The following is a 226,105-nucleotide window of genomic DNA, read 5'->3' as shown; positions in this document are numbered from 1 at the left end:
ATGAATGTATAGTCGCCGAGATCGGCCGGCAGGCTGTTCATGATGAAGGCGAAGGATTTTGGCGATGTGCAGACGCACTCATTGCCCTCGTCCCGATGCGGGCCGACGACATCGAGCCCGTCGAGCCGTATCGACCCCGCCGTATCGACCCCATTGTCGCGGTCCCATTTGCGGGCCAGCCGGTCGGCGATGAGGTAACGGATGTTGCGGGCGACAAAACGGCTGCTCTCGCCAATGCCGTGCCGGCGGACAAGCCGAAACGGCTCGAGAATGCCACGCTGCCGGACAAGATCAAGCGCCCGCCCGAAGCGGCCCGTCGAGCGGTCCTGAAGGTCGGGGCGGGGCGTGTCACGGTCCATTGCGGAGAAGCTCCAGTCAGGCGGTCGGGATGATGTGGCAGGATTTCTCCTCGCTATCGGACGGCGGTGCGACCGCAGTTGGCCCTAGAATGGCCCCTGCCGGTAACGGCAGGCGTGAGATGCCATATATTGTCTCATTCTTTGTCTTTAAAATCTCATTTCAGTTTCGGTCGAATGAAGCGAATGTCGGCCTGCCGCACCGGCCAGCTATTTCTGCTCCGACGACCATGGGAAATTCACATACTGGTCGCGGCTGTCATAGCAGATGTTGCCATACATCTTGAGGTAGGCGTCTCGGCGCACAGGGTCCGCGTAAACGGAAGCTGGGTCAATCAGATCTGCCTCGTACTGCGCGAGATTGACGCTCGTCAGCGCTATCGGAAGAATGTCCATCGCTTGCGGAATGCTTTTTCCTTCGAGCCAGTCGGCCGCGAACTGACCCATGGCGTATCCGAAGACGGGCGAGGATAGAGAAATGCTCGCCTTGTAAGGGCTGGTCGCTTTCCTGATCTCGGAAACCGCCTCCGCCTCGCCGTCAATTCCGCCGAGGAACTGGTCGGGGCGGTCCTTGCCCGCCGCGCGCAATGCTTCGAGTGCGCCAAGCACCACGGCATCGCCACCGAGCACAACGTCTACATCCGGGTTGGCAAGAAGGATGGTCTGCATGGTGGCAAACCCGCCCTGCTTGGTAACCGGCTTCGGCGCGATATCGGCGACGATCGTCACGCCCGGCATCGCATTCAGGCCATCGCGCATGGCCGCGAAACGGGGCGCCAGAAACTCCATTGTGTCCTGGGTCAAAAGCACAACCTTGGCCTTCCCGCCAAGCCTGGTCTTGATATGCGCGATGGCGGCGTCGGTCAGCACCTTGCCCGTCCGATATTGCGGAGCATTGAGCAGCAACGTCGCAGGCGGAGGCACGATCGTACCAACGAATGCTCCTGACCAGATTGCCTGCTGAAGCGAGGGGCTGAAGGCAGCCGGGTCTGGAGAGGTTGCGACCATGGCGCCAGCCTTCCCGGCAACGAGAGATTGAACCTCGGATATCGCCTTCCCCACATCATTTTCAGCCAGGATTCTTCGATACTCCAAGCCGCGATTCTTCGCGGCCAAGGACAGGCCATGATCGACACCTTGCAAGAAATCGCGGTCGTTTTCCTGCACATACGCCAGGACTTTTTTGAGATCTGGTGGAGCGCTGCAAGAGGGGGCATTCGGATCGAAGGCGGCAAACACGGTCCGCTGCGTAACGCCGGCTGGTCCGCTCTGCGCGCTCGCGAGCGTGAGACCGCTCGCGCTGACAATCATAAATAGCGCCAGCGCTGAACCAACCCGCCGCCGGGGCATAATTCTATCTGGACCAGACACGTTTTATCCCTCCGACATCGACCGCCAAGTGGTGACGACGATCGCGTCAGCCATTGTTGTCACGTTGCAGCCGGTTTTTCACCTGCGATCGCGGTCGACTATGCGCCGGTAGCACGCCGGGGTTTTGTCGAAAACACCAAATGAGCAGCGGTTCCGGGTGCGAGATTTCTATACTCCATCTTGGCGCCCAGGCTGACGCACATGGCGTTGATGATCCTGCCGCCGACCCCGGTTCCCTTCGCGGGCGCACCCTCGGCTCTTCCGACGCCGTCGTCCTCCACCACCAGTTCCGCTTGCTCGTCCGTCAGCTTGGCGAGCCGGACACGGATCTCTCCGACGCCATCCGGATAGGCATACTTGAAGGCGTTTGTGACGAGTTCGGTAACGACCACGCCGAGGTTGATGCTCGTATCCGTCTCAAGCTCGATCGGGTCGATTTCATAGGACAAGCTCACGCCATGGATCTGGCTGCGCAGCGAGGTCCTCAGGTGATCGAGCAATCCGGTCAAGTATTCATCGAGGGCAACGGAGCGGACATCGGACGAGCCGTACAGCCGCCGGTGCACCAGCGAGATCGCGAAGATGCGGTCCTGCGTCTCGGCGAGCGCATCCTTGGAAGCACGGTCCGCGACGGCTTTCGACTGGAGGTTCACCAGCGACGAGACAAGGGCCAGGCTGTTTGCAACCCTGTGGTTGACTTCCGACAGCAACACTTCTGCCCGGTCGCGCGCCTTTGCCAGATCCTGCGTGCGCGTGGCAACGCGCTGTTCCAGCGCGCTGTTGAGTTCGTTGACCTCGTCACGCGTCTCGCGAAGTTCCCTTGTGTAGCGGGCGGCGCCATAGGCCGCGCCCGCAACCACGGCGACGATAACCAGCCCGCCGATCGCGGAGACGAGCCGCAGCCACCCGCTATTGGCACGCTGCTCGGCAACGCCGGATGTCAGCCGGTCATCCGCTCGCCCGATGATCCCCGAGAAGAACACATTGGCTTCGTCGGTCAGGGCCTTGCCTCGGTTGGTGCGGAACATCGCCAATATCTCGGCGTCGCGTTGGTCGCGCTTGAGGGCTATCGTCTGGTCAAGCTCATCGAATTTCGTGGCAATGATCGCCGACAGCCTCTGCAATGTGGATTCGGAATTGGGGTAGGCCGTCAGCAAGGTTTGCAGCGCCTGCATATGGCGTTGTGCCTGGGCCTTCGCCGTTTGGTAAGGACCGAGGTAGATCTCGTTGCCGGTAATGACGAAGCCGCGCTCGCTCGCCTCCGCTGTCTGCATCGCATTTCTCAACTCAACGGCCGCCACCCGGGTGTCGCGGGCCGCGATCGCGTCATCGAAATAGGATTGTGCTCGTTGGCCCAGCCAGAAGTTCGTGGCCACGATAGCCGTCAGGGCCAAGAATCCTATCAGCAGTGACGCGGATGTGAATCGGACAAGGTTGCGGCTGGATACGGGCATCGGCGCATTCCTGCCCGATTTTCAGCGCCCGCGCCATCATCTCGTAAAGTGATGTGTGAAGCCGAACGGATTTGTCGGTCCGACGGCACTGGCGCGCCGTGCCAGGTGATGATGAGAACTACGTCTACGCTATAGCCCTCCTTTAAGTCAGTTCGAATCCCGCTTTTGCCGCCATTCTATCTACGTCTCAATAACTATCGGATATCATTCCGTTTTTAGAATATAGCTTTTGCCCGGTCACCATTCCGGTGCCCCAAAAAGTTTTGCTGGGGGCAATTATACCTTGGCGGCAACGGTGGGTTGCGTGCCTATTGTTTCGGTGCAAAGGTCCCTGCGGATTCTGGGGGACGAATTTATGCGGAATGCCTGCGTAGCTATGGCGGCGATGCTGACAATTAGCGGTTGTGCGATGACACTTCCTGTAAAAGGCCAATCAGGCGATGGGTCGGAGACCTTCACTGGGTCTGCAACGGGTCAAATCGACGGAGCTGGAACGCTATCGATTGTGAGTAATCGGGGCCGCACTTGCAAAGGTGACTTCGTATATACGACCAACCGCGAGGGTAGCGGCACGTTCACATGCAGCGACGGCAAGAGCGGACCCTTCACGTTCGTCTCGACGGGCACTCGCGGCACAGGCTCAGGAACACTTGGCGGCAAGCCCTTCACGTTTTCGTTCGGCTAATCGATCGAATCGCCAATACTTCAGGGCACCTGGTTACAGCAGACCTTGCGAACATAGGTGTTGCCGTTGGTCGAGTACGCGTCAGTCGGGATGGCACCTCTAGCTTTCATTTCGTCGGCGAGGCTTTTTGCCATTGGCTCTGCAAAAGTGTCTCTAAGGGTGATTGCGAACCAGCCGTTGGTAACGAGGTATGCCGAGAGTGGTACAGGTGCCGAGCGAACGTAAGATTCGGCTTCGGCGAGATTGTCGAAACTTTTGACCTGGACATGGAACTGGCCAAAAGGCCCGCTGTCGTACTGGTCAACGTGGACCCAGGTATCGTGCATATAACCGACCTGATTTCCCGACTGGACTCGATACCAGCGACCGCTGTTTCCGAGAATGGCGACGGCGCTCCCGTTTCTCAGCACTGCTATACTTGCCGACTTTCCATCCGGCTGTGCCTTAATGGGAGCGGACCCCTTCCGATGACCGATGCGGCCGGAGTGAGCTGCAGGAATGGCAAGTGATGGATTGTCGGGTGACGGCGACGAAGATGCGACTTGTGGCGGAGACGGCGCTTGAGGCGATGCGGGCGGAGATGGTGTTTGATCGGCAGCCTGTTGGCCAGCCGCTCCAGGCGCCGGCGTGACGACCCTGTATCGCTCCATCTCGCTCTTGGAGAGATACCGTATGTCGTCGCTGTCATATTGGAGGGAAAGCTGGAGCAGTGCTGGGTCTACGCCCATTTCGATCATATAGGTTATGGTGTCGGCGGTCATCTGTTGGATGCCAGATACGGCGTCCTCGGTGTTTAGCGCCAAATCCCCGCTAAATGATGACTTATGAACGCCAATGGACCCTGGCTCCGCAAATCGCAGGACGCCCCCGAGGAACGCCAGTGAGCAGGCCGAAGCACATTCAACAGCCCGAAACTGGATCGTGCTGAGGCCTAGTCTACGAATAAGCCGTCCAAGATCGATCGCTTTTTGAATATTGCCGCCCGGCGATTGGAACGTGACGGCGACTGCGGCACTGGATCGCGCCAGTGCATCGAAGGCCGACAAATCGTCCTGATATGCAAAATCGCCCGTTACAAAAATGTAGTGGAGTCCGCCGTCAGTTTGCCTCGCTGTTGATTTTCACTGAGAACTGACCCGGCATTTCCACCGAGATTTGACCCGCCTCTCATGTATGTTTCGGTTCGGGGTTGAGGGTCAAGGTTCTGGCTTTCTCCTTCGCTTTTTTGGGTTCGTGTGCGGAGCTGTTCTTGAAGCGGAAGCTGTCGTTTCCGGTTTCCAGGATGTGGCAATGATGGGTGAGCCTGTCGAGAAGGGCGGTTGTCATCTTGGCGTCGCCGAAGACACTCGCCCACTCGCTGAAGCTGAGGTTTGTTGTGATGATGACGCTGGTGCGCTCGTAGAGTTTGCTCAGCAGATGGAAGAGCAATGCTCCACCTGATGCACTGAACGGCAGATAGCCAAGTTCGTCCAAGATCACGAGATCGGAATGCACGAGGCGATTGGCGATCTGGCCGGATCTCCCCTGAGCTTTCTCCTGTTCCAGCGCATTGACCAGTTCGACCGTCGAGAAGAAGCGAACCCGCTTGTGATGATGCTCGATGGCCTGCACGCCAAGCGCGGTGGCAATATGGGTCTTGCCTGTGCCGGGGCCGCCGACCAGCACAATGTTGTGGGCCTCATCGACGAACTCGCAACGATGAAGCTGCCGCACGAGTGCCTCGTTGATCTCGCTGCTGGCGAAGTCAAAGCCGTTGAGATCGCGATAGGCTGGAAAGCGTGCGATCTTGAGCTGATAGGCTGTCGATCTGACCTCGCGTTCCGCCGTCTCGGCCTTGAGCAGTTGCGAAAGGATCGGAATGGCGGCTTCAAACGCTGGCGCTCCCTGTTCGGTGAGTTCGCCCACAGCTTGCGCCATGCCGTGCATCTTCAGGCTCCGGAGCATGATGACGATTGCGCCGCTGGCAGGGTTATGACGCATGGCGCACCTCCAGGGCCTTCCTCAAAGCATCGTAGCGTTCGACATTTGCTTTCGGCTCATTGGTGAGCGTCAAAGCCTGGGGGGCGCTGATGGTCGGGGGCGTGAGCGATTTGCCGTCGACGAGCCGATGGAGAAGGTTGAGCACATGGGTCTTGGTTGGAACACCGGCTTCCAACGCCATCTCCACGGCCAGGAGCACGGCCTGCTCGTCGTGTTGCAGGACAAGTGCCAGGATCTCGACCATCTCGCGATCGCCGCCCGGCTTCTTGAGCAAATGCTGCTGCAAATTCCTGAATGCATCGGGAAGTTCAGCAAACGGTGCTCCGTTGCGGAGGGCGCCTGGCTTGCGCTGTACGACCGCGAGATAGTGCCGCCAGTCATAGACCGTCTGTCCGGGCCGATCATGCGATCGATCGATGATGCGGCGATGCTCGCACACGATTAGCCCCTCCGCGGCGACAACGACACGATCTGGATAGACCCGAAGGCTCACGGGCCGATTGGCAAACGACGCCGGAACGCTGTAGCGGTTGCGCTCCAGATGCACGAGGCAGGTTGGAGAGACCCGCTTGGTGTATTCGACAAAGCCGTCGAAGAGACGGGACGCCGGCATGAGAGCCTGGGCTTCCTCGGCCCAGATATCGGCAATGGTGCCGCGCATTTTTCCATGCGGGGTCTTGTGCCAAAACTCTTGGCATCGAAGCTCCAGCCAGTCGTTCAGGGCTTCCAGGGATGGAAAGCGTGGAATCGGTTGAAAGAACCGGTGACGCGCATCCTGCACATTCTTCTCGACCTGTCCCTTCTCCCAGCCAGAGGCCGGATTGCAGAACTCAGGCTCGTAGAGGTAGTGGCTGGCCATGGCCATGAAGCGGACATTGACGTCGCGCTCCTTGCCGTGGCCGACCTTGTCGATCGCTGTGCGCATATTGTCGTAGATGCCGCGCCGGGGAACGCCGCCAAAGACACGGAAGGCATGATTATGGGCGTCGAACAGCATCTCATGCGTCTGCAACAGATAGGCCCGGACGATAAAGGCCCTGGAGTAGCTGAGCTTGGTATGCGCCACCTGCAGCTTGGTGCGTTCATGGCCGATGATCGCCCAGTCCTCGGACCAGTCGAACTGGAACGCTTCACCAGGATCGAACGAAAGCGGCACGAATGTCCCGCGTCCAGTCGTTTGTAATTCCCTCTGCAGATCAGCCTTCCACTCCCGAGCGAAAGCCGCAACACGACCGTATGACCCCTCATAGCCAAGGCTCAGCAGATCGGCATGAAGCTGCTTGATCGTGCGTTTCTGTTTGCGGTTCTTGTTGGCCTCCGTCCTCAGCCAGGCTGACAAGCGGTCGGCAAATGCGTCAAGCCTGCTCGGCCGCTCTGGAGCCTTGAACTTCGGCTCCACCTCGTCCACCCGTAGATATTTGCGCACCGTATTCCGAGACAGGCCGGTCCTGCGGCTAATCTCTCGGATCGATAAATGTTCTCGATAATGCCAGCGTCGGATCACGCTCAATAATGCCATGTCGATCACTCCGTAATCCCCGCTGAAAAAACGCAGGGTAAGGGTCAAACATGGGTCAATTCTCGGTGGAAATATCCTGGGTTGCCGGGTCAGTTCTCAGTGGCAATCAACAATGAAGCGCTAGATTGAAGATTTACGCCGCAAAGTGCCGGCGCCCTGACGTGCAACGAAGCTAACGCCAGATGATCCCCAGCGCACCATGACTTCGCGCCCTGTTCGCTCCTGGGAGCAGGGAGGGACTTGATCACGAGCCGTATAGGTCGCGGTAAGATTTCTTAAAAAAATGCGAATGGCTTCTACAAAGAAGAAATCATCCGAGCAGAGCAATCACCAAGTTAGGAAACTGATAACCGGCCGAGTGCGTAATTTCAGCACAGCTAAATTAGCTGTCGAGTCAATGCAACAGGAGAGTGACATGAATTCTTTCGTGCATATCTTCGCCAGAGCTCTGGCTAGCAGTGCATTCGTCCTTGCAATTACTCTTCCCGTGAACGCAGGCGGAATTGGAGTAGGCGCTGGCGCCTCCATCGGCGGCAGCAGCGGTGTAAACGCTGGTGTTGGCGCGTCAATTGGCGGATCAGGTGGTGTCGGGGTGGGGGCCGGTGCTTCGGTTGGTGGTAGCGGCGGTGTCAACGCCGGCGCCGGTGCCAACATCGGTGGATCGAGCGGCGTCAGCGCCGGGCTCGGTGCTTCGGTCGGCGGCAGCAACGGCATCAATGCCGGGGCAGGCGCCAATGTCGGTGGCGCCGGCGGTGTGACGGCTGGGCTCGGCGCCAATGTCGGCGGCACCAGCGGTGTCGGTGTGGGTATCGGCGGTGGCACCAACCCCAGCAATCCGTCAAATCCGAGCAATCCGTCCAACCCCAGCAATCCCAGCCATCCTAGCCTGCCCGGCATCGTGGCCCAGATGTCGGACAGCAAGGTGGCGCGCAAGAAGAAGCGCTGCGCCGATGTGCTCAGCAGCGAAGGCACCTATGACCGCGACCTGCGCCAACTCTGCCTGCTGATCGCTCGCCGCTGAAGCCAAAGTATGTAATCAGGGCCCGCCGCCTGAATTTGACGGGCTTTTGTTTGCGCTGGAACATTTCCACCTCATCCAATTTAGTGCGCCGGCTCCGTCTTTCCCCAGAATACGGAGCCGGAGGGGTTGGGCTCCAACCTTCTTAGCCCGCCACCGTGCCTCAGTGGCTATTGGCTGCCCGTCACGTAGGCCGCCTCGTCCGAAGGCAAGAACGGCGGGAAGGCGGCCGCGTCGTACGGTGCGCCCAAGCGTTGCAGCGCGGCTCGCTGGCTGATGTCGCTCAGCCGCGACAGCCCGGCACGCTTGAGAATCGCCTGAGGGTGGCGGACGAGACGCCGACGGCTACGTCGATGTGAATGCCGGTCCAACCGTGCCGCCTCAGTGCCACGATGCGCTGGGCGATCGACGTCGCGGTAGCCTGTGGCATATGGATGAGCCTCGAGGAACGATCGACGATGCCGACCGCCCTTCGGCCTTTTGGTACTCGACCCCGCGAACAATCTTGGCCGCCACGTCTAGACGCGCGCTGCATGGGCTTAGCAAAGACGCCTGTCAATGGCCAATTGATCCAGCAACTGCAACATACCACGGCCTGCCGCGATCGCCGTTGCGTTGGCATCAAGTAACGCAACCGCCCGGCGGCGCGATGCTTCCTCGCCAGATGCCGCGGGGTTCAGGCCTCGGCGCGCGAAATCAGCGGTTTGCGGCCACCGAGTGTATAGGCGACGGACTCCAGGATGATGCCGTTGGTGTTGATGTCGGTGACCTCGATGCGCTTCCCGGTACGCTCGGACACTCCGGCGGAAAAACCCATTCCTTTCATCCTGGCGCGCTCCCTGACATAGGCCACGAGCTTTTGCGCGTAGTCGCCCGGCCGCGCCGCGAGCCACAGATAAGCGCCCTTGGAGTTTACCAGCCGCAGCGAGTCGGAAAGCTTTGCCGCCTTGTCGGGCGCTGAAGTCTTCAACGTGTCGACCGGGAACGTGCCGCCGTCGTTGATCAACTGGTAGCCCTGATAGGTGAAATAGGGAGGCCCGGCCATGGCGGTTTCGGAAACGCAGGTCAGGATGCCGGTTTCCTGGAAGCGTTTCATCTGGGCGGCGTAGAGGATATCCGCGATGAGGCGCCCATGCGGCGACGCGCCCAGCTCGATCTCTTCGGTCACATGAGGCTCGGTCGCGATGCGGCCGCGCTTCTGGACCTCCACGATGGTCGCGAGGGCGGCGTCCATGTCGTTGCTCGGGTCCGCGGTGGTGAAGACCGGCGCTACCGCCTCGCCCCAGAGGCTGTATCCGCGGCCCGCATAGCCGGCATAGCTGTTGTATTGTCCCGACGAAATCCTGCCGCTGTCGCTGACCACATGCATCTCGCCGTCCTTGAGGACGGAGCCGAACGACCAGTGCTGCACCAGCTTGAACACCGGGAAGGCGCCGGCCGTGTAGCTGTCCAGGATCTTGAGCGCCACCAGCAGGCGCCCGGTATCGGCACTGTCGAAGCCGTCGCGCTCGCCGCCCTTGGCGCTGAGCCGCCGCTCCGTATTTGGCAGCTTCGCTCCGGCAAACCTGAAATCACCCTCGCCGAGGAAGGCGAGGATACGATCTATCATTGTCTCGAACTGGGTCTGGTCGATGATGCGCAGGCGCTGGGCTGAAACCGCCGCCAGGATATGCGACCCGATATCCCACATGGTGATGAACGGATATCCGGTCTGCTTGCCGGATTCGATCCAGGATGTGGCAGGCGCCATGCCGTTGTAGTGCTTTGCGCCCCAGTCGAAATAGGTCCAGGCCAGCTCGGCATCGGCTCTCAGCGCTTCTTCTTCCAGCTGATGCGGTTCGGGCTTTCTCCAATCCTTCACCGACACATCGACACGGGCTTGCCTGATGCGATCCACCTTCGGCATGGGCGGGCAGACGGCTTTGTAATACTGCGCAAAATTGACCAGCGTCGTACCCGGCAAGCCGGCCATCCGGGTGATGGAATCGAGTATCACCTGCTTCTTCTCGGGGGTTTTGGCGGTGTCCGGGTGGATGCAGAAGACCGCATCGTTGTCGTCTCCGAGAAAATCGAAAACCTGTTCCTGGGAGAAATAGGGAAGGTCGCCAGTCCAGGCGGCTTCGAACTTGACGGTATTGGACACATGCAGGATGCCGCGCCTGTCGAGGCCGTTGAACCAGCGGAGCGTGCCTTTCTCGGCGGCGAACATCGGCGTTCCCGTGCCGGCCACGGCATCGAGCGTGTTGTCGTCGAAATCGTCGTTCGGCGGGATATAGGTCAGCGGCAGCGTGCCGGTGGAGCGGTAGATCTCGCTCATGCAATCCCTGATGAGGTCGACATCCTTCGCGAGCGAGTTTCCGAGCAGCTCGGACGGCGTATGATGCCAGCCATGGCCCGCGATATCGTAGCGCAGGTCCCCGAGCGTCGATCGCAGAAAGGTCTTGCTGGTCTCGTCCGCCGACAGCAGGCCCGCCTTGGGGGCCGGGATGATGGCGTTGGTGAGCGGGTAGCCGGCTTCGATGAGGCCACGCACGAAGGCCATGTGGCTCGGGTCGGTGTCGCTGTCGAGGCGCAAATCATCCACCCTGACCACGATGTAGCGCCGGTTGGCGGCGCGGCTCTGCGTATAGAGCTTCTGCGGTGTCAGGACACGCGCGGCACCGGACGAAGTGGCCGCAAGCACCGCCATGGCAACACCGGCCGCGTAGTCGGCCGCGTCAGCATTTGACAGACCGGCAAGCGCGTCAAAGGAAATTTCAACGATGATCGGGTCGATGTTGGCGGCAAGAGCCGTGATGTTCTGCGCAAGCAAGGCCGGCGCCGTGAGGACGGTCGTTGCATTGCCCGATGTGGCGGAGGTTCGCGCCGAGGCGACGGTATTCACAAGGCCGGTGTTGGTCATCCAGTAGCCCCCATCCGAAGGCTTCACGCCGGCCTTGTCGTCCTGACCGCCCGCAAGCCGAATGACGGTGCGGATGCCGGCCGACCGCATCGCCGCGGCGTCCTGGGGCGATTGCAGCGGCTGATTGGTGGTCAGCGTCAGCGCGGTGATGACGGCGGTCGACTTGTAACGGTCGAACGCATTGATCATGTGCGAGAATGCGGCCTGCATCTCGCCCGCTTGCCGCGCCTGAAGATAGGGATCGGCCAGGGCGATTTCCGTGGCATGGATCCCGAATTCGATGGCGTTCGGGGCCAGTTCCACGGACTGCCTGATCCACCTGGCGAGGCCCGAGTTGTAGCCCGGGATGTCGGCGGCATCGCCGGTCATCCTGATGGTCATGGCGATCGGCAGGCCGGCGGACGAGAAGGCGTCTGCGACAGCTCCAAGCTTGCCTGTGTCGGCGCGGGCGCCGACGCCGCTGACGATCACCATCAGCGGATTGGGCAGGCGCGCGGCGGCCGCGGCGACACCGCGACCGGCAACGGCCAGAAGCGGAATGCTGATGCCGCCGAGAAGAAGCGAACGCCGGCTTATGTTCATGCATGCCTCCTGTCGGCGTCGGGGATCGCGTAGCGCGCCGGACTGACCCAGCGGCCATCGGATTTGGCGGAGAAGGATTTGACGAGGGCGCGCAGGAAAAGCGCGGCGTCGAGAAGCCGGATGGCCGGAAAGGCGATGCCGTAGAGCATTAGGCTCGGCCGCCGCTCGATGATCGCGACGACTACGGTAAGCGCATAGTCGACGGCGAGGAACAGAGCCAGCAGGATGACCGGCGAGACCGGTCGTATCGCCAATTGGCCGATCGAGATTGCGGGGATTTCGAAGCCTGTCGTCAGATAGGCGATGGTAGCCAAGGGCAGAGTGAGGGCGAAAATCGATATGACGAGCAGTTCGGCCAGCAAGCCGCCGAGCGAAAGCCAGAAACGGCTTGGCCAGACCCCGTGCCGGCGCACCGTCTGCCAGAAGCCGAGATACCAGCGTTGCACCTGCTTGCGGTAGTCGGAGAGGTTGAACGGATCTTCCGACGAACACCGGGCTTTCGGCGTATAGGCGACGCGGCCCAGGCCTTTGCGCTGCACCTCGAAGGTCATATTGAAATCTTCTATGACAAGCCCGGGGGCCGTGATGTCGATCTGCGTCAGGGCCTGGGTGCGGTACATGCTTGCAAAGCCCGGCGCGATATAGGTCACGCTGGTCCATTTCCAGGACTGGCCATACTGGAAAGCCGTCTGCAGGATCCTGTAGAGGCGCGTCCTGTAGGCGGCAAAGAGCATATCTAGCCGCGGCAGCCGCTGATCGCGCCAGCGCGACAGGACATGGCCCGCGACGACGCAGACACCCGGATCGTCGAACAAGGGAAGAGCGTGGTCGAAATAATCCGGGTAGATCTCGGAGTCGGCATCCTGGATCAGCACGGCCTTGTACCGCTCGCAAAGGCGATAGTGCTTGATGGCCCGGTCAATGGCTTTGGCCTTGCCCCCGTTGGGCCGGATATCAAGAGCCCTGCAGCCCAGACCCCGGGCGATGGAAACCGTGGCGTCCTTCGATCCGTCGCTGGCGACATAGATCTGCCGGGCCGGGATGATCGCCTTGAGCGCGGCAATGCATTTGGGAAGCGCGATTTCTTCGTTGTGCGCGGGGATGACCACCGCGACTTCGGCGACCCCGATGGAGCGGGGACCGGCGGCGGCTTTGCGGCTGCCGAGCTCGGCGATGAAGCGCAGCAGCCCGACCGTGCACCAGAACGCGATGTTGACGCCCAGCGACGCGCTGAGCACCATCATGATCAGGTTGAGGGCGGCCGTCGTGCTCATGGCGAGGCGGGTCGCGACCGATCGCCCGAGGCCGGCGCGCTGCCGTCCCTCCTGTGCGCGGGGCCGACGGCGGCGCCAGCCTGCTTGATGCCCAGCGAGCGAAGCAGGTCCTGATAGCTCTGGCGGATGCCTGCTTCCAACGAGATGCTCGGCCGCCAGCCGAGGGCCTGCAACTTGGTCGTATCCGGCCAACGGCCGCGGTGATCGTCGATGAAATGGTCGCGAAAAACTGCCTCGCCGGCAAGGCCGGTCGCCTTTTTCAACGCGGCGAAGAGGTCGCGCACCGTGATCTGTTCGTCGCCGCCGACATTGTAAACCTCGCCGCTGACGCCCTTGTCGACTACGATGAGAAGTCCGCTCACGAGATCGTCGACGTGGAGAAAGGTGCGCGTCTGCGTCCCGTCGCCATAGATCGGCACGGGCTGGCCGGCGATAAGCCGAGTCAACATCTGCGGGATGACGCGCTGGTCCTTCGGCGACATGGCGGGACCATAGGTGTTGAAGATGCGCACGATACGCACCTCGACGCCGTATTTGCCCCCCCAGAACCGGGTCAGCGCCTCGCCGAAGCGCTTGCCCTCCTCGTAAGCGCTGCGCGGCCCGACGGGATCGACCCGCCCGACATAAGTCTCGTGCTGCGGGAAGACGTCCGGGTCGCCATAGGCCTCGGCGGTGCTCGCGAACAGGTATTTCGCCTTGCACCTGCGCGCGATCTTCAACAGGTTCAGCGTTCCGGCGGATGAGGCCATGAGCATCTGCTCGCCCAGCCGCTTGATGTTGGGAACGCCCGTGGGACAGGCGAGATTGTAGACATGGCTGTATCGACTGCGCTGCAACCGGCGGCAGATTGCCGGATCGGTGATGTCCATCTTGATGAAATCGAAGTTCAGGTGGCGCGACAGCCGGTCGACATTCGCCTGGCGACCGGTGGAGAGATTGTCGACGACATCGACATGCGCGCCCTGGTCGAGAAGGCGACGGGCTAGATTGGTCCCGAGACACCCCGCGCCGCCCGCGATAAGGCATCTGACTTCATTGCTGTTCATGCTCATCGAGCGACAATCCTCGCTTGCAACAGAAGGGAGCCGCACTCCCTCATTGTGCGCCTTCCGCATGAAACGAGGATTTCCCCAGGCAACGCAACTGATAGTTAATAATATGATAAACAATAGTGGTTAATTACTGCATTGTAATCATTGCCTTTTTTGAGATTCATTTTTTAGCCTGGCCCGAAATGAAGCAGCTGTGTGCGAAACCAGCACAAGCAGCGTGCTTGACAATCCGCGGAAACTTGATCCGCGCCGGCCACCGCCCCCCTTGTCTTTGCCGGTTCCAGGCAAGGCTCGGCCACAGCAGAAGCCTCGTGGCACGAGAGTTGCAGAGCGATCCACGGCAACGTGGGGGTATGACGCCGGCTACAGACGTCCTGTTCCGTAATTCACGTCATTTGCAATGAGGCGCGCCGGCTCCGGGCCAGCGCCACTGATGGAGGCAACAATGGCTTTGGTCGAGCAGACTCGCGGCGCGACAATTCATTCAAGACTTGAGTCACGGACAGCCACGGTCGGCATCATCGGGCTTGGCTATGTCGGACTGCCGCTCGCCGCGGTGGCGGCGCGAGCCGGCTTTCGGGTGATCGGTTTCGACATCGACAACAGCAAGATCGAGAGGCTGAAAGCCGGGCGGTCCTATATCGGCGCTGTGACCGACGATGCGCTGCAGAGCATCAGCGCAAACGGGTCTTTCCACGCGACATCGGATTTCGCGGCCCTCGAGGAATGCGACGTGATATCCATTTGCGTCCCGACGCCGCTGACAAAGCAGCGCGAACCCGACCTTTCCTTCGTGGAAGGAACGACGCGCGCCATCGCGGCCCATCTGCGCAAGCATCAGCTGGTCGTGCTGGAATCGACCACCTATCCCGGCACGACCGACGAGGTGATGAAGCCCATACTGGAGGCGACGGGCTACAAATCGGGCAGAGATTTCTTTCTCGGCTATTCGCCCGAGCGCGAAGACCCCGGCAGCATCGGCTTCGAAACCGCCACCATCCCGAAGGTTGTCGCCGGCGACGGGCCGGTCGCCGCGAAACTGGTGGCGCTGTTCTATGGGGCGATCGTCGAGAAGGTAGTGCCCGTATCGAGCATCAAGGTAGCCGAAGTTGTGAAGCTGACGGAGAACATCTTCCGCGCCGTCAACATCGCCCTGGTCAACGAGCTCAAGGTGATTTACTCCGCGATGGGGATAGACATCTGGGAAGTCATCGAGGCGGCAAAGACGAAGCCTTTCGGCTATATGCCGTTCTACCCCGGTCCGGGGCTCGGCGGCCATTGCATCCCGATCGATCCGTTCTACCTGACCTGGAAGTCGCGGGAGTTCGACGTGTCGACCAAGTTCATCGAGCTTGCCGGCGAGATCAACGTCTCGATGCCGCACTATGTCATGTCGAAGCTGTCGGAAGCCCTCGACACGCAGCTTGGCCTGCCGCTGAGCCAGGCGGCCATCCTGATCGTCGGCGTCGCTTACAAGAAAAATGTCGCGGACGTGCGCGAAAGTCCCGCGCTGAAGCTGATCGAGCTGCTCGAAACGAGGGCCGCGGACATTGCCTATCACGACCCTCACGTCGCGCGCATACCGAAGACCCGCAAGCACCCGACGCTGGCCGGCAAGGATTGCATCCGCCTCAACCGCGACTCAATCGCGGCCTATGACGCGGTCGTCATCGTCACCGACCACGACGGAGTCGATTATGGGCTGCTCGCGAATCATTCGCGGCTGATCATCGACACGCGCAACGCCATGCAGCGCAACGGCATCGTCTGCGACCGAGTAGTTAAAGCGTAGAGCATTCACTGACCAGCCTGGAATCGGGCGCCGACGTCTCCCCGGACGACACTGACGGCGCTGCGCTAGCGTGGCGCAACGGCGCTACCACGCCAACCGATTTGGAAGTGCTGGCCGGCTACGACTACAGTGACGCCCCGGCAAGTCAGTGCCGACGGCATGATTATCGCAGGCCTGTCCAGCGACATGAACGGTCCCTATCACGCGACATCCTGGAAGAATGGCGCGACATCGCCTGTCGATCGGGACACTCGGCGGAAATGCAGCTCTGCCAGTGCAGTTAGCAGCGACGGCTCGGTGATCATCGGAGAGTCGAACACCGTCGGGGGCTCATATCTTGCAGTCTCATTGGGGAACGGCGCAACGACACTAACATCCCTTGAGACACTAGGTGTTCAGTCTCAAGGTCAAGTGGACCGCATCGATGGGAAGCGATCTGGCCGTTGGCACACGCCGTGCAGATAGCTTCTTAAGGTGTAAGGCCATGAAGGGTCTTGAGCCGCGTGGCAAAGTTGTATCCTTCGACGAAGGCGGCAAGGTGATTTTCAAGTTGTCCGTGGGTCTCATAGTGATATTGCCGGACGTTGGCCTCCTTCAGGGTCCGGTTCATCCGTTCGACCTGGCCGTTGCTCGATGGGTGGTTGGGCTTGGTGAAACGGTGATCGATGCCGTGCCTCCAGCAGGTTCGGTCGACGGGGTGGCCGCGCCAGCGCGCGGTTCGGGCCATCCCGGTTCTTGGGCAGGTCGGCGAATTGGATGCCGTTGTCGAGCACGGTGTGGATTTTTATAGGAGACGACTTCATCGAGGAAAGCTCCGGCGGTGACTGTGGTCGCCTCCTGCATCGTCGAGCGAAAGCGGCTTGAAGCGCTGTTTGACCGGCTTGTCGCCGACAAGCGCCGCCTGTTCCTGCATCCATGTGCTGGTACCGGTCGCCGCCGACGGCGCGCCGCGACAGAAAGGGCGCGTCATCGGCCACGTCATCGAGCTGATGATCGACATCCCGCTCTCGCGTTCGATCGCCAGCCTCGTCGCCGACTTTCGGCTGGCGCGCCTTCTACGGCATCAGCGCCACGGCACTGGCGCTACTTGCTATCTTGCTCGGCCTGACGCCGCCAAGGCGGCGGCCGCCGGCGCGTGCGAGCTATTCGAAGCTCATTGCCTCGCTGATCGGACTTCTGGGTCAGGAGCTGAAGCTGAGCCGCCGCGCCTTCACGGCGAGCCCGGTAATGGTGGCCTTTAGCGTGTTCGGGACGGCGCTGGCGCTGCGCCTCTCGGCCTGGCCCTTTGATCTCGGCAAGAAGGCATTGCGCTGTTCGGTCTGGTTGCCCCCGGGGTGCGGCGGTGACGCCGATCTTCGGCCGCGCCGGCGAACGCGGTTTTACGCGTCGGCCACGGTCCTCTACCATCTCGTGCTGATCGCGGCGCTCGGCTTCGCCCCATGGCCGGCGCGGCCGCCGGCGCCGCACAGCTGCCGCTCATTTTCATGAGCGTCAGCGCCGTGCTGCTCGATATAGGCGTCAGTGGCGACCAGACGCTGGGCCGCCGGGCCGCCAAACTGCTGCGGCCAAAGGCGCGCGGCCGCATCAACGGGCAGTTCTTCGGCATCTTCTTCTTCGGCGGCGCGATCGGCTGGCTGCCTGCCGGCATTGCCTGGCCTGGGGTGGCTGAATGCGGTATGTGGGGCAGGGGCCGCGTTCGGGTTTATCGCGCTGGCGGCCGACCTTGCGGCTGGCCCGGAGTAGCTGCCGCCCGCCTCTACGCGTTCCTCGGATCGGCCACGCATTGCGGGATCGAGCGAGTGGCGGCGATCAGCTTGCCGCGCACTCCCGAAGGCCGGCGCAAATTCTGCCAGTAGGCGCCGATGCCCTTCATCTCGGTGCCCTCGCCGCCTCCCAGGGCTCCGTCGGCGACGACCAGCATCGTCACGATCTTGACGCCGCAGGCAAGGTTGCGGTCAGGATCGGTGACGTCGACCTCCGACTTGAATCCGCAGTGATATCTCTGCTCGTCCGAAAGCGACAATTGAAGCAGGCCGATCGAATACTGGTCTTGGTCCTCTTCCCAATAGGCGGCGGTGCTGCTGTTGACGGATTCAGCGCTGACCAGGTCGGTAAGCAGCGTGCGCCAGAACACGGCGCGACCGCCGCGGTCCTGGCGAAGATAGCCGGGGCAGAAAACCCCTATGTCGGAAGGCTCGAGACCGCTCAGCGGCTTTTCGGCATCGATCAGGTAAGCCAGCTTGCGCGTCACGGTCTTATGATCGACCATCCGCGTCACCGCGCCCTGCGCCGCAAGGCAGTTTTTCGCGAAGGCCTGCGCCGCCGGCTGGGTGGTATGCCCGCGGGATTTCCATTGCGCGGTGCAGGACTGCTGGAACGCTACAACGGACGCCGCCGGCTTTGGCGCGGCTGGTGAGGCAGCCGCTAGCTTGGCAGGCTTCGGTGTGGAGACTTTCGGCGCGGCAGCCTGCGGCACGGCGCTTTCGATGACCTTGGGATTGGCGCAGCCGTCGAGCACAAGGGCAAGCCCCAGCAATGCCACGACGACGCGAAACAGCCTGAACCAAATTCCGGCATGCAATCGCACTGACTCGCCAGCGTACAAAGTCCCCTCCCGAGCAGTAAACAAGAACAGACCAGCCCGGCCTCATATCGTCACTCTGCCAGATCGGCCGTGGCCTGTCACCCGATCCCGCCAGTGATCATAAAGGTTCACTTCCAGCGCCCATCAGGCAACCGCATGATGGCCTTAACAATCGAGCCGTAAGCGCCGCGCCAGACGCTGTAGCAGCCCTGATGCGTCGGAAGCAACGCTCGTTGTGGTGGGCGTTGCAGCGAGAGGTGGAGGGAGACCCGGACCCCGGTAATCGTCTCCCCGGTCGGGGTCAGCGACAGCTTCATTGATCCCTGTGTCCCACAGAACCACTCCGTGCCCGGGATGCTCGAGGACCACCGAAGTGGTCGGTACATCGACATTGCCGGGCGCAAAAGCGACCAACAGATTCGTCGCTCAACTGAGCGGCCCGACGTTCATCGCGCTCATTCGAAGGCCAGCCATTTCTTCCTCCCTGATGTTCGACCGGCGAACCGGTGACTTGGCACCTGTGCCCGATATCTTCCCGAACGTAGCCGCCTGGCGCAATGCTTGTGCCGGCAAAGAACCCCGCGCGGTTCGCATAACAGTCGCATTGAACGACAGGTCGAAAGGTTTGTCTCAGGGCTGTTCGGCATTACCGAACGCCGGAAAAAAGTGGGGTCTTCCGCGTCAGGATATCAGCCAGTTTGGCCGGCACGACCTCTACCTTCACGGGCCAAAGCCGGTCTCAGGCACCTTTGTCTCGCGGGTGAACCACTTGCCGCGTCTTTGCTCATTTACTGATCGCCCGATAGTTTCGTCATGTTGGCTAACACGGCACCGCCGACACGCGATTCCTTCCTTGGTAATTGCTGCGACGCTTAGTAGATTGCCTTCGCAATAGACCGAGTTTCCGCCCCATCGCCAAAGGCCACCAAAAGCAGGGCTGTGGATGAATGAAGTGAAGTTCTATGAGCTGCATAAGAAGATCCCTTGACGATCGCTGCTGATATGCGATTGCGCGGGAGGCCGAGGTCTTAGCGATGACCGAAACTCTAAAGCTTCAAGATATTATCCCCCAGGCGGCGGCTTCGTCGCTCGCTGGTGTCATAGCCAAGTTGGAGATGATCGTCGGCGCAGATCGAGATATCGGTGACCCCACTGACTTCCCGTGGCCGCATATTGCTTCGGTGCTACGCGACCTCAAAGCCGTTGCGGGCGAATTGCCTCCTTATCGGCCGGACCACGTCTCGACACGGGCTGATGCAGCGCGTTATTGGCAGGATGCTTGTAAGCTCGTTAGGGCGCTTGCGGACGAGGATGCTCTGCCGAACGAATCCGCTTTATAATCTCGCTAGGCTGTCCAAAGCTTGGCACGGTGCCAAGTTTTCTAACGTGGGCATGTTGAAACTGGCCGTTGTGAAAAAGCATCGTCACCGCCATACGCTTAGCTCTCGCCGAGATCGCTGGTTTGTTTGACGGAAAGCCGGCGCCTGAATGGATAGCGCCCGGCCTATAGCTAGCCCGAACATCCTGTCGACTGCTTCCGTGGTGCTTCCGCCACGTGTTCCCCGACCTCGTCGCAGAGAAACAAGGCCTTGCTAACCAACTGTTTTTGCAGTATAAAAATGGCGCGCCGCGCCGGGTGATGATGAGAACTACGTCTACGCTATAGCCCTCCTTTAAGTCAGTTCGAATCCCGCTCTCGCCGCCATTCTATCTACGTCTCAACAACTATCGGATATCATTCCGTTATTAGAATATAGCTTTTGCCCGGTCACCATTCCGGTGCGCCAAAAAGGTTTTGCTGGGGGCAATTATACCTCGGCGGCAACGGTGAGTTGCGTGCCTATTGTTTCGGTGCAAAGGTCCCTGCGAATTCTGGGGGGACAAATTTATGCGGAATGCCTGCGTAGCTATGGCGGCGATGCTGACAATTAGCGGTTGTGCGATGACACTTCCTGTAAAGGGCCAATCAGGCGATGGGTCCGAGACCTTCACTGGGTCTGCAACGGGTCAAATCGACGGAGCTGGAACGCTATCGATTGTGAGTAATCGGGGCCGCACTTGCAAAGGTGACTTCGTCTATACGACCAACCGCGAGGGTAGCGGCACGTTCACATGCAGTGACGGCAAGAGCGGACCCTTCACGTTCGTCTCGACGGGCACTCGCGGGACAGGCTCAGGAACACTTGGCGGCAAGCCCTTCACGTTTTCGTTCGGCTAATCGATCGAATCGCCAATACTTCAGGGCACCTGGTTACAGCAGACCTTGCGAACATAGGTGTTGCCGTTGGTCGAGTACGCGTCAGTCGGGATGGCACCTCTAGCTTTCATTTCGTCGGCGAGGCTTTTTGCCATTGGCTCTGCAAAAGTGTCTCTAAGGGTGATTGCGAACCAGCCGTTGGTAACGAGGTATGCCGAGAGTGGTACAGGTGCCGAGCGAACGTAAGATTCGGCTTCGGCGAGATTGTCGAAACTTTTGACCTGGACATGGAACTGGCCAAAAGGCCCGCTGTCGTACTGGTCAACGTGGACCCAGGTATCGTGCATATAACCGACCTGATTTCCCGACTGGACTCGATACCAGCGACCGCTGTTTCCGAGAATGGCGACGGCGCTCCCGTTTCTCAGCACTGCTATACTTGCCGACTTTCCATCCGGCTGTGCCTTAATGGGAGCGGACCCCTTCCGATGACCGATGCGGCCGGAGTGAGCTGCAGGAATGGCAAGTGATGGATTGTCGGGTGACGGCGACGAAGATGCGACTTGTGGCGGGGACGGCGCTTGAGGCGATGCGGGCGGAGATGGTGTTTGATCGGCAGCCTGTTGGCCAGCCGCTCCAGGCGCCGGCGTGACGACCCTGTATCGCTCCATCTCGCTCTTGGAGAGATACCGTATGTCGTCGCTGTCATATTGGAGGGAAAGCTGGAGCAGTGCTGGGTCTACGCCCATTTCGATCATATAGGTTATGGTGTCGGCGGTCATCTGTTGGATGCCAGATACGGCGTCCTCGGTGTTTAGCGCCAAATCCCCGCTAAATGATGACTTATGAACGCCAATGGACCCTGGCTCCGCAAATCGCAGGACGCCCCCGAGGAACGCCAGTGAGCAGGCCGAAGCACATTCAACAGCCCGAAACTGGATCGTGCCGAGGCCTAGTCTGCGAATAAGCCGTCCAAGATCGATCGCTTTTTGAATATTGCCGCCCGGCGATTGGAACGTGACGGCGACTGCGGCACTGGATCGCGCCAGTGCATCGAAGGCCGACAAATCGTCCTGATATGCGAAATCGCCCGTGACCTGCCCCTGACCTGTCATCCAGCTGCGATTAGAGTCTCGACCGTTTTTGTTACGCCATGTGGCGCGGGTTGAGCAACCGGCGGAGGCGCGGAGCCTTCCATCAGCACAGCGTCGGAGCCGGTTGCGGTGATGACCTCGGCATAGGCTGCCGGGGTCTGGTAGCCGAGCGAGGAATGCGGCCTCGCGGTGTTGAAGTCCTCCCTCCATTCGGCGATGGCGCTGCGGGCGTGGTCGAGACCGAAGAACAGGCTCTCGTTCAACAGCTCATCGCGCATCCGGCCGTTGAAACTCTCGACATAGCCATTCTGCATCGGCTTGCCCGGCGCGATGTAGTGCCATTCGATTCTGTGATCCTTCGACCAAGCGAGGATGGCGTTCGAGGTGAACTCGGTGCCGTGGTCGGAGACGATCATGCCCGGCTTGCCGCGCTGGGTGATCAGTTCCGTCAGTTCACGCGCAACCCGACGGCCGGAGATCGAGGTGTCCGGGATCGCCGCCAGGCATTCGCGTGTCACGTCGTCGACGATGTTGAGCACGCGAAACCTGCGGCCGCAGGCGAACTGGTCATGCACGAAATCCAGCGACCAGCGCGCGTTCGGCTTTGCCTCGACCAGGATCGGCGCCCGCGTGCCGACTGCTCGCCGTCTTGCCCGGCGCTTGCGCACCGTCAGACCTTCCTCGCGATAGAGACGGTAGATACGGTTGACCCCAGATGCCTCGCCCTCGCGCCTGAGCAGGATGAACAGCCGCCGGTAGCCAAAGCGTCGGCGCTCGTTGGCGAGGTCGCGCAACCTGCCACGCAGCTCCGTCTCTGGCGGTCGCCTTGACCGGTAGCGGATCATCTTGCGATCGGCGCCGACGAAGGAACAGGCCCGACGCTCCGACAAGCCCATGACGGCCTGCAGATGCGCGACGGCTTCGCGCTTGGCGGCGGGCCCTACCATTTTTTTGACAGAAGCTCGCGCAATGCCGAGGCTTCCAGCATCTGGTCGGCGAGCAGCTTCTTCAGCTTGGCGTTCTCGTCTTCCAGAGCCTTCAGCCGCTTGGCGTCCGAGACGTCCATCCCGCCATACTTGGCCTTCCAGTTATACAGCGTCGCCTCAGAGACCCCGTGCTTGCGGGCAAGATCGCCCGCCTTCGCACCCGCCTCGTGCTCGCGAAGAACCGCAATGATCTGCTCTTCCGTAAACCGCTTTCTCTTCATCAGTCCGTCCTTCGATCAAGGGCCGGACTCTAATCTCAGATGGAGGAAATTCTCAGTGGCAGGTCACCCGTTACAAAAATGTAGTGGAGTCCGCCGTCAGTTTGCCTCGCCTCGAATTGCAGCCCGGCATGCGCTGCGGGAGCACTCAGCAGCGCCCATATAACACACAATCCGAAGCAAACGGGAAAGACGCGCGACATGACCCCAGACAACCCCAGGCCCGAGAATAACGCCACTCATCAAAACATGTCGAATCATTGTTGCGATATTTGACAAACGCCTCTTACGCACCTGTGAGGCCGGCAGAGGCGCTCCGCAGCGCAATCCTGACTGCCACTCCGAAATGATCGCTCAATTTCCTGCCTTCAGTATCGTGCTCATCGATTCCTTGGACCGACAAAGACTGAAGTTCGGGGCTCAAAGCGACGTGGTCAATTGCCGGACGGTCTACTATTTGGAGTTGACCGCCCGTACAGACAGATAGCCCATCAAGTGCTTCCAAAAGGGCGAGGCTGGCCGCTTTCGATCCCCATATCCTGGGCACAAATTGATTGTAGTCACCAATCACCACAATAGGCAGCTCAGAGTTTCTTGAGGCAACAACCTGCTTCAGGCCATTCAAGAACGATACCTGCTGAGACCATGCAGGGGATCTTGGCGCGACGCCCATAGGCGAAGCCATATGGTATGGAACGCAAACGCCGACTACCCTAATTTCTCCCAAGCGCGTTCTGGTCGTTCCGGCCATAAAGCCACCGCTTCGGAGCTCCCGATTGCCTATCGAGTCGATATCACTCCAAGGCTCCCGACTCCACAGGACCACTTTTCGTTCTTTCGCAGCCTCGTTTGACCAAGATACGCCCTTGGCGGCTATTTCAAAGCCGCCAAGGTCCGCAGTTGACCCTTCAAACGCCTCGGTGAGACAAACCACATCTGGTGAATGTGCGGCAACGCGCTCAATCATCGTCCGAGCTTGGCGCTTCGACGAGGGTTGTCGTTCGATGTTCCAATTAGCGAATAGTGCGGAGTCCATGGTTTTCCGATATTCGCTAATCATTCTTCGACTGAAAATCTGCCACTGCGGACCTAACACGCGGAGCCGCCGTTAGTCCCAGTCGTCGTGATCGGTCAAGGTTCTTCTAGCAACTATTGCTGCGTTCCGACAGATCGGTACGCCACGCGTTCGTCTTGCTTCACGTAGGTGCACTGTTACCTCCCGGCATGTTCAAGCGGATCATAGTCGAGGCCGATTTCAAGCAACTTGATTCGCTGTTGGTTGAAACGGGATTCACTACCAACACCGGCGAAGACGCCAAGGAAAATGACCACAGGTCGTTAAATTTCGAAGAGCTACGCGGGGACAAGGTGTTGAGCAGGCTCGTTGAAAATATGGATAAGCTTCGGAACTGGCCAATACACAATCTACGCAATTAGGTTGCGGCCGTCTTTCCTGCTTTCCTAGATCCGCCATTCTGAGAAAATCGCCAAGGGCAGTTGAGATTGTTTGCCGGGGCCTAAGCAAATGCAACCGCTCCAAGTGTCCTTGTTTGCGACCGAGCCGTCGCTTTAAACTCCGTTTTGAGAGCGCTGTAATATCTATAAAGACGCCGCGCTAGAGTCTATACCAAGGCTCTAGGGAGGACGGTCATGAGAAACTTCGCGCTGTTAACATTGTTGTGGATATTGGTCCCCGCCACGTCGGCCTTTGCCGACAACCAAGCGTATTCCGGCCCGTTCTTCATGTGCCCGGACGCCCATGGCGACGAACAAAAGTCTCTCTTTCGGCTGATCGATATCACCAAGCTGCCAATGCGGATTGAAGGAATGGGGCAACGCCGCGTGGATGGCTTTGCGGCCTCGCTCGCAGCGTCGCGAAGCGCCGCGATCATGAGTGGCAAGGACCCAATCGACGAGGCCTTTGAAAAGCTCTTCGGTATGCCTAACACCATGGCCGCAGACCACCGCAGACTGGTCGCTGTTTGCTTTGCGACGCAGCCGCCGCCCGCCACGGATACGGACGGCCCGTTCCTGTTCATGCCCGGCTTCTTCATCGACGATCCCGGCGATGTGCTGCAGCCACTGGACACCGTGATTGTCCCAGCTCAAACCTATCTGGTGACAACTTTCACCGGTCCGGCGTCAGAACTGGGAAACCTACGCTTCACATTGACCGAGGAGTTCTGGCGAAAAACCGCTCCATTCCTCGGTTTGGAACGCACAAGTGGTCCCAACTTGATGGTATGGTCGCCCGGGGAGAAGGGAAACGAGCCTTCTGACACAGTTGAGATGTGGACGCCGATAAAGCCGTTCCGTATTTCGCCTCCGTAGACGCGCGGCGAATGCGTCCTCAGACATTCCGGCTCATGAGGCGCTGCGCATGTTCCACGGCAGGTCATACTTCTTGATGATGCCGAGTTCCAGCCCAGCGCTTCCGTGAACCGGCAGGCCGTTCCATTCGAGATCTGGTGGAAACGCGGCGTAGACATCAATCTTGGGGTGCTTCGCCAATTCGTCGATGATGATCGCGTTGATGCGAAGGCTTGTTCGCTGGGAGACACCCGGCCGACCATAGAAATAGAGGCGCTTGGCGAGCCCCATGGTTGCTACGCCGACATATAAGACGACATCACCCTTCGCGAAGGCATACACACCGACCGACTTGGGCAGCTCTCGGTCGATGACTAACCGCTGCTCTGCCGAAAGTATCCAACTGCCGACGTGTTCAAAGCCGCCAGCAAGGAGATCGCTTACAAGAAGAGGCGGCTTGCTTGGTTTTGCAGTTGCCGCGACAGAGGTGGGGGTGGGCCTCTCCCCAACATTGGAGCCTGCATTCCGAAGCACTCCATAAGCGAACTGGTAGCGAATGCCGAGGGCACGAGCTATCTCCGCCGTGCTCATGCCCGATTTCGCCATTTCTCGTATTCTTTCGGATTTGCTCATCTCTGCAAGTTATAGCTTTGATCCAACTGAGGACAATGCAGGCTTCTGGCGCATGAGAAAATCGTTCACGCCGAAGGAAAAGCGCATTCTGCTCTCCTGCGCTGAAAACATCTTCAAATCAAAATCTCTTATCGTCCCGAAATCATTTGCTGAGATACCGCGCGACCGAACCCTCGTGCGAGAAATTCGCCTTGAGAATAGAAAGTACATTTACCTGACGGACTTCGGCGTAGACAGCTTTCGAAAATCGGTTGAGCTAATGGTCGATCATGACTGTTTCGACGGCAAAGCCGACTACTCTGACGTTTGGAGCGCATGGCGAAGCGTTGTCCAAGACTGTTTCTCGAAAAGATCATGCCAGATAGCGCAGATGAGGTGCTCGATGCGATATCCGGGGTAGTGTCCAAAAGAATACGCGAATACTGGTTTATTGTGCGGGCCTTCGGAGTGAATTTGGAGAAAGCGGACACTTTCAAAGTCGGCACGATGGCGGTCCTAAAATGTCCAGTCTCGGTTCTAGGTTCGGCTCAAATTGCCTATGATAAGCATCCAGATCCGCCCATGTTGCAAGCCCGTGCTGGCACTCTATGGCTGCACGGTACCTCTGTGGGAACAGAAAAAGTGGCGGCGCGATTGTTCGCCCAAAACGCTGCATTAGTTGTTGGCCTAATCGCAATCGCTGCGGCTGCCAGACGAGAATGGTGCTGAGGCTTCGTATCGGTACACCCTCCTTTGAGTGGATTCGAATCCCGCTCTCTCCGCCATATTTTGATTTCCCATAAATGTCTGATTATAAACGATATTTCAAAATTATGATGAGGCCCGGTGCCCATTTTGACGTTAATTCGGAATGCCTCTTCGGTTAATATCTGAGAGCCATCCCCTCATCTGCCCGATAAAGTCCCAGACATCTGACGGGCCTGGCCGGACGTAACCCGGAGAAGCGGGATCGTTCGCCATCGCTGAAAAAATCTTTCTTAGCCATCTTCCCTTCGCCCGTGGGACGTTAAGTCCAGGCAGCCATGCCTCAACTTCGCCGACTGGCACAACGAACATCCCGTAACGAGCCAGGTCTCCCAAGAGATTGTCAGCGGTTTCTCGCTCCGCGCCAGCGAGCACGCCGACACCACCGTCCGTCTTAAAATTATTTGGCGCACGTGCCCTCAGACTAGCGAGCACCGTCGCCCGCCTTTGACCGTAAGGTGCGCGTTCACCATCGGGAATACCTGCACCCAGGAGATGGCGAGTCCATACCACGCCGCCTTCCTTCAAGACATCTAAGTCAACAACGCTCGCCGTTGGAATCCCCAGTGCACGCAACGGAGCAACGATTTGCGCTACGGTGTCCTTGCCGTTCGCATTCAGAAACAGAACGGCTCTAATTCCCCGCCGGTCTCCATTGCTAACGAGCCGATTATTAATCTCACCGTAAAAAGCCCGGTCAGCGTCCGCTTCCGTCACAGCCACAAAATTGTAAAAGATAGCCTCCAGAACACCAGTGGACCGAAGCAAGGGGTCGTTCATCAACTGTCGCAAATTTTCATTCTGGAGAAGCCGAGCGGTCCCGACATTTTGAGAATAAGTAAGCCTAACGATGTTCACCCGCGCACCTGATTCGATAGCGCCCATCACAAATTGGGGGCTATGGGTTGATGCGAAGACTACCTTGCCTTCGTTTACCGCCGCATTAGCAATCTCTGTGCCAAGCGATCTAGCCAAAGCCGGATGCAGGAATGCCTCAGGCTCATCGATAAAGATAATTTTCGGGTCACCGGCAAGCATTTGAAGTAGAATGCCTGAGTAAGCCTTGACTCCGTCGCTAACACTCGCAAGTGGCCGTGCATTCCGCATGAACTCAAGATTGCTATCAGAGAGTGATCTCTCGTCATCCGGTAACTCATCGGAGAAACGAATCTGCAGCTGGCTTCCTACAGTTGCATCGATTACAAGGTGCTGCCCGGTTGCTTCATGCACCAAGTTACTCAAACGCCGTCGGCGATTATTGTTCGTCAACAATCTTGCAAAGGGCAAAGTGGGGCTTTTCAGATCGCCCCGCTCCTGAGGGTTGCACAGGCTGACCCTCGTTTCACCATCAAGATTTAACAAATAATTGCTTGCATAATAGGTGCCAAAATATTGTCGATCAACTTCTGGGTTCGTAAGAACATCGATAAGCCTAGGCAAATGTAAATGATTTCTCCCATTTTGAAGTACAGCTACTATGTGGTCGGCGGGCAACAGCTCGTCCAATTGCGCGGGGGAACTAATAGATGCTGAATAATCGTTAGCTTGATCAAGGGTTAGTGGCGCAACTACAACTTGAGATATCACAGAGCTACCATCCAATCGACCAACATTCACACCTTTCCTAATTTCCGATAAAGCGAGACTTTTACCTGAATTATTTGGTCCAACGAATATTGTGATGGACGGCTCTATCGGTAGACGCAACGGCTCTTCGCCAGGCCCAGAGCCAATTCGAAACTGCAGGCTACTTAGCATTACCCCTCCAGAACTGTGAAGTTAGCGGCGCACTATTGGCTTGGCAGCAGCCACCTTAATCATACCGGAAGCTTGGTACCAATATGACGTAGCGCAGTTAATCGCATTAATTGCATTGCCAATGAACTATACGACGCGGCAGTCATTGTCCCATCGTGCATCGGCATGGCCACTACCCCCATCCTCTCCAGCCGCTGCAATACGGAAACCAAGGTGCAGTTTCCCAAAACATCAAGTCCGTTGCGTTGTCCCGCTGGCACAGGGTCGGGTGCTTCTGACCAATCGCCTCCGCCAATCGCCTCCCCGTCCAGACCACCGACAGGTCTGCCTTTGCGCCACTCGGCAAGAGGGTCGTCTCGTTCGAGGACGATAGCGGCCGCGAAGCCCTTGCCTTCACGCCGGCCCGATGCTCCTCCGGTCCGCGATAACGTAGAGGTCCCCTCAGGCGGCTCAGCCCTACCAGCGAATTGGCAAGCCTGGCTGCCGTCATCGGAATCGCATAAGCCAGCGTCGTGGTTCTTATATCAACGCTCATCTTGCTTGCCATCGCAATGGGGAGGTGGATCTGGGGGCGTGGAGAAAAAGACCAAATCAAGGGCAGACACTACTGGGGCAAATCGTTGCGGTGGGAGAGGGGTACGGGGGAAAAAGTCGCCGTAGCAGCTGCGAGATGGCGTCCCACATGTGGGTCCCAAAATTTCATTGGAGCTTGAATCCGTTGCGGAACGCAGACTAACATCTGAGCTGCGATTGAAGACAGATTATTTCAACCGAGCGAGCATTAATTTGGCGCCCCAAGGCAAACCTACACGTCGGCGCGGCGTCCTGAGCAAGCTGGCGACAGTTCTAAAACTGAGCAAAAACCCTCAGGACGAACCCATCGTCTTAGAGCCAGAACCTGTCGTCAATTCGAACAACACGAGAGTTAGTTTTGCCGAGATTCACTTCGCGAATGGCGCATGTGTTAAACTTGAACGCTCTGACATTGTTGCGATTGTAGGTCCAAACAATGCGGGGAAAAGTGCTATTCTTAGAGAACTAGCCGCACGCTTCGAGTCTCAACGTAGCGTGAGTAGTACGGTGCTCAAAGAAGTTCGGGTATGGAAGGACGGGACCGCCGAAGATTTCAGATCAGCCTTAAGGGCCAAATCTCACATCGAAATGCGGAGCGGGAAATCGACCTATATTGGATATCGCTATTCAGTAGAAGAGGAAAATATCAACCATATTTGGGATAAGAGTGCGTTCCAACTAGCCAATATCTTCTGCCGATTTTGTAGCACCGAGGGTCGGATTACAGATTCGGATCCAGCTAGGGCATTTGATGCATTGCGGCGCCCGCCAGACAACCCTATCCACAATCTGTATACGGATGAGAATATAGAAAAGAAGATTTCAAAATATTTCTATCAGGCTTTTGGCCAAGAATTAATTGTTGACCGTCTTGGCGGTGAAAAAATCGCTCTGCTGGTTGGAAAGAGGCCAAATGTCAATCCGCCCGAAGATCGTCTTTCTGTGTCGTATAACAAGCGTCTCAGGACGGAAACTATCCCGCTGGTTACTCAAGGTGACGGCATGCGAAGTTTTGCTAGTGTCGTTCTAAGCATTTTGACCGAAGACAGTTCTAATATTCTTCTGATTGACGAACCCGAGGCATTCTTGCATCCGCCACAGGCTAGACTTCTAGGTGAGATCATCGCGAAAGAGCGTCCCGCCAATGCCCAGGTCTTTATAGCCACACACAGCGCCGACGTGCTCGGCGGCTTGCTCAGCGTCGAGGAGGCCCGCTTGAGAATTGTCCGCATTGAGCGCGACGGCGGCGATAGCAAGATCAAGGAACTGGAACCAGAAAAGGCGAAATCAATCGCAAAAGACCCATTGTTGAAATACTCTTCGACGTTAAATGGGATATTCCATCAACGGGTTATCGTCGCAGAGGCGGACACCGACTGCCTTTTCTATCAAGCCATACTAAGCATCCCGGAAGTGCACGGCGAATTGGAACCTGACGTCCTTTTCATTCATGCCAACGGCAAGCACCGCGCAGCGATCTTGGCGGAATCGTTGCGTTCGCTTGGGGTGGAGGTAGATGTTATAGTTGATATCGACATTCTGAACGACCAACAGGCGTTTGAGCGTCTCCTCACTGCCTTGGGAGGTGACTGGAAGGCGGTCGCCTCTCATTGGAAGACCGTAAAGTCGGCGGTTGAGCAGAAGAGGCCGAGCTTAAGTGCCATAGACGCAAAAATCCGCATTGAGCAGATACTAACTGGCGTAAGCGGGGCAGCTGAATTTCCTCGACAGGCCAAATCCGACATCGAAGTCGTGCTTAAACAGCTTTCCCCATGGGACGCCGTCAAGGCTGCGGGTGATGCAGCAATACCAAGCGGCGACGCGACGCAAAGCTTAAATACTATCAGAGCGCAATGTGAGCAGCGTGGCATTTGGATTGTTCCAGTTGGCGAGCTTGAGCGATTCTGCCGGAGCATCGGCGGGCACGGCCCAAAATGGGTCCAGCAAGTAATTACCAACCGGAACCTCGCTATTGATCCAGAGCTTTCCGAGGCGCGAACTTTCATCAAACAGGTTTGGGGCAGAGAGAAGATGAGGTCGGTTCCTGAGCCTTTATCCTAGTGAAACGTCGCTATGGAAGTTTGACGGCTTCCACTAGCGCCCTCTCGGCCGTCGGCTGCAGCCGATCTGCCTGGAGACACAGCACGTGCGCGCCGCGATGTCGGCGCAGCGCAAAAAGGCGGATGCCGCCGATGCGCTCGGGATTGCCCACATCATGCGCACGGCTGGTTCCGTCAAGCTCATATCAAGACGCAGGATTGCTATCGGATGCGGCTGTTGCTGACCGACCGGCGCAACCGGAATTGCAAATTCTTTGATCTCGAAAACGCAGTCGGCCACTCGCTGACGGCATTCGGGATCGAGCTCGGCGGCACATCGCGTGGCGTTTTCGACCAGACGGTGCGAACGGCGGCGACGGACGATCCGCTGTCGGCACGCGCCGTGCTGTGGCGAGAGTACGGTCGGCTGCACGCCCTGGTCGTGAAGCTCGTCGCGAAGAGCGAACTGTCCCGGCGCTTCATGGCGATCCCCGGCGTTGGTCCGGTGACGGCGCTCTCGTTCATGACGGCAATCGACGATCCGTCGCGCTTTCGCCGATCGCGTGACGTCGCCGCCTACTTCGGGCTGACCTCGCGGCGATGGCAATCGGGCACGTCGATCGACATCCAGGGCCGCATCTCCAAAGCTGGCGACGCGGACGTGCGGCGCGCGCTCTACGAGGCAGCCTCGGCGCTGATGACGCGCTTTCGCGGCAAGGACAAGGTCAAGAGCTGGGGCCAGCAGCTCGCCAAGCGCTCCTGTCATCGCAAGGCCTGCGTCGCGGTGGCGCGCAAGCTGGCGGTGATCATGCACGCCATGTGGAGCGACGGTACCTTCTATGTCGGCGATGTGACCGCGACAGAGACCGAGGCCGCGCAACGCGCCCACACCAAGGACCGGCGTCTGCTGGGAGCGCATCGATGAGCGGCGCGACGGAAATTGAAACGCATGGCGTCGGCACGATGACTGACGCCATCTGACACATAGGAATCCGCCCCGGCGGATGAGGACCGATGCAGACCAACAACGACGGAACGCACGTTATCTTATGGGATGGCCCGCCCCTCCGGTTCCGGACAAACTGTCAGTCCGTTGTCAGAAGGAGGAAAGGAAATGAACGTCGCCGTACTCGGAATTGATCTTGGAAAGCCGCTCTGCAGCCTGGTCGGCCTCGACCGCGAAGGAGCGGTCGTGTTGCGTCGTCGGATGCGCCTGTCGTCCCTTGCTGCATTCGTCGAAAAGCAACCGCGCTGCATCATTGGCATGGAGGCGTGCTGCGGGGCGCACCATCTCGCTCGTCAGTTTGCCTCGCTTGGACACGATGTCCGGCTGATGCCGCCAGAGTATGTGAAACCCTATGTGAAGTCGCACAAGAACGATGATCGCGATGCGGAGGCAATCGCCGAGGCGGCGACACGACCGACCATGCGCTTCGTGCCGATCAAGTCCGAAGAGCAACTCGATGTGCAAACTTTGCACCGGGCGCGCGAACGGCTGGTCGGCACCCGGACGGCCCTGATCAATCAACTGCGGGGTGTGTTGTTCGATCGCGGCATTGTCATCGCCAAGGGTCGGCCAAAGCTGAACCTGTGGCTGCGCGAGAACGTGCTGGACTGCACGATCCTAACCACCAGGATGCAGCAGCTCGTTCATGACATGGTCGACGAACTGCACGCGCTCGATCATCGGATCAAGCAGCTCGACCAGGAGTTCGAAGCGCTCGCCAAAAGCGATGAACGAGCCAGTCTCCTGCGCAGTGTGCCAGGCATTGGGGCGCTCAACGCAACTGCGCTGGCAGCAGCGGTCGGCGACGTGTCGGCCTTTGCGAAGGGGCGTGACTTCGCCGCCTGGTTGGGGCTTGTTCCACGCCAGATCACGACCGGCGGCAAGCCACGCCTGACAGGGATCACGAAGCGCGGGAGCACTTACATGCGCGTGCTGTTGATCCATGGCGCGCGAGCGGCATTGCCATATCTGGCGCGAATGGACACCCAGCTCGGCGCCTGGCTGCGGGCACTGCTATTGCGCGCCAAGCGCAATGTGGTGGTCGTTGCGCTTGCCAACAAGCTGGCCCGGATCGCCTGGGCCGTGATGTCAAAGCAACGCCCCTATGAAGCCGTAACGGCCTCGAATGGGTAACGAGTTGGTCGAGCGGGCGTGTCCCGGCAACTGCTCGGCCGCATGAAGTCTGCGGGAGGATGTACATAGAGATGGCCCAACGGTTGATCGGCGTTCGGCAAACCTGTCGACAGGCAGCGGCCCTTTCGAGGCCGAGTATCTTGTTAGGAGCCGAGCGCGCGAATCTCCATCTTGGCAGGGCGCCCAAAGCGCCGAGGCCGGATACATTGGTGCAGACCGGGTGTGCCTCTCAAAACATTCCGCTTGCAGACGGGGCGGGCCATACATTGCCTGCGGCCGCGCCGATCGGAAGACGGCCGGACCGCGCTCGATTGCCTGTGACGCTGCTCCGTCAGTGCGATGGAAAAGTGCGCCGCGACGGTTCCCGTGCTGCAACAAACAGCGCTGCTACGCCGTCGCAGAGCGCGGAAGACTGCACGGCGCATCGGAACTCGACGCTAGCAAACGGAATCGTGTTTTAGAGTATGGAATGGTGTATTATCGTATGTTAGAGGAGTAAAGACGATGGGCAATAAGTCTCTCAAATTACGACCGATTAAGATGGCAAGATAAAAGGGCGCACATTGTGCGGCGATCGGTTGGCTGTTTTTGCAGGCGTTTTCGCCATTTCTCACACATTGCTCGCTTTCGCTGCAATGTGCGATTTTATAATAAATTATTGATCTGGTGTGAGAATCTCCAAGGTGCGGAGCACATCCGCTGGCCCATACCGGGTTTGCCACTTATCCTTCAAACGTCTGCACTGGGGCCGGGAGAAAACTGTCCGCTTTTGCAGCAAGGACCATCAAGGTGATGTTCACATTGTGCTCGATCTGGCCCAATCACGCATAGGAATTTTCTGCGCTGAGATTCCGGCTCATGAGCGCAAAACCACGTCCTATCCCTCAAGTCCCAAGCTGGCCCTCGGATCAATGACTGATTGTGATGGTCGGCCCTCGGGATGTGCAGGTTCCGCAGTGCTTGAGCCGCGGCCAATGGGCATTCCCAATCACATTAAAGGTCGAGGACCAAGTCGGCCTGAGGGTGGGAACAGCAGATCAGCGCCTTGCCAACCGGTGCTGGATCTATTGGATCAGGGCGGTAGGCAACTGTCCCCGCCACAATACCGGTTTCGCAAGCGTGGCATACACCCGTACGGCACGACCATCGCGTCGGAATATCACACGCCTCAGCAAGCTCGAGGAGGCTGTGATACGTCGAACCCCAATTGACGCTTAAGCCACTTCGCGCGAAAGAAACGACGGGCCCCGCACCGGGAGGTCCCGGAGGCAGGTGCGGCGTCGTGTGCGAGGAAGAGGCGATGCCCGGCGTTTTCGACGAACCTGGACCGAAGAATTCCGCGTGGATATTGCCGGCGGCGATGCCTTGGGCTGCAAGGCCAGCAGTCATGTCACTCATGAAGGCCGATGGGCCGCAGATATAAAAGTCGCCATTGCGCGGGACTACCAACTCGCCAAGCAGAGCAAGATTGACACGCCCACGAGCGTCGAAATCGATACCCAGCCTCTCCTCGGGTGCGGGCGCGCTGTAGCGTATGTGACGGTGGCTATGAGGCAAACCATTCAAGAGTCTTTGGGTCTCCTGGGCAAAAGGATGCTCCTTGCCGTCACGGGCTCCGTGGATCCACCAGATTTCCCGTTGCGATGCCTCGGCGGCCAAGGCGTGGAGCATCGCCAGGACGGGCGTTATGCCCACACCTGCACTCACCAGCACGACGGGACCATTGTTGGGCCGAAGGGTAAAGTTACCGCGTGGCGAGCTAACGTCCAGAACGTCGCCAATCCGTACGTTCTCGTGGATGTAAGCGCCCATGACGCCATGCGGCCCCCGCTTAACGCTTATTCGATAGCCGCGTTCGCTGGGCTCACCGGACAAAGAATAGCTGCGCATTAGCGTGGGGGCACCGGGGACCAGTTGCAGGCGCACCACGACAAACTGGCCGGGAAGGGCAGCAGCCAGGCGGCTACCATCCACTGGCTCAAGCACCAACGACATCACATTGCTGCTCTCGCGAATCTTCTGAGAGACCCGCAGGCGAAGAAATCCTGCCGGTGCCAGGACTGTTCCAGTTGTCCCGCCGTGTTCCTTTTGTGCAAGGAGCGCCTGGAAGGATTCACGCCAACCGGAGCTTAGTGCGGGGATGCGCAGCGCGCGCTCGACTTCGACGCGCGAGCGACCCGGCAAATACAGCAGCGAATTGATCTCGCAGACTGTCATCCGCTCTGGGCCGGCTCCGACCTGACTGATCCCGTCGCCTGCTTCGACTTGGCCCTCCTCCAGAACACGCAGATAGAACCCCGGCCTACCGCGCGCCACCAGCAGCGCCGCCATTTGCGGTTCGTTCATGCGGATACCGACCCGGTAGCAAGTGACGCGCGGTTGCGTAACTTCGAACAGCGCGCTGCCTATCCTGTAGCGGTCGCCGATACACACCTCGCGGTCAGGTAGCCCCTCCACCGTGAAATTCTCTCCGAACTGACCATAGACGAGGTCGGTTCGACGCAGCTCGTCTCGCCAAAAACGGTAAGAATCCGTTTGATAGACCAAGACTGCCCGGTGCTCGCCGCCGTGCCCCTCCAAGTCTCCCTGCCCATCACCGTCCACATTGAGTCGGCGCACCTGGCGCGGGCCTTGAACCGGAGCTTTCCAAATGGCGGTTCCGACGGTCTTCCCTTGCCACGAGATCTCGCGCGGCAGTCCGACATTGACCGAAAGAAGTCGAGCCATCACCTTTTCCTCTTCCGCCGGAGACCGACGGCTAGCTCATCCAAAACCTCAACAGGTACACGGGCGGCCTCGAACGATCTCACAGATCTGAACCCAGCACGACGGTCTCGATTTCGATCGACCCAAAAGTATGGGGGCTGCTGTCGTCCGGTATATCCCCTCCCTGTCGTCCAAGCGTAGGCAAGCCGGCCGTCATGTGGTCCTCGATTTGATCCGGGCCGGGTTGGCCGGATGACAAAGAGATGCCCTCTTCGCCTCTAATTGCGAAGTGTCGAGGTGGTATCAACTCCATAGGCAAATGGCATTGGATGCAAGCCTCCGGGTTGTCCAAGCTCCTCTCAAGCAAGCAAAGACGCATTTGATTGCTTCAACCAGCACCAAAGCCGACGGTCTAGGGCAATCGTTCAGCAAAGAGAGGAACAAGTCATGGCACAGCGAGCTGTGCGCCCCCGGGGCGACTCTGTGGACGCAGGGCATGGCCGCAACTGGCATCGCAATGACAAGCGAGCATGGGGCGGATGCCGCTGCCTCTGAAACAACTGCAAGCGCCGTCCCACGGCGCCCGAGGTCTCCCCTCCCAGATATCTCACACGAAAGGACCCAGACTATGAACCATGTTCGATTCGCCAATTCGCTGCGCGCTGCCTTTCTGGCAGGAACGTTTCTGACCGGTATCCCTTTTTCGGCGTTAGCGTCTCCTCTCCCCGCTGCTGCCGACGTGTACTCGCCATCGGTCTCTACTCACGATGTCACCTACGGCTCTATGGCCATCGACGGGCTTAACATCGCCTATCGCGAAGCCGGCGACCCCAAGGCACCCAAGCTCGTGCTGCTGATGGGCTTCCCCGCCTCCGGCCATCAGTACCGCAAGCTGATCGACGAGTTATCGAATCGTTTCCACGTGATTGCGCCCGACTATCAAGGCTTCGGGGCCAGCGACGCGCCCGACCCTGCGGACTATGCGTACACCTTCGACAAACTCGCCGAGACGACCAAGAAGCTGTTGGCCGCCAAAGGCTTCGATCATTTTGGGCTGTACGCCCAAGACTATGGCGGGCCAGTCGGCTTCCGCATCGTTACCGAAACACCTGCCAAGCTCGACTGGCTGATCATCCAGAATACCAACGCCTATCCGGAAGGTTTTTCGGCGGCATGGGACGGCTTCCGCAAGAAGCTCTGGCTCGACCGCTCGGCCGAGAATGAAAAGCCGCTGGCGGCGTTTCTGACGCATGACGGCATCAAGGGAATCTACCTTGCCGGTGCGGCACATCCTGAACTGATCAGTCCGGACAATTGGGAATACGACTCCGGCATCATGGCCCGCCCCGGTCATGTCCGGCTAAACCTCGACCTGTTCTATGACTATCGCAAGAACGCCGAGCTGTACCCGGTGTGGGAGAAGTTCCTCCACGATCATCAGCCGAAGACGATCATATTCTGGGGACAGCATGATCCCTTTTTCACTCCCGAAGGGGGCGAAGCCTATCTGCGCGATTTGCCCAAAGCAGAGATGTATCGGCTGAACGCAGGCCACTTTGCGGCCGAAGACAACGCGCCGTTCATCGCCGCCCGCATGAAGGCCTTCTACAACAAGGTGGTCAGAGCCGCGAAATAAGCTCGCCTGGGCCGCCGATCTCTCCCGGTCCGCGGCCCGGGGCTGAGAAGACAGATGGCGAGGGGCGGTCGCTGCTCGTCCCAATCCATCGCGCATTTAACTTCGACCTGCGTGAACCCGAAATTCAAGGAGAATCGAGATGGCGATCGAGTCGTTTCCACACGCAACCATGGAGCCGCGAGCGGGAGATCTGGTGCGTCGCCACCGGCTGTCCACGCGGCTCTGGCACTGGGTCAACGCGGCAACCCTGCTGACACTTCTGATGAGTGGCCTGATGATCTTCAACGCCCATCCGCATCTCTATTGGGGCCAATATGGTGCCAATCCCGATCATGCCTGGCTGGAGATAGGCAGCGTCATGGGCGCCGGAACCCTGAAGGTCGGGGGCATCAAGATTGCAACCACTGGCGTGCTAGGGCTTTGGACCGACGCTTCGGGCCGTTCTCACGCTTTGGCATTTCCGTCCTGGGCGACGTTACCGGGCGGCTACGATCTTGGTTTGGCGCGCCGCTGGCATCTGACCTTCGCCTGGCTTCTCGTTGCCAGTTACTTGTTCAACGCGATCTGGAGCGTTGTCAGCGGCCATTTGTGGAAGGATCTGCTGCCTAGGCGCGAAGAGTTGAGCGGGCAAAACATCTGGCAGGATGTTCGCCATCACGCGACGCTGAATTTTCCCAAGGGCGCCGCGGCGCTGAACTACAATATTCTGCAGAAGGGGGCATATCTCGCCGTCCTGGGGCTGCTGCTGCCGGGCATGGTGCTGTCTGGCCTGACGATGTCGCCCGCCGTCGATGCTGCCTGGCCATGGTTGCTGGACCTTTTCGGCGGGCGGCAATCGGCCCGCTCGGTGCATTTCATCACTGCCGCGCTTCTCGTCCTATTCGTCCTGGTCCATTTGCTAATGGTGCTTCTGGCCGGACCCTTCAACGAAATCCGCTCGATGATCTCAGGCAATTTCCGGCTGCCAGAGGAAAAACGCTGATGTCATCGTTGATCACACGCCGCAAGTTGCTTTCGGGGGCTGCGCTCGCAGCGCCTGCGATTCTGGTAGGATGCGACTTTATGGGCAGCAGCCCGAACTATGGGGATATGGTTCTCGGTTCGGGCGAATGGATCTCCTACCGGGTTCAGCGCTTGATCGGCGCGGACTCGATGGCCCGCGAATTCGACCCCTCGCTGCTATCACCTGACTTTCGCACCAATGGCAACACGAGTCCGAATTCGGCGGCATATCGAGCGCATCAGGCCGAGAGCTTTGTCAATTGGCGGCTGGTGGTCGGCGGTTTGGTGTGGATCCCGCGCAGCTATTCTCTGGCCGAACTGCGGACCCTTCCGGCACGCAGCCAGATTACCCGCCATGACTGCGTCGAGGGCTGGAGCGCCATCGGCAAATGGACCGGCGTGCCCCTGCGGACGATTCTGGAGGCCGTGAGGCTGCGACCGGACGCACGATACCTGGTGTTCCATTGCGCGGACGACTTCGACGGAACACAGTACTACGAAAGCATCGACCTGGTGGATGCTTACCATCCGCAAACGATCCTCGCATACGGCATGAACGACGGTGATCTTACTGCCGGCCACGGCGCGCCGGTCAGGCTGAGGGTCGAACGTCAGCTTGGCTACAAGCAGGCAAAATACGTCATGCAAATCGAAGCTGTGGCCTCGCTTGCGCAAATCGGCAGCGGCCGCGGCGGCTACTGGGAAGATGCCGGCTCCTATGACTGGTACGCAGGCATATAATGCTTCTCAAGACTTGCCATTGGCTAAGCTTGATGGGTTCCCGCAGCGCGGCTATTCGGCGGCCGGCAAGGTGTCTGCCGGCTCCCTGAACCATTTCTTCTGCACTGCCTCGCGAACGAGTGCGCCGACCGCCGGCGAGTGCCTGCGGCCGCGCACCGTGACGAGATTGACCTCGCGCCAGAATTCCGGCTCGGTGATGGGCAGGCCCACTACGCCTGGATGGTTGACGGAATGCTGTGGCATGAAACCGAAGCCTAGTCCGGCCGCAATCATCGACAACGTCCAGTCATCCCGATCGCTCCAATAGACCGGACTGACCGTCACGCCCTGTTCCGAAAGTATGGCATCGGCGTAACCAGCGAATTCGCAATTGTTTCGGTGAATGTAGCTTTCGCTGTTCATGTCACTGACGCGAACGAACGGCTGGTTGGCCAGCCGGTGCCCTGGATGGATGGCCATCACCATCTGTTCACGGAACAGCGGCAGGCAGTGCACCTCGTCGTCAGGAGTGGTCGACGGAATCGCGTAGATCGCCGCTTCAATATCTCCCGCCAACAATTTTCGCCGGAGGCTCGGCGCATCGGCATCGCAAAGATGAAGCTCGACGCCGGGATGGCGGACGCGGAGCGCCGAGATCAGCTCTATGGTCTCGTCAGGAGCGATCGTGCTCATGATACCGACCTTGAGCGGCGTCTTCTTCAGCCTTACATACTGGTCGGCTATCTGCTTGGCCTGCTGTGAATTCTCGAACATACCCTGAAGATATGTCTCGACCATGCGGCCGAGTTCGGTCATGTGCGTGAAGCGCCCCTCGCGATGGAACAACTCGCCACCGAACTCCTCCTCGAGCAGCTTGACGGCGCGCGATAGTGCCGGCTGGGTAACGTTACACTCGTCGGCAGCCCTAGTGAAATTCAACTGTCGGGCTACCGCCAAAAAGTATCTGACCTGGCTGATCTCCACGGCGCGACCCCTCACAGGCACACCTATTGGATTTCTCGCGCACCTTGGCCACACTACCGGTTGCCCTAACGTCAAACAAGGCCCCTGAAGCCGGCCAAAGCAGTGCCGTACACTGTCGCCGACTTCCTGCGGCAGCATCAGACTCAAACAATGCAGCATTAATCCGCTCGGATAACGAAATTTCTGCGGACTCACGCTCAGAATGAAGTCAGGCCGCAGTGCCTAATTTTGAAATCGAAGCACCTATCTGGCAGCAACAGCTTGCACTTTGATACGTCCACCAAACGGCAGCATGGCAGCTTGATAGATCGTCCTGGCCGGCCACCTTCCTTCGGGAAACAGCTCCGCATACAGGCTGTTCACATCTTGCACGTCGGCAAGATCGATGAACGCCAAATCTACATAGACAATGTCCGAGCGGTCAAAACCGGCAGCTTCGACAATCCGGAACACATGCCCGAATGCACGGGCTGCCTCTTCGCGCGCGGTACCAGATACGTAGCAGCCAAAGTCACATAAAGACAACTGCCCGCTGATCCAGCATTGATTTCCCACAACCACCGCATTGCTAATGGGCGAAGGAGACGCCGGCACGCCTTCCACTTCGACGATGTATCGTTTTGTCACGCTACCCCCCGATTGACCCTGCCTAGCGCAGATGCGTCGATCTTTTCGCAAAGAATATCCATTGACCAGATCACAGATTTGGCTTGGTTGAAGCGGGCACTCGAGAAACGATGATGGCGAGTAAATCGCTCGCCATCATGTCGTCAGCGGTGCTGGCAAAAACGGCCCAGCGGGGAGCTCAGTTGGCGCCGCCGAGCGCCTGCAGATTGGCGCAGAATTCGGCATGGGGCTTGCTCATCGCGGCATCCTGGCATTCCTTCATCATCGCGCCCTGCTTGTCCTTGTCCATCGAAGCCCAGGCGGCCTTGAATTCGGCCTCGGGCTTCATCGTCTTCATGCCGGCGTCCGTGAAGAACGGCTGCATGTTCGACGGTTCATCGAGCGCACCGGCAAACGCGACGCCGCTCAAAACGGAAAGAGCAAAGGCGCCGAGGCAAATGGCCTTGATATTCATGGTAGGGTCCTTTTCTGGAGTTGAGCAATCATCGAGCGACGATTGCGGTAATGATCGGCAGGAATTTCGAACTCTGCGGTTCCTTCCTTGCCGGGACGAACCTTGCTGCAGGGAGCGGCTTTGAAACCAATGCTATCTGCATATGGAATTTATGCCGGTTCTGCACCGCGCTGGCCCGAGTTTTGGTAAGCGACAACAGGATCGCATCGACTTGCAGGGGTAGATGCCAGCCAATTTCGGACGATACAAACCGGCGGCGAAGCCCGACCCTTCGGCACCTCGCTGCGATCGCAACCGTGTCCTTGGCGATAGCCGCAAAGCGGACAGGTGCGCGTTTCTCCTGGGAGAGTCCGCCAAGCGGTCCTCCGAATGTTACCGTCGACGCGATCAGTCGAGTGCCCGGGAAGGTCTACGCCTTGCCTCCAGCGGAGAAACGTCGCCTCAACGCCCACGGTCCTGCAAGCCCGCGATTTGATGACTTCATATGGAACTGGGGTGGCCGCAGCCGATGTCTGCTTCCGGCAACGGCCAAGCTGAACTCCTACGGCCGAAATGAGGCGCAAAGCCGCCGCCCGCTCGCTACAGCGCTGTTGAGGGCGCGCTCGCGAGCGGCCCCACGGTCGCGTGTGGCTATCTGTTCAGCCGCACCAGCGTGTGCGGCTCGACACCCAGCGTGTCTGCGATGCGCCCGAGCACGGTGACACTCGCCGAAACGTGTGCCCGCTCGCTCGCTACAGCGCAGCTTGAGAGCGCGCTCGCTCGCGGCTCATGTCAGTGATCGGATATCGAGCGCAATTTGTTGACTACCGCCGACGGATCGAACCCCAATATTTCGGCAAGCGCTAGGAACTCGACCACATCGACGCGTCGTTGTCCGCTTTCCAATCTAGCCACAAACGATTGATACTCGCCTAACCGGTCTGCCAGCTCACTTTGAGTGACGCCGGCGTCCTCACGCTTCTCAATCAAGATAGCGATCAGTGCATCGTGGCGCTGTGACCCAAGAGTTTTCACGTCGATTTGCCTCATCTGGCTTCAGATGAGGGCTTCAGTTATATCTGATTTTCAGTTATCTTAAATTCAGATAATCGAGAGCGGTGAGCCGCTCCTGGAGGTTAGGATGAATGGCAGTTCTGCGTTTGAAGCTGACCCAGCACTCACGCTGCAAGCCCAGCAATATCGGGCCCGCTACGTGGCCCTGATCTTGTGCCGAATACAGCAACGGCTGGAGAGCCGAATGTTGGTCAATACCGGAATTCCGGTATTGACGGATTTGGCGGCATCGGGCTCCGGAAATAGCGTCCGAGCGGCGCAGATCGCGGCCTGGCAGACGGTCGATGGGAGCCCAGAGTTTGCGGTTGCACGTGAAGCGGAAGTGCTCGCCGTGACGGAGGAGTTGAAGCATCTCGACGCAATCCCTGATGTCATGGCGACTTCGCTTGCTGGCGTGGTCGCCAAGCTGGAGATGATCGTTGGAGCAGATAGGGAGATTGACAGCCCAAATGACTTCCCCTGGCCGCACATCGCGTCGGTGCTTCGGGACATGAAGTCGATCGTTGGAGACATAGGTATGGATCGGCCGGAGAGGGCGATTGTCCGAGCTGACATCGCCAGACATTGGGAGGCGGCAGCCAAGCTGGTCGCAGCCCTGAAGGAGGAAGATGCCTTGGAGCGATGCGGCCAAACTGGTTGAACGAAAGCTGATCCGTCAGCGTGCGAATGGTGGTTCTGGCGAATACATAGGTCGTTCCGCTTTGACGGGTTGCTGGGGCATATTTGGGCCATGTCCCACCCGGCTCGCAAAGCGACCTCTGCTGAACTGTCACGGGTCCGCCTCGGTACATTGCCGATCGACCTGCATGACTACATACACGTTGAGCCGCGTCCACGCGTTGGCCGACTGGTTCAACACGATCCCCGCGAGTGGCGCGTTACCGACAATCTGCCAAAGCCCGTCCCTGTCACTTCCCCGGAAATCGACGCGTTCGAGGCGTGGTTTGGCGACATCTTCGATCAGCTTTTCGGAGATCGCCCATGAAATGACAGGGAGACAGTGCTTATGAAGACGGCTTCACAACAGCAGCAGTCTGCAAGGGGATCGCGGGCAGTCCTCTACCTTCGCGTATCGACTGCCCGCCAGGCCGAGCACGATGTCTCCATCCCCGACCAGAGGCGCCAAGGTGAGGCTTACTGCGCCTCTCGTGGCTATGAGCTGGTCGAGACCTTTGTCGAGGCAGGCGCATCAGCCACCAATGACAAGCGTCCAGAGTTCCAGCGCATGATCGAGGAAGGCACATCAAAGCCTTCCCCCTTTGATGTCGTGGTCGTTCATTCGTTCAGCCGATTCTTCCGCGATCACTTCGAGCTTGAGTTCCATGTCAGGCGGCTCGCCAAGAACGGCGTAAGACTTGTGTCGATTACCCAGGAGATGGGTGACGATCCAATGCATGTCATGATGCGCCAGATCATGGCTCTCTTCGATGAGTACCAGTCGAAAGAGAACGCCAAGCATGTGCTCCGCGCCATGAACGAGAATGCCAGGCAGGGCTTCTGGAATGGGGCGTTGCCTCCGATCGGCTACCGGATCGTTGCGGCAGAGCAGCGCGGATCGAAGACCAAGAAGAAGCTGGAGGTCGATCCGCTGCACGCCGACACCGTCCGATTGATCTACCGCCTCTTTCTTCAGGGCAATGGGATCTCAGGACCAATGGGCGTCAAATCAATCGCCTGCCATCTTAATGAGAACCGGTTGTTCACACGAGACGGCGGTCTCTGGGGACTGGCGCAAATCCACGCCGTCCTAACCCGAACCACCTATATTGGCGAACACCGCTTCAATACGCGCAGCTTCAAGGGCAGGGCAAAGAAGCCGGACGACGAGGTTGTCGTCATGGCGGTGCCGGCAATCATCGAGCGCAAGACCTTCGATGGCGTGCAGGCGCGTCTCAAATCTCGCCATCCAATGGTGACGCCACCCAGGGTCACCACCAGTCCCGTTCTCCTTACCGGTATCTGCTTTTGCGCAAAATGCGGAGGAGCCATGACGCTCAGGACCGGCAAGGGCAACAATGGGGATATGTATCGCTACTACACCTGCTCGACACGCGCCCGCCAGGGCAAGGCCGGTTGCCAGGGCAAATCAATCCCCATGGCCTTTCTGGACGACCTGGTTGCCAATCATCTGGAGAAGCGGCTTCTCAACCCAGAACGCCTCACCACCATTCTTGCCGCTGTCCTAGACCGGAGGCAGGAACGCACTGAGCGCCGTCGCGAGCACTTGGGCGAACTGAAGCGGAAGATCACCGAGACCGACCAGCGCCTCAATCGGCTCTATGACGCCATTGAGGCTGGCGTTACAGACATCAACGATCCTGCTCTCAAGGATCGCATGGCTGGTCTCAAGGCGATCAAGGACCAGGCAACCACCGACGCCGAGCGCATCAAAGCATCGCTCGACAGCACCGGCAGCCAGCCCATCACGCCCGAAATGGTCAACACATTCGCCCGTGCCGCTCGCGAACGCATGCGCGATCCGCGTGGCGGCTACCGTCGCGATCACCTGCGAGCGTTGGCGCAGCGGATCGAAGTGGCCGAGAAGGAAGTCAGAATCATCGGATCAAAGTCCGAATTGCTCCAAACCCTGGTCGCGGCGTCAGGCGAAGAAACGGCGGTGATGGGAGTTCGCAGTTCTGTACTGAAGTGGCGCACCCGACAGGATTCGAACCTGTGACCTCTGCCTTCGGAGGGCAGCGCTCTATCCAGCTGAGCTACGGGTGCTTTCAGGATCGAAACCCGGAAAACGGCCAGCCGGTGAACCGGCCAGTCACGGCTTCTTAGCGGAAGCCGCCGCGCGCTTCAACGGGCAAGTGGCGCCTTGTGCGAAAACGAAGTCAGGACGCGGCGTCAACACCCGACCGGCGTATCCATGACGGTCCATCATGCCCGTCACCCAGCCGAGTACGCGCGAAAGCTGCGGTTGCGACGCGACTTTGCGTTCGATCGGCGCCACCGCCTTTCAAGTCGGCTTCGGTGATATCTCCTATTTCAACCGCACCTTCCGCAGGCGCTACGGCGTGGCGCCTTCCGATGTGCGCCGCGAGAATGGCACGGCGTCGGCCTGAGGCCGCCGAAATCGGTGCCGGCGCGTCTATTGTCCAGCCTCTTTCCTCGTCGTCCGCCGCCGGTGCGTGGCTCGTTTCGGCTGCTTGGCGCCGGTCAGCTCGTGCATGGCGTCGAGCTGCATCTGCTGCATTTCCGCCAGCCGCGTCCACTGGCGCGAGATGAGGTAGTCGAGTTTTTCGTGCAAGTGCCGCACTTCCAGCTCGGCCTTCAGGTTGACCCGGTAGTCGTTGAAGGAGCGCAGGCGGTCCTTGGCTTCCGTGCGTCTCTGGCTCATCATGATGATCGGCGCCTGGATGGCGGCGATGCAGGAGAGCAACAGGTTGAGCAGGATGAAGGGGTAGGGGTCGAAGGCGCCCGCCATGCCCGCGATCAGATTGATGCCGATCCAAACCAGCAGCACGCTGCCGAACGAGATCAGGAACCACCAGCTGCCGCCGAAGGACGCCATATTGTCGGAGACGCGGTCGGCGAAGGAGCGGTGCTCCTCGAACTCCTCTTCCGAGTTTTCAGAAATCGTGTCCTGCCTGGCGATCGATTCCACCACCTGACGGTCCAGCTCGGAGAATTCGCCGTGCTCCTGCTGCAGCAGCTCCTCCATGTAGCGCATGCGGTAGCGGCCGAGCTCCTCGCGGCTGATGCGGGCGCCAGATGGCAGGTCCGGATGATCGGAGCGGATACGGTCGCCGAGGCTAGGCCGCAGGTCGTCGATCCGCACCAGGTCGCGCTTGCGGAACTTCCTGCCTGATATCGCCGACGGTTTCTTCTTTGGTTTTGCCCGCGACCCTCCAGGGCCTGACGGATCGGAATCAGGCACTTCAGGGGTGTCGAAATGCTCGTCCGAAACCTCATGCAGGTCCTCCTGCGTGGTCGGCGCCTCGAAATATTCGCCGCCGCTGTCGTTCTGGTTGGCTGGGGCGGCCTGGTCTGATGGCTTGGGGACGGTGCTCATGAAACGGGCTCCTGCGGTCGCTGCGAAGGACGATACGCCAATGCGGCGTGGCATATCCACTGTCGGATTTCGCAGCCTATGCCATGTCTTCCGCACGATTGCGTGACAGCCGCAAGACAATAGCCGGCTGCGGGGCTTTCCTGGCTTTAGCAGGTTCAGGGCAACGGACCATTAGGGACATATGGGATTGGCCGAGGCGCGAATTACTGCTGTTCGGCGAACATCAGTCTCGTCTTGGCCGCATCCATTGTCGGCGACAGGCTGCGCTGGATCAGTGCCTCGACATGGTCGTTGCGCTGGCGGGCGCTGTCGGCACCCATCACCACCACCACCAGTTGGCGGCCGTCGGCGTCGTAGGAGGTGACGATGTTGAAGCCGGATGCCTTGATATAGCCGGTCTTGATGCCGTCGACGCCGCGCACGCGGCCAAGCATGTCGTTGTGGCCGCGCACCAGCTTGCCGCGGAACATGAAGTCGCTTTCGGAGAAATAGTGGAACTGCTGCGGGAAGCGCGAATGCAGCGCCATGCCCAGCACCGCCATGTCGCGCGCGCTGGTGTGCTGGTCGTCGTCGGGCAGGCCGGACGCATTGCGGAACACGGTGCTGTTCATGCCGAGCTGGCGCGCCTTGGCGGTCATCATGCCGGCGAAGGCGTCTTCGCTGCCGCCGAGATATTCGCCAACCGCCACCGCCACGTCATTGGCAGATTTGACGACGATGGCGCGTATCGCCGAATCGGCGTCAATGGATTCGCCGCGCCGGAACCGCATCTTTGTCGGCGGCTGCGAAGCAGCGTGATCCGATACCGGAATTTGTGTCGTCTTGGTGACGCGGCCGGAGTCCAGCGCCTCGAACAGCAGATAGAGCGTCATCATCTTGGTCAGCGAGGCCGGGTAGCGTTGCGCCGTCGAGTTGACCTCGAACAGCTGCTTGCCGGTCTTGGCGTCGACAACGATGGCCGCGTATTTCTGAGGTGGCGCCGGCACCGCCAGCACCGCATCCGGCGGCGTCGTGGTCGTGCAACCGGCCACAAGCACAGCCAGGCTGAATGCCACGAAAAATCTCTGGATGAGCTGAAGGGGATGCAGTCTGGACAAGGGCAAGTCAGTTCTGGAACGCTGTTGCTGAGATGAGACGAAGCTAACGTAACCCGATTGCTGCGTCCATTTGGTTAACACCGCTTAGCCCCAGCCTTTTCGCAACGCAATCGCATTCCAAGCCGGCAGGCCGCTCCTGACCGGCTGTCGCGGGCTCGATTGGCCGCCGCGAAATCGCCTGTTTCCTGGCTTTTCTTGCCAAAGCCGCGTTTCCTGTGGGAAGGGGCGTGGTATTGCTGGCTTGGGGGGACTTGCAATGACGGGCATCGGGGCTGGTGGCGTTGCGCCATCGCTTATCAAGGCATCGCTCAGCCGCACCGGCAAATGGGCCGGCAGCATCGCCTTTGTCGGCGGCGCCGTTTCCGACATTCTCAATCCGCTGGCGCCCTTCGCCGCCTATATCGCGCTGGTCGCCTCGGTTGCCGCGCTGATCATCGCCATTGCCATCGTGCTTAGGCTGGTGCTGGCCGCCAAGGCGCTGCCGGCGCTGGTGTTCGCCACCAGTGCGGCGGCCGTCGCCGGGGGTGTCTATGCTGTCCAGAAAGACACCAATTCCCAGAACGGCGTGATCGCCGGCCTGGTGCCTGCCGTGGCCGAGCTACAGCAATCGATCGGCATCGTTTCGGCCAAGGTGGCCAAGATCGAGCAGACCGTCACCGAGACGCAAAAGACGGTCGAACGGGTCAAGCAGTCCACCGACACGGTGGCGAAAAAGACGCAGGAGATCGCATCGGCACAGCAGCAGCAGGCGCAGCGGACGGCGCAGGTGCAGAAGGCCACGGAAGAGGTGAAGAAACAGGCCGAGACGCTGGCCGCCGGCCAGGCGCAACAGCAGGCACAAACGGAAAAGCTGCAGGCGACGACCGAGCGGATTGCCGCCTCGATCGACACCATCGCCAAGGGGTTTGCCGCACTCGCCGCGCAAGGCGGCGCGATCGCCGAGCCGAAGCGGCCTGACGAGTTCTACCACAATGCCCGCGTCTACGAACTGTCCGGCGACATGCTCAATGCACGGCGCTCTTACCTGGCCTTTGCTGCCTTGGATGTCGACGCCATCGATCCATACACCCGCTTTGCTACGCTGCTCAGGGTGCAGGACGGCAAGGCCGGCGCACGCGAAGTGTTCGGCACGCTTGCCGACAAGGGCAAGGCGCTGTCGATCAAGCTGGTCCATGCCTTGCAGTTCGACGACGCCCAGCGTCTCGACAAGCTCAACGCCTTCATATCAGCCAATCCGGATTTCGCGCCGGCCTATTTCCTGCTGTCGCAGGAGTTTTCGGAGGACCGTCTCGGTTTTCAGGCGCTGTCCGACAAGCGCAGCGAAGCCAAGGCGCTGACGAAGTTCCTGTCTTACGAGAAAGATGGCGGGCTGCTGAAATACTTCGTTGACCAGACGCAACTCGCCGACTGGCTGGACCGCGGCCGCAGCCGGCTGGCAGCGCTTGGCGATGTGCTTGATCCCGCCCGCTTCATCCCGACGCTGACGCCGATGCGCTCGAACCAGGGGTGGTCGATGACCATCTCCATTCCTGAACCGGCCACCGGCATTTCCTGGCGCATGGGCGGCACCGGCCCATTCACCGACACCGGCTTCCTGGCGCTCAACGACCAGACCACGGGCAAGCCGATGCCCAATCCAAGCTTCGAGGTGCCGGACAGCACGGTGGCTGGGGTCATCTCGGTCAAATATCTCGATATCAGAGGTCGCGAGACGGGTCCGTTCGATATCCGCTTCGATCCGGACGCCGCCCTTCAGCAAGGCTCGAAGCAGGTGCTCGACCAGTTCTGGACGTCGTGGATCGCCTTCGACGCAAGCGGCAATCATGGCCTGGTCTATTTCACCCAGATGTTGTCCTACCGCTGCGCCATCAAGGATGTCCGCTACAGCCTGAACAGCGCCGCGCTCGACAAGTCGCTCGATATGCCGCCCTGCAATGCCAAGGACCCCTATGCCATCCCCGACAACTACCAGCCCTATTTCAAGGTCGCCAACAGCGTGAAGTCGATGTCGGTGCAGGTTACCTACACCGACGGCACAAAGTCGCCGGTGCGGGAATACAAGCGCCAGTAGGTGGTGGTCGGCGCCCGAAGAGGCAGGATCGCCGCCTGATGCGAAATGCCGGTTGCCATGCTTGCGCACCCGGCGTCGAAGGGCTCTCTTTGCGCAATTCGAATCGGTGAGAGCGCAATGGATACCAGCACGATCAAGGCTCAGGGCATTTCGGTCTCGCTCGATCTCACGGTCGGCCATATCTCCGACATGGTGGTCGACGCCGACGGGCGTCGGCTGAAACCGCTGCATCGCGCGCCGTGGCTCGACGAGCCGCGCGAGACATTGCCGCGAGACCTGCCCGAGGGCACGGTTCGTCTATCCGGCGATTTCCTCTGCGCGCCGTTCTCGCGCAGCGATGTCGAAGAAGCGCCCTTGCACGGCTGGCCGGCCAACAGCGCCTGGGATGTCGTCGAAAGCGCTGCAACGGCCGACGGCTGGCGCGCCACCTTCCAGCTGCGCCGCAAGGTGATGGGCGCTTCCGTCTACAAGATCCTGAGCTTGCGAGACGGCCATCCTTTTCTCTACCAGGAACATGTGTTTTCCGGCGGCTCCGGCGCAATTTCGGTCGCCCATCATCCGATGACGGCGATGAAGAACGGCGGCAGGCTGGCCTTCTCGCCGAAGCGCTTTGCAGCGACCCCTGAGCTTCCGCTTGAGCCCGATCCCACGCGCGGCCGCTTCATGTTCGCCTATCCGGCTCGTGCCGCCGATCTCACGCGGTTTCCAGCCGCCGATGGCGGCGTGGTCGACCTGACAAGCTACCGCATGGATCACCAGCGCGAGGATTTCCTCACTCTGGTCGAAGCCGACCACAGCGGGCCTGGCTGGACCGCGATTGCGCGCGAGGCGGAAGACGATCTTGTGCTGGTGCTGAAGAACCCGGCGGAACTGCCGGTCACCATGCTGTGGTTCAGCAATGGCGGCCGCGACTATGCGCCGTGGAACGGGCGCCATCGCGGCGTTCTCGGCATCGAGGATGGACGCACGGCGCTTGGCCACGCCGCGTCGCTCGGTGACAACTGGCTGAAGCGCGAAGGGCTGGCAACGGCCTTTGATCTCGCGGAAGGCCAAAGTCTCTCCTTCCGCCATGTCATTGGCACCGTGCCGTTGTCCGGCGGCGAACCGCCGCGCGATATCGCGACGTCACAGGGCCGCATGCGCCTTGGCTTCACCGACGGATCGGCGCGGGACATTCCGTTCGACACTGATTTCCTGCGGCTCGGCGAATCCATCGCACGGTAGGGCGGCGCCACATTTGAAATTTCCGCGAACTGTCGACAAGATGCGGGAAATCATCGCGCGGAACAGTTGAAGGCTTCCCATGTCAGAAATCGCCCATCTCGCCGCCACCATCTTCAAGCGTGCCGGCAAGGCTCAGCGCTTCATTGTCGCCATCGCCGGTCCGCCTGGCGCCGGCAAATCAACACTGTCGGGCGGACTGCATGACCTGCTGCCGGAAGGCGCGTCGGAAGTCGTGCCGATGGACGGTTTTCACTATGACGACATCGTGCTCAATCACCGTGGCTTGCGGGCGCGAAAGGGCGCGCCCGAAACCTTTGACTTTGCCGGCTTCGAAACCTTGCTGAAGCGCATCCGCGCCGGCGAGCCCGATATTGCCATCCCGGTCTTCGATCGCGGCATGGAACTGTCGCGCGCCGCCGCGTCGATCGTCTCCGCCGAGACCAAGTTCATCCTGATCGAAGGCAACTATCTGCTGCTCGACGAGGAGCCCTGGTCGCGGCTGGCGCCGCTGTTCGACTTCTCGATCTTCGTTGATGTCTCGCGGGCCGAACTCGAACGCCGGCTGCTGGATCGGTGGCGCGGCCATGGCCGTTCCGATGAGGATGCCCGTGCCTGGATCGCATCCAATGACATGCCGAATATCGACCGCGTGTTGGGACGACGGCGTTCGGCGGATCTGGTGATCGGCGAACCCGCTGGATTGTAAGGAATCTTCGAGGGGAACCTTAAGACTTTCAAGTCGTTATCGGGCACACGGCAATTCTGCCCAACGCGAAGGATTGCGCCCGATGGCACCCAAGGCAAGAAAGCCCGCCAAGAGCAAGGCAACTCAATCGAAGGCCGGCGCTGGTCCGGCCGTCGCCGAACGGTCCAAGGATGCGGCGAAGCCGGCCTTTGGCAAGGCGGCACCGAAGAAGGTTTTACCGACCGCCGCCAAGTCCGCGGCCAAAACCACCAAGCCGACGAAAGCCCCGAGCGGCGACAGTTCGATCGCGGGCAGCGCCATGCGCACCGCCAAGGCGACAGCCAATGTGGCGGCAGGCGCTGTTGTCGTGGCTGCCAGGGGTGCGGCATCACTCGCCGCGTCCGTCATGGGCAGAAGCGGTTCGAAAGCCAAGGCCAAGGCGAAATAGGGGTGCGTCCCCGAAGCGCTGTGGACGAGCCTCAGGCTCGTCCGGGGATGGTCAGGCCACTCTGAACCGCCGGTCTCGCAAGCCCGCGTTCCAGCCATGCCGCTACATTGGCGAAATCGTCGAAGCCGACCAGTTCCCGCGCCTCATAGAAACCGATGAGGTTGCGCACCCAGCCGAGCAGTGAGATGTCGGCGATCGTGTAGTCCTTGCCCATGATCCATTTGCGGCCTTTCAGCCGCTCGTCCATGACGCCGATCAGCCGCCGCGATTCGTCGCGGTAGCGCTCCAGCGGACGCTTGTCGGCGATCTCGCGGCCGGCGAATTTGTGGAAGAAGCCGACCTGGCCGAACATCGGTCCGACCGAAGCCATCTGGAAGAACACCCACTGGATAGTCTCATAGCGCAGCGTCGGATCGGCTGGCACGAGCTTGCCGGTCTTGTCGGAGAGGTAGAGCAGGATCGCGCCGGATTCGAACAAGGCGATCGGCTTGCCGTCCGGACCGTTGGGATCGATGATCGCCGGAATCTTGCCGTTGGGGTTGAGAGACAGGAATTCCGGCGTCCAGCTCTCGTTCTTGCCGATGTTCACGTAGTGCGCCTCGTAGGGAAGGCCGAGTTCCTCCAGCATGATCGACACCTTGACGCCATTCGGCGTCGGCGCCGAATAGAGCTGGATGCGCTCGGGATGGCTGGCCGGCCAGCGTGTCGCGATCGGAAATGCGGACAGATCGGTCATCGAAAGCTCCTGAAATGGGGATAGGCGCCTAAAGGCGCGGTCTTGGCGGGTCGATCAAGAACTAGGCGTGCGGCCGGACATGATCAATATGGCGGCGACAGTTTCGCTGTGCACGCACAGTCAACCGGCATCGCAAGCCCTGGAAGCAGAAAACCGGAAATCAGACCGCCTTGAAGGCCAGCACCGCATTGGTGCCCCCAAAAGCGAAACCATTGCTGATCGCGGCGCGCACCTTGCGCTCGCGCGCCACGTTCGGCGTCACGTCGAGGTCGCAATCGGGGTCGGGTTCACGGAAATTGGCGGTTGGCGGCACGAGGCCTTCGCGGATCGCCATGACACAGGCGATCATCTCCAGTGCGCCCGAGGCGCCCAGGCAATGCGCATGCATCGATTTGGTCGACGACACTGAAAGCTTGTAGGCGTGGTCCCCAAAGACGCGCTTGATCGCGGCCGTCTCGATCATGTCGTTGGCCTTGGTGCCGGTGCCATGCGCGTTGAGATAATCGACATCTTCAGGATTGAGCCCGGCATCGGCGAGGCAGGCGCGCATGGCGGCCGTTGGCCCCTCGACCGTCGGTGCGACAATGTCGGACGCGTCGGCGGACAGGCCGGCGCCGGCGATTTCGGCGAGGATGGTGGCGCCGCGCGCCATCGCATGTTCATAGGTTTCCAGCACGGCCATGCCGGCGCCTTCGCCAAGCGACAGGCCCTGGCGGTCGGCCGAAAATGGCCTGCACGTGTCGGGAGCAAGTACCCGCAGCGCTTCCCAGCCCTTCAGGATGCCCCATACCAGCGGCGCGTCGGTGCCGCCGGCGACCATGACATCGGCGCGGCCGAGCCTGATCTGGTCGACGGCCGAGGCAATGGCGTGATTGGATGATGAGCAGGCGGAGGTGACGCCGAAAACCGGCCCGCGCAGGCCGAGACTCATGCTGACCTGCCCCGAGGCGGCGCTAGGCATGACCTTCGGCACGGTGAAGATACCGGCGCGGTTCTTGCCATCGATCAGGATAGCCCGGTAATTTTCCTCGATCGCTTCCCAGCCGCAGACGCCGACGCCGACGACGGTGCCCATCCGGTAAGTATTGGCTTCAGTCGAGGTCAAGCCGGACTGCCGCATGGCCTCGCGCGCGGCGATCGTCGCCAGCAGACTGAAGCGGTCCATCGACACCAACTGCTTGCGCTCGATGCCGTGCTCCGGCAATTCCTTGATTTCGCAGCCGACCTTGACCTTCAGGTCATGCAATTGCGGACTGGTGATCGGGCCAATGGCCGAGCGCCCGGCACGCATCTCGTTCCAGATCGCGGGCGCATTGGTGCCGAGCCCGCAAATGCCGCCCATGCCGGTGATGACGACGCGCTTATGCATTCAGTTCAGGCTTTTTTCGCGATCAATGCGCGGACGGCTTCGACCATGTCGCCGACGTTCTTCAGATTGCTCCAGGCGTCGACCGTGTTCATCTCGATCTCGATGCCATATTCTTCCTCGAGATCGAAGATGATCTCGGTCAGCTCGAGCGAATGGATGCCAAGCGCGGTCAGTTCGGTGGTGGTGGTAATCTCTTCGCCGCCGGGCTCGGCATGAGCCTTGATCTTCGCGATGATATCCGTCGCCAACTGGTCAGACATTCGGTTTCTTCCCCACTTGTCGTTTCCCGACGCCAATCAATCCAGCGCCCCTTTTGTTCCTCGGCCAGGCTGTGAACGTCGCCTTTACCCTCGTCAAGCGTTGCATGACCGTACCAAGGTGACTCACTCTATAGAAACGGAAACGCTTTCAAGCAACAAGCTATATATCGACAAAGCCGCCGGTGTGCTTAACGTAGCGGCGTGGATACGATCGAATATGGCGGAATTTCGACTTCACGGGCCCAGCGCGCTGCCGGATTGGCGCGGCTCGCCTGTGGCAAACGTGCTGGGCGCACGCACCTGCGGCGCCTCTACCAGGACGGCTCCGCCAAGATCAGGATGCCGGCTGTCGCGACGGATCCGCTTGAGGCGGTCCTGATCAACACGGCTGGCGGGTTGACCGGCGGCGACCGTCTCGCCTGGGAAGTCGACGTCGGGCCCGGTGGTTCCGCGACGATAACCACACAAGCCTGCGAAAAGATCTATCGCGCCGCATCCGATCGAGCCGAAGTGCGGGTCAAATTGACGGTTGGCGACCATGGCAGCATTGCCTGGCTGCCGCAGGAGACCATCGTCTTCGAGCAGTCGGCCTTTGCCCGCACCCTTGAGGTCGACCTTGCCGATGGCGCCGAAGCATTGGTTCTCGAAGCCGCCGTCTTCGGCCGTCTTGCCATGGGCGAGCGCACCACACGCGGCAGCTTTCACGACCGCTGGCGTGTTCGCCGGCAAGGGGCCCTCATCCATGCCGAGGATTTCCGCATCGGGCCGGGCATTGCCGATGCTCTGGGCCGCCGCGCGGTTGCCGGTGGCGCCGTGGCGATGGCGACGATCCTGATGGTATCGCCGCGCGCCGAAGCGCTGCTTCAATCTGTCAGGGGAATCATTGGCGACCAGGGTGACGCCAGCGCCTGGAGCGTAACGACATCTGGCAAGCTTCTTGCGAGGCTTTATGCCGGAGACGGCTACCAGCTTCGCAAACGGCTGGTTCCGCTTGTCGAACTGCTTAACGGTCGGGCGGGTCTGCCCAAATTATGGTCACTCTAATTCTGTCCGCATCATTTCAGGAAAACGCATGAACCTGACGCCACGGGAAAAAGACAAGCTGCTGATCGCCATGGCGGCGATCGTGGCGCGCAAGCGGCTCGAACGCGGCGTCAAGCTCAATCACCCGGAGGCGATCGCGCTGATCACCGATTTTGTCGTCGAGGGCGCTCGCGACGGCCGGCCGGTTGCCGAACTGATGGAGGCCGGCGCCCATGTCATCACCCGCGCGCAGGTGATGGAAGGCATCGCCGAAATGATCCACGATGTGCAGGTCGAAGCGACGTTCCCCGACGGCACCAAGCTGGTGACCGTGCACGAACCCATAAGGTGAGGAGACAAAGATGCTGGACCTGCGCCCCAACTGCGAATGTTGCGACAAGGACCTGCCGCCCGAGGCGGCCGATGTCATGATCTGTACCTTCGAGTGCACGTTTTGCGCCGATTGCGCGCAAGGCGCTCTCGGCGGCAGCTGCCCGAATTGCGGCGGCAATTTCTCGGTCCGCCCGATCCGCCCAGCGGCAATGCTGGAGAAATATCCGGCCTCGACCAAGCGCGTCCTCAAGGCCGAGGGCTGTGGCCCGGCCCGCAAGGCGGCTTGAATGCCGCGATCCAGCAACAGAAGGCCAACAAACAGGAGGCAAGTCTAAGATGTCAGCCACGATGAAACGCACATCACTCTCGGCGATCCTGCTTCTGGCCGCAGCGATGCCGGCCTACGCCCATGTCGGCATCGGCACCACCTCGTCCTTCACGGCCGGGTCCATGCATCCGCTGTCCGGTCTCGACCATATGACGGTGATGATCGCGGTTGGCCTTTGGGCAGCGCTCAAGGGCGGCAAGGCGATCTGGGCCTGGCCGCTGGCCTTCGTCGGCGTCATGCTGGCCGGTGGCGCGCTCGGCATGCTGCATGTGCCGGTGCCCTTCGTCGAACCAGGCATCCTCGCCTCGGTCGTGGCGCTCGGCTTGTTGGTGGCGCTGGCGGTTGATCTGCCCGTCTCGGCGGGCGTCGCCATCATCGGCCTGTTCGCGCTGTTCCATGGCCATGCGCATGGCACCGAAGTGCCTGAAAATGCCGGCGGGCTTGAGTATATGGCCGGCTTTGCCGTTGTCACCGCGCTGCTCCATGCCGTCGGCATTGCTGCCGGGCTTGGCCTTGGACGGAGGTTTCGTGATCTTGCGCGCGCCGCCGGCGCGGCTTGCGCGGCGGTTGGTGTCGGCCTCGTCTTCGGCGTGTTGTGAGGCCATCGATGATCCCGGGCGAAATCATCACGGCGGACGGCGACATCGAATTGAACAAGGGCCTGCCGGCCATCACCCTGAAGGTCGCCAACAGCGGCGACAGGCCAATCCAGGTCGGCAGTCACTATCATTTCTTCGAGACCAATGAGGGGCTGAAGTTCGAGCGCGAGCGTGCCCGGGGCATGCGCCTCGACATCGCCGCCGGCACGGCGATGCGCTTCGAGCCCGGCCAGGAGCGCGACGTGACGCTGGTGCCGCTCGGCGGCAAGCGCGAGGTCTACGGATTTCAGCAGAAGGTAATGGGAAAACTCTGATGCCGGCTAAGATATCGCGCGCCGCCTATGCCCGCATGTACGGCCCGACGGTGGGCGACAAGGTTCGCCTCGCCGACACCGAACTGTTCATCGAGGTCGAGAAAGACCTCACCATTCACGGCGAGGAGGTGAAATTCGGCGGCGGCAAGGTCATCCGCGATGGCATGGGCCAGAGCCAGGTTTCCCGCGCGCAGGGCGCTGTCGACACCGTCATCACCAATGCGCTGGTGGTCGATGCCAGCGCCGGCATCTTCAAGGCCGACATAGGTTTGAGGGATGGCCGTATCGCCGCGATCGGCAAGGCCGGCAATCCTGATACGCAGGATGGCGTCACCATCATCATCGGCCCCGGCACCGAGATCATTGCCGGTGAAGGCAAGATCCTGACGGCGGGTGGCTTCGACGCGCATATCCATTTCATCTGCCCGCAGCAGATCGAGGAAGCGCTGATGTCGGGCATCACCACCATGCTCGGCGGCGGCACCGGCCCGGCGCATGGCACGCTCGCCACCACGTGCACGCCGGGTCCCTGGCACATGGCGCGCATGATCCAGTCCTTCGATGCCTTCCCGATGAATATCGGCCTGTCGGGCAAAGGCAATGCGTCGCTGCCGGCGGCGCTCGAGGAAATGGTGCTCGGCGGCGCCTGTTCGCTGAAGCTGCATGAAGACTGGGGCACGACACCCGCTGCAATAGATTGCTGCCTGTCGGTCGCCGACGAATACGACGTGCAGGTGATGATCCACACCGACACGCTGAATGAGTCCGGCTTTGTCGAAAACACCGTGGCGGCGATCAAGGGCCGCACCATTCATGCCTTCCACACCGAAGGCGCCGGCGGTGGCCATGCACCCGACATCATCAAGGTCTGCGGCCTACCCAACGTTATCCCGTCCTCGACCAATCCGACCCGGCCCTATACGGTCAACACGCTGGCCGAACATCTCGACATGCTGATGGTCTGCCACCATCTGTCGCCGTCCATCCCCGAGGACATCGCCTTCGCCGAAAGCCGCATCCGCAAGGAAACCATCGCGGCGGAAGACATCCTGCACGACATCGGCGCCTTCTCGATCATCTCGTCTGACAGCCAGGCCATGGGCCGCGTCGGCGAGGTGGCGATCCGCACCTGGCAGACCGCCGACAAGATGAAGCGGCAGCGCGGCTCGCTGCCTCAGGAAACCGGCGACAACGACAATTTCCGCGTCCGCCGCTACATCGCCAAATACACCATCAACCCGGCCATCGCGCACGGCCTATCCAGGCATATAGGCTCGATCGCCGTCGGCAAACGCGCCGACCTTGTGCTGTGGAACCCGGCCTTCTTCGGCGTCAAACCCGACATGGTGCTGATCGGCGGCATGATCGCCGCAGCACCCATGGGCGACCCCAACGCCTCGATCCCGACGCCGCAGCCAATGCACTACCGGCCAATGTTCGGCGCCTATGGCAAGGCACGGACGAATTCGTCCGTGACCTTCGTTTCCAAGGCCGCGCTCGAGTCAGGTCTGCATGGCAGGCTCGGCGTCGAAAAGCAGTTCGTCGCCGTCGAAAACACCCGTGGCGGCATCGGCAAGCATTCGATGGTGCTCAACGACGCCATGCCGCATATCGAGGTCGATCCGGAAACCTATGAAGTGCGCGCCGACGGCGAGTTGCTGACCTGCGAGCCGGCCACCGTGCTGCCGATGGCGCAGCGGTATTTTCTGTTTTGAGGTTTCCGCCGAAATTCATGAACGTGGTCAAATGAAGCCATCATGAAACTGGACAGGATTCGCCACCTGCGGCTACGAAAACATTGCGCCGAAGAGTCCAGGTAAGTGCCGCCTTTTTCACCTGGCTTGGAAATCTCGCTCTTTGAGAGCAATATATCCTGAATGAACAAGATCTTTCGAAGACAGCAATTGACGCCCTATGAGGCCGACTATGCTCAGTGGTGCGCCGAGCAAGGCGCGCTGTTGCGCGAAGGTCGTGTCTCTGACCTCGATCGCGAAAACTTGGCCGAGGAGATCGAGAGCTTGGGGCGGAGCGACAAGAGGGAAATTGCAAACAGGCTTGGCATTTTGCTTTTGCACTTGCTCAAGTGGCAATTTCAGGCTGGAAAGCGCAAGGCAGGTTGGTTGCTCACAATCCGGGAGCAGCGGCATCAGATCAAGAGACTGATCGATGAAAGCCCCAGCCTGAAGGCCTATCCACAAACGCAGATCATCAGCGAATTCGAGTTCGCGCGCCTGAAGGCGATTGATGAAACGGGCTTGCCTGAAGGGGATTTCCCGACCGATTGCCCATACCAAATCGCGAATATTCTCAACCAGGACTTTTTTCCTGGCACCCCGTGGCTGCCGGAACAGCTTGTTCGCGACTGAACTTGTTGCGGTGCCTGTCTGGACACCGCACTATGCGCCGCAAGCAAACCGCGTGACCGGCCATGGCGACCGAAACAATCTCTCCCCACGACATATTTCCTCACATCCGCATCGTCATGGGCATGGTGATCGGCCTTGGCGTCACCCGCCTTCTGTCGGGACTGGCCCGCATCGTCCAGCATCCCGGCCAGTACCGGCTCTATCCCGTGCATCTGGCCTGGGTCGCTTCCGTGCTTTTGATGCTGGTGCATTTCTGGTGGTGGGAGTTCGGCCTCTACGCCATCGAAACCTGGACCTTCGGCAAGTACCTGTTCATCATTTTCTATGCCGTCACGCTGTTCATGCTCTGCGCGCTGCTGTTTCCGGATTCGATGCTGGACTACACCAGCTACGAGGATTTCTTCTATTCGCGCCGCGCCTGGTTCTTCGGCCTGCTGGCGACGACCTATGGGCTCGACGTCATCGACACGCTGCTGAAAGGACCGGAGCATTTCGCCCGCTTCGGCAACGAGTATCTGTTCCGCACGCCTATCTTCATCGCGTTATGCGTCGCCGCGATCCTGATGCGCGACCGCCGGTTTCACATTGCCTTTGTCGCGGCGACGCTGATCTATCAGGTTTCGTTCATCCTGCGGCTCTTCGACACGATTGTTTGAGCGGCATTGGGCTGGTTTGAGGGATGGGCTAGGGTTCCGGGGAAAGGCAGGTTGTGCATGTACAAGGCCGTCGGATCGCGCGGATCTCGCGTCAGCCGTGTTCTCTGGATGCTCGAGGAACTCGCGCAGCCCTATGAATTCGTCGAGGTCAAGCTGCGCTCGCCCGAGGCTTACGCGCTCAACCCGTCCGGCAAGGTGCCGGTCCTCATCGACGGCGAGCTGACAGTGACGGATTCGGCGGCGATCTGCGTCTATCTCGGTGACAAACACGCTGAAAAAGGCATGGGCGCCAATCCCGGCGTTGTCGGCCGCGCGGAGATGGATTCCTGGATGCACTTTGCCCAAAGCGAGCTCGAGGCGCCGCTGTGGAACAAGCTGCGTCATCGCTTCCTGCTGCCGAAGGAGATACGGGTCGATGTCGGCCCCGCCGCGGCCTACGACTTCGCCTCGGAACTCGGGGCACTGGACCGGCGGTTGGGCGAGAGGCCGTTCGCGCTGGGCGAACGGTTTACCGCTGTCGACGTGCTGCTCGGTGATATCGGCAGCTGGGCGCGCGCCGGCCGGTTTCCGATCGACTCCGAACACATCAATGCCTATTTCGATCGCATGTTGGCCCGGCCAGCCCGCGCCCGCGCCCAGGCCAATGGAGGTTCCGCCCGATGAAGCTCGACATCAAGACCGACTTCACCAGGTTCCCGCGTGCCGTCTCCGTGCTTGCGTCGGGCGAGGCTGGAGCAGCCGCTCCATTCGGCCGCGCGGTGCTTGCCCATGACGAACGGCATCTGCGCCGCAGGGCCGTTGAGCTGGACCAGGGCGACAAGGTGCTGGTTGATCTGCCGGCACCCGTTGCGCTGAACGATGGCGACCGGCTGGTGCTGGAGGATGGCCGCCATATCGAAATCATTGCCGCCGAGGAGCCGCTCTACGACATCCGGGCCAAAAGCCCCGTGCATCTCGCCGAACTTGCCTGGCACATTGGCAACCGGCATCTCGCGGCTGCCATCGAGGCTGGGCGCATCCTCATCCTGCGTGATCACGTCATCAAGGCGATGCTGGAAGGGCTGGGCGCCACGGTGACCGATGTTTCCGAACCCTTCAAGCCGGTGCGCGGCGCCTATTCTGGCGGTCACGACCATGGCCATGCTCATACCGAAGCGCATGCGCACAGCCATGCGGAAGCCCACAGCCATGCGCATGGCGAGGCGCATTCCCATTCGCACAGCCACGCGGGCCACCATCACGACCATGACTGAGCAGCCGCCGCATATCGCTCTGCTGCGGTTGATGGCGTGGCTGTCGCCGGCCTTTCCGGTCGGCGGCTTTGCCTACAGCCATGGTCTCGAACGCGCCGTGCAAGATGGACTGATTGCCGACAGCGAAGACCTGGCGGGTTGGCTGGAGACATTGGTCGAGATGGGTTCCGGCTGGAACGACGCGGTTTTGTTTGCCGAGAGCTGGCGCCGGGCGCGGGGCAACGATGATCTCGACGAGATCACCGCACTTGCGGAGGCGCTGGCCGGTTCGCGCGAGCGTCACGCCGAGACCATGCTGCAGGGCGCGGCCTTCCTCAAGGCTGCTTCCGCATGGCCCAATCCGGCGCTCGCACGCCTGCCGGCCGAATGCGCCTATTGCGTTGCCGTAGGCGCTGTTGCCGGCGGCAATGGCATTGCCTTGCCGGACGCGCTGGCCGGCTTCCTGCAGGCCTTCTTCTCCAACCTTGTCCAGGCAGCGATCCGGCTCGGTGTTGTCGGCCAGACTGGAGCGACCGCTTTGCTTGCCGGCTTCGAGCCGCTGGCGCTCTCGACGGCAGGCCGCGCTGCCCGCTCGACGCTGGATGATCTCGGCGGCTGCGCCTTCGTCTCGGATGTCATGGCGATGAAGCACGAGACCCAATACTCAAGGCTGTTCCGTTCATGATCATTCTCGCCTTCGCGCTTTCGGCTGTTCTGCTGTTGATCACCACGCTGCATGTCTATTGGGGCATTGGCGGCGTCTGGCCGGGCAGGGACGCGGCGTCATGCGCCCGCGCCGTTGTCGGGTTTCGCGGTGTCCGGGAAATGCCGGCACCTTTCGCCAGTTTTGCCGTTGCCGCCTGTCTTGCCCTCGCCACCCTGTGGCCAATGGCGCTGGAGGGTGTGTTCGCGTCGCCTTTCCCCAAGGAGGGGCTGGCTGCCTCGGCGCTGCTGATCGGCCTGGTTTTCCTTGGACGGGGCATTGTCGGCTTCACGCCGTGGTGGCGGCGGCTCGCACCCGAACAGCCTTTCGCGCGGCTTGATATCAGCTACTATTCACCGCTCTGCTTGCTGATCGGGCTTGGTTTCGTCGTTCTTGCCATCATGGAGTTCCCCACGTGACGTCACAAAACGGTCCGCTCCGCATCGGCATCGGCGGCCCCGTCGGCTCGGGCAAGACAACGCTCACCGAAAAGCTCTGCAAGGCGCTGCGCGATGAGTTTTCCATCGCTGTCGTCACCAACGACATCTACACCAAGGAAGACGCCATGATGCTGGCGCGCCTGCAGGCTCTGCCGGAAGACCGCATCATGGGCGTCGAGACCGGCGGCTGTCCGCACACGGCGATCCGCGAGGACGCCTCGATCAACCTGCAGGCGATCGCCGAGATGAACAGGAAATTCCCGGATCTCGACATTATCTTCATCGAATCCGGCGGCGACAATCTCGCCGCCACCTTCTCGCCGGATCTCGCCGACCTGACGCTCTATGTCATCTCTGTCTGCCAGGGCGAGGAAATCCCGAGGAAGGGCGGCCCGGCCATCACCCGCTCCGATTTCCTGGTCATCAACAAGAGCGATCTGGCGCCCTATGTGAACGTCAATCTCGATGTGATGGAGAGCGACGCGGCCCGCATGCGCGGCAAGCGCCCCTTCGGCTTCACCGACCTGTCGCGCGGCAAGGGGTTGCAGGAAGTCATCGACTTCATTGTCGAGCATGGCGGGTTGCGGGCAGGCACCGCCGCCAGCACCGCGGCATGAGCCAGCTTTCCTGCACCAACCGATACCGGTTGCCGGCACGGTCAGGTCGCGGCATTGTCCCGGAAACCGGAGGATTTTTGAGATGAGCATCGCCCGCCTGCAAAAGGAAACGCTGACCAATCTGCCGTTCTACGAGGAGCGCGTCGATCTCGCCGCCGCCTTCCGCTGGACAGCGCGGCTTAACATGCATGAGGCGGTGGCCAACCATTTCTCGCTGGCGGTCAATGATGACGGCACGCAGTTCCTGATGAACCCCAACCAGGTGCATTTCTCGCGCATCAAGGCGAGCGATCTGCTTTTGATCGACGCCAATGACCCCGAGACGCTGTCCGGCCCGAACGCGCCTGATCCGACCGCATGGGGCCTGCATGGCGCCATCCACCGCAATGTCCGCCATGCGCGCTGCGTCATGCATGTGCACTCGATCCACGCCACCGTCCTGGCATCGCTCGCCGATTCACGGCTGCCGCCGATCGACCAGAACTCGGCGATCTTCTTCAACCGCCACGTCGTCGACAGCCACTATGGCGGGCTGGCCTTCGAGGAAGAGGGCGAGCGCTGCGCGCAGCTTTTCGCCGCCCCCAAGGACAAGGTGATGATCATGGGCAACCATGGCGTGCTGGTCATTGGCGACACCGTCGCCGACACCTTCAACCGCATGTTCTATTTCGAACGCGCCGCCGAAACCTACATCAAGGCGCTATGGACCGGCCGGCCGCTGCGCGTGCTTTCCGACGCCATCGCCGAAAAGGCGGCACAGGAGCAGGAGGACTATCCCGGCCAGGCCGATCGTCACCTCAGCGAGTTGAAGGCGATCCTCGACGAGCAGGAGCCGGTCTATAGGAACTGAGCGCTGGCCTTCGCTCATCAGCTGGCCGGCACCATCAATGCCAGCGTCTTTCTCCCCGTGACTATACGGGGAGAAATGTCCGGCAGGACAATGAGGGGCAGCGCGGACCTACGCCTCAGAGCCCTAGCTGTGAGCTCTCAGGGGGTTGTCCATTCGGACCTGACCGAGGAGACTGGAGTTACCAAGCTTCAGCACTCATCGGAGGGTCCGAATGAACATCCACAAGAATGCCCGTCTCACGCCGCTGCGTCGAGAGGAAATGGCGCTGTCGGTGATAGAAGGTCGTCTTTCCCAAGCCCATGCGGCGCGGACGTATGGTGTGTCGGCGAAGATCGCGGCGCGCTGGGTCGAGCGCTACAAGGCCGAGGGCCGGGCCGGCATGGTCGACCGCTCGTCGCGGCCTCATGTCATGCCGGGGATGACCGGACAGGCGGTGGCCGAGCGCATCATGGCATTGCGCCGCCGGCGGCTGACCGGCAAGCACATCGCCATGGAGGTTGGCGTCTCACCCGCCACCGTCAGCCGGGTGCTGAAGCGTGCCGGGCTGTCGCGGCTGAAGGACATTGAGCCGGCCGAACCGATCCGGCGCTACGAGCGCGAGCACCCCGGCGAGATGATCCACATCGACATCAAGAAGCTGGGCCGCTTCAGCCAGGTCGGGCACCGCATCACCGGCGATCCACAGAAGGGCAAGTCGCGCGGCGCCGGATGGGAATTCGTCCATGTCTGCATCGACGACGCCTCTCGCATCGCCTTCTCGCAGATCCTGCCCGACGAGAAGAAGGAAAGCGCCGTCGCCTTCCTCAAGGCGGCGTTGGCCTATTATGCAAGCCTCGGCGTCACCATTGCGCGCGTCATGACCGACAACGGCTCCTGCTATAGGTCGAAAGCCTTCGCCAAAGCCTGTCGCGATCTCGACCTTAAGCATGTCAGGACAAGGCCCTACACGCCCAAGACCAACGGCAAGGCCGAGCGCTTCATCCAGACCGCGCTAAGGGAATGGGCCTATGCCATCGCCTATCCGACCTCGCACCACCGCGCAGCCGAACTGCCGGTATGGCTCCACAGGTACAATTGGCATCGCCCGCACGGCAGCCTAAAGTCCAAAACACCGATCAGTCGCCTCGACAGAACCGAGGACAACCTATTGAGGCTCCACACCTAGCTCAGCCCGCAACTCCTCGGCGCTGTTGATGACAACGGCGCCGGGCGGTCCGGCCATCGGCGCTTCCGGCCAGAAGATCGTCTTCATGCCCGCCGCCAGCCCGGCTATCGCGCCCGGCCAGCTGTCGTCGATCGCGACGGCCTGTGCGGGGTCGACATTGGCCAGCCAGGCAGCGCGCAGGAACGGCTCGGGGTGCGGCTTGCCTTCGCGCACGTCGTTGCGGCTGATTGTCCTCATGCCGGGATAGGTCAGTCCGACCATGCGCAGATTGGCGTCGACGATCATCCGGTCCGAATTCGAGACCACCGCCTGCGCCACGCCCCTTGCGCGCAATTCGTTGAAGACCTCGATCGCGCCGGGGCGCGGCTGCAACCGCTCGACCAGCGGCAGATAGTGCTCGTATTTGCGCTGGATCCAGTCGTCGAAGGGAAGATCGAGGCCGAATTCGCCGCGCATCATTTCGTAGACCGGCCAGGCGGCGACACCGAGCACACGTTCATGCAAATCGTCCGGCGGGACAAGGCCTGCATTGCGCATCGCTGCCACAAGGGCTGCTTCGTGCAGAGGCTCGCTGTCGACCAGCGTGCCGTCCATGTCCCAGAAAACCGCTTTCGGCGTCATCGGAAAAATCCTCTTTTCCGATCCCTTAAAGTGTTTGGGCGGCGAGATAAACCATAGTGCCGGCTATCCGCGAGCCGTTGACGGCAGGGGCATTCCTGGTCCATCGGGATTGTGCTCGGGGACGTAACAGTCCGCCTCACGGAAAAGCGCCGGAGGGTGCAGGCAATTGCCCGCACGATAGACAATTGCGCGGCGGGTCAATCCCTGCGAAACTAAGCAGTCCGCCTTGATACCAGGCGGTGGGAGGCAAGGCGTGAACACCCGGCAGGACGGCGGCAGCAACAGGTTGGACGACGCGGCGCGCGCCGGCTGGCTCTATTATGTTGCCGGCAACACACAGGACCAGATCGCCGCGACGCTCGGCATTTCACGGCAGACGGCGCAGCGGCTGGTGTCGCTGGCGGTGTCGGAAGGGCTGATCAAGGTCCGCGTCGATCATCCGATCGCCAACTGCCTCGAACTTGCGGCGCGGCTGAAATCCCGTTTCGCGCTTGACCTGGTCGAAGTCGTGCCCAGCGATCCCAATTCATCCTCCACCACCATTGGCATCGCCGAGGCGGCGGCGGCGGAGATCGAGCGGCGGCTGCGCTCGCCGACGCCGATCGTCATGGCCATCGGCACCGGGCGCACGCTGAAGGCGGCGATCGAGCAACTGCCGCCGATGGAATGTCCGCAGCACAAGGTGGTGTCCTTGACCGGCAACATTTCGCCCGACGGCTCCGCCGCCTTCTACAACGTCATCTTTACCATGGCCGACAGGGTCAAGGCGCGGTCGTTCCCGATGCCGTTGCCGGTCATCGCCTCGTCGCCGGAAGAGCGCGAGATGCTGCTCAACCAGCCGATGATCCAGCCGACCTTGGCGCTTGCCGCCGAGGCCGACGTCACCTTCATCGGCATCGGCGATCTCGGCCCGAAGGCGCCGCTCTACGAGGACGGCTTCATTTCGGAGGCTGAGCTGAAGGCGCTGCAAAAGGCCGGCGGCATCGCCGAGATCGTCGGCTGGGTCTATGACCGCGAGGGCCGCATGATCGAAGGCATCACCAATGACCGGGTGTCTTCGGCAGCCTTGCCGTCACGCGAGAAGTCGCTGGTCATCGCGCTCGCCATGGGTGAGCGCAAACTACCTGGCATCCTCGCGGCGGTGAACCGGCGCCTGGTCAATGGTCTCATCACCGACGAGCGGACGGCCACCGCCCTTCTCAACGTCAGCTGACAGTGCGGGGTCAGCTGACTATGCGGGCCAACCACTGCGCCATGGTGTGATGGTCCGCCGCGACTAGTTCATGGCCGGCGTCGATCGCGTGGATTTCAAGCTCGGCGCCATCGGCTTGCAATGTCGCCTCCAGCGCGGGCGAATGATAGGGATCTGACCGCCCGGACAGCATCAGGACCTTGCTGCCGGAAAGATCCGCTGGCGGCATGTCATCCAGCACGGCGATGGCGCGAAGCAAGACTGCGTTTCTGACAAGGCCGGGGTGCAGGACCATGACGGCGGCGAGGAGATTAGCGCCATTGGAATAGCCGACGAAAACGGTTCGGTTTTCGTCGAGCCCGTAAGCGGTGCTGGCACCGGCAACGAACGCCGCGAACGCCTCGGCTTCCGAGCGGATGTCCTGCTGGTCGAAGACGGTTGGCGACGTGCGCCGGAACCAGCGGCTGACGCCTTCCTCGGTGCTGCGGCCCCGAACCCCGAGCAGCGTCGCCCGTGGCGCGGCATGCCGGGCCAACGGCATCAGGTCGGCCTCGCTGCCGCCGGTCCCGTGCAGCAAGACCAGAGTGCTGCCATCGGGCTGCTCAGGCACAAAGAAGCGGTGAACGAAGGGCAGGTCGCGGTAGATGATCCGTTCATCACCGGGCATTGAAAATTGCGGCAGCATCGCCGCGATGTCGTCGGCCTGTGTCGCATCGCCTGGTACGAACAGACGCGTTCCCAGTGTCTCCGGCGGTTCGTCGACACCGAAGCCGGGGCCGTCCGTCGCAAGCTCAAGCAGCGTTCCGCTCGGCTCCCGCACATAGAGCGAGGTAAAATACTTGCGGTCGTGCACGGTGGTCTCGCTCGAATTCAGCGAACCAAGCGCATCATGCACACCGTTCAGCTTTTCGATATCGGCAGCGCGAAAGGCTACGTGATCGGCCGTACCCGTTCCGGGAACCCCGGGCCAGAAGCCGGTCGCGTCGCGAATGTCGATACAGTCGCCGGCCCGCGAGACAAGCCGCTCGATGGTCCCTTCCCGGGCGGTGCGCGAGAAACCAAAATACTGCTGGATGAAGCTTGCCGTCAGATCCGGGGTTTCGCTGTAGATCGTCGCACTCCTGATGCCGCGAACCGTGTGCTGGAGCGGGATATCGCTGGAGCTCTGGTCCGCTGCCGGCCGATCGGTCCCGACCAACTTGACGATGACCCCATCCGGATCGCGAAGGCGCAGCACGGTCTCGCCGAACTCGCGCGTTGGCCCCTCCACGGGAACATGAAAGCGCAAGGCGCGTTCGAGCCAGAAGCCGGTGCTCGCGGCATCGATGGCGAGCGCGAACTCACCGACCTGGCCGTGCCCGACCCGCCCCGGCGAACCGTCCTCCCAGACCAGGAAGGTGACCAGCGAACCCGGCGCACCGGTTTCGTCGCCGTAGAACAGATGGAGCTGCCGGGCGTCCTCGTATCCGCCGGTTCGCTTGACAAGGCGGAGCCCAAGAAAGCCGACATAGAAATCGACATTGGCCTGGACATCGCGGGTGATCAGCGTGACGTGGTGGATGCCGCTCGTCATATCGAGGCCCTGTTTGCGTGGCGCCGGCATATGGCGGCCGGGAGACGCAGCCATGCTGTGCCATCGCATCTCCTGTCAAATCAAAGTTGGGCCGGCTCCATTGCATGGGCCCCACGCTACAGGCCCGTTCCTGTTTCCCATAAGCTGAGCAGGGTTATCCGCGCGGCCCGAAAGGATCGTTGCCATCGAGGAAACCGAGGTCGCGCTGCAGATGCGGCGACAGGTCCCTGATGTCCAGACGCTCCCGCTTTCTGGCTGCAAACCAGCCAAATCCATCGGCAAGCCACGAAATCCAACGATGATCCGGCGTAGGCGTGCACTTTTCCGGTGCCATGGTCATGATCGTCAACCTCCGCTATCCTGAACCCGAATGAAGGGTTGAGGCTGAATGTCGGGTGCATCGGCGGTCTTCGCCAATCAAACATCAATCATGGCCCATAAGGAGGCCTTATGCCTGATCTCAGTTCGCGACAGACCGCGCCGCTCCCGCCGCTCGCTGCGATCAGGGTGTTCGAAGCCGTGGCGCGGCATCTCTCCTTCACCAAGGCGGCCGGCGAACTCGGCATGACGCAGGCAGCGGTGAGCTACCAGATCAAGGTGCTGGAGGAGCGCGTCGGCACGCCGCTGTTCCTTCGCCAGCCACGGCAAGTCGCCCTGACCGAAACCGGCAGGCGCTTTTCCCCCGCGGTCAGCGAGGCCTTCAATCTTCTGAGCGAGGCTTATGCATCGGCCCGCCGGCGCTGATGGTCTGCTCTGCGTCACGACGGTGCTGACATTCGCCTCGAACTGGCTGGCGCACCGCCTGGGTTCATTCCAGATCGCCAACCCCGCCCTTGCCGTGCGGCTCGACACGTCGAGCCGGCTGACAGACTTTGCCCGCGAGGATGTCGACCTCGCCATCCGTTCGGGCGGCGGCAAATGGCCCGGCCTCGAGGCTTTCAAACTGCTCGACGCCGACTTCACGCCGATGCTGAGCCCGAAGCTCGCTGCAAGCATCGGCGGCGTCAAGGAACCGGCCGATCTCTTGCGCCTGCCGATCCTCGATCCCGGTGACATCTGGTGGGAGGAATGGTTCGCCGCCGCCGGTGTCCATACCCACGACCTTGCCAAGCGGCCCAGCAGCCGCATGGGCGCGCAGGCCTATGAAGCCAATGCCGCCATCGCCGGCCACGGCGTGGCGGTGCTGACCAGGGCGCTGTTCAAGCAGGAACTCGCCGACGGCCGCCTAGTCCAGCCATTCGATCTGGTCGGCGACGATGGCCACGCCTATTGGCTGGTCTATCCGGAGGCGCGCCGCAACGTGCCGAAAATCCGTGCCTTTCGCGACTGGCTGCTCGCCGAGATCGCCTCCTGACCGTCAGGCTCTCGATACGCTGATTTCATCGACTCGCTGGATAGCGAGCGGTGAACCGCCGCGCCTGTCTTGGCCGCTCCCATATCCACCTGCTGTTCGCCGCCGCGCCAGTTCGAGTGCTGCGCTGCAGCATCGAATCCGGCTTGACATAATTAACGCCAAGTGAGTAATTGCTCAAAGCCAAGGCAAATGCTCATCTTGGTCCATGGGAGGAATTTGATGAAACTTCGCACGCTCATCCTGGGCTTGTGCTCGACAAGCGCACTCGCGTTCGCCGCACATGCCGAATCCATCACCATCGCCACCGTCAACAATGGCGATATGGTCCGCATGCAGAAGCTGACTGACGACTTCACCAAGGCTAACCCCGACGTCACCCTCAACTGGGTCACGCTCGAAGAAAACGTGCTGCGCGAGCGCGTCACCACCGATATCGCCACCAAGGGCGGCCAGTATGACGTGATGACCATCGGCACCTATGAAGTGCCGATCTGGGCCAAGCAGAGCTGGCTTCTGCCGCTCGACAAGCTCGGCGACGACTATGACGCCAAGGACATCATCCCGGCCATTGCCGGCGGCCTTTCGGTCGACGGCAAGCTATATGCCGCCCCCTTCTACGGCGAGAGCTCCTTCGTCATGTACCGCAAGGACCTGATGGACAAGGCTGGGCTGAAGATGCCCGACGCGCCGACCTGGGATTTCATCAGGCAGGCCGCCGACAAGATGACCGATCGCGCCAATGGCGTTAACGGCGTCTGCCTGCGTGGCAAGGCCGGCTGGGGCGAGAACATGGCCTTCCTCACCGCCATGTCGAACTCCTTCGGCGCACGCTGGTTCGACGAGAACTGGAAGCCGCAGTTCGATCAGCCCGAGTGGAAGAAGACGCTGCAGTTCTATGTCGACCTGATGAAGGCCGACGGCCCGGAAGGCGCCTCCTCCAACGGCTTCAACGAAAACCTGGCGCTGTTCCAGCAGGGCAAGTGCGGCATGTGGATCGACGCCACCGTGGCGGCCTCCTTCGTCTCTGACCCGAAGAACTCCACCGTCGCCGACAAGGTCGGCTATGCGCTGGCCCCGGACAACGGCCTCGGCAAGCGTGGTAACTGGCTGTGGGCATGGTCGCTTGCCATTCCCGCCGGCACGCAGAAGGCGGCCGCGGCCGAGAAGTTCGTCGCCTGGGCAACCAGCAAGCACTACGCCGAACTCGTCGCGGCCAAGGAAGGCTGGGCCAACGTTCCTCCGGGCACGCGCTCCTCGCTCTACGCCAACGCCGACTACCAGAAGGCGGCTCCCTTCGCCAAGATGACGCTGGACTCCATCAACGCAGCCGATCCGACGCATCCGACCGTCAAGCCGGTGCCTTATGTCGGTGTGCAGTTCGTCGCCATTCCTGAGTTTCAGGGACTTGGTACCACTGTCGGCCAGCTCTTCTCGGCGGCACTTGCCGGCCAGTCGAGCGTCGACGATGCCTTGAAGCAGGCCCAGGACGCTGCCACAGCGGCAATGACCGAGGGCGGTTATATCAAGTAGGCTCCTCCCGGTGCCGAATGCCGGTCGCCTTCCTGACCGGCAACGGCCGCCCGAGTCCCAGTTCGGGCGGCCGCCTTTTTGATAGTCTTTGAAAATTCAGTCTGACCATTGAAGGGTGACCGTCATGGCTACTCAGCAGACCCGTTCGCTTGCCCGTTTCATGATGGCGCCATCCGTGGTGCTGCTGCTGGTGTGGATGGTTGTTCCGCTGGCACTCACCTTGTGGTTCTCCTTCCAGCAGTACAATCCGCTCAACCCGGTTCGGGATGGCTTCGTCGGCCTCTCGAACTATGCGCTGTTCTATTCCAACCCGGCCTTCCTGCAGTCGATCCTCAACACGCTTGTCCTCGTGGTCAGCGTGCTCCTGATCACGGTGATCGGCGGCATCCTGCTGGCGCTTCTGATTGATCAGCCGATGTGGGGACAAGGCATCGTGCGCATCCTCGTCATCTCGCCGTTCTTTGTCATGCCGCCGGTGGCAGCACTTGTCTGGAAGAACATGATCATGCACCCGCAATACGGGGTGTTCGCCGACATAGCGCGCTTCTTCGGCGCCCAGCCGATCGACTGGTTCGGGCAACATCCGATGCTGGCCATCATCATCATTGTCGCCTGGCAATGGCTGCCTTTCGCGACACTGATCCTGCTGACTTCATTGCAGTCGCTCGACGGTGAGCAGAAGGAAGCCGCCGAGATGGACGGCGCCGGCTTCGTCAGCCGCTTCATCCATCTGACGCTGCCGCACATGTCGCGGGCGATCACCGTCGTCATCCTGATCCAGACGATCTTCCTGCTGTCGGTCTATGCCGAGATCCTCGTCACCACTAATGGCGGTCCTGGATATGCCTCCACCAACCTGCCTTTCCTCGTCTACCAGAAGGCACTGCTGGAGTTCAAAATCGGCCAGGCATCCGCCGGCGGCATCATCGCTGTCATTCTCGCCAACATCGTTGCCTTCTTCGCCATGCGCGCCGTCGGCAAGAACCTGGACAAGTAAGGGAGGATAAGATGGCACGCTCAGTCACCACCCAGCACAAGACAATCGCGACAGTTGCCGCCTGGATCGTCGCGCTGCTGATCTTCTTCCCGATCCTGTATACGATCATCACGTCGTTCAAGTCGGAGCAGGAAGCCATCCAGGGCTTCAACCTGATCCCGTCGGGAACGTTTGAGAGCTATGCCGAGGTTCAGGCGCAGAGCGGCTACTTCAAGTTCTTCCTGAACTCGGTGATCCTCTCCGTGGGATCGACCATCCTGGCTCTGCTCGTTGCCATACCGGCCGCTTGGTCAATGGCCTTCTCGCCGGGCAAGCGGACCAAGGACATCCTGATGTGGATGCTGTCCACCAAGATGATGCCGGCGGTCGCCGTGCTGTTTCCGATCTACCTGATCTTCCGTGACCTTGGACTGCTCGACAGCCGCATCGGCCTGATGGTCATGCTGATGCTGATCAACCTGCCGATCGTGGTCTGGATGCTCTACACCTACTTCCGCGAAATCCCGGGCGAGATCCTGGAAGCCTCGCGCATGGATGGCGCATCGCTGTGGGGGGAAATCTGGTACGTGCTGACGCCGATGGCGGTGCCGGGCATCGCCTCGACCATGCTGCTCAACATCATCCTGGCTTGGAACGAAGCGTTCTGGACGATCCGGCTGACCACCACGGAAGCCGCACCACTCACCGCCTTCATCAGCTCCTTCTCCAGCCCGCAAGGTCTGTTCTGGGCCAAGCTTTCGGCGGCCTCGACGCTGGCCATCGCACCGATCCTGATCATGGGCTGGTTCAGCCAGAAGCAGCTGGTGCGCGGCCTGACCTTTGGTGCGGTGAAGTAACGGACGTTTGCCTGAAGCAAGCGGCGAAAAAGAACCCCTCGGGGAGGAAACCATGGGAAACATCACGCTCAAGAACGTCTCCAAGTCCTTCGGATCGACGTCCATCATCCCGGGTCTCGACCTGGTGATCGAAAACGGGGAATTCGTCGTCTTCGTCGGCCCTTCCGGCTGCGGCAAGTCAACGCTGCTGCGCCTGATCGCCGGTCTGGAGGACACCAGCGGCGGCACCATCAACATCGATGGCCGTGATGTCACCGGCGAGGCGCCGGCCAAGCGCAAGCTGGCCATGGTGTTCCAGTCCTACGCACTTTATCCGCATATGACGGTGGCCAAGAACATCGCCTTTCCGCTGAAGATGGCGGGCGAGGATCAGGCGACCATCGACCGGAAGGTGAAGGACGCGGCGCGCGTGCTGAACCTCACCAACTATCTTGAGCGCCGGCCTGGCCAGCTCTCCGGCGGCCAGCGCCAGCGTGTTGCCATCGGCCGCGCCATCGTGCGCCAGCCTTCGGCCTTCCTGTTCGACGAGCCGCTCTCCAACCTCGATGCCGCCTTGCGCGGCACCATGCGGCTGGAGATCAGCGAGCTGCATCATCAGCTCAAGACCACCATGATCTACGTCACTCACGATCAGGTCGAAGCCATGACCATGGCCGACAAGATCGTCGTGCTGAACGCCGGCAACATCGAGCAGGTCGGCTCGCCGATGGAGCTCTACAAGACGCCGAAGAACCTGTTCGTCGCCGGCTTCATCGGTTCGCCCAAGATGAACCTGATCGAAGGCGCGCCGGCCGCCAAATACAGCGCCAAGACCATCGGCATCCGCCCCGAGCATCTGGGCATCTCGACCACGGCGGGCGACTGGAAAGCCGTCGTCGGCGTTGCCGAGCATCTGGGATCCGACACCTTCCTGCATGTCCAGGCCGAAGGTGTCGGCCCGCTGACCGTTCGTGCCGATGGCGAACTGGCCGTCCGCCACGGCGACACGATCTATCTGACGCCCGACCAGGCCAAGCTGCATCGCTTCGGCGCCGACGGAAAGGCGATGTGAGCATGCGCCTGGCCGGCAAATCGGCGCTGATCACGGGCTCCGCCCGTGGCATCGGCAAGGCGTTCGCCGAAGCCTATGTCGGCGAAGGCGCCACCGTTGCCATTGCCGACATCAATCTTGAGGCGGCCGAAAAGACCGCTGCCGAGATTGGCGGCAAGGCCTATGCCGTGAAGCTCGATGTCACCGATCTTGGCTCGATCGACGCTGCGGTCAAGACGGTCGAGACCAGGACCGGCGGTCTCGACATCCTGATCAACAATGCCGCCCTGTTCGACCTGGCGCCGATTGTCGACATCACCAAGGCAAGCTTTGACAAGCTGTTCTCCGTCAATGTCGCCGGCACGCTGTTCATGCTGCAGGCAGCCGCCCGGTCGATGATCGCGCGCGGCAGTGGCGGCCGGATCATCAACATGGCGAGCCAGGCTGGCCGTCGTGGCGAGGCGCTGGTCGGCGTCTATTGCGCCACCAAGGCCGCTGTCATTTCGCTGACCCAATCGGCGGGGCTCGACCTGATCAAGCACCGCATCAATGTCAACGCCATCGCGCCCGGCGTCGTCGACGGCGAACACTGGGATCACGTCGATGCCCTGTTCGCCAAATTCGAGAACCGGCCGAGGGGCGAGAAGAAGAAACTGGTCGGCGAGGGCGTGCCCTACGGCCGCATGGGCACGGCGCACGACCTTACCGGCATGGCTGTCTTTCTCGCCAGCAACGACGCCGAATACATCGTCGCCCAGACCTACAATGTCGATGGCGGCCAGTGGATGAGCTGAAAGACAAGGTGCTCTTCTCCCCGTCCTTCACGGGGAGAAGATGCCGGCAGGCAGATGAGGGGCAGCGCGGACATCCGGAAGCGCTCGTGCTGCCCCTCACCCTTACCCTCTCCCCATGAAGGACGGGGAGAGGGGGAATGACGAAGGCCGTAGCCCGGCCAAAAGGGTAAAGCAGATGACCGTGAAACTCTCTTCTTCCAATCTCGCCAATATGCCCGCGCAGGTCAGCGGCCCCCGATATGACCGTGCCGTGCTGAAACCCGGAATCGTGCATTTCGGCGTCGGCAATTTCCACCGCTCGCATCAGGCTGTCTATCTCGACGACCTGTTCAATGCAGGCATCGGCCACGACTGGGCGCTGGTTGGCGCCGGTGTGTTCGAGGGCGAGAAGGTTGGCCGTGGCAAACTGCAGGAGCAGGACTGGCTGACCACGGTGGTCGAGCAAGACAGTGGCCATATGAGCGCTCGCGTCACCGGCGCCATGATCGATTTCCTGATGCCGGGCGACGCGGCCGGCATCATCGAACGGCTTGCCGATCCGGCGATCCGCATCGTTTCGCTGACCATCACCGAAGGCGGCTATTTCATCGATCCGGCCTCCGGCGTGTTCAACCCGACCCACCCCGATATCGTTGCCGACGCCCAGCCGGGCGCGACGCCGAAAACGGTGTTCGGCATCATCCTCGCCGGGCTGATGCGGCGCCGCGACGACGGCATCGTGCCCTTCACGGTGATGTCCTGCGACAACATTCCGCACAACGGCCATGTCACCTCCGATGGGGTGATCGGTCTGGCACGGTTGATCGATGAGGATCTGGCGAACTGGGTCAGCGACAAGGTTGCCTTTCCAAACGGTATGGTCGACCGCATCACACCCGCAACCACCGACCGCGAACGCGGCATCCTGGCCAAGGATTTCGGCCTGGAGGACAATTGGCCGGTGTTTTGCGAGCCGTTCCGCCAATGGGTGCTGGAGGACCATTTCACCGACGGCCGCCCGCCGCTGGAAAAGGTCGGCGTGCAGTTCGTCAAGGATGTTGCGCCTTATGAACTGATGAAGATCCGCATCCTCAACGGCGGTCATGCCACGATCGCCTATCCCGCCGGGCTTATGGATATCCATTTTGTCCATGAAGCGATGCAGGAGCCGCTGGTGCGCGGCTTTCTCGACAAGCTCGAACATGACGAGATCATTCCGACCGTGCCGCCGGTGCCGGATACCGATCTGGAAGAATATTATCAGCTCATCGAAAACCGCTTCTCCAATCCCAAGATCGGCGACACCGTGCGGCGGCTCTGCCTCGACGGCTCAAACCGCCAGCCGAAATTCATCATCCCGACCATCGCCGATCGTTTGAAGGCCGGAAAAAGCGTTGCGGGCCTGGCGTTGGAATCGGCGCTCTGGTGCCGCTACTGCTTCGGCACCAGCGATAGCGGCGCCGTCATCGAGCCCAACGATCCGAGCTGGGACCGGCTGCAGGCAACCGCCAGGGCAGCGAAGGATGCACCGGCGGCCTGGCTTGCCATGGAGGATATCTATGGTGACGTTGGCCGCGCCGCATCGTTTGTCGAGGCTTTCGCCCATGCGCTCAACGTTCTGTGGGCGAATGGCGCCCGCGCCACGCTGACGCGCTACCTCGCCGGCAAGCTCTGAGACGCATCTGACGCCATGACGCCGGAACTGGTCATTTTCGACTGCGATGGCGTGCTGGTCGACAGCGAAGCGCTGTCGGTGTCGGCGCTGCTCGGCATGATCAAGCTGGCCGGCGGCAGTATTGCCGAGGACACGGCCTATGAGCACTTCCTTGGCAAGAGCATGAAAAGCGTCCGTGAAATCCTCGGCCGCGACTTCGGCCTTGAAATCACCGACAAGCATCTGACCGAGATGCGCGTCGAATTGATGCGCAAGTTCCGTGAGGAACTGAAGCCTATGCCGGGCGTTATGGAAATGCTGCCGAGGCTTGGGCTGCCTCGCTGCGTTGCCTCTTCCGGCACGCTCGACCGCATCCGCTATGCGCTCGACGTCACCGGTCTGCTTGGCTTGCTGGAGCCGCATTTGTTCAGCGCCGGCATGGTGGCGCGCGGCAAGCCGGCGCCGGATCTCTTCCTGCATGCCGCCATGACAATGGGCGCCAGACCGCAAAATTGCCTTGTCATCGAAGACAGTCCCGCCGGCGTTGAGGCGGCGCGTGCAGCTGGTATGCGGGTGCTCGCTTTCACCGGCGGCACACATGCTGGCAACCCCGCATTGAAAGCGCGGCTTGCGTCGATGCAACCGGACTTTATATTCGCTGACATGCTGCAATTGCCCGATCTGATTGCAGGCCTGGGAGCGAGAGTAAGAGCATCTTGACGAAACCCTTCGTTTGCGCGGTCGATGTCGGCACCGGGAGCGCCCGCGCGGGCATTCTCGACACCAGTGGTACCTTGCTTGGCCGCGCCGAGCACCCGATCGTCATGAACCAGCCGAAGTCCGATCACGCCGAACATGATTCGCGCGATATCTGGTCGGCGGTATGCCGGGCTGTGCGCGCCGCCCGCGAAAAGGCCGGTGTGGACGCACAGGATGTCGTCGGCATTTCCTTCGACGCAACCTGTTCGCTGGTTGTACGGGATGCCGATGGCGGCCAGCTCAGCGTCTCGGTGTCAGGTGACAAGCGTTGGGACACCATCGTCTGGCTCGACCATCGCGCCATTGCCGAGGCCGACGAGTGCACCGCGAGCGGCCATGCCGTGCTCGACTATATCGGCGGCGTCATGTCTCCGGAAATGGCGACGCCGAAACTGATGTGGCTGAAGCGCAACCTGCGCAAGACATGGAATGAAGCCGGCTACCTATTCGACCTCGCCGATTTCCTGACATGGCAGGCAACCGGCTCGCTCGCCCGCTCACAATGCACGCTGACCGCCAAGTGGACCTACCTCGCGCATGAGGAGACCGGCTGGCGGCGCGACTTCTTCGGGATCGTCGGCCTCGACGACCTCTTCGAGCACGGCAACCTGCCCGAAAAGGCCAGTCCGGTCGGCGCCGACATCGGTTGTCTCACGCCACAGGCGGCAGCGGATCTCGGCCTGACGACGAACTGCCGGGTTGGCGCGGGTGTGATCGATGCCTATGCCGGCGCGCTTGGCGTGCTCGGTGGCTTTGCCGGCGACGAACAGAATATCGGCCGGCATCTGGCCTTGATTGCCGGTACATCGAGCTGCGTCATGGCGATGTCGCCTGATCCGCAGCCATTCGCCGGCGTCTGGGGTCCCTATTACGGTGCGGCATTGCCGAAGCTTTGGCTGTCGGAAGGCGGCCAGTCGGCCACCGGCGCGCTGCTCGATCATATTATCCGCTGGCATGGCGCCGGCGGCGAACCGGATGCCGCCATGCATGCCAGGATCGCCAGCCGTGTCGCCGAGTTGCGTGCCGCCGAAGGCGAGAACCTCGCAGGCAGGCTGCATGTGTTGCCGGATTTCCACGGTAACCGCTCGCCGCTCGCCGATCCCCATGCTGTCGGCGTGGTCAGTGGGCTGACGCTGGATTCATCCTTCGACAGCCTGTGCAAGCTTTACTGGCGCACCGCCGTCGGCATCGCGCTCGGCGTGCGCCACGTACTCGAGGCGTTGAACGAGAACGGCTACCTCATCGACACGCTGCATGTCACCGGCGGCCACACCAAGAACCCGCTGTTGATGGAACTCTATGCCGACGCCACCGGCTGCACGGTGGTCGAGCCGCTGGCCGACGAGGCGGTGCTGCTCGGCACCGGCATGGTTGCCGCCACTGCAGCCGGTCTGTTTCCCGACCTCAACGCCGCCTGTCTCGCCATGCAGCAGGGCGGCAAGACGCGTGCCTCGAACCCGGCATCATCAGGGCGTTTCGACCGCGACTACCGGGTCTTCCTCGAGATGCACCGCCAGAGGCAGGTGCTGGACGCGATCCGTTGAAGATCGGAACTGTCGGCTTACCGCCTGAGCAGGGATTTGCCGGATTTCGCGTCGAACAGATGCAGGCTCTCTTCGTCGAACGTGTAGCGGACGTTGCCGCGCAGGACCGGGCAGGCACGGCTGGAGACCAGTGCGCTGATTTCCTTGCCGCCTGCGCCGAATGTGACCAGCGCGTCATTGCCGTGGAATTCGATCAGGTCGGCGGTGCCTTGCAGCAGGTTGCCGGCGTGGCCATCGCCAACCGCCTTCAGGTCGGCGGGCCGGATGCCAAGCACCGCGCGTTCGACGCCTTCGAGGTTGAAGCGCCCGCCGTCGAGGGTGAAGTCCGCGCCCGCGCCGGTCAGGGTCCAGCCACCCCTGCCGTGGCTCACGGTCACGTCGATGAAGTTCATGTTCGGCGTGCCAATGAAGCCGGCGACGAAAACGTTGGCGGGCCGCTCATAGATTTCCGCCGGCGAGCCGATCTGTTCGATCAAACCATCGCGCAGCAGCACGATGCGGTCGGCGAGTGTCATCGCCTCGAGCTGATCATGGGTGACGTAGACAGTCGTCGTCTTCAAGGACTGGTGCAGCCGGGCGATCTCGATGCGCATATGGTTGCGCAATTTGGCATCCAGGTTGGATAGCGGTTCGTCGAACAGGAAGACCTTCGGCGTCTTGATCATGGCGCGTGCGATCGCAACGCGCTGCTGCTGGCCACCGGAGAGTTCCGCCGGCTTGCGGCCGAGATAGGGGTCGAGCCCGAGCGTGCTTGAGACCGCCATGACGCGCTGCTGGATTTCCGTCTTCGCCACCTTCTGCCGCCTCAGGCCAAAGGCGATGTTGTCGAAGATCGTCATGTGCGGATAGAGCGCGTAGTTCTGGAACACCATGGCAATGCCGCGGTCGCCTGGGTCGAGATCGTTGACCACCTTGCCGCCGATCGAAACCTCGCCGCCGCTGATATCCTCGAGCCCCGCCAGCATGCGCAGCAAGGTCGACTTGCCACAGCCGGACGGGCCGAGGAAGACGACGAACTCATGTTCCTCGATACTCAGGTTGAGATCGCGGATGACGGAAGTGGCGCCGTAGGATTTCTCGACATGGGAGCAGGTGATCGCGGACATGGTCTGTCAGCCCTTCTCGTTCGAAATCAGGATCTGCAGCTTGACGTCTTCGGGATGCGCCGCCGCCGCCCGCTCGAACGCCGTGATGCTGTCGCTGAAAGCATAGGTGCCGGTAATCAGCGGCTTGAGGTCGACCTTGCCTGACGCAATGAGCTGCAAGGCGCGGTCGAAAATATTGGCATAGCGGAACACCGTCTCGATCCGCACTTCCTTGGAGATCGCCGCCGGGACGTTCAGTGCCACCGGCTCCACCGGAAGCCCGACCAGGACCACCGCGCCGCCTGGACGCACGACGTCGAACAGATTGGCGAACGCTTTTGGGTTGCCGCTCGCCTCGAAGACGATGTCGGCGCCCCAGCCCTCGGTCGCCGCACCGATCGCATCGACCAGCGACCGTTCGCCGATATTGACCGGGACGATGCCGGGATATTGCGCGGCGATCTTGAGTTTTGGCGCGGAAAAGTCGGAGATCAGAACCTTGGAGCAGCCGCCGGCCAGTGCGGCCAGCGCGATCATGATGCCGATCGGGCCGCAGCCGACAACGATGGCCACGTCGCCCGGAACGATCCGCGCGCGGGCCGCCGCCTGCATGCCTATGGCAAAAGGCTCGACCATCGCCCCTTCGGCGAAGGAGACATTGTCGGGCAGCCTGTAAGTGAATGCGGCCGGATGGACCGCATAGGGCGCCAGCACGCCATGCACCGGCGGCGTCGCCCAGAAGCTGACATCAGGATCGACATTGTAGATGCCGAGCTTGGTTGCCCGCGACGACAGGTTCGGCACGCCCGGTTCCATGCAGACGCGGTCACCGAGCTTCAATGTCCTGACATTGGCGCCGATCTCGACCACCGTGCCGGAGGCCTCGTGGCCAAGCACCATCGGCGCGCGCACGACATAGCTGCCGATGGCGCCATGGGTGTAGTAGTGCACATCGCTGCCGCAGACGCCGACCGTGTGGATGGCGATCTTGACGTCGTCTGGTCCGACATCGAGCGGCAGTGCGATGTCGCGCAGGGACAGCTCGCCTTTTTTCTCAAGAACCAACGCCTGCATCGGGCAATCCTCACTTCAAGTCTTTTTTGGCCGGAACACGGAATTCAGGAAACCGCTGAGCACGCCGAGGAACAACAAAGGCGGCAGCGACAGGAGCACGACCGAGGCATTCAGGATTCCCCAAGGCACGTTCATGCCTTGCTGGGAAAGCTCCGAGGCAACGATCGGCAAGGTCTTGGCATTGGAGCTGGACAGCATCAGCGCGATCAGGAACTCGTTCCAGACCAGCACGAAACTGAAGGCGACAGCGCCGATCAGCGAGCGCGCCGCGACCGGCAGCGCGATCTTCCAGAACACCGAATACGCGCCGTAGCCATCGACGAAGGCGGCTTCCTCGACTTCCCTGGGCACGGCCTGGAAGGCGGGAATGGCCAGCCACATGATCACCGAGATGGTCAGCAGCGAATAGGTGACGATGAGGGCGGCAAGCGTGTCGTACAGCCCGATCTGCAGCCAGATCACCATCAGCGGAATGGCGACTGCCACCGGCGGCAGAAAGCGCAGCGACAAGACGAAGAACTGGATGTCGCCCGCCCAGCGGTTGGGGTAGCGCGCCACCGCATAGGCGGCGGGCAGGCCGAGCACCACGCCGATCAGCACCGCGACGCCGCAAGCGATGACCGAGTTCTGCAGGCCGGTCATGACGCTGTCGCGGCCAAGAATATAGGTGATGTTGTCGAGCGTCGGTGTGAACACCAGGCGCGGCACGCGGGTGATGATGTCGACATTGTTCTTCAGCGAGTTGAGCGCCGTCCACAGAAGCGGAAACACGGCGAGGAAGCCGGCGAAGGCCAGGACGGCTTTGGCGATGATGCGGCCGGGCCTCATTTCTGCACCCGCTTCCACAGCATGGTGAAGGTGATGACCGTGGCAATCATCATCAGCACGGCCATGGCCGAGGCATAGGAAACCTTGCCGGACTCGATGAAGCCTTGCGAGAAGGCGTACATGTCGAGCGTCTCGGTCGCCACGCCCGGTCCGCCGCGTGTCATCACATAGATCAGGTCGAAGGAGCGCAGCGACTCGATCATCTTGACGAACATCAGGCTGATCAGCGGTGCCTTCAGCATAGGCAGCGCGACATAGGCATGGACCTGCCAGCGGCTGGCATGGTCAAGCCGCGCGGCTTCGAGCGGCTGCGGCGGCAAGGTCTCCAGCAGCTTCAGCACGATGACGGCGAAGAACAGGCCCCATTGCCAGACATCGACCGACGCCACGGCAAACAGCGCCGTTGACGGCTTGGACAGTGGGTCGAAAATCAACCCGCCGGTCAGCAGGCGGTAGGGATAGGTGGCGATGCCGTAGAGCGGATGATAGGCGAATTTCCACACGAAGGCCGCCGAGACGCGCGGCAACAGCACCGGGATGATGAACAGCAGGCAGTAGACGTTGCGCAGGCGTGGTGTCGCCACCTCGAACATCAGCACGCCCAGTCCCACGGCCACGGCCATCGTCGCGACAACGGTGACGACCTCCCACTTCACCGATACCCAGACGGCATTGAGGAAGCGGCGGTCGGAGAACAGGTCGATGAAGTTCGAAAACCAGACATAGGAATAGGCGGTCGAACTCAGCTCGCGGTTCTGCAAGGCGATGATAATGGCGTAGAGCGTCGGCACCATCGACAGGATCAGGAGAATGATCATTGTCGGCACGACGAAGGTGACGGGCAGGGATGAGCGTCGGGGCATGGTCACTCCTCGCTGTGTCGCGGGTGCTTGAACATGGCGGAACCTTTTGGTGCGGTGCGGCTCACTGGAATTCCTGCGACGCACAGGTCCTGGAATCCGACCGGATGCCGTGGACCGTGCGCCGCAAGAGGGAGGTTCCCTCTACTTCTTCACCAGATCGTTGGCGTAGGCCTCAAGTTCATTGAGGCTGCCTTTGACGTCGGTGCGTGTGCCGGCAATCAGTTCCTCGAGGATGATGCCCCAGCGGTCGCCAAGATCAGGCCAGCGCGGATCCTGCCAGAAATTGACCGCGGTGACCTTGCCGGTCTCGGCCAGCGCCTGCCCGAGGTCGGCGCCATAGATATCGGCGAATTCCTTGCTGGACAGGATGCTGGTGCGGTTCAGCTCGCCGAACTGGTGGGCATCGAGCCTGCGCTTCTCGTTTTCCTTCGACGTTGCCCAGGCGATGAACAGGCCGGCGCATTTCTTCGAGGCGTCGTCCGCGTTTGCCTTCGACGCGATGGCAAGACCGTGGCCGTAGCCTCCGCCCGTCAGCGGTGACGGCGGCGGTAAGAAGCCGATCTTGCCGACCACTTGCGAGGTTTTCGGGTCGACCGCCATGCCCGAGAGCGGCGTCGATTCGACGAGGATGGCGACCTGGCCGGACAGGAAGGCGCCGGTCGATTCATCCCAGCTGCCGGTCTGCGTGCCGGGTGCCGAATCCTTGAACAGCTTCAGATAGGTCTCTGTCGCCTTGACCGCCGCTTCCGAGTTGAAGGCGGGCTTGTCGCCATCGAACCACTTGCCGCCATAGGCCTTGAAGAACGGCATCCAACGCCAGACATTGGCGCCCGAACCACGCGCACCGCGCAGCGCGATACCATACATGCCCTTGTCCGGGTTGGTCAGCTTCGGCACGGCGGCGATCAGCTCGTCCAGCGTCTTCGGCGGCTGGATGCCTGCGGCCTCCAGCACGTCCTTGCGGTAGACCATCAGGTCGCCGCCGCCGGTCAGCGGCGCGAACCAGACCTTGCCTTCGTAGGTGGCAACCTTCTGGCGGCCGGGGTCGAAATCGGCGTAGTCGTAATCCGCCGGGTAGTAGTCGGTCAGCGGCACGATCCATTTCGACGAGGCAAACAGCGCGACATTGGCTTCGTCGACATAGTAGACGTTGTAATTGCCGACCGTGGACGCATCGGCGCGCGATTTTGCCCGCCGGTCGTTCTCGTTGAGATAGTCGATCTGGAAGCTTGCACCGCTGAGCTTCTGGAACTCGGCCTTCGAGTCCTCCAGCAGCGTCAGGCCGTCACGTGGCTGCGCCAGGACCTTGACCGGCGCCGAGCAGACTGGCGCCTGTGCCAGCGCAATGGTTGAAACCGTGGCCGAGAGTATAAAGGCCGCACTCAAACGCGCGGCGAACCGAATTGATTTCATGGTTTTTCTCCTCCGGAACAATCTTCGCGGGAAGCAGGAGTGCTCGGGTTGCGCGATCCTCACCATCGCCCGAGCGGCAAGCCACCCGCTGTCAAAATGCGGAGTTACCGGGGACCATGCTAGAAGCTCCGTTGCACCAGACCTGTACTTTTATGCATTGTGCGATGCAAAAAAACCCGCCAATGCGCGGACCCATTCACATAAATACCGGTCAGGTTTCTGAGAAGCGGCTATTGCGATGCCTGGAGCGGCTGCGTGCGCCGCTGCCGTGACAGCCGCCGGTAGGACGACGGCGTCATCCGGTGCTTGCGCATGAAGGCCCGGTTGAAGTTCGAGATGTTCATGTAGCCAACCTGGAAGCAGATGTCGGTGATCGGAATATCGGTATCCGCCAGCAGCTTGCAGGCTTGCCACAAGCGGAGCTTTGCAAGGTGGTCGCTGAAACTGTTGCCGGTGTTTTTCGAGAAGAAACGCGAGAACGTGCTCTCGGTCATTCCAGCCAGCCCAGCCACGTCGGGCAGTTTCAGGTCCTCGGCGAAATGCTGGAAAAGGTAGGTCAGCGTGCGCTGGATGATGTCCAGCGAGGCGGCGTCGAGGGTGGGCGAGAAATCCGGCGACGAAAGCAGTTCGTATTCATCGGTCTTGGCCAGCAGGTCCACGAGGCGCAGGAAAATCCAGAGCCGGCTAAGTCCGCTGACCTCTCCCATCTGCTCCATCAAATCGGCGCCCTGCAATGCAGTGGCGCCGTGGAAGACCATACCGCGCAGCGAGCGCTCCAGGAACGGTTCCAGTTCGCGCAATTCCGGCAGCAGTCCGGCCGACCCGCGCAGTCGCTCGGCGTCGAATTGCAGGACGATGTCGCGGCCCTTGATCAACTCGCCCGGCTGTGTCGCGGTGACCCAGTCATGCGGCAGTCCGCCACCGACGATGGTCAGGTAGCCCGGGCCGAATTCACCGATGTGATCGCCGACCAGGACCACGCCGGAGGATTTGCGCAGCAGGTGGATTTCATATTCCGGATGGAAGTTCCAGACATTGCGCTCCCACGGATAGTCGTCGAGCCGCCACAGGAAACTGTCGCTGGCCTCGGTGACGATATGCTCGAAGGCCGGTGCTGTCCGCAGCGTCGCGACCGGGCTCTTCCTGCGCTTGAACTGCATCCTGAATGTCCTTGGATCGTGATCCATCATTTCGACCACGCAAGTCGTAGCAGCCTGTCGCCTCTGAGTGAAACCGATCTCTGCTTGCGCATATCTCCCGGCCATTTGAGTGGCTAGGGCAGCGAACCGGATGAAGCCAGCCTGTCTGGATCAATTACTTCCCGCCGGTCTTCCCTTGCCTTCATGTCGCATTTCGTTCAAAAGACGACGCAAACGCTGCGAAACCGAAGGTTTTGCCGTTTCCAATGCGGCTTCCGGCCTTTTGCCGATGCGCCGCAACCTTGAAAGAGCAGGACAATGTCCGCGATCGAAGCCGGCGCCCGCGCGCCGGAAAATCTTTGGCGTCAGGAAATCAGGGCGATGCTGGCGCTCGCCTGGCCGATGGTGCTGACCAATCTCGGCCAGACCGCCATGACCACCACCGACGTCATGATGATGGGGCGGCTCGGGCCGGATACACTGGCCAGCGGCGCGCTTGGCGCCAACCTCTATTTCATGCCGCTGATCTTCGGTCTCGGCCTCATGCTGGCCACCTCGCCGATGATCGCCACCGAACTCGGCCGCCGCCGCTATTCCGTGCGCGATTTGCGCCGCACCGTGCGCCAGGGCCTGTGGCTGGCGATCCTGATCTCGATCCCGATCTGGATCGTGCTCTGGCATGGTGAAGCCATTCTGCTGGCAATGGGCCAGGAGCCTGCGCTGGCGCGTCAGGCCGGCATCTATCTGCGCTGGCTGGAATGGGCGGTGCTGCCCTTCTACGGCTATATCGTGCTGCGCTCGTTCATCTCGGCGCTGGAGCGACCGGGCTGGGCGCTGATCATTGTATTCGTCGCGGTCGCCTTCAACGTGTTCGCCAACTGGGTGTTCATGTTCGGCAATCTCGGTGTTCCGGCCATGGGCATCGCTGGCTCGGGCCTGGCCACGTCGCTGTCCAGCACGCTGATGTTGGTCGGTATGGCTGTTGTGGTGATGTGGGAGAAGAAGTTCCGCCGCTACCATCTGTTCGGCCGCTTCTGGCGGGCCGACTGGCCGCGCTTCAAGGGCTTGCTGCGCCTCGGCCTGCCGATCGCCGGCATCCTCGCCTTCGAGGTGACGATCTTCAACGCGGCGGCTCTGCTGATGGGGCTGATCGATGCGGATTCGCTTGCGGCGCACGCCATCGCCATCCAGATCGCGTCGATCTCCTTCATGGTGCCGCTTGGCCTCAACCAGGCGGTGACGGTGCGCGTCGGGCTTGCCCACGGCGCCGGCAATCCGGAAGGTGTTTCGCGCGCCGGCTGGACCGCCTTCGTCATCGGCGTTTCATTCATGGCGCTGATGGGACTGGTGATGATCCTGTTGCCGCATCCGCTGATCAGCGCGTTCATCAATGTCGATGATCCGTCCAATGCAAGGGTGGTCGGCCTTGCAGTGTCGTTCCTCGTCTTTGCCGCTCTGTTTCAGATCTTCGATGGCGCGCAGGCGGTTGCCGCCGGCATGCTGCGCGGCCTGCACGACACCAAGGTGCCGATGATCTACGCCGCGATCGGCTACTGGGGCGTAGGGCTGCCGCTCGGTGTGGTGCTGGCCTTCCATTTCGGCTTGCACGGTGTCGGCATCTGGATCGGCCTGTCGATCGGCCTGGCCGTGGTGGCGGTGCTGCTTCTGGCGCGCTGGCTAAGGCGGGATCGGATCGTGCCGTCGCTGGCGTTCGTGCATTGAACCAGGTGGCCCGGTTGCCAGCTGGCCGTAATGCCGCTAACTAAACGGCGCTCAGATCGGCCGCGAAACGTCCGCTAAGCGCCAGCAGCAGTCGGCCAGACAAATTGTTCGGCAATGACCGCAATCGGCCGTTGAACGAACCCGCTGCGCGGGAGGGCGCCTGCGGTTGAGGTAGGGGTGATGGGCCGGCCGTCGCGCTCGCGTTGAGCGTCGTCCAGCAACGGCAGAAGATGACGGGCTTCTTCAACAAGGAGCCCGACCATGCCCCATCCCCTTCTCGATGCACCCATCAGCCCGCTGCGCCAGCGGCTGATCGACGACATGAACATGCGGCGTTTCTCACGCGAGACGCAGCGCAACTATCTCCGCGATATCGGACGCCTGGCGACATTCCTTGGGCGTTCGCCAAACACGGCGACAGCCGACGACCTACGTCGGTTCCAGATCGAGCAGCAGGAAGACGGCGTTCCCGTGCCGACGATGAACAGCATCGTGTCGGCGCTGCGCTTCTTCTTCACCCAAACGCTCGACCGCCCGGACCTGGCGCGCCGGCTCGTCCGGCTGTCGCATCCGCGCAACCTGCCCGTGGTGCTCAGCCGCGACGAGGTGGCCCGGCTGCTCAACGCCACCACGTGTCTCAAGCACCAGGCCGCATTGTCGGTCGCCTATGGTGCGGGCTTGCGCGTCGCGGAGGTGTCGATGCTGAAGGTCGCCGACGTCGACAGCGAGCGCATGCTGCTGCGCGTCGAGCGCGGCAAGGGCGGGCGGTATCGCAATGCCATGCTCTCTGCCGATCTACTCACTCTGCTGCGTCAGTGGTGGAAGGTTGGGCGGCAGCAGGGCGTGATGCATCGCGACGGCTGGCTGTTCCCTGGGCAGCACGCGATGAAGCCGATCAGCACGCGACAGCTCTATCGCATCGTCGTCGAGGCAGCGCAGGCCGCCGACATCGCCAAGCGGGTCGGGCCGCACACGCTGCGTCACAGCTTCGCGACCCACCTGCTGGAGGACGGCACCGATATCCGGATCATCCAGGTTCTGCTCGGGCACGCCAAGCTGAACACCACCGCTCTCTACGCCAAGGTCGCGACCCGCACGGTGCGTGCCGTGACGAGCCCGCTCGACAAGCTCGGCCTGTTCAAGCCGGAAGAGATCTCACCCGACGGCTGAGCCATGCGCGCCTCGATCGAGGTCGCCGACATCTTCCGTGCTGCCGGGCTCGCCTATCGGGTCGCCCATGCCGGCCATCTGAGCCTGCAGCAACTGAAGGTCATGTCGGCAATCGAGCACTGCCGCACCGCAGCCCTTGGCGGTCATGTCGAGGCTTGCGAGGACTGTGGCCAATGGCGGATCGCCTACAACTCCTGCCGCAACCGGCACTGCCCGAAGTGCCAGGGTGCGGCCGCGCGGACATGGCTTGCAGAGCGGGAAGCCGACCTGCTGCCGGTCGGCTACTTCCACGTCGTGTTCACGCTGCCCGCCGAGGTCGCCGACATCGCATTCCAGAACAAGTCGGCGGTCTACGACCTGCTGTTCAAGGCGGCGTCGGAGACGATGCTGACGATCGCCGCCGATCCGAAGCATCTCGGCGCACGCATCGGCATCACCGCCGTCCTCCACACATGGGGCTCAGCGATGACGCATCATCCGCATGTGCACATGATCGTGCCGGGCGGCGGCATCGCACCGGACGGGGCACGCTGGATATCATCGCGGCCGGCCTTCCTTCTGCCGGTGCGCGTGCTCGGCAAGCTGTTCCGCCGCCTATTCCTGACCCGGCTGGTCGCGCTGCACGACGCTGGCCGGCTCGCCTTCTTCGGCGCAATTGCTCATCTCGCGGAACGGCGGGCATTCCTACGCCACCTGTCGCCGGTCCAGAAGAAGCGCTGGGTGGTCTACGCCAAGGCGCCCTTCGCCGGTCCGGAAGCGGTGCTCGCCTACCTGTCGCGCTACACGCACCGGGTCGCGATCTCGAACAGCCGCCTCATCCACCTCGACGAGAGCGGCGTCACCTTCCGTTACAAGGACTACCGCCGCGACGGCGCCGGTCGCCAGCAGGTCATGGCGCTCGCCACCGACGAGTTCATCCGCCGCTTCCTGCTCCATGTCCTGCCGCGTGGCTTCCATCGCATCCGGCATTGCGGCTTACTCGCTGGCTCCGCCCGCAGGGCCAGCCTCGCGCTCGCCCGCGAACTCCTGGACGTCGCCGCGCAGCCCGATGACGACACATCAGACGAACCGGACGACTTCCGCCCGCCATGCCCACGCTGTCGCGGACGCATGATCGTCGTTGAGGTGTTCGAACGCTGGCGGCAGCCCCGCGGACCGCCGCACGCAACGGCATCGAACCGGGAGAACGGCCCATGATCCGGCATGGCATGGTAGAGCCTTCAGCCGCAGGCGCGTCCCCTCCGGCAACGGATCCACGCGTGCCCATGGTGACTACTGACGCCGAAAGGCGCGCGTCCGGACCAGCGCCGAGCCCGCAACATCGCGCGGAAGCGCACCAAAGCGGCCTGTCCGTATCAATCGCGGCGCTTCCCGGCGACGATCGCGCCATCGCCGACATCAGCCGCAAATCGAAATCCCCATAGCCATCGACTTGTGGCCCGCGGGTTCCTTCCTCGGGGACTTTCGTACGCCTGCCGGCGCCCGAAACTCTTCACGTTTTCGGACTGTCCGTTTTGGGGATGGCGAGATTAGAAAGCGGACCGACACGTATCGAGGACCGCAACGCGCCAACGGCGGAGATAGCGGCTGATGATCTTCAGTTGCTCTGCATGTGGCGAGGGCAACTTTCCAGCCGCCCGCGCCACTTGGAAGAACAGTCGTCGACGCGGCCGGCTCAGCCCGCTTTGCTTAGTTGGAGTTCGTTGGCAAGCACACGCTCGTTCGGATTGATCGGGCCCAGGTTCCTGACAACCCGGAAGCGACCGCCCTGCGCCTGCGCGATGTACATGTTCATGCGAACATGGTGCTGGCCGGGGACCATTTCGGCCGGGCCGCCCGGTCCCTCACTTATCCTGGCATGATCGAGCGCCCGGATAACGGCGTCTCGCTCGATCGTGCCGGCCTCATTCACCGCCGCTTCCCACAACGTGATCGCGCGGTAGTGGCCGGTGCAGCCGCTGCCCGCGGTCAACATGGCGCTGCCGGGGAATCGATCGCTGTAGCGATGCAAGAGCGCGCGGCCAAACGGATCGTCGAGTTCCTGGTAGTAGTCGAGGCAGCTGTAGAGGCCCTCGATCTGCTGGGACGGGACCAAGTTGAAGAAGTTCTCGTCGAAGTAGGTACAGACAATCCTGCCGCCGCGTTTGCCGAATCCGGCCCTGTGCAGTTCTTCGAGGAACGGCGTCAGGCCAGGCGGCACGAGGGTGTTGAACACCACCTCGGTGCCGCTCGCCATGATCTGCTGCACGGTGCGCCGGAAATCGACGGTGTCGAGCGGAAAGTACTCCTCGCCGACGATCTCGCCGCCATTGGCGCGCACCACCTGGCTCGCCGCCTTGTTCAGCAAATGCGGCCAGATGTAGTCGGCCGACGGTAAATAGAACTTCTTCACCCCGGTGCTTTTCATCAGCCACGGGATCAGCGGCTCGACCTGCTGCGCGGGCACGGGTCCCGTGCAGAAGATCAGGGGATCGTTTTCCTGTCCCTCGTACTGCTCGGTATAGATGTAGAGCGTCTTGCCGCGCGTGACCGCCTCGCTCTTGATGGCCTGGCGGGTCGAACTGTAGATGCCGCCGACGACCAGATCGACCTTGTCGACGTCGATCAGCTTCGCGGTCCTTGCCTTGGCAACGCTGTCGGTGGTCTCGCCGTCCTCGATTACGAGTTCCAGCGGTCGGCCGAGCAGCCCGCCTTTGGCGTTGATGTCGTCGACGAGCATGGTCGTGAGGTTTGCGTTGGCGATGCCCATGAAGGACAACGGGCCGGTGAGTTCGGCGATAAGGCCGATCTTGATAGGTTTCGAGTCCATCTGATTTCTCCGATTCTAGGGGTTTCATCGAACGCGCCGCCGCCGGCGGCGCGCGGTGCGCCAGCGCGGACGTCAGGCCTCGTAGTGGCCGAGCAGCAGCGCCGCCTGCGGTTTGCCGACGTGACCAGCTTCCTGCAGGATCGCGGGCACCTCCGGATCCGACACGAAGTTCTTCCAGCCCTCGGCGTCCCAGTCGAAGATCGCCCAGACGCGGTCGGGCTCGCTGGGGTCGCGGAATACGGTCGCACCGTTCGAGCCGTGCAGCCGGCGCTTGTCGGCGCCCTTGGTCGAAAAGATACGAATGAAGCGGTCGACGTCCGCCACCTTTGTCGTTGCGAGAAGCATCTGATTTCCTCCTGTCGGTCGCGGCCACCATCGGTCCGTCGACAGGATCAGGATGCGCGCCTCGAGGCAGGCGCACATGGGGTGAATTCCCTATGCTTGCGTTTCGCCAGGTCGGATAAGGCCGTGCTCGACCGCGTAGAGCGCGGCGGCGGCGCGGGTGGTCACGCCGATCCTGGAATAGACGCTCTGGATATGATGATCTGCGGTCTTGGGTGAGATATCCAGCTTCCGCGCCGTCTCCTTAGCGGTGAGGCCGCCGGCGATCAGGCGCAGCACCTCGATCTCGCGCGGCGTCATGCCGGCCAGCGGCCGGGGCGGCGGGCGTCGCGACCGCTGTCCGGCGAAGGACAGTACAGCCTCGGCGGCGTCGGGACAGATACAGCCCTCACGAACGGCGGTACGGAGTTCCGCCGCCGCCGCCTCGCTGGACAACGCCTTGCGGTGTGGGCGCTCCTCCCGCGACGTCTGGAACGCCTCGGCAGCGGCCAGGATCCTCGCCGCCGGCGACAGGTCGGAACCGCCGACCTTGCGGTGATAGCCGGAGCCATCCAAGCGTTCGTGATGGCGCAGCACCAGTGAGGCCATCGCGTCGCCCTCGCGGCCGAAGGAGGCTAGCGCCCGCTCGCCATAATAGGCGTGCAGTTGGGCCGCGTCGCGTTCGCGCACCGACAGCGGACCGTTGCGCATCCAGGTTGCCACCGGCACCACGAGTTCGCCGATATCATGGATGCAGCCCGACCAACGCAGGGCACTGACGTCGGCGGCCGGCAGTCCCATCTCTTCTCCTGCTCCCCCCGCCAGTTCCGCCACCATCCGCGAATGACCCTGCGTGAATGGCATGCGCATGTCGATCATGTCGGCGATGGCGAGGAATGCTTGGTCGCAGTCTGCCTCATTCAACGCCACTGGCGGATCGGGCTCGAGCGCCAAAATCGTCTCGCGGTCGACCGTCGCGCCGATACCTTCCATCAGCGCCGACACGTTTGCTGAGACGAGCCGGGCCAGATCCGCTTCGTAGGGGCCGTCGCCGCGGCTGGCGATGATTTCGGCCATCTCCTCGATGCCGACGGCATCGCTGAGCGCAATGACATCCTGCGCCAAAGTAATCAGGCGCACGGCCGGCAGGACATCCTCGCCGCTCAGCCCACGCGGCAGCCCCTTGCCGTCCCAGCGTTCGTAGATCTGTCCAAGATTACGCCGCATCTCCTCGGAAAGGCCCAGCCGCTCGCCGATCCGCTGCGCGACCTCGCAATGCGCGGTCAGCACCGGGCGGGCCACTGCGAGCGCCTGCGACATCGCGGCCTCGATCGCCTTGGCCTGCGCATAGGGCTCGAGATCGTAGTAGAACCGCTTGAAGGCCTGCACGAAGACCCTGCCCAGTTCCGCACGGTTGCCCATGTCGAGACCGACAAGATCCTGGCGGAGCGCGATTTCGTCGCCGAAAGTGGCAGACAGCAGGTCCGTGTCGGCATTGCAACCGACATAACGCAGCATCGACTGGTGGTAGATGTTGCGCCGAACCTCATCGGAAAGGCCCGCAAGCTCGGCGATACGCATTGCAAGCACGCAGGATTTCAGCGCAAAGTCGCGCGAATGGCCGGTGGCAAGGTCCGAAGCATAGGCGAGGACCATCATAAAGTCCGCCCGGCGGATCGAGACGTTTGTCATCGTCCACCTCCCAGTTAGCCCCACGCTAGCTCCGCGTGCCGTTATTACCTAGGGAAAAGTCTCAAGCTTGACGTAAATACTGCGAGAAACTGAACGTTCCGTTTTTGGGGCCGGAGCCAGACATTCCGCTTCTAGGCTCTCAGGCCCTCGACCCTGCGGCAGTTCTGATCTGCCAATGTTCCTTTTTGATCGATCCTATGACCACCGCAGCCTTTGACGGATCGCCGGGGAAGGCAGCATCAAGTTCGGGCCGGAGATGAAGAAGAACCATCGCCGCCTGGGCGATGCGTCCGTGGGTATGGACGGATCAATTTATGCGCAATATGGATGGGGATGTGGTCTGGCGCGGCCCTCGCATTTTCGCCGCGTCACCAAGGCAGTCGATGAAGACGTTGGTTCAATGACGCTGCGCCGAACGGGTTGGCCTTTCGATTTGCTGCCCACTCGCAAAAGTGTCGATATCGGAGGATTCGGTCATGAGCGACAACAGGCCAGACGTTACCAAAGATTGGCAAGCGACGCAGGGCCAGAAGTCTTCCGCGAAGCGGCTGCGCCTTTTCGCCGTACTCTGCTGGATCGTCGCCATTGGCGGCGAGATCGCTGGGATCTACCTGTTCTACCAGCACAAGTTCGACCACGGAAACATGCCGCTGCTGATTGGCTTGCTGGTCGGGATCGCTGTTTTCGCAATCGCCGGCAACTTGCTTTGGAAGGCGGCCAATAGGCACGATCCCGCCCGCGCATCCGACACGGCCAGATTCTTCTTCCAAAATCAGCTCGGCGCGATCATCACGTTGATTGCCTTCCTCCCGCTGGTTTTCCTGATCTTGACCGATAAGAACATGGATCCACAGACCAAGAAGGTTGCCGGCGGTTTGGGCGCAGCGCTTGCCGTGCTCGCGACGCTGATCGGGGTCAGCTACCAACCCCCGTCGGTCGAGCAATACACCCAGGACATGAACGCGTGCGCTACGCAGATTAAGACGGGGCAGCCGACCACAGCTTGTTCGCCCGACGTCGCCGCCCAGGCGCAAGAGATCGCCACGGACTCCGCTGCGGTGACGGCCGCTACGAAGGATGCGGAACACCTCTGCGCAGCCGTGAGTCCGCTGAAAGACAAGACCGTGAACAGCGGCTCCGTGACCGAAGCCTATGCGCAGAACGCCATACGCATTACGAAGCAGGTCGAGATGGAACAGAAACAGTGTGGGTTCACGGTTCCGCAATAGACCTGCCCGCGTTCTATTGCACCTAGCACCTTGGAGCCCCTATCTGGCCTCCTTAGCGCAGTCAGCGTCTCTTTGGGGGCAGGGTCCCCTCAGGGCAAGAGCTGATGCAGCGCAACGTCATCACCGTTCAGTGAGCCGCCGCGCGCTCCAGCCTACGCGCATATTGCGTCAGCGGAAAACACATGACGAAGAAGATCAGCGCCACCAGCCCATAGACCTTGAAGGGCTCGAAGGTGGCATTGTTGATGGCGTTGGAGGTCCGCACCAGCTCCTCGAAGCCGATGATCGAGGTGAGCGCTGTCGACTTGATGAGCTGCACCAGGAACCCGACAGTCGGCGCGCGGGTAATCGAAAACGCTTGCGGCAGGATGATTAGCCTTAGTTCCTGCAGATAGTGCAGGCCGAGGCTGGCGCCGGCATCCCACTGGCCAAGCGGCAATGCGGCCACGCCGCTGCGCCAGATCTCGGCGAGATAGGCGCTGGCGAAGAAGGTGAGGCCGAGCACCGCCGCCGTCCACGGCTCGATGCGAAGCCCGAGCATAGGCAGGCCAAAGAACATCAGGAACAGCTGCATCAAGAGCGGCGTTCCCTGGAACAGCGCGATATAGGCGGAGGCAAGCCGCCGGCTCCATTTGTTCTTGGCGATCCTGAAGAAAAGTACAGCCATGCCAACCACGCCGCCGCCAATGAAGGCGGCCAGCGACAGCAGCACCGTCCAGCGTGCGGCGAACAGCAGATTTCTCACGATGTCCCAGAAGGTGAATTCGATCATGACACACCAGCCCCCAGGACGCGGCGTCCGCCAGTGACCAACAGCCGGCGCAAGGCCATCGACAGGGCGAGATAGACCAGCGTCACCACGAAATAGGTCTCAAAGGACCGGAACGTGCGTGCCTGCAGCATGTCGGCCTCGTAGGTAAGTTCGCGTACCGCGATCTGCGACACCACGGCGGACTCCAGCATCATGATGACGATCTGGCTGGTCAGCGCCGGATAGATCACCTTGAGCGCTTGCGGCAGCACGATCTTGACGAAGACCTGGCGCGGCCGCAAGCCGAGCGCGAGGGCCGCTTCCGACTGTCCATGCGGCACCGCGTCAAGCCCGGCGCCGACGATCTCGATCGTATAGGCCGCCATATTGAGCGTCATCGCCACAATGGCGGCCAGTACCGGGTCGAGCCTGATGCCGAGGCTGGGCAGCCCGAAGAAAATGAAGAACAGCTGCACCAGGAATGGCGTGTTGCGCACAACCTCGACATAGACGGCAATCGCCCGCTTCAGCATCACGGGGCCGTTCCGGCGTCCCGCCGCGCCGATAATGCTCAGCAGCGTTCCCGCCAGCGTGGTCACGGCGATCAGCAGGATCGTCGTGAAGGCGCCGCGCGCTATATCGCCCGCGGCACCTGGAAGCCAGGCAAAGGCCATCGGAACTCAATCCTTGAGGTTGTCGGGGTTGAGCGGCGTCTTCAGCCAGGCCTTCGAGCTTTCGTCCAGTTTGCCGTCGGCCAGCATCTTGGCGACGGCATCGTTGACCGCCTTCTTCAGCGCGTCTTCATTCTTGTTGAGGCCGATATGCGAAGGCGACGTCATCAGCTGGAACTTTTGTTCCGGCTTCAGCGCGTCCTGCTTGGCCAGCACCTGCGCCCCGACGTCGTTGCCGACGACCATCAGCTGTGTCTGCCCGGAGATGAAGGCCTGGATGACGGAATTGTAGTTGTCGAAGCGCTTGATGTCGGCCGAGGCCGGTGCGACTTCAGTGAGCGAGGTGTCTTCGAGCGTGCCGCGGTTGACGGCGATCGACTTGTCGGCAAGGTCTTCCTTGCCTTTGACAGCCAGCGCCGCCGGACCGATCACGGCGATATAGTAGGGCGCATAGGCGGCGGCGAAGTCGATCACCTGCTCACGTTCCTTCGAATAGCCGACGCTCATCAGGAGGTCGACGCGATGGTCGTTGAGGTATGGGATGCGGTTTTGGCCGGTGACCGCGACAGGATTGAGCTTCACCTTCAGGGCATCGGCGATGTATTGCGCCACATCCATGTCATAGCCCTTGAGGCTCATGTCGGCGCTGGCCGAGGAGAAGGGCGGAAAGTCGGCGAAGACGCCGACATTGATGGTGCCGGCCTTGGTGATATCAGCCAGCGCGTCGGCGCTGGCAGCCTGTACGCCAAGGCCCAGGCCGGCGGCGCCGAACAAGATTGCGGCAATGGATGACTTGATTGTCGTGTGGATTGTCATTTTTCATTCCCCTGTCTGGATGCATTGTTTGTCTGGGTCGGCCGCCGGCTCCAGCACGGCGGCCGCCTTGCTTCGGTTAGGTCAGGCTCCCTTGCCGGTGACAGCCGGGCTGAACACCATAAGGCTCAGGATCTCGAACAGCACCTGTGCTGCCGCATGCGCCGTGTTGGTGGTCGAATCATATTGCGGCGCCACTTCGACGACGTCGCCGCCGACGATGTTGAGGCCCTTGAAGCCGCGCAGCAGCTCGAGCACTTCCCGCGTCGTCAGGCCGCCGACTTCCGGCGTGCCGGTGCCGGGTGCGAAGGCCGGGTCGACGCTGTCGATGTCGAAGGAAATATAGGTCGGTCCATCGCCAACGATCTTGCGCGCCTTCTCGATGATGGCCGGAATGCCAAGGCCTGTCACCTCTTCGGCATGCACCACGGTCATGCCGGATTCGTAGGTGAACTCCCACAGATATTCGGCAGCGCCGCGAATGCCGATTTGGATGGTGCGCGTCGGGTCGAGCACGCCGTCCAGCACCGCGTTGCGGAAGGGGCCGCCGTGGTGGAACTTGGTCATGTCGAACAGGCCGCTGGTGTCGCAATGGGCGTCGATATGGATGAGGCCGACCGGCGCCTTCTTGCCGACCGCCTTCAGGATAGGATGACTGATCGAGTGATCGCCACCGACCGACAAGGGAATGACGCCGGCGTCGACGATCTGGTTGGCGCGGCGCTCGATGTCTTCATGGCTGGTCTCCAGCCGGTAGCGGCTGCGGAACGGCACGTCGCCGATGTCGGCAACCCTGAGTTCATGCGTCGGCGCGCATTCCAGCACGTGGTTGTAGGGGCCGATGCGTTCGATAGTGCGCAGCGCCCTTGGCCCGAAACGCGAGCCTGGCCGGTTGGTGACGCCGAGATCCATCGGCACGCCGATCATGGCTACCTGCAGGTCGCCGAAGTCAGGGTTTTCGGCGGCAATTTCGCGGTAGGGAGCGGCAAGGAAGGTCGGGATGCCGGAATAGGGCGCCAGCCGCGTGCCGCTCTTGGAAAAGATCTTGTCGGCCACCTTGCGGAATTTCGGATCGAACATCTCGCCGCCATGGCTTTCGCCATATTTACGGCGCAACGCGTCGAGTTTGCCGCGATCATAACCCATGGTGTTCTCCTGCTTGACTGCTGCGGTCTGGTCCCTAGCCAAGCGTGGCTCGGGCAACCGTTCCTGGTCCTGCCGCTAGGTGTTTTACTGCCTGCTGGTCTGACGTCTAGATGCTGTTCCCGGCAAAGTGTCGGGCAGCCCCTTTGAAAAATCAATTGATATTGTTAGGGTCTTCTCTGTGAGAAAAGCTCACAAACTTTTGGAGCCGAATGGCCAACCGCCTGCCACCTCTCAATCCGCTGCGCGCCTTTGAGGCGACGGCACGCCATGCCTCGCTGACCAAGGCGGCGAGTGAATTGAATGTCACACACGGCGCCGTCAGCCACCAGATCAAGGCGCTTGAACAGTCGCTCGGCGTCAAGCTGTTCGAGCGCACCGGGCAGCGGGTCAAGCTGACCCCTCATGGCGCCGAGCTGTTGCCGGCGGTATCGAGCGCTTTCGACGGCATCGCAGCCGCGACCCAGCGCCTGACACGCCCGGCGAGCAGCGGCGCGCTCTCTGTCTCCTGCGTACCGGCGCTGCTGCTGTTGTGGATGACGCCGAGGCTGGGCAGCTTCACCGCGCAATATCCCGATATCAGCCTGACGCTCATCCCGTCCAACGACGCCAAGGACATCCGAGCGCCGCATATCGACGTCTGCGTGCACTATGGCAACGGCAACTGGACCGATTGCTGGATGCGCAAGTGGTCGGGGCTCGAACTGTTTCCCGTGGTCAGTCCGACGCTGATCAACAACCGGCCTATCCGCACCGTCCGCGATCTCGCGGACCATGTCTTCCTGCACGGCGATGACGGCCGTGAATGGCACACCTGGCTGGCCGCCGCCGACGCTCTCGACCTGGAGCGCGGCCGCCGCCACCATATCGGCGACGCCCGAATGGCGGTCGAAGCCGCTGTCCATGGCCATGGCGTGGCATTGGGCGATTCCGTGACGGCCAGCGCTATGCTGGCCAAGGGTATGCTGGTCGCGCCGTTCAGCCTGTCGGTGCCGGCGGTCGACGACTTCTACATCGTCTGCCGCAACGAAATGAAATCGACGCCGATCGTCCAGGTCTTCATCGACTGGCTGTTCGCCGAAAAGGCGCAGGATGATGGCCGTGCCGACGCCCCGGTGGCTGGCCGCATCGGCATCCGCAGGAAGCGTCCTGCGCTCCGGGTCGTCGGGTCCAAGACCTCGTCCTGACAGGCGTCCAACCATCCATAGCCGGCGTTGACGCGCAGCCCTTTCTTTTTGTCGGGCCAGCGGCCAAACCGGGCAGCGTTTTGGCCAATTCGATGCTATGAGGCCTGTCGCGGTTGTGGATAACAGGCAGCGAAGGCGGTGTTGAAATATGGCTAAGACCGATATTGCGCGGCGCGTCTACAACCACACTTGGAAGCTCGACCCGATCGTGCGCAGCTTGCTGGACACCGATTTCTACAAGCTTTTGATGCTGCAGATGATCTGGGGCATGTACCCCAAGGTCGAGACCACCTTCTCGCTGATCAACCGCACCACCTCGGTGCGCCTTGCCGACGAAATCGACGAGGGTGAGCTGCGCGAACAGCTCGATCATGCCCGCACCTTGCGCCTCAGCAAGAAGGAGATGATCTGGCTCGGCGGTAATAATTTCTATGGCCGCAAGCAGATATTCGAACCGGAATTCCTGGCCTGGCTGGAAAATTTCAGGCTGCCCGAATACGAGCTTTCCAAGCGCGATGGCCAGTATGAACTGACCTTCAGCGGGCCGTGGATGTACACGACGCTGTGGGAAATCCCCGCGCTCGCCATCATCAACGAACTCAGGTCCCGCGCCGCCATGCGTGCGTTCGGCCCCTTCGCGCTGGATGTGCTTTATGCCCGCGCCAAGGCCAAGATGTGGGCAAAAACCGAGCGGCTGAAGGCGCTGCCCGGCATCCGCATTTCGGATTTCGGCACCCGCCGCCGGCATTCGTTCCTGTGGCAGCGCTGGTGTGTGGAAGCGCTGAAGGAAGGCATCGGCGAGGCGTTCACCGGCACGTCCAACGTGCTGCTGGCCATGGACAACGACCTCGAAGCGCTGGGCACCAACGCGCATGAATTGCCGATGGTGTTTGCTGCCCTTGCCAAGTCGGACAACGAGCTGAAACAGTCGCCCTACAAGGTGCTGCAGGACTGGCAGCGCTATTACGGTGGCAATCTGCTGATCGTGCTTCCCGACGCTTTCGGCACCGCATCCTTCCTGCGTGACGCGCCCGACTGGGTCGCCGACTGGACCGGCTTTCGCCCCGACAGCGCGCCGCCGATCGAAGGCGGCGAGAAAATCATCTCCTGGTGGCGTGAAAGGGGCAAGGATCCCCGGCAGAAACTGCTGATCTTCTCGGACGGGCTTGAGGTCGAAACCATTGAGGAGACCTATCGCCACTTCAAGGGCAAGGTGCGCATGTCCTTCGGCTGGGGCACCAACCTCACCAATGATTTCGAAGGCTGCGCGCCGATCGAGACCAACAGGCTCGACGCCATATCGCTGGTCTGCAAGGTCACCGAGGCCAACGGCCGGCCGGCGGTCAAGCTTTCCGATAATCCGGCCAAGGCGACCGGCGATGTCAGGGAGATCGAGCGCTATATCGGCCTGTTCGGCGAGAAAGACCGCGTGGAGCAACGGGTCAAGGTGTGAGGAGCAGGGGCTCTTGGACGGTATGAGTTCCTTCGCGCCCCCCTCTGTCCTGCCGGATATCTCCCCGACAAGTGGGGAGATTGGCTGTGATCTCAGGTTTCGCCAATCTCCGAAGGTTCAAAGAACGCGCCGAGAGAGCGCCCAGCCGATCTCCCCCCAAGTGGGGGAGATGTCCGGTAGGACAGAGGGGGGCGCCGTAGAGCGCAGCCATGGCTGGATAGCCAGGAGGTTCTACTGCCTCCTCTCTGCTCTCGCGCTTGGGTGCTTACCTTCCCCCGCCTTCGCCCACGCCTCCGACCGTGGCCATGTCCTGCTCCTGCCCACCGGCTACTACTTGGTCGGCGGCGCTTTCGCCGTCGCCATCAGCTTTCTGGCCCTGGCATTGCTGCCGCCCAATTCGCAGGAGCGTTTCTGGCGCCGCCGTTTGCCGCTATTCGCCGTCGGTGACGGCGCCGGCGTCATCGTCAGCCTGATATCATTTGCCGGCTTTGCAGTTCTGGTCGTGGCCGGATTTTTCGGCAGCCGCGATCCGCTGTCCAACCCGCTGCCGCTGGTGGTCTGGACGTTGCTGTGGGCCGGTCTCACCTTGCTGCAGGGCGTCTTTGGCGATCTCTGGTCTTGGCTCAACCCATGGTACGGCCTGTCGCGCCTGCTTGGCAGACACGACCGCGGGGCATGGCGGCTTCCCGCATGGCTCGGCTGCTGGCCTGCGGTCGTGCTTTTCTTTGCCTTCGCCTGGTTCGAATTGATCGATCCTGCCCCCGACGATCCGGCGCGCCTGGCCTGGGCGGCGGGCCTGTACTGGTTGGCAAGCTTCATCGCCATGCTGCTGTTTGGATACGCTGAGTGGAGCCGCCGCGGTGAATTCCTGACCATCTTCTTCTCCATGGTGGCGAAGTTTGCCATCGTGGCGCGTGATGAAAACGGTCGCCTGGCGCTGTGCTGGCCGGGCGCGAAGCTGCTGACCGCCGAGCCGCTGCCGCCGAGCGGCATCGCCTTCCTGCTGCTGGCGCTGTCGTCGGTGTCTTTCGACGGCCTGTCGAAAACCTTCTTCTGGCTTGGCCTGTTCGGCATCAACCCGCTCGAATTTCCGGGCCGCACCGCAATGATCGGCAGCGGGACTGTCGGCCTGATTCTGACTTTCGCGCTGCTGGCGGTGGTGTTCATTTTCGCCGTCTTTCTCGGCCAGCGCCTTGCCGGCAGCGATCAACCCCTTCGACGGGCGGCCGGGGTACTGGTCTGGTCGATCGTGCCGATCGCACTCGCTTATCATGTCGCGCATTATCTGACGGCGCTGCTGGTCGACGGCCAATACGCGCTTGCCGCGATATCCGACCCGTTCGGGCTGGGTTGGAACCTGTTCGGCGCCGCCGACATGCAGATCGAGGCGGGCGTGGTCGCCGGCGCGGACTCCGCTTTCTGGCTGTGGAATATCCAGGCCGGCGCCATCATTCTTGGCCATGTGCTGGCGGTTCTTGTCGCGCATGGCTTCGCCGGCCGGTTGCACCCGGTTCCCACACGCGCCGCCCTCAGTCAGTTCCCGCTCACCTTGCTGATGATCGCCTACACCGTCTTCGGTCTCTGGCTGCTTGCCACGCCGACGGCCGGGTGAGACAAGTCTAGCCGTGGAAGAAAGCTCGCTTGCCACGTCAGGGCTTTGGTGATTTAGTTTGTACACATGCAATTTTGCATCCTCTTGCCGAGGATGTTCGAGCCGCCTTCAATCGTTGGTCAAAACGCAAAAACAGGGGAACGAACGTGACTGACAAGAACGGATTCTTCGACATCTCCAAAACCGGTCTCACCCGCCGCACGGCGCTGAAGGGACTGGCCGCCACCGCCGGCCTCGTCACCGCGCCCGGTTTCATCCGCTATTCCCAGGCGCAAAGCGCGGCGCCGATCAAGATCGGCTTCCAGTCGCACCGCACCGGCATCGGCGCCGCCTATGGCCGCTGGTACGAGAAGACCACCGCCGCGGCGGTCAAGGCCATCAACGCCGCCGGCGGCATCAATGGCCGTCAGGTCGAGGTCGTTATCGAGGATGACGGCACGGACCCCGCGCGCGGCGCCGAGGTGGTCGGCAAGTTCGCCACCCAGCACAAGACCGACATCGTCTTCGGCACACTGTTTTCGCATGTCGTCATCGGCTCGGCGCCCGCCGCCGGCGAGGCCAAGATTCCCTACTTCGTCGTCAGCGAAGGCCATCATGTCGCGTCGACCAAGCTGAACCGCTATGTCTTCCAGCCCGGCATCACCGACGTGAAGAGCCAGATCCAGTCGATGGCGCCTTGGATTTCGGGCAATGTCGGCAAGAAGGTCACCATGATCTTCCCGGATTTCGCCTTCGGCTACGATCATCGCGACTACCTGCCGCCGGCGCTGAAGGCACAGGGCGCCGATGTCATCGCCCAGATCGCCATTCCGCCGACGGAATCGTCCTTCACCAAATACTTCCCGCAGATCCCCGCCGAGACCGAGGTGATCTACCACGTCATGGTCGGCCCGGCGGTGCTCACCTTCGTCAAGGAACTCGGCGAGTTCTACGGCTCCAACCGGCCGCAGCTGTTCGGCTTCATCGATTCGCTCGAAGCCACCGACATCAACAGCCCCGGTCTGGAATTCCTTGATGGCAGCCATTTCTGGGAAGGCTCGCCGCGCTATGCGCAGGCCGATGATTCCGAAGCGCAGAAAGCCTATCGCGCCGCCGTCGGCATCGACGACAATGGCGCTGCCGTGGGCGACGCCAAGGATGTTTCCACCGCCGCGCACATGTTCGGTTGCTGGGAAACACTCTACGTCGTCAAGAAGGCCATGGAAGACGCCGGCTACAAGGGACCGGAAGACCGCGCCAAGCTGGTCGAGGCGACCGAGGCCCTGACCGCCTTCGCCGAAGGCCCGGAACATCCGCAGGGCCCCAAGACCTTCAATGGCAAGATCCACCAGTGCTTCGGCATCCAGAACATCTCCAAGGTCGAGGGCGGCAAGCTCAAGGTCGTTCACAAGACCAAGATCGAGGACGGCCTCTACGAGGCGGAAGGGGACTACACGACCCAGGCGCTCTAGACTCAGTAAGCCGCAGCAGTGAGCGCCAAGGGCGCATAGCCAATGCACTTTGGACCCCACCTGCTCCTCGCTGCCCTGGAGGGCCTTGTCAGCAGCGCCGTGCTGGCGCTGACCGCGCTTGGCCTGTCGCTGGTGTTCGGTGTCATGCGCGTCGTCAACGTCGCGCATGGCGAGTTCTTCATGCTGGGCGCCGTGCTCGCCTGGGCGATTTCAACGGCGGTCGGCGGCCATCCCGCGCTTGGTTTCCTGGCGGCTTTGGTGCTGGCGCCGCTGATTGTCGGCGCCATAGCGCTGGTCGCCGAGCGGCTGGTGCTGCGCCGGCTCAACTACAATCCGGAAGCCACCATCGTCGCCACCATCGGCATGCTTTATATCATCCAGCAGCTGGCGCTGACCTTTTACGGTCCGGAAGCGCGACCGGTGGAGCCACCGTTCAGCTACCGGATCGTGCTGCCATGGTTCGGTTACTCCGGCTACAAGCTGTCGATCATAGCCGCCTCGGCACTTATGCTGATCGCGACATGGCTGGTGCTGACGCGCACGAAAATTGGCCTGATCATGCGCGCCACGCAATATGACAGCGAAACCGCCCAGGCCTTCGGCATTCCTGTCGGCCGCGTCTATGGCGGTGTCTTCGCGCTCGGCGCGATGCTGGCGGCGGTTGCCGCCGTGCTCATCGTGCCGATCAGCCAGGCGCACTACCTGATGGGACAGGACCCGCTGCTGTTATCCTTCATCGTTGTCATCATCGGCGGTCTTGGTTCGCTGCGCGGCACCGTTGTCGCCGCCGTGCTGATCGGCATGTCCGATGGCATCATCTCGGTTTTCTTCTCGCCGACCCTGGCCAAGATCATCGCCACCTTGCTCGTCGCCATGGTGCTGGTATTCCGGCCGCAAGGCCTGTTCGGGACGGTATCGCGATGAGCGAAGCTTCGCCGGCAAAAGCCTATGGCTTGCATCTCGGCGTCATCGCCTTGCTCTTCGTGCTGAGCTTCCTGCTGCCGGACTATTATCATGGCCTGCTCGCCCGCATCATGGTGCTGGCGGTCTTCGCCATGGGCTACAACATGCTGTTCGGCTATGTCGGCCTGCTCAGCCTCGGCCACGCCATGTTCTTTGCCGCGGGCCTCTACGGCGCCGGCCTTGCGGTCATTCATCTCGGCTGGAATGTGCCACTGGCCTTTCTCGGCGGCATAGCTTGCGGCGCGGTCCTGGCGCTGGTCATTGGCTTGCTGGCCCTGCGCACAACAGGTGTCGCCTTCATGATCGTCACCATGATGTTCGCGCAAGTCTTCTACCTCGTCATCCTCTATTTCGCCGCCTGGACCGGCGGCGACCAGGGCATGGTCGTGCCACAGCCGGCACGCGTCCTCTATCTTGGCGCGGCCTCATTCGACCTCACCAATCCGACCGTCCGCTACATGACGGCGCTGACGCTGTTTTCGCTGGCGCTGCTGGCAACACTTGCCATTGTCCGTTCCAGGCATGGCCGCGTGCTCATCGCCATCCGCGAAAACGAGGAGCGGACAAAGATGCTCGGCTACGACACGTTTTCGAACAAGCTCGCCGCCGTCGTTGCATCCGGCACCATCTGCGCCGCCTCGGGCGCGGCCTACGCGCTGCTGTTTGGCTATGTCGGCTCGAACTTCGCCTCGGTGCAGTATTCCATCCTGCCGCTGCTCTGGGTGCTGCTCGGTGGCGCGGCCACGACGCTCGGGCCGATGCTCGGCACCGTGTTCATGTATTATGTCATCGACATCACCAGCGGCTATACATCCGCCTATCTGCTGATTGTCGGCATAGCCCTCATCCTTCTGGTGCTGTTTTTCCCGAGGGGTATTCTGGGATCCATCCGCCAGCGCTGGCTCGGGTGGCTGCCATGATGCCGCTGCTGACCACCAAGGGGCTGTCGCGCGACTTTGGCGGCCTGCGTGCGGTCGACAATGTCGACTTCACCTTGATGCCGGGCGAAATTCGCGCCGTCATCGGTCCCAATGGCGCGGGCAAGACCACCTTCGTCAGCCTGGTCAGCGGCCGCATCCAGCCGTCTTCCGGCATGATCGTCTTCGATGGCGCCGACATCACCAGCCAGCCGGCCTACATCAGGGTCCGTCAGGGCATCGCCTATACGTTCCAGATCACCAGCGTCTTCGCCAATCTCACCGCCTATGACAATGTCGCGCTGCCGGTGCAGCGCACGTTGAGCGATGGCCGCTCCAAGGGCGCCGTGCGCGCCGGCGTCATGAGCGCGCTCGAACAGACCGGCCTTGCAGACCGTGCCCATATGCCTGCCGGGCAATTGTCGTACGGCCACCAGCGCCTGCTCGAAGTGGCGATGGGCTTGGCGCTGAAGCCGCGCCTGCTGATCCTCGATGAGCCGACGCAGGGCCTGGCCGACAGCGAGATCGACAATTTCATCCGGCTGGTACGCGAGATCGCCACCACGGCCACCGTGCTGTTGATCGAGCACAACATGCCTGTTGTCATGCAACTGGCTGACCGCATCACCGTCTTCAATGTCGGCAAGATTCTCGCAGAGGGTACGCCCGAGGTGATCCGCGAGAATGCCGCGGTGCAGGAAGCCTATCTGGGAACGGCGCCATGAGCGGGGCGAAGTCCGAAGCGCTGACGATCTCGGGACTGGATTGCTTCTATGGCGAGGTCCAGGTGCTTTACGGCCTTGATCTTGTCCTGAACAAGGGCGAGGTGCTCTGCCTGTTTGGCCGCAACGGCGCCGGCAAGACCACGACGCTCAAGGCCATCATGGGGCTGGTTCCGGCAAGTGCCGGCTCGATCAGCCTAGGCGGCACCGAACTGACCGGCCTGCCGGCGCATGAGGTACCGAAGGCCGGTGTCGCCTATGTGCCGCAAGGCAGGCGGCTTTTCGCCGAGATGACGGTGGCGGAAAACATCGAGATCGGCCTGATGGCGCGCGGCAAGGGCAAGGCGACACGCGAAAACGTGCTCGACTTGTTCCCGTTGTTGCGGCAGCGCCTGCGGCAGCGCTCCGGCACGCTGTCGGGCGGCGAGCAGCAGATGCTGGCCATGGCGCGCGCGCTTTGCCTCGAGCCCCAGGTGCTGCTGCTCGACGAACCGACCGAAGGGCTGATGCCGTCGATGATCGCCAAGATCCGCGAGACCGTCTCGAAGCTGCGCGACATGGACGTCTCCACCATCCTGGTCGAGCAGCGGGTCGATGCCGTTCTCTCGGTGGCGGATCGCGTCTCGTTCATCGAGAACGGCCGCAACCGCGAGACCGTCGATGTCGAGGCGCTGCGCGCCGACCCGTCGGCGGTGCGCCGCTATGTCGGTGTCGGCTGATCAGCCAAAAAACAGAAAACCGGCGATCAGGAATGTCGGGATCAGCACCGCGCCCGACCACAGCATATAGCCGAAGAAACTTGGCATCTTCACGCCCTGCTGCCTGGCAATAGCATAGACCATGAAGTTCGGCGCATTGCCGACATAGGTGTTGGCGCCCATGAACACCGCGCCCGCCGAGATCGCGGCAAGCGTCGAGGCAAGATCGGTCATCAGGTGGCCGGGATTGCCGCCAGCAAGCTCGAAGAACACCAGATAGGTTGGCGCATTGTCGAGGAAGGACGACAGCGCGCCGGTCAGCCAGAAGTAGGCGAGGTCTTTGGGCGCGCCGGACGGCGAGGTGACGAGCGCGACCAGCGGCGCCAGCGCACCGTCATGCCCGGCCCGCAGGATGGCGACGACCGGCACGATGCAGATGAAGATGCCGGCAAACAGTTTTGCCACTTCGGCAATCGGGCCCCAGTTGAACCCATTCGCCTCACGGTACTCCTTGCGCGAAACGGCAAGCGAGATGAAGGCGAGCGCCAGGATGACGGCGTCGCGCACGAGGTTCTGCAATTCCAGCGTCACGCCCTGGATGGAAAAGCTCACGCCGGGCTTCCAGGCGGCGGAAACCAGGATCGCGGCGATCACACCGGCCAGCAGCGGAATGTTGGGCAACCCGCGGATGCGGACCTTCGAGTCCGGCGTCGGATCCTTGATCTTTGGCGCGCCGTCCTCGCGCCGGTGCAAGATGATGTCGATCAGCAGGAAGGCGGCCAGCACAACGCCGCCCACGAACAGAGTTTCCCGATAAAGGTTTTCAGTGGTCCAGAAGAAGTCGACGCCGCGCAGGAAGCCGACGAACAGCGGCGGATCGCCGAGCGGCGTCAGCGAACCGCCGATGTTGGAGACCAGGAAAATGAAGAAGATGATGACATGGGCGTTGAACGGCCTGTTGTCATTGGCGCGTATCATCGGCCGGATCAGGATCATCGATGCGCCCGTGGTGCCGATCACCGAGGCGAGCAGCGCGCCGACCAGCAGCAGTCCGGCATTGACCAGCGGCGTGCCGTGAATGTTGCCGGCGACAAGAATGCCGCCCGAGATGGTGAACAACGCGAACAACAGGATGATGAAGGACATGTATTCGGTGAGCAGCGCATGCAGCACCGCCTCGGCCGCGTCGGGCACGCCGAAGGCAAATGCCAAAGGCACGATCACCAGGGCAGCCCAGAGGGCCGATATCTTGCCATAGTGATGTTCCCAGACATGCTGGAACAGCAGCGGCCCGGTGGCGATGCAAAGCAGCAACCCGGCAAAGGGCAGCGCCCACCAAAGCGGCATCGCCGCCCCTGGCAGCCCATGCTCTTCAGCGGCAAGCGCTATTCCTGGAAACAGGGTCGCTGCAGCCAGGACGGCGCGTGCCGTCCAGACTGTTGTTGCGCGCCTTAAGTTCCTTGGACGAAGTCCAGGCTCCATCATTCGGATGTAGGGTCTTCAAGCGTCACGCCGGCATCGCGCATCCTTGCCAGCATCGTCTCGATTGATCCGTTGAGATCGATGCCACGGCAGGCATCGAGCCGCACGGTGGTTTTGAACCCCTGCTTGACGGCATCCAGCGCCGAGAAGGCGACGCAGAAGTCGGTCGCCAGGCCGACCAGGGTCAGCCTGTCGATGCCGCGCTCGCGCAAATAGCCGGCGAGACCTGTCTGCGTCGTCCGGTCGTTTTCGAAAAAGGCCGAATAGCTGTCGATCTCCGGCCGAAATCCTTTGCGGATGACCAGTTCCGCCTTCGTCCAGGCGAGACCTGAGTGAAAATCCGAACCAAGGCTGCCCTGGATGCAGTGGTCCGGCCACAAGGTCTGCTGGCCATAGGGCATTTCGATCGTCTCGAACGGCTGCTTGCCGGGATGGCTGGAGGCGAAGCTCGAATGGCCGGCCGGGTGCCAGTCCTGCGTCAGCACGACATGTTCGGTGCGCCGGATCAGGTCATTGACCAGCGGCACGATCTCGTCGCCGCCGGCAACGGCCAGGGCGCCGCCCGGACAAAAATCGTTCTGCAGGTCGATGACAACGAGCGCTTCGTCGGCCATGGGGCTTCCTTCTTGGGTGTCGCGCGCATGCGCTCCATTGAAAAAGTGCCGCGAATGCGACCGGAGGCAGAAACTTGACCAGATGGCCGGCTGCGTCAACCTCTACAGCGCCGCGCGTCCTATTGGGCGCGCAAAGGACGCTGTAGCACTTTGATTTTGCGGATGATCCGTTTCCGAAAATCGATTTCCGATTTTCGGGATCATCCGCGGAAATATAACAAATGCGTGCCGCCTGGGCTGAGATAAACTCCGGCTTTGACAATTCCCGCCAGCTTGATATCATTTGCATACGAATGAATTTGGCCGGCTCGAATGCTGGAAGGTTCTTTCAGCAAGGTCCTTTTCCGGGAAGGCAAAGCGTGATCCGTTACGCGAAACCCACCAATGTCGACGAAGCGCTCGCTTTGCTTGGCGAGGGCGCGTGGCGCATCCTGGCTGGCGGCACCGATTTCTATCCAGCACAAGGCGTCAAGCCTTTCCGCGACAACGTGCTCGACATCAACGGTCTGGCAGCGCTGCGCGGCATTGCCGAGACGGACAATCACTGGGTCATCGGCGCGCGCACGACATGGACCGACATCATCCGCTACCCGTTGCCTCCCGCCTTCGATGCGCTGAAGCAGGCCGCGCGAGAGGTGGGTTCCCCACAGATCCAGAATGTCGCCTCGGTTGCCGGCAATCTCTGCAATGCCTCGCCGGCCGCCGACGGCGTGCCAGGCCTGCTGGTTCTCGATGCCGAAGTCGAACTGCGATCGGCATTAGCGACACGCCATTTGCCGCTCCAGGAATTCATTCTCGGCAACCGCCGCACCGCCCTGCTGCCAGGCGAGATGGTCACGGCAATCCGCGTGCCGAAGACGGCTACCGCCGGCACATCCGCCTTCGCCAAACTCGGCGCCCGGCGCTATCTCGTCATCTCGATAGCCATGGTGGCCGCGCGTCTGCTGGTCGTTGACGGCATCATAAGAAATGCGGCCGTTGCGGTCGGTTCCTGCTCAGTGGTGGCCAGGCGCCTCATTGGCGTTGAAGCCGTCTTGAATGGCTTGTCCGCCAGCCATGAAATAGCGGCTGCTGTCGCGTCCGCACCGATGAATGAATTGTCGCCGATCGCTGATGTGCGCGGCACCGCAGAATATCGGCTGGACGCGGTACGCGAGCTGGTCGCCCGCGCCGTGCTCGCAGCTGCCGGTCACGCCAGCGATGACAAGGCGGCGGCATGAGCCAGGTTCGGCATGAAATCAAGGAAGCCCCGTCCGATCCGGATGGGATTAAGGTTGGTGTCGAACGCGCTGGCATCGCCTTCACCGTCAACGGTGCCGCCATCTCCGTCAATGTGCCGCCGCTGCGCCGGTTGTCTTCCGTGCTGCGCGACGAATTGCGGCTGACTGGCACCAAGGTTGGCTGCGATGCCGGTGATTGTGGCGCCTGCACGGTGCTGGTCGACGGTGATCCTGTTTGCGCCTGCCTGATGTCGGCGGCCTCCGCTGCCGGCACTGCTGTCACGACGGTCGAGGGCCTCGCCAATGGCCGGCTGTCGGCACTGCAGGCTTCGTTCCTCGATCATGGCGCGGCGCAATGCGGCATCTGCACGCCGGCGCTGCTGGTCGCTGCAACCGCACTGCTGGACACGAAAGCCAGTCCGACCGAGGCCGAGGTACAGGACGCACTGGGCGGCATCCTGTGCCGCTGCACCGGCTACCGGAAGATCATCGCGGCGGTGATGGATGCCTCCCGCCATGCCGGCAATCTCGACTTCCGTCTGCCGCTGTCGGGCCATGCGATCGGCTCCTCCCCGGTCCGCCTCGATGGCGTTCCAAAAGTCACCGGCGACGAAAAGTTCGGCGGCGATTCCTTCCCCGCCGATGCGCTGGCGGTGCTGGTGGTCCGCTCGCCGCACTATCATGCCAGGTTCGATTTTGGCGATCTCGACGGTTGGGTGAAGAAGCATCCCGGCCTTGCCGGTGTCTTCACCGCCGCCGACGTCCCGGGCAAGAACTGCTTTGGCGTCATCGGCCCCTTCGCGGACCAGCCGGCCTTGGCCGAGGGCTTTTCGCGGCTTCGTGGCGAGGCGGTGGCGCTGGTCGCCGGCGAACGCGAGGCAATGCTCGATCTTGACCTTTCGGACTTTCCCATCCGCTGGACCGAACTGCCGCATTTTCTCCTGCCCAGCGAAGCACAAGGCGATGGCGCGGCGCTGATCCACGAGAGCCGCCCGGCCAATCTCTTGACCAAGGGCTTTGTCGAACGCGGCAATCCCGAGGCTGCCCTTGCCGATGCCGCGTTCACGGTCTTCGGTGCCATTGACACGTCCTATGTCGAGCACGCCTATATCGAGCCGGAAGCCGGCTATGCATATATGGACGGCGACACGCTTGTCGTCGTCGCCTGCACCCAGGCGCCCTACATGGACCGGGACGAGACCGCCAAGGTGCTCGGCCTCGCGGTCGACAAGGTGCGCATCGTGCCGACCGCGACCGGCGGCGGCTTCGGCTCCAAGCTTGATGTTTCGCTGCAGCCGTTGATAGGTTTGGTGGCGATGAAAACCGGGCGGCCGGCGGCGCTCGCCTACACCCGCAACGAATCGATGATGTCGACCACCAAGCGGCATCCGTCCGAGATGAAGGCAACCATCGGCGCCGACGCTGGCGGCCATGTCACCGGCATGGTCTTCTCAGGCGATTTCAACACCGGCGCCTATGCAAGCTGGGGTCCGACCGTGGCCAACCGCGTGCCGGTGCATGCTTCGGGTCCTTACGCGACGCCCAACTACCGCGCCGAAGGCCGCGCCATTCACACCCATGGCCCGATCTCGGGCGCTTTCCGTGGCTTCGGCGTGCCGCAGGCAACCATCATGCAGGAGACCTTGTATGATGAGCTGGCCGGCAAGCTCGGCATGGATCGCCTCGAGTTTCGCCTGAAGAACTGCCTTCGGAACGGCTCCGAAACGGTTACCGGACAGCGGCTGGACTCAGGCGTCGGCATTGCTGAATGCCTCGAATCGCTGCGGCCGCACTGGGCGCGGGCGATCGCTGATTCCGAAACATTCAATGCTGCCAATGATGCAAGCAAGCGCGGGGTTGGTGTCGCTTCGTGCTGGTATGGCTGCGGCAACACCTCGCTGCCCAACCCCTCCACCATCAGGGTCGGCGTTTCTGCTTCGGGCGATATCATCCTGCATCAGGGTGCCGTCGATATCGGCCAGGGCTCCAACACCGTCATCACCCAGATCTGCGCCGATGCGCTTGGCTTGCCGCTGGAAAGATTCCGGCTGAAGAGCGCCGACACGGCGATCACGCCCGATGCCGGCAAGACGTCCGCCTCACGCCAGACCTTCGTCACCGGCAAGGCCGCCGAGAAGGCCGGCCGCGCCTTGCGCGAAAAGATCCTGCGCTTTGCCAATGTCTCCGAGAACGCATCCCTGCGGCTGGACGGCTCGGCGATCCTCATTCGCGAGGGCGAGGCCGCGCGCCGCATCGATCTCGCGGCGCTCGACGTCGATGCGGAGGGCTTTGTCTTCCGCGCCGAGGAGACTTATGATCCGCCGACCTTGCCGCTCGATGCCAAGGGTCAGGGCAAACCATACGCGGTCTATGGCTATGGTGCGCAGATCGCCGAACTGGAGGTCGACCTCAAGCTCGGTACGGTGAAGCTGATCAAGATCACCGCGGCCCACGATGTCGGCAAGGCGATCAACCCGCTGCTGGTCGAAGGCCAGATCGAGGGCGGCATCGCGCAAGGCATCGGCATGGCGCTGATGGAAGAGTATATTCCGGGCCGCACCGAAAACCTGCATGACTACCTGATCCCGACGATTGGCGATGTACCGCCCATCGAGACCATTTTGGTTGAGGTTCCCGATCCTGAAGGTCCGTTTGGCGCCAAGGGGCTGGGCGAACATGTGCTGATCCCGACGGCGCCAGCAATCCTCAACGCCATCCGCCACGCCACCGGCGTGCTGGTCACAAAAATTCCGGCGACGCCGACGCGCATTCGCGCCGCCATTCGCGACAAGGAGGCACGCGCATGAGCGAGCTTGCCGAACGTTTCGAAACCCACGACCCCGGCGAGAAGCTGGTGGCGGAAAAGATCCGCTGCGATGCCTGTCCGGTCATGTGCTATATCGCCGATGGCCGCACCGGAGCCTGCGACCGCTACGGCAATGTCGGTGGCCGGATCGTGCGGATGGACCCGCTGACCATCCTCGATCATGCCTCGCAGACCGGCGCTGCCATGGTGCCTTTCGTTGCCGAGGGCGAGGCGTGGGGTGGCGAGCTGGTCAACACCGGCCGCCGCTTCGTCACCGCCATCGGTGCCGGCACCACCTATCCCGACTACAAGCCTGCTCCTTTTATCGTCAGCCAGGAAGTCGAGGGCGTCGATCTGGTCACCGTCGTCACCGAGGGCATCTTCTCCTACTGCGGCGTCAAGGTGAAGATCGACACCGACCGCCATCTCGGTCCCGAGACCGCCATAGTCCGCGCTGCCGGCGAGGCGATCGGCCATGTCACCACGGGCGAATATGGTTCGCAGATGCTGTCGCTGGGCGGTGTGCATCACTTGACCGGCGGCTCCAAAGCGGAAGGCCGCGCCACCTGCGATGCCCTGCTTAACCTGTGCAACCGCAAGCCTGTCGAGCTTACGATCGATGGCGGCGCCACGGTCATTGTCGAAGCCGGCAAACCACCTGTCATCGACGGCAAGGTCGAGCACCGCATGCGCGTCGGCTGCGGCTCCGCCACCATCGGCATGTTCGCCACCCAGTGGCGCGGCCTGGTTGACGAAGTGGTGGTGGTTGACGACCACATCACCGGCGTCGTTTCCGAGCATCAGGCCGGCAAGGTGCTGGGCTGGCAGGATACCGGGATAAAAATCATCGGCCGCCGCTCGACGCCTGGCCGCTATTTCAAGGTGTCGGAGCCCGGCCTTGGCTGGGGTGGCACCAGCATTTCCGATCCGCTGTCGATCCTCGGCGAGTGGAATGCCAAGAAGGGCGCGCGTCCGGGCCTGTCGCTGCTGATGGTCTCGACCACGGGCGAGCAGTTTGCCTATTACGAACTCGACGATGACCTGAAGCCGGTGCAGAAGCCGTTCCCGGAGCGGTTGCAAAAATCCGTTGGCCTGATCGAGGACAATTGCGAACCGGCGCTGTGCACGGTGTTGTTCATCGGCGGTGCCGGCGGTTCGTTGCGCGCCGGTGTCACGGAAAACCCGGTCAATCTCACCCGCTCGGTGCAAGGCCTGACCACCTATGTGACGGTCGGCGGAGCGCCGGTCTATGTCTGGCCCGGTGGCGGCATCACGCTGATGGTGGATGTCACGCGAGTACCTGAAGGCGCTTTCGGCTATGTGCCGACGCCGGCGCTGGTGGCACCGATCGAATTCACCTTGCGCCGTGACGATTACATCCGGCTCGGCGGCTACGAGGCGGAGATCCGCAGTGTCGCTGATATCGTTGCCAAGGGCGGAGAATACCTCAATCCGCGACAGGGTACGGGTGCGCCGTCGGGCAATCCGTGGCCGCCGCTGGCGCAACTGCGCCGCGCGGCCTCGAACGAGGCTGGATAATGGACGGCCCGCAAGCGCATTGGCTGCAGGACGGAAAGCGGCTGCACCTCAACCATGGGCCGATCGACCTGATCATCGAGGCCTTCGGCGACGCACAGGAGTGCCACCTGGCCTATGAGCAGGCCATCGCGCGCTTCCAGACGATCCTGATCGAGCTGGTCAAGGAGCTTCCCGAATTGCGGCTCCCGGCATTTTTCCTGGCGCCGCGCACCTTTGACAGCCCAACGGCGCGCCGCATGGAAGCAGCCGTCATCCCCTTGGCGGAATCCTTCATAACGCCTATGGCCGCCGTCGCAGGATCGGTAGCCGACGAAATGCTCGCCGCGCTGCTCGCCGGTCGCAGGCTCGATCGCGCCTATGTCAACAACGGCGGCGACAGCGCTTTTCATATCGGCAGGGGCCTGTCGATGCGGCTGGCGATCGCCGGCACTGACCACGTCATGGCGGACCGGATCGCAATCCGAGCGGAAGATGGTGTTCGCGGTGTCGCCACCAGCGGCTGGCGCGGCCGCTCCTTCTCGCTCGGCATCGCCGACGCCGTCACCGTGCTGGCGCGGACCAGTGCCGAGGCCGACGCGGCGGCGACGCTCATTGCCAATGCGGTGAATTTGCCCGGCAATCCCGCGATCAAGCGTATCCCGGCATTCGAACTGTCGCCCGACAGTGACCTCGGCGCGCGGCTGGTGACACAAGGCGTTGGCACGCTTGCATCTGGCGACGTGGTGCGAGCGCTGGACAACGGCCTTGCTGTCGCGGAAGATTTTCGCCGGCGCGGCCTGATTGTCGCATCGGCGCTGTTTCTTGGCGGGGAAACCCGCATCAGTGGCTCGGTGGCACTTGCCGCGCCCAACAAAAGTCCAGGGAAGGAATTTGCCCATGCCTGAGTTTCCGGTCCGCAAGATCGCGGTTCTGACCGAAGAAATCTTTCACGATGGCGGCCCAGCCGCATCCGCGCCGCGCCGCCGCGCCGCCGCCATGGCGCTGGTGAAGAACCCGTTCGCCGGCCGCTATGTGGAAGACCTGCAGAGCGCCATGGATGATCTGAAGCCGCTCGGCCTGATGCTGGCCGATCGCCTGATCGCGGCCTTGGGCGGCGACGTGAAGCAGATCGACGGTTACGGCAAGGGCGCCATTGTCGGATCGGCGGGCGAGCTTGAGCATGGCGCGCTGTGGCATGTGCCGGGCGGCTATGCCATGCGCGAGCGGCTCGGCGACGCCAAGGCGATCGTGCCTTCGGCCAAGAAGGTTGGCGCTTTCGGCGCACGGCTTGACGTGCCGTTGGGCCACATCAACGCTGCCTATGTGCGCGGCCATTTCGACGCCATGGAAGTCGGCATGAGCGACGGTCCGCGCGCCGACGAGATCCTGTTCTGCCTGGCCATGACTTGCGGCCCGCGCGTGCATGACCGCATGGGCGGCCTGGCGGCCAAGGACATCAAGGCCTGGGACGGACTGCGGTGAGCGGCGAGGACAATCTGCTCAAGCTGGTCGAGGGCGAAGCGCCTGACGATCAGGATTATCACCTGCAGGAGCAGGTCGGCTTCATCATGCGCAAGGCGCACCAGCGCCATGTCTCGATCTTCGCCGCGCGCATCGCCGACCTGACTCCACCGCAATTCGCCGCCCTGGCGAAATTGCGTGATGTCGGCGAGACCTCGCAGAACCAGCTTGGCACGTTGATCGCCATGGACGCAGCGACGGTCAAGGGGGTCATCGACCGGCTGAAGGCGCGCGGCCTGGTCGAGCTTTCCAAGCACGAGGTCGACAAGCGGCGGCTGCTGGTTAATCTGACGGCGGAAGGCCGCGAGGCCATAGACCGGTTGATCCCGCTGGCACGCGAGATCACGCAAGAGACGCTGGCCCCGCTCTCGGCCAAGGAGATCGCCACCTTCATGAAGCTGCTGGCGAGACTGGCGTAGTTCGTTTCCGCCGAGCGCCAGAAGGCGCCCGGCGGAAAGAAGCCTCGCCTCAGAGGCCGTTGTCCTTCAGGATCTGCGCGGAATTTTCCTTGGTGATCTTCTGCGTCGGCAAGGTGATGGTCTTTTCGACCTTCTCGCCGTTCAGGAACTTGATCGCCTGCCGCAGCCCTTCGGCACCCGGTGTCACATAGGTGAAGGTCGCCGTCAGCTCGCCATTGTTGACCAGCGTCACGCCTTCATTGGGCAGGCCGTCAATGCCGACAAACTTGATCTCCTTCTCGCGCCCGACATCCTTGGCGGCAAGATAGGCGCCGTAGGCCATCGGGTCGTTATGACCATAGACGAGATCGATCTTCTCGTTGTTGCGCAGCGCCGTCGCCATGATGTTGTAGGCCTGGTCCTGCTTCCAGTCGCCCGATTGCTGGTCGAGCAGATACTTGATGCCCGGCTCCTTGTCGGTGAATTCGTGGAAGCCGTCATGGCGGTCATGCGAGGCCTGGGTGCCCATGCCGCCCCAGATCTCGACGACATTGCCGGCTGCCTTGCCCTTGCCGCCCAGCAGTTCGACCACATATTCGCCGGCCGCGCGGCCGATCAGCGCGTTGTCGCCGCCGACAAACTGCGTGTAGTCCTTGGTGTCGACATTGCGATCGAGCACGAAGACCGGGATCTTGGCATCGATCGCCTGCTGCACGACGCCGGTCAGGCCGGCCGACTCCTTCGGCGACACCAGCAGCGCGTCGACTTCCTGACGGATCAGGTTTTCGACATCGGCAACCTGCTTCTCGGTCTTGTCCTCGCCGTCGGTGACGATCAGCTCGACATTGGGATGCTTGGCGGCTTCGGCCAGGATGTCCTTGTTGAACTGCGCACGCCAGGGTTCGATGGTCGTCACCTGCGAGAAGCCGATCTTCCACTTCTTGTCCTGCGCATAGGCATTGCCGCTGGTCAGCAGCGCGGTGGTGGTCAGCAGTGCCGCGGTTATGGCGGCAAGCTTCAACATGTCACGTCGTTTCATTTCTTGTTTCCTCCAAGATTTAGAGACGGTGTCTCCTGTGACGGCCGCTTTGCCGCGGCCGTTTCCTTGTGCGCCGCTTGCCCGCCCCTGACAGGCGAAAGTGGCAGGCGCAGATAGCTGAGAAGATCGGCGGCGTTGCGCTCCTGCACGAGCACGGTGCCGATGATGATCATGCCCTTCAGCACCAGCTGAAGGTTCGAATTGATGTTGTGAAGCTGCAGGATGTTGGAGAGCAGCCCGAAGATCAGCACGCCGCAGAATGTTCCCGTCAGGCTGCCGCGGCCGCCCATCAGGCTGGTGCCGCCGATCACCACGGCGGCGATGGCGTCAAGCTCCAGCCCGGCGCCGGCGTCGGGTTTGCCCTGGCGGTATTGCGCGACGTAGAGCACGGCGGCGATGCCAGCCAGCAAGCCGGAGATGGCATAGGTGACGATCTTGACGCGGCCGGCGGCGATGCCCGAAAGCCGTGCGGCCTCCTCGTTGCCGCCGATGGCGTAGACATAGCGGCCAAAGGGCGTGAAGCGCAGCACGGCGCCGTAGATCACGATCGCGCCGAGGAAGAACAGGCCCGGCATCGGGATGATGCCAAACACCAGCGAGCGCAGCATCTCGAAATCGGCGGTGGCGTTGGAGCCGGTATAGACCGGCAGCACCGCATTGTTCTGGCCGGCGGTCAGCCGCGCGATGCCCAGTGCCGTCACCATCATCGCCAGCGTGACGATGAAGGGCTGCAGCCGTCCGCCGACGATGATGAAACCGTTGAGCGCGCCGAACAGCAGCCCCACGCAAGGCGCGACCAGCAGCACCCCAAGCACGCCGAACTTGGTTTCGATCTGCGGCAGCAGGAACCACAGCACCAGGCAGCACAGGATCACGCCAACGATGCCGGGCGTCACCAGCCCGCGCATCCTGCCCAGTTGGACATCGCGCGCGGCGTCACCGGCCCGCGATCGAGCCAGGTTGAGAAAGATGAAGCGGGTGACGACGATGCCGAGGCACAGCGCGACAACCGCGACCGTCGGCACGCCCAGCATCACCCCCGGCGTCACGCCGGGGACAGTTAAAAGCATGGCGCAGACCACCGAGCAGATCGCCATCAGCGAGCCGACGGAAAGGTCGATGCCACCGGTGATGATCACCGCCGTCATGCCAGTGGCGATCAGGCCCGTCGTCGACACCTGGCGCAGCACGTCGAGCAGATTGCCGTAGGACAGGAAGATGTTGTTGCCCTTCGAGCTGATCGGCGAGCCGAGCACGCCGATCAGGAAGATGGCGATCAGGCCCCAGTAGAGCTTGGTGCGGGACAGGAGTTTCAGGGCAGTCATGCAGCGGGTCTCGATATGGTCCGGCGAGGCGCCGCGAGGCGCATGATCGCCTCCTCGCTCGCCGCCTCGCGGGAAAGAATTCCGGTCTGGCGGCCATCGGCCATCACCAGTATGCGGTCGGAGAGATGCAGCAGCTCCGGCAGTTCGGAACTGATGACGGCAATGGCGAGGCCATCGCGCGCCAGCTTGAAAATGAGGTCGTATATGTCCCGCTTGGCGCCGACATCGATGCCGCGCGTCGGCTCATCCAGCAGCAGCACTCTCGGCCTCGTCGCCAGCCACTTGCCGATGACGACCTTTTGCTGATTGCCGCCCGACAGCGTGCCGGCCGGCCGGTCGATGTCCTCGCAGCGGATGTCTAGTGCCTTGACTGCCTGCCGTGCCAGCCCCTGTTCGCCGGTCCGAGAGCGGATGCCGAACCGCGCCAGCGCCCCCACCAGCGGCAGCGCGACATTGTCGGTGATCGATGCCTGGAGGTGCAGTCCTTGCGTCTTGCGGTCCTCGGTGACCAGCGCAATGCCCAGCCGCCGCGCATCGCGGGGCGAGCGGATATCCACCGGCTGGCCATCGAGGCGGATTTCACCCCCGGTGCGTCCGCCGCTGGCGCCGAAGATCGCCTCCAGGATCTCGGTGCGGCCGGAGCCGAGCAACCCGCCGATGCCAAGAATCTCGCCGGCGGCAAGATCGAACCTGACGCCGTCGAGCACCGTGCGCCAGCCATGGCGATCGGGTTTCGACAGGGACAGGTTGCTGACCGAAAGCACGGTCCTGCCGCCGGCGTCGCGCTCTTCCTGGGAGGAAGCGAGCAGGTCTCGTCCGACCATCGCCGAGATGATGGCATTCTCGTCGAGCTGGGCCATCGCCCGCGTCAGCACGTGACACCCGTCGCGAAACACCGTCACGCGGCTGGCCAGGTGCATCACCTCGTCGATGCGGTGCGAGATATAAACGATGGCGACGCCGCTCTCTGCAAGCTGGCGAATGATCCGGAACAGCCGCTGGCATTCGGCGGAGGACAGCGCCGATGTCGGCTCATCCATGATCAGGATGCGCGCCGACATCGACAGCGCCTTGGCGATCTCGACCAGTTGCTGTTCGCCGACACGCAAGGCGCCGACCCGCGCTTCCGGGTCGAGCTCGATGCCAAGTCGCTGCAGCAGGGCGCTGGCGGCGCGGCTGCTCGCGTTGCGGTCGATGATCAGCCCGGCGATCAGCTTCTCGCGCCCGAGAAAAATGTTGTCGGCGACGCTGAGCTCGGGAACCAGGTTGAGTTCCTGATGGATGATGGCGATACCGGCGTCCTCGGCATCGCGGACGCCGGCGAAGCTGACCGGCCGGCCATCGACGTGCACGGTGCCTTCGTAGCCGATGTAGACGCCGGACAGGATTTTCATCAGCGTCGACTTGCCGGCGCCGTTCTCGCCCATCAGCGCATGGACCTCGCCGCGCCGCAGGTCGAAGCCGACATCGGCAAGCGCGGCGATGCCGCCAAAGTTCTTGGAAATATGCGCGGCGCTCAGAACGATGTCTGAGCGGTCGGGCCCTGCCGCACTGTGCTCCTGGGAATGGGAACTCTCATCGTCCATGACAATGGCGGCCTCCCTTCCGTCGTCGTCAATCTGTCCCAAACGCTAATCTAAACGTTTCGATCGTGTCAAGCCGATATCCTGCGATGAAAGTAGGATGCATTTCGATTCTTGCCTAAACCGGCTAAATTCCGTAGGTATTGGCAGCAAGGGGTGACGAAACGTTTCGAAAATGACAGCGTCAGGGCGGACAAGGCAGCGAAAATCGACGGCGCCCACCATGCTTCACGTGGCTGAGGCGGCGCGCGTTTCTGTCGCCACCGTGTCGGCGCTGATCAACGGCACCGCGACTGTCAGCCCCGAACTCAGCCTGCGCATCGAGCAGGCCATCCGCGACATCGGCTACAAGCGCAACGCGATTGCCCGCAGCCTGAAAATGGGCACGACGCGCACCATCGGCCTGACGGTGCCGCACATCACCAACCCGTTTTTCACCGATGTCGTTTCGGTGATCCAGCAGGCTTTCGACCGCGCCGGCTATGCGGTGATGCTGTGCTGCACCGACGAGGACCTGAACACGCAGGACGAGCAGATCCGGCTGCTGCTCGACCGCATGGTCGATGGCCTGATCGTCGCGCGCGTCGGCGACGGGGGGATCCTGAAGGGCATCGTCGATGATGCCAATGTGCCGGTCGTGCTGCTGGACCGTGTCTGCGAAGGCGTCGATACCGACACCGTCGTTCTCGACAACCAGCGCGCGGTGTTCGATGCTATCACCTACCTGATCAATCTCGGCCACCGGCGCATCGGCTACATCACCGGTTCGTTCGACATTTCGCCCATGCACGACCGCATGGCGGGCTACCGCGAGGCCTTGCATGCCGCCGGCCTGCCGGTCGACAACGATCTGGTCCGCTTCGGCAATTTCCATGAGGTCGACGGCTACAACGCGACGATGCAATTGTTGTCGCAGCACGACCGCCCAAGCGCCATCTTCTCGGCCAACAACCCGATGGTGATCGGCACCATGAAGGCCATCCGCGACATCGGCCTGTCCTGCCCGGAAGATGTTTCGGTCGCCTGTTTCGACGATTTTCCGTGGTCGGATGTATTCCAGCCGCAACTGACCACGGTGGCGCAGCCGGTCCAGGCGATCGGCGAGCAGGCGGCCAACCTGCTGCTCGACCGTCTCGCCGGCAACCGGGACGCACCGCCGCGCAAGCTGACGCTCAAGGGCCGGCTGATGATCCGCAATTCATGCCGCCCGCTGGGCGCGATCGCGAAAACCGCAGGCGTTTAGCCCGTGCGGCGCACCTAGTTTTTGAACGCCTCTGAACAAAGCGCCTGCAGCTTTGGGAAGACATGCTTTCCGCCAGTAATCACCTGCGTGCCGTGCTGAAGCACCGTCTTCGGATCCGCCTTCAGGATCGTGCCGCCGGCTTCCTCGACCAGCAGCATGCCGGCCACGCAATCCCAGGCGTTCATATGCTCTTCGACATAGCCGAGCAGCCGGCCGGCTGCGACATAGGCCAGCATCAGCGCGCCCGAGGCGTTGCGGAAGAACACACCGCCATCGGCCAGCAGGTGGCGGACCAGCACGGCGATGTTCTGGGCTTCCGCGCGGTTAGAAAAGCCGGTTCCAACCGACCCTTCCTCAAGGCTTGTCGCTTCACTGGTCTTGATCGGCCGGCCGTTGACGAAGGCGCCGCCGCCAAGCCGGCCATGGAACGTCTCGCCGGTCGATGGTTCGTGGATGACGCCAACCACGGTCTCGCCATCCCTGGCGCACGCGATCACCACGCACCAGGCCGGAATGCCGCGCACGAAGTTCGCGGTGCCGTCGATCGGGTCGATCACCCAGACATAGCCGCTTGATCCGGCAACCGAGGCATGCTCCTCGCCGACGATGCCGTCTTGCGGATAGTCGGTTGCGATGGCGGCGCGAATGAACAGCTCCACTTCGCGGTCGCCGTCCGAGACGAGATCCTGATGGCCCTTGCTCTCGATCGTCAGATTGTCGAGGTCGCGAAAATATTTCAGTCCGAGCTCACCGGCGCGCCGCGCCAGCTCGATTGCGAAATGCATGCGCGTGTCATGGTCGTTGGTCACGGTGTGCCGATCTCCTGAAAGGATACGCCGCCCTTAGCAAAAGGACGGCGCCGGCAAAAGCGCAATCAGGTTTTGAAACGGCATCAGGCAGCCTGCGACAGCGATTTATGCGCGTCGGCCAGGATCTCGAACGACCGCACCCGCGCCGCGTGATCGAAGATCTGCGCGGTGACCATCAATTCGTCGGCGCCGGTGCGGCGCACGAAGGCATCGATGCCTTGCCGGACCGTTTCCGGAGAGCCAACCACGGCGCAGGACAGCGCCTGGCCAAGCATGGTCTTCGCCATCGGCTCGAGGTCGTGTTCGTAGTTCTCGACCGGTGGCGGCAGCCGGCCTGGCCGGCCGGTCCGAAGATTGACGAAGGCCTGCTGCAGCGAGGTGAACAACAGCCGCGCCTCGGCGTCGGTCGGGGCGGCAAAGACGTTGAGGCCAAGCATGACATGCGGCTTGTCGAGCTGGTCCGACGGCTGGAAGCGCGAGCGGTAGATGTCCAGCGCATGGTCGAGTTCGGCTGGTGCGAAATGCGAGGCGAAGGCATAAGGCAGGCCGAGCATTGCGGCAAGCTGCGCGCCATAAAGGCTTGAGCCGAGAATCCAGATCGGCACGGTCTGGCCTTCGCCGGGCACGGCGCGGATGCGCTGGCCCTCTTCAGCCGGTTGGAAATAACCCATCAGCTCGACGACATCCTGCGGGAAATTGTCGACGCCGGCTTCGAGGTTGCGGCGCAGCGCCCTTGCCGTCAGCATGTCGGTGCCGGGCGCGCGCCCAAGGCCGAGATCGATCCGGCCGGGGTGCAACGCGGCCAGCGTGCCGAACTGCTCGGCGATGACCAGCGGCGAATGATTGGGCAGCATGATGCCGCCGGCGCCGACGCGAATGGTCTTGGTGCCGCCGGCGACATGGGCGATGACGACCGCCGTGGCGGCACTGGCAATGCCCGGCATGTTGTGGTGCTCGGCCAGCCAGTAGCGCTGGTAGCCCAGCCGCTCGGCATGACGGGCAAGGTCGAGCGAATTGGCCAGCGACTGCGATGCATCGCTGCCTTCGATGATCGGCGACAGGTCGAGAACGGAAAGAGCGGTCATGGATCAGGCCTCTGTGATGTTCATCTGCCGCACCTTGGCCTCGAAGGCCGCACGGTCGGGAATGATGATGCCGAGCTGGCTTTCCAGCGTGTCGGCGAGTTCGCTGGCTGTCGCCATCTCCCTCTGCTCGCTGCGGCCGCCGCGATGGTGGATCGACAAGCGGTTGCCGCGCAGCGCGTAGCGCCGGTCGGGCATGGCGCGCGCGGCGATAACCGAATTGAGGAAATGCGATGCCGGATTGGTCGACAGGAAGTAGTTGGTGACGGAATAGTCGACCTCGTATTGCGGCTGCAGGTCGAAGCGATAGAGCGAGCGCCAGTCGCCGCCGATACCGGCCTGAAGGCGGAAATGATCGTCCGCTTCAACGATGCGGAACGTTTCATGCGGGGTTTTTTGCTCGACAGAGGGCCCAAGCAGCAGCGGTGCGGTCAGGGTCAGGCCGCCGAAGCCGACATCGGCGATGTGAGTCTGGCCGCCGAACTCGACACGCAGCAGCATGTGGCCGCGCGCGGTGATGGCGCCTTCGGGCTGGCCCCATAGCACCCGCGCGGCGAGGCCACTGACTTCAAAGCCAAGAGCATTCAGGGCATGCATGAAAATCAGGTTGTGCTCGAAACAGTAACCGCCGCGACCGCTGGCGACGATCTTGTCCTGCAGGGCGGCAATGTCGAGCCGCACCGGGTGACCCAGAAACGGGTCGATATTCTCGAACGGGATCGCTTGCGGATGGAGCAGGTGCAGCGCCTTCAATGTGTCCAGCGACGCATCTCTCGGACCCGCATAGCCGATGCGGGCGAGATAGGCGTCGAGATCGAAGAGGGCATCGCTCATGGGAAGGGACCGGCCTGTGATGGGCCGGATATAGGCATTCGGTCGGGGTGCCGCAAACCGGAGCCCGTCAGTTTATGCCGGTGCCGTGCCGTCGTCACTTTCAGGGTCTTCCTCGACGGTCGCGGTCTGTTGTGCCGCCAGGAAATTGCCGACATGGCTCAAGCCGTCGAAATGATCGCAGAACACCTTGATGACGACCAGCAACGGCACCGCCATCAGGGCTCCGACGAACCCCCACAGCCATGACCAGAAGGCGATGGCGATGAAGATCGCAACCGCATTGATTTCGAGGCGCCTGCCAACCACCATCGGCGTCACGAACTGGCCTTCGACAATGTCGCACAACAGCACGAAAGCCGGCGCCAGCAAGGCATATGTGATGGTGTCGAAACTGATCAGCGCCATCACCGCCACCAGCACGATGGTGATCAGCGCTCCGACATAAGGCAGGAAGTTGAGCAGCGCGGCTGCCACGCCCCAGACCAGGGGGTTGGGCATGCCGAGAGCCCACAGGCCAAGACCGATGACCGTGCCAAGCCCGGCGTTGATGATGGTGACGGTGAGCAGATAGTGCGAGATTTCGCGCTCGACATCGTAGACGACGCGCAGCGCCCGCTTCTTCTCGCTGAGGCTGGCAAAGGACTGGATGATCTTTTCGTAGAACATGGTGCCGGAGGCGAGCAGGAACAGCGACAGCACGAAGATGATGGTGAAGCTTGTGCCCGCCGCCAGGATGTTGCTGGCCGCCGAAGACAGGATGCCGGACTGCGCAGCGACGACCTTTTGCACACCGGGCTCTTGGGATGTCTCGGTCAGCGCCTCCAACTGATGCGAGATCTGCATGATCTTCTCGAACGGACGTCGCAGTTGCGCCAGCCGCTCACCTAACTGCTGGCCGATCGAGGAGGTGTTGTTGATCAGGTCTATGACCGGGCCGCTGAGCAGATAGCCGGCGCTGGCAAAGACAAAGATCGACAACAGCACAAGAAGCGTCGCAGACACCACTTCGGGAATGCCGCGTTTGCGCAGGAAGCGAACGATCGGGGTGAGCGTCAATGCCAGCAGGAACGCCAGGATCACCGGCATGAAGAAGGCGCGGGCGAAGTAGAGCGCGTAGACGGTCATGAACAGGAAGATGCCGACGAGCAGCGAGCGCATCAGATGCGTGTCGGCGCGCGTCACCGCGCGCGCCTCATCCGCCTCGGCAACATCCGCACCCAAAACGGCGGGTTCGGCTTTCATCACGGTCCCTCGGCGGCGCACCGCAATTGGCGCGGCCTGACCACCCAAACGCCCAGGTTCGCTCAAGGTTCCGTTAGCCGGCAAGGGCGTGGGGCCGCTATGCGGCGCCACAACGACTTCAAGCCGGCGCCGGTATGGCGTCCGCCGTTTCCTTGCGCACGATCGGCGCCACCTTGGTGCCATAAAGCTCGATCGCCTTCATGATCTTGGCATGCGGCATGGTGCCGATCGCCATCTGCAGCAGGAAGCGGTCATTGCGGAATATCTTGTGCTGGGCGACGATCTTTTCGGCGACCTGCTCAGGGTTGCCGACGAACAGCGCCCCGTCCGGACTGCGCGCCTGGTCAAAATGCGCCCGCGATGTCGGACCCCAGCCGCGCTCGCGGCCAATGCGGTTCATCACTTCAGCCTGGGGGCCATAAAAGTCATCGGCTGCCTTCTCGGTCGTCTCGGCGATGAAGCCGTGCACGTTGATGCTGGTGGCGAGGTTGGCCGGATCGCTGCCGGCACGCTTGGCGGCCTCGCGGTAGAGGTCGAACAGCGGCGCGAAGCGTGCGGGCTCACCGCCAATGCTGGCAAGCGCTAGCGGCAGGCCGAGTGCACCGGCCCGTGCGGCGGACTGCGGCGTGCCGCCTATGGCGATCCACACCGGCATTCTGTCCTGGAACGGCCGGGGATAGACGCCGCGATCGTTGATCGGTGCGCGCAGATTGCCGGACCAGGTGACCTTCACGCTGTCGCGGATGGCGAGCAGAAGGTCGAGCTTTTCGGCAAACAGCTCGTCGTAGTCCTCCAGATTGTAACCAAAAAGCGGGAACGACTCGATGAACGAGCCGCGCCCGGCCATGATCTCGGCGCGGCCGCCTGACAGGAGGTCGAGCGTGGCAAACTGCTGGAACACGCGCACCGGGTCGTCTGAGGACAAGACGGTGACCGCGCTCGTCAGCTTGATGCGCTTCGAGCGCTCGGCGGCGGCGGCCAGCGCCACGACAGGCGCGGAGGCGGCGTAGTCGGGGCGGTGATGTTCACCAAGGCCGAAAACATCAAGGCCAACCTGATCGGCGAGCTCGACCTCCTCGATCAGGTTGCGCAGCCGCTCATGCGGACCGATGGCGCCTGGACCCGGTTGCGGGCTGACGTCGGCAAAGGTGTAGAGACCGAGTTCCATTGAATGTCATCCTGGTGTGTTGCTTGTTGCGCTAGAGGTAGCGACGCACCCTCCGCGCCGCCAGAGGGCCGGGTGTGAACAGTGCATGTCGATTTAGGCCGGAAAAGGCGTCTCTTGGGCGCAACATCCCGGAATTTCATGGCTGGCATGACGTTTTGGCGCTTGAACTCTCACTATTCGCGCGTATGTAAGCGTCGCGAATTGACTTCAAGGAAGTGGACTTGGCTATTTATAGGGAAAAAGACGTTTTCGAGCGGCGCAATGCCGCGAACGAGGCAAAGAAGGCGCTTCTGGAGCGCTTCAAGGCAAAGCCGGCGGCGGACGATCCCGCGGTGCTGGCACGCCAGGCCGAACGCAAGGCAATCCTCGAGGCCCGCGAGATACGCGAGACCGAGAAGGCCCGGCTGAAGCAGGAAAAGCAGGCACGCGAAGCGGTCGAAAAGGCCGAGCGCGAGGCCGCTGCCGAAGCAGCGCGCATCGCCGCCGAAGAGGCAGCGCAGGCTGACGCGAAGGTTCGGGAAGCCGAAGAGAACGAGCGCATTGCCCGTTTGCTGGCTGACGAAGCCGAGCGCAAGGCCAAGCGTGATGCACGCTATGCCGCGCGCAAGCAGCGCACCGGCAGGACGCCTCCAGGCTTCTCCGCCCGCTAAACCCGGGCGGGCCGAGCTGGCGCGCTAAGCTACCGAATCGCAAGGATCAGGGTCGCCTCACAGCGGCCCTGAAGGCGCTTGTCCGGGGCTATCAGGCAGCGAACTTCAACCCCATGATGCCGCAGACGATAAGCGCGATGCAGGCCAGCCGGATGGCCGTGGCCGGCTCTCCCAGCAGCCAGATGCCAAGCAGCGCGGTGCCGACCGTGCCAATACCGGTCCACACCGCATAGGCGGTGCCGACAGGCAGCGCTTTCAACGCCAGGCCAAGCAAGGTGAGGCTGACGACCATCGAGGCAACGGTCAGCACCGTCGGCATCAGCTTGGTGAAGCCGTCCGTGTATTTGAGGCCGATCGCCCAGCCGATTTCGAACAGACCGGCAAATAAGAGAAGAATCCACGACATCAGCAACGCTCCATCGGGAGCATCGGGCCGAAAAGTGGAATTCGGACAAACCGATGCTCAATCAAAGATTGGCGGGTCGTCCCGACGGGTGTTTTGAGGCGCGGGGCCGTCCCCGCCATACGGATATAGGCACTTTGCGCGCCCAATCAATGAAACGCCGACGGCATTCTCATGCCGCCGGTCGAAATCATGCGCCGAAACGGGATTGCCTGGTGCTTACTTGTCCTTGAGCTTCATCGCCTTGACCGGCGGCGCCTTCAGGGCCGGGGCCGCTACGGGCTTCTTGGCATCCTTCTTCGGCTTGCGGGCTTCCTTGCCTGCCTTCATCGCGCCTTTAGCCATGATTCGTTCCTCCAATTGCGGGAAGTGAAGTGAAACAAGAGAAACGCCGGACCGCAAGAGGCTAGCGCCCGCCGCTGCCGCATGCCGGCCGCTTTCAACCGGTTTCTAATTTGCTCGTAAACCATGGCGGTCCGTGTCATGCTCGTCTTCGCACTGCAGCATCGCCGGGCTTTTCGCCAGGCAGTGAACAGGCAGGCCGGTCAGGACGACAATGCGAATCCACATCGGCTGCGAGATGAGCTTCGATTTTCCGCAGGAAACGCCGCTCATCGCCATGCTCAATGTCCATTATTCCCGTGCCTCCGACCTCGAACGGCCGGATTTCCTGATTTCCAACCCGCCGGTGCCGATCGAGAGCTACCGCGACAGTTTCGGCAACTGGTGCAACCGCTTCGTCGCTCCGGCCGGCCGCTTCACCTTCGGCACCGATGCAGTGATACGCGACCCCGGCACTTTCGAGATGGGCGACCTCATGGCCTGGCAACATGAAGTGCGCGACCTGCCCGCCGACACGCTGCTGTTTCTGCTGCCCAGCCGCTTTTGCGAGAGCGACCTGCTGGCCAGCGACGCCTGGCGGCTGTTTGGCCATACACCGCTCGGCATCCCCCGCGTGCAGGCTGTCTGCGACTTCGTCCACAACCACATCGTCTTCAACTATGGCAATGCGCGGCCGACCCGGACCGCGGCGGAAACCTATCGCGAGCAAAGCGGCGTTTGCCGGGACTTCGCCCATCTCGCTGTCACCTTCTGCAGGGCGCTCAACATCCCGACGCGCTACTGCACCGGCTATATCAGTGACATCGGCATGCCAAAGCCGTGGTCGAGCATGGATTTCTGCGCCTGGATCGAGGTCTATCTCGGTGGCCGCTGGCATGCTTTCGACCCGCGCAACAATGCGCCCCGCATCGGCCGCATCCTGATCGCCTCCGGCCGTGACGCCGCCGACGTGCCGCTGACGCATATTTTCGGACCTGGCACGCTCGCCGGCTTCAAGGTGTGGACCGAAGAGATCGTGGCCTAGCCGCCGTTTTCCTGTCCGCATGAACGACCCGGCGGTTCGCGCGTTATGATGCGGATGAAGCTTCGGCCATCGGGCCGCTAAACTATGCGCTCAACGGGGGCAGCACACCATGGCCGGGCATGGCGGGTCGAAAAGGGTTATCTACGCCGCACTTGCCGGAAATCTCGCCATCGCGCTGACCAAATTCGCCGCTGCCTTCTTCACTGGCAGTTCAGCGATGCTGTCCGAGGGCGTGCATTCGCTGGTCGACACCGGCAATGGTGGCCTGCTGCTCTACGGCATGCACCGTGCCGCCCGTCCGGCGGACCGCACCCATCCGCTCGGCCATGGCCGCGAGCTCTATTTCTGGTCCTTCATTGTCGCCCTGCTGGTCTTTGCGCTTGGCGCCGGCGTGTCGTTCTATGAGGGCGTCATACACATCATGGCGCCCGAGCCCGTCGCCAATTCCAAGGTCAACTACATCGTGCTCGGCCTTTCATTCCTGTTCGAAGGCGGTTCCTGGCTGGTGGCGCTGAAGGAGTTCCGCCAGCAGAAGGGCAAACAGGGCTGGCTCGAGGCTGTACAGCTTAGCAAGGACCCAAGCGTCTACACGGTGCTGTTCGAGGACAGCGCCGCCCTGCTCGGCCTTGTCGTCGCCTTTTCCGGCATCCTGGCGGCCGAAGTGCTGGAGATGCCAGAACTCGACGGCGCCGCTTCGATCGGCATCGCGCTGATCCTCGGCGCGACAGCGATCTTCCTGGCGCGTGAAAGCAAGGGCCTGCTTCTCGGCGAGCCGGCCTCGCCCGAAGTGCAGAAGAAGGTGCTGGCCATCGTCCAGCAGGACCCGGCCGTGCAGCGCGCCAATGGTGTTTTGACGGTCCACATGGGCCCAGCGGAGATTGTCGCCGGCCTCAGCATCGAATTCGAGGATCATCTGACGGCGCCCGAAATCGAAGCCTGTGTCGAGCGCCTCGAGACGAAGCTGAAGACAGAAATGCCCGAGATCACGCGGCTGTTCGTCAAGCCGCAGACGACAGGGACCTGGGAACGGCGCCGCAAGATTATTGAGGCCGCTTCCGGAGAAGAACCCGGCTGACCGGCTGATCGCAAACCAAGGAGGAGCAAGAAATGAAAATCGACGGCGGCTGCCACTGTGGCGCCATCACCTACGAAGCGGAGGTCGATCCCGAAAAGACGTCGATCTGTCACTGCACGGATTGCCAGCAACTGACCGGCACCGCCTTCCGCGTCACCGTTCCGGCACCTCAGGATCACTATCGGATCACCAGCGGCGCGCCGAAAATCTACATCAAGACCGGAGCGAGCGGCGCCAAGCGCGCCCAGGCCTTTTGCGCCGACTGCGGTTCGCATCTCTACGCGACATCGGTGGGCGATGGCCCGAAGGTCTATGGCATCAGGGCGGGAACAGCGCGGCAACGTGAGGATCTGATTCCAAGACAGCAGAAATGGCACCGCTCGGCGCTGCACTGGCTGCCGGAATTCGAAGGCGTGGCGATCGTCGAGGAGCAGTAGCGCTCCTGCCGAGTCTTAGTCGTCGCCCTCGACAACCCGCAGCCTGAGCTGTCCGGTCTTTGAGTCGGCGACGCGCGCGCCGGTTTCGGCTCGGGCGATCGGCGCCGGCGAAGCCGCGCCGGCGTCGCCCTCGGGTTGCACACCGAATTCCAACGCCTCGATTTTCTGGCCGCGCTTGGTCACTTTCGATGTCGAGACAAGGATATCGTCGATATCCTTGGCCGACTGGCCGAAATGGACCTGCAGCTTGCGCACACGCTCGTCCACACGCTGGACATCCTCCATAAGCCGGATCACCTCGCCCTGGATCAGATGCGCCTGCTCGCGCATCCTGGCATCCTTGAGGATCGCCTGGATGACCTGGATCGACAGCATCAGCAGCGATGGCGAAACGATGATGACACGGGCGCGGTGCGCCTTCTGGACGACCGCCTCGAAATTCTCGTGGATCTCGGCGAACACCGATTCCGACGGCACGAACATGAAGGCGGTATCCTGCGTCTCGCCCTGGATCAGGTATTTTTCGGCGATGGCGCGGACATGGATCTCGATGTCGCGGCGGAAGGCCTGCGAAGCGGCTTTCTGCAATTCGGCGCCATCGGCGGCGCGGATGGCATTCCACGCCTCCAGCGGAAATTTGGCGTCTATGGCGAGCGACGGCGCGCCATTCGGCATCTTCACCAGGCAATCCGGCCGGCTGCCGTTCGACAGGGTCGCCTGGAACTCGTAAGCGCCATGCGGCAGTCCGTCGGCGACGATCGCCTCCATCCGTGACTGGCCAAAGGCGCCGCGCGTCTGCTTGTTGGAGAGGATTGCCTGTAACTGCACGACCTGACCGGCCAGCGACTGGATGTTGCCTTGCGCCGTGTCGATGACCGCTAGCCGCTCCTGCAATTTGGCCAGGCTCTCATGCGTGGACTTCGTCTGCTCGGTCATCGTCTGGCCGATGCGGCCGGTCATGGCGTCGAGCCGCTGGCCGATCGATTGCGTCAGTTCCGCCTGCCGTGCCCCAAACACTTCGGCGATGGCGCCCATGCGGCCCTGCATCTCCGACTGGCTTTGCAGGATGCCGGCCATCCGCGCCTCGGCGTCGCGGGCATGGTCGGCCGCTTCGGCGGCAGCGATGGTACGCGCCTTGGCCGACCGCCACAGCGCGACGACCAGCAGCAGAAACAGCCCGATGAACAGCAGCGCGCCGAACATCAGCGCATGGCCGAGCGTGATCGTGGTGGCGCCGAGCCGTGCGACAGGCTCAGAAAGGATGGAAGTCAGATCATTCATGTGGACAGCATAGCCGATTCGGCTGGCTGGCACAGATCAAAACGTGAACGAGGGACAAGCGCCCCGGTTGACGCTTTTCGTCGGAGGTCTTAGGTGGAACGCCATGCCGATCAAGCCGCTCATCATCCTTCCCGACCCGATCCTGCGCCAGGTTTCCAAGCCGGTGGAGCGCGTCGACGCGCCTTTGCGCAAATTGGCCGGCGACATGCTGGAGACCATGTATGACGCGCCCGGCATCGGCCTGGCGGCAATCCAGATTGGTGAGCCGCTGCGCATGCTGGTGATCGACCTTGCCAAGGAAGACGAGACGCCGGCGCCGCATGTCTTCATCAACCCTGAAGTCCTTTCAAGCACCGACCAGCGGTCTGTCTATGAGGAAGGCTGCCTGTCGATCCCGGATTATTACGCCGAGGTCGAGCGTCCGGCCTCCGTGCGGGTAAAGTATCTCGACCGCGACGGCCAGTTGCAGGAGATGGAGGCTGAAGGGCTGATGGCGACGTGCCTGCAGCACGAGATCGACCATCTCAACGGCGTCCTGTTCATCGACCATATCTCGAAGCTGAAGCGCGACATGGTGGTGAAAAAGTTCAAGAAACTCGCCAAGGACAAGCCGCCAGGCAAGCTGGTGGGATAGCAGAGTTATTCGAGCGGCTCGCGCAAGAATTCACTCTCGGCTAAAGCCGTATTGAGTAAGAGCCCCTCAGGTGATATCAGTGATATCAAATCTGGAGGTGCTGATGGGCGACATGCTGATAAGGGGTATCCCCGAGCCCTTGAAACGTGAAATCGAACAAGCGGCACGGACAGGCGGCCAAAGCCTGTCCGGTAAGGCGATTGATCTTTTGCGAAAAGGTATCGTGGCGGAGAGAGAAGCCAGGCCGGAGCCGGGTCTCTCGGCATGGGACGCGATTCGCTCGGCGTTTTTGTCGGAAAACGCAATTGGCGATGAATTCGCCGAGATAATGGAGGGGATCGAGGCTGAGAGAAAACATGACTTTGGCCGGCCGATCGAGGATTTCGAATGATTGTCCTCGATACCAATGTGATTTCGGAAGCAGGCAAGCCCGCACCCGACCCGAAGGTTTCCGAGTGGTTTCGCAAGCAGGATATTCTCGACCTCTATATGTGCGGCCCAGTCGTCATGGAACACTCCTTCGGTGCTGAACGGTTTTTGACCAAGACGGGTTCGGACCGCTACATCACAGTGCTCGACCATCTGATTTCGCAGCAGTTCGCCGGCCGTATCGTCGAGTTTTCCGGCTCAGTGCCCCGGCTTGCCGGAAAGCTTCGAGCTGCGAGGGAGCGGATTGGTCGCCCCATCAGCATCTCCGATGCCATGATCGCGGCTATCTGCATTGCTCATGACGCAACACTCGCGACGCGCAATGTTCGCGACTTCGACGCACTTGACCTGAAGCTCGTAAACCCGTTTGAAGCTGCCTGAACCGGCTCGCGACACAGTCTGATAACGAGGTTACGAAAGAAAAATGTCCCTTCGCGTCATCTTCATGGGCACACCGGAGTTTTCGGTGCCGACGCTGCGCGCTATCGCCGAGGCCGGTCACGAGATTGCAGCCGTCTATACGCAGCCGCCGCGCGCGGCGGGGCGGCGCGGGCTGGAATTGACGCCTTCACCCGTGCAGCGCGAGGCCGAGCGGCTGGGCATCGAGACGCACACGCCGACATCGCTGAAGGGTGAGGCCGAGCAGGCCGCTTTTCGCGCTCTCCAGGCCGATATCGCCGTGGTCGTCGCCTATGGCTTGCTGCTGCCCGGCGCGGTTCTGGAAGCGCCACGGCTCGGCTGCATCAATGGCCATGCCTCGCTGTTGCCGCGCTGGCGCGGTGCCGCGCCGATCCAGCGGGCGATCATGAGCGGGGACACCGAGACCGGCATGATGGTGATGCGCATGGAAGCGGGTCTGGACACCGGTCCGGTCGGGATGGTTGAAAAATGCGCCATCGAACCCGATATGACAGCCGGCGATCTGCATGATCGGCTGATGGGCGTTGGTGCCGCGCTGATTGTGGAAGCGCTGACGCGGTTGGAAAGGAACACCCTGACATTTGCGCGCCAGGCAGTGGACGGGGTGACCTACGCCAAAAAGATCGATAAATCCGAGACACGCGTGGACTGGACGCGGCCGGCTGTTGAGGTCCACAATCACATTCGTGGCCTGTCGCCCTTTCCAGGCGCCTGGTCCGAAACGGAAATTGGCGGCCGCATGGAGCGGCTGAAACTGCTTCGCTCGACGCTTTCGCAAGGCCTGTCACCTTCGCAAGATTTGGGCGAGTCGGGAGGAATTCTCGATGACCGGCTGACGGTTGCCTGCGGAGCGGGCGCGGTCAGACTGGTCGAAGTTCAACGGGCGGGCGGAAAGCCCGCCGCCGTGCAGGAATTCCTGCGCGGGGCCAAGATCGAAAAAGGAATGAAATTCTCATGAGCATGATGTCGATACGCGCGGCAACGCCGCGGGATCGCGAGGCCATACGCCTTGTCGAGGAACACGCATTTGGCCAGCAGGCGGAGGCCGGACTGGTCGACGCGCTGGTCACCGGCGGCGACGCCGTTGTCGAACTGGTGGCGGAAGAGGACGGCCAGGTGGTTGGTCATATCCTGTTTTCGCGGCTGTTCGTGCAAAATGGCGGCAAGAGCTTCGCGGCCGTGGCGCTGGCGCCGCTGGCGGTCGAGCCGTCGTTCCATGGCAGCGGTATTGGTGGTGCGCTGATCCGCGAAGGCCATATCCGGCTGAAGGACGCCGGCGAGACGCTGGCCGTGGTGCTTGGCGACCCCGCCTATTACGGCCGCTTTGGCTACAGCCACGCACGCGCCGAAAAGTTCGACAGCGAATACCAGGGCGAAGCCCTGCAGGCGCTGGCCTGGGGCGATGCGCCGGAGGCCGGCAAACTGGTCTACGCCTCGGCCTTCGGCTCCGCACTCGCCGCCTGAGCGCCAACCGGAGATGCCGCGTTTTCGTCTCGATATCGAATATGACGGCACTCCCTATGCCGGCTGGCAACGCCAGGCCGGCCAGCCTTCCGTACAGCAGGCGATAGAGCAGGCGATCGAAAGGTTCTGCGGCGAACAGGTTTCGCTGCGCGGCGCCGGCCGCACCGATGCCGGCGTCCATGCCACCGCTCAGGTGGCGCATGTCGATCTCGTCAAGGCATGGCCTGATGACAAGGTGCGCGATGCCATCAACGCGCATCTGCAGATCGCCGGCGATCGCGTCGCCGTGCTCAAGGCGGCGGCGGTCCCGGATGGGTTCGACGCCCGCTTCTCGGCCACCGGCCGCCACTATCTCTACAGCATCGTCAACCGCCGCGCCCCGGCCGCGCTCGACAAGGGCAAGGTGTGGTGGGTGCCAAAGCGGCTTGATGCAAATGCCATGCACGAGGCGGCCAAGGTGCTGCTCGGCCGGCACGATTTCACCACCTTTCGCTCAACCCAGTGCCAGGCCAACAGCCCGGTCAGGACGCTTGCACGGCTTGACGTGAGCCGGTCTGGTGACCTGATCGAAGTCCGGGCCTCGGCGCGTTCCTTCCTGCACAACCAGGTCCGCTCCATGGTCGGCTCGCTCAAGCGCGTCGGTGAAGGCGGCTGGACGGTTGCCGATCTCAAGGCAGCGCTCGATGCGCGTGACCGTGCCGCCTGCGGCCAGGTGGCGCCGCCCGACGGGCTTTTTCTCGTTGGTGTTGATTATCCCGACGCGGACGTGGCGGTTGCCTGACGCATATCGCGATTTGGAGGGTTCAGGACTCCCCTGGATCGCTAGGGGCTTTCAGGCCCCGTCGGGCACGGTGATGCCGAGCAGCATCTGCAGGCCAAACAGCACCGCCAGCGAGACGATGAACATGCCGACGAAAACCGCGGTGCCGATCGCCGCCCCTTTGCCAATCGTGGCGTTGGTCATCCGCCATGTCAGCACCATCGACAGCGCGAACAGGAACAGCGACACAAGGCTTGAGACCTGGCTTGAAGACGACACGAAAAGCTTGATCAGCGCCGAGGGCAGCATCAACCAGGCGGTGATGGCCGAGGCCCAGTTGCTGGCGACGACATAGTGGACGAAGCGGCCGCCGACGCCGGCGCGCGGCGCCACCAGGGCCAGAACGATCAGCGGCAGCACCCACGAGCCGATATCGACAGTCGCCAGGCGCAGCAGCGTGCTGAAGCGCCCGGCGAAGGCGTCGGGATCGCCGATCTCGTTGGCAAGGCCGACCCAGCCGACGATCAGCGCAGGCGCCGCGACGACTATGGCGAAGAAGGAATTCCAAAAGCCGTCAGCGGAGAGGTCGAGCAGGCGAAGGCCATCGGCCTTGCCGAGCATCAGCCGCCAGGCGCCGATGAGCGAAGCTTGGGTTTCGTCCGCCGAGAGCATGTTCATGATGCGCCTTGTTCGAACCAGTCTTCGATGAAGCGCAGATAGATTTGGGTCAGCGTTTCCAGGTCCGCGAGGGCGACGCGTTCGTCGACCATGTGCATGGTCTTGCCGACCAACCCGAACTCGACCACCGGACAATAGTCCTTGATGAAGCGCGCATCCGATGTGCCGCCCGAGGTCGACAACGCGGGCTTCTTGCCGACCACCGTCTTGACCGAACCGCTCAGCGTCTCGATCAGCGTCTCGTCTCGCGTCAGGAAGACGTGGCTCGGCCGGTCGCGCCAGACGAGATCGTAGTCGACTGGCGTCTTCTTGCCCGCACGGTATTTCTTGCGTTTCGCCGCCTGGTCGAGCCGGTTGTGGATTTCGGCCTGCACGGTCTCGCCAGTCCAGGTGTCGTTGAAGCGGATGTTGAAGGTCGCCGTCGCCTTGGCCGGAATGACATTGGTCGCCGGATTGCCGACATCGATGGAGGTCACCTCCAGGTTGGTTGGCTGGAAGTCTTTCGTTCCCTTGTCGAAGACCGGATGCAGCAAGGCATCCACCAGGCTCATCAGCCCGGGCACCGGATTGTCGGCAAGCTGCGGATAGGCAACGTGGCCCTGGCGGCCGTTGACGGTGATGCTGCCCGACAACGAGCCACGCCGGCCGATCTTGATCATGTCACCGAGCGCATCCGGGTTGGTTGGCTCGCCGACGATCGAGGCATCCCATTTCTCGCCCATGGCGGCAGCCCATTCGAGAAGCTTGACGGTGCCGTTGATGGCAGGGCCTTCCTCGTCGCCGGTGATCAGCAACGAGACCGAGCCCTTCGGGCCGCCATGTGTTTCGACATGGCGCGCCACGGCGGCGATGAAACAGGCGATGCCGCCCTTCATGTCGACGGCGCCGCGGCCATACATCTCGCCCTTGGCGATCTCGGCGGCAAAGGGGGGATGGGTCCAGGCTGCTTCGTCGCCGACCGGCACCACATCGGTATGGCCGGCGAACATCAGGTGCGGCCCGTTGCCGGAGCGACGCGCGTAGAGGTTCTCGATGTCGGGTGTGCCGTCTTCCGAGAACACCGGCCGGTCGACGAGGAAGCCGAGCGGTTTCAGCATTGTCTCCAGCGCGGTCAGCGCCCCGCCTTCAGCGGGCGTCACGGAAGCGCAGCGGATAAGGGCGGCGAGGTTTTCGGCGGGATCGGTCGGCAGCGTCATGGCAAAAGCGATAGTCGAAAGCGCAAGGCCTGTCACGACCAGAGATAAGGGCCAGCCTTGCCGCCGACAATATGGTTTTCATGCCGTATAGTTGCGGCCTTGTGCGGGGCGACAGGATGGCAAGCGGGGAAGAAACGATCGTCATCGCCGGCGCCGGCAGCATCGGCTGCTACGCTGGCGGCTGTCTGGCGCTCGCTGGGAGGTCCGTAATTCTGCTGGCACGCCCCCGCGTCGAAGCGGCATTGCGGCAGGAAGGGCTGCGGGTCACCGATCTCGAAGGCCGTGACCGCACCATCAAGCCGGATGCGCTTGTGGTCACCGCCGATCCGGCGGCTGCCTTGCCAAAAGCCGATACGATCCTGGTCACGGTCAAGAGCGGTGTGACGCAGGAGATGGCGGCGCTGATTGCTGCCCATGCCCGACCGGATGCCGTGGTGGTCAGCCTGCAAAATGGCGTCGACAATGCCGACAGGCTGCGGGCCATGCTCCCGGCACGGCGCGTGCTGGCCGGCATGGTGCCGTTCAATGTGGTGCAGTCGCCCGACGGCGAGATGCCGCTTCGTGTGCATCGTGCCAGCGACGGCACGGTGATGATCGAAGACGGCGAAGGCGGCCTTGCCGCCCTTCTTGGTGTCGATGGCTTCGCGGTTGAGACGCATGCCGACATGAAGGCGGTGTTGTGGGGCAAGCTGCTGATGAATCTCAACAATGCGCTGGTGGCGCTCTCCGGCCTGCCACTGGCGGACGAGCTTGCCGATCGCCGCTGGCGGCTGATCCTGGCAGGCCAGATCGATGAGGCGCTGGTTGCGATGAAAGCCAGCCGCATCGAGCCGGCGCGGATCGCCGGCTTGCGCCCAGCGCTGCTGCCGAAGGTGCTCAGGTTACCGGACTGGCTGTTCAAGCTCCTGGCGCGGCGGATGCTGGCGATCGACCCCGAGGCACGTTCCTCGATGTGGGATGACCTGCAACGCGGCCGGGCGACGGAGATCGATGACCTGCAAGGCGCGATCCAGCGGCTGGCCGAAAAAGCCGGCACGCCCGCGCCGCTGGTCGTGCGGATCATGACGCTGGTGCGGAAAGCGGAGCAGGAGAAACGCGGATCGCCAGGCCTGGCGCCGGGCGCGGTCACAGCTGGCATGGTAGTCTAGATGCTCACCCGGATATGGGCCCTGTAGCGGCCCTTGCCGGTGCGCTTGGCTTCATAAAGCGCTTGATCCGAACAGTGGAGAAGGATTTCCGGGTTGCCGCCGTCGGCAGGAGCGAAGGCGCTGCCGACGCTCAGGCCAATGCGGACATTAGCACCGACGCCAAGATCGAACGGCACGGAAATCTTTTCGATGGCCCTCTTTGCCAGGTAGGTCGCCTCGATTTCGGAGGCCACCGGCAACAGGATGACGAACTCGTCGCCGCCGACGCGGAACACCATGTCGCCACGGCGGAAGGCGCGCTCCAGGCGTTGCGCCACCTTGCGCAGCAACACGTCGCCAATGGCGTGGCCGAACCCGTCATTGACCCGCTTGAAGCCGTCGAGATCCATGCTCAAGACCGCGAACGGCTTGCCGCCATTAGCGGCCGGCGCCGCCAGGCCGCGGCACATGGAACGCAGGATTTCCTGCAGCGAGATGCGGTTCGGAAGGCCGGTCAGCGCGTCCTTGATCGCCAGATCGCGGTTGTCGAGCTCGGCACGGATCATCCGGGCGTTGATCGCATGGTTCTGCAGCAGCACGATGATCACGCCGGTCAGATAGAACGGCATCTGGATGCCAATGACGGACATTCCCGGCGCCGGGGAAAACAGCGCGCCGGTGAAATAGGGAAGGCTGACGGCCAGCATCACGAATATGGCGTAGCGCGGCGTTGCCGCGTTGCGGGAGGACACCACGCCGGCGACACCGGCGACATTTAGGGCGGCAAGAACGGCCAGTGCCATATGTCCGCTTGCAATGCAGCCATAGCAGCCGAGGCCGAACACCACCGACCATGCGGCGCCCGCACCCATCAGGGCTCCAAGCGGGCCCGTTGCGTCCCGCTTGCGGGCGGCTTCGCAAGCCCGCATCAGCAGCACACGTGCCACGAAAAGGATCAGGTCGGCGACAATCCACGCATAGGGCCACCAGCCGTCGGTGGTGACGATGGCGCTGACAGCAAGCAACAGCACGCTGATGGTGCCGAACAAGACAGCGAATTTACGGTCGAAAGTGGTGTCGAGGAGCCTTGCCCGAACCGCTTCCGGCTCCAATCGGGTCGGTGCCGAAAACCATCTGAACAGCCGGCTGCCGAGGCTCCGCGCATGGCTCGGCGAAATGTCGGTGTATGGTTCGTCGTATGCCAGTCGAGCGCTCCGTGTCATCCGACACAAGTCACCGCTGGCAGGCTGCGCCAAGGAGCTTAAGATTCGCTTAGAGCATGAGCCCGAATGCTGGACGAGACCGGTTGCGGCTATCGCAACGGGACGGCCCTATCGCTGCGGCGTCTCGATCAAGGTGATCTTCTGCCAGATCTTGCGTGACAGGTTGGAGCTGAGGTTCTCGATGTCGTTGACGCCGTCGATGACCACATCGTCATTGACCGATTGCGCGAACAGCGCGGCGATCTTGCCAGTGATCGACAGCATTTCGGAACAGTAATCGAGGTAGCGGGCGAGGTCGGCTGCATTGGTTATGCGCGCCGGCGAATGCGTCGTCGGCTTGAAACTGGCTGAGAGCGCCGCCGGATCCTTTGTCAGCTGGTGCATGTCGATAACGTGGATCAGAGAGCGCAATCCGTGCAGCTCGCGAAAGACCCGTTTGCGCTTGATGCGTTCCTCGGTTCGGATCAGCGCGAGCAGTCCCAGCACGGCCAGGATGATGGTGTTGATCGATGCCTCGATGCCTTGCACCGACTGCAGCGCGTCGTCGGATCCAGAGATGCGGTCGAGCGGCAGGATCGTGCCGACGAACAGGAACACCATGACGCCGGCGGCGAAGGCGGCGATGATCAGCCCGCGCAGCCACCAGATCGGTGCTTCGAGCGCTTTCGCCGCCTTGGCCAGGTCGCGCGACAGCGAGACGAGTTCACCGGCGACACCGCGCAATCCCGCGTCGGGAAAGCGGTCGCCAACCCGGCCTTCCAGCCGCTCGGCGGTTTCGATGATCAGTTTCGGATCAAGCGTGCGGTAGCGCATGAGGTCCGGCGGTCTTACTGTTCGGCTGGCGCGTTGGTGCGTCTGCCGTAGCGGTTGGGCCCAGGCTGCCCTGGAAACAGGCAAAGCACAAGGAAGGCGATGATCGAGACGACCGGCACGAACAGCACCAGCGACGCTATCCCAGGCTTGTCGAGGTCGTGCAGCCGCTTCACTGCCAGCACGATGTTCGACCACAGCGAGGCAATGAAGGCGATGAAGAAGATGAACGACCACATATTGCTCTCGGGGCTGCCCTCGGGCACCAGAGTGAAGCGGTACAGTGGAAAAGCCTGGAAAATGGCGACCAGCAGTCCGCCAAGAAAATAGGCCGCGCGACTGACGCGGCCCGAGGTTTTGAAGAAAAGCCAGGTAAGGTCTGAACTGTCAGGCAAGCGGATCCGGTCCATATTGATTGGCACCCCTGGTGCCTTCGAGAATGCCGAGCTCGACCAGCAGCCATATACCGCCGATGAGTGGCACAAGGCCGATCAGGGTCCACCAGCCCGACTTGTTGCGGTCGTGCCAGCGTTTTGCATAGAGAGCAATCGCGAAATAGATCGATGCCAGTGCGAAGATTATGCCGATGATGCCGATCTGGCCGCCGCCCCCGAGCGTGATACGCGTGCCGAGGATCGCGTCGAGAATGAAGGCAATGATACCGATAACGATGAATACCCCAATGCCCGCCCAGAACTTGGCGCGATTGATACGACCGTCGAAACTCGTCAGCAGATACTTCCAGTCCATGTCACCCCTCCGTGTCGTCAGGCGCGACCCATTGTCGCGCTGGCGGAAGGTGCGTCCGTTTTCGGCAAAGATCAATCGCGAAGCAATTCGTTGATCGAAGTCTTGGAGCGGGTCTTGGCGTCGACCCGCTTGACGATGACCGCGCAGTAGAGGCCTGGACCAGGCTCGTTGTTGGGAAAAGGCTTGCCCGGCATCGAGCCGGCGACGACCACGGAATTGGGCGGCACCTCGCCATAGAAGATCTCGCCGGTGGCACGGTCGACGATCTTGGTCGACTGGCCGATGAACACGCCCATGCCGAGCACCGAGCCTTCGCGCACGATGCAGCCTTCGACCACTTCCGAGCGCGCGCCGATAAAGCAATTGTCCTCGATGATGGTCGGGCCGGCCTGCATAGGCTCCAGGACGCCGCCAATGCCGACGCCGCCCGAGAGGTGCACGTTCTTGCCGATCTGGGCGCAGGAGCCGACCGAGGCCCAGGTGTCGACCATGGTGCCGCTATCGACATAGGCGCCGACATTGACGAAGGACGGCATCAGCACGGCGCCCGGCGCGACGTAGGCGGAGCGTCGCACGATCGACGACGGTACGGCGCGGAAGCCCGCCTTCTCGAAATCCACGGCGCTCCAGCCGTCGAACTTTGACGGCACCTTGTCCCACCACACAGCCTCGCCGGGGCCGCCCTTGATGATTTCCATCGGATTGAGCCGGAACGACAGCAGCACCGCCTTCTTCAGCCACTGGTTGACGTGCCATTTGCCGTCAGCCTGGCGCTCAGCAACGCGTGCCGCGCCGCGGTCGAGCAGGTCGAGCGCCGACTGGATGGCGTCGCGCGTCTCGCCGCGTGTCGCCGTCGAAATCGTGTCGCGTTCCTCGAAGGCCCTCTCAATGGTCGTTTCGAGGCTCGCCAGATCGGGCTTCGACATGAATTCGCTCCATTACCAAGCTGTTAAGGGGCTGCGCCTTAACCTGTTTTGAAAGCCGCGCGAACCTTATGCAGACGTCGTTCGCTTCGTCTGCTCAGGTCTTTGCTCTATGGCAGGTTCCTGTCGCAAAAACCGTGCGACACTTTTGCGGAACCTGCTTAAGTGAAGCCTTGGTAAGGGTCAATCGCGGCTGCGCCACGGGACGGCGCAAGTGAAGAATTTGGACGGAAAGAGCATATGACTCCTATGGAAAAGGCGGGGTGGACCCCGCTGCCGCACTCGGACGAGGATCTGGAGCGGTCAAAGAGCGTGCCGGACACGCCGCAGACGCGCGCTGATACCTACCGGTTGGCGTGGAACGATCCCGACTTCATGACGCGGCGCGAGTTGCGTGCGGTGCGGCTGCAGCTTGAACTCCTGAAGCCCGAGATGATCCTGGCCGAACGCGGCATCCGCTCGACGGTGGTGCTGTTCGGCGGCGCGCGCTTGCCTGAGCCCGGTGGTGAGGCCTGGGCTGCCAAGAACGAAACGCAGAAGAAGAACCTGCTGGAAAACAGCAAGTATTACGAGGAGGCGCGAAAATTCGCCCGCCTGTGCTCGCAGCAGTCAGCCGCGTCCTATTATCGCGAATATGTCGTGGTGACAGGCGGCGGACCGGGTGTGATGGAAGCTGGAAATCGCGGCGCCGACGATGTCGGCGCGCCGTCGATCGGCCTCAACATCGTGCTGCCGCATGAGCAGGCGCCAAACATCTACGTGACGCCGGAGCTCTGTTTCAATTTCCACTACTTCGCCATCCGCAAGATGCACTTCGTCATGCGCGCCAAGGCGGTGGCGGTGTTTCCGGGCGGCTTCGGCACGATGGACGAGTTTTTCGAGACGCTGACCCTGATCCAGACCGGCCGCATGGAACGCGTGCCGGTGATCCTGTTCGGCAAATCGTTCTGGAAGCGGGCGATCGATCTCGATTTCCTCGCCGAGCAAGGGACGATCAGCCCCGGCGACCAGGACATCATCGACTTCGTCGACACCGCCGACGAGGCCTGGGGCATCATCAGCCGTTTCTACAAGTTAGGGGAATAAGGCATTGGGCAGTAGGCAGTAGGGAAAAAGGCGCTTGCGGCCACCACCCCTGCAGATCAATTTTGCCTACTGCCTACTGCCTACTGCCTACTGCCTACTGCCTACTGACTTGCGACGATCGTCGTCAGGAAACCAGCGAGATCGTCGGTGACGAAATCGACATCGTCTTCCTCGGTTACGTCGCGTTCCCAGATTTCCGCGAAGGTCGGCTCGAAGTTGCGTGGCACCACCAGCACCGTGGTCATGCCCAGTGATTTCGGCACGGACAGGTTGCGGGCGAGATCCTCGAACATCACGGCATTGTGGCCGGTGACGGCATGGAGTGCGGCGAACTTCTCGTAGGTCTGGCGCGCCGGCTTGGGGTTGAGCCCGGCGGCGACGATGTCGAAAATATCGTCGAAATGGTCGAGGATGCCGAGCTGGCGCGCGGTGCGTTCGGCATGCCGCCTGTCGCCATTGGTGAAGATGAACTTGCGGCCGGGCAACTGCCGGATGGCGGCGCCGAGAACCGGATCCGGCACCAGCCAGGAATAGTCGATATCGTGGACCTTCTCGAGAAAGTCGTCGGGGTCGATGCCGTGGCGCGTCATCAATCCGTTCAGCGTGGTGCCGTATTCGCGATAGAGTTCCTTCTGCAACTTGCGCGCTTCATCGCGCGGCAAGGTCAGCAACTCCCCGACATAGGCGGTCATCTTTACGTCGATCTGCGAGAACAGGTTCGAGTGGTGCGGATAGAGCGTGTTGTCGAGGTCGAAGACCCAGTCGGTGACATGGGCGAAGCGGGCGGGATCAGGCTGCGTGGTCATGCGTTCCTTATGGCACGAAATGCCAATTCTGGAAGAGGCATTATCCACAACTTATACGCGTCGAGAGTGGCGAAAACGGCGCCACGATTCAAATTTTAACCATCCGCGAAAGGTCACCTTCAGGGCTTGCTGGCACAGAGGCAGTTCAGTGGGAGCAAGCGATGAACAGCATACTTCTGAAATCCGCCGCCGTCGCTTTCGCCTCCGTCGCCGCCTCTCTCCTGTTGACGCTGATCATTGTCCCGGCGCTCGGCTTTCCGGTCAATCGGACGATCTGGCTGACCACCACGCTCTGTCCTCTGGTCCTCGCGTGGGCTGCCACCGCGAGTACATTCTGGCAGAGCGACAGGCTGAAAAACGCGCATCGCGACCTTGCCCGCGCCCACGCGCAACTTGCCGCCGCGCACCGGCGCCTGGAGGAAAAAGCCAGCCGCGACGACATGACCGGCATGCTCAACCGCGAGAGCTTCTTTGCCGCGCTCGACGGGTCCCGGCGCAAATCCGATCGCGGCGCGCTGCTCATCATCGACGCCGACCACTTCAAGATCATCAACGACAGCTATGGTCACCTGACCGGTGATGAAGCACTGCTGCTGATCGCCAGCGCGATCAAGCGTGGTGTGCGCAGCGGCGACGTGCTTGGCCGAATCGGTGGCGAGGAGTTCGGCGCATTTCTGATTGGCGCCACCGAGCAGGAGGCCAAACGTGTCGCCGAGCGCGTTCGCCGCGAAGTCGAACTGGTCCGTTTCCGGCCGGTCGACGAACGCACCATTCCGCTCACCGTCAGCATTGGTGGAACCGTCTGCGGCGAGGATGCCAACGTATCGGACCTGATGCGTGCCGCCGACCGGCGCCTCTATCAGGCCAAGCATCGGGGCCGCAATCTGACGATCCTCGACACGGATATTTCCGAAGCGGCGTGATCGGCTGTACCGGCGGCCCTGGTTGAAACTCGGCTCGGGCGGCTGCCGTTAAGAGAGTTCTAACCCTGTTCGCATTCGCGAACGCCTTTGCGCTGTTTGAAAAGGCTTTTTGACTAGGTCTGGCATGAAATTGGCGTCTGTTTCGGTGCATGTGCCGTTCGGGAACGCCGTGCGCAGTCGAAGCCCCCATCGAGAGACCTGTCATGAGTTTCTTCATCAAGAAAATATCGCGCCGCACGATCGTACAGGCGCTGATTGCATTTCCGGCGTTGTCGCTGCTGCGCAAGCCGGCTGATACCGATAGCTCCAACGCCAACTCCAATGAGATCGTCGAGATCAATGGCTGGATCCTGAAGCGGAGCGATCTGGCATGATCTTCGATAGTTACGAAGCGTTTCGCGTCGCCAATTTCACACCCAGGGTCTGCATTCTCGGCTCCGGCCCGGCCGGCACCACCATTGCGAGGAAACTCGGCGCCGCCGGCATCCGGGTTGTGGTGCTGGAAGCCGGTTCCAGGGAGTTCAGCGATGATTCCCAGGATTTCTACCGTGGCACCACGGTTGGCGACCCCTATTTTGATCTCGACATTACCCGATTGAGGTTCATGGGTGGCAGTTCGAACCATTGGGCCGGCTGGTGCCGTGTCCTGGACAAGCAGGACTTCGAACCGAAAAGCTGGGCACCGGACACCGGCTGGCCTATCAGGCGCGCGGATATCGAACCCTATTTGCCGGAAGTGCATGACATTCTCGAGCTTCCGGACTTCCGTCCGGATGTCTCGATCTCGGACGATATCCGCTGGGTGCAGCTGATCAAAAGCCCCGCCGTGCGCTTCGGTGAGAAATTCGCCGACGAACTCGACAAGAGCGGCAACATCGCTGTCGTGCTCAACACCTACGCCACCGAACTCACCGGCGACGGCAGAAAGGTCACCGGCGCCAAATTGTGGTCGAACGGACAGGATGCCGGCTCCTTCAGCGCCGACTATTTCATTGTCTGCACCGGCGGCCTGGAGAACTCCCGGTTGCTGTTGTGGTCGAACCAGCGCTCGAACGGCGGCGTGGTGCCGAATGCCGCAGCCCTTGGCCGCTACTGGATGGAGCATCCGACCTTCGAGGGTGGCAACGCCATCCTGGCCAATTACAGCGAGTTCGAGGTCGATGCCGTCAACGAGGCCTTCTTCTCGCCGACGCTCGCGGCGATGGAGCGTCTGAAGATCATGAACTTCGGCGTCCGGCTGATCGAGACACCCTATCCGGGCGTCAAGAGTCTCATCGCCGATCTCGCCTGTACGGCGCCCGGCATGGCGGAATGGGTGTCGGGTCAGCTGGACCAGAATCTGCGTTGCGCCGCTCAGCTCTATGTCGCCTGGGAGCAGGCGCCGCTGGCCTCCAACCAGATTGAATTGTCGAAGACCGATGTCGACCATGCCGGCGTGCCGCGCATCGTGCTGCACTGGAAAAAATCCGAACTGGAACGCCGCACCATCCTGGAAGGGCTGAAGCTTTTCGGCACGACGATGATCGACAGGAATCTCGGCCGGGTTCGCATCGCGGACTGGCTCACCAGCGGCCAGGATTATCCCACCAATGCTGAGCTTGCCGGTCACCATCATATGGGTGGCACCCGCATGGGCACGGATGTCACCCGCAGCGTCGTCGATGCCAACTGCAAGGTGCATGGCATGGACAATCTCTATGTCGGTGGCTCCTCCGTGTTCTGCACCTCGGGCGAATGCAACCCGACCACCACGATCACCGCGCTGGCCTGCCGGCTAGGCGAGCATCTCAGCAAGGTGGTTGTGGTCTAAAGGGCCGGCTTGCTGAGCGGCGCGAGATCGGCGCGGTAGCGCGTCACCGCCCGCGTCGTGCGCGAGCCGAAGCGGACAAAGAACGGCAAGATGAGATCTCGTATGAACAGCGCGACACGCCCTGTCGCCTGTTTCCGCGATCCGATGCGCCGGCTAACCTTCACGATGTGTTCGACGCGGCGTTGCCGCAACGTCTGGAACAGGGCGAATGCCTGTTCCGGCGAGGCACGGTCTTCAAGACACGCCGAGAGCACCACGGCATCCTCTATCGCCATCGAGGCACCCTGTCCGGCGTGCGGCGACACGGCGTGCGCGGCATCACCCAGCAGGACCGTGCGGTCGTCATGCCATCGCGGCAGATGCGCCATGTCGAAGACCGGGTAGGCGCGCGGTATTTCGGTGATGGTCTCGCTGATCCGGCGCACCGTACTGGGGTCGCCGGCATGCAACTGGCGAACCATCGCCGCGAGTTGCGCGGGATCGAGCCTCGCCAACGCCGCTTCTTCGTCGAGCGGAAAGGAATCGAACCAGAACACCGGCCCGTCGCCTGACTTGATATGGCCGAAGAAAGCCTTCTCGCCGAAGAGCATATGCATCAGCCCATCGGTCGACGGAACGTTGGGAAGATCGGCCACGCCGCCGACGCCGGTCAGTCCGGTATAGACCGGGTCGGGCGACGCGGGGAAGCAGAGACGGCGGGTTCGCGACCAGACCCCGTCACAACCGGCAAGCCATGAGGCGCTGGCCTCGGCGCCGTTGGCAAAGGCAAGCCGTACACCGCTCTGCTGGACCTCGATACCGGCCAGCGCATGGTCGAAGTGGATTTCGGCGCCCAGCGCCATGGCCTCCTGGTGGAGAACGCCAAGCAGGTCCGAGCGCCGAAGCGTGACACTGTCAGCGCCCGCCTCGCGCATCGATGGCCGCTCGTCGAGGTGGATGAGACGGTGGCCGCCAGCATTCATGATCTCGAAGCCGAGCGTTGGAATGCCGACCGCCGCGATGCGCTCGGCAAGCCCGAGCGCCCGCAATGCGTTGATGCCGTTGGGCGCCAATGTCAGAAAGGCTCCTTCGGTCATCGAGGCGCGCGAGCGTGCCTCGAACACGGCAACCGCCTGGCCTCGCCGGCGCAGCATGACGGCGAGCGCCAGTCCGGCAACGCCGGCGCCAATGATGGCGACCGGCAATGTTTGGGCGACGGACGCGGCCATCGTTACAGGCCATGGACGGCGATGCGTACCAGCACGGCGGCGGCCGACAGCGCAACCAGCAGGATGCCAAGGCCGATGGGAGAACCCCAGCCGTACCATTCCATTGCCAGCTTGGCGTATTTGAATTCCTCTTCTTGAGAGAGCGGCGTGCGCTGTTGAATCAAGCTCATTTTTCACTCCTGTCGGCGGCTGGCTCTTGCCTTGTTTGAGCTGCGGCCGCATATTGCTGTAATGGTCTAAATGTTAGACGGATTGATAGTTAGATGATAGAAATAAAATCGTCAAGCGGAAATCGCGACGAAATGACGATGGCCATCGGCCTTGCCATCATGCAGTGGCAGGACGCGACGCAGGCCTATGACGAAGCGGTCGGCGTGAGGCTGGGGCTGAACATGGCCGAACGCCATTGCATCGGGCTGCTCTACGGCGGCCCGCAATCAGCAGGTGCGGTGGCGACGGCGACCGGACTGACGCCGGCGGCGGTGACCGCCCTGATCGACCGGTTGGAGGCGCGCGGCCTGCTGACGCGCACACGCAGCCTCGAAGACAGGCGCAAGGTGGTGATTGAGGCGACCGAGGCGACGCGCGACCTGTCGGCGCGCTATTATGGCGCAATCGCACGGGAAGGCGAAAAGGTCATCGCCACGTTCAGCGACGCAGAACTCGCCACCATATCGCGCTTCGTCAGCGCCGCGCTCGGCCTGCAGCGCGACCAGCTGGCGCGGCTGAAGGCCGAGGCACCGACACCCCCTGACGGGCGGTAGGGGGTGCCGGTGGCTCCTGTCTTCCCGGTGTAGCCGGGAGGCAGGGACAGGCTCTAGATTTGTGCGGGATCGAGTGCCGGCTGACCCTTGCGGCGGGCAACGATCGCTTCGAAATCCGCCGTCTGGAACGCATCGCGCAGGACGTCAAAGGACGGCAGCACGAAATAGGCACGCTGGAACTTGTCGATCTCGTAGGAGGTCCGCATCACCGTCTCGAGGTCGAACGGCACATGGTGCGCGTCTTTGCTATCGACCGCGAATTGCAGTTCGGTGAAGGACGACATCAGGCCCGCGCCGAAAGCCTTCAACGGCTGGCCTTCCTCCTGCATCAGTCCGTATTCGGCCGTGTACCAGTAGAGCCGGGTGATCATTTCATCGCCGCCAAGCGCGATGATGTCGGTCGCCTTCTCGCCATACATCTGCATGAAGTCGGCGAACACCGGCTGCGCCAGCACCGGGACATGGCCAAAGAAGTCGTGGAACATGTCCGGCTCGACGATGTAGTCGAGCTCATCCTTCGTCCGCAGCCAATTGGTCACCGGGAAGCGGCGGTTGGCGAGGTGGTCGAAGAAGGGCGCGGCGGGAATGAGACCCGGCACGGCGACGATTTCCCAGCCGGTCAGCTTGCGCAACTTGACGCTGACATCATCGAAATCCGGAATGCGGTCGAGAAGGCCGAGCTTTTCGACGCCATCGAGGTAGGAATGGTGGGCGAGCTTGCGCGTCAGTTTGGTCTGGCGGTCACACAGCGTGCGCCACACCGCCTGCTCGTCGGCGCTGTAATCATAGTCCTGGGCCACGGTGAAATCGCCGCGGCACACCGAATAGTCGCCACGCAGGCCTTGCGCCGCGCAGTCACGGGCATAATCGGCAACGCTCATCGTCATGGTCTTCTCCTCGCAAATCATGATCTCGGTCAGTGCGACGAGGCTAACCGGATTCGGCGAGGCAATTCGGTTTTGATGATGACCCGGGCAAGGGATTCGAGGTAACATTCACTCAATTTAACTGAATCTGGAGTGAAGATGCCTCAGTTCGACGATTTCGAGATCAAGATGCTCGATATTCTGCAGCGCGATGGCCGCAAGCCGGTATCGGAACTTGCCGAGGAGATCGGCCTCTCGACCACGCCCTGTGCCCGCCGTTTCGAGGCACTGCAGGAGGCTGGCGTCATCAAGGGCTTTGCCGCCGTTCTGAGCCGCCGCGCCGTTGGCCTGATGGTCGAGGTGTTCATCCAGGTGCGGCTGGTCAGTCACAGCGACGGCTCGCCGGAAAGCTTCATCGCCGCCGTGCAGCGCATGGATGAAGTATCGTCGTGCTGGACCATGACCGGCGATCACGACTTCCTGCTGCATGTGCTGGTGCCATCAGTCGACGAGCTCAATGCCTTTGTGATGCACCGGCTGATGCGGCTCGACGGCGTGCGCGACGTTCACACCCAGCTCGTGCTGCAAAACATCAAGGGGCCTGGCCACGTACCGCTCGGCCATCTCAGGCGATGATGGCGCCTGCTTTCCGCATTCCTGCGGAAAACCTGCACGCTAACTGCTGAAACGGGCCAATCGGGCGTCCATATCGCCACCCAGCATGCACGGACCCATTGGAGGTTCGCCATGAAAATCGTCCTGATCAATCCGCCGCATACCGCCATCGGCAGCCGCGTGCCCGATGATCACCTGCCGCCGCTCGGCCTTTTGGCATTGGGCGGCCCGTTGATCGATGCCGGTCACGAGGTGCGGCTGGTCGATGCCGAGTTCGGACCGATGCCGCTCGCGACGCTGGTCGAGGAAGCGCTGAAAGATCGTCCAGACTTCGTCATGATCGGCCATTCCGGCTCGACCTCGGCACACCCGACGGCTTACGGATCGCGCGCCTGGTCAAGGACTGCGAACCGGCAACGATCATCATCTACGGCGGCGTGTTCCCGACCTATCACTGGCGCGATATTCTTGCCGAGACCGATGCCTTCGATTTCATCGTGCGCGGCGAAGGCGAGGCGACCGTCGTCGCGCTGGTCGAAGCGCTGGAAATGCACCAGCCGCCGGCCAGCGTCGCCGGCATCGCCTTTCGCGACGACTTGCGCCGTCCCTTCGCCACCCAGGCGGCAAGGACGATCACCGACCTCGACGCCTACCGGGTCGGCTGGGAGCTGATCGATCCCCGCCGCTACAGCTACTGGGGCGGCAAGCGCGCCGTGGTCATGCAGTTTTCCCGAGGTTGTCCGCACCTGTGCAATTATTGCGGCCAGCGCGGTTTCTGGACGCGCTGGCGGCACCGCGATCCAAAGAAATTCGCGCAGGAGATCGCCTGGCTGCATCGCCATCACGGCGTCGAATTGATCAATCTCGCCGATGAGAATCCAACGGTTTCGAAGAAAGCATGGCGCGCCTTTCTCGACGCGATGATCGCCGAGAACGTGCCGGTGCTGATCGTTGGTTCAACCCGCGCCGACGACATCGTCCGTGACGCCGACATCCTGCATCTCTACCGCAAGGCCGGCGTCATCCGCTGGCTGCTCGGCATGGAAAACACCGATGAGCAGACGCTGCAGCTGATCCGCAAGGGCGGCAGCACGTCATCCGACCGCGAGGCGATCCGGCTGCTGCGCCTCCACGGCATCCTGTCGATGGCAACCTGGGTGGCCGGTTTCGAGGACGAGACTTTTCGCGACCTTTGGCGCGGCTTTCGGCAGCTCATCACCTACGATCCTGACCAGATCCAGGCGCTCTATGTGACGCCGCACCGCTGGACACCATTCTTCCGTATCGCCAAGGACCGCAAGGTCATCCAGCAGGATGTCCGCCTGTGGGACTACAAGCATCAGGTGCTGCACATGACCCGGCTCAAGCCGTGGATGCTGTTCTTCAGCGTCAAGCTGATCGAGGTGGCGGTGCAGTCGCGGCCGAAGGCACTGGCCCGTATCCTGTTTCACAAGGACCCGGAGCAGCGCCATTCGATGCGCTGGTACACGCGAATGGGCCGCCGCGTCTGGTTCCGCGAAGTCTGGGGCTTTCTGGCCTGGGACCGCCGCGTCAAGGATGGCCCGACCCTGGCCGAGTTCTGGGGCGCGCCGCAGGACGCGGAAGAAGAATCGATGCTTGTTCAGCGCCCGGTGAAGAAACCCGCCGAACCGGAAATCAGCATGTCGCACAGCGCCCAGGCAATTCCAGGAAAAATGCGTAGCGGCAGAGCCGACGAGAAGGTGCTGGAGAGGCCGCGGCAGGTCGGCGAGTGACTGACCTTTCGCCGGAGCCGCCTCCAGCGCATGTGGGGTCGCCGCGTTCCGTGGTAGCAACCCGGCAACGCGAGGATGGTTGGCGAAGAACCACTACCGCTGCCAGAAGCCTCTATGGACTTCGTGCAGCTCCTCCTCAATCTCCGGGAATGGGCCGTGCACCTCGACCTTCTTCTGCCCAGAGCCGAGCACAACGCGTGAGGACAGGCTCATGGTCGGGTTTTCCGGATGGTCGCCAGTCAACGCGAGGATCTTGGTCTCGTCGGCGCCGTAGACCAGCCGGCCGATATTCGCCCAGTAGAGCGTTCCGCTACACATAGCGCAGGGCTCGAAGGTTGAGACCAGCGTGCAGGTCCAGAGAAACTCCGGCGAATAGGCTGTCGCCGCGCGCCGCGCGAGTTCCGTTTCGGCGTGACGTACGGTGTCGATATTGCCTTGGCGCATGAGGACCACGTCGTCGGGGCCTACCAGCACGGCACCGAAGGGGTGATGACTGTGCGCCATAGCCTCGCGAGCGACCGCATCGGCGGCGCGAAGGTGGGCAACCATCTGGTCACGGGTCACGCGGCCTCCCCCTCTCATTGAGGTCACCAGGCTGAGCTGCGGTGTTTCCGAAAGCCCCAGCCCGGCATCCACCCGATGATCGGCTGAGATTGCTACCATCGGCGGGCATTGGCAAGTCCGGCCCGTCGTCAATCAGGGCTGCCTCGCGGCAAAAGCCCGCTGCATGACAGCGGCAATTATCCATTCATCCGGTGGCGCTGTCTAAGGACGCTCAGGGCACGATCAGCGTACCGGCGCCATGCTCAGTGAAGAGTTCGAGCAGCACGGCATGCGGTGTCTTGCCGTTGAGGATGACGACGCCCTCGACGCCACGCTCGATCGCCTCGATGCAGGTCTCGACCTTGGGGATCATGCCGCCCGACACCGTGCCATCCTTGATCAGCGACCTGGCCTCGGCCACGGTCAGCTCGTCGATCAGCTTCTTGTTCTTGTCGAGCACGCCGGGCACGTCGGTCAGGAATAGCAGCCGCGTCGCCTGGCAGGCGCCGGCGATGGCGCCGGCGAAAGTGTCGGCATTGATGTTGTAGGTGTGGCCGTCGCGGCCCGGCGCCACCGGCGCCAGCACCGGGATCATTTCGGAACGCGCCAGAAGATCGAGCAAGGTGCGGTCGACCTCGACCGGCTCGCCGACAAAGCCGAGATCGAGCACGCGCTCGATGTTGGAGTCCGGGTCGATCATCGTCTTGCGGGCCTTTTCGGCGAACACCATGTTGCCGTCCTTGCCGCACAGGCCGATCGCCCATTCGCCCTCGGCGTTGATCAGCGCCACGATCTCCTTGTTGATCGAACCGGCCAGCACCATCTCGACGATCTCGACCGTCTTCTGGTCGGTGACGCGAAGGCCGCCTTCGAACTTCGATTCGATGCCCATCTTGGCCAGCATGGCGCCGATCTGCGGGCCGCCGCCATGGACGACGATCGGGTTGACGCCGGATTGCTTGAGCAGCGCGATGTCGCGCGCGAAGGCCTTGCCGAGCTCGATATTGCCCATGGCGTGGCCGCCATATTTCACCACGACCGTCTTGTTCTCGTAGCGCTGCATATAGGGCAGCGCCCTGGATAGCAGTGCGGCCTGCATTTCGGCGGTGGCGGCGACGTCGTCCGTCATCGGCATGGTTCCCGGTATCTGGTTTGTGCATGTCATTGCGCCAAAACCGCTGGGCACCTTGGGCGACATGCATTGGAAAGGACGGCGGCGTCTTAGCGGGAATCGCGGCAGGCCGCAAATGGCATTGCTGTCATATTCGACACACTCACGACGACGTCATCACGGTACAAGCAACGGTGCCCGCCGCGTCAGCCAGCCGGAGATCGTCTCCATCTGCGCGGCGAAGGACAGAAGCGTCTCCTCGTCACCGGGCCTGCCCATGGCCTGGATGCCAAGCGGCAGGCCGGCATCGGTGACATGCACTGGCAGCGCGATCGACGGCTGGCCGCTGACGTTCTGGATCGCCGGCCAATGGGTGAACCACAGGCTCTTGTCCATCAGCTGCCCGAACAGCGGCTTCAGTCTCAGGAGACGCGTGAGATGCAGCTTGTCGAGCAGGTTCTCGATCAACTCGTCGGCCCCCTTCGGATCCATGGCGCCGCAGGCAAGGGGCGGGTGGGCGATGACTGGCATCAGCACCGCGTCAAACCGCGCGGTCTCGTTAATCAGCCGGTGAGATGCGGATTGCAGCCGCTGCAGCCCGGCGTAGATTTCACCCGCCGAGGCGATTTCGCCGAAACGGCAGATCAGGCGCGTGGCACGTTCGATGTCGCCTGAGACCGAGCGGCCGACACGCAGAGCCTCGGTTCGCATCGTGCCGGCCATCGCGGATGCCACCGTCTTGGCGAAATCGGCGATGAAGTCGCGATCGATATAGGGCAGGTCGATCTCTTCGACCGCGTGGCCGCCTTCCCTGGCAAGGGCAACGGCGGTGTCGAGCGCCGTCAGCGTTTCGGCCGAGATCGGCAGGCCGATCGGTGACTTCCTGTAGACGGCGAGCTTGAGCGCGCCGGGATGGCGTGCGGCGGCGGCGGAGAATGTGCCGTTCGGCGCCGGCGCGGCATAGGGCGAAAGACGGTCAGGACCGTGGGTGAGATCGAGCAGCAGCGCGCAATCGCGGACCGAGCGGGTGAGGGCATGATCGACGACCATGCCATACCAGCTCTCGCTCATCAGCGGCACCGCCCGACGAGCCACCGCTGGTGTGGCCGGTATTCCACGGGTTGCGGGTAATGCCGAAGGCCTTGGACTCGGTCATCAGCCGCAGCCCATGCTCGGGTGATGTCGAGGTGGCGATCGGGATCAGCCCGGCGCCGAGATAGCGGTCGGTCAGCTCCGAATTGGCATCGGGCACGAAAGCTGGAATGCGGCTGCCGCCATGCGAAGGCACCCCCTTGATGGCAATGCCGAGGTCCTTGATGGCAAAGGGAATGCCGGCCAGCGGCAGCGAACGGTCGACAGTCCTGGCCCGTGCGCGTGCGGCGTCATAGAGCGTCTCGGCAATGGCGTTGATCTTCGGCCGGGTGGCTTCGGCGCGTGCGATCGCAGCGTCGGTCAGCTCGACCGGGGACAGTTCGCCCTTGCGGATCAGTCCGGCCAGGCCAGTTGCGTCTTGCTCCCACAGCGCGCGTTCGACCGACATTCTGCTTCTCCTCGCCCACCACAAGGCTAGCGGCTGGCAATTGCCTTGGCAATTCGCGTGCAAATGCCAGCGGATAGCCACGTTCCGCCGTTGCAAATCAATTGCAAAGCCCTAATTTGGCTCGCATGACGCCGCAGGACATCACCAAGCTGATCGTCCGGACTTCGATGAAGGACCGGGCCGCGTTCGATCTGCTCTACCGGCAGACCAGCGCGAAACTTTTCGGCGTCTGCCTTCGTGTATTGAATGACCGGGCAGATGCAGAGGAAGCGCTTCAGGAGGTCTTCGTCAAGATATGGACGAAGGCAGACCGTTTCGCTGTCTCGGATCTGAGTCCGATCTCCTGGCTGGTGGCGATCGCCCGCAACCATGCGATTGATCGCATCAGGGCGCGTCGTAAACCTGCCGCCGATATCGATGCCGCGCTCGACGTGGCCGACCCGGCACCAGGACCTGAAGCGATGGTGGTGGCGGGCGGTGAATCCGAGCGCATTTATCATTGTCTCGATGAACTGGAACAGGACCGGGCGGCGGCCGTCCGGGGCGCCTATCTGCAGGGCGAAAGCTATGCCGAATTGGCGGAGCGTCACGGCGTGCCGCTGAACACGATGCGTACCTGGCTGCGCCGCAGCCTGATGAAACTTAGAGAATGTCTGGAAAGATGACCCTCGCACAAGACAACGGACCGGAACATGGAGGCGACGACCTGCTCGCCGCCGAGTATGTTCTTGGCGTTCTGTCGGCTGACGAGCGGCAGATTGCTTCCAGGCGTATTGAGGGCGAAGCGGTTTTCGCGCGGATGGTCGATGGCTGGGAAGTACACCTTTCGCCGATGGCCGCCGCCTATCCGGAAGTCTCCCCTCCGGCTACCGTGAAGACGGCGGTCGACCGCCGCTTGTTCTCAACCACCGCTGCAACGCCGGCCCAGTCCCGTGCGGGCCTCTGGTCCAGCCTGGCCTTCTGGCGCGGCCTTGCCGCCGCTGCTGTCGCCGCACTGGCCATCTACATTGCCGTGCCTTACGTCAACAAGCCGGTGGAGCAGCCGCAGGCGCGGCTTGTCGCCTCGCTGGCCGCCGACGGCAGCGATGTCAAATATCTCGCCGTCTACGATGCCGCGCATCACGAGGTCGGCCTTTCGCATGTCTCTGGCGAGCGCGCCGCCGGCAAGGACTTCGAGCTCTGGATGATCGAAGGCAAGAATCCGCCGGTATCGATGGGCGTCATCCCGGCCGGCGCGACCACGCATCTGACGATCTCGCCGGCAGTGCAGGAAAAGCTCGCGCAAGGCGCCGTGCTGGCCGTCAGTCTCGAGCCGTCAGGCGGTTCGCCGACGGGCCAGCCCACCGGACCGGTGGTTGCCGCGGGCGACCTGAAGAGCATCTGATCAGCCGCTTTGTACGATCAATATCTCAAGAGATGATTCGAAGTCTATCCTCTGCCATCAGTGCTGTCATAAGCATATGAGCCGGCAAATCGATAGATATGAAAATTCTGTAGACGGCGTCGATAAAATAAAAAAATCCTAATATTTTTGAAACTCACGCACTTGTCTTCCGTATCTCCTCGCGTCCCCAAAAATGGGAAGAGAAAAACCCGAGGAGTTTGACATCATGCGTAAATTCGCCACCCTTTTGCTCGCCGGTACTGTCGCTGTCTCCGCGTTCGCCACCGCAGCCTATGCCGAAAACCCGATGGTCGGCGGCGCCGCCATGTATGCCAACAAGAACATCGTCGAGAACGCTGTCAATTCGAAGGATCACACGACCCTGGTCGCCGCCGTCAAGGCAGCCGGCCTTGTCGAGACGCTTCAGGGCGCCGGTCCCTTCACCGTGTTCGCGCCGACCAATGAAGCCTTCGCGGCTCTTCCGGCCGGCACTGTCGAAACATTGCTCAAGCCCGAGAACAAGGACAAGCTGGTCAAGATCCTGACCTGCCATGTCATCGGCGCCAAGGCGATGGCGGCGGACGTGATGTCCATGGCCAAGGCTGACGGCGGCACCCACAAGGTCAAGACCGTTGGCGGCTGCGAGCTGTCGCTCAAGGCTGATGGCGGCAAGGTCACCGTGACCGACGAAAACGGCAACGTCGCCAATGTGACGATCGCCGATGTCGAACAGTCCAACGGCGTCATCCACGTCATCGACAAGGTTCTCCTGCCGAAGATGTAACAAACAGCCCGCTGCGGGCGAACCTGCGGCAAAGGCTCCTGTTGCTTGTGCGTTCTCGCTCCCGTGATCAGCACCAGCGACACGTCCGCTCCGCGCCATCCACGCCAACGTGGAACCGGCGCGGAGTGTTCGTTTGGGGGCGCCGTCACCGGCATTTGATTTCCGTGTGGCGGAGAAATTTGGCAAATGGTCATCGGAGGATTTGTGTCATGAACCGTCGCGACTTTCTTTTGAGCACCGCAGCCTTCATTGGCGTTGCAGCCGGCGCCTCGGCGCTGTTGCGCATGGGTGGGCCGCAGGCCGCACGCGCCGCCGAGACTTTTGAAGTCACCAAGACCGACGCCGAATGGCAGGCCATCCTGTCGCCGGCGGCTTTTGATGTGCTGCGCAAGGAAGGCACGGAATATCCAGGCACCAGCCCGCTGCTCAACGAGCACCGCAAAGGCACCTTTGCCTGTGCCGGCTGCGATCTGCCGGTCTACTCATCCGAGACGAAATTCGATTCCGGTACCGGCTGGCCGAGCTTCTGGCAAGAGATTGCCAATGGCATCGGCAAGACCGAGGACCGCTCGCTGGGCATGACCCGCACCGAGGCGCATTGCCGCCGCTGCGGCGGCCATCTCGGCCATGTCTTTGACGATGGTCCGCAGCCGACCGGCCTGCGTCACTGCATCAACGGCGTGGCGCTCACCTTCAAGCCAGCCACGGCCTGACAACACTCGATTGGGAATACAAAAAAGCTCCGGGCTTGTGGCCCGGAGCTTTTTTTGTGGTCAGTCTTCCGGGTCTGGACTGGAGGAGGAGCATCCCGAAACCGCTGCCCACGTATCCTTGTTTTACCGCGATCAGTGCCCACCACCGCCGCCACCACCCGGCGCACCCGGCTTGGCGATCAGCATGGTGAACAGCCCGAGCGTCGCGAACAGCACCGTCAGCATGGTGAACACGTCCATGAAGGACAGCAGCGCCGCCTGCTGATGGACCATGCCGGACAGCTTGGAGATCGCCGCCTTGGTCGCATCCAGGCCTGCGGTCTGCTCGAAGTTCAGCGTCATGTTCTGCAGCTTGGTCTGCGCCGCGGCACTGCCCCATTGCACGTGCTCGGCCAGCCTTGCGTAGTGGAAGGCATTGCGGTCGATCAGCACGGTGTTGATGAGCGCCAGGCCGACAGCACCGCCGAGATTGCGGGTCAGGTTGAACAGCCCCGACGCATTCTTCAAGCGCTCGGGCGGCAATGTGCCGAGCGCGATGTTGTTGATCGGCACCATGCACAGCATCATCGAACAGCCGCGCAGGATCTGCGGGATCAGCAGCTCATAAAAGTCCCAGTCCGCGGTCAGGTGCGTCATCCACCAGGTTCCGGTGGCGAAGCCGAAAAAGCCGATCATCATCATCAGCCGCAGGTCCATCTTGCTCGACAGGATGCCGGAGATCGGCGCGGTGATGAACATGGCCAGGCCGCTGACGAACAGGGCTTCGCCGATCATCATCGAATCGTAGCCGCGGATGCGGCCGAGGAACACCGGGTAGAGATAGGTGAGCCCATAAAGGCCGATGCCGATGACGAAGGAAAACAGCGAACCGAAGGCGAAGTTGATGTTGCTGAAGGCGCGCAGATCAACGATCGGCTCTTCGGCGGTGAATGCCCGCCAGAAGAATATCAGCCCGCCAAGGGTCATGACGATGGCGCAGATGAAGACCGCCTGGTCCTGCATCCAGTCGTTGTTGGGGCCTTCCTCCAGCACATATTCCATGCAGCCGAGCAAGGCAGCCATGCCGGCCAGGCCCCACCAGTCGAACTTGCTGAACAGCTTGAGGTTCGGCTTGTCGAAATCGATCAGCGTCCAGGCTGCCGTCGTCACCATGATGCCGGGCACGACGTTGACCAGGAACAGCCAGTGCCACGACATGGCATGGCTGATATAGCCGCCGACGGTCGGGCCGATTGTCGGCGCCAGCGTCGCCACCAGGCCGATCATCGGCGAGACGACGGCGCGGCGGGAAGGCGGGAAGATGGTGAATGCAGCCGCGAACACGCTCGGGATCATGCCGCCGCCGATGAAACCCTGGATGGCGCGGTAGACGATCATCTGGTCGATGTTGGTGGCGGTCGCGGCAAGCGCGCTGGCGGCGGTGAAGCCGGCGGCGGCGGCCGTGAACAGGACGCGCGTCGACAGCATGCGGCTGAGGAAGCCCGACAGCGGGATCATCACCACTTCGGCGATCAGATAGGCGGTCTGCACCCACGGGATTTCATCGGAGCTGGCGCTGAGGCCGGCCTGGATCTCGGCCAGCGAGGCCGAGACGATCTGGATGTCCAGGATCGCCATGAACATGCCGAACACCATCGCCAGGAAGGCGATGACGCGCCGCGTCGAGATGGTGTCGGGAACTGCCGGCCTTGCCGGCGCCGCCGGCGGCGATCCTGCGGTCAGGGTTGCGGTCGCCATGATCTTGCTCCCTGGGGTCCGCTTAGTTCGAGGCGGCAGGCGCTGTGCGGCTGTCGACGGCGACGATCACGCTCAAGCCGGCACGCAGCCTGCCGGTCCTCAGCACGTCGGCTGGCACGTCGATCCGGACCGGAACACGCTGCACGACCTTGGTGAAATTGCCGGTGGCGTTTTCCGGCGGCAGCATCGAGAACACCGCGCCGGAGGCCGGCGCCAGCGATGAAACCGTTCCCTCGATGGCCTGGCCGTCGATCGCGTCGACCGAAATCCTGACCTTCTCGCCGGGCACCAGCCGGGCCAGCTGCGTCTCCTTGAAGTTGGCGACGATATAGAGCTTGTCCATCGGCACGATGACGGCGAGCTTCTGGCCGGGGCTGACAAGATCGCCCTGCTCGACCGAACGGTTGCCGACGACGCCGTCATAGGGCGCCTTCAGCACGGTGAAGGAAAGGTCGCGCTGCGCCTTGTCCTTGGATAGCTGCAGCGATGCCAGCGAGCTCTCCGATTCCGCGCGCTGCGCCTGCAGCACGCCGATATTGGCTTGCGCCGCGGCGATCGATGCATCGGCGCCGAGAAGTGCCGCATTGGCCTGCTGAACCGCGGTCTGGGCATCGTCGAGCTGGGCTTGCGTGCCGACATGGGTCTTCAGCAGTTGCGAGGCGCGTGCCTCGACCTTCGCCGCATTGTCAGCGGCCGCCTGGTCGGCGACCTTCAGCGCCTGCGCCTGCTGCAGCGAGGCACGCGCGGCTTCGGTCTGGGCGTCGATGCGGTCCAGCGTCTTGCTCAAGGTGGCGATCTGCGCCTCGGCCTGGGCGACGGCTATCTTGTAGTCGCCGTCATCGACGACCAGCAGCGGGTCACCGGCTTTCACCTGCTGGTTTTCGCTCACCTTGACCTGGTCGACATAGCCGGAGATCTTCGGCGAGATGAACGCCATGTCAGCCTGGACATAGGCGTCGTCGGTCGAGATCATGAAGCGGCCATCGATCCAATAATTATAGCCATACCACGCACCGCCGCCCAGCAGGCCAAGCGCGATGATCGGCAGCAGGAAAGAGCGCACGGAGCGCTTCTTTTTTGCGGGCGCTGCCGCCGGGGCCGCGGTCGTGGGTTCAACCGGAGTGCCCGGCGCTTCAGTCGCCGGCGCGGCCTTTGCATTGGGGAAAGGGCGGACTTCGGCGGTGGCTGATGTATTCGAGGACATGACATCTCTCTAAAGTAATGGTACTGAACCGTTCGGTTCGATGTGGACGTTGACATAGCGCGGGAAGAGGACCATATCAAGTGCAATCGAACCGGTTGGTTCGAATTATTTTCGAGGTGCGACTTTTATGGCCGACACAGTGCCTGATGCCGAAATTGACCCGTGCGATGTGCTGGACAGCTTGCGCCGTGGCCGCCCCGCGGCTGGCCAGGATCCGGTCAAGCGCAGCCAGATCATAGATGGCGCCCGCCGCGTCTTCATCGAGAAGGGCTTTGAAGCGGCTTCAATGAACGACATCACCCGCGAGGCCGGGGTGTCGAAGGGCACGATCTATGTCTATTTCGCCAACAAGGAAGAGCTGTTCGAAGCGCTGATCGAGGAAGAGCGCGGCACCATCTTCAAGAACATGTATGACGTGCTCGACCATGCTGATGACTTGCGCGAGATCATGGTTGGGTTCGGCAAGGTGCTCTCCGCCAAGATCACCTCCGAGCGGGTCGTGATGGCGCAGCGCACGGTCATCGGCGCGTCCGAGAGAATGCCCGAACTCGGCGCGCGGTTCTATGAACGCGGCCCCAAGCGCGGCCATGACAAGTTCGTCGCGTTTCTCAACACGGCGATCGAACGCGGGCTGCTTGAAATCGCCGATGTCGACCTTGCCGCCTATCAGTTCACCGAATTGTGCCTGGCCGGCTTCTTCCGCCAGTGCATCTTCGCCTATCGCACCGAAGCGCCCAACATGGCCGAGATCGAGCATGTCGTGAGATCCGGCGTCGACATGTTCCTGAAGGCCTACGGTACCGAAAAGCTCGCCGCTGAAGAGAAAATCTCGCACTCCGCCTGATGGGAGCTTTCAAGGCGGCGGTCGTGCGGCCTGGTTTGCGGCACGCGGGCTTGACCTGACGGTGCTGAGTATAAACTTTGGAGTAAAGGCCTCGACGGGTCATTCCGCGGCTAGGAAGATGGGCTGGGCACGGTGGGGTGATTCCCGGTAGGCGGGCGTGCAGGCAGGTCGGGGATGGTTGATCCGGAACTCCAGAATCAGATGTGGCACATCGTGGCGGACTTCAACGCTGGCCGCCACGAACAAGCGCGCCTGCTTTGCGAGGACGGTCTTCGCCTTAAGCCGGATGATCCAACTCTCAATCATCTTCTTGCGGCTGTCTTGTTCGCCAAGGGAGAGGTCAGGGAAGCCCGCGCCCACATTCGAGCTAGTCTGGCGGTCAAGGCTGACAACGCCCCCGCCCAGTTGCTCGCCGGCAAGTTGGCGCGGGCGGAACGGGATTTTGACTTGGCGCTGCTCCATTTCGAGCGCGCGGCGAAATTGGCGCCAGGCCTTGCCGTGCTTCTCGAACGGGCACGCACGCTCGACGCGATTGGCGACCGAAACCAGGCGCGCGAGGCCTGGCGGGAGGTGGCGCTGGCCGATCCCTTGTCCGGCGAGGCTGCTGCGCGCCTGGGCCGCATGCTGTTCGAGGATGGCATGCCCGCCGCCGCCGCGCCCTTGCTGGAGCGGGCCGTAAAAGGCGACGCGCCGGCCTCGGCATGGTTCGACCTTGGTCTTGTCAGGCAGGATTTGCATAATCACACAGGGGCCGCGGCAGCGTATCGCAAGGTGCTGGAGAAGCGCCCCGACGATGCCGAGGCTGCGGTCAATCTGGGGATAGCACTTCAGGAAACCGGCGACATGGGCGGCGCGATGCAGGCCTATCGAACGGCCTATCAGCAGCGCGCCGCAACCTTCGGCACCATCGCCATGGCCCTGACGTCGGCGCCACACGGCAGGCTTTGGCTGGATCGTGAAACGCTGAAAGGCCTGCTCCGAGATTAGCGCTGGTCGCGCTCACTGACGCTTAGAGTCTTTGCTTCATGCATGTCGTTGTCCCAAACCGCTGCGCTTTCTGGGCCGGATTGAGTCTGGAGCCTAGCACTACTTTGGCATTTTTTAGCAACGGGTGAGTTTTTGTGATTCCCAAGAGGGGGTTTGCGTGATTCATGGGAGGTCGGCTTATGGAGGGCCGATCAATGGAGGTGGACTGGCAAGCCGATCTGGATCGCTGGCTCGGGCCGTTTATCGCGGCGCTACGGCACAAGACGAGGGCACGGATGTGTCCGGCCTATATCGCTGGGTTGATTGGTCCAGGAGATCGCAAGAGCGTTCAGCCGATGGCGGCGCGCACTGGCGAGGTCGGCTACGATCAGCTTCATCATTTCGTCGCTGCCGGAGTTTGGGACAGTGCTCCACTCGAGGCTGCCCTGCTGAAGGAGGCAGATGGCCTGGTTGGCGATGAGGCTGGCTTTCTTGTCATCGATGACACGGCGTTGCCCAAGAAGGGACGTCACTCGGTTGGCGTCGCGCCACAATATGCCTCGTCGCTTGGGAAGACGGCCAATTGTCAATCGCTGGTCTCGGTAACGCTGGCCTCGCGCGAGGTGCCGGTGATGGTGGGCCTGCGGCTATTCCTGCCCGAGAGCTGGACGGATGATCCTGAGCGCATGGCGCGGGCCCATGTGCCGAAGGATAGACAGACGGCTCTGACAAAGCCGGAGATTGCGATCGAGGAGATCGACCGCGTCATCGCCTCCGGTGCGCGTTTCGGCTGTGTGCTTGCCGATTCAGGGTACGGCTCCAGTGGGCCTTTCCGACAGGCTTTGAGCAAGCGCGGTCTGCTGTGGGCGGTGGGTCTGTCGCGACGCCAGAACGTCTATCCCGCCGACGTTGCCCTGATTTTCCCCGTCGCGAAGACTGGAAAGCCCCGCAAATACCACATCCCTGATCAGCCCCCGGTCTGTGCTGAAGCGTTGTTGGCCGCAGGGAAATGGCAAAGGGTCAGCTGGCGGCGAGGCACCAAGGGTCGGCTGACATGTCTCTTCGCGGCCCGCCGTGTCCGCGTTGCGGATGGCCATAAGCACCGCATGCTCGATAATCGTATGCAGTGCATGCCGGGCGACGAGGTCTGGCTCGTCGGCGAGCGCCGGTCGACTGGCGAGCAAAAATACTATGTGTCGAACCTGCCGGCCGATGCGAGCCTCAAGATGCTCGCTGCCACGATCAAAGCCAGATGGGTCTGTGAGCAGGCGCATCAGCAGCTCAAGGAGGAACTCGGCCTCGACCACTTCGAAGGCAGATCCTGGACCGGGTTACACCGACACGCCCTGATGACCATGATCGCCTACGCCTTCCTCCAAGCCCGCCGCCTCAAAGCAGCGGGCCGGAAAAAAAAGAGTCGGAGGACCGCCGCCACAACCGAGCATGCCGGCCATCAGGCAAGCCATCCTCGACCTCTTCGCACGGCCGCCACCCAGGCGATGCCCCCACTGTGAGAAACTCCTCGCCGACGCCGTCGAACCTAAAGTGCCAAAGTAGTGCTAGACTAGCGCACACGCTTGACGCGAAACTGCTTCCGATAGACACCGGGTTCAGCGAGAACATCGGCGACGGTCTTTTCGTAGGTGGCCTGGCGAGTGGCATCGAAGCTTTCGAAGACGAGTTCAGGCGCGGCGCGCGGTACGGGAAAGCATTGTGCAATCGGGGTGCCCTTCGGCAAGACTCCGGAAAAATCCTCATTTGTCCAGATTGCCGGGAAATTGATGCCGGCGTCCTGGAAGCGATCCGAGTCGACAACACCAGTCACCAGGCGGAAAGGCAGGTCATCGCGATTGACCGGGTGGGTGGCGAAGAGCGACCAGCCTTCTTCCAGCTCGATCGTCCAAAAACTGTTGAATTTTACCGCCGCCAGCCCATTGGAGAACGGTGCGCCGGCGAGCTGTTCTGCAACATGGAAGCTGAGCGGAGAACGCGGGTGGCCCTTCGTTGAAGGCTCGTTGATGCCCCACTGCCATGCAAAGGCACCGTTCTCGACGGTCACATCGCATGGCAGCAGGATCATGAAGCCATGTGTCATGGCATCAACGAAGGGTGGGCACTGTTTTACCGTGCGGATATCTCGCCCATGGATTTCCGAATAGGCTTTCGCGGGCATCTTGCGAAGCCAGTCGGGCAGCACGCCACGCGCGGGAACGGGTCGAGGCAGTGTTTCGGCAAGCGCCGGATCACAACGGAAAATGATGCGCATGGTGCAGCCTCAGACGGCGGCGGAATGTTGACGGATTGCCAAGGCGCGGTCAACGGTCAAGCGCTCCGCAGCGCTGTTATCCGCCATTGGCGGCGAGCACGATCGCCGCGCGCAGCTCCTCCAGGCCTTCGGCCTTTTCCGAGGACGTTGCCAGGACGAACGGAAACGCCGCCGGCCGCTTCTTGATCTTGGCAAGCGTTTCTTCGATCAGCCTCGGCACGCCGGCGGCCTTGATCTTGTCGGTCTTGGTCAGCACGATCTGATAGGACACCGCCGCCTTGTCGAGCAGCGACAGCACTTCGTCGTCCTTCGCCTTGATGCCGTGGCGGGCGTCGATCAGCACATAGACGCGCTTCAGCGTGACGCGTCCCTTGAGATAGTCGAAGACCAGCTTGGTCCACTCGTCGACCTTCTCCTTAGGCGCGGTGGCATAGCCGTAGCCAGGCATGTCGACCAGAGCCAGCGGTGGCAGATCGGCGCCTTCGCCGGAAAATCCATCCGGCACGAAATAGTTGAGCTCCTGCGTCCGCCCCGGCGTGTTGGAGGTGCGCGCGAGGCCCTTCTGGTTGACCAGAGCGTTGATCAGCGACGACTTGCCGACGTTGGAGCGCCCGGCGAAGGCGATTTCCGGTGGTCCTTCCGGCGGCAGGAATTTCATAGCCGGCACGCCGCGGATGAAGATCCACGCGCGTGTGAACAGTTCGGTGCCGATCACGGTGTTGGTCAAGCTGCTGCCTCCAGAAGAGAGATATCGGCGCCTCTGATGGCATCGAGATGATTGCTGATCTTGTCTGCCGGCCAGTCCCACCAGGCCACCGCCTGAAGCCGCCGGATCGTCCTGTCATCGAAGCGCATCTTCACCACCTTGGCCGCGTTGCCGGCAACGATCGCATAGGGCGGCACGTCATGCGTCACCACCGACTTCGCCGCGACAATGGCGCCGTGGCCGATCTCGACGCCGGGCATGATCAGGGCTTCCATGCCGATCCATACATCATTGCCGACCACGGTGTCGCCACGCACTTCCTTCGACCATGTCGCCGGGTCGAAACCCTTTTCCCAGCCATGGCCGAAAATGTTGAACGGATAGGTCGAAAAGCCGGACATCGCATGGTTGGCGCCGTTCATGATGAACCGCGCGCCCTCCGCAATCGCGCAGAACTTGCCGATGATCAGCTTGTCGCCGATGAAGGGGTAGTGGTGCAGCACGCATTTCTCGGCGAATTTGTCCGGCCCGTCGGGATCGTCATAGTAGGTGAAGTCGCCGATCTCGATGTTGGGCGCATTGACCAGCGCTTTCAGGAAACCGACGCGCGTATGCATCGGGATCGGGTGCTTGATGTCAGGGTTGGGTCCAATCATGGTCCGGCTCCATCCGATTGGGTAACAGGCAAGGTGAAAATAGCGCGATCCGACCGGCAGCACCAATGGCCTGCTGAACGGATCAACCTAGCTGTTCATCGATGGAGCGCTCCCGGATAAGAGGGAGCTTATAGGGATGTGTGGCGGCGGCGTCTACCCAGGCGTTGCGTGACGGCCCGAACGCTGGAACCGGAAGAAACCGGGGCCCTGTGAGGGACTACAGGACCCCGGCCGTTGCCGAGAGACGGCTCCCTCAAATGTTGACCTCTGATGAGGTTGGCAAGGCAGGCCCAGAAAGCCGACGGGCGGATGCCTTTGCCATGCTGGAACCGTTACTTCGGCAAGAGCACCTTGTTGACGACGTGGATGACGCCGTTCGACTGGTTGACGTCGGCGGTCGTCACCTTGGCGGCGCCGCCGGACTCGTCAACGATGTAGAGCGAACCCTTCTTGACCTCGGCGGTGAGCGTGTCGCCGCTGACGGTCTTCATTTCATACTTGCCGCCCATCGCCTTGGCCTTGGCCATCATGTCCTTGGCCGAGATCTTGCCGGCGACGACATGGGCGGTCAGGATCTTGACCAGCTTTGCCTTGTTCTCCGGCTTCACCAGCGTGGCGACCGTGCCGGCCGGAAGTTTCTTGAAGGCTGAATCCGTTGGCGCGAACACGGTGAACGGACCAGCGCTTTCCAGCGTATCGACAAGGCCGGCGGCCTTCACGGCTGCCACGAGCGTCTTGTGGATGGGTGAGTTGACGGCATTCTCGACGATGTTCTTCGAGGTCGACATCGCGGCGCCGCCGACAGTCGGATTGGCGAATGTGTAAGCCGTTGTCGCGGCGAGGCCGGAGACAGCCAGGACGGCCGAGACGCAGAGTGCCTTGAGGATGGACTGTGCCATTGGAGAACCCTTCTGATGAGGCAAAGGTGGATTCGTTTGCCAGAAGAGTTACGCCGCCGATCGAGAAAAGTTTCTTCTTGCCAGAATTCCGATGCACTAAATATTGCTATTGGAAATTCTGGAAATCGAAAAGAACACGCCTCCGCGATGAAAATCACGGAGGCGCGGAATCATCAAATTATTTCTATCACTTCGGAACAAGAACCTTGTTGACGACGTGGATGACGCCGTTCGACTGGTTGACGTCGGCGATGGTCACCTTCGCCTCGCCGCCAGACTCGTCCATGATGTAGAGCTTGCCCTTCTTGACTTCAGCGGTCAGCGTGTCGCCGCTGACGGCCTTCATCTCATATTTGCCGCCCATGGCCTTGGCCTTCTTCATCAGTTCGGCGCCCGAAATCTTGCCGGCTACGACATGCGCGGTCAGAACCTTGACCAGCTGGTCCTTGTTCTCCGGCTTCAGCAGTGTGTCGACGGTGCCCTTGGGCAGTGCGGCAAACGCTTCATTGGTTGGAGCAAAGACGGTGAACGGACCGGCGCCCTGGAGGGTTTCGACAAGGCCGGCTGCCTTGACGGCTGCGACCAGCGTCGTGTGGTCCTTCGAGTTGACGGCGTTCTCGACGATGTTCTTGTTGGCATACATCGCGGCGCCGCCAACCATCGGGTTCTTGGCATAGGCGGGGGCGAGCATCGTGCTCGACGCAACGAGCGCGGAAATTGCGATTAACTTGAATGACGGCAAACGCATGACTTCTCCTCCGGGTGAGGGCTGATCGAAATTGATCGCCTTGGAAATACAGGAGCAGTCACGCCTTGCGGTCGGCGCTAGTTTCGCCGCTCACGGGAACGTGATCTTGCGACGTGGCCAAGAAAAAAGCCCCGCGGATGCAGGGCTTTCTCTATTTTCGAAAAGCAGTGAGGCGCCGGCTATTCCGCCGGCGACGGTTTCTTCCGGAACAAGGCAACCAGATTGTCCCACAGTTCGATCTTGGCGCCCTGGCGCTTCATGATCACGCCTTGCTGCAGGATCGACAGCGAGTTGTTCCAAGCCCAGTAGATGACGAGACCGGCCGGGAAACCAGCCATCATGAAGGTGAAGATCACGGGCATCCAGGTGAAGATCGCGGCCTGCGTCGGATCCGGCGGGGTCGGGTTCATGCGCATCTGCAGGAACATGGTGACACCCATGATCAGCGGCCAGATGCCGATATGCAGCAACGCCGGTGCCGCGAACGGAAGCAGGCCAAACAGGTTGAACAGCGAGGTCGGATCCGGCGCCGCCAGATCCTGGATCCAGCCGAAGAACGGCGCATGCCGCATCTCGATGGTGATGTAGAGCACCTTGTAGAGCGAGAAGAAGACCGGGATCTGCAGCGCCACCGGCCAGCAGCCGGCGAGCGGGTTGATCTTCTCGGTCTTGTACAGCTCCATCATCGCCTGTTGCTGTTTCATCTTGTCGTCCGCGTATTTCTCGCGGATCTCGGTCATCTTCGGCTGCACTTTCTTCATGTTCGCCATCGACGCGTAGGACTTGTTGGCGAGCGGGAAGAAGATGGCCTTGACGATGACGGTGGTGGCGAGGATCGCCAGGCCGAAATTGCCGAAGAATTTGTACAGCGTGTCGATCAGCCAGAACATCGGCTTGGTGATGAAGTGGAACCAGCCCCAGTCGATCAAGAGGTCGAACCGCTTGATGTGGCGGTCCTCGGCATAGGCGTTGATCTTGCTGACTTCCTTGGCGCCGGCGAAAATCTCGGTCTCGACAGTGGCCGACTTGCCGGCATCGACGGTGATCGGGTCGGAAAGGTAATCCGACTGGTAGCGGTGGCGGACGTCCTCGAAATAGCCGTAGCGCGGCTGGAACGGCTGCTTCTCGCTCGGTATCAGCGTCACCGCCCAGTATTTGTCGGTGATGCCAAGCCAGCCATCGCTCGACTTGCCCGGCGTGAACTGCTTGTCCTTCTCGATCGACGCGTATTTGTGTTCCTGCAGGCCTTCGGTGCCGGTGAAGCCGATCAGGCCTTCATGCAGCACATAGGTGCTGGCCACGGCCGGCTTGTCGAAGCGGGTCACGCGACCGTAATTGTAAAGCGAGACCGACGAAGTCCCGGAATTCTGCACCGTGTCGGAGACGGTGAACATGTAGTCATTGTCGACCGAGACCGTGCGCTTGAAAGTCAGGCCCTTGTCGTTGGTATAGGTCAGTTCGACCGGTGTCGCCGGCGTCAGCGTCGGGTTACCGGCCACGGTCCATACGGTATCCGAGCCCGGTACAGCGCCTGTCTGCTCGACATTGCTGCTGAAGCCGACCTCGGCAAAGTAGCCATTGGGCAGCGCCGCTGGATTGAGCAGTTCGATCTCGGGCGAATTCTTGTCGACCGTTTCCGTGTAGTGCTTGAGCTTGAGGTCGTCGAGCCGCGCGCCGGTCAGGTTGATCGAGCCCGACAGGCTCGGCGTGTCGATCTTGACGCGGGCCGTGCCGGCGATCGCCTGGTCGCGGCTGGCCGGCGACGTGGTGCTGCCGCCCGGGGCGTTCGGAATGGCGCCCTGCACCGCCGGCGCCCCTGTTCCGGGAGGGTTGGCGCCCTCGACCGCCTTCTTCTGTTCCTCCACCCGTTGCGCCTCGACCTTGGCGGCCTCGCGCTGCGCCTCGACGCGCGGGTTCATGTAGAACACCTGCCACACAGTCAGGATCAGCACCGACAGCGCGATGGTGATGAAGAAGTTCCGGTTGTTTTCCATCGAGAGCCCTTGGCCTATCGTGTTCCGCGAATTCGGCGGGAGAGTTCGGCCTTCAACTGGCCGAAGGGTGCGGCGAGCGCATCTTCGCGTCCGACGATGACATAGTCATTGCCGCGCGCCATGTCATCCGCGGCATGGGTGCGCACGGCTTCCCGCAGCCGCCGCCTGATGCGGTTGCGGACAACCGCGTTGCCGACCTTCTTGGTGACGGTGTAGCCGACGCGCGGCGCCTCGTCGTCACCTCGATTGAGGACCTCAACGAGGAATAGCCGCCCGCGGCGTTTTTCACCGCGGCGGACGGCCAGGAATTCCGCGCGCTTCAGAAGCCGCTTGGGATTTGGTCCCACTGGCTTGCTGGTTGCGGGCAACGATCTCGTCTCGCTTTAGGCGCTGAGCCGCTTGCGGCCGCGGTTGCGACGGGCTGCGACGACGCCACGACCACCTTTGGTAGCCATGCGGGCACGGAAACCGTGCCGGCGCTTGCGGACGAGTTTAGACGGTTGGTAGGTACGCTTCATTTGTTTTAATACCGCGGGGTGCGGCCCTTCTTGATTCTGTCACGTTGTAACAGGAGCTTTGCCGGGCCGGTTTTGGCGCGATCGAAACCGCGCCGGGACGAATGGCCCGAGCGTGAGCGGGCTTATAGAAAGAAGGGTTTTGGAAGTCAATCCGGCGTCTTCTATCGGTGTTTCGCTCCGACGAAGGATGAAATTGGCAAAAAAGCCGTAATCGCCTAATCTGCGTTGATCAAGTGATTGTGAAGATAACAGCCGCATGAGCGAAACCATACAAGGCGACGAAAGGATCAGTACGGCGACCGCCGCCGCGCGGACCGTGCCGCTGTCCCGCGGCCTGTCGACAAAATTGCTGCTGCTCACCATCGTCTTCGTGCTCCTGGCCGAGGTGCTCATCTTCCTGCCCTGGATCGCCAGCTACCGGGTGAGCTGGCTGAAGGAGCGGCTCAGCACCGCCGCGGCCGTGTCGATCGTTCTGGTGCAGGGTGAACCGACATCGCTATCGCGCGCGGCGCAGAACGACGTGCTGATGGCGATCGGCGCCAAGGCGATCGCCGTGCGCGACGGCGGCGTCTCACGGCTTCTGGTGGTGGCCGAAATGCCGCCGCAGGTCGACGAACACATCGATATTGCCAGCATCGGCATGGTCAAGGGCATGACCGGCGCGCTGGACACGCTGTTTTTCGGCGGCAAGCGCATGCTGCGCGTCTTCGGGCCGGTCGGCGACAGTGACAAGGAGTTCGAGCTGATCATGCCGGACTACAGTCTGCGCAATGCCATGCTTGTCTATTCGCGCAACGTCGCCTTCGTCTCGCTGCTGATCTCGCTGTTCACCGCGATGCTGGTCTATGCCGCGATCGACCTGATCATGATCGGGCCGATCAGGACCATGACGCGCTCCATGCTATCCTTCTCCGAGGCGCCCGACGATCCTGGCCGCATCATCCGTCCCGCCGCCCGCGCCGATGAGATCGGCGTCGCCGAGCGCGAGCTGTCGCAGATGCAGGAGCGCCTGCAAAAGATGCTGTCCGAGCAGAAGCATCTCGCCGACCTCGGGCTCGCGGTGTCGAAGATCAACCACGACATGCGCAACATCCTAGCCTCGGCGCAGCTGATGTCGGACCGTTTGCGTCTCGTGAAAGACCCGACGGTGCAGGCATTCGCGCCGAAACTGCTGCGCGCGCTCGATCGCGCGGTGTCCTATTCGGAAGGCGTGCTTGCCTATGGCCGCACCCAGGAGCCGCCGCCATCGCGCCGTCGTCTCAGGCTGCGCCAGCTGGTCGAGGACGTCCACGGCCTGCTCGACACCGAAGGCGGCATCGAATTCGTCAATGCGGTCGATCTGACGTTCGAGGTGGATGCTGATTCCGAGCAGCTGTTCCGGGTGTTGACCAATCTGTGCCGCAATGCGGTTCAGGCGATGGCGGCGGATATTGAAAGCGCCGTGGTGCGCCGGCTGGCTGTCTCGGCCGAAAGGCTGGGCAGCGTCTGCCGTATTGTCGTCACCGACACCGGCCCCGGCCTGCCGCCAAAGGCGCGCGAGAACCTGTTCGCGGCCTTCCGTGGTTCGGCCCGCAGCGGCGGCACCGGCCTTGGCCTGGCGATCGCGCATGAATTGATCCGCGCCCATGGCGGCACGGTCGAACTGGTCGAATCGATCGGCGGGCGCACGACATTCGCGGTCACCATTCCCGACCAGCCCGTCCGGCTCGATCACGCCCGCAGCGGCCTGCGCCGACCAGCCTGACGGCCGAACGCGGCCCAATCGTCCTTTGCCGGGTCAGGATCGGCATCGCCTTGCAGCCGGACAACCGCGAAGGATCGTGCTGGTTTGATGCGCCAATTGCCGGCTGACGCATCGACAGCAAAACTTTTGCCGGATCGGCTTGCTTTTCGCAAATTCAGTCGCTAGTGAACACCTCATATTCGCGGCCGGTCATCGGGATCGGTTCGCGGGGCCATGGAAAACATGGCCTGTTGCGCGCCCGTAGCTCAGCTGGATAGAGCACCAGACTACGAATCTGGGGGTCAGGAGTTCGAATCTCTTCGGGCGCGCCATTTCATCCAATTGATTTCTCTCAGTTTTTTGACCTATCGGGCGCGTCGGCGCCGGCTTGATTTTGAAAATTCAGCCGGTTTTTCAGCCGGTTTTGGAAAAATGGATGCTTCCGCAAACTGTGTCGCAGCTTGGCGTACATGAGTCGTGGCCTTTTCCACCTCTAGCGGCTCTACAAGCTGGGTTGCCTGTTTCAGATGCCTCGCTACATCAGCGCGGGTGGCGGAGCGGTCCGACTGGTAGAGCGGCAAATCGCCCGTGATAGCTTTTAAGTCGCGCACTACTGAAGCGATGTGTGGCCAAGGGAAATCGGTCGGGTCGCCAATATCCCGGTCCGCTCCGACTATCACTTCCAACTTGGCCAAGATCCCAGCCAGGGACAAAGCTGCCACATCTGGAAGCGCATCCTGAAGTTTGAGCGCCTCGGTCACAGCTAAGACTTCGGCCTCCTGAGCGACAGCATATTGACGGAGGCCGTCCAGTTCGGTCACCCGAACGGGCTCTGTCTGTTCCCCCGTGGTCAATACCTGAATTCCGGTATTGCTGATAGTTCTCGTCTCCAACCGCTGCTGCACCCTGCAAAGTACCAGAGACGTATGTTGAGCCCGATGCCATGCGGCCCACAGGGTGAGAGCAGGGTCATGTCTTGTCGCTGTTAATGACGCCATCTTGAATTCCTCCAATTCGGCACGGCGATGTCGTATCTGAATTTAAGATAACTGGAAATCAGATATAATTGAAGCCCTCATCTGGAACCGGATGAGGCAAATCTTTGGTGAAAACGCTCGGGACGCACCGCCACCAGTCCTTGATCGCTATGCTGATTGAAAAGCGTGAGGCTAGTGGATTTACACAGACCGAGCTTGCCGCGAGGCTCGGCGAATATCAGTCATTTGTAGCACGGCTCGAAAGCGGCCAACGCCGCGTCGACGTGGTCGAATTCATCGATCTGGCGAAAATCCTGGGGTTCGATCCTTCTGCAGCCATCAAGCGCTTGGCAGCAGAACCAAACTGAATCGTAGCTCGGACCTTCCGAGCTGCTCGCGAGCGCGCCATTCAACAGCGCTGTAGCGAGCGGCTGCTTCGCGCCTCCATGCGGTCGTTTCAGGCGCAAGCGATACTCCCTAATAGCAGACATAAATCACGACTAGCCGAAGGCAATGTGGAGAGTGAGGCTTCGGGCGTGACTCGAGCCGAATTTCGATCCCGAGGCGGCGGAAAGACCGCGGTGGCGTCCACTTCCGCAAGAGCTTCTCAACGATCTCAGGGTCGAAATTTCGCGTCTCGAAAGGATATGGGGCAAGCGCCCATTTCTTCGTCGCGACGCTTCGAAGAAGGTCAACTCCGCCTACGGTCCTCGAACTGTACGATTTGTCCTGATACCACGCTCCAAATCCTTACTGTCCGCACTGCCCAGGTTGAGGCTGATCTGTTACCCGGCGGCATAGCTCGGAAACCTGAAAGGCGTCGATCATGGTACGGATGCGCGCACGACGATATGTGCGCTGGGGACCTTCGCATTGAAGATAGGACACGAAAATCGACTTCGGTCGGGGCGGGCAGTGCAGCGGCCAATGGGGTAGATTGCGCCGCGACTATTGCAGATATCCGACCACTAGGCGGGTGGTTTCGTCGATGAACGTTCCGGTCGCTTCATTCGAGAGCCTTTTGGAGCTGTGCAACACCGCAGTGTGCGCCAGCGCCTCGATCGAAGTCACGCACACGAAGGCTGCAAGCCCAAGATCGGCCACGCGCAGCTCGTTGCTGTGATCTTCTAGATAGGTCTTGAATAGGGCATGGGCTTCGCGATTGAAGGCTTCGACGCTTTCAAGGCGCCCTGTACGCGGGATCTGCTCGGCAAGTACACGGTGCAGCTTGGGGTCGATGCGATGCGCCTCGATCGCCACGGCGACAAGTCTGCGCACCGCTCGATCGACCGGCAGCGACGCGACCTCGGCAAACGCCCCACGCACGACCTGCATGATCTCCCGGTTGTGACGATCGATGACGGCGGCGACTAGCGCCTCCTTGCCGGGGTAATATTGATAAAGCGAGCCGACGCTCACCCCTGCTTCTTCTGCGATCCGGTTGGTGCTTGCCTTGTCGAAACCTTCCCTGATCAAAATGCGAGCGGTCGCTTCAACAAGCGCGTCAACCGTCGCGCGTGATCTCTCCTGAGACGCGTCCTTCCTTGGATTCGTGAGCAGCTTGGGTGCCATGTTCCTGTCGTTTCCAATGCGAGTAGACAATTGTGAGCTATCGCTCGCATTATGTCCACCAATGCTTTCGATGTTGATTTTCACTGAGAACTGACCCGGCATTTCCACCGAGATTTGACCCGCCTCTCATGTATGTTTCGGTTCGGGGTTGAGGGTCAAGGTTCTGGCTTTCTCCTTCGCTTTTTTGGGTTCGTGTGCGGAGCTGTTCTTGAAGCGGAAGCTGTCGTTTCCGGTTTCCAGGATGTGGCAATGATGGGTGAGCCTGTCGAGAAGGGCGGTTGTCATCTTGGCGTCGCCGAAGACACTCGCCCACTCGCTGAAGCTGAGGTTTGTTGTGATGATGACGCTGGTGCGCTCGTAGAGTTTGCTCAGCAGATGGAAGAGCAATGCTCCACCTGATGCACTGAACGGCAGATAGCCAAGTTCGTCCAAGATCACGAGATCGGAATGCACGAGGCGATTGGCGATCTGGCCGGATCTCCCCTGAGCTTTCTCCTGTTCCAGCGCATTGACCAGTTCGACCGTCGAGAAGAAGCGAACCCGCTTGTGATGATGCTCGATGGCCTGCACGCCAAGCGCGGTGGCAATATGGGTCTTGCCTGTGCCGGGGCCGCCGACCAGCACAATGTTGTGGGCCTCATCGACGAACTCGCAACGATGAAGCTGCCGCACGAGTGCCTCGTTGATCTCGCTGCTGGCGAAGTCAAAGCCGTTGAGATCGCGATAGGCTGGAAAGCGTGCGATCTTGAGCTGATAGGCTGTCGATCTGACCTCGCGTTCCGCCGTCTCGGCCTTGAGCAGTTGCGAAAGGATCGGAATGGCGGCTTCAAACGCTGGCGCTCCCTGTTCGGTGAGTTCGCCCACAGCTTGCGCCATGCCGTGCATCTTCAGGCTCCGGAGCATGATGACGATTGCGCCGCTGGCAGGGTTATGACGCATGGCGCACCTCCAGGGCCTTCCTCAAAGCATCGTAGCGTTCGACATTTGCTTTCGGCTCATTGGTGAGCGTCAAAGCCTGGGGGGCGCTGATGGTCGGGGGCGTGAGCGATTTGCCGTCGACGAGCCGATGGAGAAGGTTGAGCACATGGGTCTTGGTTGGAACACCGGCTTCCAACGCCATCTCCACGGCCAGGAGCACGGCCTGCTCGTCGTGTTGCAGGACAAGTGCCAGGATCTCGACCATCTCGCGATCGCCGCCCGGCTTCTTGAGCAAATGCTGCTGCAAATTCCTGAATGCATCGGGAAGTTCAGCAAACGGTGCTCCGTTGCGGAGGGCGCCTGGCTTGCGCTGTACGACCGCGAGATAGTGCCGCCAGTCATAGACCGTCTGTCCGGGCCGATCATGCGATCGATCGATGATGCGGCGATGCTCGCACACGATTAGCCCCTCCGCGGCGACAACGACACGATCTGGATAGACCCGAAGGCTCACGGGCCGATTGGCAAACGACGCCGGAACGCTGTAGCGGTTGCGCTCCAGATGCACGAGGCAGGTTGGAGAGACCCGCTTGGTGTATTCGACAAAGCCGTCGAAGAGACGGGACGCCGGCATGAGAGCCTGGGCTTCCTCGGCCCAGATATCGGCAATGGTGCCGCGCATTTTTCCATGCGGGGTCTTGTGCCAAAACTCTTGGCATCGAAGCTCCAGCCAGTCGTTCAGGGCTTCCAGGGATGGAAAGCGTGGAATCGGTTGAAAGAACCGGTGACGCGCATCCTGCACATTCTTCTCGACCTGTCCCTTCTCCCAGCCAGAGGCCGGATTGCAGAACTCAGGCTCGTAGAGGTAGTGGCTGGCCATGGCCATGAAGCGGACATTGACGTCGCGCTCCTTGCCGTGGCCGACCTTGTCGATCGCTGTGCGCATATTGTCGTAGATGCCGCGCCGGGGAACGCCGCCAAAGACACGGAAGGCATGATTATGGGCGTCGAACAGCATCTCATGCGTCTGCAACAGATAGGCCCGGACGATAAAGGCCCTGGAGTAGCTGAGCTTGGTATGCGCCACCTGCAGCTTGGTGCGTTCATGGCCGATGATCGCCCAGTCCTCGGACCAGTCGAACTGGAACGCTTCACCAGGATCGAACGAAAGCGGCACGAATGTCCCGCGTCCAGTCGTTTGTAATTCCCTCTGCAGATCAGCCTTCCACTCCCGAGCGAAAGCCGCAACACGACCGTATGACCCCTCATAGCCAAGGCTCAGCAGATCGGCATGAAGCTGCTTGATCGTGCGTTTCTGTTTGCGGTTCTTGTTGGCCTCCGTCCTCAGCCAGGCTGACAAGCGGTCGGCAAATGCGTCAAGCCTGCTCGGCCGCTCTGGAGCCTTGAACTTCGGCTCCACCTCGTCCACCCGTAGATATTTGCGCACCGTATTCCGAGACAGGCCGGTCCTGCGGCTAATCTCTCGGATCGATAAATGTTCTCGATAATGCCAGCGTCGGATCACGCTCAATAATGCCATGTCGATCACTCCGTAATCCCCGCTGAAAAAACGCAGGGTAAGGGTCAAACATGGGTCAATTCTCGGTGGAAATATCCTGGGTTGCCGGGTCAGTTCTCAGTGGCAATCAACAGGGCGTGATTTCAGAAGCCAAAATACGGGCAATGGCCCTAGTTCTCTACATAGCGATCTTACTGGTTGTTCAAGGTTTGTTTGTCGACAGCGGACTGAGGCCGAATGAAAACGCTATCTGGCTCTATGGCGGGATCGCGAGTCTTTTGTTTGGCAGCCGTATTTTGAATCCCTATTTTACGCCGCCGTCCGGCGCGCTCATAAACGGTGTAACGGCGCTACTCACCTTAGTATCGGCGATACCCGTAGTGCTCCCTTGGACACCTGAGGCTTACATCCTCGGGGCCACTATCGGCTTCTGCGCCAGCGTCGCCTTGGTCTCGATCCTGCTTTTGACATTCCGCCCTCCGTTGGGCGAGGAACCCTCTACCGTGTGGCGAGTATTTGAACGGGCGGTGATCGGTCTAGGCAGCCCCAACATCATCTTCGGCCTATTAATCACATCGGCAGTCTGGCTCTTCCACCGCGATGCGCCGGTTGAGGTGTTTGCGATCCTCACCACCTTCATCATCATCACCGTGTTTCAGCCGCTCGAAGCGCTGACGAAGTATGTCATGTGGTTCCTAGAAAGGCCGAAGCGCATCAACCGGGCTGATCTGATTGGATCGGTGGCTGCCTATCAATCGCCCGGAATTGTTCTCGTGCGACAGGCTGAGGCTCAGACGATCACTCGGGGAACGCCAATGGTGATTTCTGACCAGCATGGTCCGCCACAACTAGGTGTGGCTCTCAACTATGTGGGGCGGGATGAAGGCAACTTGCTCCGGGTATTGACCACGTCGTTACCAAAGCGACTTGGGGCCCTCTACGATGGTAGCTCAATAGGATCCAGCGGAATGGCCGTCTCTATAGCCGTGACAGACGAGGACAAGGCCGACATTCGAGTTCTACAGTGGATCGACCGACTTTGCGGTATCGTCGATACTGAGACCAGCCCGGAATACCTTCAGTTTGAGGTTATCAACGAAGCTAATCTGGCTGAGGGCTCCCTCGCTGAGGTGCGTATTGGAGACCACCAGCGCGTCATCTATCAGGTAGTGGACGGTGTGACCCGCGATGAGGTTGTTCAACAGAAGAACAAGTACGGATATGCCCGGGCGAAAGCCCGTAAGATTGGCAAATGGGATGATGAAGGGCGTCGGTTCCGACCGGTTCCATGGATGCCCCGAATGAATGCTCCCGTGTTCCTGCTCGAGAACCTAGACGGCGGTCTGGCGGATGACTGCGTTGGGCATTTTCCAGCTACCCCATATGGAGTCCGCCTGGATCCGTCCGAGTGTGTGACGCACAACACCGCGATCCTCGGCATTCTGGGCGTGGGCAAGAGCTACCTTGCCATTGGCTTGTCGAAAGGATGATCGCTCAGGGCATCAAGGTCCTTTGTCTCGACCTCACTAATCAATATGAGCAGTTGCTCTCAGATTTTCTCGACCCTTCTTATGAGGAGAAAAAGCGCGGTGAATTGATTACTGCCGGCAAGGGCGGGAAGCCGCATAAAAGTCGCGAACTCGGCGGCTCTCGAAACGAGTTCAAGAAGGTGGTCCTCGAACAGATGAAGGAGTTTGTCTCAGAGGTCGATGACCACTACCTCCGCGTATTCAATCCGGCTCAATTCCGTGTCACAAAACAGGTGTCTTTTCTCGACAAAAACGACGATTCTGAGCTGGCCCGGCTAACACCTTCTGAAATCACGTCAATTTTCACTGACGCTGCGCTGATTGCGTGTCAGGAGTTGGGTATGACCGACCGCGCGCGGTTGTGCCTCGTCTACGAGGAGGCGCACTCGCTTGTCCCGGAGTGGAATTCAGTCGCTGCAGAGGGCGACAAGATGGCGACCGCCACGAGCGCTCGCGCCATTCTCCAGGGACGAAAATACGGTCTTGGCTGCCTGCTCATCACCCAGCGAACTGCCAACGTAACCAAAACTATCCTTAATCAATGCAACACCATCTTCGCGATGCGCACGTTCGATGATACTGGCAAAGACTTCCTAGGCAACTACATCGGCTCGGATTACGCTGCAATCCTTCCCTCAATGCAACCCCGCCACGCTATCGTGTTCGGCAAGGCCTCCTCGTGCGAAAATCCGGTCCTGATCCGCTTGAATGACCAGGATGCTTTTCGTGGCCGGTTTAGGCCAGGAAATCCACCACGGCGGCCAGAACCGATCCCTGTTCCCGAGGTTGCGGCGGCTGAAGGGGGTGCAGAACTTCCGACCTACACCGTGTAAAGATAGCGCTCCGCGCGACCTGAAACTTGTGGCAGGTTGCGCGGATTTGGACCGCGTCCGTGAACGCCTTAACGAGGCGCATGACTTTCACTTGCCCTTGCCCCTGGTCTTACACCGATACAGGCCATTACGCCCAACACCGTAGGAAATATCGCGGGGTTTCCGAGTGGGGGGAAAGGCGATAGGGCTCTCCTGACTCGAACACCCTGATAGGCGACCAACCGATGCCTAGATGGATCATCCGAACGATGAGCTGCCGAGGTCCCCGTGGCTCTCCAGAACTCGCTCAAAAGTTCAGGTTGAATGTCGCGGTCGAGGCCGCTCGCCTTTGAGCCAGATCCCCTCTTTCCAATGCAGCATCGCGCAGAGCGCTGCTCCCTTCCCGCTTGGCGGCGTCGATTGCTTTATGCGCCGCATATGGACCAAGCCATGAGCGAATTGTTGCGTCCTTAGTGGTCATATTGCCCACGCCGCTGAACATCGTGTTGCTGATGGCTTGTTGTTGCGCACGAAGGTGATCTTCAAGCAGCTTGTGCCGCGAAATATACCCGGCATTCACGCCGGGGATGGAGTGGTTCATCAGCAGTCGTGCGTCGAACTCGGAGACGCCCGCCGGGGTCGCAAGCGTTCTAAACGTCTGGCGTAAGTCATTGCCCCGCTTTGCAAGAACGTCTCGATTTTCTTTCTGTTCGGCCAGATGGCCGCTATCACTGTCCGCCGTGAAGAGCCAGTTATCGGCTTCGGAGGGATAGAAATGGCGGGCAAAGCGGATCGCGCGCACAAGGCAGAGGATCATCTGGCGCGACAACGGGATGTCGAAGGCACGGTCTGCGCCACCCTTGGGCCGAGGAATATGCAGTGTGCGGCGTCGCAGATCCAGATGCTGCGGCTGTGCCTCCATCAGCGCCGTTGGCCGGCACCCGGAAAGCAGAGAGAACAGGTGGAATTCTCGCCTGATAGGATTCTGCAGCGCGGCGACTTGATGGAACCAATGGGACAGATCGTCGAGCCCCATTGCTGTGCTACGCCGTTTCTCTGAATTCCAATCCACGATGCTTGCCGGGTTATCGGCGGGGAGATAGCGATGGGCCCTGCGCGCATGATTGTAGACTGCGCGCAAGGTCCGCATGCTGCCGTTAGCGATGTAGGGGCCGTGCTCTTTGGTGATCTCGTCATGCCTGGTGATAACTTTGGCCGGGTCCTCAGCGAGCTCCTGCAAGGGCGTATCTCGCCAATCCTTGAAGAGTCGCTCAATATGGTCGCGGTAGCCCTCGATCGTACCGTCGCTTCGGCCCTTCCGGATCAGGTGTGCATCGCGATAACGCTCCCATGCTCGGCTCAAGGTGACCCCTTTGGGTGCTGCATCCGCCTGTTGATCCAACTGTAGCGTCGGATTGTCCCGAGACACACTGGCACTGCCTAGTTGCTCGGTCGGCAAGTCCGGTTTCGGATCCGGGTGTTCCCCCTTGGAAATCTGCGCGAGGTATGTCTTTGCTGTTGCGCGAGCCTCACGAGTAGACATCGTCTCCGCGTAGCCAATCCGTACTGAGATCGATGCAACGCGCTTGCCATCCTTCCGCAGGTCTCCTTGAACGGCGAATGTCTTGCTCCGCCTGCCGACGATGACGTGGAACCCTTTAAGCTGGGTGTCGCGGGCGCGATACTGCCCCGAACCAGGCGCCTTAAGGTCGCTGACCGCCCTGTCGTTGATGAGGATACGGATGTCGGCCATAGCGCGGCTCCTGCAAGTCTAGTGGATATCGGCCAAAATATTCAGCCGGTTTTTCAGCCGGTTTTAGACTCTCATAGGATAGGCCGCCGCGTCTACGCCAAAATTCGCAGGTTTTCGCAACTAACTGAAATTATAGATGCATTTAAATTTATGGGGAACAATTGGATATGCTCGGCGAATCACGAAAGTAAACTACGAATCTGGGGGTCAGGAGTTCGAATCTCTTCGGGCGCGCCAAATACCGCCGGTTGCCCTCCACATTGCTTATCCGGGCGCAAGGCAACTTCATCGAGTATGTGCCGCTCGGCGTGACCACCCTTGGCCTGGTCGAGACTCGAGCCGCGCCAGCTTGGATCGTCATTCCTTTCGGCGCGATCCTTGTGATCGGACGCGTTCTGCATGCGTTCGGTATGCTGACAGCGTCGGGGCCTGTGCGCGGTTTTGGTATCCTCACATATTTGGCGTTGCTAGGCGCCGCAGGACGGCTGATTGCAGCCGTCGGGTTCGTGTGACCTGGCTGATCACGCCCAGTTGTTTCCAGCTTCAGTCAGAACGTTCAATTCTTACCGTGACTGGACCGGGACGATCAAATATCGACAGACCGCCAGTCGCTTTTCCGAGCACAATGATGCCGGGCGAAGGGACGCGACCATTCCGATAATAGATCACGAAATGATCCGAACTCCACAGCCCAATCGTGCCGGCCGAGAAGTCGCGCTGCCGTGACTGTTCCGGCAGCGTGGCCGGTAGATTGCCGGTCTTTTCCTGACGAAGATGGTCGCTCATCTCAATGGTAAGGGGCAACATCCGAGCCAAGGCGTTTGCGGCTTCGTTATCGGCAAGATCGGCTATGACCTCGCCCCAGTCCGATGAAATACGAATGCGCTCCTGAGCCACGGCGGTTCCCTCCATTGCCACTGTGAGAGCAGCGGCGCTCAGCAATAATTTCAGCATGCGGCCATCTCTTTTTATCCTAACCTGTTCAGAGAGAGCCTGCCCGACAGGGCGGGCTCTCTCTCGCCACTTACGCAGCGAGGTGCTGATTGAAGAAACTGGTCAGCTTGTCGAACGGGATCACCTCCACCTTGTCGTAAAGGTCCGTGTGGCTGGCGCCGGGGACGATCACAAGTTCCTTGGGCTCCGCTGCTGCCGCAAAGGCGGTCTCGCTGAAGTAGCGCGAGTGGGCGTTTTCGCCGTGGATGAACAGGACCGGGCGCGGCGAGATTTCCGAAATATAGGTCAGGATCGGCATGTTCATGAACGACAACGGCGTGGTCTGCGTCCAGGAGTTGCCTGAGTTGGCTGCACGCACATGGTACCCGCGCGGCGTCATGTAATAGTCGTGGTAGTCGACCAGGAACCGCGCCTCGCCGCCCTTGAGTTCGTTGTAGGGTGGTTGATACGCCGGAGTTCCGTTCGCGGCGTCTTCCCAACGCTGATGGCTCAGTTGCTCCAGCGCCTGCGAGCGCTGTTCGAGGGTCACGCTGTCATTGTAGCCCTTCGACATGAGACGTGTCATGTCGTACATGGTGCTGGCGGCAACGGCCTTGACGCGCTTGTCGGCAGCTACGGCGTTCAACGCCATGCCACCCCAGCCGCAGATGCCGATGACGCCGATGCGCTCGCGGTCCACGGAAGCATGCAGGCCGAGATAGTCCACCCCCGCCATGAAATCCTCGGTGTTGATGTCTGGCGACGCGACGTTGCGGGGCTCACCGCCGCTTTCGCCGGTAAAGGACGGATCGAAAGCCAGCGTGACGAAGCCGCGCTCGGCCATTGTCTGCGCATAGAGGCCCGAGGACTGTTCCTTGACAGCGCCGAACGGGCCGCTGACGACAATGGCCGGCAGGCGGTTAGCGGCGCGGTCCTTCGGCAGATACAGATCGGCCGTCAGGGTGATGCCGTAGCGGTTCTTGAACGTGACCTTCTCGTGATCGACGCTCTCGCTGCGCGGAAAGACCTTATCCCATTCGTCTGACATATTCTGAGCCTTTGCTTGGGGGGTGTTGAACATCGAAACTACGCCGAATGCGGCGGCGCCTGCGCCGGTCAGCTTCAGAAGCTCGCGCCGGTGAATGAGGTGAGTCGACGAGTTCGTTTCAGAGGTATCCGTAGGCATTTGTCGGTCTCCTGCTTGGTTTGGAATGAGCCTTTTGATTGGATGACCTATGTCTGCGAGCGATCGGGCTTGAGCAGCCGCTGCCCACTGCCGATGAGGCTGATTGCGAGACCGGCGAGAACCACACTGCCGGTGAAGGTCGCCATGATTGTCAGACCGTCCAGAAGCAGCCCGCCAATGACCGCGCCCAGCAGGATCGAGGCCTGGATCGCCGCCACCATCAGGCTGCCGGCAGCCTCGGGCGCATCGGCCGCGTTCTGCGACATCCATGTCATCCAGATGACCGACATGGCGGTGTTCATCGCGCCCCAAAGAGCAAGGAATAAGCCGGCCGCGGCGACCGAGCCGCCGAGAAGCAGAAGTCCCAGCGTGCAGCCGCCCATCAGTAGCGCCGGCAGCCGCAGCAGCGGTGCCACATTGCCGCTCACGAAACGACCCGCTGCCCAGGTGCCAACGAAACCGGCGCAGCCCAGTACGAGCAGAAGGATCGAGAGTGTCCCCACGGCCACGCCTGTCACCTGCTCCAGGAACGGACGCAGATAGGTGAACATGGTGAAAGCGGAGCCCCAGGATAGCATCGCCGCAACCAAGCCGCGCAGGAAGTAAGGGCGCTTGAGCAGATCGACCATGGTCCGGAAGTCTTGGCGCTGGCTTGCGGGCAGTGACGGCAGCGCCACTATATGCCAGACCAGATTGCCGGCCACGATCGGCGTCAGCGCCCAAAACACCGCGCGCCAGCCGAACATGTCTCCCAGATAGCTGCCTATCGGCGCCGCGAAGGCCGCCGCGATGGCCTGCCCGCCATACATCAAGGCGAGCGCGCGCGGAACGTCGTTTTCGGGAACCAGCCGCATGATGACAGCCGTGGCCAACGCCCAGAACCCGCCTATGCAGATTCCGAGCAGCGCGCGGCCGATCATGAGCACCGCGAAATTCGGCGCGGCCGCCACCAAAATCAGTGACAGCAACATCAGAGCGGTCATCGCGACCAGGACCCATTTCCGGTTCAGCGTCCCAGCGGCGGTGGTGATCATCATGCTGGCCGCGACCGCGAAGAGGCCGCTGATCGAAATTGCCTGCCCGGTCTGTCCGGTCGTTGCGTGTAGCCCTTGCGCCATCGGGGTAAGCAGGCTGACTGGCATGAATTCCGAGGCGATTAGCATCGCCACGCAGAGCGCCATCGAGAGAACCGCGCCCCAGGCGGCGTCCGGTTTGCTGCCCGCATCTGTTGTGAAGGCAATCGCCACGTTCGTTCGCTCCTGCTGAATTGTTGCAGTGCAAACCTAGTCGTTTTGCCATAAAACGATTACCCATCGAAATCGGCATGAACTAATCGACTGGGCCGAATAATGTGCCGCAGGAAGGCAAACGAAGGAACGCCATGGCCAAAACCGACCTTAATCAACTGACGTGGTTTCAGGCCGTTGCCGAGGAGCGCAGCTTCACCAAGGCGGCGGCAAGGCTCGGCGTGGCGCAATCGACGCTCAGCCACGCGATCAAACAGCTCGAAGCGCGAATGGGCATACGCCTCCTGAGCCGCACCACGCGCAATGTCGCGACGACCGCCGCAGGAGAGCGGTTGTTACAGACGATCGCTCCGCGCATCGGCGAAATCGAGGACGAGATCGCCGCGCTGATGGCGTTCCGTGACAAGCCCTCGGGCTCGATCAGGCTGACGCTTTCCGACCACGCGCTTGAAAGCGTGGTTTGGCCCAAGCTGAAGCCGGTCCTCAGCGCCTATCCCGATATCGGTGTCGAACTGATCCTGGACAGCACGTTCCGCAACATCGTCGAGGAGGGCTTCGACGCGGGCGTCCGGCTGGGGGAGAGCGTCGAGAAGGACATGATCGCGGTCCGAATTGGTCCGGACTGGCGTTTGGTGGCCGTGGCTTCTCCCGCATATCTCGATGCGCATGGCGTGCCTGGGCATCCGCAAGATCTGGTCAGACACATTTGCATCAACATGCGTCACGAGACCGCCGGGGGCCTATATGCCTGGGAATTTGAGAAGGATGGCCAGGCACTGCGCGTCAGGGTGAACGGACAACTGACCTTCAACAATTCCTACGCGATGATCGATGCCGCTGCGAGCGGCTACGGCATCGCCTATGTCCCCGAAAACATTGTGGCGCAGCACATCGCTTCGGGCCTGCTAGTGCAGGTGCTCGATGATTGGTCTCCGTTCTTCGACGGCTATTTCCTCTACTATCCGAGCCGCCGTCAGAATCTTCCGGCGTTCAAGGTCATAGTCGATGCGCTACGACATCGGAGCTGAAGGGATATTTGTCCGTATGGGCCGTGCGGTTTGGCCGACGATCCAGCCAGAACCCTGATCGATTGCGCTGGTTTCAGGCTTCGTGGGGTAGTCGGCTGAGATTCCCTTCGTGGGCCGGCTGCGCTTCTGGCAGTCGTCTTGCATCTCGCAGTAATGGCCTAGGGTCGTTTGGCGGCCATCGCCACGCGTGCCGATCCAGGACGTTCCGTCCAGCAGGCGCTGTAAAATGCCTTGCTGCAGCGGAGCATGATGTCTGAAGCAAATTCAGCACCCGGCGACTATGCGGCCGGGATGAACCCGTATCCACGCCCCGCTTTGACTATTCTGCCGATGCCTGGTCGTCCCAGGTGAGCGCCGGCCAGCCACACCTGTGCGTCGGCCGCTTCCTGGAGCAGCCTGATCCGGCTATCCCGTGCCATCGTCTCGTCAGCGTCATAGGCCCAGGTGAGCTCTGGACGGGCAAATTGTGCGGCAGGAACGTGGATCAGGTCGCCGCAGAAGAGGATGTCGTCCTCGCCGGTGCTGAGCAGATAACCCATATGGCCCGGAGCATGCCCGGGGATCGCCACCGCGAGCAAGTGATCGACGGGTCGGTCTCCTGCGCGAATTGGGGCCAGGAGGGGACGAAAATCCGCCAATCGCGGCTCGGCGAGGAATTCGGCAACGGCGTCCTCCCCGATCACGATCTTGCTCAGGTTCCCGAATGTTCGCCGCCCGTCAGGCGTAAGAAGACCATTGATGTGGTCGCCATGGGCATGGGTGAGGGCAACCACCGAGATGGAGGATGTATCGATGCCCGCCTCGGCCATGGCCTCCTCGAGGTGGCCCATGGACGGCTCCCAGCTTCCACCCGCACCACAATCTATCAGGATGCGATCGCTACCGGCGCGATCGAGCAGAAAGCAGTTGACCGACAACCGAACGAGCGGCTCTTCCTGCGGAGGCGACACTGCCTGCCTGCCTGTTTTTCCGTTCCGATACCTGAGCAATCGGGCCGGCAGGTCGACATATCCATCGCAGAGCGACCAAACCTTCGACGATCCCGAGACGCAGGCCATGGTGTTGGCGCTTTGAGACAGAACCTTCATGGGCAACCTGCAGGCGGGTGATTCAATTTTATGCGCGGCACCGCCCTTACGTCTTCGAAGTCATCACCTTCTGAACGATCTTCCAGTTTCCGTTGACCTTCAGGCAGGACAGCAGGTCCGTGAACTTGCGTGGCGGTACCTGCAATTTCAACTTCACAAGCGCGAGGTCTCTCTCGACGTCGATTGAAAGTATATGGTCGTCACGCTCTGCTCCCATCTGTTTTGGAGCGGTCGTGCTGCGGACGGCGGCCAGCCACGCCGCGACCGGTGTCACGCCCACATCGCCGTCGTCGGCGACTTTCGTCACCGAACACAAGGGATGAAGTATGGAGGCAAACTTCTCGGCATCCATTTCATAGGCGGCATCAAAATAGGCCTGCGCCAGCGTGCGCAAGGCGCGAACATCGGTATCCATGGCAACCTCGTTGTTTGTCCAGCCGTTCCACGCCCGGCGATCCCGCGACGCGCGCCAGGCAGGCCGAAGCGTGGTGAAAGGCGAATAGCGCCAATCTCGTCAGTCGAACCTAGGGCAAGGGCATTTATGAGACTAGCCGTCTTGCATGGGATGGCATCATGAGCAAAATTCATCAATGATGGGAAACGAACTGAATGAACTCGCCGCGTTTGCAGTCGTCGCCAGCGAGCGGAGCTTTACACGCGCCGCAGCGAAGCTGGGCGTCTCTCAATCCGCTCTGAGCCACACGATCCGGAGGCTTGAGCAGCGGCTGGAGCTGCAGCTTCTTGCCCGGACGACCAAGAGCGTCGCGCCAACCGCCGCGGGCGCGGCGCTTTTGAAAGACCTGTCTCCGGCGCTTGAGCAAATCACGCGTGCGCTGGATAAGGCCCTAAGCGTTCGCCACCTGCCTGCGGGGCGCCTCAGGCTCGTGATGTCACGATCGGCCGCGGCGATGGTCCTGTTGCCGCGGCTCACGGACTTCGCCGAGGCCTACCCTGACATCGTTCTTGATGTCGTCACGGTCACTGGCCCCGTGGACCTTGTCGCGGGCGAGTTCGACGCTGGCATTCAGCTCGGCGAATATATTCAAAAGGATATGATCGCGGTTCGCGTCACGCAGGAGTTGCGTCTGGCGGTCGTGGGATCGCCCGGCTATTTTGCGTCACGAAGCATTCCCCGCAGGCCCAGGGATCTGAACGATCATCGCTGTCTGAACCTGCGCCTTCCCAGTGGTCCGTATCGATGGGAGTTTGAGCAGGGAGGCAAGGCGGTCACGGTCGGCGTGAATGGCCCGCTGACAATCGACGATACCAACCTGGTGATTCAGGCGGCGCTCGCCGGAGCCGGCCTTGGGCTCGCCTATGAAGAGCAGGTAGCGGAGCATATTGCGGAGCGCCGCCTTGTCCGAGTGCTCGAGGACTGGACGCCCGCCATTCCCGGCTTCTTCATGTATTACCCCAGTCGCCACCATCAGCCCGCTGCGCTGACCGCGCTTGTAAACGCACTGCGATGCCCTCAAAAAGCGGGCCGTTGACCGGCGCGCTGCCGGTCTTGGCTTGATATCAAGCGTGCGGCGAAGCTGACGGCCCGGCCAGAATGCTGACCGATTCCCGCTCGACCAGCGGGCATTCGAGTTTGGTGATGGGATAGCGCCCTCGGCCAGGCGGTGCCGGCGCTTCAAGCTGCTCGATCGCCCATTGTCCCATCGCCATATGCGGCAGGATCGATGTCGTGAGCGGCGGGAACAGGTGGCGGGCGATTTCCTCGTCATCGTAGCCGATGACGGAAATATCCCCAGGAATGTGCAATCCGGCTTCCTTGAGCGCCTCGTAGCAGCCAATGGCGGTGCGGTCGTTCTGGCAGAATATGGCCGTCGGCCGGTCCTTGAGCGCCAGAAGCTTCACCGTTGCCGCATAGCCGGCGCTGGCCGACCAGTCGCCTTCGACGACCAGATCGGCGTCGAAAGGGATATCGGCTGTCGCCAGCGCCCGCCGATAACCCTTGAGCCGGTCTTGCGCCGCCTGCATCCACGGCTCACCGGTGATGGTGCCGATGCGGCGGTGGCCATGATTGATCAGATGGCGGGTGGAGCTCTGGCCGCCGGCGATCTCGCTCGGCACCACGGCGGGGAAGGCATAGTCGGCCGTGTAGCAGTTGAGCAGGATGACCGGGATGTCGAGACCATAGAGATAGTCGGGCGCGACGATCTCGCGGGTGAAGATCGTCATGTAGATCAGCGCCGAGATGCCGCGATTGGTCAGCGCCGAAATGGCGCGCGGCTCCATGACGGAATCGCCAAGCGTCTGCGCCACAAGAAGGACATTGCCTGCATTCCATGAAGCCTGCCTGGCGCCTTCGATGGCGACGACGGCCTCGGGACTGGTTGCCAACTGGTCGACGGCAAAACCGATGACGCCGTCCAGGCCTTCGAAGGCTGGCACGGGGCCTTGCAAGGCGGAAAAGGCCGGTGGCGAATAGCCGAGCGAACGCGCCGCCTCGATCACCCGTTCGCGGGTCTGCTGCGACAGCCTGATGCCGGCGGTATTGTTGAGGACGAACGACACCGTCGCTTGCGAGCAGCCGGCCGCCCTGGCGATGTCGGTCATGGTGACCCGGCCCTTGGCGGTCTTGGTTGGCGCCTTGCGGCGCTTCGATGTCTCGGCGGCAGGATCGCGCGGATCCGTCGGTTCACTCATGGCGTCATGTTCCCCATCCCTGGCCCTGTGTTTAGACAGAGGCCGCTGGCACGGCAAGTTCGATCAGAGCCGGGCGGTTTATGGAGTTGCAAGCTTTGATGATAATTATTATCAGCTTTGAGAAAGGCTCCGCCTGATCTGAGTACCAGCCGACAGGCCTCTCCGAAGAGCCGAATTTCAATAAAATGCGTGGCTATCGCGCAGCTCGAGCGATGGCGCCCGAGCCGACTTGTGCTCCGCGTCACATTCAGTTCAGTGATCCTCCCGATCAAGAAACTAATACTATTTACTAATATCGGGAAGGCCTATAATGTCAAATCGTCATATGCGGCTCGGGTCGATCCGGATGTGGTGAGCAGGCTAGGCATGATGCGCGCTGCCGGCGGACGATAGCCGAAAAGAGGTCATTCCTGCCAATCAAATGTCAGACAAATCAGATTATTTACGAGCGCCGAATGAGTCTGTAAGGTCAAGGTCGTGACTGGAAGCTTCCGGGAGGAGGTCGAAGCCACATCGGCGAATTCTGCTCAAGCGAAATGTCAAACCGGCGAAAATGCCAAACGGGAGGTTGAACATGAAATCTGTCATTCGAAATGCGTCCGTCGCCGCTGCAGCGCTGCTGCTCGGCCTGTCGGCCACGGCAATCGCGCGCGCCGACGACAAGCCGACGCTGGCCTTTGTCGTCAACGGCGCTTCCGATTTCTGGAAGGCCGCTGAAGCCGGCGTCAAGAAGGCGCAGGGCGAGCTGCCCAACTACAATCTGGAGCTGAAATATCCCGAGCAGTCGTCGGTCGCCATTCAGCAGCGCCTGATGGACGATCTGGTCACCGCCGGCGTCAAGGGCATCATGGTCTCGGCGGTCGATCCCAAGACCTCGACGGATGGCCTGAACAAGATCGCCTCGGAAACCGCGCTGTTCACCACTGACAGCGATGCACCGCAGACCAAGCGCGTTGCCTATATCGGCTCGTCCAACGTCGATGCCGGCAAGCAGGCGGCTGAAATCGCCAAGAAGGCAATGCCAAATGGCGGCAAGTGCCTCGGCTTCGTCGGCCTGCTTGGCGCAGACAATGCCAAGGAGCGCATCCAGGGCATGAAGGACGGTCTCGCCGGCACCAAGATCGAACTAGTCGACGTTCGCGGCGACGACATCGATCAGGCCCGCGCCAAGAAGAACGTCGAGGACGCGCTGGTCGCCAGCCCCGACGTGACCTGCATGGTCGGCTTCTATTCCTACAACACGCCGCGCATCTATGAAGCGCTGCGCGATGCCGGCAAGCTCGGCTCGATCACCGTCGTCGGCTTCGATGACGATCCGATCACGCTGGGCGGCGTCAAGGAAGGCACCATTGCCGCCACCGTCGTGCAGCAGCCCTTCGAATGGGCCTATCAGGGCATGAAGCTGATGGCAGCCTATCTCGGCGGCGACAAGTCGGGCATCCCGGCCGGCAACCTGATCATCATCCCCACCAAGATCATCGGCAAGGATGACGTCGACGCCTATGCCGCCAACCTGAAGGCGATGGCTGGAAACTAAGACCACAGGCAGTTCCGCCGGCTCAAGTTCGCTTGAGCCGGCGGTTCACATTGACGAACCCGGCAAGGGTCGTCAGTCTGCGGACGGGTCAGTTCGCCAACCGCTGTCAGGGATGATGAATTATTCCGACACCTCCATTGCCGCATCCGCTATAGCTCCGTTCCTCAGCCTCGAGAACGTGCGCAAGACCTATCCGGGTGTCGTCGCGCTCGACGGTTTTTCCATGGATGTCAGGCCGGGCGAGGTCATCGGCCTCGTTGGCGAAAACGGCGCCGGCAAATCGACGCTGATGAAGATCCTCGGCGGCGTCACCACGCCGGACACCGGGGTGATCACGGTCGACGGCACGGCCCACAAGGGGCTGAGCGTCGAAGGCAGCCTGGGTTCGGGCATCGCCTTCGTCCACCAGGAACTCAACCTGTTTGAAAATCTCGATGTCGCCGCCAATATCTTCTTTGGCCGTGAGCCGCTGCGTGCCGGACCGCTGAAACTCGTCGACCGCACGAAGCTGCGCGAGATGGTGGCGCCGCTTTTGAAGCGTGTCGGCGCTAATTTCTCCGCCGACACGGCCGTAGCGGATCTCTCGCTCGCCCAGCAGCAGATGGTCGAAATCGCCAAGGCGCTGTCGATCAAGGCAAGGCTGGTCATCCTCGACGAGCCGACGTCCAGCCTGCCCATTGCCGAAACCGACAAGCTTCTCGATGTCATCGCGGCGTTAAAGGCGGACGGCATCAGCGTCATCTTCATTTCGCACCGTCTGCACGAGATCGAGCGGGTGGCCGACCGCGTCGTCGTGCTGCGCGACGGCATGCTTGCCGGCACGCTGCAGAAGAACGCCATCAACCACGACCAGATGGTCAAGCTGATGATCGGCCGCATGCTGAAGGAGAGGGAGAAGGCCGCGGAATCGGCGCGTGAGCCCGGCGCTGTCGCCCTGTCGGCTAACGCCATCCGCACCGCTGCCTATCCCGATCGGCCGGTCGCTCTCGATATCAGGCACGGCGAAATTCTCGGGCTCGCCGGGCTGGTTGGCTCCGGGCGAACTGAGCTGGCGCGCGTCTTTTTCGGCATCGACAAAAGCTTTGGCGGCGCCCTGAAGCTGGATGGGAAAGACCTTGTCTTGAACTCGGCGGCCGACGCGGTCGCCAATGGCATCTTTCTGGTCCCGGAAGACCGCAAGCTGACCGGCATCCTGCTGGACCTGTCGATCGCGCAGAACATCTCCCTGCCCAACCTGCCGGCGCATGCCCGCCATTCGCTGGTCTCGGCGAGCGCCGAATTGGCCACCGCCGAGAAGCAGAAAATCAATCTCGGCATCAAGGCGCCTTCGGTGCAAACGCGCACCGGCACCCTGTCGGGCGGCAATCAGCAGAAGGTCGTGCTCGGCAAGTGGCTGGCCATGAACCCCAAGGTGATGATCCTCGACGAGCCGACGCGCGGCATCGACATCGGCGCCAAGGCCGAGATTTACCGGCTGATGCGTGCGCTGGCCGACGCCGGCGTCGCCGTGCTGATGATCTCCAGCGACATGGAAGAGGTGATCGGCGTCTCGGACCGTATCGCCGTCATGCATGAAGGCCAGATCTCGGGGATTCTCGACAAGGAAAATTTCAGCCAGGAAAACGTGCTGTTGCTGGCGGTCGGCAAGCCGGCGAACCGGCCATAGCGGGAGAAGACGATGAGCAAGAAAGATCTCGGCCTGCTGATCCTGATCCTGGTGGTGGGCGCCATCGTCGCGATCATCAATCCGCGCTTCCTGTCGGCGATCAACCTCGCCAACACGTCGAACCTTGTGGCGCTGTTCGGCATCCTTTCCATCGGCCAGGCCTTCGTCATCATCACTGGCGGCATCGAGCTGTCGGTCGGCTCGGTGATCGCGCTGCTGGGCACCCTGTTCGTCGACTTCATCGCCGTGCGCGAAGTGGCGTGGCCTTTGGCCTTCGTGCTGATCCTGGGGCTCGGCGCCATCATCGGCCTGGTGCATGGCTGGCTGATCACGCGGCTCAAGCTGCAGCCCTTCGTCGTCACGCTGTGCGGCCTGTTGATCTATCGCGGCGTAGCCCGCTTCTACACCGCCGACGGAACGGCTGGTTTTGCCTTCGGCCAGAATTTCCCGACACTGGAATTCCTGACGGCCGGACGATCCTATGGCGTCCCCAACAGCTTTATCGCGCTGATCGTCATCGCCATAGTCATGTGGGTGGTGCTGCATCGCTCGGTGTTCGGGCGCTACCTCTATGCCATCGGCAAAAACGAGGAAGCCGCGAAATATTCCGGCATCCGAACCGACCGTATCGTCATGGCCGCCTATGTCATCTGTGGCGTGCTGACGGCGCTGTCGGCGATCTATTTCGCCATGTACACGCGCTCGATCTCGCCCGCCAGCCATGGCCAGTTCTACGAACTCTACGCCATCGCGGCCGCGGTGCTTGGCGGCTTCTCGCTGCGCGGCGGCGAGGGTTCGCTGATCGGCGTCATCCTCGGCACGGTGCTGCTGCAGGAACTCCAGAACCTGGTCAACCTGCTCGGCATCCCGTCATCACTCAATTTCGCGGTGATGGGCGGCGTCATCCTGATCGGCGTGCTGGTCGACCAGCAATGGGGCGCGTTCCGGGCTCGGCGGCTGATGATGGACGCCACCCGCAAGGGCGTCGCCGGCGCGCCGGCGGAGTAGCTGTCTCTTCTCCCGCAGGGGAGAAGGGAAGAGGCGCCCTAGATTAATCCCGACATGTCGGAGAATGCCATCGCCTTGCGCAGCACCTCGGCGAAGCGCTCGCCGGCCGCCTCGCGCGGGCCGCTGTTGTCGATCGAGGTGATGCCGGGTCCCGCCAGTTTGACATTGGCGCTGCGCGCCAGCCTGGCCAGCACTTCGCCGCGCGACTCGCGGCCGCGCATGGCCAGCCGCTCGGCCAGCACTTCCGGCGACGCGGTGATCTCGACAATGGCGAGATTGGCATAGCGCTCGCGCAAAACCGGGATGATGGCGCGCGAGACATTGGCGACGGCGACATGGCCATTGGCAACCGACCAGTCGACATCAGCCGGGATACCGTAGCGCAGGCCATGCGCCTCCCAGGCAACGGCGAAAGCGCCGTCGGCTTCGGCTTCGATGAAGGCTGCTTCGGCAAGGGTGTCGTGGTCCTCGCTGGCCGCATCGCTCGGCCGGGTGATCACCCGGCGTACGAACTCCAGCCGGCTCTCTTCGGCGAAGTGAGCGCGGGCGTAGCCGATCACCGTGTCCTTGCCGGCGCCACTTGGCCCGACAACGGCGACGAAAACGCCGTCGCGGATCGGAAAGGCGGCACTCGCCAGTTCCCGTTCGATCAATGCCGACACCATCACGCGACCCGGCGCCCCTGGCGCCAGACGGTGCGAACGACAGGAACATGGTCGTCGACGCGCACGCGCACCAGGTCGGCACGCCGGCCCTGTTCGATGACGCCGCGATCGGTCAGGCCGACCGCGTCAGCCGGGTTCTTCGAAACCATGGCAACCGCCTGCGGCAAGGAAATGCCCTCGACCACATTGCCGAGGAAGAAGGCGGACTGGATCAGGCTGAACGGGATGTAGTCGGACGACAGGATGTCGAGCAGGCCATCGCTGGCCAGCGTGCGAGCCGAGACATTGCCGGAATGCGAGGCGCCGCGCATGACATTGGGAGCCCCCATCAGCACGCCGAGCCCGGCTTCCTTCGAAGCCCTGGCGGCCTCCTCGGTGGTCGGGAATTCGGCGACGCGAACGCCTTGCTCGATCGCTTCGTCGACATGACCGACGGTGGCGTCATCATGGCTCGCCAGCACGATGCCGCGCTCCTGGCAGGCTGCGGCGATGAAGACGCGGTTCGGCGCCGAGTTCTTCGCCGACTCGCCCATCCGCTTTTCGCAGAACAGCTTGAAGTCGCGATCGGTGAGCTTGAGCTTGCGCTGATAGTAATAGGCGTAGGTCTCGAGGTTGACGAACTGGCGCTGGCCCGGCGCGTGGTCCATCAGCGACGCCAGCTTGACCCGCTCGTCACCGTCGAAATGGGCGAAGGCCTCAAGGCAGTCCGGTGCTGAAACCTCGCAGCGCAGATGGATGAAGTGGTCGGCCCGCAAGCGGTCATGCCGCACGCTGTCATCGATCGCATCGGCCAGCTTGCGCATGTCCTCCGACTTCATGTCGGCGTCCTCGTCCATGCCGACGCGCAAGGCGTCGAGCACGGTGGTGATTCCCGCTGTCGCGACCTGCGCATCATGGGCAAGCACAGCCGCGATCGGGTTCCAGCGTACTTTCGGCCGAGGCGCGTAGTGGCCTTCGAGATGGTCTGTGTGCAGCTCGACCAGGCCGGGAATGATGAAGTCGCCGCCCATGTCTTCGCCAGTGCGGCCGATGCCGGATTCGATACCGGCAATCAGGCCGTCGCGCAGAACGATCGAACCTTCGATGATCTCGTCGGCAAGCACGATGCGGGCGTTGTGGAGAACAGTCTCGGCGGTCATTTCAGGCAGTCCTTGGTTGTTTGGGCAGCTTTTGCTTTGTTTCGGGCGGTCTTCTTCAGGCGGTCATTCTGGCCGGACGCCGCCCGAGTGCATGATGGGAAAGCACCATGAACGGGGCGCCTGGTTCGGTTTCGACAAACAGGGTCAGGGCGTCGACCAGCACGGGTTGCTGCAGCACGTCAGCAAACAGGCCGTTGATCGCTAGGCGAAGACGGGGGCTTTCCTGTGGCGCCGCCCGGCCGGACAGCGTCATGTGGAAGCGAAATGTCTCGAACACGTAGGGATAGCCCCACTGGCAGAGATTGCGGAATTCGGCGGGCTTCAGCGAATCGGGGCTGCGCCGTTCGATTTCGGTCTCTGTCAGCGGCGCGCGAAAACGATCGAAGTCGCGCACCACGTCGTCAGCGAACCGGTTTAGGCTCGGCACCGGTCCGTCTGTCACAAGGGCGAAGAAGCCGTCGATCTGGCTGACCATGAGGCGGGGGACCGTTACGACGGGCGTTGCTTCGGCGAAGGCATCGAGTGCCGCGCGCAGCGAGGCTTCCGTCTCGTTCGCGGCCAGCCGGAACGGCGCCTTCAGCGTGGCGTGGAAACCGTAGCGGCGCGCCGAAGCCGTGTGGAACGCCACTTCCGCCGCCGACAGGTCAGCCACCGCCTCGACAGGCCGGACGGCGGCGCCAAACGGGTCGCGGCCGAGCCAGTTGGCGGCAATCCGCGCCAGCGGTTCGTCCTGCCGGGGGGTGAAGTAAATGGCGTAGCGCATGGAAAGTCCTCGTCAAAGCGCGACGCCTTTGAACAGCTCCGTGCGACGCGCTTCAAGTCCTTGGTTTATGCATGCCTTGCCCTAAAACCGCATTGCATATTCGGGCGACATGCATTGGCCCCGCTGCCATAGGCGATTTCCATGACGGATTGACGAAGCCTTGCCACGTTCCGATAACAAAACGGTGCCATTGGGTCATTAGCCGACGTTTTTTTCGTCTTGGACCAGGCCGGCTATCCACTGATGAAAACCCTGTCAGGCCTTCATCAGCCATTCGTGCTCGGGTGCATTGTGGAATTTCCACGTCCGCTTCGGCCCGGCCATGACATTGAGATAGTAGAGATCGTAGCCGTGACAAGCGGCGCAGGGGTGGTAGCCCTCGGGCACCAGCACGACATCGCCGTCCTCGATCGCCATCGCTTCGTCCAGTGCGCGGTGGCCGTTCTTGTCGGCATCGGTGTAGACGCGCTGGAAGGCAAAGCCCTGTGGCGGGTTGAGGCGATGGTAGTAGGTCTCCTCGAGATAGGACTCGGCTGGCAGGTTGTCCTGGTCATGTTTGTGCGGCGGATAGCTCGACGTATGGCCCCCGGGCGTGATCACCTCGACCACGAGCAGCGAGTCGGCGGGTTTGCCCTCGGGCAGGATGTTGGTGACATAGCGCGTGTTGGTGCCCTTGCCGCGTACTTCCTGGCCGAGATCGTCGGGCGCGATGACGCGCACCGGCAGGCCGCCGCCCAGGCCCGGTGCGGAGCAGACCGCCAGTTCGAGATCGGTGTCCGCCGTCACCGACCAGTCCGATCCCTCAGGCACATAGACCGACCATGGCTTGCCCTCGAACGGCGACATGCGCTGGCCGAGCAGGCCGAGATCCTTGCCGTCCGCCTTGGCCGTCCCCTTGCCGGTGACAAACACGAGGCAGACTTCACGGCCGTCGGTCTTGCCTGCTGCCGTTTCACCGCGCTTCAGCCGGTGCAGATCGAACCCGACATAGGTCCAGCCGGCAGTCTGCGGCGTCACATGCGCGACGCGGCCATGGCCCTTGTTGGCTTTGACGAGCAGCTTGGACATTCTGGATTCCTTCCGGGTTATTCCTTGGGGTCGGCTTCTGCCGATGCCTTGTTCTCATCGGCCGGCTTGTAGAGATAGAAGAATTGCCAGACGCCATAGCCGGCGAAACCGAGCGCAAGCACGCCCCAGAATGGTGTGCCGGTGGCGAACTCGATCGCCGACCAGATCAGGCAGACAGCGACGACGGCGACGCGCCGCCACAGCGGCCGGAAGAACGGGTGCTCATAGTCTTTCATCGGACCAGCCTACAGCAACCCGTCATCACCGAGAACCACTGCAATCCGGCCCACTTTGGTTAGGCCCATCTTGATCAGGCCCATCTTGATCAGGCATTGGGAAAGCCTTGCGTCTCCACGGTGTAGCCGGCGGCCGTCATGACCCGCATCAACTCCTTATGGCCGACCTGCGCCATCTTGAGCGGCGGGTTCTTCCTAGGGTCCTGCTCGGCCTCGACCACGAACCAGCCTTCATAGCCATGATCCGCGAACCGCTGGACGATGGCGCCGAAGTCCAGCGACCCGTCGCCCGGCACGGTGAAGGCGCCAAGCGCCACGGCATCGAGAAACGACTGCTTCGTGCGATCCAGTCCGTTGATCACGTCCATGCGGACATCCTTCACATGCACATGGCTGATACGGTTGTGATGGTTGTCGATGGCGCGCCGCACGTCGCCACCAGCAAAGGCCAGGTGGCCGGCATCGAGCAGCAGTGGAATGCCTTGCCCGGAATGGCGCATGAACGCATCGAGTTCCGGCTCGGTCTCTACCACCGCCGCCATGTGGTGGTGGTAGGAGAGCGGCATGCCTTGCTCGGCGCACCATTCGCCAAACCGCGTCAGCCGCCCGGCATAGGCTTTCATCTCGTCGTCCGAGAGCTTCGGCTTGGTGGCGAGCGGCTTCGAGCGGTCACCCTGGATCGAGCGGCCGACTTCGCCATAGACGATGCAAGGCGCGTTCACGGCCTTGAACAGGTCGATCATCGGTTGGATGCGATCCTTGTTCTTCGCCAGGTCCTCGTCGACCAGCGTGCCCGAGAACCAACCGCCGCACAGCGTCACATCGGCCTTCTTCAGGATCGGCAGCATGACATCGGGATCATTGGGGAAGCGGCGGCCCATCTCCATCCCGGTGAAGCCCGCCGAACGCGACTGCGCCAAGCATTCCTCCAGCGACACGTCATCGCTGAGTTCGGCCAGATCGTCGTTCCACCAGGCAATAGGGGACATCCCCAGTTTAGCTCTCACGTCGTCACTCCGATTTCAGTTCTTGTTTCGCCAATGCCCAGTCAGCATAAGCCAGGTGGGTCAGGACCGCGGCACTTGCAAGGCGTCTTCGTACTTCTTGCGCGCCGCGTTCACCTGGGGCCGAGCCGACACTTCCGGCACCGCGACATCCCACCATGCGCCACCGGCTTCGGTGGAAACCAGCGGATCGGTGTCGATGACCAGCACCGTTGTGCGCTCGTTCTTCTTCGACTGCGCAAGTGCTGTCTCCAGCCCGGCAATAGAGGAGACCTTTTCCGCAATAGCGCCCATGCTTGCCGCGTGCGCGGCAAAGTCGATATCGGGCAGGACCTCGTGGCGTGAGTCCTTCAAGAGATTGTTGAAGTTGGCGCCGCCGGTCGCCATCTGCAGCCGGTTGATGCAGCCATAGCCACGGTTGTCGAGCAGAACGATGGTCAGCTTCAAGCCGAGCATCACCGATGTGGCGATCTCGGAATTGAGCATCAGGTAGGAGCCATCGCCGATCATGACGACGACCTCCTGATCAGGCTTCGCCATCTTGGCGCCAAGCCCGCCGGCGATCTCGTAACCCATGGTCGAGAAGCCATACTCGGCGTGGTAGGAGCCCGGTGCGCCGGCCTGCCACAGCTTGTGCAATTCACCTGGCAAGCCGCCGGCGGCATGAAGCAGCGTGACACCGGAACCCAGCGCGCGCTGCACGGCGCCGATCACCTGTGCGTCGGACGGATAGGCGGCGTTGGTCGAGGCCGTCACCTTGCCGGCATCCGCCTGCCAGTCCTTCTTGCCTTTGGCGGCATTGTCGGTCCAGGCGGCGGGCGCTTTCCAGCCCTTCAGCGCCGCTCCGAGTTCAGCCAGTCCTTCAGCCGCGTCCGCGACCAGCGGCAGCGCCCAGTGTTTGCCGGCATCGAAGGCTTGCGCATTCAGGCCAATGATCGTTTTGCTCGTGTTCCGGAACAACGCCCAGGAGCCGGTGGTGAAATCCTGCAGGCGTGTACCGACCGCCAGCACCACATCGGCCTCTTCGGCCAGCCTGTTGGCGGCAGAAGTGCCGGTAACGCCGACAGCGGCCATGTTGAGCGGATGGGTGTCCGGCAGCGAGGATTTGCCGCCTTGTGTCTCGCAGACCGGAATGCCTGCGGCTTGCACGAATTTCGCCAGTTCGTCCGAGGCCTGCGAATAGAGAACACCGCCGCCGGCGATCACCAGCGGCTTCTTCGCGCCCTTCAGCGCCGCGACCGCCGCCGCCAGTTCGCGACGATCCGGGCGTGGACGGCGTGGAGACCAAAGCCGCTCGGCAAAGAAGCTCTCGGGGTAGTCATAGGCCTCGGCTTGCACATCCTGGCAAAGCGAGAGCGTCACCGGCCCGCAATCGGCCGGATCGGTCAGCACCTGCATGGTGCGGTTGAGCGCCGGGATGATCTGCTCCGGCCGCGTGATGCGGTCGAAATAGCGCGACACCGGACGGAAGCAGTCATTGACCGTCGCCGTGCCGTCGGAAAAATCCTCGGCCTGTTGCAGCACCGGATCGGGAATGCGGTTGGCAAAGACATCGCCAGGCAGGAACAGAACCGGCAGCCGGTTGACGTGCGCCAGTGCCGCCGCTGTCACCATGTTGAGCGCGCCGGGGCCGATCGAGGAGGTCGCGGCCATGAAGCGGCGGCGGAAATTGGCCTTGCCGTAAGCGATCGCCGCATGAGCCATCGCCTGCTCATTGTGAGCGCGGAAGGTCGGCAAGGTGTCGCGCACTTGGTAGAGCGCTTCGCCGATGCCAGCGACATTGCCATGGCCAAAGATCGCCCAGACGCCGCCGAAGATCGGCATTGTCTTGCCGTCGATCTCGGTCATCTGGCAGCTGAGAAAGCGGGTCAGCGCCTGCGCCATCGTCAGGCGGATTGTCTTGCTCATCTTGGTTTCCTCCGCGGTCCCTGTGACGCGCCTGTTATGCTGCTTTGCGGCCGCGCGCGGCAAGCCATGCGTCGGTCAGCTGCTCGAAGCGCGATGCCATGTCGGCCACTGCCTCGTCGTCCGACATCCTGCCCGCCAGCCACTGTTCGGCCGCGTGGACGAAAAGCGTGCGCCCTACGGCAAACCCCTTGACGATTGGCGCCTTGGCTGTGGCGGCAAAGGCTGCTTCCAGCTCATCTTGCGGCGCTTCCAGGCCAAGCAGCACGACGCCGCGGCACCAGGGATCGTGCTTTAGGATCACCGCCTCGATCTTGGCCCAGGCGCCGGCCGAAGCCTGCGGTTCGAGCTTCCACCAGTCCGGCTTGATGCCGAGGGCGTAAAGTTCTTCCAGCGCGCGCGGGATCGTGGTGTCGTCGAGCTTGCCATGTTTGCCGGCGATGATCTCGATGAGAAGTTCCCGGCCCACTTTTCGTGCGGCCTCGAACAGCGAGCGCAGTTTTTGCTGCTGCTCGGCCTTCAGTTCCGCCGGGTCGTCGGGGTGGTAGAAGCACAGGCACTTGATGCAGTGCTCCACCGGCCATTCGGTGAGTTGCGAACCGATATCCTGCGAGAATTCGAAGCGCAGCGGGCGTGAGCCCGGCAGTTCCACCGGGCGTCCCAGCCAGGAGAAGGGATGGTGGGCGAACTCGAACATGGCTTCGCGGCCAAATTTCTCATCAAGCAGCATGCCGTAGCCGGCGCGCCCGGCGGCGACCTTGGCCGCGGCTTTCACCGTCAGCACCTTGAAATCATGGATGCGCGACGGATCGGCACCGGCCTTCGCCGCGACGTCCTCGAGTTGGACGCGGTGGTCGCATGCGAAAGCCATCAGCGAGGGGATGTCGTGCCGGCGCGTCGTCGCCCAGTGGATGTGGTTGATCGCTTCGTCTTTGCGCAGGGCGAGATGCTTGCTGCCGTTCTTGAGGAAGAACTGCAGCTCCTCGAAGGTCGGATATTCCGGCGCGCATAGCAGCCGCGAGACGGCAAAGGCGCCGCAGGCATTGGCCCAGGTCGCCGCCGTTGCATGATCCTCGCCACCCAGCCAGCCGCGCAGCAAGCCGGACATGAAGGCGTCGCCGGCGCCCAGCACATTGTAGACTTCGATCGGAAAGCCCTTGCCGACAATGCCGTCTTCGAGATCGTCGCTGATCGGTCCGTCGTAGACAATGCAGCCCATGGCGCCGCGCTTCAAAACGATGGTCGCCGCCGACAGCGAGCGGATCGTCTTCAGCGCGCTCAGGCAGTCATCGGCGCCCGACGCGATCATGATTTCCTCTTCGGTGCCGACGATGAGGTCGCAATCGGGCAGCACCGTCTTCAACTGGGCCGACACACGGTCGGACTTCACATAGCGTTCGAAACCCTCGGCGTGACCGGCAAGGCCCCACAGGTTGGGGCGGTAGTCGATGTCGAACACCACCTTGCCGCCGGCGGCCTTGATGGCGCGGATTGCCTTGCGCTGCGCGGCATCGCTGTTGGGGCGGGAAAAATGCGTGCCGGTGACGACGATCGACCGCGCAGAGGCAATGAACGCCTCATCGATGTCTTCCGGCGCCAGCGCCATGTCGGCGCAGTCGCTGCGGTAGAAGATCATCGGCGAAACGCCTTCGTCCTCGACCGAAAGCAGCACTAGCGCGGTCAGCCGCTCCTTGTCGGTCTTCAGCCCGTCGACATTGACACCTTCGCGTTTCAGCTGCTCACGGATGAAACGGCCCATCTGCTCGTCGCCGACGCGGGTGAGCAGTGCCGAGCGCAGGCCGAGCCTTGCCGTGCCAACGGAAATGTTGGCCGGACAGCCGCCGACCGACTTGGCGAAGGAAGTGATATCCTCCAGCCGCGAGCCGATCTGCTGGCCATAAAGGTCGACTGAGGCGCGACCGATGGTGATGACGTCGAGCGGCGCATGTCTCGTATCCACGGCTTCGCCCATTCGAACCTCCCATCGGCCTTGTTGTCTTTGACAACACGCGCGAACGACAGCGTGATGCCGTCAATATGAAATAATAATTCCAATCCATAGTCAATATGGAATGACCGTTCCTTTGCTGAAAAGTAGCGGCGAGGGACCTCGTCAGGCCTTGCGCTTCTTGCCGGCGTCGCGCCGTTTCTCGCCGACGCCGACTGTCAGCGCCATGGCCAGCGCCATCGTCGCCGACAGCGAACGGAAGCCGGCGAAATCCGCCTCGGCGACCTCGAACCAGACCTTTGCGAACTGGGCGAGCGGCGAGAACGAACTGTCGGTGATGGCCACGATCGGCACGCCTTGCTCGGAAATGGCGCGCGCCTCCTCGATGGTTGCCGGCGCGTAGGGCGAGAAGCTGATGGCGATGACGGCATCCGCCGGCGTGGCGAAGCCGATCATCTCGGCGTTGAGCCCAGCCGCCGATTCGATCAATTGGTTGCGGATCTTGAGCTTGCCCAGCGCATAGGCGATGTAGGACGCCACCGGGTAGGAGCGTCGCTTGGCCAAGACATAGATTGTCTCGGCCTTGGCCAGAAGGGCGATGGCATCTTCCAGATGCGCTTCGTCCAGCGTTCGCGAAATGTCGTTGAGCGACGTGCTGGCGGCGGCGACGAAACCGTCGAAGATCGCCCGGTGCCCGGCGCCGCCTTCGGCCTTTGCGCGCAAGGCGAGCAGCCGTTCGTCATAGGAGGAATTTCGTTCGCGCAGCCTTTCGCGAAACACCTGCTGCAGGCTGGTGAAGCCGTCGAAGCCAAGCTGCTGGGCAAAGCGGATCAAGGTTGACGGCTGGACGCCGGCCGAGGCGGCGATGCTGGCGGCGGTGCCGAAGGCGATGTCATCAGGGTTGTCCAACGCATAGGCGGCGATCTGGGCGATGCGTTTCGGCAGGCTTTCACGGCGATCAAGGATCGTGGCGCGCAATGTCTCGAAGTCGCGAGGTACCTGTTCGTCCATCGTTGCTCTGCCCAGGCTCATCTATGGATGTCCTCTCCTGCCCTATCATAACGGGCTTGCGCAAGAACGCCATAAAAAATGAGGCAGACATTCCATTCCTAGGAAAAATGGACTAATTCATCCACGAAAGCATTTTGGCACGGAGACAGTGGAAATGGTCGGCGTCGGTCTTATCGGTACGGGTTTCATGGGCAAGTGCCATGCCATTGCATGGAATGCGGTTGGCACCGTGTTTCCAGATGTGGACAAGCCGAGACTGGTCCATCTTGGCGAGGTCAATGACGATCTCGCCCGGCGCAAGGCGAGCGAATTCGGCTTCGCCAAGGGCTCCGGCGACTGGCGCGCCGTCGTCAACGATCCCGAAGTCGACATCGTCTCGCTGACCACGCCCAACCAGTTCCACCCTGAAATGGCCATCGCCATTCTGGAAGCCGGCAAGCATCTGTGGTGCGAGAAGCCGATGGCGCCGAGCTTTACGGAAGCCGAGGCCATGGCGGCTGCGGCGAAGAAATCCGGCAAGGTCGCCGCACTCGGTTACAACTACATCCAGAGCCCGGCCATCCGTCACATCGGCGCGCTGCTCGATGAGAAGATCATCGGCGAGGTCAACCATCTGCGCATCGAGATGGATGAGGATTTCATGGCCGATCCCGAAGCGCTGTTCTTCTGGAAGCACGAGGCTGCTTCCGGCTATGGCGCGCTCGACGATTTCGCCGTGCATCCGCTGTCACTGGTCTCGGTGCTGTTCGGCCGCGTTGCCAGTGTCATCTGCGACATGGCCAAGCCCTATGCGGACCGCAAGCTCACGGCCGGTGGCCGCCGCGCGGTCGAGACCTACGATATCGCCAGCGTGCTGATGCATCTCGAAAACGGCATCGCCGGCACGCTTCTGGTCAACCGCTCGGCCTGGGGCCGCAAGGGCCGCATCGCCATCCAGATTTTCGGCTCGAAAGGCTCGATCCTGTTCGACCAGGAGCGGATGAACGAATTCCAGCTCTATCTCACGGCGGACCGTCCGACCGAACAGGGTTACCGCACCATCCTGGTGGCGCCGCACCACAAGCCCTACGACGCCTTCCTTCCGGCGCCCGGCCACGGCCTCGGCTTCAACGATCTCAAGATCATCGAATGCCGCGAACTGCTGATGCGGCTGGCCGGCAAGCCGGCGCGGATTCTCGACTTCGCTGAAGGGCTGGAGATCGAGCGCACGGTGCATGCGATGGCACGTTCGTTCGACCAGAAGCGCTGGGTTGATGTGAGATAGGCTCTACCCGCCGCCGGCCAGCGTGTTCGCTTCCCACCCATTCACCCACATCTGCCGCAACTGGTCGCCTTCGCCCTTGAACCAAAGGCCAGTTGCCTGGCAATCCTCGATCCGGTCGCTGCGGAAATTGCGGATCGCCTGGCGCAACTCGCACCAGGCGACGATGTTTGCGGTCTCGGCGTAATAGATGAGGGCGATGGGGCGGATGATGCGCTGCGTCGGCCGGCCCTGTTCGTCGCGATAGGAGAGATCGAGCTTCTCTTCGTCGCGGATGGCGCGGCGCACCAGCGCCAGGTCGATCGCCGAGGCCGAAGGTGCCGCGAAACCCCACGCATGCAAGGCATTGGCCTCGAGTGTCTGGCGCAACGGCGCCGGCACAGCGCCGGCTATCTTGGCGCCAACGCGCTTGGCCGCCTGCTTGAGTTCGCTGTCGCCGGTGCGCTCCAGCAGCGCCAGCGACAGGACGATCGCCTCCATCTCCTCGATCGAAAACATCAGCGGCGGCAGATCGAAGCCGGGGCGCAGGATATAGCCGATGCCGCGCCCGCCCTCGATCGGCACCCGCATCGCCTGCAACGCGGCGATGTCGCGATAGATCGAGCGCGTCGTCACCTCGAGCCGCTCGGCGATCGTCGCCGCCGTCACCGGCCGCTTGGCCAGCCGCAGGATCTGGATGATCTCGAACAGGCGCGATGCCTTGCGCATTTTTTCCTCGGGATCCTGATCGCTACTGACAATACCCTGTCAATTGGGCTGACCTATAGGACCGCCTATCGATTTGAAAATCAACAGCTTCCGTAGCGGCCTGCCCGCGATGAACGATAGGCAACTGACACGTGGATTACGCACAAAATCTCTGGATTTTCTTTCTGCTGCTTCTCGGCATCATCATCGTGCCCGGCATGGACATGCTGTTCGTGCTTGCCAATTCCCTGACCGGAGGCATCAACCGAGGACTTGCCGCGACCGGCGGCATCATGCTGGGCGGTGTGGTGCATACGCTGAACGGCGCGATCGGTGTCGGCCTCTTGATGCATTTCGTGCCGATCCTGTTCACGCCGCTGCTGATCATCGGCGCCGCCTACATGGCCTATATCGGCATCACGCTGATGCGCAGCTCCATCACGGTCGGCACCGATGGACCCGCCGGCAGCCGCTCGGCATGGAAGGCGTTTCGGCAGGGGGCGGTGACCTGCCTGATCAACCCCAAAGCTTATCTGTTCGTGCTTGCGGTCTATCCGCAATTCCTCAAGCCGGACTACGGACCGATCTGGGCGCAGGCGACCGTCATGGGCCTGCTGACTGTCGTCACGCAGTTCGCCATCTATGGCGGGCTCGCGATATCAGCCGGCCGCAGCCGCAACCTTCTGGTTGCCAACCCGCGTGCGACCGCGATTGCCGGCCGCGCCGCCGGATTGCTGCTGTTCGCCATTTCCGTCTTCACCGCCTGGGAGGGCTTGAAGGCGGCGTGATACCGGTCCGAAATCCGGAAGGTCGCCGCCTTCAGTGCCGCAATCGCTGGCCGCCTTAGGCGGCTCCCTGGCGGTTCTCCATCATCGCCCGGCGTACCGAGCGGCGCCATTCGACGGCGCCGGCAAGCCCGTGCAGCACGGTCTCGGTGGTCGCCCAGTCGATGCAGCCGTCGGTGATGCTCTGGCCGTAGGTCAGTGGCTTGCCGGGGATGACGTCCTGCCGGCCGGCGACGAGGTTGCTCTCGATCATGACGCCGATGATGCGCTCGTCGCCCGCCGCGATCTGGCCCGCGACATCCGCCGCCACCTTGGGCTGGTTCTCCGGCTTCTTGTGGCTGTTGGCGTGGCTGACATCGATCATCAGCCGGGGCGCCACGCCGATGCGGCTGAGTTCGGCCGCGGCCGCCTCGACGCTCGCCGCGTCATAGTTGGGCGCAAGACCGCCGCGCAGGATGACGTGGCAATCTTCATTGCCGGTGGTCGCCGCGATTGCGCTACGCCCACCCTTGGTCACCGCCATGAAGTGGTGTGGCTGCACGGCCGATTTCACCGCCTCGGCGGCGATCCTGAGATTGCCGTCGGTGCCGTTCTTGAAGCCGACCGGGCAGGACAGGCCGGATGCGAGTTCGCGATGGATCTGGCTCTCGGTGGTGCGCGCGCCGATCGCGCCCCAGGCGACGAGGTCGGCAATGTATTGCGGGATGGTCATGTCGAGGAATTCGGTGGCCGCTGGCAGGCCGAGATTGTTGACAGCCGACAGCACGTTGCGCGCCATCCTCAGCCCCTTCTCGATGTTGAAGCTGCCGTCGAGGTCGGGATCGTTGATCAGGCCCTTCCAGCCGACAGTTGTGCGCGGCTTCTCGAAATAGACGCGCATGACGATTTCGAGCCGGTCCGACAGGCTTTCCCGCAGCGCCGCCAGGCGGCTGGCATAGTCCACGGCGGCGACTGGGTCGTGGATCGAACACGGGCCGACGATGACGACCAGCCGGTCATCGGCGCCGTTCAGTATGGAGTGGATGGCGTTGCGGGACGCGGCAACGGTTCGTGTCGCCGTCAGCGTGCGCGGAATCTCCCGCATCACCTGGTCCGGCGTACTCAATTCCCTGATTTCCTTGACCCGAAGATCGTCTGTGGTGGTCAACACGGCTTCTGCTCCTGTTAGAGCAATTCCAGGAAAAGTGCCTTGCGGTTTTCCGTCCGGAATTGCGTAAAACTATGTTTTGGGAGACCTGCCGGCTGAAAACAAAAAAGCCGCCAGGTCTGGCGGCTGTTCGGATTTTGATGCTGCAATCTTCAGATCGAGCGCAATCCTCCCGCCGCCAGCAAGCTGCTAAAGTACCAATAAGAGGCGGTCGGGTTGATCATCAGGCTCATATAGTCGAAGCCGAAGCGTTTGTCACGTGCCGGATGAGGCGACGCACCGTCTCAGTTCGCGATGTGCTCCTGGCCGGCGGAAGCCAGATGCAGCGCCGAAGCCAGCTGGCGCTGCCCGAAGCGCTCGTTCATGCAGTCCACGGATCGAGGAGTTCAAGTCCAAGATCCTCGAAGTCCTTCGTATTGCGCGTTGCCAAGGTGAGCTGCCACGCTATCGCAGTGGCTGCGATCAGGCCGTCCATCGACGACAAACCGCGACCCCGGCGCTTCGCAAGGCCCATCAGGTCGCCCCAAGCCAAGGCCACCGGTTCATCCACGGAAAGGACCCTCTGCTCAAAGCGCTGCGGCAGGTCTCGAGCAAGCCATTCGGCCAATGCCTCGCGTTTCCGGCCCTCATCCATGAGGGCGACACCACGCCGAATCTCAGCAACCGATATGACGCCGATGAATGAGCGGTCCTCATCAAGCCCGTCCAGCCATTCCAGGACGCGCGTGTTCGGTGACGGCCTTGTCACCTCGGACAGGACATTCGTGTCGAGAAGCAACCTCACAACGGCAGATCACGCGGCTCGTCGCGCTGACGATCAAGGTCCAGATCAGCGCCGCGCAGCGGCGACTCCAGCAGGAACTCCGCAAGCGTACCCTTGCGCGCGGTCTTCCGCTGCCATTCCTCGACTGAGACGACAACCACGCTTGGCTTGCCGTTTCTGGTGATCGTCTGCGGCGAGGACTGCGCGCGCTCGATAACCTCTGATAGCCGGGCTTTTGCCCCGGCGACCGTCCAATTGGTATCCTTGGGCGCAAACAGCATTTCAATCCCATGACTATGGTGACTATCTTGACTATATGGGAATGGCAATGCCTGGGCAACAGGGCCTTTTAGAGCCCAGATGCCCACCGGCCGGTCATGCTGGCATTGACGTTTCCGGTCGTTTCGGCCGCCGCACGGCCGAAACGATTCCGGACATGAGACTATTCGGCTGCCGCTACTCCGGCGACGATCCGGCGATGCTCTGGTCATAGTCGACCAGCGACCCGGTCATGACGCCGGCCTGCGGGCTGACCATGTAGCTGATCAGCCGCGCCAACTGGTCCGGCTTCACCAGCTGGCCCATCGGTTGCGCGGCTTCGGCCTTCTGCAGCCAGTCGTCGGGCGCGTCGTGCCACTTCTTCTGCACGATATCCTCGCCTTCCGTGTCCATCCAGCCGGGCAGCACGGCGTTGCAGCGGATGCGACTGTGCCGATAGGCGTTGGCGACGTTCTTGGTCAGTGTCATCAGCGCACCCTTGCTGGTGGAGTAGGGCGTCAGGAACGACTGGCCACAATGCGCCGACATCGACAGCACATTGACGATCGAGCCGGGCGCCTTTTTTGCCAGCAGATGCGCCACGACGCCTTGCATCAGGAAAAAGGGACCGCGCACATTGGTGGCGAAGATCGTGTCGAAAAGCTCTTCGCTGGTTTCGACCAGCGAACCGCGCGCCGAGGTGGCGGCGGCGTTGACCAGCGCGTTGATGGTGCCGAAATGGCTGACCGCCGTTTCGACGGCCCGCTTGCAGTCGGCAACCTTGGAGACATCGGCACTGATGAAGATCGCGTCGACGCCCGCCTTCTTGAAATGGGCGACGGCCTTGTCGCCCTTCTCCTGAGAGCGGCCAATGAGCGCCAGCGCCCGGCAGCCCTCGTCGGCCAGGGCCTCGGCGACGGCAAAGCCGATGCCTTGCGCACCGCCGGTGACGATGGCGCGCGTCTGTGAATTGCGATCGGCGGATCCGCTCATCGCTCTGCTCCTGTAACTGGTGCTCTTACTTGTCGAGACGGACGGTCTTGCCTGTCGTCGCCGACTTCAGCGCGGCATCAGCCAGCTTCAGCGCGACGAGCCCGTCGGCTCCGCTTGGCGATGCCTTCTTGCCGGAGGTTGCCGCGGTGATGAAGGCGGCGATCTCGAGGGCATAGGCGTCGAGATAGCGGGTCATGAAGAAGTCGTGCAGCGGCGGGCGCGTATAGCCCTTCTCATTCGCCAGCTCGATCGACACCGGCCGCTGGTTCTCGGCGGCGACCATGCCTTTAGAGCCATGCACTTCGATGCGCTGGTCGTAACCATAGGTGGCGCGCCGCGAGTTGGAGATGACGGCCTGTTTACCCGAAGCGGTTTCGAGGATGACGCTGACGCTGTCAAAATCGCCGGCCTCGCCGATCTTCTTGTCGACCAGCACCGAAGCGTGGGCGCTGACGGCAACCGGTTCCTCGCCAAGCAGGAAGCGCGCCATGTCGAAATCATGGATGGTCATGTCGCGGAAAATGCCGCCCGAGCGCTTGATGTAGTCGATCGGCGGCGCGCCCGGATCACGCGAAGTGATGGTGACCATTTCGACCGCGCCGATGGCGCCGTCGTCGATTGCCTTGCGAACGGCGACGAAATGCGGATCGAAGCGCCTGTTGAAACCAACCATCAGCGTTGCCTTGGCCTTCTCGACAACGGCCAGGCACTTCTCGACGCGCTTGACGTTGAGGTCGATCGGCTTCTCGCAGAAGATCGCCTTGCCGGCCTTGGCGAAGCGCTCGATCAGGTCGGCATGGGTGTCGGTCGGCGTGCAGATGACGACCGCGTCGATATCCCCGGCCTTTTCGATGGCGTCGATGGTGCGCACTTCGGCGCCATAGGCTGACGCCAGTTCTTTCGCGGCCTTCTCAAACGCATCCGCGACGGCGACCAGTTTGGCTTGCGGATTGGAGCCCACGGCGCGGGCATGCACCTTGCCGATACGGCCGGCACCGAGGAGGGCGAAGCGGAGAGTCATTGGATGTCCTTTGAGGATGGTTCGAGAATAAACGTGTATGCACCTTTGCCGGTGAGGCGAGAAGGCATGGCAATCGCGGGATCGCCTAGGCTGCCAGTTCCGCTTCCCCGGTCTTGGCGCCGGTAATGTAGGAGACGATATCCTGCCCGTCGGTATCCTGCTTTCGCAGGTTGGCGACGATGCGGCCGCGCCGGAAGACAACGATGCGGTCGACGAGGTCGAACACCTGGCGCATGTTGTGGCTGATCAGGATCAGCGGCTCGCCATTGTCCTTCAGCGTGCGGATGATGTTTTCCACCTGCGCCGTTTCCTGCACACCAAGTGCCGCTGTCGGCTCGTCCATGATGATCAGCTTGGAGGCGAAGGTCGCGGTCCTGGCGATCGCCACGCACTGGCGCTGGCCGCCCGACATGTGCCGGATGGTGTTGGACAGGTTCGGTATTTTCACCGCGGTGCGGATCAATGCAGCCTCGGTCGCCTTGCGCATGTATTTGCGGTCGAGGATCGAGAACGGCCCGAGGTTGAACAGCACTTTTTCGCGGCCGAGAAACAGGTTCGACGGCACGTCGAGGTCGTCGGCAAGCGCCAGGTTCTGGAACACGGTTTCGATGCCCGCCTCGCGCGCCTCGATCGGTCCGGTGAAGTTAACTTCCTTGCCGTCGAACCAGACCTTGCCGTCGGTACGCTGCTCGACAGCGGTGATCTGGCGCACGAAGGTCGATTTGCCGGCGCCGTTGTCGCCCATGATGGCGACATGTTCGCCCTTGCGCAGCTCGAAGTTCGCGCCTTCCAGCGCATGCACGCCGCCATAGCGTTTGGTCAGGTTTTCGGTCTTCAAAACAATGTCTGACATGATCAAGCCCTCATTGCCCGTACGCGTTGACGCCACTGGTCTAGAACGACCGCGCCGACGATAATCACGCCTTTGACCATCTCCTGATAGTAGGCGTCGAGGCGCAGGAAGGTGAAGCCGGAGATGATGACGCCGAAGATCAGCGAGCCGATCACGGTGCCGACGATGGAGCCGCGGCCGCCCGAGAGCGAGACGCCGCCGATGACCGCCATGGCGATCGCGTCGAGCTCATACATAACACCCATGCCGGACTGGGCGGTAAGGTTCTTGGAGCTCAGCACCACGGCGGCGAGCGCCGCCAGGATGCCGGCGATGACATAGACCAGGATCTTGTGGTTGGCGATCTTGATACCGGACATGCGTGCGGCATCCTCATTGGAGCCGATGGCATAACAGTGTTTGCCGTACCGGGTGTAGGTCATGATCAACTGGAACAAAACGGCCAGCGACAGGAAGATGATGACAGGCATCAGGCCTTTGCCGATCGCGGCGAAACCTTCGGTGGGAAACGAGATCGGCTGGCCCTTGGACCACCATTTGGCGATGCCGCGCGCCGTCACCATCATGCCGAGCGTGGCGATGAACGGCGGAATGCGCGTGTAGGCGATCAGGGAGCCGTTGACCAGGCCGGCCAGCAGGCCGCAGCCGATCGCCACCAGCACCGGCACGATCACCGGCAGGTCGGTCCAGCCTTGCGCGAGGAACATCGCTTTCGGATTGGGGTTGCCGTTGACCATCGCCACCTGGGCGAAGCTCATGGCGATCATCGCGGTGGCGCCGACGATCGAACCCGATGATAGGTCGATGCCGCCGCAAATGATCACTTGCGTCACGCCTATGGCGATAATGCCGACGATCGAGACCTGCAGGATGATGATCTGCAGGCGCGCCTCGTTGAAGATGCCGCTGACGTCGCTGCGGGTGTTGAAGAGGAAACTGTCGCCGAGAAAGACCCGGCCAATCAGCTCGAAAATGATGACGAGGATGACCAGCGCCAGGAAGACGTTGAATTCAGCCGGCCATGTGCGCTTCTTCGCATCATAGCTGACCCCGCCGACGCCATGTGATGTCTGTGCCACGCCTTTTATCCTCCGTCAGCCGCGGTTGCCCTCGCTGCCTTGCCTGCATCGAGGGGAGGAGGAGCGGCGCTGCCCTCTTTGGGGTGCGCCGCTCCGTTGGAACCGTTCAGCCGTTTCAGTTCTTCTTCAGGAACTTGCCGATGTTTGCCGGCGTGACCAGCTGGAAGGGCACGTAGACCTTATGCTCGACCTTCTCGCCCTTGGCCAGCTTGAGCGCTGCGTCGAGAGCACCGGCACCCTGGCCGGCCGCGTCCTGGAACACGGTCGCGTCAAGGTCGCCCGCCTGCATCGCGGCAAGCGCGTCCTGCGTGGCGTCGACGCCGCCGACGACAACCGACTTCATGTCGATGTTGGCGGCCTTCATCGCCTGGATGGCGCCGATGGCGCTTTCGTCGTTGTTGGCGATGACGCCATCGAACTTCTTGCCGGTCGACAGCCAGTTGGTCATCAGGTTTTGCGCTTCGTCGCGGTTCCAGTTCGACGTCTGCTTGTCGATAATCTTGATGAAGCTGCAGTCCGGCGTCGCAATCACTTCTTCAATGTCCTTGGTGCGCTGCACGGCGGCCTGATTGGAGAGCTCGCCCATGATGACATAGACATTGGCTTCCTTCTTGCCGGCTTCCTTGAACAGGCGGCAGACTTCCTTGGTCTCGAGCGTGCCGGAATCGGCCTCGTTCGAGGCAACGAACGCCTGGTTGGCCGGCAGCGTGTTAACGTTGACCGGCTCGCGATTGACATAGACCAGCGGGATCTTGGCTGCGGCGGCAGCGTCGGACATCGCCTGGGTGGCCGAGGTATCGACCGGGTTGACGATGATGGCGTCGACGCCCGAAGCGGCGAAGTTCTTGATCTGGTCGAGCTGCTTGGCGACGTCGTTCTGCGCGTCCTCGACCTGCAGCTCAACGCCGCTCATGCCCTTGGCCTGCTCGATCATGCCGTTGCGCAGGACGGTCAGGAAGTTGTCGTCGAACTTGGCCATCGACACGCCGACCTTGGCGGCGAAAGCGGATGAACTCATCAGCGCCGCGAAGGCGACGCCCAAAATCAGTTTCTTCATTTTATTTCTCCTCCACACTGGTGTCCGGTTGCACCCATCACTCCGGAATCCCCGATCTCCCAGGGAATCTCTCCCGATTGGCCTCATCCCGGACGGCGTCTTTCACATTGGCTGGAACGCCAAGCCCTCTGTTTGAAACAGATGTTCCGGAACGAAAGAACCAAAATATGCAGCTGGTGAAATATTTATTCCATTTTGCCGTTAGGCGTCAAGGGCCATTCCAACGCCGGATGCGTGATTTTAGCGCCTGACGAGGTAAGCGCGGGGCAAAGGAGCCAGTTGGGTGGCGCTGAAGCATCCGCTCTGCCGGCGATCAGACGCGAACGCCGGGCTCCATCAGCGATGATGGTTTCTTTCATCAGCTCGAGAGATGCGTCTTGCGCGCGGCGGACCTTAGATGTTCTCGGGCAGGTAGATGTCGAATGGCAGAAAGGTCTGGCCCGGCGCGTTCGCCGCACCGGTCTCGATCGCATGCGCCATCAGGTCCACCAACTCTCGGGAAAGTGCTGCCAATGGTGTCGAGATCACCATGGTCAGGACGCCATCGGCCAGGGCGGAGCGCGACACCGCCGTGATTTCGTTGCAGATGACCGCGGGCATTTCGTCCGGCTTGGCTTGCCGGAGCGCGGAGACCGCGCCCTCCATGCCGCCGCCGGCGACGTAGAAACCGACGAGGTCTGGGTGGAGGGCCAGCAGATCGATGATCGTATCATGCGTGATCTGGTTGGCTTCCAGATTGACCAGCGTTTCAAGCAAGGTGAATTCCGGCGCCTGTTCGCGGAAGAACGAGCGGAAGCCGATTTCCCGCAGTTCATGGCCATGGAAGCGATGGCTGCCGACGAACAGCGCGACCTTGCCTGGCCGTTTCGCTGCCTTGGAGATCATCCAGGCGGCGGTGCGGCCAACCTTGCGGTTGTCGAGGCCGACATAGCCTTCGCGAATGCCCGCCGCGAAATCGGACAACAGCGAAAAGACCGGCAGGCCTTTTGCCTTCATCTCCTCGACGGCGACCGTCAGCGTCGGATGATCCGGCCCGACCAGGGCGACGGCCCGGCATTTGACCGCCAGCTTGCGCGCGCGCTCGACGATCTCGTCGGGCGCCAGCGAGTCGGCGAAATCGATGGCGGCGACACCGCGAAAGCGCGGCGATCGCGAAACGGCGAGTTCGAGCTCGCGGGCGAATTCGCTGTAGAAGACATAATTGCCGCGCAGCAGCAGGAAGCCGAGCCGATATTCCGGCAATTCATGGCGCATCCGCTGCTTGATCAGGCCGGCGGCATGGTAGCCGATTTCGGTTGCCGCTTCGTAGACGCGGCGGGCCGTTTCCTCGCGCACCGGCAGGCGGCTGTTCAGCACACGGTCCACCGTTGCCACGCTGACGCCGGAGATGCGCGCCAGATCGGTGATGGTCGGCCGTTTCGCCATGCTTGCCCTCAATCGGATTGCCGGATCCTCTTTACATCATTCTGATAGGAAATGATAGAAACTATCTTCGTGATGTTGAGTCTATCATGGGCTCGCGGTATTTTGCGGCCTCGAAGCCAAGGGATGTCAGGCTTCCGCCCTGGCGGATGCCTTTGCCGAAGGAGGCAATCATGTCCACAACACCGTCACGGCGTGACTACAGCCTGATCGGCCGCGACGCCAAGCTCGCTGTCGAGAACGGTCTGTCGGCGGCTGAGTGGTATCACACGGACATTCCGCGCAAGCAGATGAAGGAGCTGATGCAGCGCTCCGATGGGCCGGCGATCCGCGACACCATCATCTGGCTCGCCGCCTTGATTGTCAGCGGCGCGGGTGGCGCCTGGTTCTGGGGCAGCTGGTGGTGCGTGCCGTTCTTCTTCGTCTATGGCGTGCTCTATGGCTCGTCGACGGATTCACGCTGGCATGAATGCGGCCACGGCACCGCCTTCCGCACGCAATGGATGAATGACGCGGTCTACCAGATCGCCTGCTTCATGATCATGCGCAATCCGGTGACCTGGCGCTGGAGCCACACGCGCCACCACACCGACACGGTCATCGTCGGCCGCGATCCGGAAATCTCGGTCATGCGGCCGCCGGACTTGGCTCGCGTCATCCTTGGCTTCGTCGGTGTAACAGACGCCTGGCATGCGATGTCGGACATGCTGCGCAACGCGGCAGGCATCATCAGCCCGGCGGAAAAGACCTTCATTCCCGAGCAGGAGCAGCCGAGAGCAATCCGCATTGCCCGCATCTGGACGGCAATCTATGCCGCCACCATCGCCGTGGCGTTCTACACCGGCTCGTTCCTGCCTTTGATGCTGGTCGGCCTGCCCCGGCTCTATGGCGCCTGGCATCATGTCATGGTCGGCCTGCTGCAGCATGGCGGCCTGGCCGACAATGTCACCGATCACCGGCTCAACAGCCGTACCGTCTACATGAACCCGGTCAGCCGGTTCATCTACTGGAACATGAACTACCATGTGGAGCATCACATGTTCCCGATGGTGCCTTATCATGCGCTGCCGAGGCTGCATGAACTGATCAAGCACGACCTGCCGGCGCCGACGCCGTCGATCCTGGCAGGCTATCGCGAAATGATCCCGGCCTTCCTGCGCCAGCTGCGCAACGAGGACTATTTCCTCAAGCGTGAATTGCCGCCGACCGCCAGGCCCTATCGCGGCGAATTCCATGATGATGCCGTCGCCGTCGCGGCGGAATGACCGCACCAATTTCTGGGAGGAATAGATGAGCGACTGGGTTGAAGCCTGCGCCGCCGGGGATATCGACGAGGAAGATGTGATGCGGTTCGACCATGGTGGCCGCACCTTCGCCATCTATCGCAGCCCCGACGATGATTACTTCGCCACGGATGGTCTTTGCACGCATGAGAAGGTGCATCTGGCCGACGGGCTGGTGATGGATGACATCATCGAATGCCCGAAGCACAATGGCCGCTTCAACTACAAGACCGGTGCCGCCCGAGGCGCGCCCGTCTGCGTCAACCTCAGGACCTATCCGGTCAAGGTCGATGCCGGCAAAGTCCTGATCCAGATCGGATGACGGACATGGCGCGCGGCATGGTCATCATTGGCGCAGGTGAATGCGGCGGGCGGGCGGCCCTTGCGCTGCGCGATCTTGGCTATGACGGCCCGGTAACGCTGGTCGGCGACGAACCGCATCTGCCCTACGAACGGCCGCCTTTGTCCAAGGACGCCATGATCGACGATGTTCCCGCGATCAAGGCGATTGCCAGCGACGAGATCCTGGCCGGGAAATCGATCCGGCATATCCATTCCGTTCAGGCCGTGGCGATAGATCGCTCCTTGCACGCCGTGGGCCTTTCCGACGGCTCCGTCCTGACTTACGACAAACTGCTGCTGGCCACCGGTTCGACGCCGCGCAGATTGCCGATGCCGGGACTTGGGCTTCGCTGCGTCTATCTCCGCACCTTCGCCGATGCACTCGCCATCCGTGCCCACCTGCGCCCGGGAAACCGCATCGCCATTGTCGGCGGTGGTTTTATCGGCCTCGAACTCGCCGCAGCTGCACGCAAGCTTGGCGCTGAAGTCACCGTCATCGAGGCGCAACCGCGCATTCTGATGCGCGGCGTGCCGGCTGAGATTGCGGAGGTCATTCACGGCGCGCATGTCGCCGAGGGCGTGAACATACTCTGTGGCGACGGCATTTCAGCGATCGATGACAATGGTTCGCAGGTGCGCATCTCGTTTGCCGGCGGCCAGGAAGTATCGGCGGACCTCGCGATCATCGGCATCGGCGCCGTGCCTGTCACCGGGCTTGCGGCAGAGGCCGGCCTGAGGATCGATAACGGCATCGCCGTCGATGCGGAATTGCATACCAGCGATCCGGATATCTTCGCCGCCGGCGACTGCTGCTCGTTTCCCCTTGCCGTCTATGGCGGCCGCCGCGTGCGGCTGGAGGCCTGGCGCAATGCGCAGGAACAGGGCGCCCTCGCGGCGAAAAACATGCTGGGCGCTGGCGAGAACCATGCGGCGGTGCCGTGGTTCTGGTCGGATCAGTATGGCTTGTCCCTGCAGATAGCGGGACTTTCCGACGAAGGCCACAGCGTCGTGCGCCGTGACCTCGGCGATGGCGCCTTCATCCTCTTCCATCTGGCCAGGGATGGAAGGCTGGTGGCGGCGAGCGGCATCGGACCCGGCAATGCGGTCGCCCGCGACATCAGGCTGGCCGAAATGCTGATCGGCAAGCAGGCTATGCCGCCACCGGACGCGCTCGGCTCACAGACGGTCAAATTGAAGTCGTTGCTGGCGGCGTAAGCCGCCGAAAAAACTGGCCAGATTGGCCGCCATGGGAGGGGATGAAATGGCACGCACGAGACCGACAGTCACGGATTTGCAGGCGCTGAAAGGCAAGCGCCAGCTTTCCAAGCTCAGGGTTTTTTCCCTTGAGGAAGCCGAAGCGGCGGAACGCGCCGGCATCGACATCATCTCCGTCACCTACGACATGATCTTTGATGCGCGTTTTCGCGACGCGGCACCCACCTGCTTTGTGATCCCCGGCGACGAACAGGCGAGAATGGGTGCGACCACTGACGAGATCCTGCGCACTGCGGTCAAGCTGCGCGCGGCGAGCGCAGACGCCATGTATTGCTCGGCCAGCCTGCAAACGATCCGGCGGCTGCGCGACGAGCATATCCCGGTCTGCGGCCATGTCGGGCTGATCCCGGCACATGCAACCTGGACCGGCGGTTTCAAGGCGGTCGGCAAGACCGCCGAGAGTGCGGCCTTCATCTGGAAGCAGGTCAAGGACCTCGAGGCGGCGGGCGCCTTCGCGGCCGAGATCGAGGTTGTGCCGGCGGAAGTGGCAGGCGCGATCTCGCGGCGCACGCCGCTGGTCATGATCTCGATGGGCGCCGGTGCCGGCTGCGACGCCCAGTATCTGTTCGCCGAGGATGTGCTCGGCACCAATCGAGGCCGCTATCCGCGTCATGCCAAACGCTACCGCGATCTTGCCGCCGAGTTCGACCGCCTCCAGAACGAACGCGTCGCTGCCTTCCGCGAATATGCCGACGACATCCAGTCCGGCGCCTATCCGGCCCGTGAGCACATTGTCGGCGCCGATGCCGACGAGTTGCGCAAGTTCGAGGCATTTCTGGCGTCTCAGCCGTGATGCTGGTTTAGAAGAAGCTTCGTTGCGGCCAGCGTCTTTCTCCCCGTCCCGTTACGGGGAGAAATGCCCAGCAGGGCAATGAAGGGCAACGCAAACGCCCAAACAGAGTGACTTCCGCTCTGGCCCGGAACGCCCGCTAGAACAGTGCCTTCAGCTCGGACAGCTTGTCGTTGACCAGCCAGCCGTAATAATTTTCCTCCGGCTGCTTTTCAGCCTGACCCGAGGCACGGCGTGCCGCGTTCTCGGTTTTCAAGGCATAGGCGCGCTGTTCAGGGTTGCCGACGTTGTAGAGCGTGGCGGTGATACCTGGATTGCCCGAAATGTCGAAGCCGGCAATGCTCTTGTAGGCATCGATCGACTTGCGGATCGTTGCCGCGACATAGGGCAGTGTCAGGTCCGGATCCATGATCGTCTTGTAGACGGCATTCGGATCGCTGACATCGAGCTTGGGCAGGCCGGAAGTCCTGTGCACGAGGTCGCTCATCTGCAGCGCCGTCAGAGGGTTGAGCTGGCCGAGACCAAACGTCTGGCCGGCATAATAGGGCTGGAAGAAGGTGGCGCCGAAGCGATCATCGGGGAAGTTTTCTCCGCCCACGGACTTGCCGCGGAACGCGTGGTTCCACACCTGCTCGCGGCATTCCCATAGGTCATAACTGTCCGACATCCCTGCGCATTTCTTGAATTCCGGCCGCTGTACGAAATCCGTGATGTCTTCGCCATTGTAGGCAAAGGACAGCTTGCTGGAGAGGTAGGAGATCGCCTTGACGTAGTAGGTCTGCAGCCGGTCATAGGCGTCGACATTGTAGGTATGCTCGCCAACGATGGCGCCGACGATGTGCATCGGATCGATGCCATAGGCAGCGGCGGCCTTCTTGATCTTGGCGCGCAGATCGGCGTCATTCTGCAGCAAGGCATAGACCTTGCGGTATTTCGCCTGGAATGTGGTGTTTGTCGCCTGCGTGCGCCTGCTGGAAGCGCCGGGAATGTCGGGCTGTTCGGTATTGCGGTTTCCCGGCGGCACGGTCGTTGCCGCCTCGGCGGCGAAAAGCGTCGCCGCCAGCGTCAAGCCGAGAATGACGAGGAATAGTTTCTTCATGTGCCGCCGCCCAAAAAACGCATGACCCCGAAAATCGAAATCGAATTTCGGAAAGGATCATGCGCCAAACAAAGTGCTACAGCATCCATTGCGCCCGATGGACGCGCGGCGCTGTAGTGCCGGGCAAACTAGGTAAAGCTCCTGGTTGAGTCGAGAGCGCCCCTTCACCCGGCAAGACGAAAGGTGGCCAGATGATACCATCCGGCCACACATGATTCTGTTTGCCGGACTTTTGCCCAGGACCGGCGCCGGAACTGACCCGGCGATTCCGTTTAAAGGATGAAACGCGACAAATCCGTGTTTCTGGAGAGGTCGCCGACATGCTTTTCCACATAGGCGGCGTCGATGGTCACCGCCGTGCCGTTGCGGTCGGGCGCGTCGTAGGAGATCTCGTCCAGCACCCGTTCCATCACCGTCTGCAGCCGCCGGGCGCCGATATTCTCGATGCTGTCGTTGAGATCGACGGCGACGCCGGCGAGCGCATCAATGGCATCGTCGGTGAAAGTCAGGTCGACGCCCTCGGTCTTCATCAACGCGATATACTGCTTGATCAGGCTGGCCTCTGTCTCGGTCAGGATGCGGACGAAATCGTCCTTCACCAGCGCACGCAACTCGACGCGGATCGGCAGGCGGCCCTGCAATTCCGGCAACAGGTCGGACGGCTTCGAGACATGGAAGGCGCCGGAGGCGATGAACAGGATATGGTCGGTCTTCACCGGCCCGTATTTGGTCGCAACCGTGGTGCCTTCGACCAGCGGCAACAGGTCGCGCTGCACGCCTTCGCGTGACGGACCGCCTGAAATGTCCGACCTGGCGGCGATCTTGTCGATCTCGTCGAGGAAGACGATGCCGTCATTTTCCGTCGCGTCGAGGGCCTGGCGCACCACCTCGTCCTGGTCTAGCAGCTTGTCGGACTCGTCATTTACCAGCAGCGCGTAGGATTCCTTCACCGTCGTCTTGCGCGACTTGGTTTTCTTGCCGCCCATCGCCTTCGACAGCATGTCATTGATGTTCAGCACGCCGATATTGGCGCCCGGCATGCCGGGAATCTCGAAGCCGGGCATGCCGCCATTGCCGGTGTCGGCAACCTCGATCTCGATCTCCTTGTCGTCGAGTTCGCCGTCACGCAGCTTCTTGCGGAAGCTGTCGCGCGTCGCCGGGCTCGCGGTCTTGCCGACCAGCGCTTCCAGCACGCGTTCCTCGGCGTTGATGTGGGCGCGCGCCTTCACATCCTCGCGCATCTTTTCGCGCACCAGCCCGATGGCGATCTCGACCAGATCACGGATGATCTGCTCGACATCGCGCCCGACATAGCCAACCTCGGTGAACTTGGTTGCCTCGACCTTGACGAACGGGGCACCGGCGAGCCGCGCCAGGCGGCGCGAAATCTCGGTCTTGCCGACGCCGGTCGGGCCGATCATCAGGATGTTCTTCGGCATCACCTCTTCGCGCATCTGGCCTTCCAGCTGCTGGCGGCGCCAGCGGTTGCGCAAGGCAATGGCCACGGCGCGCTTGGCATCCTTCTGGCCGATGATGAAGCGGTCGAGTTCCGAAACGATTTCGCGGGGAGAGAATGTGCTCATATCACTAAATTCCACTTTGCCACTGCTTGATGGCCTCGAACGGATGCAGCAGCATGATCACGTTGAGCGTCAGATTGTCCCGGATAAGGTAGCCGGTACCCAGTTCGAAGAGGATGGCGAGGCTGACGATCACCCATATAGGTAGCCTTCGCGCCATCACAAATCCCAGCACCATGGCCAGTGTGTCGGACACCGAATTGATGATGCTGTCGCCGTAATAATCCAGCGAAATGGTGCCGGCGCGGTAACGGTCGATGATGAACGGGCTGTTTTCCAGCAGCTCCCAGCCGCCCTCGATGAGAACGGCGAAGGCCAGCCTGAGCCCGATCGGCGAGCCCGGGAACAGGAACCGCGCAAGCGCATAGAACAGGAAGCCGTGGATGATATGCGAGAACGTGTACCAGTCAGAAATGTGCTGGGAATTCTCCGAGCTCTGCACGACGCCATGCCAGAGTTTGACATATCCGCAGGTGCAGATCGGCGTGCGGCCCATCAGATAGAGCGTAACGGCCTGCACGATGACCAGGCCAAGGACGATCAGAAGCCCCATTCGCCAGCTGTTTTCATAGGCTGAGAGGCTTTTGTCGTCGCTGGATGCGGTCATGCCCTATTGCCCCTCTTCCGTGTCGCTCTCTTCGGCATCGCCCATTTCGGCGTCGATAGCCATCAGCACGACGTCGCCATAGCCCGACTGTCTGCGATCAATCACCTGGAAGCCGGCCTTTTCATAGGCGCGGACGGCGCGCAAGTTGGTGGGGTGCGGGTCGATGACGACACGCGGCACGCCTTCTTCGAACAGTTCTTCGACGAATTGCCTGACGATCGCCGGGCCATGGCCGATGCCAACGAGTTCCGGCCTGCCGATCGACAGGTCGATGCCGAGCGTGCCGAAGGGCTGGTCGGCATAGGGATGGTCGTCTTCCATGTGCGGGTCGTAGCTCTGCAGGTAACCGATCGGCTTGCCGTCGAGTTCGACGATCAGCGGCTCGACGGAAATCGAATCGATGTGCTCGGCAATCCGCTCGATTTCCGTTTTCGGGTCGTCCCACCATTCGGCAACGTGCGGCTCGGCCAGCCAGCCTGCGATCATCGGCAGGTCTTTTCTGGTCACCGGCCGAAAATCATACCTGCTTTCTTGCTGGACCATGACCGTCTCCGAAAACCGGGTTCCATTTTTCGGGATCATCGTCTGCCTTGTTCAGGCGGCATCGAGCGTTTCGACAACGAAATTGTTGTTGGTGTAGACGCAGATGTCCGACGCGATCTGCATCGCCTTGCGGGCGATTTCCTCGGCGTCCTTGTCTGTGTCCATCAGGGCGCGGGCCGCCGCCAGCGCGTAATTGCCGCCCGAACCGATGGCCATGACGCCGTGTTCCGGCTCCAGCACATCGCCATTGCCGGTCAGCGCCAGCGACACCGACTTGTCGGCAACCAGCATCATCGCTTCCAGCCGGCGCAGATAGCGGTCCGTGCGCCATTCCTTGGCGAGTTCGACACAGGCGCGCGTCAGCTGGTCGGGATATTGCTCGAGTTTGGCTTCAAGCCGTTCCAGAAGGGTGAAAGCGTCGGCTGTGGCGCCGGCAAAGCCGGCAATGACAGTGCCGCCCTTGCCGATGCGGCGCACTTTGCGGGCATTGCCCTTCATGATGGTCTGGCCAAGGCTGACCTGGCCATCGCCAGCGATCACCACCTTGTTGCCCTTGCGCACCGTCACGATGGTCGTGGCGTGCATGCTCAGTTCGTTCGACATTCTTCTTGCTCCGATTAGCACCGACCCCAAACGTGGCGATTGGTGCGTTACGAGTAACTTGATCGGCACTATGTATGCACGGGGCCGTTGATTGCAAACCGGCATGAGCCACGCTCGATACTGCCCCGCATCGCAACTGGCAATCGCCGGACCATGCTGCTAGAAGGCTTTCGTTTTCAAGCCTGTGAACGCCTGAAGCATAAAAACCAAGGACAAGGATCAGGTCATGTCGCCCCGCTCCGCCGAAGTCAGCCGCAAGACCAAGGAAACCGACATTTCCGTGTCGGTTCATGTCGACGGATCGGGCAAGTCCGACATGTCGACTGGCGTCGGCTTCTTCGACCATATGCTGGACCAGTTGTCGCGCCATTCGCTGATCGACATGACGGTCAAGGCCAAGGGCGATTTGCATATCGATGATCACCACACGGTCGAGGACACCGGCATCGCGATCGGCCAGGCGCTGAGCAAGGCGCTGGGCGAGCGGCGCGGTATCATGCGCTATGCCTCGATCGACCTTGCCATGGATGAAACGCTGACACGTGCGGCGATCGATGTCTCAGGCCGGCCGTTCCTGGTCTGGAACGTCGCTTTTTCGTCGCCCAAGATCGGCACTTTCGACACGGAACTGGTGCGCGAGTTCTTCCAGGCGCTGTCGCAGCATGCCGGCATCACCTTGCATGTGACCAACCACTATGGCGCAAACAACCATCATATCGCGGAAACCTGTTTCAAGGCGGTGGCGCGCGCGCTGCGTGCGGCACTTGAGGCCGACCCACGTCAGCCGGACGCGGTTCCTTCCACCAAGGGCTCTCTGAAAGGATAGCTCAATGGCAACCTATGTCGTGATGGAACCGCCCCGCCTCCGCGAGAGGGCCGACACAACGGCTTTTATCCGCGACGGGTTCTCGTGGCTTGGTTTCCTGGTGCCGCCGCTTTGGCTCGTTTGGAACCGGCTGTGGATCGAAGCCGGGCTGACTTTTGTCGTCATGGGCCTGCTGTCGATGCTTGGCGAAAAGCTTGGACTCGGCCTCGCCGGCTCACTGTTGTCGCTGCTGGTGTCCTTCTATGTCGGGCTGGAGGGGCAGGGCTCGCGCATCGCCGCCCTTCGCCGCCGCGGCTGGCACGAGTGGGGCGTGGTCGAGGCCGGCGGCCTCGACGATGCCGATACGCGTTACGCGCTGGAGGCCGAGGCGCTCTCGGATGACGTTCCGCCCCCACCGCGCATTGTTCCCGATGCCGCGCTGGCGCGGCCGGCCCAGATGGGCATGGCACTTGGTCTGACCCATATTCCCGGAAAGCCCTGACATGCGGGTTGCTATCATCGACTACGGTTCGGGCAACCTGCGCTCGGCCACCAAGGCCTTCGAGCGGGCCGCGCGCGAGGCCGGCATCGCCGCCAGCATCGATCTGACGGCGGATGCCGACAGGGTCCGCACGGCAGACCGCATCGTCCTGCCCGGCGTCGGCGCCTATGCCGATTGCGCCGCCGGCTTGCGGGCTGTCGCCGGCATGTGGGAAGCGGTGGAGGAAGTCGCGATCGTCAAGGGGCGGCCTTTCCTCGGCATCTGCGTCGGCATGCAGCTGATGTCGGAGCGCGGCCTGGAAAAGACTATAACCAAGGGGTTTGGCTGGATATCCGGCGACGTCAAGGAAATCACGCCGGCCGATCCGGCGCTGAAGATTCCGCAGATCGGCTGGAACACGATCGAGCTGAAGCGCGAGCACCCGTTATTCTCAGGCATTCCGACCGGGCCGGACGGATTGCATGCCTATTTCGTCCATTCCTACCATCTCGACGCGCAAAAGCCCGACGAGGTGCTGGCGGTTGCCGACTATGGCGGTCCGGTGACAGCCGCCGTCGCCCGCGACAATCTCGTCGGTACGCAGTTTCACCCGGAAAAGAGCCAGGCGCTCGGCCTCGCCCTGATCACCAATTTCCTGCGCTGGAGGCCCTGAGACCATGAGCAAGAAGGGCTACTGGATGGCCATGATCGATGTCCGCGATCCCGAAGTGTACAAGCAGTACATCGAGGCGAATGCGGTGGCCTTTGCCAAATATGGCGCCAAGTTCGCGGTGCGGGCCGGCCGCCATGAGAATCCGGAAGGGCCGACCGGAAACCGCCATGTGCTGGTCGAGTTCGAATCCTACGACAAGGCGGTCGAATGCTATCATTCGCCCGAATATCTGCATGCCTCGAAGTTCCGGCTTGCCGCTTCGACCGGTCACTTCGTCATTGTCGAAGGCGCTTGAAGCGATGATCCTGTTTCCCGCCATCGATCTCAAGGACGGCCAGTGCGTGCGCCTCAAGCACGGCGACATGGCCACCGCGACAATCTACAATGACGACCCGGCGGCGCAGGCGCTTGCCTTCGAGGACCAGGGCTTTGAATGGCTGCATGTCGTTGACCTCAACGGCGCGTTTCAAGGCCAGAGCGTCAACAGCGCGGCCGTCGGCGCCATCTTGAAAGCGACGAAAAACCCGGTGCAGCTTGGCGGCGGCATCCGCACCTTGCCGCAGATCGAGGACTGGCTCGACCGTGGATTGGCCCGCGTCATTCTCGGTACGGTGGCCGTGCGTGATCCTAATCTGGTCAAGCAGGCCTGCAAGGCATTCCCGGGCAAGGTCGCCGTCGGCATCGACGCCAAGGGCGGCAAGGTTGCGGTCGAGGGTTGGGCCGAAGCCTCCAGCCTCGGCGTCATCGAGCTGGCGAAGAAATTCGAAGGCGCCGGTGTCGCTGCCATCATCTACACCGACATCGACCGCGACGGTGTGCTGACCGGCATCAACTGGGACGCCACCATCAGCCTCGCCGACGCCGTCTCGATCCCGGTCATTGCCTCCGGCGGCCTCGCTTCGATCGCCGACATCGTGCGCATGACCATGCCCGATGCCCGAAAGCTCGAAGGCGCGATCTCCGGCCGAGCGCTCTACGATGGCCGCATCGATCCGGCCGAGGCGCTGGCCATCCTGCAAGGCAAGCCAATGGCGGAGGCGACATCTTGAAAGTTTCGATCATTCTGGCCTCCTATGACAGCGGCCACTATCACGGCGGCATGGGCCAGGGACCTGACGCGCTGATATCCGGCGGGCTGGTCGATGCCTTGACCCTCGCTGGCCACGATGTTGCTGTCGTGGACATCGGCAAGGTTGGCGATGACCAGGAACGTGAGATCGCGACCGGCTTTGCCGTCTGCAACGCGGTGTCGGGCGAGGTCCGCATTGCCCGCGACCGCGGCCGGTTCCC

Annotated in this window: 225 protein-coding genes, 2 tRNA genes and 6 pseudogenes (2 of these 233 only partly in view); 113 read left to right on the top strand and 120 right to left on the bottom strand. The window is 61.9% G+C overall.

What is annotated here, in order from left to right; translation table 11 throughout:
• The 6 genes from GA829_RS03515 to istA (GA829_RS03490) all read right to left on the bottom strand — a co-directional run.
• Positions 1-359, bottom strand: partial view of a class I SAM-dependent methyltransferase gene (locus tag GA829_RS03515; RefSeq protein ID WP_195177180.1) — the beginning only. The gene continues 460 nt to the left of window position 1, outside the view; only the first 359 of its 819 coding nucleotides appear in the window; it begins with the start codon at positions 357-359; its stop codon lies beyond the left edge, outside the window.
• Between the two features lie 207 nt (positions 360-566).
• Complete coding sequence (locus tag GA829_RS03510) at positions 567-1,595, bottom strand: sugar ABC transporter substrate-binding protein (protein WP_258052132.1); 1,029 nt, start codon at positions 1,593-1,595, stop codon at positions 567-569.
• Between the two features lie 230 nt (positions 1,596-1,825).
• A complete protein-coding gene (locus GA829_RS03505) occupies positions 1,826-3,121 on the bottom strand; it encodes a sensor histidine kinase (RefSeq protein WP_195177178.1) in 1,296 nt (431 codons plus the stop codon).
• Positions 3,122-3,886: 765 nt separating this feature from the next.
• The gene (locus GA829_RS03500; RefSeq protein ID WP_195177177.1) at positions 3,887-4,912 is read right to left on the bottom strand and encodes an SH3 domain-containing protein; all 1,026 of its coding nucleotides are present in this window, start codon (positions 4,910-4,912) and stop codon (positions 3,887-3,889) included.
• Between the two features lie 121 nt (positions 4,913-5,033).
• A complete protein-coding gene (gene istB, locus GA829_RS03495; protein WP_195177033.1) occupies positions 5,034-5,846 on the bottom strand; it encodes an IS21-like element helper ATPase IstB in 813 nt (270 codons plus the stop codon).
• Positions 5,836-7,365, bottom strand: coding sequence for an IS21 family transposase (gene istA, locus GA829_RS03490; protein ID WP_195179495.1), 1,530 nt, complete (start codon positions 7,363-7,365; stop codon positions 5,836-5,838). Before istA (GA829_RS03490) ends, istB (GA829_RS03495) begins: the two co-directional genes overlap by 11 nt.
• A 415-nt stretch (positions 7,366-7,780) precedes the next feature.
• On the opposite strand from istA (GA829_RS03490), the gene GA829_RS03485 reads away from it, so the two are divergent.
• Positions 7,781-8,386, top strand: coding sequence for a hypothetical protein (locus GA829_RS03485; RefSeq protein ID WP_195177176.1), 606 nt, complete (start codon positions 7,781-7,783; stop codon positions 8,384-8,386).
• Between the two features lie 280 nt (positions 8,387-8,666).
• On the opposite strand, the gene GA829_RS37470 is transcribed toward GA829_RS03485, so the two are convergent.
• The 4 genes from GA829_RS37470 to GA829_RS03465 form a co-directional block, all read right to left on the bottom strand.
• Positions 8,667-8,813: a hypothetical protein gene (locus GA829_RS37470; protein WP_195177175.1), complete on the bottom strand. Its 147-nt coding sequence runs from the start codon at positions 8,811-8,813 to the stop codon at positions 8,667-8,669.
• Between the two features lie 246 nt (positions 8,814-9,059).
• Positions 9,060-11,867 carry a DUF3131 domain-containing protein gene (locus GA829_RS03475; protein ID WP_195177174.1) on the bottom strand — a complete coding sequence of 936 codons (2,808 nt, stop codon included), beginning with the start codon at positions 11,865-11,867 and terminating at the stop codon, positions 9,060-9,062.
• Positions 11,864-13,141, bottom strand: coding sequence for a glycosyltransferase family 2 protein (locus GA829_RS03470; protein WP_195177173.1), 1,278 nt, complete (start codon positions 13,139-13,141; stop codon positions 11,864-11,866). The genes GA829_RS03475 and GA829_RS03470 overlap by 4 nt, the downstream gene beginning before the upstream one ends.
• Entirely contained in the window at positions 13,138-14,193 is a 1,056-nt protein-coding gene (locus tag GA829_RS03465; RefSeq protein ID WP_195177172.1) for an NAD-dependent epimerase/dehydratase family protein, read from the bottom strand. The genes GA829_RS03470 and GA829_RS03465 overlap by 4 nt, the downstream gene beginning before the upstream one ends.
• A gap of 445 nt (positions 14,194-14,638) precedes the next feature.
• Here GA829_RS03465 and GA829_RS03460 point away from each other — a divergent pair, with 445 nt between their 5' ends.
• Positions 14,639-15,985, top strand: a complete 1,347-nt coding sequence (locus GA829_RS03460; RefSeq protein WP_195177171.1) for a nucleotide sugar dehydrogenase — start codon at positions 14,639-14,641, stop codon at positions 15,983-15,985.
• Between the two features lie 472 nt (positions 15,986-16,457).
• On the opposite strand, the pseudogene GA829_RS37465 reads toward GA829_RS03460, so the two are convergent.
• A pseudogene (locus GA829_RS37465) lies at positions 16,458-16,652 on the bottom strand (integrase core domain-containing protein); the annotation flags it as partial.
• A gap of 132 nt (positions 16,653-16,784) precedes the next feature.
• Positions 16,785-16,985, bottom strand: a complete 201-nt coding sequence (locus tag GA829_RS03450; protein ID WP_195177169.1) for a hypothetical protein — start codon at positions 16,983-16,985, stop codon at positions 16,785-16,787.
• 95 nt (positions 16,986-17,080) lie between these two features.
• Here GA829_RS03450 and GA829_RS03445 point away from each other — a divergent pair, with 95 nt between their 5' ends.
• Positions 17,081-17,473, top strand: coding sequence for a hypothetical protein (locus GA829_RS03445; protein ID WP_195177168.1), 393 nt, complete (start codon positions 17,081-17,083; stop codon positions 17,471-17,473).
• Positions 17,425-17,841: a hypothetical protein gene (locus GA829_RS03440; protein ID WP_195177167.1), complete on the top strand. Its 417-nt coding sequence runs from the start codon at positions 17,425-17,427 to the stop codon at positions 17,839-17,841. The genes GA829_RS03445 and GA829_RS03440 overlap by 49 nt, the downstream gene beginning before the upstream one ends.
• On the opposite strand, the gene GA829_RS03435 is transcribed toward GA829_RS03440, so the two are convergent.
• Positions 17,742-18,566 (bottom strand): hypothetical protein, encoded by an 825-nt coding sequence (locus tag GA829_RS03435; protein ID WP_195177166.1) that lies wholly within the window; start codon positions 18,564-18,566, stop codon positions 17,742-17,744. The genes GA829_RS03440 and GA829_RS03435 overlap by 100 nt on opposite strands.
• Before the next feature lie 131 nt (positions 18,567-18,697).
• Entirely contained in the window at positions 18,698-18,886 is a 189-nt protein-coding gene (locus GA829_RS03430; protein WP_195177165.1) for a hypothetical protein, read from the bottom strand.
• A gap of 717 nt (positions 18,887-19,603) precedes the next feature.
• Here GA829_RS03430 and GA829_RS03425 point away from each other — a divergent pair.
• Entirely contained in the window at positions 19,604-19,909 is a 306-nt protein-coding gene (locus GA829_RS03425) for a hypothetical protein (RefSeq protein WP_258052131.1), read from the top strand.
• A gap of 898 nt (positions 19,910-20,807) precedes the next feature.
• Here the strand turns inward: GA829_RS03425 and GA829_RS03420 are convergent.
• From GA829_RS03420 to GA829_RS03410, 4 genes are all read right to left on the bottom strand, one after another.
• Positions 20,808-21,881 (bottom strand): SH3 domain-containing protein, encoded by a 1,074-nt coding sequence (locus tag GA829_RS03420; protein WP_195177164.1) that lies wholly within the window; start codon positions 21,879-21,881, stop codon positions 20,808-20,810.
• Positions 21,878-22,831, bottom strand: coding sequence for an IS3 family transposase (locus GA829_RS03415; RefSeq protein WP_258052320.1), 954 nt, complete (start codon positions 22,829-22,831; stop codon positions 21,878-21,880). The genes GA829_RS03420 and GA829_RS03415 overlap by 4 nt, the downstream gene beginning before the upstream one ends.
• Positions 22,801-23,067, bottom strand: coding sequence for a transposase (locus GA829_RS36545; RefSeq protein WP_003603283.1), 267 nt, complete (start codon positions 23,065-23,067; stop codon positions 22,801-22,803). Before GA829_RS36545 ends, GA829_RS03415 begins: the two co-directional genes overlap by 31 nt.
• 283 nt (positions 23,068-23,350) lie before the next feature.
• On the bottom strand, positions 23,351-24,124 hold the full coding sequence (locus GA829_RS03410; RefSeq protein ID WP_195177163.1) for an endonuclease/exonuclease/phosphatase family protein: 774 nt from the start codon (positions 24,122-24,124) through the stop codon (positions 23,351-23,353).
• A gap of 590 nt (positions 24,125-24,714) precedes the next feature.
• Here GA829_RS03410 and GA829_RS03405 point away from each other — a divergent pair.
• A complete protein-coding gene (locus GA829_RS03405; RefSeq protein WP_195177162.1) occupies positions 24,715-25,395 on the top strand; it encodes a GyrI-like domain-containing protein in 681 nt (226 codons plus the stop codon).
• Positions 25,396-25,428: 33 nt separating this feature from the next.
• Here the strand turns inward: GA829_RS03405 and GA829_RS03400 are convergent, their stop codons facing one another.
• Complete coding sequence (locus tag GA829_RS03400) at positions 25,429-25,980, bottom strand: GIY-YIG nuclease family protein (RefSeq protein ID WP_258052130.1); 552 nt, start codon at positions 25,978-25,980, stop codon at positions 25,429-25,431.
• A gap of 381 nt (positions 25,981-26,361) precedes the next feature.
• Between GA829_RS03400 and GA829_RS03395 the strand changes: the two genes are divergently transcribed.
• Positions 26,362-26,715: a hypothetical protein gene (locus GA829_RS03395; protein ID WP_195177160.1), complete on the top strand. Its 354-nt coding sequence runs from the start codon at positions 26,362-26,364 to the stop codon at positions 26,713-26,715.
• A gap of 132 nt (positions 26,716-26,847) precedes the next feature.
• On the opposite strand, the gene GA829_RS03390 is transcribed toward GA829_RS03395, so the two are convergent.
• A complete protein-coding gene (locus tag GA829_RS03390) occupies positions 26,848-28,509 on the bottom strand; it encodes an ATP-dependent nuclease (protein ID WP_195177159.1) in 1,662 nt (553 codons plus the stop codon).
• Between the two features lie 750 nt (positions 28,510-29,259).
• Between GA829_RS03390 and GA829_RS03385 the strand changes: the two genes are divergently transcribed.
• From GA829_RS03385 to GA829_RS03375, 3 genes and pseudogenes are all read left to right on the top strand, one after another.
• Entirely contained in the window at positions 29,260-31,143 is a 1,884-nt protein-coding gene (locus tag GA829_RS03385; RefSeq protein WP_195177158.1) for an ATP-dependent nuclease, read from the top strand.
• A 55-nt stretch (positions 31,144-31,198) separates the two neighbouring features.
• Positions 31,199-32,046: pseudogene (locus GA829_RS03380) on the top strand (IS110 family RNA-guided transposase); the annotation flags it as partial.
• A gap of 189 nt (positions 32,047-32,235) precedes the next feature.
• On the top strand, positions 32,236-33,261 hold the full coding sequence (locus GA829_RS03375) for an IS110 family RNA-guided transposase (RefSeq protein ID WP_195179507.1): 1,026 nt from the start codon (positions 32,236-32,238) through the stop codon (positions 33,259-33,261).
• Positions 33,262-34,254: 993 nt separating this feature from the next.
• Here the strand turns inward: GA829_RS03375 and GA829_RS03370 are convergent.
• A complete protein-coding gene (locus GA829_RS03370) occupies positions 34,255-35,988 on the bottom strand; it encodes an MOSC and FAD-binding oxidoreductase domain-containing protein (RefSeq protein WP_195177157.1) in 1,734 nt (577 codons plus the stop codon).
• 607 nt (positions 35,989-36,595) lie between these two features.
• Between GA829_RS03370 and GA829_RS03365 the strand changes: the two genes are divergently transcribed.
• The 3 genes from GA829_RS03365 to GA829_RS03355 all read left to right on the top strand — a co-directional run bounded on the left by GA829_RS03365 (position 36,596) and on the right by GA829_RS03355 (position 39,346).
• Entirely contained in the window at positions 36,596-37,603 is a 1,008-nt protein-coding gene (locus GA829_RS03365; RefSeq protein WP_195177156.1) for an alpha/beta fold hydrolase, read from the top strand.
• Positions 37,604-37,742: 139 nt separating this feature from the next.
• Complete coding sequence (locus tag GA829_RS03360; RefSeq protein WP_195177155.1) at positions 37,743-38,585, top strand: cytochrome b/b6 domain-containing protein; 843 nt, start codon at positions 37,743-37,745, stop codon at positions 38,583-38,585.
• Positions 38,585-39,346: a molybdopterin-binding protein gene (locus GA829_RS03355; RefSeq protein ID WP_195177154.1), complete on the top strand. Its 762-nt coding sequence runs from the start codon at positions 38,585-38,587 to the stop codon at positions 39,344-39,346. Before GA829_RS03360 ends, GA829_RS03355 begins: the two co-directional genes overlap by 1 nt.
• Before the next feature lie 51 nt (positions 39,347-39,397).
• Here the strand turns inward: GA829_RS03355 and GA829_RS03350 are convergent, their stop codons facing one another.
• The 4 genes from GA829_RS03350 to GA829_RS03335 form a co-directional block, all read right to left on the bottom strand.
• Entirely contained in the window at positions 39,398-40,264 is an 867-nt protein-coding gene (locus tag GA829_RS03350; protein ID WP_258052128.1) for a LysR family transcriptional regulator, read from the bottom strand.
• Positions 40,265-40,552: 288 nt separating this feature from the next.
• Positions 40,553-40,936 (bottom strand): RidA family protein, encoded by a 384-nt coding sequence (locus tag GA829_RS03345; RefSeq protein ID WP_195177152.1) that lies wholly within the window; start codon positions 40,934-40,936, stop codon positions 40,553-40,555.
• 178 nt (positions 40,937-41,114) lie between these two features.
• Complete coding sequence (locus GA829_RS03340; RefSeq protein ID WP_195177151.1) at positions 41,115-41,390, bottom strand: hypothetical protein; 276 nt, start codon at positions 41,388-41,390, stop codon at positions 41,115-41,117.
• Positions 41,391-42,161: 771 nt separating this feature from the next.
• A complete protein-coding gene (locus tag GA829_RS03335; protein WP_195177150.1) occupies positions 42,162-42,419 on the bottom strand; it encodes a helix-turn-helix domain-containing protein in 258 nt (85 codons plus the stop codon).
• Between the two features lie 91 nt (positions 42,420-42,510).
• Here GA829_RS03335 and GA829_RS03330 point away from each other — a divergent pair, with 91 nt between their 5' ends.
• A complete protein-coding gene (locus GA829_RS03330) occupies positions 42,511-43,083 on the top strand; it encodes a hypothetical protein (protein WP_258052127.1) in 573 nt (190 codons plus the stop codon).
• Positions 43,084-43,449: 366 nt separating this feature from the next.
• Positions 43,450-45,120: a recombinase family protein gene (locus tag GA829_RS03325; protein WP_195177149.1), complete on the top strand. Its 1,671-nt coding sequence runs from the start codon at positions 43,450-43,452 to the stop codon at positions 45,118-45,120.
• Here the strand turns inward: GA829_RS03325 and GA829_RS03320 are convergent.
• Positions 45,091-45,167: transfer RNA gene (locus GA829_RS03320), tRNA-Arg, on the bottom strand. The two genes, GA829_RS03325 and GA829_RS03320, sit on opposite strands and share 30 nt — an antisense overlap.
• A 233-nt stretch (positions 45,168-45,400) precedes the next feature.
• Between GA829_RS03320 and GA829_RS36535 the strand changes: the two are divergent.
• A pseudogene (locus GA829_RS36535) lies at positions 45,401-45,511 on the top strand (helix-turn-helix domain-containing protein); the annotation flags it as partial.
• A gap of 26 nt (positions 45,512-45,537) precedes the next feature.
• On the opposite strand, the gene GA829_RS03310 reads toward GA829_RS36535, so the two are convergent.
• Positions 45,538-46,461: a DUF1003 domain-containing protein gene (locus GA829_RS03310; protein ID WP_195177147.1), complete on the bottom strand. Its 924-nt coding sequence runs from the start codon at positions 46,459-46,461 to the stop codon at positions 45,538-45,540.
• A 203-nt stretch (positions 46,462-46,664) separates the two neighbouring features.
• A complete protein-coding gene (locus tag GA829_RS03305; RefSeq protein ID WP_195177146.1) occupies positions 46,665-47,558 on the bottom strand; it encodes a D-alanyl-D-alanine carboxypeptidase family protein in 894 nt (297 codons plus the stop codon).
• Between the two features lie 256 nt (positions 47,559-47,814).
• On the opposite strand from GA829_RS03305, the gene GA829_RS03300 reads away from it, so the two are divergent.
• The 4 genes from GA829_RS03300 to GA829_RS03285 all read left to right on the top strand — a co-directional run bounded on the left by GA829_RS03300 (position 47,815) and on the right by GA829_RS03285 (position 51,986).
• Positions 47,815-49,629: a methyl-accepting chemotaxis protein gene (locus GA829_RS03300; RefSeq protein WP_195177145.1), complete on the top strand. Its 1,815-nt coding sequence runs from the start codon at positions 47,815-47,817 to the stop codon at positions 49,627-49,629.
• Between the two features lie 117 nt (positions 49,630-49,746).
• Positions 49,747-50,853 (top strand): hypothetical protein, encoded by a 1,107-nt coding sequence (locus GA829_RS03295; protein ID WP_195177144.1) that lies wholly within the window; start codon positions 49,747-49,749, stop codon positions 50,851-50,853.
• A 79-nt stretch (positions 50,854-50,932) separates the two neighbouring features.
• On the top strand, positions 50,933-51,559 hold the full coding sequence (locus GA829_RS03290) for a nucleoside triphosphate hydrolase (RefSeq protein ID WP_195177143.1): 627 nt from the start codon (positions 50,933-50,935) through the stop codon (positions 51,557-51,559).
• Positions 51,560-51,641: 82 nt separating this feature from the next.
• Positions 51,642-51,986 carry a hypothetical protein gene (locus GA829_RS03285; RefSeq protein WP_195177142.1) on the top strand — a complete coding sequence of 115 codons (345 nt, stop codon included), beginning with the start codon at positions 51,642-51,644 and terminating at the stop codon, positions 51,984-51,986.
• A gap of 31 nt (positions 51,987-52,017) precedes the next feature.
• Here the strand turns inward: GA829_RS03285 and GA829_RS03280 are convergent, their stop codons facing one another.
• From GA829_RS03280 to GA829_RS03270, 3 genes are all read right to left on the bottom strand, one after another.
• Entirely contained in the window at positions 52,018-52,722 is a 705-nt protein-coding gene (locus GA829_RS03280) for a glutathione S-transferase family protein (protein ID WP_195177141.1), read from the bottom strand.
• A gap of 160 nt (positions 52,723-52,882) precedes the next feature.
• On the bottom strand, positions 52,883-54,091 hold the full coding sequence (locus tag GA829_RS03275) for a beta-ketoacyl-[acyl-carrier-protein] synthase family protein (protein WP_195177140.1): 1,209 nt from the start codon (positions 54,089-54,091) through the stop codon (positions 52,883-52,885).
• Positions 54,092-54,096: 5 nt separating this feature from the next.
• Positions 54,097-54,351 carry an acyl carrier protein gene (locus GA829_RS03270; RefSeq protein ID WP_195177139.1) on the bottom strand — a complete coding sequence of 85 codons (255 nt, stop codon included), beginning with the start codon at positions 54,349-54,351 and terminating at the stop codon, positions 54,097-54,099.
• Between the two features lie 201 nt (positions 54,352-54,552).
• Here GA829_RS03270 and GA829_RS03265 point away from each other — a divergent pair, with 201 nt between their 5' ends.
• The 15 genes from GA829_RS03265 to GA829_RS03195 all read left to right on the top strand — a co-directional run bounded on the left by GA829_RS03265 (position 54,553) and on the right by GA829_RS03195 (position 64,977).
• Complete coding sequence (locus GA829_RS03265; RefSeq protein ID WP_195177138.1) at positions 54,553-55,395, top strand: urease accessory protein UreD; 843 nt, start codon at positions 54,553-54,555, stop codon at positions 55,393-55,395.
• Positions 55,396-55,423: 28 nt separating this feature from the next.
• Positions 55,424-55,726: an urease subunit gamma gene (locus GA829_RS03260; protein WP_023671228.1), complete on the top strand. Its 303-nt coding sequence runs from the start codon at positions 55,424-55,426 to the stop codon at positions 55,724-55,726.
• 10 nt (positions 55,727-55,736) lie between these two features.
• Positions 55,737-55,994 (top strand): DUF1272 domain-containing protein, encoded by a 258-nt coding sequence (locus GA829_RS03255; RefSeq protein ID WP_195177137.1) that lies wholly within the window; start codon positions 55,737-55,739, stop codon positions 55,992-55,994.
• A 49-nt stretch (positions 55,995-56,043) separates the two neighbouring features.
• The gene (locus GA829_RS03250) at positions 56,044-56,634 is read left to right on the top strand and encodes a HupE/UreJ family protein (RefSeq protein WP_258052125.1); all 591 of its coding nucleotides are present in this window, start codon (positions 56,044-56,046) and stop codon (positions 56,632-56,634) included.
• Positions 56,635-56,642: 8 nt separating this feature from the next.
• Entirely contained in the window at positions 56,643-56,948 is a 306-nt protein-coding gene (locus GA829_RS03245) for an urease subunit beta (RefSeq protein WP_195177136.1), read from the top strand.
• Positions 56,948-58,663 (top strand): urease subunit alpha, encoded by a 1,716-nt coding sequence (gene ureC, locus GA829_RS03240; protein ID WP_195177135.1) that lies wholly within the window; start codon positions 56,948-56,950, stop codon positions 58,661-58,663. The genes GA829_RS03245 and ureC overlap by 1 nt, the downstream gene beginning before the upstream one ends.
• 162 nt (positions 58,664-58,825) lie before the next feature.
• Entirely contained in the window at positions 58,826-59,314 is a 489-nt protein-coding gene (locus GA829_RS03235; protein ID WP_195177134.1) for a DUF29 domain-containing protein, read from the top strand.
• A 62-nt stretch (positions 59,315-59,376) separates the two neighbouring features.
• The gene (locus GA829_RS03230) at positions 59,377-59,970 is read left to right on the top strand and encodes a hypothetical protein (protein ID WP_195177133.1); all 594 of its coding nucleotides are present in this window, start codon (positions 59,377-59,379) and stop codon (positions 59,968-59,970) included.
• Positions 59,971-60,027: 57 nt separating this feature from the next.
• On the top strand, positions 60,028-60,633 hold the full coding sequence (locus GA829_RS03225; RefSeq protein ID WP_195177132.1) for a glutathione S-transferase family protein: 606 nt from the start codon (positions 60,028-60,030) through the stop codon (positions 60,631-60,633).
• Positions 60,630-61,223: an urease accessory protein UreE gene (locus GA829_RS03220; RefSeq protein ID WP_195177131.1), complete on the top strand. Its 594-nt coding sequence runs from the start codon at positions 60,630-60,632 to the stop codon at positions 61,221-61,223. The genes GA829_RS03225 and GA829_RS03220 overlap by 4 nt, the downstream gene beginning before the upstream one ends.
• Positions 61,216-61,887 (top strand): urease accessory protein UreF, encoded by a 672-nt coding sequence (locus tag GA829_RS03215; RefSeq protein WP_195177130.1) that lies wholly within the window; start codon positions 61,216-61,218, stop codon positions 61,885-61,887. Before GA829_RS03220 ends, GA829_RS03215 begins: the two co-directional genes overlap by 8 nt.
• Complete coding sequence (locus GA829_RS03210) at positions 61,884-62,324, top strand: DUF3995 domain-containing protein (RefSeq protein ID WP_195177129.1); 441 nt, start codon at positions 61,884-61,886, stop codon at positions 62,322-62,324. Before GA829_RS03215 ends, GA829_RS03210 begins: the two co-directional genes overlap by 4 nt.
• Complete coding sequence (gene ureG, locus GA829_RS03205) at positions 62,321-62,962, top strand: urease accessory protein UreG (RefSeq protein ID WP_195177128.1); 642 nt, start codon at positions 62,321-62,323, stop codon at positions 62,960-62,962. The genes GA829_RS03210 and ureG overlap by 4 nt, the downstream gene beginning before the upstream one ends.
• 82 nt (positions 62,963-63,044) lie before the next feature.
• Positions 63,045-63,812, top strand: a complete 768-nt coding sequence (locus GA829_RS03200; RefSeq protein WP_195177127.1) for a class II aldolase and adducin N-terminal domain-containing protein — start codon at positions 63,045-63,047, stop codon at positions 63,810-63,812.
• 211 nt (positions 63,813-64,023) lie between these two features.
• Entirely contained in the window at positions 64,024-64,977 is a 954-nt protein-coding gene (locus GA829_RS03195; RefSeq protein WP_195174358.1) for an IS481 family transposase, read from the top strand.
• Here GA829_RS03195 and GA829_RS03190 read toward each other — a convergent pair.
• Positions 64,957-65,598, bottom strand: coding sequence for an HAD family hydrolase (locus tag GA829_RS03190; RefSeq protein ID WP_195177126.1), 642 nt, complete (start codon positions 65,596-65,598; stop codon positions 64,957-64,959). The genes GA829_RS03195 and GA829_RS03190 overlap by 21 nt on opposite strands.
• A gap of 253 nt (positions 65,599-65,851) precedes the next feature.
• Between GA829_RS03190 and GA829_RS03185 the strand changes: the two genes are divergently transcribed.
• On the top strand, positions 65,852-66,811 hold the full coding sequence (locus GA829_RS03185; RefSeq protein ID WP_195177125.1) for a sugar-binding transcriptional regulator: 960 nt from the start codon (positions 65,852-65,854) through the stop codon (positions 66,809-66,811).
• Between the two features lie 10 nt (positions 66,812-66,821).
• On the opposite strand, the gene GA829_RS03180 is transcribed toward GA829_RS03185, so the two are convergent.
• Both GA829_RS03180 and GA829_RS03175 read right to left on the bottom strand, forming a co-directional pair.
• Positions 66,822-68,363 carry a VOC family protein gene (locus tag GA829_RS03180; RefSeq protein ID WP_195179504.1) on the bottom strand — a complete coding sequence of 514 codons (1,542 nt, stop codon included), beginning with the start codon at positions 68,361-68,363 and terminating at the stop codon, positions 66,822-66,824.
• A gap of 154 nt (positions 68,364-68,517) precedes the next feature.
• On the bottom strand, positions 68,518-68,703 hold the full coding sequence (locus tag GA829_RS03175; protein WP_195179503.1) for a hypothetical protein: 186 nt from the start codon (positions 68,701-68,703) through the stop codon (positions 68,518-68,520).
• A 110-nt stretch (positions 68,704-68,813) separates the two neighbouring features.
• Here GA829_RS03175 and gcvA (GA829_RS03170) point away from each other — a divergent pair.
• From gcvA (GA829_RS03170) to GA829_RS03130, 9 genes and pseudogenes are all read left to right on the top strand, one after another.
• Positions 68,814-69,717, top strand: a pseudogene (gene gcvA / locus GA829_RS03170) (transcriptional regulator GcvA).
• A 219-nt stretch (positions 69,718-69,936) separates the two neighbouring features.
• The gene (locus GA829_RS03165; RefSeq protein ID WP_195177124.1) at positions 69,937-71,247 is read left to right on the top strand and encodes an ABC transporter substrate-binding protein; all 1,311 of its coding nucleotides are present in this window, start codon (positions 69,937-69,939) and stop codon (positions 71,245-71,247) included.
• Positions 71,248-71,371: 124 nt separating this feature from the next.
• Complete coding sequence (locus GA829_RS03160) at positions 71,372-72,244, top strand: carbohydrate ABC transporter permease (RefSeq protein WP_195177123.1); 873 nt, start codon at positions 71,372-71,374, stop codon at positions 72,242-72,244.
• A gap of 11 nt (positions 72,245-72,255) precedes the next feature.
• Entirely contained in the window at positions 72,256-73,080 is an 825-nt protein-coding gene (locus tag GA829_RS03155; RefSeq protein WP_195177122.1) for a carbohydrate ABC transporter permease, read from the top strand.
• A 52-nt stretch (positions 73,081-73,132) separates the two neighbouring features.
• Entirely contained in the window at positions 73,133-74,131 is a 999-nt protein-coding gene (locus tag GA829_RS03150; protein WP_195177121.1) for an ABC transporter ATP-binding protein, read from the top strand.
• A gap of 2 nt (positions 74,132-74,133) precedes the next feature.
• Positions 74,134-74,904, top strand: a complete 771-nt coding sequence (locus GA829_RS03145; RefSeq protein WP_195179502.1) for an L-iditol 2-dehydrogenase — start codon at positions 74,134-74,136, stop codon at positions 74,902-74,904.
• A gap of 175 nt (positions 74,905-75,079) precedes the next feature.
• On the top strand, positions 75,080-76,558 hold the full coding sequence (locus tag GA829_RS03140; RefSeq protein ID WP_195177120.1) for a mannitol dehydrogenase family protein: 1,479 nt from the start codon (positions 75,080-75,082) through the stop codon (positions 76,556-76,558).
• Positions 76,559-76,573: 15 nt separating this feature from the next.
• The gene (locus GA829_RS03135; protein WP_195177119.1) at positions 76,574-77,257 is read left to right on the top strand and encodes an HAD family hydrolase; all 684 of its coding nucleotides are present in this window, start codon (positions 76,574-76,576) and stop codon (positions 77,255-77,257) included.
• Positions 77,254-78,840, top strand: a complete 1,587-nt coding sequence (locus GA829_RS03130) for an FGGY-family carbohydrate kinase (protein ID WP_195177118.1) — start codon at positions 77,254-77,256, stop codon at positions 78,838-78,840. Before GA829_RS03135 ends, GA829_RS03130 begins: the two co-directional genes overlap by 4 nt.
• Positions 78,841-78,857: 17 nt before the next feature.
• Here GA829_RS03130 and GA829_RS03125 read toward each other — a convergent pair whose 3' ends face one another.
• The 6 genes from GA829_RS03125 to GA829_RS03100 all read right to left on the bottom strand — a co-directional run bounded on the left by GA829_RS03125 (position 78,858) and on the right by GA829_RS03100 (position 85,263).
• On the bottom strand, positions 78,858-79,946 hold the full coding sequence (locus GA829_RS03125) for an ABC transporter ATP-binding protein (protein WP_195177117.1): 1,089 nt from the start codon (positions 79,944-79,946) through the stop codon (positions 78,858-78,860).
• A gap of 6 nt (positions 79,947-79,952) precedes the next feature.
• A complete protein-coding gene (locus GA829_RS03120; RefSeq protein WP_195177116.1) occupies positions 79,953-80,999 on the bottom strand; it encodes an NAD(P)-dependent alcohol dehydrogenase in 1,047 nt (348 codons plus the stop codon).
• Between the two features lie 15 nt (positions 81,000-81,014).
• The gene (locus GA829_RS03115; protein ID WP_195177115.1) at positions 81,015-81,827 is read right to left on the bottom strand and encodes a carbohydrate ABC transporter permease; all 813 of its coding nucleotides are present in this window, start codon (positions 81,825-81,827) and stop codon (positions 81,015-81,017) included.
• A complete protein-coding gene (locus tag GA829_RS03110) occupies positions 81,824-82,690 on the bottom strand; it encodes a carbohydrate ABC transporter permease (RefSeq protein WP_195177114.1) in 867 nt (288 codons plus the stop codon). Before GA829_RS03110 ends, GA829_RS03115 begins: the two co-directional genes overlap by 4 nt.
• 141 nt (positions 82,691-82,831) lie before the next feature.
• Positions 82,832-84,103 (bottom strand): ABC transporter substrate-binding protein, encoded by a 1,272-nt coding sequence (locus GA829_RS03105; protein WP_195177113.1) that lies wholly within the window; start codon positions 84,101-84,103, stop codon positions 82,832-82,834.
• 230 nt (positions 84,104-84,333) lie between these two features.
• Positions 84,334-85,263: an AraC family transcriptional regulator gene (locus GA829_RS03100; protein ID WP_195177112.1), complete on the bottom strand. Its 930-nt coding sequence runs from the start codon at positions 85,261-85,263 to the stop codon at positions 84,334-84,336.
• Positions 85,264-85,560: 297 nt separating this feature from the next.
• Between GA829_RS03100 and GA829_RS03095 the strand changes: the two genes are divergently transcribed.
• The 3 genes from GA829_RS03095 to GA829_RS03085 all read left to right on the top strand — a co-directional run bounded on the left by GA829_RS03095 (position 85,561) and on the right by GA829_RS03085 (position 89,331).
• Positions 85,561-86,964 (top strand): MATE family efflux transporter, encoded by a 1,404-nt coding sequence (locus tag GA829_RS03095; RefSeq protein WP_195177111.1) that lies wholly within the window; start codon positions 85,561-85,563, stop codon positions 86,962-86,964.
• A 261-nt stretch (positions 86,965-87,225) separates the two neighbouring features.
• Positions 87,226-88,134 carry a tyrosine-type recombinase/integrase gene (locus GA829_RS03090; RefSeq protein WP_195176217.1) on the top strand — a complete coding sequence of 303 codons (909 nt, stop codon included), beginning with the start codon at positions 87,226-87,228 and terminating at the stop codon, positions 88,132-88,134.
• Between the two features lie 3 nt (positions 88,135-88,137).
• Complete coding sequence (locus tag GA829_RS03085; RefSeq protein ID WP_195176218.1) at positions 88,138-89,331, top strand: IS91 family transposase; 1,194 nt, start codon at positions 88,138-88,140, stop codon at positions 89,329-89,331.
• A 478-nt stretch (positions 89,332-89,809) separates the two neighbouring features.
• Here the strand turns inward: GA829_RS03085 and GA829_RS03080 are convergent, their stop codons facing one another.
• The 3 genes from GA829_RS03080 to GA829_RS03070 all read right to left on the bottom strand — a co-directional run bounded on the left by GA829_RS03080 (position 89,810) and on the right by GA829_RS03070 (position 92,956).
• The gene (locus tag GA829_RS03080; RefSeq protein ID WP_258052121.1) at positions 89,810-90,883 is read right to left on the bottom strand and encodes a substrate-binding protein; all 1,074 of its coding nucleotides are present in this window, start codon (positions 90,881-90,883) and stop codon (positions 89,810-89,812) included.
• Positions 90,884-91,015: 132 nt separating this feature from the next.
• The gene (locus GA829_RS03075) at positions 91,016-91,288 is read right to left on the bottom strand and encodes a hypothetical protein (RefSeq protein ID WP_091581466.1); all 273 of its coding nucleotides are present in this window, start codon (positions 91,286-91,288) and stop codon (positions 91,016-91,018) included.
• A 90-nt stretch (positions 91,289-91,378) separates the two neighbouring features.
• Positions 91,379-92,956, bottom strand: coding sequence for an HD domain-containing phosphohydrolase (locus tag GA829_RS03070; protein WP_195177109.1), 1,578 nt, complete (start codon positions 92,954-92,956; stop codon positions 91,379-91,381).
• A 476-nt stretch (positions 92,957-93,432) separates the two neighbouring features.
• On the opposite strand from GA829_RS03070, the gene GA829_RS03065 reads away from it, so the two are divergent.
• Complete coding sequence (locus GA829_RS03065) at positions 93,433-94,185, top strand: hypothetical protein (protein WP_195177108.1); 753 nt, start codon at positions 93,433-93,435, stop codon at positions 94,183-94,185.
• Positions 94,186-94,312: 127 nt separating this feature from the next.
• Here GA829_RS03065 and GA829_RS03060 read toward each other — a convergent pair whose 3' ends face one another.
• The 4 genes from GA829_RS03060 to speB all read right to left on the bottom strand — a co-directional run bounded on the left by GA829_RS03060 (position 94,313) and on the right by speB (position 97,566).
• Positions 94,313-94,957 (bottom strand): amino acid ABC transporter permease, encoded by a 645-nt coding sequence (locus tag GA829_RS03060; protein ID WP_195177107.1) that lies wholly within the window; start codon positions 94,955-94,957, stop codon positions 94,313-94,315.
• Positions 94,954-95,610 (bottom strand): amino acid ABC transporter permease, encoded by a 657-nt coding sequence (locus GA829_RS03055; RefSeq protein WP_195177106.1) that lies wholly within the window; start codon positions 95,608-95,610, stop codon positions 94,954-94,956. The genes GA829_RS03060 and GA829_RS03055 overlap by 4 nt, the downstream gene beginning before the upstream one ends.
• Before the next feature lie 6 nt (positions 95,611-95,616).
• Positions 95,617-96,423, bottom strand: a complete 807-nt coding sequence (locus GA829_RS03050) for a transporter substrate-binding domain-containing protein (protein WP_195177105.1) — start codon at positions 96,421-96,423, stop codon at positions 95,617-95,619.
• An 81-nt stretch (positions 96,424-96,504) separates the two neighbouring features.
• On the bottom strand, positions 96,505-97,566 hold the full coding sequence (gene speB / locus GA829_RS03045) for an agmatinase (RefSeq protein WP_195177104.1): 1,062 nt from the start codon (positions 97,564-97,566) through the stop codon (positions 96,505-96,507).
• Positions 97,567-97,775: 209 nt separating this feature from the next.
• Here speB and gcvA (GA829_RS03040) point away from each other — a divergent pair, with 209 nt between their 5' ends.
• The 8 genes from gcvA (GA829_RS03040) to GA829_RS03005 all read left to right on the top strand — a co-directional run bounded on the left by gcvA (GA829_RS03040) (position 97,776) and on the right by GA829_RS03005 (position 106,587).
• The gene (gene gcvA, locus GA829_RS03040; RefSeq protein WP_195177103.1) at positions 97,776-98,750 is read left to right on the top strand and encodes a transcriptional regulator GcvA; all 975 of its coding nucleotides are present in this window, start codon (positions 97,776-97,778) and stop codon (positions 98,748-98,750) included.
• 148 nt (positions 98,751-98,898) lie between these two features.
• Positions 98,899-100,203 carry a nicotinate phosphoribosyltransferase gene (pncB, locus tag GA829_RS03035; protein WP_195177102.1) on the top strand — a complete coding sequence of 435 codons (1,305 nt, stop codon included), beginning with the start codon at positions 98,899-98,901 and terminating at the stop codon, positions 100,201-100,203.
• Positions 100,204-100,372: 169 nt separating this feature from the next.
• Positions 100,373-101,815: a hypothetical protein gene (locus tag GA829_RS03030; protein WP_195177101.1), complete on the top strand. Its 1,443-nt coding sequence runs from the start codon at positions 100,373-100,375 to the stop codon at positions 101,813-101,815.
• Positions 101,816-101,961: 146 nt separating this feature from the next.
• Positions 101,962-103,266: an ABC transporter substrate-binding protein gene (locus GA829_RS03025; protein WP_195177100.1), complete on the top strand. Its 1,305-nt coding sequence runs from the start codon at positions 101,962-101,964 to the stop codon at positions 103,264-103,266.
• 42 nt (positions 103,267-103,308) lie between these two features.
• Positions 103,309-104,190, top strand: coding sequence for a branched-chain amino acid ABC transporter permease (locus GA829_RS03020; protein ID WP_195177099.1), 882 nt, complete (start codon positions 103,309-103,311; stop codon positions 104,188-104,190).
• Positions 104,187-105,149 carry a branched-chain amino acid ABC transporter permease gene (locus tag GA829_RS03015; protein ID WP_195177098.1) on the top strand — a complete coding sequence of 321 codons (963 nt, stop codon included), beginning with the start codon at positions 104,187-104,189 and terminating at the stop codon, positions 105,147-105,149. Before GA829_RS03020 ends, GA829_RS03015 begins: the two co-directional genes overlap by 4 nt.
• Positions 105,146-105,871, top strand: coding sequence for an ABC transporter ATP-binding protein (locus tag GA829_RS03010; protein ID WP_195177097.1), 726 nt, complete (start codon positions 105,146-105,148; stop codon positions 105,869-105,871). Before GA829_RS03015 ends, GA829_RS03010 begins: the two co-directional genes overlap by 4 nt.
• A complete protein-coding gene (locus tag GA829_RS03005; protein ID WP_195177096.1) occupies positions 105,868-106,587 on the top strand; it encodes an ABC transporter ATP-binding protein in 720 nt (239 codons plus the stop codon). Before GA829_RS03010 ends, GA829_RS03005 begins: the two co-directional genes overlap by 4 nt.
• On the opposite strand, the gene GA829_RS03000 is transcribed toward GA829_RS03005, so the two are convergent.
• The gene (locus tag GA829_RS03000; protein ID WP_374940381.1) at positions 106,588-107,913 is read right to left on the bottom strand and encodes a sodium:proton antiporter; all 1,326 of its coding nucleotides are present in this window, start codon (positions 107,911-107,913) and stop codon (positions 106,588-106,590) included.
• A 134-nt stretch (positions 107,914-108,047) separates the two neighbouring features.
• Positions 108,048-108,662 (bottom strand): bifunctional nicotinamidase/pyrazinamidase, encoded by a 615-nt coding sequence (pncA, locus tag GA829_RS02995; RefSeq protein WP_195177095.1) that lies wholly within the window; start codon positions 108,660-108,662, stop codon positions 108,048-108,050.
• A gap of 359 nt (positions 108,663-109,021) precedes the next feature.
• Here pncA and GA829_RS02990 point away from each other — a divergent pair, with 359 nt between their 5' ends.
• The 6 genes from GA829_RS02990 to GA829_RS02965 are packed head-to-tail and all read left to right on the top strand — an operon-like array spanning position 109,022 to position 116,146.
• On the top strand, positions 109,022-109,882 hold the full coding sequence (locus GA829_RS02990) for an FAD binding domain-containing protein (RefSeq protein ID WP_195177094.1): 861 nt from the start codon (positions 109,022-109,024) through the stop codon (positions 109,880-109,882).
• Positions 109,879-112,689, top strand: coding sequence for a molybdopterin-dependent oxidoreductase (locus GA829_RS02985; protein WP_195177093.1), 2,811 nt, complete (start codon positions 109,879-109,881; stop codon positions 112,687-112,689). The genes GA829_RS02990 and GA829_RS02985 overlap by 4 nt, the downstream gene beginning before the upstream one ends.
• The gene (locus GA829_RS02980; protein ID WP_195177092.1) at positions 112,686-114,227 is read left to right on the top strand and encodes a 6-hydroxynicotinate reductase; all 1,542 of its coding nucleotides are present in this window, start codon (positions 112,686-112,688) and stop codon (positions 114,225-114,227) included. The genes GA829_RS02985 and GA829_RS02980 overlap by 4 nt, the downstream gene beginning before the upstream one ends.
• Positions 114,227-115,111 carry a UPF0280 family protein gene (locus GA829_RS02975; RefSeq protein WP_195177091.1) on the top strand — a complete coding sequence of 295 codons (885 nt, stop codon included), beginning with the start codon at positions 114,227-114,229 and terminating at the stop codon, positions 115,109-115,111. The genes GA829_RS02980 and GA829_RS02975 overlap by 1 nt, the downstream gene beginning before the upstream one ends.
• Positions 115,104-115,688, top strand: a complete 585-nt coding sequence (locus GA829_RS02970; RefSeq protein WP_195177090.1) for an amino acid synthesis family protein — start codon at positions 115,104-115,106, stop codon at positions 115,686-115,688. Before GA829_RS02975 ends, GA829_RS02970 begins: the two co-directional genes overlap by 8 nt.
• Entirely contained in the window at positions 115,685-116,146 is a 462-nt protein-coding gene (locus tag GA829_RS02965) for a MarR family winged helix-turn-helix transcriptional regulator (RefSeq protein ID WP_195177089.1), read from the top strand. The genes GA829_RS02970 and GA829_RS02965 overlap by 4 nt, the downstream gene beginning before the upstream one ends.
• Before the next feature lie 49 nt (positions 116,147-116,195).
• On the opposite strand, the gene GA829_RS02960 is transcribed toward GA829_RS02965, so the two are convergent.
• The 3 genes from GA829_RS02960 to GA829_RS02950 are packed head-to-tail and all read right to left on the bottom strand — an operon-like array spanning position 116,196 to position 120,075.
• Entirely contained in the window at positions 116,196-117,164 is a 969-nt protein-coding gene (locus GA829_RS02960; protein WP_195177088.1) for a substrate-binding domain-containing protein, read from the bottom strand.
• The gene (locus GA829_RS02955; protein WP_195177087.1) at positions 117,161-118,489 is read right to left on the bottom strand and encodes an ABC transporter permease; all 1,329 of its coding nucleotides are present in this window, start codon (positions 118,487-118,489) and stop codon (positions 117,161-117,163) included. Before GA829_RS02955 ends, GA829_RS02960 begins: the two co-directional genes overlap by 4 nt.
• On the bottom strand, positions 118,486-120,075 hold the full coding sequence (locus GA829_RS02950; RefSeq protein WP_258052118.1) for a sugar ABC transporter ATP-binding protein: 1,590 nt from the start codon (positions 120,073-120,075) through the stop codon (positions 118,486-118,488). Before GA829_RS02950 ends, GA829_RS02955 begins: the two co-directional genes overlap by 4 nt.
• Before the next feature lie 220 nt (positions 120,076-120,295).
• Here GA829_RS02950 and GA829_RS02945 point away from each other — a divergent pair, with 220 nt between their 5' ends.
• Positions 120,296-121,315, top strand: coding sequence for a LacI family DNA-binding transcriptional regulator (locus GA829_RS02945; RefSeq protein WP_195177086.1), 1,020 nt, complete (start codon positions 120,296-120,298; stop codon positions 121,313-121,315).
• 14 nt (positions 121,316-121,329) lie between these two features.
• Here GA829_RS02945 and GA829_RS02940 read toward each other — a convergent pair whose 3' ends face one another.
• The 5 genes from GA829_RS02940 to GA829_RS02920 all read right to left on the bottom strand — a co-directional run bounded on the left by GA829_RS02940 (position 121,330) and on the right by GA829_RS02920 (position 126,450).
• Positions 121,330-122,124, bottom strand: coding sequence for an inositol monophosphatase family protein (locus GA829_RS02940; RefSeq protein ID WP_195177085.1), 795 nt, complete (start codon positions 122,122-122,124; stop codon positions 121,330-121,332).
• Between the two features lie 83 nt (positions 122,125-122,207).
• Positions 122,208-123,209, bottom strand: coding sequence for an LLM class flavin-dependent oxidoreductase (locus GA829_RS02935; protein ID WP_195177084.1), 1,002 nt, complete (start codon positions 123,207-123,209; stop codon positions 122,208-122,210).
• Between the two features lie 3 nt (positions 123,210-123,212).
• Complete coding sequence (locus GA829_RS02930) at positions 123,213-124,040, bottom strand: arylamine N-acetyltransferase family protein (RefSeq protein ID WP_195177083.1); 828 nt, start codon at positions 124,038-124,040, stop codon at positions 123,213-123,215.
• A 72-nt stretch (positions 124,041-124,112) separates the two neighbouring features.
• Positions 124,113-125,282, bottom strand: coding sequence for an AI-2E family transporter (locus tag GA829_RS02925; protein WP_195177082.1), 1,170 nt, complete (start codon positions 125,280-125,282; stop codon positions 124,113-124,115).
• Positions 125,283-125,400: 118 nt separating this feature from the next.
• Positions 125,401-126,450 carry an LLM class flavin-dependent oxidoreductase gene (locus GA829_RS02920; RefSeq protein ID WP_195177081.1) on the bottom strand — a complete coding sequence of 350 codons (1,050 nt, stop codon included), beginning with the start codon at positions 126,448-126,450 and terminating at the stop codon, positions 125,401-125,403.
• A 221-nt stretch (positions 126,451-126,671) separates the two neighbouring features.
• On the opposite strand from GA829_RS02920, the gene GA829_RS02915 reads away from it, so the two are divergent.
• On the top strand, positions 126,672-127,100 hold the full coding sequence (locus tag GA829_RS02915) for a DUF6481 family protein (RefSeq protein ID WP_195177080.1): 429 nt from the start codon (positions 126,672-126,674) through the stop codon (positions 127,098-127,100).
• Positions 127,101-127,191: 91 nt separating this feature from the next.
• Here the strand turns inward: GA829_RS02915 and sugE are convergent, their stop codons facing one another.
• Both sugE and GA829_RS36530 read right to left on the bottom strand, forming a co-directional pair.
• Positions 127,192-127,506, bottom strand: a complete 315-nt coding sequence (sugE, locus tag GA829_RS02910; RefSeq protein WP_195177079.1) for a quaternary ammonium compound efflux SMR transporter SugE — start codon at positions 127,504-127,506, stop codon at positions 127,192-127,194.
• A gap of 216 nt (positions 127,507-127,722) precedes the next feature.
• A complete protein-coding gene (locus GA829_RS36530; RefSeq protein WP_258052116.1) occupies positions 127,723-127,848 on the bottom strand; it encodes a hypothetical protein in 126 nt (41 codons plus the stop codon).
• Between the two features lie 211 nt (positions 127,849-128,059).
• Here GA829_RS36530 and GA829_RS02905 point away from each other — a divergent pair, with 211 nt between their 5' ends.
• The 3 genes from GA829_RS02905 (at position 128,060) to GA829_RS02895 (ending at position 130,381) form a co-directional block, all read left to right on the top strand.
• On the top strand, positions 128,060-128,869 hold the full coding sequence (locus tag GA829_RS02905) for a transglutaminase-like domain-containing protein (RefSeq protein WP_195177078.1): 810 nt from the start codon (positions 128,060-128,062) through the stop codon (positions 128,867-128,869).
• 109 nt (positions 128,870-128,978) lie between these two features.
• Positions 128,979-129,944, top strand: coding sequence for a cation diffusion facilitator family transporter (locus GA829_RS02900; RefSeq protein WP_195177077.1), 966 nt, complete (start codon positions 128,979-128,981; stop codon positions 129,942-129,944).
• A 32-nt stretch (positions 129,945-129,976) separates the two neighbouring features.
• A complete protein-coding gene (locus GA829_RS02895) occupies positions 129,977-130,381 on the top strand; it encodes a GFA family protein (protein ID WP_195177076.1) in 405 nt (134 codons plus the stop codon).
• A 15-nt stretch (positions 130,382-130,396) separates the two neighbouring features.
• Here GA829_RS02895 and GA829_RS02890 read toward each other — a convergent pair whose 3' ends face one another.
• Positions 130,397-131,662 (bottom strand): DNA recombination protein RmuC, encoded by a 1,266-nt coding sequence (locus GA829_RS02890; protein ID WP_195177075.1) that lies wholly within the window; start codon positions 131,660-131,662, stop codon positions 130,397-130,399.
• Between the two features lie 103 nt (positions 131,663-131,765).
• Here GA829_RS02890 and def point away from each other — a divergent pair, with 103 nt between their 5' ends.
• The 6 genes from def to truA all read left to right on the top strand — a co-directional run bounded on the left by def (position 131,766) and on the right by truA (position 135,390).
• On the top strand, positions 131,766-132,296 hold the full coding sequence (gene def, locus GA829_RS02885) for a peptide deformylase (RefSeq protein ID WP_195177074.1): 531 nt from the start codon (positions 131,766-131,768) through the stop codon (positions 132,294-132,296).
• 103 nt (positions 132,297-132,399) lie between these two features.
• Positions 132,400-132,687, top strand: coding sequence for a plasmid stabilization protein (locus GA829_RS02880; protein WP_195177073.1), 288 nt, complete (start codon positions 132,400-132,402; stop codon positions 132,685-132,687).
• A complete protein-coding gene (locus GA829_RS02875) occupies positions 132,684-133,106 on the top strand; it encodes a type II toxin-antitoxin system VapC family toxin (protein WP_195177072.1) in 423 nt (140 codons plus the stop codon). The genes GA829_RS02880 and GA829_RS02875 overlap by 4 nt, the downstream gene beginning before the upstream one ends.
• 43 nt (positions 133,107-133,149) lie before the next feature.
• Entirely contained in the window at positions 133,150-134,103 is a 954-nt protein-coding gene (gene fmt, locus GA829_RS02870) for a methionyl-tRNA formyltransferase (protein ID WP_195177071.1), read from the top strand.
• Positions 134,100-134,609, top strand: a complete 510-nt coding sequence (locus GA829_RS02865) for a GNAT family N-acetyltransferase (RefSeq protein ID WP_195177070.1) — start codon at positions 134,100-134,102, stop codon at positions 134,607-134,609. The genes fmt and GA829_RS02865 overlap by 4 nt, the downstream gene beginning before the upstream one ends.
• Positions 134,610-134,622: 13 nt before the next feature.
• A complete protein-coding gene (gene truA, locus GA829_RS02860; protein ID WP_195177069.1) occupies positions 134,623-135,390 on the top strand; it encodes a tRNA pseudouridine(38-40) synthase TruA in 768 nt (255 codons plus the stop codon).
• A gap of 51 nt (positions 135,391-135,441) precedes the next feature.
• Here the strand turns inward: truA and GA829_RS02855 are convergent, their stop codons facing one another.
• Positions 135,442-136,041 carry a transporter gene (locus tag GA829_RS02855; RefSeq protein ID WP_195179499.1) on the bottom strand — a complete coding sequence of 200 codons (600 nt, stop codon included), beginning with the start codon at positions 136,039-136,041 and terminating at the stop codon, positions 135,442-135,444.
• 2 nt (positions 136,042-136,043) lie between these two features.
• Complete coding sequence (gene dapE, locus GA829_RS02850) at positions 136,044-137,243, bottom strand: succinyl-diaminopimelate desuccinylase (RefSeq protein ID WP_195177068.1); 1,200 nt, start codon at positions 137,241-137,243, stop codon at positions 136,044-136,046.
• A gap of 116 nt (positions 137,244-137,359) precedes the next feature.
• Here dapE and GA829_RS02845 point away from each other — a divergent pair, with 116 nt between their 5' ends.
• A complete protein-coding gene (locus GA829_RS02845) occupies positions 137,360-138,391 on the top strand; it encodes a 2-dehydropantoate 2-reductase (protein ID WP_195177067.1) in 1,032 nt (343 codons plus the stop codon).
• Here the strand turns inward: GA829_RS02845 and GA829_RS02840 are convergent.
• The 5 genes from GA829_RS02840 to dapD form a co-directional block, all read right to left on the bottom strand.
• Entirely contained in the window at positions 138,388-139,593 is a 1,206-nt protein-coding gene (locus GA829_RS02840; RefSeq protein WP_195177066.1) for a GGDEF domain-containing protein, read from the bottom strand. The two genes, GA829_RS02845 and GA829_RS02840, sit on opposite strands and share 4 nt — an antisense overlap.
• A gap of 108 nt (positions 139,594-139,701) precedes the next feature.
• The gene (locus GA829_RS02835; RefSeq protein ID WP_195177065.1) at positions 139,702-140,406 is read right to left on the bottom strand and encodes a hypothetical protein; all 705 of its coding nucleotides are present in this window, start codon (positions 140,404-140,406) and stop codon (positions 139,702-139,704) included.
• Positions 140,407-140,420: 14 nt separating this feature from the next.
• Positions 140,421-140,798 carry a DUF805 domain-containing protein gene (locus tag GA829_RS02830; RefSeq protein ID WP_258052114.1) on the bottom strand — a complete coding sequence of 126 codons (378 nt, stop codon included), beginning with the start codon at positions 140,796-140,798 and terminating at the stop codon, positions 140,421-140,423.
• Positions 140,791-141,153, bottom strand: coding sequence for a DUF805 domain-containing protein (locus GA829_RS02825; RefSeq protein ID WP_195177063.1), 363 nt, complete (start codon positions 141,151-141,153; stop codon positions 140,791-140,793). Before GA829_RS02825 ends, GA829_RS02830 begins: the two co-directional genes overlap by 8 nt.
• A gap of 71 nt (positions 141,154-141,224) precedes the next feature.
• The gene (dapD, locus tag GA829_RS02820) at positions 141,225-142,079 is read right to left on the bottom strand and encodes a 2,3,4,5-tetrahydropyridine-2,6-dicarboxylate N-succinyltransferase (RefSeq protein WP_195177062.1); all 855 of its coding nucleotides are present in this window, start codon (positions 142,077-142,079) and stop codon (positions 141,225-141,227) included.
• Positions 142,080-142,316: 237 nt separating this feature from the next.
• Here dapD and GA829_RS02815 point away from each other — a divergent pair, with 237 nt between their 5' ends.
• Positions 142,317-143,162 carry an LOG family protein gene (locus GA829_RS02815; RefSeq protein WP_195177061.1) on the top strand — a complete coding sequence of 282 codons (846 nt, stop codon included), beginning with the start codon at positions 142,317-142,319 and terminating at the stop codon, positions 143,160-143,162.
• 101 nt (positions 143,163-143,263) lie between these two features.
• Here the strand turns inward: GA829_RS02815 and GA829_RS02810 are convergent, their stop codons facing one another.
• Complete coding sequence (locus GA829_RS02810; protein ID WP_195177060.1) at positions 143,264-143,968, bottom strand: pyrimidine 5'-nucleotidase; 705 nt, start codon at positions 143,966-143,968, stop codon at positions 143,264-143,266.
• Positions 143,969-144,129: 161 nt separating this feature from the next.
• Here GA829_RS02810 and GA829_RS02805 point away from each other — a divergent pair, with 161 nt between their 5' ends.
• The 3 genes from GA829_RS02805 to GA829_RS02795 all read left to right on the top strand — a co-directional run bounded on the left by GA829_RS02805 (position 144,130) and on the right by GA829_RS02795 (position 146,701).
• Positions 144,130-144,891, top strand: a complete 762-nt coding sequence (locus GA829_RS02805; protein ID WP_195177059.1) for a GGDEF domain-containing protein — start codon at positions 144,130-144,132, stop codon at positions 144,889-144,891.
• Between the two features lie 203 nt (positions 144,892-145,094).
• Entirely contained in the window at positions 145,095-145,265 is a 171-nt protein-coding gene (locus GA829_RS02800) for a hypothetical protein (protein ID WP_195177058.1), read from the top strand.
• On the top strand, positions 145,262-146,701 hold the full coding sequence (locus GA829_RS02795; RefSeq protein WP_195177057.1) for a GMC oxidoreductase: 1,440 nt from the start codon (positions 145,262-145,264) through the stop codon (positions 146,699-146,701). Before GA829_RS02800 ends, GA829_RS02795 begins: the two co-directional genes overlap by 4 nt.
• Here the strand turns inward: GA829_RS02795 and GA829_RS02790 are convergent.
• A complete protein-coding gene (locus GA829_RS02790; protein WP_195177056.1) occupies positions 146,698-147,909 on the bottom strand; it encodes an FAD-dependent monooxygenase in 1,212 nt (403 codons plus the stop codon). The two genes, GA829_RS02795 and GA829_RS02790, sit on opposite strands and share 4 nt — an antisense overlap.
• Before the next feature lie 2 nt (positions 147,910-147,911).
• On the bottom strand, positions 147,912-148,079 hold the full coding sequence (locus tag GA829_RS02785; RefSeq protein WP_195177055.1) for a hypothetical protein: 168 nt from the start codon (positions 148,077-148,079) through the stop codon (positions 147,912-147,914).
• Between the two features lie 93 nt (positions 148,080-148,172).
• Here GA829_RS02785 and GA829_RS02780 point away from each other — a divergent pair, with 93 nt between their 5' ends.
• Entirely contained in the window at positions 148,173-148,673 is a 501-nt protein-coding gene (locus tag GA829_RS02780) for a MarR family winged helix-turn-helix transcriptional regulator (protein WP_195177054.1), read from the top strand.
• Positions 148,674-148,726: 53 nt separating this feature from the next.
• Here GA829_RS02780 and phhA read toward each other — a convergent pair whose 3' ends face one another.
• Entirely contained in the window at positions 148,727-149,560 is an 834-nt protein-coding gene (phhA, locus tag GA829_RS02775) for a phenylalanine 4-monooxygenase (RefSeq protein ID WP_195177053.1), read from the bottom strand.
• A gap of 138 nt (positions 149,561-149,698) precedes the next feature.
• Here phhA and GA829_RS02770 point away from each other — a divergent pair, with 138 nt between their 5' ends.
• A complete protein-coding gene (locus tag GA829_RS02770; RefSeq protein WP_195177052.1) occupies positions 149,699-150,175 on the top strand; it encodes an Lrp/AsnC family transcriptional regulator in 477 nt (158 codons plus the stop codon).
• A 111-nt stretch (positions 150,176-150,286) separates the two neighbouring features.
• Positions 150,287-151,908: pseudogene (gene bchE, locus GA829_RS02765) on the top strand (magnesium-protoporphyrin IX monomethyl ester anaerobic oxidative cyclase).
• 93 nt (positions 151,909-152,001) lie between these two features.
• Here bchE and GA829_RS02760 read toward each other — a convergent pair.
• The 4 genes from GA829_RS02760 to GA829_RS36525 all read right to left on the bottom strand — a co-directional run bounded on the left by GA829_RS02760 (position 152,002) and on the right by GA829_RS36525 (position 155,102).
• The gene (locus GA829_RS02760) at positions 152,002-152,472 is read right to left on the bottom strand and encodes a nucleoside deaminase (RefSeq protein ID WP_195179498.1); all 471 of its coding nucleotides are present in this window, start codon (positions 152,470-152,472) and stop codon (positions 152,002-152,004) included.
• A 211-nt stretch (positions 152,473-152,683) separates the two neighbouring features.
• Entirely contained in the window at positions 152,684-153,586 is a 903-nt protein-coding gene (argB, locus tag GA829_RS02755; RefSeq protein WP_374940406.1) for an acetylglutamate kinase, read from the bottom strand.
• Between the two features lie 153 nt (positions 153,587-153,739).
• Positions 153,740-154,633 (bottom strand): amidase family protein, encoded by an 894-nt coding sequence (locus tag GA829_RS02750; RefSeq protein ID WP_258052113.1) that lies wholly within the window; start codon positions 154,631-154,633, stop codon positions 153,740-153,742.
• A complete protein-coding gene (locus GA829_RS36525; protein ID WP_258052112.1) occupies positions 154,539-155,102 on the bottom strand; it encodes an amidase family protein in 564 nt (187 codons plus the stop codon). The genes GA829_RS02750 and GA829_RS36525 overlap by 95 nt, the downstream gene beginning before the upstream one ends.
• Before the next feature lie 125 nt (positions 155,103-155,227).
• Here GA829_RS36525 and GA829_RS02745 point away from each other — a divergent pair, with 125 nt between their 5' ends.
• From GA829_RS02745 to msrB, 4 genes are all read left to right on the top strand, one after another.
• Positions 155,228-155,767 carry a sigma-70 family RNA polymerase sigma factor gene (locus GA829_RS02745; protein WP_195177050.1) on the top strand — a complete coding sequence of 180 codons (540 nt, stop codon included), beginning with the start codon at positions 155,228-155,230 and terminating at the stop codon, positions 155,765-155,767.
• Positions 155,764-156,486: an anti-sigma factor gene (locus GA829_RS02740; RefSeq protein WP_195177049.1), complete on the top strand. Its 723-nt coding sequence runs from the start codon at positions 155,764-155,766 to the stop codon at positions 156,484-156,486. Before GA829_RS02745 ends, GA829_RS02740 begins: the two co-directional genes overlap by 4 nt.
• 226 nt (positions 156,487-156,712) lie before the next feature.
• Entirely contained in the window at positions 156,713-157,270 is a 558-nt protein-coding gene (locus GA829_RS02735; protein ID WP_195177048.1) for a fasciclin domain-containing protein, read from the top strand.
• A gap of 209 nt (positions 157,271-157,479) precedes the next feature.
• On the top strand, positions 157,480-157,983 hold the full coding sequence (gene msrB, locus GA829_RS02730) for a peptide-methionine (R)-S-oxide reductase MsrB (RefSeq protein ID WP_195177047.1): 504 nt from the start codon (positions 157,480-157,482) through the stop codon (positions 157,981-157,983).
• A 132-nt stretch (positions 157,984-158,115) separates the two neighbouring features.
• Here the strand turns inward: msrB and GA829_RS02725 are convergent, their stop codons facing one another.
• Both GA829_RS02725 and GA829_RS02720 read right to left on the bottom strand, forming a co-directional pair.
• On the bottom strand, positions 158,116-159,720 hold the full coding sequence (locus tag GA829_RS02725; protein ID WP_195177046.1) for a DHA2 family efflux MFS transporter permease subunit: 1,605 nt from the start codon (positions 159,718-159,720) through the stop codon (positions 158,116-158,118).
• 22 nt (positions 159,721-159,742) lie between these two features.
• Positions 159,743-160,924, bottom strand: coding sequence for an HlyD family secretion protein (locus tag GA829_RS02720; RefSeq protein ID WP_195177045.1), 1,182 nt, complete (start codon positions 160,922-160,924; stop codon positions 159,743-159,745).
• A 127-nt stretch (positions 160,925-161,051) separates the two neighbouring features.
• Here GA829_RS02720 and GA829_RS02715 point away from each other — a divergent pair, with 127 nt between their 5' ends.
• From GA829_RS02715 to GA829_RS02705, 4 genes and pseudogenes are all read left to right on the top strand, one after another.
• Complete coding sequence (locus GA829_RS02715; RefSeq protein ID WP_195177044.1) at positions 161,052-161,768, top strand: TetR/AcrR family transcriptional regulator; 717 nt, start codon at positions 161,052-161,054, stop codon at positions 161,766-161,768.
• 174 nt (positions 161,769-161,942) lie between these two features.
• A pseudogene (locus GA829_RS37460) lies at positions 161,943-162,200 on the top strand (tetratricopeptide repeat protein); the annotation flags it as partial.
• Positions 162,201-162,215: 15 nt separating this feature from the next.
• The gene (locus tag GA829_RS02710) at positions 162,216-162,755 is read left to right on the top strand and encodes a tetratricopeptide repeat protein (RefSeq protein WP_258052110.1); all 540 of its coding nucleotides are present in this window, start codon (positions 162,216-162,218) and stop codon (positions 162,753-162,755) included.
• A 179-nt stretch (positions 162,756-162,934) separates the two neighbouring features.
• Positions 162,935-164,248 carry an IS701 family transposase gene (locus GA829_RS02705; protein ID WP_374940380.1) on the top strand — a complete coding sequence of 438 codons (1,314 nt, stop codon included), beginning with the start codon at positions 162,935-162,937 and terminating at the stop codon, positions 164,246-164,248.
• A gap of 50 nt (positions 164,249-164,298) precedes the next feature.
• Here the strand turns inward: GA829_RS02705 and GA829_RS02700 are convergent, their stop codons facing one another.
• From GA829_RS02700 to rpmH, 8 genes are all read right to left on the bottom strand, one after another.
• Positions 164,299-165,000 carry a hypothetical protein gene (locus GA829_RS02700; protein WP_195177041.1) on the bottom strand — a complete coding sequence of 234 codons (702 nt, stop codon included), beginning with the start codon at positions 164,998-165,000 and terminating at the stop codon, positions 164,299-164,301.
• A gap of 76 nt (positions 165,001-165,076) precedes the next feature.
• On the bottom strand, positions 165,077-165,658 hold the full coding sequence (gene yihA, locus GA829_RS02695; protein ID WP_258052319.1) for a ribosome biogenesis GTP-binding protein YihA/YsxC: 582 nt from the start codon (positions 165,656-165,658) through the stop codon (positions 165,077-165,079).
• A gap of 65 nt (positions 165,659-165,723) precedes the next feature.
• On the bottom strand, positions 165,724-166,362 hold the full coding sequence (locus tag GA829_RS02690) for a CatB-related O-acetyltransferase (RefSeq protein ID WP_195177040.1): 639 nt from the start codon (positions 166,360-166,362) through the stop codon (positions 165,724-165,726).
• A gap of 332 nt (positions 166,363-166,694) precedes the next feature.
• Positions 166,695-167,261, bottom strand: a complete 567-nt coding sequence (locus GA829_RS02685) for a fasciclin domain-containing protein (RefSeq protein ID WP_195177039.1) — start codon at positions 167,259-167,261, stop codon at positions 166,695-166,697.
• 187 nt (positions 167,262-167,448) lie between these two features.
• On the bottom strand, positions 167,449-168,009 hold the full coding sequence (locus GA829_RS02680) for a fasciclin domain-containing protein (RefSeq protein ID WP_195177038.1): 561 nt from the start codon (positions 168,007-168,009) through the stop codon (positions 167,449-167,451).
• A 179-nt stretch (positions 168,010-168,188) separates the two neighbouring features.
• Positions 168,189-170,003 carry a membrane protein insertase YidC gene (gene yidC / locus GA829_RS02675; protein WP_195177037.1) on the bottom strand — a complete coding sequence of 605 codons (1,815 nt, stop codon included), beginning with the start codon at positions 170,001-170,003 and terminating at the stop codon, positions 168,189-168,191.
• Between the two features lie 14 nt (positions 170,004-170,017).
• Positions 170,018-170,371, bottom strand: a complete 354-nt coding sequence (gene rnpA, locus GA829_RS02670) for a ribonuclease P protein component (RefSeq protein WP_195177036.1) — start codon at positions 170,369-170,371, stop codon at positions 170,018-170,020.
• 15 nt (positions 170,372-170,386) lie between these two features.
• Positions 170,387-170,521 carry a 50S ribosomal protein L34 gene (gene rpmH, locus GA829_RS02665; protein ID WP_008833937.1) on the bottom strand — a complete coding sequence of 45 codons (135 nt, stop codon included), beginning with the start codon at positions 170,519-170,521 and terminating at the stop codon, positions 170,387-170,389.
• 256 nt (positions 170,522-170,777) lie between these two features.
• On the opposite strand from rpmH, the gene GA829_RS02660 reads away from it, so the two are divergent.
• Positions 170,778-172,265, top strand: a complete 1,488-nt coding sequence (locus tag GA829_RS02660) for a sensor histidine kinase (RefSeq protein WP_195177035.1) — start codon at positions 170,778-170,780, stop codon at positions 172,263-172,265.
• A 234-nt stretch (positions 172,266-172,499) separates the two neighbouring features.
• Positions 172,500-172,576, top strand: a tRNA-Arg gene (locus tag GA829_RS02655).
• 33 nt (positions 172,577-172,609) lie between these two features.
• Here the strand turns inward: GA829_RS02655 and GA829_RS02650 are convergent.
• Positions 172,610-173,065 (bottom strand): hypothetical protein, encoded by a 456-nt coding sequence (locus GA829_RS02650; RefSeq protein WP_258052108.1) that lies wholly within the window; start codon positions 173,063-173,065, stop codon positions 172,610-172,612.
• Positions 173,066-173,391: 326 nt separating this feature from the next.
• Here GA829_RS02650 and GA829_RS02645 point away from each other — a divergent pair, with 326 nt between their 5' ends.
• Positions 173,392-173,589 carry a helix-turn-helix domain-containing protein gene (locus GA829_RS02645; protein WP_095788505.1) on the top strand — a complete coding sequence of 66 codons (198 nt, stop codon included), beginning with the start codon at positions 173,392-173,394 and terminating at the stop codon, positions 173,587-173,589.
• A 580-nt stretch (positions 173,590-174,169) separates the two neighbouring features.
• On the opposite strand, the gene GA829_RS02640 is transcribed toward GA829_RS02645, so the two are convergent.
• From GA829_RS02640 to istA (GA829_RS02630), 3 genes are all read right to left on the bottom strand, one after another.
• Positions 174,170-174,793, bottom strand: coding sequence for a TetR/AcrR family transcriptional regulator (locus GA829_RS02640; RefSeq protein ID WP_195177034.1), 624 nt, complete (start codon positions 174,791-174,793; stop codon positions 174,170-174,172).
• Positions 174,794-174,919: 126 nt separating this feature from the next.
• Positions 174,920-175,732, bottom strand: a complete 813-nt coding sequence (gene istB, locus GA829_RS02635; RefSeq protein WP_195177033.1) for an IS21-like element helper ATPase IstB — start codon at positions 175,730-175,732, stop codon at positions 174,920-174,922.
• Positions 175,722-177,251, bottom strand: coding sequence for an IS21 family transposase (istA, locus tag GA829_RS02630; RefSeq protein WP_195179495.1), 1,530 nt, complete (start codon positions 177,249-177,251; stop codon positions 175,722-175,724). Before istA (GA829_RS02630) ends, istB (GA829_RS02635) begins: the two co-directional genes overlap by 11 nt.
• Before the next feature lie 50 nt (positions 177,252-177,301).
• On the opposite strand from istA (GA829_RS02630), the gene GA829_RS02625 reads away from it, so the two are divergent.
• On the top strand, positions 177,302-178,720 hold the full coding sequence (locus GA829_RS02625) for a hypothetical protein (protein WP_195177032.1): 1,419 nt from the start codon (positions 177,302-177,304) through the stop codon (positions 178,718-178,720).
• A complete protein-coding gene (locus GA829_RS02620) occupies positions 178,717-179,592 on the top strand; it encodes an ATP-binding protein (RefSeq protein ID WP_195177031.1) in 876 nt (291 codons plus the stop codon). The genes GA829_RS02625 and GA829_RS02620 overlap by 4 nt, the downstream gene beginning before the upstream one ends.
• 286 nt (positions 179,593-179,878) lie before the next feature.
• Here the strand turns inward: GA829_RS02620 and GA829_RS02615 are convergent, their stop codons facing one another.
• Entirely contained in the window at positions 179,879-181,324 is a 1,446-nt protein-coding gene (locus tag GA829_RS02615; protein ID WP_195177030.1) for a tyrosine-type recombinase/integrase, read from the bottom strand.
• A 260-nt stretch (positions 181,325-181,584) separates the two neighbouring features.
• Between GA829_RS02615 and GA829_RS02610 the strand changes: the two genes are divergently transcribed.
• Complete coding sequence (locus tag GA829_RS02610; protein WP_258052107.1) at positions 181,585-181,836, top strand: MAPEG family protein; 252 nt, start codon at positions 181,585-181,587, stop codon at positions 181,834-181,836.
• Positions 181,837-181,867: 31 nt separating this feature from the next.
• Here the strand turns inward: GA829_RS02610 and GA829_RS02605 are convergent, their stop codons facing one another.
• The 3 genes from GA829_RS02605 to GA829_RS02595 form a co-directional block, all read right to left on the bottom strand.
• Positions 181,868-182,278, bottom strand: a complete 411-nt coding sequence (locus GA829_RS02605; RefSeq protein ID WP_195177029.1) for a cyclophilin-like fold protein — start codon at positions 182,276-182,278, stop codon at positions 181,868-181,870.
• A gap of 70 nt (positions 182,279-182,348) precedes the next feature.
• Positions 182,349-183,443, bottom strand: coding sequence for an alpha/beta hydrolase (locus GA829_RS02600; protein WP_195177028.1), 1,095 nt, complete (start codon positions 183,441-183,443; stop codon positions 182,349-182,351).
• A gap of 47 nt (positions 183,444-183,490) precedes the next feature.
• Positions 183,491-184,690 (bottom strand): MFS transporter, encoded by a 1,200-nt coding sequence (locus tag GA829_RS02595; protein WP_195177027.1) that lies wholly within the window; start codon positions 184,688-184,690, stop codon positions 183,491-183,493.
• Positions 184,691-184,824: 134 nt separating this feature from the next.
• Between GA829_RS02595 and GA829_RS02590 the strand changes: the two genes are divergently transcribed.
• Complete coding sequence (locus GA829_RS02590; protein ID WP_195177026.1) at positions 184,825-185,718, top strand: LysR family transcriptional regulator; 894 nt, start codon at positions 184,825-184,827, stop codon at positions 185,716-185,718.
• A 278-nt stretch (positions 185,719-185,996) separates the two neighbouring features.
• Here the strand turns inward: GA829_RS02590 and GA829_RS02585 are convergent, their stop codons facing one another.
• Complete coding sequence (locus tag GA829_RS02585; RefSeq protein WP_195177025.1) at positions 185,997-186,806, bottom strand: MBL fold metallo-hydrolase; 810 nt, start codon at positions 186,804-186,806, stop codon at positions 185,997-185,999.
• Positions 186,807-186,852: 46 nt separating this feature from the next.
• The gene (locus GA829_RS02580) at positions 186,853-187,221 is read right to left on the bottom strand and encodes a nuclear transport factor 2 family protein (RefSeq protein ID WP_195177024.1); all 369 of its coding nucleotides are present in this window, start codon (positions 187,219-187,221) and stop codon (positions 186,853-186,855) included.
• 175 nt (positions 187,222-187,396) lie between these two features.
• Here GA829_RS02580 and GA829_RS02575 point away from each other — a divergent pair, with 175 nt between their 5' ends.
• The gene (locus tag GA829_RS02575; RefSeq protein ID WP_195177023.1) at positions 187,397-188,296 is read left to right on the top strand and encodes a LysR family transcriptional regulator; all 900 of its coding nucleotides are present in this window, start codon (positions 187,397-187,399) and stop codon (positions 188,294-188,296) included.
• Positions 188,297-188,324: 28 nt separating this feature from the next.
• On the opposite strand, the gene GA829_RS02570 is transcribed toward GA829_RS02575, so the two are convergent.
• On the bottom strand, positions 188,325-189,458 hold the full coding sequence (locus GA829_RS02570; protein WP_195177022.1) for a LacI family DNA-binding transcriptional regulator: 1,134 nt from the start codon (positions 189,456-189,458) through the stop codon (positions 188,325-188,327).
• Between the two features lie 574 nt (positions 189,459-190,032).
• On the opposite strand from GA829_RS02570, the gene GA829_RS02565 reads away from it, so the two are divergent.
• From GA829_RS02565 to GA829_RS02555, 3 genes are all read left to right on the top strand, one after another.
• A complete protein-coding gene (locus GA829_RS02565) occupies positions 190,033-190,995 on the top strand; it encodes a sugar-binding protein (protein WP_195177021.1) in 963 nt (320 codons plus the stop codon).
• A gap of 115 nt (positions 190,996-191,110) precedes the next feature.
• Positions 191,111-192,661, top strand: a complete 1,551-nt coding sequence (locus GA829_RS02560; protein ID WP_195179493.1) for a sugar ABC transporter ATP-binding protein — start codon at positions 191,111-191,113, stop codon at positions 192,659-192,661.
• 12 nt (positions 192,662-192,673) lie between these two features.
• A complete protein-coding gene (locus GA829_RS02555; protein ID WP_195177020.1) occupies positions 192,674-193,669 on the top strand; it encodes an ABC transporter permease in 996 nt (331 codons plus the stop codon).
• A 38-nt stretch (positions 193,670-193,707) separates the two neighbouring features.
• Here GA829_RS02555 and phnN read toward each other — a convergent pair whose 3' ends face one another.
• The 9 genes from phnN to GA829_RS02510 form a co-directional block, all read right to left on the bottom strand.
• On the bottom strand, positions 193,708-194,337 hold the full coding sequence (phnN, locus tag GA829_RS02550) for a phosphonate metabolism protein/1,5-bisphosphokinase (PRPP-forming) PhnN (protein ID WP_195177019.1): 630 nt from the start codon (positions 194,335-194,337) through the stop codon (positions 193,708-193,710).
• Complete coding sequence (locus GA829_RS02545; RefSeq protein WP_195177018.1) at positions 194,334-195,473, bottom strand: alpha-D-ribose 1-methylphosphonate 5-triphosphate diphosphatase; 1,140 nt, start codon at positions 195,471-195,473, stop codon at positions 194,334-194,336. The genes phnN and GA829_RS02545 overlap by 4 nt, the downstream gene beginning before the upstream one ends.
• A gap of 55 nt (positions 195,474-195,528) precedes the next feature.
• Positions 195,529-196,236, bottom strand: coding sequence for a DUF1045 domain-containing protein (locus GA829_RS02540; protein ID WP_195177017.1), 708 nt, complete (start codon positions 196,234-196,236; stop codon positions 195,529-195,531).
• 255 nt (positions 196,237-196,491) lie between these two features.
• Positions 196,492-197,304 (bottom strand): 5-deoxy-glucuronate isomerase, encoded by an 813-nt coding sequence (gene iolB, locus GA829_RS02535; protein ID WP_195177016.1) that lies wholly within the window; start codon positions 197,302-197,304, stop codon positions 196,492-196,494.
• A gap of 17 nt (positions 197,305-197,321) precedes the next feature.
• Positions 197,322-197,540 (bottom strand): DUF3329 domain-containing protein, encoded by a 219-nt coding sequence (locus GA829_RS02530; protein ID WP_195177015.1) that lies wholly within the window; start codon positions 197,538-197,540, stop codon positions 197,322-197,324.
• A gap of 89 nt (positions 197,541-197,629) precedes the next feature.
• The gene (iolE, locus tag GA829_RS02525; RefSeq protein WP_195177014.1) at positions 197,630-198,547 is read right to left on the bottom strand and encodes a myo-inosose-2 dehydratase; all 918 of its coding nucleotides are present in this window, start codon (positions 198,545-198,547) and stop codon (positions 197,630-197,632) included.
• 60 nt (positions 198,548-198,607) lie between these two features.
• The gene (iolD, locus tag GA829_RS02520; RefSeq protein ID WP_195177013.1) at positions 198,608-200,452 is read right to left on the bottom strand and encodes a 3D-(3,5/4)-trihydroxycyclohexane-1,2-dione acylhydrolase (decyclizing); all 1,845 of its coding nucleotides are present in this window, start codon (positions 200,450-200,452) and stop codon (positions 198,608-198,610) included.
• 34 nt (positions 200,453-200,486) lie between these two features.
• The gene (locus tag GA829_RS02515) at positions 200,487-202,421 is read right to left on the bottom strand and encodes a bifunctional 5-dehydro-2-deoxygluconokinase/5-dehydro-2-deoxyphosphogluconate aldolase (RefSeq protein ID WP_195177012.1); all 1,935 of its coding nucleotides are present in this window, start codon (positions 202,419-202,421) and stop codon (positions 200,487-200,489) included.
• Between the two features lie 141 nt (positions 202,422-202,562).
• Positions 202,563-203,408, bottom strand: a complete 846-nt coding sequence (locus GA829_RS02510) for a MurR/RpiR family transcriptional regulator (protein ID WP_195179492.1) — start codon at positions 203,406-203,408, stop codon at positions 202,563-202,565.
• A gap of 154 nt (positions 203,409-203,562) precedes the next feature.
• Here GA829_RS02510 and GA829_RS02505 point away from each other — a divergent pair, with 154 nt between their 5' ends.
• Positions 203,563-204,672: a Gfo/Idh/MocA family protein gene (locus tag GA829_RS02505; RefSeq protein ID WP_195177011.1), complete on the top strand. Its 1,110-nt coding sequence runs from the start codon at positions 203,563-203,565 to the stop codon at positions 204,670-204,672.
• A gap of 3 nt (positions 204,673-204,675) precedes the next feature.
• Here the strand turns inward: GA829_RS02505 and GA829_RS02500 are convergent, their stop codons facing one another.
• On the bottom strand, positions 204,676-205,377 hold the full coding sequence (locus GA829_RS02500) for a helix-turn-helix transcriptional regulator (protein ID WP_195177010.1): 702 nt from the start codon (positions 205,375-205,377) through the stop codon (positions 204,676-204,678).
• Between the two features lie 131 nt (positions 205,378-205,508).
• Between GA829_RS02500 and GA829_RS02495 the strand changes: the two genes are divergently transcribed.
• Positions 205,509-206,144: a LysE family translocator gene (locus GA829_RS02495; RefSeq protein ID WP_195177009.1), complete on the top strand. Its 636-nt coding sequence runs from the start codon at positions 205,509-205,511 to the stop codon at positions 206,142-206,144.
• Between the two features lie 55 nt (positions 206,145-206,199).
• Here the strand turns inward: GA829_RS02495 and GA829_RS02490 are convergent, their stop codons facing one another.
• The 9 genes from GA829_RS02490 to GA829_RS02450 all read right to left on the bottom strand — a co-directional run bounded on the left by GA829_RS02490 (position 206,200) and on the right by GA829_RS02450 (position 214,737).
• Positions 206,200-207,291, bottom strand: a complete 1,092-nt coding sequence (locus tag GA829_RS02490; protein ID WP_195177008.1) for a 3-deoxy-7-phosphoheptulonate synthase — start codon at positions 207,289-207,291, stop codon at positions 206,200-206,202.
• A gap of 358 nt (positions 207,292-207,649) precedes the next feature.
• Entirely contained in the window at positions 207,650-208,072 is a 423-nt protein-coding gene (locus GA829_RS02485) for a type II toxin-antitoxin system VapC family toxin (RefSeq protein WP_195177007.1), read from the bottom strand.
• Positions 208,069-208,332, bottom strand: coding sequence for a type II toxin-antitoxin system prevent-host-death family antitoxin (locus GA829_RS02480; protein WP_195177006.1), 264 nt, complete (start codon positions 208,330-208,332; stop codon positions 208,069-208,071). The genes GA829_RS02485 and GA829_RS02480 overlap by 4 nt, the downstream gene beginning before the upstream one ends.
• Positions 208,333-208,507: 175 nt before the next feature.
• Entirely contained in the window at positions 208,508-209,302 is a 795-nt protein-coding gene (locus tag GA829_RS02475) for an SDR family oxidoreductase (protein ID WP_195177005.1), read from the bottom strand.
• Between the two features lie 25 nt (positions 209,303-209,327).
• Complete coding sequence (gene iolG / locus GA829_RS02470; RefSeq protein ID WP_195177004.1) at positions 209,328-210,323, bottom strand: inositol 2-dehydrogenase; 996 nt, start codon at positions 210,321-210,323, stop codon at positions 209,328-209,330.
• Positions 210,324-210,408: 85 nt separating this feature from the next.
• Positions 210,409-211,176 (bottom strand): ATP-binding cassette domain-containing protein, encoded by a 768-nt coding sequence (locus GA829_RS02465; RefSeq protein ID WP_195177003.1) that lies wholly within the window; start codon positions 211,174-211,176, stop codon positions 210,409-210,411.
• A gap of 2 nt (positions 211,177-211,178) precedes the next feature.
• Positions 211,179-212,255, bottom strand: a complete 1,077-nt coding sequence (locus GA829_RS02460; protein WP_195177002.1) for an ABC transporter permease — start codon at positions 212,253-212,255, stop codon at positions 211,179-211,181.
• A gap of 115 nt (positions 212,256-212,370) precedes the next feature.
• Entirely contained in the window at positions 212,371-213,312 is a 942-nt protein-coding gene (locus GA829_RS02455; protein ID WP_195177001.1) for a sugar ABC transporter substrate-binding protein, read from the bottom strand.
• A 393-nt stretch (positions 213,313-213,705) separates the two neighbouring features.
• Entirely contained in the window at positions 213,706-214,737 is a 1,032-nt protein-coding gene (locus GA829_RS02450; protein WP_195177000.1) for a LacI family DNA-binding transcriptional regulator, read from the bottom strand.
• A 170-nt stretch (positions 214,738-214,907) separates the two neighbouring features.
• On the opposite strand from GA829_RS02450, the gene GA829_RS02445 reads away from it, so the two are divergent.
• The 4 genes from GA829_RS02445 to GA829_RS02430 are packed head-to-tail and all read left to right on the top strand — an operon-like array spanning position 214,908 to position 218,427.
• Entirely contained in the window at positions 214,908-215,999 is a 1,092-nt protein-coding gene (locus GA829_RS02445; RefSeq protein ID WP_195176999.1) for a fatty acid desaturase family protein, read from the top strand.
• A gap of 25 nt (positions 216,000-216,024) precedes the next feature.
• On the top strand, positions 216,025-216,339 hold the full coding sequence (locus GA829_RS02440) for a MocE family 2Fe-2S type ferredoxin (protein ID WP_195176998.1): 315 nt from the start codon (positions 216,025-216,027) through the stop codon (positions 216,337-216,339).
• Positions 216,336-217,574, top strand: a complete 1,239-nt coding sequence (locus tag GA829_RS02435) for an NAD(P)/FAD-dependent oxidoreductase (protein ID WP_195176997.1) — start codon at positions 216,336-216,338, stop codon at positions 217,572-217,574. The genes GA829_RS02440 and GA829_RS02435 overlap by 4 nt, the downstream gene beginning before the upstream one ends.
• Positions 217,575-217,620: 46 nt before the next feature.
• Positions 217,621-218,427 (top strand): 3-methyl-2-oxobutanoate hydroxymethyltransferase, encoded by an 807-nt coding sequence (locus GA829_RS02430; RefSeq protein WP_195176996.1) that lies wholly within the window; start codon positions 217,621-217,623, stop codon positions 218,425-218,427.
• A gap of 136 nt (positions 218,428-218,563) precedes the next feature.
• On the opposite strand, the gene GA829_RS02425 is transcribed toward GA829_RS02430, so the two are convergent.
• The 5 genes from GA829_RS02425 to hslV form a co-directional block, all read right to left on the bottom strand.
• A complete protein-coding gene (locus tag GA829_RS02425) occupies positions 218,564-219,523 on the bottom strand; it encodes a DUF1402 family protein (RefSeq protein WP_195176995.1) in 960 nt (319 codons plus the stop codon).
• A gap of 272 nt (positions 219,524-219,795) precedes the next feature.
• Complete coding sequence (gene hslU / locus GA829_RS02420; RefSeq protein WP_195176994.1) at positions 219,796-221,106, bottom strand: ATP-dependent protease ATPase subunit HslU; 1,311 nt, start codon at positions 221,104-221,106, stop codon at positions 219,796-219,798.
• Between the two features lie 4 nt (positions 221,107-221,110).
• Complete coding sequence (locus GA829_RS02415) at positions 221,111-221,710, bottom strand: DUF2585 domain-containing protein (protein ID WP_195176993.1); 600 nt, start codon at positions 221,708-221,710, stop codon at positions 221,111-221,113.
• A 3-nt stretch (positions 221,711-221,713) separates the two neighbouring features.
• Positions 221,714-222,253, bottom strand: a complete 540-nt coding sequence (locus tag GA829_RS02410) for a GNAT family N-acetyltransferase (protein ID WP_195176992.1) — start codon at positions 222,251-222,253, stop codon at positions 221,714-221,716.
• 51 nt (positions 222,254-222,304) lie between these two features.
• Positions 222,305-222,856, bottom strand: a complete 552-nt coding sequence (hslV, locus tag GA829_RS02405; protein ID WP_195176991.1) for an ATP-dependent protease subunit HslV — start codon at positions 222,854-222,856, stop codon at positions 222,305-222,307.
• 226 nt (positions 222,857-223,082) lie between these two features.
• Between hslV and hisB the strand changes: the two genes are divergently transcribed.
• The 6 genes in view from hisB to GA829_RS02375 are tightly spaced (at most 4 nt apart) and all read left to right on the top strand, a layout consistent with a single transcriptional unit that may run on beyond the window.
• Entirely contained in the window at positions 223,083-223,682 is a 600-nt protein-coding gene (hisB, locus tag GA829_RS02400) for an imidazoleglycerol-phosphate dehydratase HisB (RefSeq protein ID WP_195176990.1), read from the top strand.
• Positions 223,683-223,686: 4 nt separating this feature from the next.
• The gene (locus GA829_RS02395) at positions 223,687-224,163 is read left to right on the top strand and encodes a DUF2628 domain-containing protein (protein WP_195176989.1); all 477 of its coding nucleotides are present in this window, start codon (positions 223,687-223,689) and stop codon (positions 224,161-224,163) included.
• 1 nt (position 224,164) lies between these two features.
• Positions 224,165-224,815, top strand: a complete 651-nt coding sequence (gene hisH / locus GA829_RS02390; RefSeq protein WP_195176988.1) for an imidazole glycerol phosphate synthase subunit HisH — start codon at positions 224,165-224,167, stop codon at positions 224,813-224,815.
• A 4-nt stretch (positions 224,816-224,819) separates the two neighbouring features.
• Positions 224,820-225,110, top strand: a complete 291-nt coding sequence (locus tag GA829_RS02385; protein WP_195176987.1) for a DUF1330 domain-containing protein — start codon at positions 224,820-224,822, stop codon at positions 225,108-225,110.
• A gap of 4 nt (positions 225,111-225,114) precedes the next feature.
• Positions 225,115-225,864, top strand: coding sequence for a 1-(5-phosphoribosyl)-5-[(5-phosphoribosylamino)methylideneamino]imidazole-4-carboxamide isomerase (hisA, locus tag GA829_RS02380; RefSeq protein ID WP_195179491.1), 750 nt, complete (start codon positions 225,115-225,117; stop codon positions 225,862-225,864).
• On the top strand, positions 225,861-226,105 hold the 5' portion of the coding sequence (locus GA829_RS02375) for an arginase family protein (RefSeq protein ID WP_195176986.1). Its footprint extends 592 nt past the window's final position; only the first 245 of its 837 coding nucleotides appear in the window; the start codon lies at positions 225,861-225,863; its stop codon lies beyond the right edge, outside the window. The genes hisA and GA829_RS02375 overlap by 4 nt, the downstream gene beginning before the upstream one ends.

The sequence above is a fragment of the Mesorhizobium sp. INR15 genome (assembly GCF_015500075.1).
Classification (GTDB): domain Bacteria; phylum Pseudomonadota; class Alphaproteobacteria; order Rhizobiales; family Rhizobiaceae; genus Mesorhizobium.
This window is presented reverse-complemented; position numbering and strand designations above follow the sequence as displayed.

Coding starts and splice junctions, on each gene's coding strand:
- fmt (WP_195177071.1), top strand. CDS start 133,150: ATGTCCCTTCGCGTCATCTTCATGGGCACACCGGAGTTTTCGGTGCCG.
- GA829_RS02925 (WP_195177082.1), bottom strand. CDS start 125,282: ATGAAAGCCGAACCCGCCGTTTTGGGTGCGGATGTTGCCGAGGCGGAT.
- GA829_RS03275 (WP_195177140.1), bottom strand. CDS start 54,091: ATGCATAAGCGCGTCGTCATCACCGGCATGGGCGGCATTTGCGGGCTC.
- GA829_RS03365 (WP_195177156.1), top strand. CDS start 36,596: ATGAACCATGTTCGATTCGCCAATTCGCTGCGCGCTGCCTTTCTGGCA.
- GA829_RS02815 (WP_195177061.1), top strand. CDS start 142,317: ATGACTCCTATGGAAAAGGCGGGGTGGACCCCGCTGCCGCACTCGGAC.
- GA829_RS02865 (WP_195177070.1), top strand. CDS start 134,100: ATGAGCATGATGTCGATACGCGCGGCAACGCCGCGGGATCGCGAGGCC.
- GA829_RS03150 (WP_195177121.1), top strand. CDS start 73,133: ATGGGAAACATCACGCTCAAGAACGTCTCCAAGTCCTTCGGATCGACG.
- GA829_RS02720 (WP_195177045.1), bottom strand. CDS start 160,924: ATGTCCTCGAATACATCAGCCACCGCCGAAGTCCGCCCTTTCCCCAAT.
- GA829_RS02780 (WP_195177054.1), top strand. CDS start 148,173: ATGATAGAAATAAAATCGTCAAGCGGAAATCGCGACGAAATGACGATG.
- GA829_RS02510 (WP_195179492.1), bottom strand. CDS start 203,408: ATGGACGAACAGGTACCTCGCGACTTCGAGACATTGCGCGCCACGATC.
- GA829_RS03420 (WP_195177164.1), bottom strand. CDS start 21,881: ATGACAGGTCAGGGGCAGGTCACGGGCGATTTCGCATATCAGGACGAT.
- GA829_RS03055 (WP_195177106.1), bottom strand. CDS start 95,610: ATGGCCTTTGCCTGGCTTCCAGGTGCCGCGGGCGATATAGCGCGCGGC.
- yihA (WP_258052319.1), bottom strand. CDS start 165,658: ATGAAATTCCTGCCGCCGGAAGGACCACCGGAAATCGCCTTCGCCGGG.
- GA829_RS02515 (WP_195177012.1), bottom strand. CDS start 202,421: ATGGGCGAAGCCGTGGATACGAGACATGCGCCGCTCGACGTCATCACC.
- pncA (WP_195177095.1), bottom strand. CDS start 108,662: ATGGCCGACGAAGCGCTCGTTGTCATCGACCTGCAGAACGATTTTTGT.
- GA829_RS02980 (WP_195177092.1), top strand. CDS start 112,686: ATGAGCGAGCTTGCCGAACGTTTCGAAACCCACGACCCCGGCGAGAAG.
- GA829_RS02920 (WP_195177081.1), bottom strand. CDS start 126,450: ATGGAACTCGGTCTCTACACCTTTGCCGACGTCAGCCCGCAACCGGGT.
- GA829_RS03300 (WP_195177145.1), top strand. CDS start 47,815: ATGACGGGCATCGGGGCTGGTGGCGTTGCGCCATCGCTTATCAAGGCA.
- GA829_RS02445 (WP_195176999.1), top strand. CDS start 214,908: ATGTCCACAACACCGTCACGGCGTGACTACAGCCTGATCGGCCGCGAC.
- hslU (WP_195176994.1), bottom strand. CDS start 221,106: ATGAGCACATTCTCTCCCCGCGAAATCGTTTCGGAACTCGACCGCTTC.
- GA829_RS03165 (WP_195177124.1), top strand. CDS start 69,937: ATGAAACTTCGCACGCTCATCCTGGGCTTGTGCTCGACAAGCGCACTC.
- GA829_RS02640 (WP_195177034.1), bottom strand. CDS start 174,793: ATGGCACCCAAGCTGCTCACGAATCCAAGGAAGGACGCGTCTCAGGAG.
- GA829_RS02975 (WP_195177091.1), top strand. CDS start 114,227: ATGGACGGCCCGCAAGCGCATTGGCTGCAGGACGGAAAGCGGCTGCAC.
- GA829_RS03375 (WP_195179507.1), top strand. CDS start 32,236: ATGAACGTCGCCGTACTCGGAATTGATCTTGGAAAGCCGCTCTGCAGC.
- GA829_RS03260 (WP_023671228.1), top strand. CDS start 55,424: ATGAACCTGACGCCACGGGAAAAAGACAAGCTGCTGATCGCCATGGCG.
- GA829_RS02600 (WP_195177028.1), bottom strand. CDS start 183,443: ATGCCTACGGATACCTCTGAAACGAACTCGTCGACTCACCTCATTCAC.
- GA829_RS02685 (WP_195177039.1), bottom strand. CDS start 167,261: ATGGCACAGTCCATCCTCAAGGCACTCTGCGTCTCGGCCGTCCTGGCT.
- GA829_RS02435 (WP_195176997.1), top strand. CDS start 216,336: ATGACGGACATGGCGCGCGGCATGGTCATCATTGGCGCAGGTGAATGC.
- phhA (WP_195177053.1), bottom strand. CDS start 149,560: ATGACGATGAGCGTTGCCGATTATGCCCGTGACTGCGCGGCGCAAGGC.
- pncB (WP_195177102.1), top strand. CDS start 98,899: ATGGCTAAGACCGATATTGCGCGGCGCGTCTACAACCACACTTGGAAG.
- GA829_RS02385 (WP_195176987.1), top strand. CDS start 224,820: ATGAGCAAGAAGGGCTACTGGATGGCCATGATCGATGTCCGCGATCCC.
- GA829_RS03440 (WP_195177167.1), top strand. CDS start 17,425: ATGGCCGGCGCGGCCGCCGGCGCCGCACAGCTGCCGCTCATTTTCATG.
- GA829_RS03010 (WP_195177097.1), top strand. CDS start 105,146: ATGATGCCGCTGCTGACCACCAAGGGGCTGTCGCGCGACTTTGGCGGC.
- speB (WP_195177104.1), bottom strand. CDS start 97,566: ATGGGTTATGATCGCGGCAAACTCGACGCGTTGCGCCGTAAATATGGC.
- GA829_RS03005 (WP_195177096.1), top strand. CDS start 105,868: ATGAGCGGGGCGAAGTCCGAAGCGCTGACGATCTCGGGACTGGATTGC.
- GA829_RS02715 (WP_195177044.1), top strand. CDS start 161,052: ATGGCCGACACAGTGCCTGATGCCGAAATTGACCCGTGCGATGTGCTG.
- GA829_RS02555 (WP_195177020.1), top strand. CDS start 192,674: ATGAGCAAGAAAGATCTCGGCCTGCTGATCCTGATCCTGGTGGTGGGC.
- GA829_RS03430 (WP_195177165.1), bottom strand. CDS start 18,886: ATGAAGCTGTCGCTGACCCCGACCGGGGAGACGATTACCGGGGTCCGG.
- GA829_RS03235 (WP_195177134.1), top strand. CDS start 58,826: ATGAACAAGATCTTTCGAAGACAGCAATTGACGCCCTATGAGGCCGAC.
- GA829_RS02570 (WP_195177022.1), bottom strand. CDS start 189,458: ATGAGTGAACCGACGGATCCGCGCGATCCTGCCGCCGAGACATCGAAG.
- hslV (WP_195176991.1), bottom strand. CDS start 222,856: ATGTCGAACGAACTGAGCATGCACGCCACGACCATCGTGACGGTGCGC.
- GA829_RS03460 (WP_195177171.1), top strand. CDS start 14,639: ATGGCTTTGGTCGAGCAGACTCGCGGCGCGACAATTCATTCAAGACTT.
- GA829_RS03135 (WP_195177119.1), top strand. CDS start 76,574: ATGACGCCGGAACTGGTCATTTTCGACTGCGATGGCGTGCTGGTCGAC.
- sugE (WP_195177079.1), bottom strand. CDS start 127,506: ATGTCGTGGATTCTTCTCTTATTTGCCGGTCTGTTCGAAATCGGCTGG.
- ureC (WP_195177135.1), top strand. CDS start 56,948: ATGCCGGCTAAGATATCGCGCGCCGCCTATGCCCGCATGTACGGCCCG.
- hisB (WP_195176990.1), top strand. CDS start 223,083: ATGTCGCCCCGCTCCGCCGAAGTCAGCCGCAAGACCAAGGAAACCGAC.
- GA829_RS02945 (WP_195177086.1), top strand. CDS start 120,296: ATGCTTCACGTGGCTGAGGCGGCGCGCGTTTCTGTCGCCACCGTGTCG.
- GA829_RS02425 (WP_195176995.1), bottom strand. CDS start 219,523: ATGAAGAAACTATTCCTCGTCATTCTCGGCTTGACGCTGGCGGCGACG.
- GA829_RS03115 (WP_195177115.1), bottom strand. CDS start 81,827: ATGAGGCCCGGCCGCATCATCGCCAAAGCCGTCCTGGCCTTCGCCGGC.
- GA829_RS03090 (WP_195176217.1), top strand. CDS start 87,226: ATGCCCCATCCCCTTCTCGATGCACCCATCAGCCCGCTGCGCCAGCGG.
- GA829_RS02590 (WP_195177026.1), top strand. CDS start 184,825: ATGGCCAAAACCGACCTTAATCAACTGACGTGGTTTCAGGCCGTTGCC.
- GA829_RS03145 (WP_195179502.1), top strand. CDS start 74,134: ATGCGCCTGGCCGGCAAATCGGCGCTGATCACGGGCTCCGCCCGTGGC.
- GA829_RS02970 (WP_195177090.1), top strand. CDS start 115,104: ATGCCTGAGTTTCCGGTCCGCAAGATCGCGGTTCTGACCGAAGAAATC.
- GA829_RS02625 (WP_195177032.1), top strand. CDS start 177,302: ATGGGTCAATTCTCGGTGGAAATATCCTGGGTTGCCGGGTCAGTTCTC.
- def (WP_195177074.1), top strand. CDS start 131,766: ATGCCGATCAAGCCGCTCATCATCCTTCCCGACCCGATCCTGCGCCAG.
- GA829_RS02540 (WP_195177017.1), bottom strand. CDS start 196,236: ATGCGCTACGCCATTTACTTCACCCCCCGGCAGGACGAACCGCTGGCG.
- GA829_RS03395 (WP_195177160.1), top strand. CDS start 26,362: ATGCCAGATAGCGCAGATGAGGTGCTCGATGCGATATCCGGGGTAGTG.
- GA829_RS03215 (WP_195177130.1), top strand. CDS start 61,216: ATGACTGAGCAGCCGCCGCATATCGCTCTGCTGCGGTTGATGGCGTGG.
- GA829_RS02935 (WP_195177084.1), bottom strand. CDS start 123,209: ATGACCGCTCTTTCCGTTCTCGACCTGTCGCCGATCATCGAAGGCAGC.
- GA829_RS02810 (WP_195177060.1), bottom strand. CDS start 143,968: ATGACCACGCAGCCTGATCCCGCCCGCTTCGCCCATGTCACCGACTGG.
- hisH (WP_195176988.1), top strand. CDS start 224,165: ATGCGGGTTGCTATCATCGACTACGGTTCGGGCAACCTGCGCTCGGCC.
- GA829_RS03180 (WP_195179504.1), bottom strand. CDS start 68,363: ATGACGAGCGGCATCCACCACGTCACGCTGATCACCCGCGATGTCCAG.
- GA829_RS02905 (WP_195177078.1), top strand. CDS start 128,060: ATGCGAATCCACATCGGCTGCGAGATGAGCTTCGATTTTCCGCAGGAA.
- GA829_RS02575 (WP_195177023.1), top strand. CDS start 187,397: ATGATGGGAAACGAACTGAATGAACTCGCCGCGTTTGCAGTCGTCGCC.
- GA829_RS02880 (WP_195177073.1), top strand. CDS start 132,400: ATGGGCGACATGCTGATAAGGGGTATCCCCGAGCCCTTGAAACGTGAA.
- GA829_RS02645 (WP_095788505.1), top strand. CDS start 173,392: ATGCTGATTGAAAAGCGTGAGGCTAGTGGATTTACACAGACCGAGCTT.
- GA829_RS03340 (WP_195177151.1), bottom strand. CDS start 41,390: ATGAATATCAAGGCCATTTGCCTCGGCGCCTTTGCTCTTTCCGTTTTG.
- GA829_RS03120 (WP_195177116.1), bottom strand. CDS start 80,999: ATGCAGGCGTTGGTTCTTGAGAAAAAAGGCGAGCTGTCCCTGCGCGAC.
- GA829_RS02890 (WP_195177075.1), bottom strand. CDS start 131,662: ATGAATGATCTGACTTCCATCCTTTCTGAGCCTGTCGCACGGCTCGGC.
- dapE (WP_195177068.1), bottom strand. CDS start 137,243: ATGACGCTGCCGACCGATCCCGCCGAAAACCTCGCCGCCCTTATCCGC.
- GA829_RS02785 (WP_195177055.1), bottom strand. CDS start 148,079: ATGAGCTTGATTCAACAGCGCACGCCGCTCTCTCAAGAAGAGGAATTC.
- GA829_RS03065 (WP_195177108.1), top strand. CDS start 93,433: ATGAGCGACAACAGGCCAGACGTTACCAAAGATTGGCAAGCGACGCAG.
- GA829_RS02480 (WP_195177006.1), bottom strand. CDS start 208,332: ATGCTGTTTGCGCCCAAGGATACCAATTGGACGGTCGCCGGGGCAAAA.
- GA829_RS03060 (WP_195177107.1), bottom strand. CDS start 94,957: ATGATCGAATTCACCTTCTGGGACATCGTGAGAAATCTGCTGTTCGCC.
- GA829_RS03020 (WP_195177099.1), top strand. CDS start 103,309: ATGCACTTTGGACCCCACCTGCTCCTCGCTGCCCTGGAGGGCCTTGTC.
- GA829_RS02740 (WP_195177049.1), top strand. CDS start 155,764: ATGACCCTCGCACAAGACAACGGACCGGAACATGGAGGCGACGACCTG.
- GA829_RS03295 (WP_195177144.1), top strand. CDS start 49,747: ATGGATACCAGCACGATCAAGGCTCAGGGCATTTCGGTCTCGCTCGAT.
- GA829_RS02800 (WP_195177058.1), top strand. CDS start 145,095: ATGAGTTTCTTCATCAAGAAAATATCGCGCCGCACGATCGTACAGGCG.
- GA829_RS03050 (WP_195177105.1), bottom strand. CDS start 96,423: ATGACAATCCACACGACAATCAAGTCATCCATTGCCGCAATCTTGTTC.
- GA829_RS03390 (WP_195177159.1), bottom strand. CDS start 28,509: ATGCTAAGTAGCCTGCAGTTTCGAATTGGCTCTGGGCCTGGCGAAGAG.
- GA829_RS03080 (WP_258052121.1), bottom strand. CDS start 90,883: ATGGGCATCGCCAACGCAAACCTCACGACCATGCTCGTCGACGACATC.
- GA829_RS03000 (WP_374940381.1), bottom strand. CDS start 107,913: ATGCCGCTTTGGTGGGCGCTGCCCTTTGCCGGGTTGCTGCTTTGCATC.
- GA829_RS03125 (WP_195177117.1), bottom strand. CDS start 79,946: ATGTCCGCGATCACCTGCTCCCATGTCGAGAAATCCTACGGCGCCACT.
- GA829_RS03075 (WP_091581466.1), bottom strand. CDS start 91,288: ATGCTTCTCGCAACGACAAAGGTGGCGGACGTCGACCGCTTCATTCGT.
- istB (WP_195177033.1), bottom strand. CDS start 175,732: ATGCGTCATAACCCTGCCAGCGGCGCAATCGTCATCATGCTCCGGAGC.
- GA829_RS03250 (WP_258052125.1), top strand. CDS start 56,044: ATGTCAGCCACGATGAAACGCACATCACTCTCGGCGATCCTGCTTCTG.
- GA829_RS02700 (WP_195177041.1), bottom strand. CDS start 165,000: ATGCGCATCATTTTCCGTTGTGATCCGGCGCTTGCCGAAACACTGCCT.
- GA829_RS03030 (WP_195177101.1), top strand. CDS start 100,373: ATGTCCGGTAGGACAGAGGGGGGCGCCGTAGAGCGCAGCCATGGCTGG.
- GA829_RS02855 (WP_195179499.1), bottom strand. CDS start 136,041: ATGCTCTCGGCGGACGAAACCCAAGCTTCGCTCATCGGCGCCTGGCGG.
- istA (WP_195179495.1), bottom strand. CDS start 7,365: ATGGCATTATTGAGCGTGATCCGACGCTGGCATTATCGAGAACATTTA.
- GA829_RS03105 (WP_195177113.1), bottom strand. CDS start 84,103: ATGAAATCAATTCGGTTCGCCGCGCGTTTGAGTGCGGCCTTTATACTC.
- argB (WP_374940406.1), bottom strand. CDS start 153,586: ATGCCGATGACGGACGACGTCGCCGCCACCGCCGAAATGCAGGCCGCA.
- GA829_RS02415 (WP_195176993.1), bottom strand. CDS start 221,710: ATGACCGCATCCAGCGACGACAAAAGCCTCTCAGCCTATGAAAACAGC.
- GA829_RS03255 (WP_195177137.1), top strand. CDS start 55,737: ATGCTGGACCTGCGCCCCAACTGCGAATGTTGCGACAAGGACCTGCCG.
- iolD (WP_195177013.1), bottom strand. CDS start 200,452: ATGAGCAAGACAATCCGCCTGACGATGGCGCAGGCGCTGACCCGCTTT.
- GA829_RS03160 (WP_195177123.1), top strand. CDS start 71,372: ATGGCTACTCAGCAGACCCGTTCGCTTGCCCGTTTCATGATGGCGCCA.
- GA829_RS02680 (WP_195177038.1), bottom strand. CDS start 168,009: ATGCGTTTGCCGTCATTCAAGTTAATCGCAATTTCCGCGCTCGTTGCG.
- GA829_RS02690 (WP_195177040.1), bottom strand. CDS start 166,362: ATGATTGGACCCAACCCTGACATCAAGCACCCGATCCCGATGCATACG.
- GA829_RS02955 (WP_195177087.1), bottom strand. CDS start 118,489: ATGACTGCCCTGAAACTCCTGTCCCGCACCAAGCTCTACTGGGGCCTG.
- GA829_RS02580 (WP_195177024.1), bottom strand. CDS start 187,221: ATGGATACCGATGTTCGCGCCTTGCGCACGCTGGCGCAGGCCTATTTT.
- GA829_RS02745 (WP_195177050.1), top strand. CDS start 155,228: ATGACGCCGCAGGACATCACCAAGCTGATCGTCCGGACTTCGATGAAG.
- GA829_RS03280 (WP_195177141.1), bottom strand. CDS start 52,722: ATGACCGATCTGTCCGCATTTCCGATCGCGACACGCTGGCCGGCCAGC.
- msrB (WP_195177047.1), top strand. CDS start 157,480: ATGAACCGTCGCGACTTTCTTTTGAGCACCGCAGCCTTCATTGGCGTT.
- GA829_RS02560 (WP_195179493.1), top strand. CDS start 191,111: ATGAATTATTCCGACACCTCCATTGCCGCATCCGCTATAGCTCCGTTC.
- GA829_RS03360 (WP_195177155.1), top strand. CDS start 37,743: ATGGCGATCGAGTCGTTTCCACACGCAACCATGGAGCCGCGAGCGGGA.
- GA829_RS03370 (WP_195177157.1), bottom strand. CDS start 35,988: ATGGCTCGACTTCTTTCGGTCAATGTCGGACTGCCGCGCGAGATCTCG.
- istB (WP_195177033.1), bottom strand. CDS start 5,846: ATGCGTCATAACCCTGCCAGCGGCGCAATCGTCATCATGCTCCGGAGC.
- GA829_RS02395 (WP_195176989.1), top strand. CDS start 223,687: ATGGCAACCTATGTCGTGATGGAACCGCCCCGCCTCCGCGAGAGGGCC.
- GA829_RS03410 (WP_195177163.1), bottom strand. CDS start 24,124: ATGATTAGCGAATATCGGAAAACCATGGACTCCGCACTATTCGCTAAT.
- GA829_RS02790 (WP_195177056.1), bottom strand. CDS start 147,909: ATGGCCGCGTCCGTCGCCCAAACATTGCCGGTCGCCATCATTGGCGCC.
- GA829_RS36525 (WP_258052112.1), bottom strand. CDS start 155,102: ATGTCGGTCGAACGCGCGCTGTGGGAGCAAGACGCAACTGGCCTGGCC.
- GA829_RS02895 (WP_195177076.1), top strand. CDS start 129,977: ATGAAAATCGACGGCGGCTGCCACTGTGGCGCCATCACCTACGAAGCG.
- GA829_RS03155 (WP_195177122.1), top strand. CDS start 72,256: ATGGCACGCTCAGTCACCACCCAGCACAAGACAATCGCGACAGTTGCC.
- GA829_RS02960 (WP_195177088.1), bottom strand. CDS start 117,164: ATGAAACGACGTGACATGTTGAAGCTTGCCGCCATAACCGCGGCACTG.
- GA829_RS02835 (WP_195177065.1), bottom strand. CDS start 140,406: ATGCGCTACCGCACGCTTGATCCGAAACTGATCATCGAAACCGCCGAG.
- GA829_RS03470 (WP_195177173.1), bottom strand. CDS start 13,141: ATGAGCACGACGGCCGCCCTCAACCTGATCATGATGGTGCTCAGCGCG.
- GA829_RS02455 (WP_195177001.1), bottom strand. CDS start 213,312: ATGAAGAAACTGATTTTGGGCGTCGCCTTCGCGGCGCTGATGAGTTCA.
- GA829_RS02705 (WP_374940380.1), top strand. CDS start 162,935: ATGGAGGGCCGATCAATGGAGGTGGACTGGCAAGCCGATCTGGATCGC.
- GA829_RS03325 (WP_195177149.1), top strand. CDS start 43,450: ATGAAGACGGCTTCACAACAGCAGCAGTCTGCAAGGGGATCGCGGGCA.
- yidC (WP_195177037.1), bottom strand. CDS start 170,003: ATGGAAAACAACCGGAACTTCTTCATCACCATCGCGCTGTCGGTGCTG.
- GA829_RS03190 (WP_195177126.1), bottom strand. CDS start 65,598: ATGACGCCGAAAGCGGTTTTCTGGGACATGGACGGCACGCTGGTCGAC.
- GA829_RS02950 (WP_258052118.1), bottom strand. CDS start 120,075: ATGGACGATGAGAGTTCCCATTCCCAGGAGCACAGTGCGGCAGGGCCC.
- GA829_RS03245 (WP_195177136.1), top strand. CDS start 56,643: ATGATCCCGGGCGAAATCATCACGGCGGACGGCGACATCGAATTGAAC.
- istA (WP_195179495.1), bottom strand. CDS start 177,251: ATGGCATTATTGAGCGTGATCCGACGCTGGCATTATCGAGAACATTTA.
- GA829_RS03230 (WP_195177133.1), top strand. CDS start 59,377: ATGGCGACCGAAACAATCTCTCCCCACGACATATTTCCTCACATCCGC.
- GA829_RS03465 (WP_195177172.1), bottom strand. CDS start 14,193: ATGAGCATGAACAGCAATGAAGTCAGATGCCTTATCGCGGGCGGCGCG.
- GA829_RS03485 (WP_195177176.1), top strand. CDS start 7,781: ATGAATTCTTTCGTGCATATCTTCGCCAGAGCTCTGGCTAGCAGTGCA.
- GA829_RS02530 (WP_195177015.1), bottom strand. CDS start 197,540: ATGAAAGACTATGAGCACCCGTTCTTCCGGCCGCTGTGGCGGCGCGTC.
- GA829_RS03175 (WP_195179503.1), bottom strand. CDS start 68,703: ATGACCATGGCACCGGAAAAGTGCACGCCTACGCCGGATCATCGTTGG.
- GA829_RS02585 (WP_195177025.1), bottom strand. CDS start 186,806: ATGAAGGTTCTGTCTCAAAGCGCCAACACCATGGCCTGCGTCTCGGGA.
- GA829_RS02900 (WP_195177077.1), top strand. CDS start 128,979: ATGGCCGGGCATGGCGGGTCGAAAAGGGTTATCTACGCCGCACTTGCC.
- GA829_RS03140 (WP_195177120.1), top strand. CDS start 75,080: ATGACCGTGAAACTCTCTTCTTCCAATCTCGCCAATATGCCCGCGCAG.
- GA829_RS02615 (WP_195177030.1), bottom strand. CDS start 181,324: ATGGCCGACATCCGTATCCTCATCAACGACAGGGCGGTCAGCGACCTT.
- iolB (WP_195177016.1), bottom strand. CDS start 197,304: ATGTCCAAGCTGCTCGTCAAAGCCAACAAGGGCCATGGCCGCGTCGCG.
- GA829_RS02840 (WP_195177066.1), bottom strand. CDS start 139,593: ATGACACGGAGCGCTCGACTGGCATACGACGAACCATACACCGACATT.
- GA829_RS02440 (WP_195176998.1), top strand. CDS start 216,025: ATGAGCGACTGGGTTGAAGCCTGCGCCGCCGGGGATATCGACGAGGAA.
- GA829_RS02450 (WP_195177000.1), bottom strand. CDS start 214,737: ATGGCGAAACGGCCGACCATCACCGATCTGGCGCGCATCTCCGGCGTC.
- GA829_RS03400 (WP_258052130.1), bottom strand. CDS start 25,980: ATGGCGAAATCGGGCATGAGCACGGCGGAGATAGCTCGTGCCCTCGGC.
- GA829_RS02805 (WP_195177059.1), top strand. CDS start 144,130: ATGAACAGCATACTTCTGAAATCCGCCGCCGTCGCTTTCGCCTCCGTC.
- GA829_RS02565 (WP_195177021.1), top strand. CDS start 190,033: ATGAAATCTGTCATTCGAAATGCGTCCGTCGCCGCTGCAGCGCTGCTG.
- GA829_RS03310 (WP_195177147.1), bottom strand. CDS start 46,461: ATGAGCACCGTCCCCAAGCCATCAGACCAGGCCGCCCCAGCCAACCAG.
- GA829_RS03100 (WP_195177112.1), bottom strand. CDS start 85,263: ATGCAGTTCAAGCGCAGGAAGAGCCCGGTCGCGACGCTGCGGACAGCA.
- GA829_RS03355 (WP_195177154.1), top strand. CDS start 38,585: ATGTCATCGTTGATCACACGCCGCAAGTTGCTTTCGGGGGCTGCGCTC.
- GA829_RS02795 (WP_195177057.1), top strand. CDS start 145,262: ATGATCTTCGATAGTTACGAAGCGTTTCGCGTCGCCAATTTCACACCC.
- GA829_RS03095 (WP_195177111.1), top strand. CDS start 85,561: ATGTCCGCGATCGAAGCCGGCGCCCGCGCGCCGGAAAATCTTTGGCGT.
- GA829_RS02410 (WP_195176992.1), bottom strand. CDS start 222,253: ATGGTCCAGCAAGAAAGCAGGTATGATTTTCGGCCGGTGACCAGAAAA.
- GA829_RS02620 (WP_195177031.1), top strand. CDS start 178,717: ATGATCGCTCAGGGCATCAAGGTCCTTTGTCTCGACCTCACTAATCAA.
- GA829_RS03335 (WP_195177150.1), bottom strand. CDS start 42,419: ATGAGGCAAATCGACGTGAAAACTCTTGGGTCACAGCGCCACGATGCA.
- GA829_RS03450 (WP_195177169.1), bottom strand. CDS start 16,985: ATGTCGATCATCAGCTCGATGACGTGGCCGATGACGCGCCCTTTCTGT.
- GA829_RS02825 (WP_195177063.1), bottom strand. CDS start 141,153: ATGGACTGGAAGTATCTGCTGACGAGTTTCGACGGTCGTATCAATCGC.
- GA829_RS03475 (WP_195177174.1), bottom strand. CDS start 11,867: ATGAACATAAGCCGGCGTTCGCTTCTTCTCGGCGGCATCAGCATTCCG.
- gcvA (WP_195177103.1), top strand. CDS start 97,776: ATGGCCAACCGCCTGCCACCTCTCAATCCGCTGCGCGCCTTTGAGGCG.
- GA829_RS03285 (WP_195177142.1), top strand. CDS start 51,642: ATGGCACCCAAGGCAAGAAAGCCCGCCAAGAGCAAGGCAACTCAATCG.
- GA829_RS03220 (WP_195177131.1), top strand. CDS start 60,630: ATGAAGCTCGACATCAAGACCGACTTCACCAGGTTCCCGCGTGCCGTC.
- GA829_RS02750 (WP_258052113.1), bottom strand. CDS start 154,633: ATGAGCGAGAGCTGGTATGGCATGGTCGTCGATCATGCCCTCACCCGC.
- GA829_RS02770 (WP_195177052.1), top strand. CDS start 149,699: ATGCCTCAGTTCGACGATTTCGAGATCAAGATGCTCGATATTCTGCAG.
- GA829_RS36530 (WP_258052116.1), bottom strand. CDS start 127,848: ATGGCTAAAGGCGCGATGAAGGCAGGCAAGGAAGCCCGCAAGCCGAAG.
- GA829_RS02545 (WP_195177018.1), bottom strand. CDS start 195,473: ATGACCGCCGAGACTGTTCTCCACAACGCCCGCATCGTGCTTGCCGAC.
- GA829_RS02845 (WP_195177067.1), top strand. CDS start 137,360: ATGGCAAGCGGGGAAGAAACGATCGTCATCGCCGGCGCCGGCAGCATC.
- GA829_RS03210 (WP_195177129.1), top strand. CDS start 61,884: ATGATCATTCTCGCCTTCGCGCTTTCGGCTGTTCTGCTGTTGATCACC.
- GA829_RS02475 (WP_195177005.1), bottom strand. CDS start 209,302: ATGAGCGGATCCGCCGATCGCAATTCACAGACGCGCGCCATCGTCACC.
- hisA (WP_195179491.1), top strand. CDS start 225,115: ATGATCCTGTTTCCCGCCATCGATCTCAAGGACGGCCAGTGCGTGCGC.
- iolG (WP_195177004.1), bottom strand. CDS start 210,323: ATGACTCTCCGCTTCGCCCTCCTCGGTGCCGGCCGTATCGGCAAGGTG.
- GA829_RS02605 (WP_195177029.1), bottom strand. CDS start 182,278: ATGCTGAAATTATTGCTGAGCGCCGCTGCTCTCACAGTGGCAATGGAG.
- GA829_RS03225 (WP_195177132.1), top strand. CDS start 60,028: ATGTACAAGGCCGTCGGATCGCGCGGATCTCGCGTCAGCCGTGTTCTC.
- GA829_RS02735 (WP_195177048.1), top strand. CDS start 156,713: ATGCGTAAATTCGCCACCCTTTTGCTCGCCGGTACTGTCGCTGTCTCC.
- GA829_RS02725 (WP_195177046.1), bottom strand. CDS start 159,720: ATGGCGACCGCAACCCTGACCGCAGGATCGCCGCCGGCGGCGCCGGCA.
- rpmH (WP_008833937.1), bottom strand. CDS start 170,521: ATGAAGCGTACCTACCAACCGTCTAAACTCGTCCGCAAGCGCCGGCAC.
- GA829_RS02930 (WP_195177083.1), bottom strand. CDS start 124,040: ATGAGCGATGCCCTCTTCGATCTCGACGCCTATCTCGCCCGCATCGGC.
- GA829_RS02875 (WP_195177072.1), top strand. CDS start 132,684: ATGATTGTCCTCGATACCAATGTGATTTCGGAAGCAGGCAAGCCCGCA.
- GA829_RS03290 (WP_195177143.1), top strand. CDS start 50,933: ATGTCAGAAATCGCCCATCTCGCCGCCACCATCTTCAAGCGTGCCGGC.
- GA829_RS03070 (WP_195177109.1), bottom strand. CDS start 92,956: ATGACAAACGTCTCGATCCGCCGGGCGGACTTTATGATGGTCCTCGCC.
- GA829_RS02465 (WP_195177003.1), bottom strand. CDS start 211,176: ATGTCAGACATTGTTTTGAAGACCGAAAACCTGACCAAACGCTATGGC.
- GA829_RS03330 (WP_258052127.1), top strand. CDS start 42,511: ATGAATGGCAGTTCTGCGTTTGAAGCTGACCCAGCACTCACGCTGCAA.
- GA829_RS02505 (WP_195177011.1), top strand. CDS start 203,563: ATGGTCGGCGTCGGTCTTATCGGTACGGGTTTCATGGGCAAGTGCCAT.
- truA (WP_195177069.1), top strand. CDS start 134,623: ATGCCGCGTTTTCGTCTCGATATCGAATATGACGGCACTCCCTATGCC.
- GA829_RS03015 (WP_195177098.1), top strand. CDS start 104,187: ATGAGCGAAGCTTCGCCGGCAAAAGCCTATGGCTTGCATCTCGGCGTC.
- GA829_RS03195 (WP_195174358.1), top strand. CDS start 64,024: ATGAACATCCACAAGAATGCCCGTCTCACGCCGCTGCGTCGAGAGGAA.
- dapD (WP_195177062.1), bottom strand. CDS start 142,079: ATGTCGAAGCCCGATCTGGCGAGCCTCGAAACGACCATTGAGAGGGCC.
- GA829_RS03270 (WP_195177139.1), bottom strand. CDS start 54,351: ATGTCTGACCAGTTGGCGACGGATATCATCGCGAAGATCAAGGCTCAT.
- GA829_RS03405 (WP_195177162.1), top strand. CDS start 24,715: ATGAGAAACTTCGCGCTGTTAACATTGTTGTGGATATTGGTCCCCGCC.
- GA829_RS02660 (WP_195177035.1), top strand. CDS start 170,778: ATGAGCGAAACCATACAAGGCGACGAAAGGATCAGTACGGCGACCGCC.
- GA829_RS36545 (WP_003603283.1), bottom strand. CDS start 23,067: ATGAAGAGAAAGCGGTTTACGGAAGAGCAGATCATTGCGGTTCTTCGC.
- GA829_RS37470 (WP_195177175.1), bottom strand. CDS start 8,813: ATGCCACAGGCTACCGCGACGTCGATCGCCCAGCGCATCGTGGCACTG.
- GA829_RS03085 (WP_195176218.1), top strand. CDS start 88,138: ATGCGCGCCTCGATCGAGGTCGCCGACATCTTCCGTGCTGCCGGGCTC.
- GA829_RS03110 (WP_195177114.1), bottom strand. CDS start 82,690: ATGCCCCGACGCTCATCCCTGCCCGTCACCTTCGTCGTGCCGACAATG.
- GA829_RS03425 (WP_258052131.1), top strand. CDS start 19,604: ATGACCGAAACTCTAAAGCTTCAAGATATTATCCCCCAGGCGGCGGCT.
- GA829_RS03200 (WP_195177127.1), top strand. CDS start 63,045: ATGAGCATCGCCCGCCTGCAAAAGGAAACGCTGACCAATCTGCCGTTC.
- GA829_RS02500 (WP_195177010.1), bottom strand. CDS start 205,377: ATGCGCAAGGCATCGCGCCTGTTCGAGATCATCCAGATCCTGCGGCTG.
- GA829_RS02430 (WP_195176996.1), top strand. CDS start 217,621: ATGGCACGCACGAGACCGACAGTCACGGATTTGCAGGCGCTGAAAGGC.
- GA829_RS02985 (WP_195177093.1), top strand. CDS start 109,879: ATGAGCCAGGTTCGGCATGAAATCAAGGAAGCCCCGTCCGATCCGGAT.